This window comes from Pasteurella multocida, assembly GCF_900187275.1.
GTDB lineage: Bacteria > Pseudomonadota > Gammaproteobacteria > Enterobacterales > Pasteurellaceae > Pasteurella > Pasteurella multocida.
Map to the genome: position 1 here is coordinate 1903161 of NZ_LT906458.1, position 230686 is coordinate 2133846.

General features: G+C 41.6%; 216 protein-coding genes, 5 tRNA genes, 4 rRNA genes, 1 other RNA gene, 3 pseudogenes and 1 riboswitch (2 of these 230 only partly in view). Of the genes and pseudogenes, 126 read left to right on the forward strand and 103 right to left on the reverse strand.

The features are described from left to right. The 8 genes from rpoH to narQ form a co-directional block, all read right to left on the reverse strand. On the reverse strand, nt 1–300 hold the beginning of the coding sequence (rpoH, locus tag CKV69_RS08805; protein WP_005724428.1) for an RNA polymerase sigma factor RpoH. The gene continues 546 nt to the left of window position 1, outside the view; the window shows 300 of its 846 coding nt (coding positions 1–300); it begins with the start codon at nt 298–300; its stop codon lies beyond the left edge, outside the window. Nucleotides 301–530: 230 nt separating this feature from the next. Beyond that, nucleotides 531–1856, reverse strand: a complete 1326-nt coding sequence (locus tag CKV69_RS08810; protein ID WP_005718359.1) for an SLC13 family permease — start codon at nt 1854–1856, stop codon at nt 531–533. Between the two features lie 263 nt (nt 1857–2119). Beyond that, nucleotides 2120–3664 carry a phospholipase D family protein gene (locus CKV69_RS08815; protein ID WP_005724429.1) on the reverse strand — a complete coding sequence of 515 codons (1545 nt, stop codon included), beginning with the start codon at nt 3662–3664 and terminating at the stop codon, nt 2120–2122. A 189-nt stretch (nt 3665–3853) separates the two neighbouring features. Beyond that, complete coding sequence (gene tehA / locus CKV69_RS08820; RefSeq protein ID WP_015702592.1) at nt 3854–4813, reverse strand: dicarboxylate transporter/tellurite-resistance protein TehA; 960 nt, start codon at nt 4811–4813, stop codon at nt 3854–3856. Continuing rightward, nucleotides 4810–5121 (reverse strand): DUF2322 family protein, encoded by a 312-nt coding sequence (locus CKV69_RS08825; RefSeq protein ID WP_005718363.1) that lies wholly within the window; start codon nt 5119–5121, stop codon nt 4810–4812. The genes tehA and CKV69_RS08825 overlap by 4 nt, the downstream gene beginning before the upstream one ends. Nucleotides 5122–5133: 12 nt before the next feature. Continuing rightward, entirely contained in the window at nt 5134–6159 is a 1026-nt protein-coding gene (murB, locus tag CKV69_RS08830) for a UDP-N-acetylmuramate dehydrogenase (RefSeq protein ID WP_015702593.1), read from the reverse strand. 3 nt (nt 6160–6162) lie between these two features. Beyond that, nucleotides 6163–6786 carry a peptidase E gene (locus tag CKV69_RS08835; RefSeq protein WP_015702594.1) on the reverse strand — a complete coding sequence of 208 codons (624 nt, stop codon included), beginning with the start codon at nt 6784–6786 and terminating at the stop codon, nt 6163–6165. Continuing rightward, nucleotides 6783–8489 carry a nitrate/nitrite two-component system sensor histidine kinase NarQ gene (narQ, locus tag CKV69_RS08840; protein WP_038641802.1) on the reverse strand — a complete coding sequence of 569 codons (1707 nt, stop codon included), beginning with the start codon at nt 8487–8489 and terminating at the stop codon, nt 6783–6785. The genes CKV69_RS08835 and narQ overlap by 4 nt, the downstream gene beginning before the upstream one ends. A gap of 195 nt (nt 8490–8684) precedes the next feature. Between narQ and napF the strand changes: the two genes are divergently transcribed. The 8 genes from napF (at nt 8685) to dprA (ending at nt 16032) form a co-directional block, all read left to right on the forward strand. Further along, nucleotides 8685–9224, forward strand: a complete 540-nt coding sequence (gene napF / locus CKV69_RS08845) for a ferredoxin-type protein NapF (protein ID WP_005724435.1) — start codon at nt 8685–8687, stop codon at nt 9222–9224. Further along, the gene (locus CKV69_RS08850; protein ID WP_005718372.1) at nt 9225–9500 is read left to right on the forward strand and encodes a chaperone NapD; all 276 of its coding nucleotides are present in this window, start codon (nt 9225–9227) and stop codon (nt 9498–9500) included. Nucleotides 9501–9540: 40 nt separating this feature from the next. After that, nucleotides 9541–12027: a nitrate reductase catalytic subunit NapA gene (gene napA, locus CKV69_RS08855; protein ID WP_005724436.1), complete on the forward strand. Its 2487-nt coding sequence runs from the start codon at nt 9541–9543 to the stop codon at nt 12025–12027. Nucleotides 12028–12090: 63 nt separating this feature from the next. After that, nucleotides 12091–12843, forward strand: a complete 753-nt coding sequence (gene napG, locus CKV69_RS08860; protein ID WP_015702595.1) for a ferredoxin-type protein NapG — start codon at nt 12091–12093, stop codon at nt 12841–12843. Then, a complete protein-coding gene (napH, locus tag CKV69_RS08865; RefSeq protein ID WP_005757794.1) occupies nt 12843–13718 on the forward strand; it encodes a quinol dehydrogenase ferredoxin subunit NapH in 876 nt (291 codons plus the stop codon). The genes napG and napH overlap by 1 nt, the downstream gene beginning before the upstream one ends. A gap of 5 nt (nt 13719–13723) precedes the next feature. Beyond that, on the forward strand, nt 13724–14149 hold the full coding sequence (locus CKV69_RS08870; RefSeq protein ID WP_005718380.1) for a nitrate reductase cytochrome c-type subunit: 426 nt from the start codon (nt 13724–13726) through the stop codon (nt 14147–14149). A 15-nt stretch (nt 14150–14164) separates the two neighbouring features. Next, nucleotides 14165–14758, forward strand: a complete 594-nt coding sequence (locus CKV69_RS08875; protein WP_005718382.1) for a cytochrome c3 family protein — start codon at nt 14165–14167, stop codon at nt 14756–14758. 152 nt (nt 14759–14910) lie between these two features. Next, nucleotides 14911–16032, forward strand: a complete 1122-nt coding sequence (gene dprA / locus CKV69_RS08880; RefSeq protein WP_015702596.1) for a DNA-processing protein DprA — start codon at nt 14911–14913, stop codon at nt 16030–16032. 105 nt (nt 16033–16137) lie between these two features. Here dprA and lptD read toward each other — a convergent pair whose 3' ends face one another. Next, nucleotides 16138–18486: an LPS assembly protein LptD gene (gene lptD / locus CKV69_RS08885; RefSeq protein ID WP_016532717.1), complete on the reverse strand. Its 2349-nt coding sequence runs from the start codon at nt 18484–18486 to the stop codon at nt 16138–16140. Between the two features lie 63 nt (nt 18487–18549). Beyond that, entirely contained in the window at nt 18550–19101 is a 552-nt protein-coding gene (locus CKV69_RS08890; protein WP_015702598.1) for a DNA-3-methyladenine glycosylase I, read from the reverse strand. Nucleotides 19102–19258: 157 nt separating this feature from the next. Between CKV69_RS08890 and tal the strand changes: the two genes are divergently transcribed. Then, entirely contained in the window at nt 19259–20212 is a 954-nt protein-coding gene (gene tal, locus CKV69_RS08895) for a transaldolase (RefSeq protein ID WP_015702599.1), read from the forward strand. 86 nt (nt 20213–20298) lie between these two features. Here tal and CKV69_RS08900 read toward each other — a convergent pair whose 3' ends face one another. Genes CKV69_RS08900 through CKV69_RS08910 form a run of 3 tightly spaced genes read right to left on the reverse strand, consistent with a single transcriptional unit; the run spans nt 20299 to nt 22337 of the window. Further along, a complete protein-coding gene (locus CKV69_RS08900; protein ID WP_015702600.1) occupies nt 20299–21126 on the reverse strand; it encodes a PIN domain-containing protein in 828 nt (275 codons plus the stop codon). Nucleotides 21127–21146: 20 nt separating this feature from the next. Next, entirely contained in the window at nt 21147–21599 is a 453-nt protein-coding gene (locus CKV69_RS08905) for an NUDIX hydrolase (RefSeq protein WP_005718418.1), read from the reverse strand. Nucleotides 21600–21611: 12 nt separating this feature from the next. Beyond that, nucleotides 21612–22337 carry an rRNA large subunit pseudouridine synthase E gene (locus CKV69_RS08910; RefSeq protein ID WP_015702601.1) on the reverse strand — a complete coding sequence of 242 codons (726 nt, stop codon included), beginning with the start codon at nt 22335–22337 and terminating at the stop codon, nt 21612–21614. A gap of 188 nt (nt 22338–22525) precedes the next feature. Here CKV69_RS08910 and icd point away from each other — a divergent pair, with 188 nt between their 5' ends. The 10 genes from icd (at nt 22526) to nlpD (ending at nt 29995) form a co-directional block, all read left to right on the forward strand. Next, entirely contained in the window at nt 22526–23773 is a 1248-nt protein-coding gene (gene icd, locus CKV69_RS08915; RefSeq protein WP_015702602.1) for an NADP-dependent isocitrate dehydrogenase, read from the forward strand. Nucleotides 23774–23929: 156 nt separating this feature from the next. Continuing rightward, a complete protein-coding gene (ftsB, locus tag CKV69_RS08920) occupies nt 23930–24208 on the forward strand; it encodes a cell division protein FtsB (RefSeq protein ID WP_005718421.1) in 279 nt (92 codons plus the stop codon). Further along, nucleotides 24208–24924, forward strand: a complete 717-nt coding sequence (gene ispD, locus CKV69_RS08925; protein WP_005718423.1) for a 2-C-methyl-D-erythritol 4-phosphate cytidylyltransferase — start codon at nt 24208–24210, stop codon at nt 24922–24924. Before ftsB ends, ispD begins: the two co-directional genes overlap by 1 nt. A gap of 8 nt (nt 24925–24932) precedes the next feature. Next, nucleotides 24933–25409: a 2-C-methyl-D-erythritol 2,4-cyclodiphosphate synthase gene (ispF, locus tag CKV69_RS08930; RefSeq protein WP_015702603.1), complete on the forward strand. Its 477-nt coding sequence runs from the start codon at nt 24933–24935 to the stop codon at nt 25407–25409. Beyond that, nucleotides 25409–26416, forward strand: coding sequence for a tRNA pseudouridine(13) synthase TruD (gene truD, locus CKV69_RS08935; RefSeq protein WP_015702604.1), 1008 nt, complete (start codon nt 25409–25411; stop codon nt 26414–26416). Before ispF ends, truD begins: the two co-directional genes overlap by 1 nt. Before the next feature lie 29 nt (nt 26417–26445). Beyond that, the gene (locus CKV69_RS08940; RefSeq protein WP_015702605.1) at nt 26446–26964 is read left to right on the forward strand and encodes a tetratricopeptide repeat protein; all 519 of its coding nucleotides are present in this window, start codon (nt 26446–26448) and stop codon (nt 26962–26964) included. Between the two features lie 71 nt (nt 26965–27035). Then, a complete protein-coding gene (surE, locus tag CKV69_RS08945; protein WP_005724474.1) occupies nt 27036–27776 on the forward strand; it encodes a 5'/3'-nucleotidase SurE in 741 nt (246 codons plus the stop codon). 39 nt (nt 27777–27815) lie between these two features. Next, nucleotides 27816–28391, forward strand: a complete 576-nt coding sequence (locus CKV69_RS08950) for a YqaA family protein (protein ID WP_015702606.1) — start codon at nt 27816–27818, stop codon at nt 28389–28391. Between the two features lie 13 nt (nt 28392–28404). Next, nucleotides 28405–28566 carry a hypothetical protein gene (locus CKV69_RS10720; protein ID WP_005724476.1) on the forward strand — a complete coding sequence of 54 codons (162 nt, stop codon included), beginning with the start codon at nt 28405–28407 and terminating at the stop codon, nt 28564–28566. A gap of 37 nt (nt 28567–28603) precedes the next feature. Beyond that, on the forward strand, nt 28604–29995 hold the full coding sequence (nlpD, locus tag CKV69_RS08955) for a murein hydrolase activator NlpD (protein ID WP_015702607.1): 1392 nt from the start codon (nt 28604–28606) through the stop codon (nt 29993–29995). 66 nt (nt 29996–30061) lie between these two features. On the opposite strand, the gene dtd is transcribed toward nlpD, so the two are convergent. The 4 genes from dtd to CKV69_RS08975 form a co-directional block, all read right to left on the reverse strand. After that, complete coding sequence (gene dtd / locus CKV69_RS08960) at nt 30062–30496, reverse strand: D-aminoacyl-tRNA deacylase (RefSeq protein WP_005724478.1); 435 nt, start codon at nt 30494–30496, stop codon at nt 30062–30064. Then, complete coding sequence (locus CKV69_RS08965; RefSeq protein ID WP_015702608.1) at nt 30493–31443, reverse strand: virulence factor BrkB family protein; 951 nt, start codon at nt 31441–31443, stop codon at nt 30493–30495. Before CKV69_RS08965 ends, dtd begins: the two co-directional genes overlap by 4 nt. Then, a complete protein-coding gene (locus CKV69_RS08970; protein WP_005749697.1) occupies nt 31440–31913 on the reverse strand; it encodes a YchJ family protein in 474 nt (157 codons plus the stop codon). Before CKV69_RS08970 ends, CKV69_RS08965 begins: the two co-directional genes overlap by 4 nt. A 93-nt stretch (nt 31914–32006) precedes the next feature. After that, nucleotides 32007–32639: a LysE/ArgO family amino acid transporter gene (locus tag CKV69_RS08975; RefSeq protein ID WP_005724481.1), complete on the reverse strand. Its 633-nt coding sequence runs from the start codon at nt 32637–32639 to the stop codon at nt 32007–32009. Between the two features lie 103 nt (nt 32640–32742). Here CKV69_RS08975 and rpe point away from each other — a divergent pair, with 103 nt between their 5' ends. The 5 genes and pseudogenes from rpe (at nt 32743) to CKV69_RS09000 (ending at nt 38681) form a co-directional block, all read left to right on the forward strand. Then, complete coding sequence (gene rpe / locus CKV69_RS08980) at nt 32743–33414, forward strand: ribulose-phosphate 3-epimerase (RefSeq protein WP_005752161.1); 672 nt, start codon at nt 32743–32745, stop codon at nt 33412–33414. Nucleotides 33415–33442: 28 nt separating this feature from the next. Next, nucleotides 33443–34117 (forward strand): phosphoglycolate phosphatase, encoded by a 675-nt coding sequence (locus CKV69_RS08985; protein ID WP_005724482.1) that lies wholly within the window; start codon nt 33443–33445, stop codon nt 34115–34117. Between the two features lie 9 nt (nt 34118–34126). Further along, entirely contained in the window at nt 34127–35128 is a 1002-nt protein-coding gene (gene trpS / locus CKV69_RS08990) for a tryptophan--tRNA ligase (RefSeq protein WP_005718453.1), read from the forward strand. 158 nt (nt 35129–35286) lie between these two features. Continuing rightward, nucleotides 35287–37833, forward strand: a complete 2547-nt coding sequence (locus CKV69_RS08995) for a TonB-dependent receptor domain-containing protein (RefSeq protein ID WP_015702610.1) — start codon at nt 35287–35289, stop codon at nt 37831–37833. A gap of 212 nt (nt 37834–38045) precedes the next feature. Then, nucleotides 38046–38681 (forward strand): annotated as a pseudogene (locus CKV69_RS09000) (hypothetical protein). Between the two features lie 67 nt (nt 38682–38748). Here CKV69_RS09000 and ilvA read toward each other — a convergent pair. From ilvA to ilvG, 5 genes are all read right to left on the reverse strand, one after another. Next, nucleotides 38749–40290 carry a threonine ammonia-lyase, biosynthetic gene (gene ilvA, locus CKV69_RS09005; RefSeq protein WP_005718461.1) on the reverse strand — a complete coding sequence of 514 codons (1542 nt, stop codon included), beginning with the start codon at nt 40288–40290 and terminating at the stop codon, nt 38749–38751. Between the two features lie 109 nt (nt 40291–40399). Further along, nucleotides 40400–42235 (reverse strand): dihydroxy-acid dehydratase, encoded by a 1836-nt coding sequence (gene ilvD, locus CKV69_RS09010; protein ID WP_015702611.1) that lies wholly within the window; start codon nt 42233–42235, stop codon nt 40400–40402. Nucleotides 42236–42494: 259 nt separating this feature from the next. Continuing rightward, nucleotides 42495–43187, reverse strand: a complete 693-nt coding sequence (locus tag CKV69_RS09015; protein WP_005752168.1) for an aspartate/glutamate racemase family protein — start codon at nt 43185–43187, stop codon at nt 42495–42497. A gap of 18 nt (nt 43188–43205) precedes the next feature. Next, a complete protein-coding gene (gene ilvM, locus CKV69_RS09020) occupies nt 43206–43436 on the reverse strand; it encodes an acetolactate synthase 2 small subunit (RefSeq protein ID WP_005718478.1) in 231 nt (76 codons plus the stop codon). Between the two features lie 37 nt (nt 43437–43473). Then, nucleotides 43474–45123: an acetolactate synthase 2 catalytic subunit gene (gene ilvG, locus CKV69_RS09025; protein WP_015702612.1), complete on the reverse strand. Its 1650-nt coding sequence runs from the start codon at nt 45121–45123 to the stop codon at nt 43474–43476. A 359-nt stretch (nt 45124–45482) separates the two neighbouring features. Here ilvG and CKV69_RS09030 point away from each other — a divergent pair, with 359 nt between their 5' ends. Both CKV69_RS09030 and crcB read left to right on the forward strand, forming a co-directional pair. Then, nucleotides 45483–46301, forward strand: coding sequence for a Cof-type HAD-IIB family hydrolase (locus tag CKV69_RS09030; RefSeq protein WP_005755234.1), 819 nt, complete (start codon nt 45483–45485; stop codon nt 46299–46301). Between the two features lie 33 nt (nt 46302–46334). Further along, nucleotides 46335–46721 carry a fluoride efflux transporter CrcB gene (gene crcB / locus CKV69_RS09035; protein ID WP_005724493.1) on the forward strand — a complete coding sequence of 129 codons (387 nt, stop codon included), beginning with the start codon at nt 46335–46337 and terminating at the stop codon, nt 46719–46721. Here crcB and CKV69_RS09040 read toward each other — a convergent pair. From CKV69_RS09040 to tkt, 3 genes are all read right to left on the reverse strand, one after another. Then, entirely contained in the window at nt 46699–47652 is a 954-nt protein-coding gene (locus CKV69_RS09040; RefSeq protein WP_005718501.1) for an alpha/beta fold hydrolase, read from the reverse strand. The genes crcB and CKV69_RS09040 overlap by 23 nt on opposite strands. 141 nt (nt 47653–47793) lie before the next feature. Continuing rightward, nucleotides 47794–48903, reverse strand: coding sequence for an aspartate-semialdehyde dehydrogenase (gene asd / locus CKV69_RS09045; RefSeq protein WP_005752172.1), 1110 nt, complete (start codon nt 48901–48903; stop codon nt 47794–47796). A 331-nt stretch (nt 48904–49234) separates the two neighbouring features. Next, nucleotides 49235–51241, reverse strand: a complete 2007-nt coding sequence (gene tkt, locus CKV69_RS09050) for a transketolase (protein ID WP_016570008.1) — start codon at nt 51239–51241, stop codon at nt 49235–49237. Nucleotides 51242–51412: 171 nt separating this feature from the next. Here tkt and CKV69_RS09055 point away from each other — a divergent pair, with 171 nt between their 5' ends. After that, entirely contained in the window at nt 51413–52228 is an 816-nt protein-coding gene (locus CKV69_RS09055; RefSeq protein WP_015702614.1) for a pyridoxal phosphatase, read from the forward strand. A gap of 58 nt (nt 52229–52286) precedes the next feature. Here the strand turns inward: CKV69_RS09055 and araD are convergent, their stop codons facing one another. The 13 genes from araD to yiaK form a co-directional block, all read right to left on the reverse strand. Beyond that, nucleotides 52287–52982, reverse strand: coding sequence for an L-ribulose-5-phosphate 4-epimerase (gene araD, locus CKV69_RS09060; RefSeq protein ID WP_005723749.1), 696 nt, complete (start codon nt 52980–52982; stop codon nt 52287–52289). Beyond that, entirely contained in the window at nt 52976–53836 is an 861-nt protein-coding gene (locus CKV69_RS09065; protein WP_005723751.1) for an L-ribulose-5-phosphate 3-epimerase, read from the reverse strand. Before CKV69_RS09065 ends, araD begins: the two co-directional genes overlap by 7 nt. A 24-nt stretch (nt 53837–53860) precedes the next feature. Further along, nucleotides 53861–54505, reverse strand: a complete 645-nt coding sequence (locus CKV69_RS09070) for a 3-keto-L-gulonate-6-phosphate decarboxylase UlaD (RefSeq protein ID WP_015702615.1) — start codon at nt 54503–54505, stop codon at nt 53861–53863. Between the two features lie 18 nt (nt 54506–54523). Next, nucleotides 54524–55975 (reverse strand): FGGY-family carbohydrate kinase, encoded by a 1452-nt coding sequence (locus tag CKV69_RS09075; protein ID WP_015702616.1) that lies wholly within the window; start codon nt 55973–55975, stop codon nt 54524–54526. A 9-nt stretch (nt 55976–55984) separates the two neighbouring features. Next, entirely contained in the window at nt 55985–56872 is an 888-nt protein-coding gene (locus tag CKV69_RS09080) for an SMP-30/gluconolactonase/LRE family protein (RefSeq protein WP_016532781.1), read from the reverse strand. Nucleotides 56873–56934: 62 nt separating this feature from the next. Further along, nucleotides 56935–58044 carry an ABC transporter substrate-binding protein gene (locus CKV69_RS09085; protein ID WP_005754781.1) on the reverse strand — a complete coding sequence of 370 codons (1110 nt, stop codon included), beginning with the start codon at nt 58042–58044 and terminating at the stop codon, nt 56935–56937. Between the two features lie 39 nt (nt 58045–58083). After that, nucleotides 58084–59130 carry an ABC transporter permease gene (locus CKV69_RS09090; protein WP_005723759.1) on the reverse strand — a complete coding sequence of 349 codons (1047 nt, stop codon included), beginning with the start codon at nt 59128–59130 and terminating at the stop codon, nt 58084–58086. Nucleotides 59131–59173: 43 nt separating this feature from the next. Further along, nucleotides 59174–60691 (reverse strand): sugar ABC transporter ATP-binding protein, encoded by a 1518-nt coding sequence (locus CKV69_RS09095; protein WP_015702618.1) that lies wholly within the window; start codon nt 60689–60691, stop codon nt 59174–59176. Between the two features lie 77 nt (nt 60692–60768). After that, nucleotides 60769–61755, reverse strand: a complete 987-nt coding sequence (locus tag CKV69_RS09100) for a TRAP transporter substrate-binding protein (RefSeq protein WP_005717703.1) — start codon at nt 61753–61755, stop codon at nt 60769–60771. Between the two features lie 19 nt (nt 61756–61774). Then, nucleotides 61775–63055: a TRAP transporter large permease subunit gene (locus tag CKV69_RS09105; protein ID WP_005723763.1), complete on the reverse strand. Its 1281-nt coding sequence runs from the start codon at nt 63053–63055 to the stop codon at nt 61775–61777. Then, nucleotides 63052–63534, reverse strand: coding sequence for a TRAP transporter small permease (locus tag CKV69_RS09110; protein ID WP_005754782.1), 483 nt, complete (start codon nt 63532–63534; stop codon nt 63052–63054). Before CKV69_RS09110 ends, CKV69_RS09105 begins: the two co-directional genes overlap by 4 nt. Continuing rightward, entirely contained in the window at nt 63531–64007 is a 477-nt protein-coding gene (locus CKV69_RS09115) for a NanQ anomerase/TabA/YiaL family protein (protein ID WP_005757426.1), read from the reverse strand. Before CKV69_RS09115 ends, CKV69_RS09110 begins: the two co-directional genes overlap by 4 nt. 9 nt (nt 64008–64016) lie before the next feature. Next, the gene (gene yiaK / locus CKV69_RS09120) at nt 64017–65015 is read right to left on the reverse strand and encodes a 3-dehydro-L-gulonate 2-dehydrogenase (RefSeq protein ID WP_005717718.1); all 999 of its coding nucleotides are present in this window, start codon (nt 65013–65015) and stop codon (nt 64017–64019) included. 216 nt (nt 65016–65231) lie between these two features. On the opposite strand from yiaK, the pseudogene CKV69_RS09125 reads away from it, so the two are divergent. Continuing rightward, nucleotides 65232–66041: pseudogene (locus CKV69_RS09125) on the forward strand (IclR family transcriptional regulator). A 75-nt stretch (nt 66042–66116) separates the two neighbouring features. On the opposite strand, the gene CKV69_RS09130 reads toward CKV69_RS09125, so the two are convergent. The 10 genes from CKV69_RS09130 to CKV69_RS09175 form a co-directional block, all read right to left on the reverse strand. Then, nucleotides 66117–66695, reverse strand: a complete 579-nt coding sequence (locus CKV69_RS09130) for a TIGR00645 family protein (RefSeq protein WP_005717722.1) — start codon at nt 66693–66695, stop codon at nt 66117–66119. Between the two features lie 138 nt (nt 66696–66833). Beyond that, nucleotides 66834–68138, reverse strand: coding sequence for an MFS transporter (locus tag CKV69_RS09135; protein WP_005754787.1), 1305 nt, complete (start codon nt 68136–68138; stop codon nt 66834–66836). Then, the gene (thiE, locus tag CKV69_RS09140; RefSeq protein WP_015691009.1) at nt 68128–68793 is read right to left on the reverse strand and encodes a thiamine phosphate synthase; all 666 of its coding nucleotides are present in this window, start codon (nt 68791–68793) and stop codon (nt 68128–68130) included. The genes CKV69_RS09135 and thiE overlap by 11 nt, the downstream gene beginning before the upstream one ends. 9 nt (nt 68794–68802) lie before the next feature. Next, nucleotides 68803–69624 carry a bifunctional hydroxymethylpyrimidine kinase/phosphomethylpyrimidine kinase gene (gene thiD, locus CKV69_RS09145; RefSeq protein ID WP_015702620.1) on the reverse strand — a complete coding sequence of 274 codons (822 nt, stop codon included), beginning with the start codon at nt 69622–69624 and terminating at the stop codon, nt 68803–68805. Further along, nucleotides 69617–70420, reverse strand: coding sequence for a hydroxyethylthiazole kinase (gene thiM, locus CKV69_RS09150; protein ID WP_016504554.1), 804 nt, complete (start codon nt 70418–70420; stop codon nt 69617–69619). Before thiM ends, thiD begins: the two co-directional genes overlap by 8 nt. A gap of 486 nt (nt 70421–70906) precedes the next feature. Further along, nucleotides 70907–71854 carry an ABC transporter substrate-binding protein gene (locus CKV69_RS09155; RefSeq protein WP_005723783.1) on the reverse strand — a complete coding sequence of 316 codons (948 nt, stop codon included), beginning with the start codon at nt 71852–71854 and terminating at the stop codon, nt 70907–70909. Between the two features lie 22 nt (nt 71855–71876). Beyond that, nucleotides 71877–72530, reverse strand: a complete 654-nt coding sequence (tenA, locus tag CKV69_RS09160; protein WP_015702623.1) for a thiaminase II — start codon at nt 72528–72530, stop codon at nt 71877–71879. Nucleotides 72531–72602: 72 nt separating this feature from the next. Next, nucleotides 72603–73355 carry an ABC transporter permease gene (locus CKV69_RS09165; RefSeq protein ID WP_015702624.1) on the reverse strand — a complete coding sequence of 251 codons (753 nt, stop codon included), beginning with the start codon at nt 73353–73355 and terminating at the stop codon, nt 72603–72605. After that, nucleotides 73345–74073 carry an ABC transporter ATP-binding protein gene (locus tag CKV69_RS09170; protein WP_015702625.1) on the reverse strand — a complete coding sequence of 243 codons (729 nt, stop codon included), beginning with the start codon at nt 74071–74073 and terminating at the stop codon, nt 73345–73347. The genes CKV69_RS09165 and CKV69_RS09170 overlap by 11 nt, the downstream gene beginning before the upstream one ends. An 80-nt stretch (nt 74074–74153) precedes the next feature. Further along, nucleotides 74154–74257, reverse strand: a riboswitch (TPP riboswitch). A gap of 87 nt (nt 74258–74344) precedes the next feature. Further along, entirely contained in the window at nt 74345–75982 is a 1638-nt protein-coding gene (locus CKV69_RS09175) for a DNA recombination protein RmuC (RefSeq protein ID WP_005754796.1), read from the reverse strand. A gap of 105 nt (nt 75983–76087) precedes the next feature. Here CKV69_RS09175 and CKV69_RS09180 point away from each other — a divergent pair, with 105 nt between their 5' ends. The 4 genes from CKV69_RS09180 to aroE are packed head-to-tail and all read left to right on the forward strand — an operon-like array spanning nt 76088 to nt 78629. Continuing rightward, the gene (locus tag CKV69_RS09180; protein ID WP_005723788.1) at nt 76088–76690 is read left to right on the forward strand and encodes a Maf family protein; all 603 of its coding nucleotides are present in this window, start codon (nt 76088–76090) and stop codon (nt 76688–76690) included. Between the two features lie 17 nt (nt 76691–76707). Next, nucleotides 76708–77265 (forward strand): DNA topoisomerase family protein, encoded by a 558-nt coding sequence (locus tag CKV69_RS09185; protein ID WP_015691017.1) that lies wholly within the window; start codon nt 76708–76710, stop codon nt 77263–77265. Beyond that, nucleotides 77265–77816: an L-threonylcarbamoyladenylate synthase type 1 TsaC gene (gene tsaC, locus CKV69_RS09190; RefSeq protein WP_005723790.1), complete on the forward strand. Its 552-nt coding sequence runs from the start codon at nt 77265–77267 to the stop codon at nt 77814–77816. The genes CKV69_RS09185 and tsaC overlap by 1 nt, the downstream gene beginning before the upstream one ends. A 3-nt stretch (nt 77817–77819) precedes the next feature. Beyond that, on the forward strand, nt 77820–78629 hold the full coding sequence (gene aroE, locus CKV69_RS09195; RefSeq protein ID WP_015702627.1) for a shikimate dehydrogenase: 810 nt from the start codon (nt 77820–77822) through the stop codon (nt 78627–78629). 64 nt (nt 78630–78693) lie between these two features. On the opposite strand, the gene lsrK is transcribed toward aroE, so the two are convergent. Then, nucleotides 78694–80262, reverse strand: a complete 1569-nt coding sequence (gene lsrK / locus CKV69_RS09200; RefSeq protein WP_005754801.1) for an autoinducer-2 kinase — start codon at nt 80260–80262, stop codon at nt 78694–78696. A 46-nt stretch (nt 80263–80308) separates the two neighbouring features. Then, a complete protein-coding gene (gene lsrR / locus CKV69_RS09205; RefSeq protein ID WP_025248547.1) occupies nt 80309–81274 on the reverse strand; it encodes a transcriptional regulator LsrR in 966 nt (321 codons plus the stop codon). A 252-nt stretch (nt 81275–81526) separates the two neighbouring features. Here lsrR and lsrA point away from each other — a divergent pair, with 252 nt between their 5' ends. The 7 genes from lsrA (at nt 81527) to CKV69_RS09240 (ending at nt 88085) form a co-directional block, all read left to right on the forward strand. Continuing rightward, nucleotides 81527–83044: an autoinducer 2 ABC transporter ATP-binding protein LsrA gene (gene lsrA, locus CKV69_RS09210; protein WP_015702628.1), complete on the forward strand. Its 1518-nt coding sequence runs from the start codon at nt 81527–81529 to the stop codon at nt 83042–83044. A gap of 12 nt (nt 83045–83056) precedes the next feature. Beyond that, complete coding sequence (gene lsrC / locus CKV69_RS09215) at nt 83057–84049, forward strand: autoinducer 2 ABC transporter permease LsrC (protein ID WP_005754805.1); 993 nt, start codon at nt 83057–83059, stop codon at nt 84047–84049. Nucleotides 84050–84071: 22 nt separating this feature from the next. Continuing rightward, nucleotides 84072–85064 carry an autoinducer 2 ABC transporter permease LsrD gene (gene lsrD / locus CKV69_RS09220; protein ID WP_005751935.1) on the forward strand — a complete coding sequence of 331 codons (993 nt, stop codon included), beginning with the start codon at nt 84072–84074 and terminating at the stop codon, nt 85062–85064. A 29-nt stretch (nt 85065–85093) separates the two neighbouring features. Beyond that, complete coding sequence (gene lsrB / locus CKV69_RS09225) at nt 85094–86110, forward strand: autoinducer 2 ABC transporter substrate-binding protein LsrB (RefSeq protein WP_015702629.1); 1017 nt, start codon at nt 85094–85096, stop codon at nt 86108–86110. 14 nt (nt 86111–86124) lie between these two features. Then, the gene (gene lsrF, locus CKV69_RS09230; RefSeq protein WP_005723806.1) at nt 86125–86997 is read left to right on the forward strand and encodes a 3-hydroxy-5-phosphonooxypentane-2,4-dione thiolase; all 873 of its coding nucleotides are present in this window, start codon (nt 86125–86127) and stop codon (nt 86995–86997) included. Between the two features lie 91 nt (nt 86998–87088). Next, complete coding sequence (gene lsrG / locus CKV69_RS09235) at nt 87089–87403, forward strand: (4S)-4-hydroxy-5-phosphonooxypentane-2,3-dione isomerase (protein WP_005723808.1); 315 nt, start codon at nt 87089–87091, stop codon at nt 87401–87403. Then, entirely contained in the window at nt 87390–88085 is a 696-nt protein-coding gene (locus CKV69_RS09240; protein WP_016504310.1) for a beta/alpha barrel domain-containing protein, read from the forward strand. Before lsrG ends, CKV69_RS09240 begins: the two co-directional genes overlap by 14 nt. 48 nt (nt 88086–88133) lie before the next feature. Here CKV69_RS09240 and rarD read toward each other — a convergent pair whose 3' ends face one another. Further along, nucleotides 88134–89009, reverse strand: coding sequence for an EamA family transporter RarD (gene rarD / locus CKV69_RS09245; RefSeq protein ID WP_005723811.1), 876 nt, complete (start codon nt 89007–89009; stop codon nt 88134–88136). 146 nt (nt 89010–89155) lie between these two features. Here rarD and CKV69_RS09250 point away from each other — a divergent pair, with 146 nt between their 5' ends. Continuing rightward, complete coding sequence (locus tag CKV69_RS09250) at nt 89156–91492, forward strand: TonB-dependent receptor (RefSeq protein WP_038641807.1); 2337 nt, start codon at nt 89156–89158, stop codon at nt 91490–91492. Between the two features lie 59 nt (nt 91493–91551). On the opposite strand, the gene ilvY is transcribed toward CKV69_RS09250, so the two are convergent. Next, complete coding sequence (gene ilvY, locus CKV69_RS09255) at nt 91552–92433, reverse strand: HTH-type transcriptional activator IlvY (protein WP_015691020.1); 882 nt, start codon at nt 92431–92433, stop codon at nt 91552–91554. 252 nt (nt 92434–92685) lie between these two features. Here ilvY and ilvC point away from each other — a divergent pair, with 252 nt between their 5' ends. After that, a complete protein-coding gene (gene ilvC / locus CKV69_RS09260) occupies nt 92686–94161 on the forward strand; it encodes a ketol-acid reductoisomerase (RefSeq protein ID WP_015702633.1) in 1476 nt (491 codons plus the stop codon). 28 nt (nt 94162–94189) lie between these two features. Here ilvC and mazG read toward each other — a convergent pair whose 3' ends face one another. Continuing rightward, nucleotides 94190–94990, reverse strand: a complete 801-nt coding sequence (mazG, locus tag CKV69_RS09265; protein ID WP_015702634.1) for a nucleoside triphosphate pyrophosphohydrolase — start codon at nt 94988–94990, stop codon at nt 94190–94192. Nucleotides 94991–95175: 185 nt separating this feature from the next. Here mazG and uspA point away from each other — a divergent pair, with 185 nt between their 5' ends. From uspA to metJ, 5 genes are all read left to right on the forward strand, one after another. Further along, nucleotides 95176–95601, forward strand: a complete 426-nt coding sequence (gene uspA / locus CKV69_RS09270; RefSeq protein ID WP_005717764.1) for a universal stress protein UspA — start codon at nt 95176–95178, stop codon at nt 95599–95601. A 239-nt stretch (nt 95602–95840) separates the two neighbouring features. Continuing rightward, nucleotides 95841–98465, forward strand: a complete 2625-nt coding sequence (gene alaS / locus CKV69_RS09275) for an alanine--tRNA ligase (protein WP_025248550.1) — start codon at nt 95841–95843, stop codon at nt 98463–98465. A 133-nt stretch (nt 98466–98598) separates the two neighbouring features. Beyond that, nucleotides 98599–98787, forward strand: coding sequence for a carbon storage regulator CsrA (csrA, locus tag CKV69_RS09280; RefSeq protein ID WP_005717766.1), 189 nt, complete (start codon nt 98599–98601; stop codon nt 98785–98787). Nucleotides 98788–99062: 275 nt separating this feature from the next. Continuing rightward, nucleotides 99063–99950: a UTP--glucose-1-phosphate uridylyltransferase GalU gene (galU, locus tag CKV69_RS09285; protein ID WP_005723833.1), complete on the forward strand. Its 888-nt coding sequence runs from the start codon at nt 99063–99065 to the stop codon at nt 99948–99950. A 168-nt stretch (nt 99951–100118) separates the two neighbouring features. Continuing rightward, nucleotides 100119–100436, forward strand: coding sequence for a met regulon transcriptional regulator MetJ (gene metJ, locus CKV69_RS09290; protein WP_005723835.1), 318 nt, complete (start codon nt 100119–100121; stop codon nt 100434–100436). Nucleotides 100437–100511: 75 nt separating this feature from the next. On the opposite strand, the gene deoD is transcribed toward metJ, so the two are convergent. Both deoD and CKV69_RS09300 read right to left on the reverse strand, forming a co-directional pair. Then, nucleotides 100512–101228 (reverse strand): purine-nucleoside phosphorylase, encoded by a 717-nt coding sequence (gene deoD, locus CKV69_RS09295; protein ID WP_005751943.1) that lies wholly within the window; start codon nt 101226–101228, stop codon nt 100512–100514. Nucleotides 101229–101433: 205 nt separating this feature from the next. After that, nucleotides 101434–102696 (reverse strand): NupC/NupG family nucleoside CNT transporter, encoded by a 1263-nt coding sequence (locus CKV69_RS09300; protein ID WP_010907113.1) that lies wholly within the window; start codon nt 102694–102696, stop codon nt 101434–101436. Between the two features lie 233 nt (nt 102697–102929). On the opposite strand from CKV69_RS09300, the gene yczE reads away from it, so the two are divergent. Continuing rightward, on the forward strand, nt 102930–103598 hold the full coding sequence (yczE, locus tag CKV69_RS09305; protein ID WP_016532897.1) for a membrane protein YczE: 669 nt from the start codon (nt 102930–102932) through the stop codon (nt 103596–103598). Here the strand turns inward: yczE and CKV69_RS09310 are convergent. Further along, nucleotides 103542–104588: a glycosyltransferase family 9 protein gene (locus CKV69_RS09310; protein ID WP_015702637.1), complete on the reverse strand. Its 1047-nt coding sequence runs from the start codon at nt 104586–104588 to the stop codon at nt 103542–103544. The genes yczE and CKV69_RS09310 overlap by 57 nt on opposite strands. 254 nt (nt 104589–104842) lie before the next feature. Here CKV69_RS09310 and rpsP point away from each other — a divergent pair, with 254 nt between their 5' ends. The 6 genes from rpsP to CKV69_RS09340 all read left to right on the forward strand — a co-directional run bounded on the left by rpsP (nt 104843) and on the right by CKV69_RS09340 (nt 109799). After that, the gene (gene rpsP, locus CKV69_RS09315; RefSeq protein WP_005717779.1) at nt 104843–105091 is read left to right on the forward strand and encodes a 30S ribosomal protein S16; all 249 of its coding nucleotides are present in this window, start codon (nt 104843–104845) and stop codon (nt 105089–105091) included. Between the two features lie 47 nt (nt 105092–105138). After that, nucleotides 105139–105666 carry a ribosome maturation factor RimM gene (gene rimM, locus CKV69_RS09320; protein WP_015702638.1) on the forward strand — a complete coding sequence of 176 codons (528 nt, stop codon included), beginning with the start codon at nt 105139–105141 and terminating at the stop codon, nt 105664–105666. 53 nt (nt 105667–105719) lie between these two features. Next, the gene (gene trmD, locus CKV69_RS09325) at nt 105720–106457 is read left to right on the forward strand and encodes a tRNA (guanosine(37)-N1)-methyltransferase TrmD (protein ID WP_005717781.1); all 738 of its coding nucleotides are present in this window, start codon (nt 105720–105722) and stop codon (nt 106455–106457) included. Between the two features lie 36 nt (nt 106458–106493). After that, nucleotides 106494–106844, forward strand: coding sequence for a 50S ribosomal protein L19 (gene rplS, locus CKV69_RS09330; protein WP_005717782.1), 351 nt, complete (start codon nt 106494–106496; stop codon nt 106842–106844). Nucleotides 106845–107211: 367 nt separating this feature from the next. Further along, on the forward strand, nt 107212–108510 hold the full coding sequence (gene dcuC / locus CKV69_RS09335; protein ID WP_005723851.1) for a C4-dicarboxylate transporter DcuC: 1299 nt from the start codon (nt 107212–107214) through the stop codon (nt 108508–108510). Nucleotides 108511–108530: 20 nt separating this feature from the next. Next, nucleotides 108531–109799, forward strand: a complete 1269-nt coding sequence (locus CKV69_RS09340) for a M20 family metallo-hydrolase (RefSeq protein WP_005754824.1) — start codon at nt 108531–108533, stop codon at nt 109797–109799. A gap of 84 nt (nt 109800–109883) precedes the next feature. Here CKV69_RS09340 and CKV69_RS09345 read toward each other — a convergent pair whose 3' ends face one another. From CKV69_RS09345 to CKV69_RS09365, 5 genes are all read right to left on the reverse strand, one after another. After that, a complete protein-coding gene (locus CKV69_RS09345) occupies nt 109884–113630 on the reverse strand; it encodes an autotransporter subunit beta (RefSeq protein WP_015702640.1) in 3747 nt (1248 codons plus the stop codon). A gap of 252 nt (nt 113631–113882) precedes the next feature. Then, nucleotides 113883–115889 (reverse strand): TonB-dependent receptor plug domain-containing protein, encoded by a 2007-nt coding sequence (locus tag CKV69_RS09350; protein ID WP_015702641.1) that lies wholly within the window; start codon nt 115887–115889, stop codon nt 113883–113885. Between the two features lie 10 nt (nt 115890–115899). Then, nucleotides 115900–116376, reverse strand: a complete 477-nt coding sequence (locus CKV69_RS09355; protein WP_005719820.1) for a hypothetical protein — start codon at nt 116374–116376, stop codon at nt 115900–115902. Nucleotides 116377–116520: 144 nt separating this feature from the next. Next, the gene (locus CKV69_RS09360; RefSeq protein ID WP_015702643.1) at nt 116521–118365 is read right to left on the reverse strand and encodes an ABC transporter ATP-binding protein; all 1845 of its coding nucleotides are present in this window, start codon (nt 118363–118365) and stop codon (nt 116521–116523) included. 70 nt (nt 118366–118435) lie between these two features. Continuing rightward, nucleotides 118436–119479 carry a glycosyltransferase family 9 protein gene (locus CKV69_RS09365; RefSeq protein WP_025248551.1) on the reverse strand — a complete coding sequence of 348 codons (1044 nt, stop codon included), beginning with the start codon at nt 119477–119479 and terminating at the stop codon, nt 118436–118438. A gap of 91 nt (nt 119480–119570) precedes the next feature. Between CKV69_RS09365 and CKV69_RS09370 the strand changes: the two genes are divergently transcribed. Beyond that, nucleotides 119571–120293, forward strand: a complete 723-nt coding sequence (locus CKV69_RS09370; protein ID WP_005754830.1) for a 3-deoxy-D-manno-octulosonic acid kinase — start codon at nt 119571–119573, stop codon at nt 120291–120293. 37 nt (nt 120294–120330) lie between these two features. On the opposite strand, the gene coaD is transcribed toward CKV69_RS09370, so the two are convergent. Both coaD and waaA read right to left on the reverse strand, forming a co-directional pair. After that, the gene (coaD, locus tag CKV69_RS09375; protein WP_005723869.1) at nt 120331–120807 is read right to left on the reverse strand and encodes a pantetheine-phosphate adenylyltransferase; all 477 of its coding nucleotides are present in this window, start codon (nt 120805–120807) and stop codon (nt 120331–120333) included. Beyond that, entirely contained in the window at nt 120804–122087 is a 1284-nt protein-coding gene (gene waaA / locus CKV69_RS09380) for a lipid IV(A) 3-deoxy-D-manno-octulosonic acid transferase (RefSeq protein ID WP_015702645.1), read from the reverse strand. Before waaA ends, coaD begins: the two co-directional genes overlap by 4 nt. Before the next feature lie 82 nt (nt 122088–122169). Here waaA and CKV69_RS09385 point away from each other — a divergent pair, with 82 nt between their 5' ends. From CKV69_RS09385 to CKV69_RS09405, 5 genes are all read left to right on the forward strand, one after another. Continuing rightward, entirely contained in the window at nt 122170–122934 is a 765-nt protein-coding gene (locus CKV69_RS09385) for a glycosyltransferase family 2 protein (RefSeq protein WP_015702646.1), read from the forward strand. Nucleotides 122935–123092: 158 nt separating this feature from the next. Next, on the forward strand, nt 123093–124121 hold the full coding sequence (locus tag CKV69_RS09390; RefSeq protein ID WP_015702647.1) for an iron ABC transporter substrate-binding protein: 1029 nt from the start codon (nt 123093–123095) through the stop codon (nt 124119–124121). 6 nt (nt 124122–124127) lie between these two features. Further along, nucleotides 124128–125120 (forward strand): FecCD family ABC transporter permease, encoded by a 993-nt coding sequence (locus CKV69_RS09395; protein WP_005754836.1) that lies wholly within the window; start codon nt 124128–124130, stop codon nt 125118–125120. After that, entirely contained in the window at nt 125117–125872 is a 756-nt protein-coding gene (locus tag CKV69_RS09400) for an ABC transporter ATP-binding protein (RefSeq protein WP_015702648.1), read from the forward strand. The genes CKV69_RS09395 and CKV69_RS09400 overlap by 4 nt, the downstream gene beginning before the upstream one ends. Further along, nucleotides 125865–126677, forward strand: a complete 813-nt coding sequence (locus tag CKV69_RS09405; protein WP_015702649.1) for a class I SAM-dependent methyltransferase — start codon at nt 125865–125867, stop codon at nt 126675–126677. Before CKV69_RS09400 ends, CKV69_RS09405 begins: the two co-directional genes overlap by 8 nt. Nucleotides 126678–126745: 68 nt before the next feature. Here the strand turns inward: CKV69_RS09405 and tpiA are convergent, their stop codons facing one another. Continuing rightward, complete coding sequence (gene tpiA, locus CKV69_RS09410; protein ID WP_005717798.1) at nt 126746–127531, reverse strand: triose-phosphate isomerase; 786 nt, start codon at nt 127529–127531, stop codon at nt 126746–126748. A gap of 177 nt (nt 127532–127708) precedes the next feature. Here tpiA and CKV69_RS09415 point away from each other — a divergent pair, with 177 nt between their 5' ends. Beyond that, nucleotides 127709–128143 carry a hypothetical protein gene (locus tag CKV69_RS09415; RefSeq protein WP_016504381.1) on the forward strand — a complete coding sequence of 145 codons (435 nt, stop codon included), beginning with the start codon at nt 127709–127711 and terminating at the stop codon, nt 128141–128143. 129 nt (nt 128144–128272) lie between these two features. Here the strand turns inward: CKV69_RS09415 and yggU are convergent, their stop codons facing one another. The 5 genes from yggU to trmB all read right to left on the reverse strand — a co-directional run bounded on the left by yggU (nt 128273) and on the right by trmB (nt 131739). After that, complete coding sequence (yggU, locus tag CKV69_RS09420; protein WP_005717800.1) at nt 128273–128572, reverse strand: DUF167 family protein YggU; 300 nt, start codon at nt 128570–128572, stop codon at nt 128273–128275. Nucleotides 128573–128604: 32 nt separating this feature from the next. Next, entirely contained in the window at nt 128605–129171 is a 567-nt protein-coding gene (locus CKV69_RS09425; protein ID WP_005723893.1) for a YggT family protein, read from the reverse strand. A gap of 17 nt (nt 129172–129188) precedes the next feature. Continuing rightward, complete coding sequence (gene corA / locus CKV69_RS09430; RefSeq protein ID WP_005717802.1) at nt 129189–130139, reverse strand: magnesium/cobalt transporter CorA; 951 nt, start codon at nt 130137–130139, stop codon at nt 129189–129191. A 405-nt stretch (nt 130140–130544) separates the two neighbouring features. Then, nucleotides 130545–130889 carry a YggL family protein gene (locus CKV69_RS09435; protein WP_005717803.1) on the reverse strand — a complete coding sequence of 115 codons (345 nt, stop codon included), beginning with the start codon at nt 130887–130889 and terminating at the stop codon, nt 130545–130547. A gap of 82 nt (nt 130890–130971) precedes the next feature. After that, complete coding sequence (gene trmB, locus CKV69_RS09440; protein WP_005717804.1) at nt 130972–131739, reverse strand: tRNA (guanosine(46)-N7)-methyltransferase TrmB; 768 nt, start codon at nt 131737–131739, stop codon at nt 130972–130974. A gap of 123 nt (nt 131740–131862) precedes the next feature. Here trmB and CKV69_RS09445 point away from each other — a divergent pair, with 123 nt between their 5' ends. The 6 genes from CKV69_RS09445 (at nt 131863) to CKV69_RS09470 (ending at nt 135276) form a co-directional block, all read left to right on the forward strand. Beyond that, entirely contained in the window at nt 131863–132354 is a 492-nt protein-coding gene (locus tag CKV69_RS09445) for a cytochrome b (protein ID WP_005754843.1), read from the forward strand. 78 nt (nt 132355–132432) lie between these two features. Then, nucleotides 132433–133569 carry an A/G-specific adenine glycosylase gene (mutY, locus tag CKV69_RS09450; RefSeq protein ID WP_015702651.1) on the forward strand — a complete coding sequence of 379 codons (1137 nt, stop codon included), beginning with the start codon at nt 132433–132435 and terminating at the stop codon, nt 133567–133569. After that, a complete protein-coding gene (locus tag CKV69_RS09455; protein ID WP_005717807.1) occupies nt 133547–133819 on the forward strand; it encodes an oxidative damage protection protein in 273 nt (90 codons plus the stop codon). Before mutY ends, CKV69_RS09455 begins: the two co-directional genes overlap by 23 nt. 6 nt (nt 133820–133825) lie before the next feature. Further along, on the forward strand, nt 133826–134902 hold the full coding sequence (mltC, locus tag CKV69_RS09460; protein ID WP_005723912.1) for a membrane-bound lytic murein transglycosylase MltC: 1077 nt from the start codon (nt 133826–133828) through the stop codon (nt 134900–134902). A 218-nt stretch (nt 134903–135120) separates the two neighbouring features. Beyond that, a tRNA-Phe gene (locus CKV69_RS09465) sits at nt 135121–135196 on the forward strand. A gap of 4 nt (nt 135197–135200) precedes the next feature. After that, nucleotides 135201–135276 (forward strand) — tRNA-Asn (locus tag CKV69_RS09470). 190 nt (nt 135277–135466) lie between these two features. Here the strand turns inward: CKV69_RS09470 and CKV69_RS09475 are convergent. Continuing rightward, nucleotides 135467–136297, reverse strand: a complete 831-nt coding sequence (locus CKV69_RS09475) for a class I SAM-dependent methyltransferase (RefSeq protein ID WP_015702653.1) — start codon at nt 136295–136297, stop codon at nt 135467–135469. A gap of 162 nt (nt 136298–136459) precedes the next feature. Beyond that, the gene (locus CKV69_RS09480) at nt 136460–137053 is read right to left on the reverse strand and encodes a YajG family lipoprotein (RefSeq protein WP_005717810.1); all 594 of its coding nucleotides are present in this window, start codon (nt 137051–137053) and stop codon (nt 136460–136462) included. 136 nt (nt 137054–137189) lie between these two features. Between CKV69_RS09480 and CKV69_RS09485 the strand changes: the two genes are divergently transcribed. After that, nucleotides 137190–137501 carry a BolA family protein gene (locus tag CKV69_RS09485; RefSeq protein ID WP_015702654.1) on the forward strand — a complete coding sequence of 104 codons (312 nt, stop codon included), beginning with the start codon at nt 137190–137192 and terminating at the stop codon, nt 137499–137501. Nucleotides 137502–137570: 69 nt separating this feature from the next. Here CKV69_RS09485 and CKV69_RS09490 read toward each other — a convergent pair whose 3' ends face one another. Continuing rightward, nucleotides 137571–138512, reverse strand: a complete 942-nt coding sequence (locus tag CKV69_RS09490) for a sugar ABC transporter substrate-binding protein (protein ID WP_005723919.1) — start codon at nt 138510–138512, stop codon at nt 137571–137573. Between the two features lie 144 nt (nt 138513–138656). On the opposite strand from CKV69_RS09490, the gene CKV69_RS09495 reads away from it, so the two are divergent. From CKV69_RS09495 to CKV69_RS09550, 12 genes are all read left to right on the forward strand, one after another. Beyond that, nucleotides 138657–140153, forward strand: a complete 1497-nt coding sequence (locus CKV69_RS09495; RefSeq protein ID WP_016504255.1) for a sugar ABC transporter ATP-binding protein — start codon at nt 138657–138659, stop codon at nt 140151–140153. A gap of 7 nt (nt 140154–140160) precedes the next feature. Continuing rightward, entirely contained in the window at nt 140161–141189 is a 1029-nt protein-coding gene (locus CKV69_RS09500; protein WP_005723924.1) for an ABC transporter permease, read from the forward strand. Between the two features lie 545 nt (nt 141190–141734). Then, complete coding sequence (locus CKV69_RS09505; RefSeq protein ID WP_005751968.1) at nt 141735–143075, forward strand: Na(+)-translocating NADH-quinone reductase subunit A; 1341 nt, start codon at nt 141735–141737, stop codon at nt 143073–143075. Between the two features lie 2 nt (nt 143076–143077). Beyond that, nucleotides 143078–144310 carry an NADH:ubiquinone reductase (Na(+)-transporting) subunit B gene (locus CKV69_RS09510; RefSeq protein WP_005723927.1) on the forward strand — a complete coding sequence of 411 codons (1233 nt, stop codon included), beginning with the start codon at nt 143078–143080 and terminating at the stop codon, nt 144308–144310. Beyond that, a complete protein-coding gene (locus tag CKV69_RS09515; RefSeq protein ID WP_005723929.1) occupies nt 144303–145085 on the forward strand; it encodes a Na(+)-translocating NADH-quinone reductase subunit C in 783 nt (260 codons plus the stop codon). Before CKV69_RS09510 ends, CKV69_RS09515 begins: the two co-directional genes overlap by 8 nt. Then, entirely contained in the window at nt 145078–145704 is a 627-nt protein-coding gene (locus CKV69_RS09520) for an NADH:ubiquinone reductase (Na(+)-transporting) subunit D (protein ID WP_005717817.1), read from the forward strand. The genes CKV69_RS09515 and CKV69_RS09520 overlap by 8 nt, the downstream gene beginning before the upstream one ends. Nucleotides 145705–145707: 3 nt before the next feature. Next, a complete protein-coding gene (nqrE, locus tag CKV69_RS09525) occupies nt 145708–146304 on the forward strand; it encodes an NADH:ubiquinone reductase (Na(+)-transporting) subunit E (RefSeq protein ID WP_005717818.1) in 597 nt (198 codons plus the stop codon). Between the two features lie 15 nt (nt 146305–146319). Continuing rightward, nucleotides 146320–147543: an NADH:ubiquinone reductase (Na(+)-transporting) subunit F gene (nqrF, locus tag CKV69_RS09530; RefSeq protein ID WP_005717819.1), complete on the forward strand. Its 1224-nt coding sequence runs from the start codon at nt 146320–146322 to the stop codon at nt 147541–147543. Nucleotides 147544–147711: 168 nt separating this feature from the next. Further along, the gene (locus CKV69_RS09535; RefSeq protein ID WP_170349445.1) at nt 147712–148752 is read left to right on the forward strand and encodes an FAD:protein FMN transferase; all 1041 of its coding nucleotides are present in this window, start codon (nt 147712–147714) and stop codon (nt 148750–148752) included. Nucleotides 148753–148761: 9 nt separating this feature from the next. After that, a complete protein-coding gene (gene nqrM / locus CKV69_RS09540) occupies nt 148762–149016 on the forward strand; it encodes a (Na+)-NQR maturation NqrM (protein WP_005723934.1) in 255 nt (84 codons plus the stop codon). A 131-nt stretch (nt 149017–149147) separates the two neighbouring features. Continuing rightward, nucleotides 149148–150299 carry a tRNA 2-thiouridine(34) synthase MnmA gene (mnmA, locus tag CKV69_RS09545; protein ID WP_010907131.1) on the forward strand — a complete coding sequence of 384 codons (1152 nt, stop codon included), beginning with the start codon at nt 149148–149150 and terminating at the stop codon, nt 150297–150299. Between the two features lie 281 nt (nt 150300–150580). Further along, on the forward strand, nt 150581–151162 hold the full coding sequence (locus CKV69_RS09550) for a cation diffusion facilitator family transporter (RefSeq protein WP_025248554.1): 582 nt from the start codon (nt 150581–150583) through the stop codon (nt 151160–151162). A gap of 46 nt (nt 151163–151208) precedes the next feature. On the opposite strand, the gene uhpC is transcribed toward CKV69_RS09550, so the two are convergent. The 5 genes from uhpC to rfaD all read right to left on the reverse strand — a co-directional run bounded on the left by uhpC (nt 151209) and on the right by rfaD (nt 157339). After that, nucleotides 151209–152501: an MFS transporter gene (gene uhpC / locus CKV69_RS09555; RefSeq protein WP_014668569.1), complete on the reverse strand. Its 1293-nt coding sequence runs from the start codon at nt 152499–152501 to the stop codon at nt 151209–151211. Next, nucleotides 152501–154066, reverse strand: a complete 1566-nt coding sequence (gene uhpB, locus CKV69_RS09560; RefSeq protein WP_015702659.1) for a signal transduction histidine-protein kinase/phosphatase UhpB — start codon at nt 154064–154066, stop codon at nt 152501–152503. Before uhpB ends, uhpC begins: the two co-directional genes overlap by 1 nt. Beyond that, nucleotides 154029–154628, reverse strand: a complete 600-nt coding sequence (locus CKV69_RS09565) for a response regulator (protein WP_015702660.1) — start codon at nt 154626–154628, stop codon at nt 154029–154031. Before CKV69_RS09565 ends, uhpB begins: the two co-directional genes overlap by 38 nt. A gap of 70 nt (nt 154629–154698) precedes the next feature. Continuing rightward, nucleotides 154699–156078, reverse strand: coding sequence for a hexose-6-phosphate:phosphate antiporter (uhpT, locus tag CKV69_RS09570; RefSeq protein WP_005723944.1), 1380 nt, complete (start codon nt 156076–156078; stop codon nt 154699–154701). Nucleotides 156079–156406: 328 nt separating this feature from the next. Then, nucleotides 156407–157339 (reverse strand): ADP-glyceromanno-heptose 6-epimerase, encoded by a 933-nt coding sequence (gene rfaD / locus CKV69_RS09575; RefSeq protein WP_005723946.1) that lies wholly within the window; start codon nt 157337–157339, stop codon nt 156407–156409. A 439-nt stretch (nt 157340–157778) separates the two neighbouring features. On the opposite strand from rfaD, the gene deoC reads away from it, so the two are divergent. Continuing rightward, nucleotides 157779–158450, forward strand: a complete 672-nt coding sequence (gene deoC, locus CKV69_RS09580; protein WP_016570005.1) for a deoxyribose-phosphate aldolase — start codon at nt 157779–157781, stop codon at nt 158448–158450. An 18-nt stretch (nt 158451–158468) separates the two neighbouring features. Continuing rightward, nucleotides 158469–159221, forward strand: a complete 753-nt coding sequence (gene deoR, locus CKV69_RS09585; protein ID WP_016533031.1) for a DNA-binding transcriptional repressor DeoR — start codon at nt 158469–158471, stop codon at nt 159219–159221. Between the two features lie 38 nt (nt 159222–159259). Here the strand turns inward: deoR and fabR are convergent, their stop codons facing one another. Both fabR and oxyR read right to left on the reverse strand, forming a co-directional pair. Then, complete coding sequence (gene fabR, locus CKV69_RS09590) at nt 159260–159871, reverse strand: HTH-type transcriptional repressor FabR (protein WP_005717847.1); 612 nt, start codon at nt 159869–159871, stop codon at nt 159260–159262. Between the two features lie 24 nt (nt 159872–159895). Next, nucleotides 159896–160792: a DNA-binding transcriptional regulator OxyR gene (gene oxyR, locus CKV69_RS09595; RefSeq protein WP_016533030.1), complete on the reverse strand. Its 897-nt coding sequence runs from the start codon at nt 160790–160792 to the stop codon at nt 159896–159898. A gap of 136 nt (nt 160793–160928) precedes the next feature. On the opposite strand from oxyR, the gene CKV69_RS09600 reads away from it, so the two are divergent. Then, nucleotides 160929–161654 carry a glutathione peroxidase gene (locus CKV69_RS09600; RefSeq protein WP_005723952.1) on the forward strand — a complete coding sequence of 242 codons (726 nt, stop codon included), beginning with the start codon at nt 160929–160931 and terminating at the stop codon, nt 161652–161654. A gap of 56 nt (nt 161655–161710) precedes the next feature. Here CKV69_RS09600 and CKV69_RS09605 read toward each other — a convergent pair whose 3' ends face one another. After that, nucleotides 161711–161932, reverse strand: coding sequence for a SlyX family protein (locus CKV69_RS09605; RefSeq protein WP_005717852.1), 222 nt, complete (start codon nt 161930–161932; stop codon nt 161711–161713). A 91-nt stretch (nt 161933–162023) separates the two neighbouring features. On the opposite strand from CKV69_RS09605, the gene fkpA reads away from it, so the two are divergent. From fkpA to rplA, 13 genes are all read left to right on the forward strand, one after another. Beyond that, nucleotides 162024–162740: an FKBP-type peptidyl-prolyl cis-trans isomerase gene (fkpA, locus tag CKV69_RS09610; RefSeq protein ID WP_005717853.1), complete on the forward strand. Its 717-nt coding sequence runs from the start codon at nt 162024–162026 to the stop codon at nt 162738–162740. 73 nt (nt 162741–162813) lie between these two features. Beyond that, nucleotides 162814–163485 carry a helix-turn-helix transcriptional regulator gene (locus CKV69_RS09615; RefSeq protein WP_005723955.1) on the forward strand — a complete coding sequence of 224 codons (672 nt, stop codon included), beginning with the start codon at nt 162814–162816 and terminating at the stop codon, nt 163483–163485. Next, nucleotides 163485–163865: a sulfurtransferase complex subunit TusD gene (tusD, locus tag CKV69_RS09620; protein ID WP_005723957.1), complete on the forward strand. Its 381-nt coding sequence runs from the start codon at nt 163485–163487 to the stop codon at nt 163863–163865. The genes CKV69_RS09615 and tusD overlap by 1 nt, the downstream gene beginning before the upstream one ends. Continuing rightward, nucleotides 163865–164224, forward strand: coding sequence for a sulfurtransferase complex subunit TusC (tusC, locus tag CKV69_RS09625; protein WP_016533029.1), 360 nt, complete (start codon nt 163865–163867; stop codon nt 164222–164224). Before tusD ends, tusC begins: the two co-directional genes overlap by 1 nt. Nucleotides 164225–164233: 9 nt before the next feature. Then, nucleotides 164234–164521 (forward strand): DsrH/TusB family sulfur relay protein, encoded by a 288-nt coding sequence (locus CKV69_RS09630; RefSeq protein WP_010907137.1) that lies wholly within the window; start codon nt 164234–164236, stop codon nt 164519–164521. 209 nt (nt 164522–164730) lie between these two features. Next, nucleotides 164731–165105, forward strand: a complete 375-nt coding sequence (gene rpsL / locus CKV69_RS09635; RefSeq protein WP_005717858.1) for a 30S ribosomal protein S12 — start codon at nt 164731–164733, stop codon at nt 165103–165105. A gap of 136 nt (nt 165106–165241) precedes the next feature. Beyond that, nucleotides 165242–165712 (forward strand): 30S ribosomal protein S7, encoded by a 471-nt coding sequence (gene rpsG, locus CKV69_RS09640; protein WP_005717859.1) that lies wholly within the window; start codon nt 165242–165244, stop codon nt 165710–165712. Nucleotides 165713–165813: 101 nt separating this feature from the next. Further along, nucleotides 165814–167916 (forward strand): elongation factor G, encoded by a 2103-nt coding sequence (gene fusA, locus CKV69_RS09645; RefSeq protein WP_005717860.1) that lies wholly within the window; start codon nt 165814–165816, stop codon nt 167914–167916. 60 nt (nt 167917–167976) lie between these two features. Continuing rightward, nucleotides 167977–169161 (forward strand): elongation factor Tu, encoded by a 1185-nt coding sequence (tuf, locus tag CKV69_RS09650; RefSeq protein WP_005751979.1) that lies wholly within the window; start codon nt 167977–167979, stop codon nt 169159–169161. Nucleotides 169162–169419: 258 nt separating this feature from the next. Further along, the gene (gene secE, locus CKV69_RS09655; RefSeq protein ID WP_005718827.1) at nt 169420–169830 is read left to right on the forward strand and encodes a preprotein translocase subunit SecE; all 411 of its coding nucleotides are present in this window, start codon (nt 169420–169422) and stop codon (nt 169828–169830) included. A gap of 1 nt (nt 169831) precedes the next feature. Beyond that, nucleotides 169832–170383: a transcription termination/antitermination protein NusG gene (gene nusG / locus CKV69_RS09660; protein WP_005718825.1), complete on the forward strand. Its 552-nt coding sequence runs from the start codon at nt 169832–169834 to the stop codon at nt 170381–170383. 158 nt (nt 170384–170541) lie between these two features. Next, nucleotides 170542–170970, forward strand: a complete 429-nt coding sequence (gene rplK / locus CKV69_RS09665) for a 50S ribosomal protein L11 (RefSeq protein WP_005718823.1) — start codon at nt 170542–170544, stop codon at nt 170968–170970. A 4-nt stretch (nt 170971–170974) separates the two neighbouring features. Then, nucleotides 170975–171664, forward strand: a complete 690-nt coding sequence (gene rplA, locus CKV69_RS09670; RefSeq protein ID WP_005718821.1) for a 50S ribosomal protein L1 — start codon at nt 170975–170977, stop codon at nt 171662–171664. 66 nt (nt 171665–171730) lie between these two features. On the opposite strand, the gene CKV69_RS09675 is transcribed toward rplA, so the two are convergent. Then, a complete protein-coding gene (locus tag CKV69_RS09675) occupies nt 171731–172876 on the reverse strand; it encodes a glycerate kinase (protein ID WP_005724693.1) in 1146 nt (381 codons plus the stop codon). A gap of 12 nt (nt 172877–172888) precedes the next feature. Then, nucleotides 172889–174265 carry a GntP family permease gene (locus CKV69_RS09680; protein ID WP_005724691.1) on the reverse strand — a complete coding sequence of 459 codons (1377 nt, stop codon included), beginning with the start codon at nt 174263–174265 and terminating at the stop codon, nt 172889–172891. 551 nt (nt 174266–174816) lie between these two features. Between CKV69_RS09680 and rplJ the strand changes: the two genes are divergently transcribed. The 9 genes from rplJ (at nt 174817) to glmS (ending at nt 189416) form a co-directional block, all read left to right on the forward strand. Next, nucleotides 174817–175308: a 50S ribosomal protein L10 gene (gene rplJ, locus CKV69_RS09685; protein ID WP_005718814.1), complete on the forward strand. Its 492-nt coding sequence runs from the start codon at nt 174817–174819 to the stop codon at nt 175306–175308. 51 nt (nt 175309–175359) lie between these two features. Next, nucleotides 175360–175728 carry a 50S ribosomal protein L7/L12 gene (gene rplL / locus CKV69_RS09690; protein WP_005724690.1) on the forward strand — a complete coding sequence of 123 codons (369 nt, stop codon included), beginning with the start codon at nt 175360–175362 and terminating at the stop codon, nt 175726–175728. 274 nt (nt 175729–176002) lie between these two features. Further along, the gene (gene rpoB / locus CKV69_RS09695) at nt 176003–180031 is read left to right on the forward strand and encodes a DNA-directed RNA polymerase subunit beta (protein ID WP_038641811.1); all 4029 of its coding nucleotides are present in this window, start codon (nt 176003–176005) and stop codon (nt 180029–180031) included. 110 nt (nt 180032–180141) lie between these two features. Continuing rightward, complete coding sequence (rpoC, locus tag CKV69_RS09700) at nt 180142–184395, forward strand: DNA-directed RNA polymerase subunit beta' (protein WP_038641814.1); 4254 nt, start codon at nt 180142–180144, stop codon at nt 184393–184395. Between the two features lie 142 nt (nt 184396–184537). Beyond that, nucleotides 184538–185332 (forward strand): NAD(+) diphosphatase, encoded by a 795-nt coding sequence (nudC, locus tag CKV69_RS09705; protein ID WP_015702667.1) that lies wholly within the window; start codon nt 184538–184540, stop codon nt 185330–185332. Next, nucleotides 185329–186393, forward strand: coding sequence for a uroporphyrinogen decarboxylase (gene hemE, locus CKV69_RS09710; RefSeq protein ID WP_005736025.1), 1065 nt, complete (start codon nt 185329–185331; stop codon nt 186391–186393). The genes nudC and hemE overlap by 4 nt, the downstream gene beginning before the upstream one ends. 14 nt (nt 186394–186407) lie before the next feature. Beyond that, complete coding sequence (locus tag CKV69_RS09715; protein WP_005718796.1) at nt 186408–186998, forward strand: YjaG family protein; 591 nt, start codon at nt 186408–186410, stop codon at nt 186996–186998. Between the two features lie 151 nt (nt 186999–187149). Beyond that, nucleotides 187150–187422, forward strand: coding sequence for an HU family DNA-binding protein (locus CKV69_RS09720; RefSeq protein ID WP_005724684.1), 273 nt, complete (start codon nt 187150–187152; stop codon nt 187420–187422). Between the two features lie 161 nt (nt 187423–187583). Beyond that, a complete protein-coding gene (gene glmS / locus CKV69_RS09725; RefSeq protein WP_005718791.1) occupies nt 187584–189416 on the forward strand; it encodes a glutamine--fructose-6-phosphate transaminase (isomerizing) in 1833 nt (610 codons plus the stop codon). 132 nt (nt 189417–189548) lie between these two features. On the opposite strand, the gene CKV69_RS09730 is transcribed toward glmS, so the two are convergent. The 5 genes from CKV69_RS09730 to metN all read right to left on the reverse strand — a co-directional run bounded on the left by CKV69_RS09730 (nt 189549) and on the right by metN (nt 192739). Beyond that, the gene (locus CKV69_RS09730) at nt 189549–189668 is read right to left on the reverse strand and encodes a hypothetical protein (RefSeq protein WP_016532846.1); all 120 of its coding nucleotides are present in this window, start codon (nt 189666–189668) and stop codon (nt 189549–189551) included. A 6-nt stretch (nt 189669–189674) separates the two neighbouring features. Next, nucleotides 189675–189842, reverse strand: coding sequence for an alkaline phosphatase PhoX (locus CKV69_RS09735; RefSeq protein WP_005752243.1), 168 nt, complete (start codon nt 189840–189842; stop codon nt 189675–189677). A gap of 306 nt (nt 189843–190148) precedes the next feature. Further along, on the reverse strand, nt 190149–190979 hold the full coding sequence (locus CKV69_RS09740) for a MetQ/NlpA family lipoprotein (RefSeq protein ID WP_038641817.1): 831 nt from the start codon (nt 190977–190979) through the stop codon (nt 190149–190151). A 43-nt stretch (nt 190980–191022) separates the two neighbouring features. Further along, nucleotides 191023–191712, reverse strand: a complete 690-nt coding sequence (locus CKV69_RS09745; RefSeq protein WP_005718785.1) for a methionine ABC transporter permease — start codon at nt 191710–191712, stop codon at nt 191023–191025. Next, nucleotides 191705–192739, reverse strand: a complete 1035-nt coding sequence (gene metN / locus CKV69_RS09750; RefSeq protein WP_015702670.1) for a methionine ABC transporter ATP-binding protein MetN — start codon at nt 192737–192739, stop codon at nt 191705–191707. The genes CKV69_RS09745 and metN overlap by 8 nt, the downstream gene beginning before the upstream one ends. Before the next feature lie 192 nt (nt 192740–192931). On the opposite strand from metN, the gene gmhB reads away from it, so the two are divergent. From gmhB to CKV69_RS09790, 8 genes are all read left to right on the forward strand, one after another. Continuing rightward, complete coding sequence (gmhB, locus tag CKV69_RS09755; protein ID WP_005755313.1) at nt 192932–193486, forward strand: D-glycero-beta-D-manno-heptose 1,7-bisphosphate 7-phosphatase; 555 nt, start codon at nt 192932–192934, stop codon at nt 193484–193486. A 338-nt stretch (nt 193487–193824) separates the two neighbouring features. Next, nucleotides 193825–195366: ribosomal RNA gene (locus CKV69_RS09760) — 16S ribosomal RNA — on the forward strand. Nucleotides 195367–195459: 93 nt separating this feature from the next. Then, a tRNA-Glu gene (locus CKV69_RS09765) sits at nt 195460–195535 on the forward strand. 225 nt (nt 195536–195760) lie between these two features. Continuing rightward, a 23S ribosomal RNA gene (locus tag CKV69_RS09770) occupies nt 195761–198663 on the forward strand. 165 nt (nt 198664–198828) lie between these two features. Continuing rightward, nucleotides 198829–198944: ribosomal RNA gene (rrf, locus tag CKV69_RS09775) — 5S ribosomal RNA — on the forward strand. Nucleotides 198945–198996: 52 nt separating this feature from the next. Beyond that, nucleotides 198997–199112 (forward strand): 5S ribosomal RNA (gene rrf, locus CKV69_RS09780). Together the 16S, 23S and 5S rRNA genes with 3 tRNA genes alongside form the textbook arrangement of a ribosomal RNA operon. A 12-nt stretch (nt 199113–199124) precedes the next feature. Then, a tRNA-Asp gene (locus CKV69_RS09785) sits at nt 199125–199201 on the forward strand. 34 nt (nt 199202–199235) lie between these two features. After that, nucleotides 199236–199311 (forward strand) — tRNA-Trp (locus CKV69_RS09790). A gap of 267 nt (nt 199312–199578) precedes the next feature. On the opposite strand, the gene CKV69_RS09795 is transcribed toward CKV69_RS09790, so the two are convergent. The 4 genes from CKV69_RS09795 to CKV69_RS09810 are packed head-to-tail and all read right to left on the reverse strand — an operon-like array spanning nt 199579 to nt 203865. Beyond that, on the reverse strand, nt 199579–200748 hold the full coding sequence (locus tag CKV69_RS09795; RefSeq protein WP_015702671.1) for an FAD-dependent 2-octaprenylphenol hydroxylase: 1170 nt from the start codon (nt 200746–200748) through the stop codon (nt 199579–199581). A 2-nt stretch (nt 200749–200750) separates the two neighbouring features. Next, nucleotides 200751–201956 (reverse strand): 2-octaprenyl-6-methoxyphenyl hydroxylase, encoded by a 1206-nt coding sequence (ubiH, locus tag CKV69_RS09800; RefSeq protein ID WP_010907305.1) that lies wholly within the window; start codon nt 201954–201956, stop codon nt 200751–200753. A gap of 11 nt (nt 201957–201967) precedes the next feature. After that, nucleotides 201968–203293 (reverse strand): Xaa-Pro aminopeptidase, encoded by a 1326-nt coding sequence (gene pepP / locus CKV69_RS09805; protein ID WP_015702672.1) that lies wholly within the window; start codon nt 203291–203293, stop codon nt 201968–201970. A 23-nt stretch (nt 203294–203316) separates the two neighbouring features. Further along, nucleotides 203317–203865, reverse strand: coding sequence for a YecA/YgfB family protein (locus tag CKV69_RS09810; protein ID WP_005724622.1), 549 nt, complete (start codon nt 203863–203865; stop codon nt 203317–203319). Nucleotides 203866–204008: 143 nt separating this feature from the next. Here CKV69_RS09810 and CKV69_RS09815 point away from each other — a divergent pair, with 143 nt between their 5' ends. The 3 genes from CKV69_RS09815 (at nt 204009) to CKV69_RS09825 (ending at nt 205163) form a co-directional block, all read left to right on the forward strand. Beyond that, nucleotides 204009–204311, forward strand: coding sequence for a cell division protein ZapA (locus tag CKV69_RS09815; protein WP_005718731.1), 303 nt, complete (start codon nt 204009–204011; stop codon nt 204309–204311). An 80-nt stretch (nt 204312–204391) separates the two neighbouring features. Next, a non-coding RNA gene (gene ssrS, locus CKV69_RS09820) (6S RNA) lies at nt 204392–204573 on the forward strand. A 17-nt stretch (nt 204574–204590) separates the two neighbouring features. Continuing rightward, the gene (locus CKV69_RS09825; RefSeq protein WP_015702673.1) at nt 204591–205163 is read left to right on the forward strand and encodes a 5-formyltetrahydrofolate cyclo-ligase; all 573 of its coding nucleotides are present in this window, start codon (nt 204591–204593) and stop codon (nt 205161–205163) included. Nucleotides 205164–205223: 60 nt separating this feature from the next. Here CKV69_RS09825 and CKV69_RS09830 read toward each other — a convergent pair whose 3' ends face one another. Then, complete coding sequence (locus CKV69_RS09830) at nt 205224–206006, reverse strand: outer membrane protein assembly factor BamD (RefSeq protein ID WP_015702674.1); 783 nt, start codon at nt 206004–206006, stop codon at nt 205224–205226. Between the two features lie 105 nt (nt 206007–206111). Here CKV69_RS09830 and rluD point away from each other — a divergent pair, with 105 nt between their 5' ends. Continuing rightward, nucleotides 206112–207086, forward strand: coding sequence for a 23S rRNA pseudouridine(1911/1915/1917) synthase RluD (rluD, locus tag CKV69_RS09835; RefSeq protein WP_005752230.1), 975 nt, complete (start codon nt 206112–206114; stop codon nt 207084–207086). Nucleotides 207087–207097: 11 nt separating this feature from the next. Beyond that, nucleotides 207098–207832, forward strand: coding sequence for a peptidoglycan editing factor PgeF (gene pgeF / locus CKV69_RS09840; RefSeq protein ID WP_015702675.1), 735 nt, complete (start codon nt 207098–207100; stop codon nt 207830–207832). An 83-nt stretch (nt 207833–207915) separates the two neighbouring features. Here the strand turns inward: pgeF and CKV69_RS09845 are convergent, their stop codons facing one another. Next, nucleotides 207916–210474, reverse strand: a complete 2559-nt coding sequence (locus CKV69_RS09845; protein ID WP_025248555.1) for an autotransporter outer membrane beta-barrel domain-containing protein — start codon at nt 210472–210474, stop codon at nt 207916–207918. Between the two features lie 196 nt (nt 210475–210670). Between CKV69_RS09845 and ligA the strand changes: the two genes are divergently transcribed. Continuing rightward, a complete protein-coding gene (gene ligA / locus CKV69_RS09850; RefSeq protein ID WP_005752224.1) occupies nt 210671–212692 on the forward strand; it encodes an NAD-dependent DNA ligase LigA in 2022 nt (673 codons plus the stop codon). A 92-nt stretch (nt 212693–212784) separates the two neighbouring features. On the opposite strand, the gene nanA is transcribed toward ligA, so the two are convergent. The 6 genes and pseudogenes from nanA to CKV69_RS09880 form a co-directional block, all read right to left on the reverse strand. Continuing rightward, the gene (gene nanA, locus CKV69_RS09855; RefSeq protein ID WP_005718701.1) at nt 212785–213666 is read right to left on the reverse strand and encodes an N-acetylneuraminate lyase; all 882 of its coding nucleotides are present in this window, start codon (nt 213664–213666) and stop codon (nt 212785–212787) included. A gap of 20 nt (nt 213667–213686) precedes the next feature. Continuing rightward, nucleotides 213687–214553 (reverse strand): MurR/RpiR family transcriptional regulator, encoded by an 867-nt coding sequence (locus CKV69_RS09860; RefSeq protein WP_005718698.1) that lies wholly within the window; start codon nt 214551–214553, stop codon nt 213687–213689. Between the two features lie 26 nt (nt 214554–214579). Then, nucleotides 214580–215047 (reverse strand): N-acetylneuraminate anomerase, encoded by a 468-nt coding sequence (gene nanQ, locus CKV69_RS09865; RefSeq protein ID WP_005755298.1) that lies wholly within the window; start codon nt 215045–215047, stop codon nt 214580–214582. Between the two features lie 9 nt (nt 215048–215056). Beyond that, a complete protein-coding gene (locus CKV69_RS09870; protein WP_005752223.1) occupies nt 215057–215950 on the reverse strand; it encodes an N-acetylmannosamine kinase in 894 nt (297 codons plus the stop codon). Nucleotides 215951–215971: 21 nt separating this feature from the next. Continuing rightward, a complete protein-coding gene (locus CKV69_RS09875) occupies nt 215972–216658 on the reverse strand; it encodes an N-acetylmannosamine-6-phosphate 2-epimerase (protein WP_005724602.1) in 687 nt (228 codons plus the stop codon). 146 nt (nt 216659–216804) lie between these two features. Next, nucleotides 216805–217440 (reverse strand): annotated as a pseudogene (locus CKV69_RS09880) (SGNH/GDSL hydrolase family protein). Nucleotides 217441–217683: 243 nt separating this feature from the next. Between CKV69_RS09880 and CKV69_RS09885 the strand changes: the two are divergent. The 3 genes from CKV69_RS09885 to CKV69_RS09895 all read left to right on the forward strand — a co-directional run bounded on the left by CKV69_RS09885 (nt 217684) and on the right by CKV69_RS09895 (nt 221890). Next, nucleotides 217684–218667 (forward strand): sialic acid TRAP transporter substrate-binding protein SiaP, encoded by a 984-nt coding sequence (locus tag CKV69_RS09885; RefSeq protein ID WP_005724599.1) that lies wholly within the window; start codon nt 217684–217686, stop codon nt 218665–218667. Nucleotides 218668–218735: 68 nt separating this feature from the next. After that, the gene (locus CKV69_RS09890) at nt 218736–220619 is read left to right on the forward strand and encodes a TRAP transporter large permease (protein ID WP_015702678.1); all 1884 of its coding nucleotides are present in this window, start codon (nt 218736–218738) and stop codon (nt 220617–220619) included. 128 nt (nt 220620–220747) lie between these two features. Further along, on the forward strand, nt 220748–221890 hold the full coding sequence (locus tag CKV69_RS09895) for an N-acetylneuraminate epimerase (RefSeq protein WP_005724596.1): 1143 nt from the start codon (nt 220748–220750) through the stop codon (nt 221888–221890). Between the two features lie 91 nt (nt 221891–221981). On the opposite strand, the gene CKV69_RS09900 is transcribed toward CKV69_RS09895, so the two are convergent. From CKV69_RS09900 to clpB, 3 genes are all read right to left on the reverse strand, one after another. Next, on the reverse strand, nt 221982–222710 hold the full coding sequence (locus tag CKV69_RS09900; protein WP_005718684.1) for a cytochrome c biogenesis CcdA family protein: 729 nt from the start codon (nt 222708–222710) through the stop codon (nt 221982–221984). Between the two features lie 15 nt (nt 222711–222725). Then, the gene (locus tag CKV69_RS09905) at nt 222726–223100 is read right to left on the reverse strand and encodes a thioredoxin family protein (RefSeq protein WP_005718682.1); all 375 of its coding nucleotides are present in this window, start codon (nt 223098–223100) and stop codon (nt 222726–222728) included. Between the two features lie 156 nt (nt 223101–223256). Further along, nucleotides 223257–225824, reverse strand: a complete 2568-nt coding sequence (gene clpB / locus CKV69_RS09910) for an ATP-dependent chaperone ClpB (protein ID WP_015702679.1) — start codon at nt 225822–225824, stop codon at nt 223257–223259. A gap of 278 nt (nt 225825–226102) precedes the next feature. Here clpB and dapF point away from each other — a divergent pair, with 278 nt between their 5' ends. From dapF to CKV69_RS09935, 5 genes are all read left to right on the forward strand, one after another. Continuing rightward, entirely contained in the window at nt 226103–226927 is an 825-nt protein-coding gene (gene dapF, locus CKV69_RS09915) for a diaminopimelate epimerase (RefSeq protein WP_015702680.1), read from the forward strand. A gap of 527 nt (nt 226928–227454) precedes the next feature. Then, nucleotides 227455–228153 (forward strand): DUF484 family protein, encoded by a 699-nt coding sequence (locus CKV69_RS09920; protein WP_015691106.1) that lies wholly within the window; start codon nt 227455–227457, stop codon nt 228151–228153. A gap of 41 nt (nt 228154–228194) precedes the next feature. Further along, entirely contained in the window at nt 228195–229082 is an 888-nt protein-coding gene (gene xerC, locus CKV69_RS09925; RefSeq protein ID WP_038641820.1) for a tyrosine recombinase XerC, read from the forward strand. Nucleotides 229083–229091: 9 nt separating this feature from the next. After that, nucleotides 229092–229802, forward strand: a complete 711-nt coding sequence (locus CKV69_RS09930; protein ID WP_015702681.1) for an HAD-IA family hydrolase — start codon at nt 229092–229094, stop codon at nt 229800–229802. A gap of 22 nt (nt 229803–229824) precedes the next feature. Then, nucleotides 229825–230247, forward strand: a complete 423-nt coding sequence (locus CKV69_RS09935; RefSeq protein ID WP_015702682.1) for a nuclear transport factor 2 family protein — start codon at nt 229825–229827, stop codon at nt 230245–230247. A 21-nt stretch (nt 230248–230268) separates the two neighbouring features. On the opposite strand, the gene CKV69_RS09940 is transcribed toward CKV69_RS09935, so the two are convergent. Beyond that, a protein-coding gene (locus CKV69_RS09940) for a DMT family transporter (protein ID WP_015702683.1) crosses the window boundary here: on the reverse strand, nt 230269–230686 show its 3' end. Its footprint extends 488 nt past the window's final position; 418 of the gene's 906 nt are visible here — the last part of the coding sequence; its start codon lies beyond the right edge, outside the window; it ends in the stop codon at nt 230269–230271.

Genomic DNA, 230686 nt, shown 5'->3' on the forward strand with positions numbered 1-230686 from the left:
ACGTACCCCTACTTCTGGGTTAAAACGTTTCACCGCCTTCATTAAGCCAATATTACCTTCTTGGATCAAATCGGCTTGCGGAAGACCATAGCCTGAATAGCCACGTGCGACATGAATAACAAAGCGAAGATGAGAAAGGATCAGTTTTTTCGCTGCTTCCAAATCTTCTTGATAATACAAACGCTCCGCCAATTCCTTTTCTTCCTCAGCGGTAAGCATAGGATATTCATTTGCCGCACGAATATAAGCTTCGATACTGCCTTGTGGAACCAACATCATGGTTTGTGTGTCTTTGTTCATTGCTTTCCTTCTTAAAAAATGAAGATAACATCTCAAACTAGTTATAGCATAAAAATCCAACTGGCGCCAATGATTATGGTGCTTTCCTGTTGGCAGAACTTGGACTCGGTATTCTGGATAAAGTTCCATCTTGCTGCGAAAAAAGCATGTTAATGCTTTTGAATGAAAGGACTCACCGCACATTAACTTTTCTTGTGCGGTGAGTTTTAAGTGGATACCGTTAAATTTTGTTAGAGTAGAGGAGAAATGGCTAAAATCCACAACATACTGAGAATTGGACCTAGGAAACCAATAATCACCCCACCTAAACGGAACTCAGACTGTTTAATTAACCCCGTACTGAATGCAATCGCATTTGGTGGTGTTGATACTGGTAAGAATAACGCGCAGGATGCGCTTAATCCAATCACTAACGGTAAAATCATTGGGTGAATATCGTTACCTCCAACCATTGCCAGTAAAGAAACACCCATTGGGATCAAGATCGTTGTGGCAGCCGTGTTACTCATGAAGTTAGACAGAATCACTGTAATGAAACCAAATAGGCTGAGTAACATGATAAAACTCACCTGAATGTGACTAATTTGCTCGACAAAGTGTGCGGCAATACGCTGTTCTTCAATGGCTAAACCAAGTGCTAAACCTCCGGCAACGAGCATTAAGGTATCCCAAGGTAATTGGCGAATATCTTTTTCACTGAGCACACCAGTAATGGTTAATCCCACGATTGGAATACCAGAGGCCGCAGCCACAGGGATGCCAATCCATTTAGACATCAGCCAGCAGAAAAGTGTGACAGCTAAGATCACTAATACAATGATTTTATGTAAGAATTCGACACGGTTGGAGTGAATCGCAGGCGTTTCTTGTAAAAAACTAAAATCTAAACTTTCAGTCTTATTAATCTCATATTTTTTCACTAAAACACGCCAGAAAATGAACAATAGGATTAAAGCTAACGGGGTACCTACCATCATCCATTCTAAGAAGGAAATTGGGTGACCTAATTTCTCCAGTGCACCGACTGCAATCGCATTGGGTGCTGACCCAATAATTGTCCCCATACCACCGACAGAGGCGGCGGCTGGAATACCAAGGAGGAGTGCTTTGGAGAGGTTTGAACTTTCATTTAAACGAGTAAAGAGCGGACTGATCGTCGCGATCATCATGGCAGTCGTAGCGGTGTTACTCATCAACATGGACATGATAGCTGTAACTAACATCAATCCCCAAAGTACATACACTGGGTTGTTGCCAAATTTTGGTAAGACAGCTTTTAATAATAAAAGGTCGAGTTTGGTTTTTTTCATGGCTTCAGCGAGGAAAAATCCCCCTAAAAATAGCCAAATCACACTATCAGACCATGTTTGTAGGTACTGAATGGCATCATAAGCCTCACTTTTACCCATCACAAAAACTAAAAAGCCAACAATTAAGATACTGACAGAAAACGGTGGAATGGCTTCAGTGACCCATAAACTGATCGCAAAGAAAAGCAGGAAAAGTACATAGTTTTGCACTTTCGTAAAACTGGCATCCGAAAGTAAGATTGTCATCAGCAAAGCAAATAGGATAGAAACACAGAAAAACAGGAAACGCCTACTTTTTACCATTGTTATTATTTGTAAGTACTTCATAGTTGACCTCTTAAAATAGAATTAAAATCGATCTGATTGTAATCAAAAATAAAAACGTATTTTCTGATCTTGTTCAAAGAAAGTACGTATTTTAAACCAAAATTGGAGTATTTTTTCATCATTTTTTCCAAAAATGATGGTTATCTTTTTTGCCGATGTGATGTCCATTGGAAAAGATGAGGTTATAGCAAATGTTCAACAGGTAACCAAGATAAACACCACACACTAAAACGCTTAAACCAACTGGTGTGTGGCTCATTTTCATAGCGAATCCATTGCCCATTTTCTTGCGTTTCCCAATACAGTGCTTGCGCCTCATTTAACTTAACCGAAAAAGCATAATTTGCTTGATTTTGTTGCAGTCCATCACTGAGTAAGCGAGCCAATTCAGGGCTGTCAATGAGTAATCCCATTTCCGTATTCAACATGGCAGAGCGCGGATCCATATTAAAGGAACCAACAAATAAATAGCGATTATCGAGAGTAAATGTTTTGGCATGTAAACTGGCGCTACTGGCTCCTTTTAATAAATGCCCTGAGGATTCCATTTGAATGGTTGCATGAGGTTTCAGCTCATACAGTTGGATTTGCTTTTGTAACAATGTTTTGCGGTGTTTAGCATAGCCAGAATGCACAATGCTAACATCGGTTGCTTCCAGTGAATTGGTTAGAATAGAAACCTGTGTGCCAGTCTGGCTGATACGGCTTAAGAAATCCACACCAACATGGGTTGGTACAAAATAAGGCGACACAATGATTAAGTTGTTTTTCGCATTTAACATTGTGGGAGCAATATGTGCTAAGACACTGTCTTGAATCAATGATTTGCCTAGTGCCTTTTTAGGATCATCGCTGATTAATTCTGCCTCTGCCCATGTAAAAGCTAAGGTGCCTGCTTTTAAGCTTTTAGCAAAGGGCAGTTCAGTAAGTTGTTTTAAATAAGTTTGGGTTTCATCATCTAATGCAGGCAACGGATTAAAAGGCGTAATAGGATCGCGTATGATAATGCTTTCTAAAGGATAACTTGATGGGCTATTCCAATAGCGATCAAAATCAGTCTGAATGTGTGTAACGACGGCGCCGGTTGCGGCAACATCAAGATCAGCAAATAATACACCGTTACCCACATCAAAATATTCATCACCAATATTGCGCCCGCCAAGGATACTCATGACGCCATCTGCGGTGAAGGACTTATTGTGCATACGACGATTGAGTCTAAAAAAGTCGCTCAAAAAGCCTAACCAACGATATTGACGTTGCATAAAGGGATTGAATAAGCGGATTTGGATATTAGGGTGTGCATTGAGTGAAGCCAAGATCGTGTCCATGCCTTTGGTATTATTGTCGTCCAATAATAAACGGACTTTTACTCCACGGACTGCGGCTTTATATAGACTTTGTAAGAGTAAGTGACCAGACACATCGTTATGCCAAATATAATACTGTAAGTCGAGTGTATGTTCGGCATGTTCACTGAGCGCCAAGCGAGCGAGAAAGGCATCTTTCCCATCGCCTAAAGGATACAATCCCGTTAAGTTGGGATGTTGGGCAACTTGTGGCAAGATATGGCGTGCTAACAGCCCGTTGGGATTAAGGGGAGGGTGCGTACTGATTGGACGATCGGATGTGGGTAATCGTTGGTAACTTATTAGGGCAAGTATCACGAGGCTAAACAGAATCAGGGCGAGTAAAAGAAACAGTTTTTTGATAATCACGATCAGCATGTCAGTTACCTTTTGAGAGTGCGAGAGCAATGCTTACATGCGATTACTCCGCGCGGGTATGAATATCATTTCAAGCTTTTGCCATTGTAACTTGTCTGGTATGAATTGCATCTTTTTTGTGCAGGTGATTGTACAATGAGTGCAGAACAAAAAAGGCGTTTTCCTATTTTGTTGAAAACGCCTTGTGTATTATTTGATAAAAAATCGTCCTTTTAAGACCAAATAGCCCGTGTTCAACAACATCAGACCAATACTGAAATTCGCGAAAATAAACAGCGCTAAGCTTAACGTGGCTAACAAATTATCGGCAGTATTTTGATAAAAGAGTAATGCCACTTTTGCCATGGAGGCTAAACCAAAGGAGAATGCCCACATGGCAGGCGTAAAGCCGTTAACAAAAATCCAAGGCAGTAAGCGGATTAAAAATAGCAGCTGTAACACACCGTAACCTAGTAACATTAGCGCGAACAGGTCGAGTTTTCCCCCATTTAAAGTTAAATAGGCTGAACAACCTACAAACGCAGGGGCAAGTTGGATCCCTATCATGGGGCGCAACGGTTCGGGGACGGGCTGTAATGTACGTAAACGTTGTAATACTATCGGCTCTAATACTAGCCAAGAAAAAAAGCCGGCGCCTAAAAACACCATGCCTAATTCGCTGTAACCGAGCACGCCAAGTGCGGTGGCACTGACAAAATTGGTTGCAACTGTCGGGAGATAAATGGCAGGAAGTGTCATTTCTGCTTGATGAATGCCGCGCCACATCGCGGGAATATAGTAGGTAGCAAAGGCTAACTGTATCGTAATACCTAGGCTGATGAGTACAATCCCGAATAGCATGTTATAAGGAACAAGCCCAATACCGATTAAGATCGTTGTAATGGGAATGAGGCTGACAAAATTGCCTAACAGCGGATGTTGTAAATCGGCTTTCAATTGCTGATGTGATTTAAACCATTTGTAAGCGTAGGCACCAATAAACGCGAGCCAAATCATGGCAGAAACAGCGAAAAGGCTTTCGCTCACGAGGGTAGCGCCTTCACACAGAGGGGTGGCGTAACGCCAAGCGAGGCTTAATGCCGATAACCCAAGGATTATCCCAAAATAGTTTATCGGTAGTGGAAACGGTTTTGATTTTTGTTCTATCATTTTTGTGGCACTAATTGGTAATGCAGATCCTGCTCGATAATCTGGAAGAGTAAATCAATGTTTGGGTGTTTGCCGGGATGTTGTTTAGCATCTTCGCTATGCTCAGCAAATAATTGTATGCCTTGTTGCGCAGAGGTGCGGTCGAGTCTGCCGTGGAAGGCTTCGGCAAGTGCATTATAGACACGTAAAGAGCCTAATTTGCCCGCAATCGCAGGAATGTAATGGATTTGTGTTTCACCGTCCATGATAGCAAGCCCAACTAAGTCTTCAATTGGTGGCAAGGTATTTAATAGCGTATTGAAATTCATCTGATGGCTCCTTTAACAAATGGCTTGTTCACTATCCACTTCACCGTCTTCGTCAATAAAGCGAACTTCTGGTTGTAACCAGACAGCAAAGCGTTGAGCGACTTTTTGGCGAATGTGGTGTGCTAACTCTACCACGTCACTACTCGTTGCATCCTGTTGGTTGATCAGAACCAGCGCTTGTTGCTGGTGGACTGCAGCACCACCCAGTTGATACCCTTTCAAGCCACATTGATCAATGAGCCAACCTGCGGCTAATTTGACACGTCCGTCAGCTTGCGGAAAATGCGGTATGTCAGGATATTCTTGCTGTAAGTGATCAAAATCCACTTTACTAATGACTGGATTTTTGAAGAAACTACCGGCATTGCCGAATTCTGCTGGGTCAGGTAATTTACTACGTCGTATCGCACACACTTCGTCAAAAATTTGCTGGGCATTGACCGCACTTTTCTCCAAATTAGCCAGTGACCCATATTTTAAAACGGGTATCCAGTTTTTGCTGAGTTTCAAACCTACGGCAATGATTACATAGCCCGTGGCATAGGCGTGTTTAAAAATGCTGTCGCGATAACCAAATTGGCATTGTTCATTGCTAAGGCGAAAGATTTCATTCGTGTGTAAGTTGAGTACTTCCACATAGTCACACACATCTTTAAATTCCACACCATAAGCCCCGATGTTTTGGATTGGTGCTGAACCTGCACAACCCGGAATCAGTGCGAGATTTTCGAGCCCAAAGATGCCTTGCTGTATTGACCTCGCGACCAATTGATGCCAATTTTCTCCTCCATTGACATGTAAATAATGAAAATCAGCATCTTGTGTATGTTGAATGCCCATTAAGCGATTAAGCAAGACAACACCTTGAAAATCGCGTAAGAAAAGGACATTACTGCCTTGACCTAACAATAACACCGGTAGTTTATTGGTCTGACATGCAGCCCATTGTTGTTTCAGTTGCTCAATATCGGTAATTTCAATGATTTTCTGTGCTTGTACGGGCAGAGAAAAAGTATGAAAGGGTTGGAGATTTTGCATAGGTTATCCTTTATGGTTTCCTCTGATGATTTTTGTTTCGTTATTGACCAATATTGCTTGGTGATTGTCAATGGGTTGTAACGGCAATGTCGTAGAATAAGTGTCAATGATCTTTTGTGCCGCCTCGACAAAAGGAAAATTGGTATAGTGTGGTACAACGTAAAAATCGACTAAATTAAGTGCTGTAAAATCGCGTAACATCGGTGCTTGGTCTAGGCTATCCATGTATTTGACGTAGTCGATATTGGGCGCGGTAATCATGGCACCTGCGGATTCGCCGATATACATTTTGCCAGCTTGAATGTGTTGTTGAATGAGCTGTGCTGCCCCTGTGCGTGTTAATTCCTGCAGTAAAAAGAAGGTATTACCGCCACTGACATAGATCATCTCGTTTTTGGCTAATTTATCCGTGATTTCGGAAAGGCTTGCTGTCGAGAGATCAAGTTCATCAATGAACGCACCTTGTTGTAAGAAGGCATTTCTTGCATCATTAACATAAAACCTAACCTCTTCGACTTTGCTCGCTGTGGGAATAAACGTGATGCTTTTATTTTGGATATTACCCGCAAAATCAAGAAAGAGATCGAAGACATCAGCAAAAGAAGAGGCTAAAAATAATTTCTTCATGTCAGATTCCTATTTTGATGTAATGTCAGTTTGATTTCAGTTCCCCCAGACGGGCGGTTTGCAATGCGTAAATGTGCATTAAGTTGTGTAGCATGTTCGTGCATGATATTTAAACCATAATGCCCTTCTGGTTCTTCTAAACTGGGGATACCAATCCCATCGTCGCGCACAATAAACTCATATTCACCGTCTTCATTGATGTGAGCGATGACCTCGATCCTGTTGCCTTTTGAATGCTTAATCGCATTTAAGACCGATTCACGTACGATCTGTAAAATGTGGACTAATTGTTTTGCATTAAAACTTTGTGCGGGCAGTGAACATTGCACGCACATTTGAATGTCGGTTTGATTTCGTAAAGAGTCAACCACTTGCTCGAGTGCTAATTTCAAATTGGCTTCTTGTACGGTCAAACGGAAAGTGGCTAACAATTCGCGCAGTTGCACATAGCCATCACGCAAGGCTTGTTCAAAACTGGCAATAATATTGATGCTTTGTTGAGCCGCTTCTTCACTTTTTTGATTGATGTTATGTTTGAGCAACGTTAGCTGAATTTGCAAAAATGCTAACACTTGCGCTAAAGAATCGTGCAATTCCCGTGCAATGATGGCGCGTTCCTCCATTAACAGTAATTGTTGTTGTTGACGTTGAGTTTTATGGAAATACAGAGTACGGCTTAAAATCTGTGCAATATTGCGCATGGTCCGTGGGTCAGGACAGGGAAATCCAGCTTGCCAATACAGCACTGCCAGTTTTTCGTCTTCAATTTGTAATGTCACTTCTTGGCAATCTTGATTGGCTTGTTTTTGCCCAAAACGGATATTCCAGTGCTCAGCCCCTTCGACCACTAATGCCATATAACGTAGATGCTCGCTAATAAAGATATTTTTTAACACGTGCTGCAAGATGCTTTCATCCACATTCGTGGTAGTAAGCTGTTGCGAACTTTCATACAGCATAGTTAAAGAGCGGTTTGTTTGACGTAACTTTTGGGTTTTTTCATTCACGCTCTCTTCTAATGAGGAATACAGCTTTTCCAGTTCACTCGACATTTGGCTAAACGCCCGGGCTAAGTTACCCAATTCATCTTCTTTTTGTGTATCGACTTTGACATGGCTAAATTGGCGCATTTGCACTTGAATACTGGCTTGCGTGAGTTGTTTAAGGGGCATAACGACTTCTTTACGCGCATACCACACCACATAAGCCACCATCGCAATAATCGGCAGCATGGATAATGACATGATCAAGACCGCGATAATCCACTTCTTTTCCGCAAAGCGTTGTAGGGTAAAGACAAATTGATCGACTTGTGCCACATAATCTGCAATTTCGTTTTTATAGGCGTTGATTTCACGTTGTTTCGCATAGCGCTCCATGCGTTCCCAGCGCTTGATCAGCTGGTGGTAGGACTGTTTGACTTCGTCAGGAACAAACCATTGATCAATTTCCAGTAGGGCGGGGGAATGTAAGCTGATGCGATATTGGCGTAAACCGGTTTCGACCAGTTCGGGATGATGTTCCAGCTCATGTAATAAACGATAGCTTTGCATACGTAATGAACCGGACACGTTAATGGATTCGGCATCAGATTTATTGCTAGCCATGATCATCAAGCTGAGACTCGTAATGACGCCCGCAAAAATCATGATGATAAAGAGGTAATTTGCGATTTTAGTAGAAACAGAGTGCTTGATTTTCACGGCGTCCCTTTTCAGCTTGGAAATAACTTAGCTAGTGTAGCAAAAAAACCGCTATTTTTTTACTGATAAATAAAAATTGATCTAGCACAAGAAAAAGCGGATTTCCTGTTTAAATACTCAATTTGGGTAGTATGAATTTTGACCTCTCTCTCCATAATGGCAGATCTAAAGAAAGGCAAATTGAAGGAATCGCGCATGACTGTTGAAAACGTATCTCGTCGCCATTTTCTGCGCGGGCAGTTTTTAACTTCTTTACAGTCAGAAAAAGTCAAAATCCAAGGTTTTCAGGGGATTCGCCCTCCTTGGAGTGTTGATGAGCAGCGCTTTATCCAAGATTGTGATCGCTGTGGCGATTGTATTGCTGTCTGTGAAACACAAATTCTTATCAAAGGAGAAGGTGGTTTTCCAGAAGTGCAATTTCGTCATGGTGAATGCACCTTTTGCCATAAATGCGTGGATGTTTGTCAGCAACCGGTGTTTAGACCACTCAGTGAACTGGCTTGGACACATAAAGTTGCAATTAACAAGCAATGTTTAACATCAAAAGCCGTAGAGTGTCGAAGCTGTGAAGACAGTTGTGAAATGCGTGCGATTTATTTTAAACGCCAACTTGGCGGCATTTCACAACCCCTATTAGCGTTAGAAAACTGTAATGGCTGTGGCGCCTGTTTACGCAGTTGTCCGGTGTCAGCGATTACCTTGTCATTGGGACAACAACATCAAGTAGAAAAATAAATGACTGAACAAATCACAATGGAAAATGCGAAAAATTGGCATGTCTGTGGGCTTGTGATTCAAGGGAATCCCCAAAAATTAGAAGCAATTCAGACCGCACTTTTAGCAATACCGTATACGGAAATTCCTGCATTGGACGCGGAAACCGGTAAGCTTGTTGTGGTGATGCAATCGCACGATCAACATCTTTTACATCAACAAATGGAAGCGACACGCGATATTGACGGCGTCATTGACGTGTCCTTGGTTTACCATCAACAAGACGAAAACGAATAAAACATCACATAATTCAATATAGTGGGGGAACGCTATGAAGATGAATTTAAGTCGTCGTGACTTTATGAAAACCAATGCGGCGGTTGCAGCTGCGGCGGTTGCTGGCTTGGCTATTCCAGTTAAGAATGTGGAAGCGTCGCCAGATAAAATTATTAAATGGGATAAAGCGCCTTGCCGTTTCTGTGGTACGGGTTGTAGCGTGTTAGTGGGGACACAAAATGGACGCGTTGTTGCTTCGCAAGGAGATCCTGATGCGGATGTGAACCGTGGGTTGAACTGTATTAAAGGTTATTTCTTACCAAAAATCATGTACGGTAAAGACCGCTTAACTTCTCCGATGTTACGGATGACAAACGGTAAGTTTGATAAACACGGCGAATTTACTCCGGTGTCTTGGGATCAAGCCTTTACGATCATGGCAGAAAAATTCAAAAAAGCCTTGAAAGAAAAAGGACCAAATGGGGCAGGCATGTTCACTTCTGGACAATCTACCATTTTTGAAGGGATTGCCAAATCCAAATTGTTTAAAGCGGGACTCCGTTCAAATAATATTGACCCGAATGCACGCCATTGTATGGCATCAGCAGCGGTTGCCTTTATGCGTACTTTTGGTATGGATGAGCCAATGGGGTGTTATGATGACATCGAAAAGGCCGATGCATTTGTGTTGTGGGGATCAAATATGGCAGAAATGCACCCGATTTTGTGGTCGCGTATTTCGGATCGCCGTTTATCTCATCCAGATGTGAAAGTCGCTGTCTTATCTACTTTTGAGCACCGTTCTTTTGAATTAGCTGATTTGGGTGTCATTTTTACGCCACAATCTGATTTGGCGATCATGAACTACATTGCCAATTACCTGATTCAACATGATGCGATTGATCATGACTTTATTCAAAAACACACCAAATTCAAGCGTGGTGAAACAGATATCGGTTATGGCTTGCGTGAAACCCACGAATTAGAAAAAGCGGCGAAAAACGTGAAAACTGCGGGCAAAATGCACGACAGTGATTTCGAAGAATATAAAAAATTAGTCGCACCATACACCTTAGAAAAAGCCCATGAAATTTCAGGGGTACCGAAAGAACAACTTGAAGCACTGGCTAAGATGTATGCCGATCCAAAACTGAATATCGTGTCTTTCTGGACCATGGGTTTCAACCAACATACACGTGGTGTGTGGGCAAACCACTTAATCTATAACATTCATTTATTAACCGGCAAAATCTCTAAACCAGGGTGTGGACCGTTCTCGCTAACGGGTCAACCTTCTGCCTGCGGTACCGCGCGTGAGGTCGGCACCTTTGCACACCGTTTACCCGCAGATTTGGTAGTCACTAATCCTAAACACGTTGAAAAAGCCGAGAAACTGTGGAAGTTGCCAAAAGGCGTGATTCAAACTCAAGTAGGTTATCACGCGGTAGCACAAGACCGTGCGTTAAAAGATAAGAAAATGAATGTGTTATGGCAAATGTGTACCAATAACATGCAAGGCGGTCCAAACATCAACCAAGAGCGTTTCCCGGGTTGGCGTGACGAAGAAAACTTTGTGATTGTATCTGATCCTTATCCAACGGTTTCTGCTCTTGCTGCTGACTTAATTTTACCGACAGCGATGTGGGTAGAAAAAGAAGGAGCTTATGGTAACGCAGAGCGCCGTACGCAATTCTGGTATCAACAAGTCAAAGCACCGGGTGAGTCAAAATCGGACGTGTGGCAATTAGTGGAGTTTTCTAAATATTTCACTACCGATGAAATGTGGCCAGCGGAAGTACTTGCGGCGAACCCTGAATATAAAGGTAAAACCTTGTATGAAGTGTTATTCCGTAATGGTCAAGTGGATAAATTCCAAGTACCAACGGATAAACCAGGTTACATGAATGATGAAGCAGAACACTTTGGCTTCTATTTACAAAAAGGCTTGTTTGAAGAGTATGCCGTGTTTGGTCGCGGACATGGTCATGATTTAGCAGACTTTGAAACTTACCATAAAGCACGTGGCTTACGCTGGCCAGTGGTGGATGGCAAAGAAACCTTATGGCGTTATCGTGAAGGTTATGACCCTTACGTCAAAGAAGGCGAAGGGGTGGCGTTCTATGGCTATCCAGACAAAAAAGCAATTATTCTTGCCGTTCCTTATGAGCCACCAGCAGAAGCACCGAATGCGGAATATGACTTGTGGTTAACGACGGGGCGGGTCTTAGAACATTGGCATACGGGTACGATGACACGCCGTGTCCCAGAGCTCCATCGCTCCTTCCCAAATAACTTGGTTTGGATGCACCCATTAGATGCGAAAAAACGTGGTTTACGTCATGGCGATAAAGTGAAGATCAGCTCACGTCGTGGCGAAATGATTTCTCACTTAGATACCCGTGGACGTAATAAAGTCCCACAAGGCTTAGTTTACACCACTTTCTTTGATGCAGGTCAGTTAGCAAACTATCTCACTTTAGATGCGACAGACCCAATTTCAAAAGAAACGGACTTCAAAAAATGTGCGGTCAAAGTGGAAAAAGCGTAACACGTTAAATTTAATGAGGAACGACCGCACTTTGCTTTCAGTAAAGTGCGGTTGGAAAGTCGAATGAAAAAAACAGTTGTGAATCCTGAACGTCGTCGATTTTTTAAAGAGGCTACGCGCACTGCAGGCGGGTTGGCAGGGGTGACTTTGCTCCTTGGTTTGCAACAAAAGCAGAGTCTTGCGCGCGAAGGCGTGGCGTTACGCCCACCTTTTGCCCTTGAGAATGAGAAAGCGTTTTCTGCTGCGTGCATTCGTTGTGGTCAGTGTGTACAAGCCTGTCCACATGAGATGTTGCATCTTGCCTCACTGATTTCACCGATGGAAGCAGGTACACCGTATTTCATTGCGCGCGATAAGCCCTGTGAAATGTGTGTGGATATTCCTTGTGCAAAAGCCTGCCCAACCGGTGCATTGGATAATCAAGCAACAGAAATCGATGATGCGCGTATGGGGTTAGCTGTCCTGCTAGATCATGAAACTTGTCTGAACTGGCAAGGTTTACGCTGTGATGTGTGTTATCGCGTCTGTCCGCTGATTAATAAAGCGATTACGTTAGTGATGCATCGTAATGAGCGTACGGGTAAGCACGCCGTCTTTATCCCAACAGTGCATTCCGAAGCCTGTACAGGATGTGGCAAATGTGAAGAAGCTTGCGTTCTAGAAGAAGCGGCAATCAAAGTGTTACCGATGGCATTAGCGAAAGGCATGTTAGGTAAACATTACCGTTTAGGTTGGGAAGAGAAAGAAAAAGCCGGGCATTCCCTTGCGCCAGAAGGCATTATTTCTCTCCCGACTCGGTTACCGGAGAGCTTGTAATGGCAAATTCACCAAAATATGCGGGTAAAGAAGCACGAGAAAAGTTAGGCTGGTGGTACGCCAATCGCTTTTTGTTCTGGCGACGTTTAACCCAGCTGAGTATTCTTGCCATGTTTTTAAGCGGACCTTATTTTGGGGTGTGGATCTTGAAAGGCAATTACAGTAGTAGTCTTTTGCTTGATTTGATCCCGATGACTGATCCTTTGATTATGGCAGAAAGTCTCGCGACCGGTTTTATGCCTACCATGACCGCGTTGTTGGGTGCCCTGATTGTGGTGGTGCTTTATGCCATTTTAGGGAGTCGCGTTTTCTGTGCTTGGGTTTGTCCGTTAAACATCGTGACAGATGCGTCCGCTTGGCTCAGACGTAAATTAGAAATTCGTCAATCGGCAAAACTCCCACGAAGTTTACGCTATGCGATCTTAGTGATGATTTTGTTAGGCAGTGCGCTAAGCGGGTTATTACTTTGGGAATGGCTCAATCCGGTTGCAGCACTAGGTCGTGCGTTAATTTACGGTTTCGGTGCGACAGTTTGGCTTGTTCTTGCGGTGTTTTTATTTGATTTATTTATTGTCGAGCATGGTTGGTGTGGGCATTTATGCCCAATAGGTGCAGCCTATGGTGTGATTGGTGCGAAAGGACTTTTTCGTATCAAAGTTGAGCATCGCCAACAATGTGATAATTGCATGGATTGCTATAACGTCTGTCCAGAACCACAAGTGTTACGCGATCCATTACATGCAAAAAAGAGTGAAAGCCCACTTGTGCTTTCAAAAGATTGTATCAGCTGTGGACGTTGTATCGACGTTTGCCCTGAAAAAGTATTTATTTTTACAACACGATTTAATCATTCAGTTAATCATTCGGGGGAGTGATCAAAATGAAAAAAACAATGCTAATTTTGACCGCACTTTTTGCCTTCACGGTCAATGCCAATGAAGTCAAAGTGGGCAAAAGTTTACAAGATTCACCTGAAAATATCGCGCCAGCCTTCCACAATACACCAAAAGAAAGTGGCTTGGCGCCGTTAAACTATGTGAACCAACCACCGATGGTGCCACACGCGACGAAAAACTATCAGGTGACGAAAAATATCAACCAATGTTTAACTTGTCATAGCCCAGAAGCCTCACGTGTTACTGGTGCAACACGCATCAGTCCAACCCACTTTATGGATCGTGATGGTAACATTGTCGGAGGCACCTCACCTCGCCGTTACTTCTGTTTACAATGCCATGTCTCTCAATCTGATGTTGAGCCGATTATTCAAAATGAATTTAAACCGATGGCTGGTTTTGGTAAATAAGTTAAGGACGGAACTATGTTGAACTTAATTAAACGCTTTTGGAAATGGTTTCGCTCGCCCAGTCGTATTGCCGTTGGTACCTTGATTACCCTTGCTTTTATTGCAGGTATTGTCTCTTGGGTTGGGTTTAATTATGGCTTAGAGCAAACCAATACAGAGGAATTCTGTGTTAGTTGTCACAGTAATGATGTGTATCCAGAATATTTACATACGGCGCATTATTTAAATCGCAGTGGAGTAAAAGCCACTTGTCCTGATTGCCATGTACCGCACGAATTTATTCCAAAAATGATCCGTAAAGTCCAAGCCAGTCGAGAAGTGTATGCGCATCTTATGGGTTATACGGATACCATTGATAAATTTAACTCCCGTCGTTTGCATATGGCAGAACGTGAATGGGCACGATTAAAAGCCAATAACTCGCAGGAATGCCGTAACTGCCATAACTTTGAGAATATGGATTTTAGTCAGCAAAAAACGGTGGCGGAAAAAATGCATGCACTTGCTATAAAAGAAGAAAAAACCTGTATTGACTGTCACAAAGGGATTGCGCACCAATTACCGGATATGAGCGGTGTTGAGTCGGGTTTTAGTACGGAACAAAAATAACACTTTTCTTGTTCTCCCACAGGAAATCTGCATCGTATTCAGGTGCAGATTTTTTTATTTTTACGATCATCCTCACAACCTTTTCGCTGATAAATAGGATACAACGCTAGCTACACGCTATCTTGCTGCTTTTTGTGTTGTTGTGAGGGATTATGTCATCTTATCTGCCTCTTTTATTACGTTTGTTACAAATTCCGCGTTTGGGTTCGCTGGCGATCCAGCGTTTATTGGAGCACATCAGTCCAGCGGAATTAATGGAATATGATACAAAAGCCTTTCAACAGATAGGCTGGACGGCACAGCAGATTCAGCGTTGGTTTACGCCTGAGAACCGTTATATTGATCCCGCGTTAGCCTGGGTAAACGAACAACAACATATTGTGGATTGGTTTGATCCTCATTATCCTCCCTTGTTAAAGCAAACAGAAGAGGCACCACTTGTCTTGTTTGTGAAAGGGGAAGTGGCTACGCTATCTGCACAGCAAGTGGCGATCGTGGGCAGTCGTCATTGTTCACGTTATGGGGAATACTGGGCAAATTATTTCGCCACTCAACTGGCTTATGCCGATATTGTGGTGACCAGTGGTTTAGCGTTAGGTATTGATGGTTTCTCACATCAAGCGGTAGTGGATATCCACGGGAAGACGATTGCAGTATTAGGCAGTGGTTTAGAGGTCATTTATCCGAAAAAACACCGAGGTTTAGCCGAAAAAATTATTGAACATCAAGGTGCGTTAGTGTCTGAATTTTTACCTTTCCAACCCCCTGTGGCAGAAAATTTTCCACGTCGTAATCGCATTATTAGTGGTTTATCTTTGGGGACATTAGTCATTGAAGCCTCAGAAAACAGTGGTTCTTTAATTACTGCCCGCTATGCTTTAGAGCAAAATCGAGATGTTTTTGCGTTACCGGGGCAGATTCAGCATGGATTTAGCCAAGGTTGTCATAAACTGATTAAACAGGGGGCAATATTAGTCGAAAGTATTCAGGATATTTTAGAACATCTCTCGCCTTATTCGCATTGTGCCATGCCAGCGTTGCCTCGTACGGAGAACGCCTTTTCTCAACAAGTAACAGACACATCAACCATCAATACTGCGCGGATAACGCCAGAACATCCGGAATTATATGCCAAAATTGGCTATATGCCCGTCAGTATTGATGTATTAGCCCAACAAGTCAATCTACCTATTGATACCTTATTAGTACAGCTTTTAACCTTGGAATTGCAAGACTTGATTGTTGCTGAAAATGGATTATATCAGCGCAAATAACGGAAAGAGTAACCACAAATGAGAAAGGACTGTGTTGAAACGGCTATCAACATCAGTCCTTGCAGTATATTATCTCATATGACACGAGACGGCAGTTTCATGAGATTAATAGAGACTAAACGCTTGTAAATACGGTAGTTTGCCTCGTTGTAGCATTTTCTCAATATTGCCTTTGTGATCATCACGACCTAAGCCTCGTAGCTCAATATTGATACCAATACTTTTGTCATAAAAAATTTGATTCGCCGTTTGGTTTTCTTTGCTGGTCACACTACGTCGGGCACCAACATTAATCGCCCAACAGCAAGTGCTGTATTCTAGTCCCAAATATTGCTCAACAGGCTTTCTCAACGCAAGATCTTGATAATGACGTGCTACCACCGCCCATTGATCCGTGAGTGCCCATGCCACAGTTAGACCAAGCTGTTTTATGTCTTGTCCGTAGCGGTTCGCCGCTGAGGTGAGGTTTTGGTCAATATATTGTTGACTTGCATAACGGTAACTTAATTGAATAATATTATTTCCCGTCGGGTTATATTCTAGAGTAAAGTTGCCCAATGAGGATTTATTTAGGCGTGTATCATATTGATAGCTGCCTTGCCAACGCCATTGATCATTGATTTTCCAGTTGGAGGCAAGTGACCAAGAGGAGGAGCGCCCATAGGTGCTGTTTTCTTTACTGTTATCAATGCGCGAGTCTTGCAAATAGTAAATTTGCCCCGCAGAGAAATTAAAGCGTTCATTGCCTTTTTTATCATAAATACGCGTGGTACCACCTACCGTGAATTGATTGGCAGAGGCGATGCGGTCTAATCCACTGTAACGACGATCACGGAATAAGCCGAAATAGTCTTGCTGTAAGAGAGAAGAGTCATAACCAAAACCTAAGTAGGCATTATTTAATTTTGAACCAATATTGCTTTGGTCTTTGTAAGGGCGATATAAATATTGCACATGAGGTTCTAAAGTTTGTGTGTAACCTTCAATAAACGTTTGCTGGCTAGCCAAAACTGTTTGTAAGTCCACTTTGACTTGTGGCAAGACACGATTGATTTTTCGTTCTACTTGTTCTGCTTCCGCCGCACGCCCTTGCGTTTGTTGGTAGTGGGTTGCATAGAGTTTCGTTTCAATGTTTAAACTACCATAACGATTCGATAGCGGTAAATTGATGCTCGGTTCAGCATGAAAACGCCATGCTTTTGGCATTAATGGACTTTTATTATCAAAGTGAACTGCTTGTGAAAAGAGTTTGAAATTCAAAGGGCTATCGAACAGGGCATTTTGGTAATAGTTGAAATCGACTTGCGGCAGAGCGCGATATGGACCAATATCCACTTCGTTGAAAATTTGGAATTGTTTAGCCGAAATCGCAATATTGTAATGCGGTTGGTAATAGGCAACACGGAATTTTTGATCCGCATAGCCGTCTGTGCTTGAGCCATAAGCTGAATCAAAGTCTGAAAAATAACGTTGATCGCTAACACGGGTATAATCCAAATTTAAACGCCAATTTTGTAAGAAACTGGAATGATGTGTCCAATAAAATAAGTGGCGAGAACGATCGCGATTGCGGTAATCGGTTAGTCGATCTTGCTTTAAATATTCGCCTGCAATTTTTCCTTCCCCGATTGGGCTTAAATAGCGGAATTCACCATTAAGTTGCCAACCACGTTTTGACATATATTTTGGGGTCATGGTGGCATCAAGGTTTGGTGCAATATTCCAATAAAACGGTTGCTCATAGAAATAACCGTCACGATTTGATGTCCCAAAATTTGGTAATAATAAACCTGAACGACGGCGATCCCCAATCGGTAGCTGTAAATAAGGGGTGTAAAAAATCGGTACACCATGCACTTTAAAACGTGCATGCCACATTTCCGCGTATTCTTCTTGAATATGTTGTCGCATTTCTTTCGCTTCAATTGACCATGCATTATCTTGTGGTAAGCAAGATGTAAACACTGCATTTGTCATGAGACGATAATCTTCGCGTAGCGCAATGGATTCTGCTTTGCCTCGTCCTTGACGATCGACTAGTTGGTAATCTGCGTTTTTGATATCAGTGTTTTTCGTATTGAGCTGCACTTGCGCTTCTTCACCTTTTAGCTGGATTTGGTGATCTTGATACTCAAATCCTCCGCGGACATGCGCTAAACGCTGTAGTCCATTGGGCTGTTTTTGTTGACTGATGTCTGCACGTTGGGCACGGAGTTGGCGGTTACCTTGTTGAATTTCTACATTGCCTTCATAGCTGGCACTAACAGATTGGTTTAATCTTGCCTGATCAGCTTCGATGTAAACAGGCAAGTCATTTGGATTACCCGTGACCAATTCGCCCGTAAAATGTGGGACACCAGCTAAACATTGTGATTTCAAGTCAGCTAAACTGGATACACTATAAAGGGTACTCAAGATAGCGATAGAAAGGCGTGTGTAAGAATTCTTTTTCATCGGATAAACCATACATAATCAAAAATTAGCCTGATTATACTGGAAAATCAGGGGAAAGGCATATTATTTACAGCAACAATCATTCAGGTGATCATTGACCAATCCCATCGACTGCATAAAGGCATAACAAGTGGTTTCTCCAACAAAAACAAAGCCCCGTTTTTTCAACGCGTTAGACATAGCAATGGAAGTTGGTGTTTTCGTGGGGACGCTTGCTAAGTTAGGGACGTCATTGAACTGGGGTTGGTGATTGACAAACGACCAAATAAAATTGCTAAAATTCTCACCGCACTTTTGCATGGCTAAATACGCTTTGGCGTTAGTAATAATCGCTTCAAGTTTTTTGCGATGACGAATGAGTCCTTGATCCTGCATTAACTTATCCACATCAAGTGCGGTCATCTTCGCGATTTTTTCTGGGTTAAATTGATGAAAAGCGCGGCGGTAATTCTCACGTTTTTTTAAGACCGTCAGCCAAGATAAGCCAGCTTGCTGCCCTTCTAGGCAAATTTTTTCAAATAATTTGAGACTATCATATTCTGGTTTGCCCCATTCGTGATCGTGATAATCACGATAAATTGTGCTATTACCTACCCAACTGCAACGTGTTTTCATGTATTTCTCCTTTGTCAGTACGCTCTCTTTTTTCTGTCTTTTCAAGCAAGCGTTTGCTTAGCAACAGTGCAAGAAAAGATCATTCCATTTTCCTTTTGATATGCTATTGTATATAAGTTCACAACGAAGACATTGTAATTCAAAATAGAGGGAAATTATGACAACACAACTTGATTCTCTACGTAATATGACGGTGGTGGTTGCTGATACTGGTGACATTGAAGCTATCAAAAAATACCAACCTGAAGATGCAACAACGAACCCATCTTTAATTCTCAGCGCGTCTGCCTTGCCACAATATGCCTCATTAATTGATGAAGCCATTGCTTATGCCAAATCAAAAAGCAACTGTTCAAAACAACAATTAATTGATGCAGAAGATAAATTAGCCGTTAACATCGGCTTGGAAATCTTGAAAATTGTGCCGGGACGCATTTCAACAGAAGTGGATGCTCGTCTTTCTTATGATACACAAGCAACAATCGAAAAAGCGAAAAAATTAATCGCACTTTATAACGGAGCTGGTATCTCAAACGATCGTATCTTGATCAAAATTGCTTCAACTTGGCAAGGGATTCGTGCGGCAGAAGAATTAGAAAAACAAGGTATTAACTGTAACTTAACCCTTTTATTCTCTGAAGCGCAAGCGCGTGCTTGTGCGGAAGCCGGGGTTTACTTAATTTCGCCATTCGTGGGTCGAATTCTTGACTGGTACAAAGCCAACAGCGATAAAAAAGACTATGCGCCGGCAGAAGATCCGGGTGTGATTTCCGTGACTAAAATCTATAACTATTACAAACAACACGGCTATAATACGATCGTCATGGGCGCAAGTTTCCGTAATGTCGGTGAAATTACCGAATTAGCCGGCTGTGACCGCTTAACCATTGCGCCAGCCTTGTTAAAAGAATTACAAGAAAACAGTGCACCACTTGCGCGTAAATTAAGCTACACGGGCGAGGTGAAAGCGAAACCTCAACCATTAACTGAAGCGGAGTTCTATTGGGCGCATAATAGTGATGCAATGGCAGTTGAAAAACTGGCTGACGGTATCCGTAAATTTGCGGCCGACCAAGAAAAATTAGAAGCGATGTTATTAACAAAATTCTAATTTTGTGCTGAAAAGAGAAAAAGTGCGGTCAATTTTGACCGCATTTTTTATTGCCAAGTTGGTTCAAGTTTTCTTATATTATTTTATTATTTATATTGAACTTTTTCTGCTTGAGTATTAAGAATGATATTATTGGCTATTAATAAATCAATAATCTTATCTACCTCATTCATTTTTTTTAAATTCAGTTTAGATGCAATATCATTCTTTAAGCTACTTAATTTTGTTGGTCTTTTATTCTTCTGTTTTTTTAGTAAATAAGAAAGATAAATATCAAATAGGGACTCAACTTTAGTATAAATAATGGTGTTGTTATTGATTTGAATAAATGTTTCTTCTTTGAGTTTTGCTATCACCTTATCGATTATTACAGACGACAAGTCAGGGTCTTGATGTTTTAAGTCAGTTTGTGAACGGATATGGTTAGATAATGTCTCTAACTTACTCGGTAAGTTTTTAGTTGAGATATTTTTCAATACTTTTTTATATAATTTAGCATACTTCTCCGCATTCTGTTGAAGTGCTATTTCTTTTTCCTCTTTTACGGATTCAGGTTGTTTATCTGCTGTACTTTTATCAAGAGTCAATAATTGACAATTTCTTGCATTTTTCTGATTTTGGATATAGTCACAAATTCCTTGATAACCTTTATCTTTAGAAATCACATCAAAGTGAATGTTCTTATCAACTTCTTGATCAAACTTTCCTAAAAAATAAGCAAGATGAAAATCAAGATTATTCTTTGCTACATCTTTAATAGTGATTAAATGAATAACAATTTGATCATTAAATTTTTCAGATAGTGTAATAGATTGTTGCTGTGCGCCTAGGAATAAATATATTTTTTCGTACTTATTTAAATTGATATTATCTAACGAATGGATATTTTCATAATCAATAAACGCATATTTCATTTAAGATCATCCTTGAGTGATTAAAAAGCCTTCAACAATTGTACAGAAATAAACTCGCCTTTTAAATAATCTTTCACGGATTCAATTACTAACGGACTACGCTCACATTGCCCCGCTTGTTGAATGTAGTCATAAAATTCCTCTAAGCTCAGCCATAAACCACGAGTGATGTCAGGATCTTGGGGCTGAATCGGGAGCCAATCATCCAGTTCGACGGCAAAGGTAAAACGAAGAAAATCAGTTTTACTACGAGGGGCGTGCCATTGATAGATTTTAATCAAACTTTGCATATCCGCGTGGATACCCGTTTCTTCAAAGAGCTCACGTTTTGCCCCTTCAAGCAAGCTCTCATCTGCTTCTAAATGTCCGGCGGGCTGATTTAAGGTCAGTTTGCCGTGTTCCAGTTCTTCTACAAATAAAAATTTGCCTTTGCAATGCACCACACAGGCAAGGGTGACGTTGGGTTTATGCATAGCCTGTCCTTATTATTTTTTTAACTTTAATTGTTGATAAAGTGCGGTCAATTCTACTTCAGAAAGTTGGCGATATTGCCCTTGTTCAAGATTGGCTAAATTAAACAATGCCATTTGATAACGAATTAAACGCAAAGTAGGAAAGCCAATATGTGCCGTCATGCGGCGCACTTGGCGGTTACGCCCTTCATGTATTTTAATTTCCAACCAACTGGTCGGAATCTGCTTGCGTTCACGGATCGGTGGATTGCGTTGCCACAACCAGTTTGGCTCAGGCACTAAGCGCACTTTGGCGGGTAATGTTTTACCATCGTTTAAGACCACGCCTTGACGCAGTTGTGCTAAATCCGTTTCTTGCGGAATGCCTTCCACTTGGGCGAAATAGGTTTTTTCTGTGTTGAATTTGGGTTCTGCCAAACGATGTTGGATTTCGCCGTTATTGGTCAGTAACACTAAACCTTCACTATCGCGATCTAAACGCCCAGCGGGATAGACATGGGGAATCGGGATAAACGCTTTTAAGGTGGCACGTCCTTCCTCATCGCTAAATTGTGTCAATACATCATAAGGCTTGTTAAACAAAATGACTTGGGTTTCGGCAAAATTCACCGTTTTTTTCTGACGAAAGGATAAAGGACGCTTTTTCGGTTTAATTTCTGCTGCTTTTCTTTTATTCACGGATCGTAGTGGCGAAGGACGTGGTTTCGTTTTTTGGTTAAATTTGGTGTTTGGTTTCATATGTTAAAGGTGGTCAGTTGAAAATGGGATCTAGATCGAAAAATAAAGAAATTTTTTAACAAAAATTTAATAAATGCTTGCGAACTTGCGCCAGTTCCAATAGTTTTGTAAGGATAATCTCATGTCATCACGTAGATTACTGTCGAACAACTATCCTACCACAGGCAAGAAAATAAGGAAGAAATGATATGCAATCAAAAGTCGTTATCCCACAAGGTGAAAAAATTCAACTGGATGCCAAAGGAGCATTAATGGTACCTGATAATCCGATTATCCCCTTTATTGAAGGCGATGGTATTGGTGTGGACGTTACGCCCGCGATGCGTACGGTCATTGATGCGGCGGTGGAAAAAGCCTATGGCGGCAAACGTAAAATTTCGTGGATGGAAATCTATGCCGGTGGTAAAGCAAATGAGGTCTATGGCGAAAATACTTGGTTACCCGATGAAACCATGACATTTATCCGTGATTATCATGTGGCGATTAAGGGACCGTTAATGACGCCAGTCGGTGGTGGCATTCGTTCCTTGAATGTGGCGATGCGTCAAGGCTTAGATTTATATAATTGCTTACGTCCAATTCGTTATTATGACGGTACCCCAAGTCCTGTTAAACACCCTGAATTAGTGGACATGGTGATTTTCCGTGAAAACTCCGAAGATATTTATGCGGGTGTAGAATGGGTGGCAGGATCTGCCGAAGCGAATAAAGTGATTGCGTTTTTACAACAAGAAATGGGGGTGAAAAAAATCCGTTTTACTGAAGATTGTGGCATTGGTATCAAACCAGTTTCTAAACAAGGTACCCAACGTTTAGTACGTGCAGCACTACAATATGTGATTGATAATGATCGCAAATCGCTTACTCTAGTGCACAAAGGGAACATCATGAAATTTACCGAAGGCGCATTCAAAGAGTGGGGTTATCAAGTGGCGCAAGAGTTTGGTGCCGAATTGCTAGATGGTGGTCCATGGATGACATTAAAAAATCCAAAAACAGGCAGAGAAATCATCATTAAAGACAGCATTGCCGATGCGTTTTTACAAGAAATTCTGCTTCACCCAACGGAGTACGATGTGATTGCGACTTTAAACCTAAACGGGGATTACATTTCTGACGCGTTAGCCGCGCAGGTGGGGGGTATCGGGATTTCACCGGGGGCGAATATTGGTGCAGAAGCTGCGATTTTTGAAGCCACCCACGGTACCGCACCAAAAATTGCAGGACAAGATAAAGGTAATCCGGGTTCTTTGATTTTGAGTGGTGAAATGATGTTACGTCACTTAGGTTGGTTGGAAGCGGCGGATTTAGTGGTCAAAGCAGTATCGAAAACCATTGCTGATAAAACCGTTACCTTTGATTTTGCTGAAATGTTAGAAGGTGCCACATTACGTTCTACTTCGGAATTTGCTCAAGATATTGTAGCGAATATGTAAGTCTTACGTTGATAAAATCTCCCCATGATTCTGCGGAATGATGGGGTTTTCTTTTCTTTACGGGGGAAAAATTTACCTTAATTTGCCTGATAAGTGCGGTATTTTTTCTGATTTCACGGTAAACTAAAGACTTTATGATTAACGGGCAGAACTACGATGCGTTTATTTATTTTTTTATTAGTCGCTGTGTTATTGCTATTCCAATATGATTTTTGGTTTGGCAAGAATGGCTATTTGGATTACAAACGAACCGCACAGCAAATTGCTCAACATAAACAAGAAAACGAAAAACTGTCACAACGTAATCAAGTGGTGGCAGCAGAAATTAAAGATTTAAAACAAGGGGTAGAAGCTATCGAAGAACGTGCCAGATTCCAGCATGATATGGTGAAACCCGATGAAATTTTTTATCACATTGTCAAAGAGCAGAAATAATGACAACGCCGATTGCTAAATCTACACGTCGTATTGTTGCTGTTGTGCCTGCGGCGGGCATAGGTAGCCGCATGCAAATGGATAAACCGAAGCAGTATCTGCACATTCATGGCAAAACGATCTTAGAACATACTTTATCTGTGCTGTTAGGTTATCCATTAATTGAAAAAATTATTTTAGCGGTGGCAGCAAACGATCCCTATATTTCCACTTGCCCTTTATTAACACACCCGAAAATTCAGCTGGTCGAAGGGGGCAGCAGTCGTGCTGACTCGGTGCTCAATGGGCTTAACGCGGTCAAAAGTGCGGTACAAAATAGCGAAGATTTTTGGGTGATGGTGCATGATGCGGCACGCCCTTGTTTAACACATCAAGATTTAGATAAATTGGTGCAAGTGGAAGATCAAAACGGGGCGATTCTGGCTATTCCAGCCACTGATACCATTAAACGTGCTTTACACAATCAGCAAATTCATTATACCGAAGATCGCTCGCAACTTTGGCTAGCGCAGACGCCACAATTTTTTCCCATAGCAACCTTAGCACAAGCCTTAGAACAGGCATTGGCGCAAGGTTTACAGGTGACGGATGAAGCATCTGCCATGGAATTTGCTGGATTTCGACCGCACTTAGTGGCAGGGCGAAGCGATAATATTAAAGTGACCCGTCCAGAAGATTTCGCGTTAGCAGAATTTTATTTAAGCAGAACAAAATAGGAAAAAAGATGATACGAATTGGTCATGGTTTTGATGTACACGCCTTTGGTGGCGAAGGTCCAATCATTATTGGTGGCGTGGCAATTCCTTATGAAAAAGGGTTACTTGCTCATTCTGATGGTGATGTGGCATTACATGCTTTAACCGATGCGCTACTTGGTGCGGTCGCATTAGGTGATATTGGCAAACTGTTCCCTGATACTGACATGCAATACAAAGGTGCAGATAGCCGTGGGTTATTGCGCGAAGCCTATGCACAAGTGCAAGCGAAGGGCTATCAAGTGGGCAATGTCGATGTTACTATCATTGCACAAGCCCCGAAAATGCGTCCGCATATTGATGCGATGCGAGCGGCAATTGCCGAAGATTTAGCCTGTGATATTGAACAAGTGAACGTGAAAGCGACCACCAGTGAACGTTTAGGCTTTACTGGACGCGGTGAAGGCATTGCCTGTGAAGCTGTGGCGTTAGTGGTGAAAAGTTAATGGAACTGGCTTATTTACATACTCGTCCAGAGCAATACGCACGTTTGAAAGCCGAATGTGCGGATTTTATTGTCAAAGAAAACCTCGGTTATGAAATGTCTGGCGACGGGGAATTTGTGGCGGTAAAAGTACGCAAAACGGATTGCAACACGCTGTTTGTCGGTGAAAAACTCGCCCAATTCGTCGGTATTTCTGAACGTAATATGGGTTATGCGGGCTTAAAAGATCGTAAAGCCGTGACAGAGCAATGGTTCTGCTTACACATGCCGGGGCAACCCACACCTGATTTCCGCTCATTCCAGTTAGAGGGGGTCGATATCCTCGAAGTGACGCGCCATAATCGCAAAATCCGTACGGGGAGTCTTGAGGGGAATCATTTTGAGATTTTGCTACGTGGTGCAAAAGAGACCGATGAACTCAACATGCGTTTAAACAATATTAAACAATGTGGTTTTCCAAACTATTTTACCGAGCAGCGTTTTGGGCGCGATGGGCATAACCTGACGCAAGCCTTACGTTGGGCACAAGGTGAAATTAACGTCAAAGATCGCAAAAAACGCAGTTTTTATCTTTCCGCTGCACGCAGTGAAGTCTTCAATCTTGTCGTATCAGAACGTATTGCATTACAGCTTGCGCAACAAGTATTACGTGGCGATATGTTACAACTACAAGGCTCACACAGTTGGTTTCAAGCCGACGAAAAAGAAGATCTGAATGCCTTACAAGCCCGTTTAGAACAACAAGATATTTTACTCACGGCACTGCTAATTGGTGAGCAAAATCCTCCTGCCACTGACATCGAAAATCAATTGGTTGAACAACATCAAGCCTTGTTAACCCTGATGGCGAAAGAACGTATGAAAGCAGCTCGTCGCCCAATGTTAATGCAAGCGCAAGCGTTGCAATGGGCATTTGTTACAGAAGGACTCAAACTTGCCTTCTACTTACCCGCGGGCAGTTATGCCACTGCCTTGGTGAGAGAAGTGGTGAATGTGCAAGAAGATTAATTTCAACCCAACATTTAAAAGGAATGGCTATGCAAAGATGGATCAAAACACTGCTCAGTATTATGTTGCTTGTGAGTACAATGAATGTCTTCGCTCAACGAGAAGAAGACCCGGTTTTTGAACAAGGTGTTGAAGCCTATAAACGCGGTGATCATGCTACTGCGTTTAAACTTTGGTTATCACGAGCCGAGCAAGGGGAGATGACCGCTCAATTTAATGTAGGGAGAATGTACGACGAGGGTGACGGTGTTGAACAAGACAAGCAACAAGCTTTGAAATGGTATCAAAAGTCTGCCGAGCAAAATCACCCCGATGCACAGTATCATTTAGGGCTGATGTACAGTGAAGGCGACGGCATTGCACAAGACTTTAAACAAGCCTACAAATGGTATAGTCAATCTGCCGTACAGGGCGATGCGCGTGCGCTCTATAATTTAGGTACACTCTATGCGAATGGCGAAGGAGTCGAACGCAATTGGGACAGAGCGAAAATGTATTTTAAACAAGCTTGCAAAGCGGGTTTGCCAGAAGGGTGTGATTGGGAATAAAACATTTCTAAAAAGCACCGCACTTTAAACAAACGCATCCAAAGCATATAACAAAGAATAAGGACAACACCATGAAAATTCTTCTCAGCAACGACGATGGGATTCACGCTGAAGGCATTCAAATACTGGCTCGTGAGTTACGTAAATTTGCTGATGTCACACTTGTCGCCCCTGACCGTAATCGCAGTGCAGCGTCCAGTTCTTTAACATTAGTTGAACCATTACGTCCCTTACGCTTGCCGAATGGGGATTATTGCCTCAATGGCACCCCCGCCGATTGCGTCTATCTAGCATTAAATGGGTTTTTATCTGGACAAGTGGATTTGGTAGTGTCGGGGATCAATGCGGGCGTGAATTTGGGGGATGATGTGATTTATTCAGGCACCGTCGCTGCGGCATTAGAAGGGCGTTATTTAGGGTTGCCTGCAATTGCGGTTTCCCTTGATGGACGTCAACATTATGAGAGCGCGGCGCGTGTGGTTTGTGAGTTAATTCCTCGATTGCATGGACAAATTTTACAACGGCGTGAAATTCTCAATATTAATGTCCCAGATATTCCTTATGAAGAGATTAAAGGAGTGAAAGTGTGCCATTTAGGTTATCGTGCAGCTGCCGCAGAGGTGGTGAAGCAACAAGATCCACGAGGTGAGGCAATTTATTGGGTTGGACCGGCGGGCTTAGCGGAAAATGAACAAGAAGGTACAGACTTTCATGCAGTGAAAAATGGCTATGTCGCGATTACGCCAATTCAAGCAGATATGACCGCCTATCATTCATTGCAATCTTTACAAGATTGGTTAGAAAGTGAATAATAATCCGTTTTTTATTCTTTATGATGAGGAAGGTGCGCGTTGAAAATTTTTGGTGCGATGTATGATAAAACGATGGCTTGGTCAAAGCATCGTTATGCCACATTTTTTTTAGCGTTGACGAGTTTTATTGAGGCGATTTTTTTCCCGATTCCGCCGGATGTGATGTTGATTCCCATGTCAATGTCTCAACCACAACGTGCCTTGAAACTGGCGTTTTATACGGCAGTTGCTTCTGTATTAGGTGGTGTGATTGGTTATGGTTTAGGCTATTATGCTGTTGATTTTGTGCAATATTATGTCCAGCAATTTGGTTACCAACAACATTGGGAAACTGCGATTTCATGGTTTGAGAAATGGGGTATCTTAGTGGTTTTTGTGGCAGGTTTTTCGCCGATTCCTTATAAGGTTTTCACCATTTGTGCAGGCGTGATGCAAATGCTGTTTCTCCCATTTGTGCTGACGGCATTTATTTCGCGTGCAGCACGTTTTATTTTGGTAGCAAAACTTGCTGCATGGGGTGGCGAAAAATTTGCGGATAAGTTGCGCCGTTCTATTGAATTGATTGGTTGGTCTGTCGTGCTGATTGCCGTTATCGCGTATTTAATTTTAAGATAAGGTAAAGTAAAAAATGAATAAATTACTTTTCTTGTTGTCTATGCTTTTAGTGTTAAGTGCTTGTACAACAAACATTCAAGATGAAAATGCATTAAGCCCGGGGATCATGGAGGCCGTGGCTGGCACTGGAGCTGTTGAGGGTGGCAGTTGGTTACCTGAAATAATAAAACATTAATTTAAGTATTCAGAGATAAGAAAGAGGAAACTAGCAAATGAAAAAGTCGTTTTTACTGTTGCCAATCAGTGTTGCCGTATTGGCTGCCTGTAGTTCAAATACGCCTGCGCCGGTAGAGAGTGCAGATGGCAGTTTATCGCCGGGGATGATGCAACCCGTTGATGCATCAAGTGGTGGCACATGGGAGCCACAAATTCAACAACAAAATACCATGCCAGCGGGAATGGATCAGTCCGTCTATTCTCCTTCTACCTCGCAACCAAGTTTGCCAGTAAGCCATCAACCAACACCGCCGACATCATCTTCTTTCGATATTCCGCGTAAACCGGTCACCGGCGAACCAGATTACAGCAAAATTGCCAGAGGCTCTTATCAAGGTGAAAGCTATATGGTGCGTAAGGGCGACAGTATGTATTTGATTTCTTACATTTCCGGTTTAAGTATCAAAGAGATCGCTGCGTTAAATAATCTATCAGAGCCTTATACTTTAGCGACAGGACAAGTGTTAAAACTGTCGAATAAAGTGTCAACAACCTCTACCATGTCACCTTCAACCGCGGTAGGAGAGGTAGGTACAAATGTAAAGCCGACAACACAACATTTTGAGATCCCGCGTAATCCAGCGGATAACCGCCCGGATTATAGCAAGATCGATAAAGGTTTTTATAAAGGGGAAACTTATACGGTGCGTAAAGGCGATACAATGTACCTCATCGCCTATATTTCAGGCTTAGATGTCAAAGAATTGGCATCATTAAACAATATGTCTGAACCTTATCGTCTAAGTGTTGGGCAAACCTTACGTGTGTCGAATGGACGTGTGGCAAGCACCTCTTCACAACCTGTGACGGTACCCGTTTCACAACCGAAGAGCAATGAAGTAACCTATACCCCGGGTCCACATGGTACACAATACGGTTCGGATGGTACTATCATTGGACCAATTAAATCAGGTGTCAGTTCCGCCCCTGTTCCAGTCCAACCTGAACCAGTGGTTAAGCCTGTTGAAAGCACGTCTGTACCTGTGCCAAGCACGAGCAGTAAACACATGGTTTCGAATGTAACTTGGCAATGGCCAACCAAAGGCAATATTGTACAAGGCTTTTCAACCGCAGACGGTGGCAATAAAGGGATTGATATTGCTGGTTCACGTGGTCAAGCGGTGAATGCTGCCGCCGCAGGCAGAGTGGTTTATGCGGGTAATGCATTACGTGGTTATGGCAATTTAATTATCATTAAACACAATGATGACTATTTAAGTGCCTATGCTCACAATGAAAGTATTTTAGTTAAAGATCAGCAAGAAGTTCGTGCGGGTCAACAGATTGCCAAAATGGGTAGCTCTGGTACCAATAGTGTCAAACTTCACTTTGAAATTCGCTATAAAGGCAAATCAGTTGATCCAACCCGTTATTTGCCAAAACGTTAATTCTCTGACGTTTTGACGTCACAATAGTGAAGAACTGCATCGGATATCCGATGCAGTTTTTTTTATTTATATTTCTAACCAGAACGTGACAGGACCATCATTGGTTAGGCTGACTTGCATATCTGCGGCAAATTGCCCACTGAAAGTTGGAATTTTTTCACCGCACTTTTTGACCACATAGTCGTATAATGCTTCTGCCATATCAGGGCTTGCGCCACGCGAAAAACTTGGACGCAACCCTTTTTGTGTATCAGCTGCTAGGGTAAATTGTGAAACGACTAATACTTGTCCCTTGACTTGTTGCACATTTAAATTCATTTTGCCTTCTGCATCGCTAAACACACGATAATTCAGCACTTTCTCAATCAAGCGATCTGCTTTGACGTGGTCATCGTCTTTTTGCACACCCAGTAGCACCAATAAGCCATGCCCAATTTCGCCTACTGTTTGCTTATCCACGTCCACTTTCGCTTGGCTGACACGTTGAATTAATGCAATCATCCTTGTTTCTCCAATCGTTGTTTTTGCTGAGTTATTTCTGTTTTGAGTGTTTGTTCTGTTTTTTCCATTTTTTGTTGTAACGCGGGATCGTGTGTATCTGCTGCGACAAGCTCTTCAACACGGATTTTACCTTGCGTACATAAGGTGTAATCGGCAAGCACAGATGCTAATTGTGCACCAATTAAAATGACGACCCAGCTTAATTGAATCCACAATAGCATGATGGGTAAGGTTGCCATTGCACCATAAATCAGTTGATAGGACGGGAAGGTGGTGACATACCAAAGGAAAGCTTGTTTCCCTAATGTGAAGAATACGGCTGCGACGAGTGCGCCGATGGCAGAGTGCATAATTTTGACTTTTTTATTCGGGACGACCGTGTAAATCAAGGTGAAAATTAACCAAGTTAAAAAGAACGGCACAAAACTCAATATTTTTAAACCGAATGGCAAGGAAATATTTTCATTCAACATAGCAGCAATGTAAGAACTTACACCGATACTTGCCCCAATTAATAATGGACCTAAAGTCAAAATGAGCCAATAAATAGCAAATGAAAAAACGAGGGGGCGAATAGTCGTATCATGCCAAATCGAATTGAGCGTACGATCAATGGAGTTAATCAGCATTAATGCCACCACGACCAAACTGATCACACCAACTGCGCTCATTTGTTTAGAGTTACTCACGAACTCATCAATATATTGTCCGACCATATCACTGGCTTGTGGTGCAAAGTTATTGAAAATAAAACCTTTTAATTCATCAGTAACTTCATTAAAAACCGGAAAGGCGGAGAAGACTGAAAAGACGACCATGACTAACGGAACCAAGGCGAGCATAGTGCTGTAAGTTAAGTAGCCAGCTGCTTGGCTTAATTTGTTTTGTTGAAAACGAAGCCAAAATAATCTTAAAAAAAGTCCAGCGTTTTTTAAAACGTTGTTCACAGTAAACCTCCACAACAATGTTTAAATTTTTTATTTGAGCCACACAGGCAAGGTTGTTTCATATTCGGTAATGTCACCGTGGGATCGACAAAATACCAACGTTGTGCAATGTTCACAAATAAAGAGATTTCATGATGCACTTGTGTTTGATTTTGTTGAGCAAAGAAAGCCTTAAATTCGACTTGGCTATGTGTTTTAGACAGGGAGACATGTTGTAAAATGTCGAGTCCAACCCAAGTTGTCTTGTCCGCCCAGTCTTGTAATGCGGCGACGGGCAACAATGCTTGTTGGTTTGGCACAGTAGTTTGCACAATGTAATCAATATTTTTCAAGGCATACGCGGCATAACGGGAACGCATCAATAACATCGCATTAGCAGGAAATTGTTGCTGTTGATGATATGGCTGACAACAGGCTTGATAGGGTTGTCCCGATTGACAGGGACAAAGTGCGGTTAATTTTTCAGTCATTTTTACAGAGTCATCGTTATTTCAAGCTAAACTTATTACCAAGCGCTTTTTATTTGAATAATGTTTTATTCAATCAGTTGAAGCGTTTTATCTTTACACTGTGGGGAATAAAGTGATGCCATAATGTATCAAGCTAATTGCGATTGCCCACATAATTACCCCAATCACCAAATCCAAAATTCGCCATGTTACTGGTCGTTGGAAAAATCGGCTTAATAAGCGTGCGCCATAGCCCAAGCTAAAAAACCAAAGAGCCGATACTAACAAGGCACCAACCAGAAAAAACAGCTTCTCGTCAAAAGCAAGTGTGCCGGCAATACCACCAATAATGACCACAGTATCTAAATAGACATGTGGATTTAAGAGTGTAATCAGTAGGGTAGCAATGATCGCATGCAAGGTGGTTTGTGGTTGTTTATCCGCTTTTGCTAATTGTAATGACGCGTTGCCTCGATAAGCAGATAAAAAGGCTTTTAAACCATAAATCAATAAAAAACCACCTCCGACAAAGGCTAAGGCGACAGTTGCCATAGTGCTTTGGCTGATTAGGGAACCTAATCCCAATACCCCTAAGGAAATTAATACAATATCGCAGAAAAAACAGGTTAAAATCACAGCCAGAATATTCTGTTTAAGTAATCCCTGTTTTAATACAAAGGCATTTTGCGCCCCAATGGCGATAATCAACCCCGCCGTCACAAAAAAGCCTTGTAAAAGGTGTTCCATAAAGAATTTCCTTAATAATTCAAACATAAAGTAGTACACTAAACGCAATATTTTCTCTTTGCAAGTGTTTAATTTAACAACTTGTTTACCAGTGAGGTCAATGATGAAACCCTATTTAATTGCCCCTTCAATCTTATCTGCGGATTTAGCCCGCTTAGGCGAAGATGTTGAGCAAGTATTAACGTGCGGTGCAGATGTGATTCACTTTGATGTAATGGATAATCATTATGTGCCCAATTTAACCTTTGGTCCTGCCATTTGTCAGGCATTACGTCATTATGGTATTACAGCACCGATTGATGTGCATTTAATGGTCAAGCCAGTGGATCGTCTTATTCCTGATTTTGCGAAAGCCGGTGCCAACTACATTACTTTTCATCCTGAAGCCACGGAGCATATTGATCGTTCTTTACAACTGATTCGGGATTGTGGTTGTAAATCAGGTTTAGTCTTCAATCCAGCCACGCCATTAAGCTATTTAGATTATGTAATGGATAAAGTGGATGTCATTTTACTTATGTCAGTCAATCCGGGTTTTGGCGGACAATCTTTTATTCCTAGCACCTTAGATAAATTACGCGAAGCTCGTCAGCGTATTGACGAAAGTGGTTTTGACATTCGTTTAGAAGTGGACGGTGGCGTAAAAGTTAGCAATATTGCGGATATCGCAAGAGCGGGTGCGGATATGTTTGTGGCGGGATCGGCAATTTTTGATCAGCCAGATTACCAAAAAGTGATCGATGAAATGCGTCAACAATTGGCGACAGTAGAATAACTAACTTAATAGAAAGTGCGGTATAAAAATGACACAGTTTAAACTCATTGGTTTTGATCTCGATGGCACCTTAGTCAACAGCTTGCCTGACTTGGCGCTATCGGTAAATTCTGCTTTTGCGGAGTTTGATTTACCCCAAGCACCAGAAGACTTGGTGCTGACTTGGATTGGTAACGGTGCGGATATTTTAATTGCGCGTGCTCTGGCATGGGCGAAGGCTCAAACGGGGAAAACCCTGAATGATGAACAAATTAAAGCGCTTAAGCGACGTTTTGGGTTTTATTATGGTGAAAACCTGTGCAACTTGAGTGTACTGTATCCAAATGTTAAATCCACTTTAGAAACGTTGAAACAAAAAGGCTATCTTTTAGCAGTGGTGACGAATAAGCCAACCAAACATGTGCAACCGGTTTTGCAAGCCTTTGGTATTGATCACTTATTCAGCGAACTTTTAGGTGGACAATCTCTGCCCGCGATTAAACCTCACCCCGCACCGCTGTATTATTTATGTGGTAAATTTGGTTTATACCCAAAACAGGTGCTCTTTGTGGGGGATTCCAAAAATGATATTTTAGCCGCACATACTGCGGGTTGTGCTGTGGTTGGCTTAACCTACGGCTATAACTACAATATTCCCATAGCAGAATCCAAACCAGATTGGGTGTTTGATGATTTTGCACAGATTTTGACGATTTTAGAATAAGGAACAACGATGAGTAAACCTGTTGTATTAAGTGGCGTACAGCCTTCTGGCGAACTGACGATTGGCAATTATCTTGGCGCATTACGCCAATGGGTCAAGATGCAAGATGATTATGAATGCTTATTTTGTATTGTTGATTTACACGCTATTACTGTCCGTCAAGATCCTGAAAGCTTACGCAAAGCCACCCTTGATGTGTTAGCGTTATATTTAGCCTGTGGCATTGATCCGGAAAAAAGCACTATTTTTATCCAATCCCATGTGCCAGAACATACACAACTGGCTTGGGTGCTTAACTGTTACACCTATTTTGGTGAAATGGGGCGCATGACCCAATTTAAAGATAAATCGGCGCGCCATGCGGAAAATATCAACGTCGGCTTATTTACTTACCCCGTGTTGATGGCGGCAGATATTTTGTTATATCAAGCTAACCAAGTGCCTGTAGGGGAAGACCAAAAACAACATTTGGAAATTACTCGTGATATCGCTAATCGTTTTAACGCACTATATGGCGATTTATTTGCGGTACCAGAACCCTTTATTCCTAAAGCAGGCGCGCGCGTGATGTCATTGCTTGAGCCTGAAAAGAAAATGTCGAAATCAGATGAAAACCGCAATAACGTGATCGGCTTATTGGAAGATCCGAAAGCTGTCGCGAAGAAAATCAAACGTGCGGTAACTGACTCTGATGAGCCTCCAGTAGTCCGTTATGATGTGCAAAACAAAGCAGGCGTATCGAACTTGTTAGATATTCTTTCTGGTGTCACTGGTAAATCTATCGCGGAATTAGAAGCGGAGTTTGAAGGCAAAATGTATGGGCATTTAAAAGGGACTGTGGCGGATGAAGTCTCCGCGATGCTCACCACCTTACAAGAACGTTTCCACCACTTCCGCAACAACGAAGCACTCCTTAACGACATTGCTCGTGAAGGTGCACAAAAAGCACGTGAACGTGCCAAAGCCACCTTAGATGCTGTTTACCAAGCTGTGGGTTTTGTGTCTTTGTAATCAATGAGCTAATTTTTATCTAAACCGCACATCATGTGCGGTTTTTTTATAAATAAATTGAATGTTATTTATTTACCTCTTGCATTTCTCTTCAGATATGGTTAGATCGTTAATGATTTTCATTATCATTTAATAAAATGTAATTTCATGGAGAACTTATGCAAAAACAGCAACCTTATCCCATTCACCTTGGGATTTTTTTGATGTTGGGTTTACCAACATGGGCGTTCAGTCAAGCTAATTTAGAGAAATCAACAATCAATAAATTGGAAACGATTTTGGTCAATGAGAGTGAAGAGAAAAATAAATTCGATGAGAATTTGATCAAAACTTATCTGTCTTCGGGTTCTTATTCTTATTTATCGCAATCGGATATCAGTACGTTCAGAGGTAGCTCGGTAGGGGATTTCCTCTCTGGTGTGCCAGGAGTTATTGTGGGAAATAAGCGTAATAGCGGCGCTTTATCTGTTAATATTCGAGGAATTGCGAATGAAAATCGTGTGCCTGTTTGGATAGATAAAGGTCTACAATCGGTACCCTCCTACCAAGGTTATGCAGGTTCTTCAACTCGAACCTATTTAGATCCCGATTTGATCAGCCAAGTCGAGATTGAAAAAGGTCCCTCTTTGCAAATGGACGCAACAGGCGCGACGGGAGGGGTAGTGAGAGTAGAGACTTTACGTTGGCAAGATATTATTCCTCAAGGGAAAAATTGGGGCGTGCGTTTGAAACTAGGGACGATGACTAACACCGTATCACCTCCCCCTTATTATACAAGAGGAGGATATCAAACTAAGTATATTAGTAAATGTCTTTCTAATCATACCGGCTTATGTCAAACACAAACATATGCACCAAATGCACGTTATTCTTCTCATGGTTTTGATTTGAATGCATACAATTATAGCCTGGCTTTTGCTAATAAATGGCAAAATGCTGATCTTGTACTTGCGTATGCAAAACGTAAACAGGGCAACTATTTTGTTGGGCGTCATGGACAAACCCCAGTGATTGAATCCATTGAATTTGAGGAAGATTCAGTAGAAGTCAAAGAGCCTCGCGTTCATGAAGATGTTGAGATTGGTTCATTAACATTTAAAGAAAATCGCAGCACCTTATACCGACCGGGTGAAGAAGCCCTGAATACCTCACAAGATAATACCTCTTATCTCGCTAAAATAAATGTCTACAATGATGTTCATCGTTTAGGGTTAGCGTATCGCCATTATCATAGCCGTTTTGGTGAGATTATGAGCTCAATTTTGAATTTCAGAGCGTATGGCGCATTGCAAGGTGAAGGGACAGAAGTCAAAGTCGATAGCTATCATGCAAATTATAGCTATAACCCAACGACACCTTATGTGAATTTGAGTGTTAATGCATATTTTACTGACAGTGATTCGTCTAATTTTACCCCATTTATTGAAGAATATGGTTACTCTTTATCCAGTCGTCATGCCCATTTTCTGGTTTCTAAGCAGAAAGGGTTAAGTATTGAAAATACTAGCATTTTCCAGCTTAACGACAAACCGTTTACTTTAAAATATGGTCTTGCGCATAGTTATGAACGGATTTATCAACCACGTAATGCTCAAGCACGTGTGAGAGCTAAAGGGTATCCAGAAGATGCGATTGGTCCACTTTATATTCGAGATGGTAAACGTAAAGAATGGAGCGCTTTTGTTGCTGCGAACTATCCAATCACTTCGTGGTTAAAAGCCGACATCGGGCTACGTTATCTTCAATCTACTATTTATGATTATATTGTGAGAACGGAAAGAGTGAATATTGGAGGGGCACTTGTGCCTAATCCAAATGGATCCGGTAATATTTGGGTGGAAAAATATAAAGATGTTGTGCATAAACAGGCGCCAGTGAAAAATAAAGGCATGTCGCCAATTGTGATGTTCACATTTGAACCTATTAACGGAGTACAAATTTATACGAAATATGCAGAAGCATTGCGTTCGCCAAGTTTATTCCAAGCAACTAAAGGCTGGTCCATGAGTGCGACGGCAGATAATCTAGAACAATTGAGACCTGAACGAGCCAAAAATTGGGAGGCGGGTATTAACTTGTTTTATGAAAATCTAGGTGGTAAGGACAATATTCTTGGTTTTAAATTGGCGTATTTTAATAATAGGATAAAAGATTATTTGACGCGGAGTTATTCGCCTAAAGATAAGGTGACGCAGACAATTAATATACAAAGTGCACAATTTAAAGGGATTGAGTTATCAGCGTATTATGATATGGGGAAATTTTACGCAAAATTAGCTGGTACATATTACACAAAAACGAAATTTTGTTTAACAGCAGAACAAGCAGGCAAAGGAGAGCAATGTAATTCAGGTTATGTATATCGTAGTAATTTAAATAATGCCGTTCCTCCGCGTTTAAATTTACATGCGACTTTAGGAACCCGTTTGTTTGAACAAAAACTCGATATTGGTGCGCGCTATAGTTACTACAGTAAGCGATTAGTACCAGTGCTTTCTGCAGAACGTTTTGTTAACACATCAAGTATTGAGTGGGCGCCTTATTCCTTAGTAGATTTATATGCCAATTACAATGTGTCTAATAACCTAAAACTTACGATGACCATGGATAATGTGTTTAATCGCTATTATTTAGATATCAATAATATGGGATTAAATACCGCACCGGGTAGAACATTGCATTTAGGATTAGAATATCGGTTTTAGTTCATAAGTCATTCACACACATCACCGCACTTTACTTTGATAAGGTGCGGTGATTTTTTTCTTTCTTTTGAAATGTCGGCTATTATTAGGCATGTTTGAATTAATTAAAAAATTTATTGTCAAACACACGGCATGAGCACCAAATTACACAATGTATAATGCGTTTTGGGCTATGTTATCTCTTTATAGTTTTAGGTTAAAAGGAAAGTGCGGTGAAATTTTTAAGTGTTTTATTATGTTCTGTGTTGTGTTATTTGCCCACGGCTTGGGCGAATGTGGATTTGAATATTAAATACAGTTCAAACTATTTAATGCCAGCTTATGTGCATTTTAAAGCAGACGGTGCGCAATATGCCGTGGATGCGAAGATTAATGTGCCTTTGTATAATATTCAATTTTTATCTACCGGCACGCAAGATGCTAAGCAATTTAATATGGTGGACTATCAAGATATACGGAATGGCAAGCCTTATGCCACATCAAAAATTCAAGCCGATAGCATTGAATATGGCAAAGTCAAAAATGGTTTAACGAAAAAAGCATTGGCATTGCCGACCTTTGATTTGTTTACTATGGCATTTTAATTAAGTTATTACGATAAATTACCGATCAATTTTCAAATCACCAATGGTAAAAAGCTTTATCCCATGCATAATGTGTTTGTGAAGAAAAGCGAAGCAAAAGTGAAAGTGGATAAGCAAGAAGCCGTACAGATTACTTATCAATTTAAAACCGGTGATAAAGATATCGTGGTCAAAAAATTGGCGGGTGAACAATTTCCGCGTTTTATTTCCTATAATCGCGATGGGGATAACTACGAATTAGAGTTTAGTGGGTTTGTGAAATAACACATGTAACAAAGGTTGCAAAGAGTATTAAAAAGTGCGGTCAAAATAACCGCACTTTTTTCTTGGGTTACACTAAGAAATAACGATAGGCAGGGCTTTCTGTGACATCTTGATAGACATAACCCAGTTTTTCCAAATGCTGATTAAAGGCATCGAGATCTTCATCATTTAATTGGAAGCCGGCAAGCACGTTACCATAGTCTGCCCCGTGCGCACGATAATGGAACACGGAAATATTCCAATGTGTTTGCCCCAAAGTTTCGAGAAATTTTAATAAGGCGCCTTTTTGTTCTGGGAATTCAAAACTGTATAAACGCTCTTTTAAGGGACTGTTTGAACGTCCGCCAATCATATAGCGTACATGCGTTTTGGCGATATCATCATTAGACAAATCAATTAAATCATAACCATTTTGTTGTAGTTGATTGATGATCGTTTGTTTTTCTTCTTGCCCTGTAATGCGTACCCCCACGAAAATACAAGCTTGTTTGTCGTCGGCATAACGGTATTTAAATTCAGTAACAGGGACATGACCCAAAATATGGCAGAATTTTAAGAAACTCCCTGGTTGTTCAGGAATGGTCACGGCTAAAAGGGCTTCGTGCTGTTCACCAATTTCACAACGCTCTGACACATAACGTAAGGTATGGAAATTTAAATTGGCACCAGATAATACATTCACCAAGGTTTCACCTTGAATATTGTGCTCTTTCACGTATTTTTTTAAACCAGCAAGCGATAATGCCCCCGACGGTTCAGCAATGGCGCGCACATTCTCAAAAATATCTTTGACCGCAGCGCAGATTTCATCACCATCTACTAACACTACATCATCAATATATTGCTGACAAACGCGGAAAGTCTCATCGCCAATACGTTTCACTGCGACCCCGTCAGCAAATAAGCCAACGCGATCTAAATCAATGGGCTTACCTGCTTTGAGAGCACGATACAAGCACGCGGAATCTTTCGACTCAACCCCAATTACTTTGATTTCGGGCATTAATTGTTTAATTAATACAGCAATGCCTGCGGCTAAGCCACCACCACCAACAGGGACAAAAATGCGGTCGATTTGGCTGTTTTGTTGTAACAATTCCATGGCAATCGAGCCTTGCCCTGCAATCACCGCGGGGTGATCAAAAGGCGGAATGAATGTCATATTTTTGCTTTCCGCCAATTCAATCGCTTTGGCTTTGGCTTCATCGAAATTGGCGCCATGTAATAGCACTTCACCACCAAATCCACGCACGGCATCGACTTTGATACTTGGGGTGTTTTGTGGCATCACGATTAAGGCACGCAAGCCAAGATGTTTGGCAGACAGCGCCACGCCTTGTGCATGGTTTCCCGCTGAGGCGGCAATCACGCCCGAGGCTTTTTGTTCGGCACTTAAGCCAGCAATCATGGCATACGCACCACGCAGTTTGAAACTGTGTACGGGTTGGCGATCTTCACGTTTGATAAACACTTTATTACCTAAACGTTCAGACAGTTTTGCCATGTCTTGAAGCGGAGTTACTTGCGCCACGTCATAGACTTTAGAACTCAACACGGCTTTGAGGTATTCTGCACCTGTTGGGTGAGCTGAATGGAGGTTATTGACCATAGAGGTTGTCCGTTATTTTTTTAAATTTTCTTGTTTCAGCAAGAAAAACATCGTAATCAATTTATCAATGAGAAAACGGTGGGCAAGCTTACCCACCCGACTTAAAGATTTAAATTTTGGTTTTATCTCTCACTGCGCCTTTATCTGCCGAGGTCGCAAAATGACCATATACTTTCAATGCAAAGGACACTTCACGTTGGCGGTTTACAGGTTGCCAACCCAGTTTGTCTTGTTCTGCTCGGCGCTGAGCGAGTTCTTCTTCCGTGACACATAATTGAATGGATCGATTTGGAATATCAATTTCAATCTTATCACCGTCTTTTACTAAGCCAATTAATCCACCCGCAGCGGCTTCTGGTGAGCAATGCCCAATAGATAACCCCGATGTCCCGCCGGAGAAACGTCCGTCTGTTAATAAGGCACAGGCTTTACCTAAGCCCATGGATTTTAAATAACTGGTGGGATACAGCATTTCTTGCATACCCGGTCCGCCTTTTGGTCCTTCGTAGCGAATCACCACTACATGCCCCGCTTGGACCTTTCCTCCTAAAATACCGGCTACGGCATCTTCTTGGCTTTCAAACACAATGGCATCGCCAGTGAATTTTAAAATACTGTCATCTACTCCAGCGGTTTTCACAATACAACCGTCCATCGCTAAGTTGCCTGATAACATGGCAAGCCCGCCATCTTGGCTATAGGCAAATGTTTTACTACGAATACAGCCATTTTCACGATCATCATCCACCGTATCCCAACGGCAATCTTGTGAAAAAGCTTCGGTCGTACGAATCCCCGCAGGGCCTGCACGGAAGAATTTGTGTATGGCTTCGTCTTTAGTGAGCACAATGTCATATTTGGCAATTTGCTCAGCGAGACTCATGCCTAGTACTGTGCGAGTATCGTTATGTAATAAATTGGCACGATCTAATTCCCCTAAAATCGCCATAATACCTCCCGCACGGTGTACATCTTCCATGTGGTATTTTTGCGTATTAGGTGCCACTTTACTTAAACAAGGCACTTGACGTGATAGGCGATCAATATCAGCCATGGTGAAATCCACTTCCGCTTCTTGTGCCGCGGCTAATAAATGCAAAACGGTATTGGTTGACCCGCCCATGGCAATATCTAAGCTCATGGCATTTTCAAAGGCCTTTTTGTTGGCGATAGAACGAGGTAAGACGCTGTCATCTTCTTGTTCATAATAACGTTTGCACAATTCGACCACTTGTTTACCCGCATCAAGGAACAGTTGTTTACGATCTGCGTGGGTTGCAAGGCAGGATCCGTTGCCCGGCAGACTTAAGCCAAGGGCTTCCGTTAAGCAGTTCATTGAATTTGCGGTAAACATACCCGAGCAAGAGCCACAGGTTGGACAAGCAGAGCGTTCGATCTGGGCACTGTCTTCGTCTGATACATTTGGGTTGGCACCTTGGATCATGGCATCTACTAAATCCAGTTTGATGATTTTATCAGACAGTTTCGTTTTGCCTGCTTCCATCGGTCCGCCCGAGACAAACACACAAGGAATATTCAAGCGTAACGCCGCCATGAGCATCCCCGGGGTGATTTTGTCGCAGTTAGAAATACACACCATGGCATCGGCACAGTGTGCGTTGACCATATATTCCACACTATCGGCAATTAAATCACGACTTGGTAAAGAATAGAGCATCCCACCATGCCCCATGGCAATCCCATCATCCACCGCAATGGTATTAAACTCTTTCGCCACACCACCGGCTTTTTCAATTTCACGGGCGACAAGTTGTCCCATGTCTTTTAAATGCACATGACCGGGCACAAATTGCGTAAAGGAGTTGACGACGGCAATAATCGGTTTACCAAAGTCGTTTTCTTTCATTCCCGTGGCACGCCACAAGGCACGGGCACCCGCCATATTACGACCCTGTGTACTGGTCGCTGAACGTAATTTAGGCATAATCTCTCCAAGTACAGTAAGTAGGTATGATGGCTCATCTTTTTGTAACAATGAGCCAATTTGTCTGTTGTATGTTAATGGTTATCTTTAAGCGTTTTTATGCGCTTAATGACCTCAAATAAAGGGCTAAAATCGTTAAATCCTAAAAGGCACGAACAAAATCAATATTCCACCAATATTGACTAAGTATTAATAGAAAATGTGTATCACTTTCTCTATAGGCGCAACGATGTGTCCTCTTTGCTCGGTTGATCAGAAATTATTCCGTCAGAATAAATTCAGCTGCAGCCTGTGCATGTAATGTTGTTGTATCGAAAAATGGCAGTGTTGCGTCTTGTTGATTAATCAATAAGCCAATTTCGGTACAACCTAAAATCACACCTTGGGCACCTTGTTTGGCTAAGTCATTAATGACATCAAGATAAAATTGTTTCGATTCAGGTTTGATTTGTCCGACACAAAGTTCTGTAAAAATAATACGATGAATTTCTTGTTGCTGTTTCTGGTTTGGCACAAGAGGCGTAATACCATGATGCAGTAAAAGATCACGATAGAACGGATCTTGCATTGTAAATTGCGTGCCTAATAACGCGACTTGCGTCAAATTTTTTATTTTAATGGCTTTTGCTGTGGCATCAATAATATGGAGAAAAGGCACATCAATTACGTCAATAATTTGTGGTGCAACTTTGTGCATAGTATTGGTGGCTAATAAAATCCCTTCGGCACCTATTTGCGTCAATTTTTTTGCCGCAGTGGCTAGTATTTCCCCCGCCTTATGCCATTCACCTTGTTTCTGTAAACATACAATTTGTTCAAATTCCACATTAACCATCACTAATGGTGCGCTGTGATTTCCACTTTTGGCTTGGTTAATTAACTGGTTGATTAAGCGGTAATAAGTCACTGTGCTTTCAGGCGACATACCGCCGATAATACCGAGAGTTTTCATGCTCGTCCTCTTATATTTTTATGCACGTACTTGATGAATAGCTAACACATCGTACACTTTACTTAATTGATTCGTCAGTAAAGCGAAAGCGCGGTCACTTTTCACGGTAAAATCAATGTTGGCTTGTTCGCCTTGTGCGGTCATATTCATCGCGACGACATAAAAACCACGATGACGAATCACACGTAAAATACGTTCTAGGGTTTCAGGACGTTGATTAACGTCGAGGGTGAATTGATAGGTTTGCATAATCTTTCCTTAAAATTTCGTCAAAACAGACCGCACTTTACATTTGTTCAACCATATCAAGGTTGCAGGCATTCGGTGGTACCAATGGCCAAACGTTTTCATTACTTGAAATACACACATGTAAGAAATAGGCTTCTTTGCTCGCTAATAAACGATCGAGTGCACCTTCCACTTCTTCTCCTTTGGTGATGCGTTCGCCTTGAATACCGAATGCAGCGGCAAGCATCACGAAATCGGGATTGTCATCTAAAATCGTATTACTAAATCTGGCGTTGAAGAACAGCTCTTGCCACTGACGAACCATGCCTAAACGTTGATTGTCTAACAACACAATTTTCACCGGTGTTTTTCCGCGTTTGAAGGTGCCTAATTCTTGAATGTTCATCATGATAGAGCCATCGCCAGAAATTAAGATCACCTCATCGTCAGGACGGGCTTTTTTCGCGCCAATTGCTGCTGGCAAACCAAAGCCCATGGTGCCGTAACCGGCTGAGGTAATGTAGTTTTCAGGAGCATAATGTTGCATATGCTGGGCTGACCACATTTGATGCTGTCCAACATCAGTAGTAATCACCGCACTTTGTGGTTTCTTCTTTGATAATGAATTCAGCAACCATAACGGATTAATAAAGGTATCCCCTTGGTTTGTCGAGTAACAAAAATCGTGTGTTTGCTTGAGTTGTTTGATATGTGCTTGCCACTCAGCAATGTTCAACGGGACGCTTAGGGCATTGAAAGCCTGAACAATATCCCCACACAATGCCACATCTGGACGACGTAATTTCCCGATTTCAGCCATATCAATATCAGCATGGATCACTTTGGCATGGGGGGCAAACGTATCCAGCTTACCTGTTACACGATCATCAAAGCGTGCACCAAATGCCAATAATAAATCACATTCTTGCACCGCATAGTTTGCGGCTTTGGTGCCGTGCATACCAATCATGCCCATATAATAAGGATTATCCGGGTGAACTGAACCTAAACCTTTTAGGGTGGACACACTTGGCATTTGCGTTACTGCAAGAAACTCACGCAACGCTGGTACGGCTTGCGCCATACCTACACCGCCCCCGACATACAGCACGGGGCGTTTTGCTTGTTTGAGTAATGCAAGTGTATCTGTTAAATGCGCTTGTGAAAGTGCGGTGGGTTTTGCCACAGAATAGGTGAACGGCGTGACATCGGTTGGGGCAATTTGGATATCTTTTGGAATATCGATCAAAACTGGACCCGGACGCCCACTGGCAGCAATTTCAAAGGCTTTAGCAATCACGTCTGGCAATTCTTCGATGCTTTGCACTAAAAAGCTGTGTTTGGTACAAGCAAGAGATAAACCGAGCACATCTGCTTCTTGGAACGCATCTGTACCGATCAAGGGAGAAGCCACTTGCCCAGTGATCGCAACAACCGGAATCGAATCCATTAAGGCATCCCCTAAGCCGGTGATCAAGTTTGCTGCACCCGGACCAGAAGTGGCAATACACACGCCAACTTTGCCACTTGAACGCGCATAGCCAATGGCTGCCATCGCTGCACCTTGCTCATTACGACACAATAAATGTTCTATGCCCGCATCATACAGCGCATCATAAACTGGCATAATCGCCCCACCGGGATAGCCAAAAACGGTGGTTACGCCATGTGTTTTCAAACTCTCGGTTACTAATCTTGCCCCATTCATCTTTATCACCCTTGCATAATTGGTAAGTAAAAAAAACCCTCATCTGCTATCAGACGAGGGTTAAATTTGATCTTCTTTGTTTATTGACAGTCAAACATTAACGCGCTCGCCCCGCAGTGATAATAATCACCACGAGGTTAATAATAATGCTAAGTACAGGGCGTAATGCCATAACGTCAATTCCAAATCGTTGAGTATGTTGTTGTGTGTTTTATATTCATATCATATTTTTTTTTCAGCGCAAACTTTTTTTTTACAAAATGTTAAAAAATATGAAAACGTTTTCGTTATGTGTTTTTCCAGAATGCCAACTCAGGTTATGGTATGATAGGCAAAACAGTTAGACAGTAGGATGGTATATGTCATTTTTTCCTTTCCGTGCCATTGTTTCCGATTTAGATGGCACCTTATTAAATGCTCACCATATGATCGGTGACTTTACGATTCAAACATTACAACAGCTTGCTGCCAAAGGGATCGATATTATGTTGGCAACGGGGCGTAACCACACGGATTTGTTACCAATTTTAAAAAAAGTGAATATTGAAAAGGCGGTGATGATTACGTCCAATGGCGCAAGAGCACAGGATTTACAAGGCAATTTGTTAGTGCGTGATTATTTACCTGAACAAATTGCTTTTGACATTATGAATTTGGATTTTGATCGCCAACGTGTGTGTGTCAGTGCGTATCAAGGGGATGACTGGTTTATTAATATTGATGTGCCACAACTGCGTAAATATCATCAAGATTCAGGCTTTATGTATGAGGTGGTGGATTTTGCACAGCACCATGGTCGTGAAACAGAGAAAGTCTTTTTTATCGGACGTGAACCGCAAGATCTTATCGGCTTAGAGCAACACTTACAAGCTAACTATGCGGATACCACCAGTATTACTTATTCCACGCCGGTGTGTTTAGAAATAATGAATAAAAATGTCTCAAAAGCGAGTGCACTTGAAAAAGTGTTAGCCGATCGGGATTATGACTTACAACATTGCTTGGCTTTTGGTGATGGGATGAACGATGTGCAAATGCTCAGTCGCGTTGGTAAAGGTTGTGTAATGGGCAATGCCGATCCTCGATTAAAAGAGGCGTGCCCACATCTCGAAGTAATTGGTATGAATGCACAAGAATCAGTAGCAAATTATATTCGTACTATATTTGATATTGAATGAGTACCCCTTTGCCACATAGCTGGGAGTCGAAGTGTGATAAGTGTCGGACAACAAATCATATTCATTAGCAGCGGTGCTGCACTGGGCGCGTTGTCACGTTGGGGATTGGGGTTATTACTGAATCCGCTTTTTAGCGCATTTTCATTAGGTACACTGGTAGCAAATTATCTTGGTTGTTTGATTATTGGTGTATTTTTAGCGTTTTTTTGGCAATATCCACAATGTTCTGCTGAATGGCGTTTATTTTTTGTGACAGGCTTTTTAGGGAGTTTGACTACGTTTTCCACCTTTTCCGCTGAAGTGATTGAAAACCTGATACAACAGAAATGGCTCGCAGGTCTTATGCTTGCTTCAGGTCACCTATTAGGTTGTCTGTTGTTTACTGCCTTAGGCGTGTTTATTTGGCGCTATTGGCAGTAAAAAATTGGCTAATTTTCTTGAGTGCCTCGGAGCGGATAAGATCACGCTCAAATAAAATTTCGTGTTTACTTTGCGCAATTTGTGTTAACTCTCCTCGTGGTAAAAGTGCGGTGAGTTTGCGCAGATTTTTATTTTCCACAATCTTTTCTTTCTCCGATTGTAGAATCAGCACAGGAATCTCAATACGCGGCAAAATAGTCGGTAATTTTTTAATGGCACTAAAACATAAATGCACCCAACGGAAGGTCGGTCCCCCTAAATGAATATGCGGATACCGACGATTAATTCGATTCATCCAGCGCATACGAGTTCGACAACAACTTAAATCATTATTATCCAAATCCGCCGGTTGATAACGTCCTTTGCCAAACACATAGCGTGAACCCTGACCTAATAACATCATTAGATTAATAATGAGCTCATCTCGGAAAGAATGTTTGAGAGGAATGCCATAAAATGGCGCAGAAAAGACCGCACTTTTCACCTGATGATCGTAATTGGCAAGGTAATAAGTACTAATCAATGCACCTAAGGAATGGGCGAGAATATGTTGATTTTCATAAGGATAAAGTGCGCTGATTTTCGCTAATAAAATTGCCATATCGTCCGCATAAAAACGAAACTCATCAATATAACCTTTCTCATGATCTGGCAATAAACGCTGTGAATAGCCTTGCCCACGATGATCAAATACCAAAACGTCGTAGCCTTGTTGATAGAAATCATAAGCCAGTTCAGTCCATTTCAATAAGTTTTCTGCACGTCCATTGACTAAAATCACCAAATTACGCTGTACGGGATTGTCTTGTACAAAATGCCGATAGGTAATACGTACCCCTTTTTTCCCTTGTACGTCTTGCAACGGAAATTGTGCTGCAAAAGGATGTAATTCAGCCAAGGCAAAGTGAGTAAAATGGGGTTCACGGATCATAGCACTTACCAATTATTGAGAGTGGAGAGAGCATTATTCTAGCATAAAATCGGTTTACCGACTATGTGCCAGGCAGTTAGGATGAGGCGTAGAAAGGAAAAAAGCAGGCGTGTTGCCTGCTCTTTATGATAGGAAAGGGGATTACGCCACAAGTTGTTTTAAAATACGGCGAAGTGGCTCAGCGGCACCCCAGAGTAATTGGTCGCCCACTGTGAACGCGGCTAAATATTCCGGTCCCATTTTGAGTTTACGTAAACGACCAACGGGCACAGATAAAGTCCCTGTCACTTTGGTTGGCGTCAGTTCACGTAAGGTCACGTCTTTTTCATTTGGGATCACTTTCACCCATTCATTGTGACTTGCAAGAATTTGTTCAATTTCTTCAAGTGGTAAATCTTTTTTCATTTTGATGGTGAAAGCTTGGCTGTGGCAACGCAATGCACCGATACGCACACATAAACCATCAACAGGAATTGGACTGTCGTCTAAGCCAAGAATTTTATTGGTTTCCGCATAGCCTTTCCATTCTTCTTTGGTTTGACCATCTTCCCAGAGTTTATCAATCCACGGAATTAAGCTCCCTGCCAGTGGTGCACCAAAGTTTTCAATCGGTAAATCACCGCGCATTTTTGCTGTTACTTTACGTTCAATGTCTAAAATGGAGGAGGCTGGATTATCTAAATCCACTTTCACGCTGTCTTCAAGTTGACCCATTTGTACCAATAATTCGCGCATGTTTTTCGCACCCGCACCACTTGCTGCTTGGTATGTTGCTACAGACACCCATTCTACTAAATCACGTTCAAATAAACCGCCTAACGCCATTAACATTAAACTCACAGTACAGTTACCGCCAACGTAGGTTTTAATGCCATTTTTTAAGCCTTCGCTGATGACATTTTGGTTCACTGGATCAAGCACGATAATCGCGTCTTTTTCCATGCGTAATGCGGACGCGGCATCAATCCAATATCCCTTCCAACCTGCTGCACGTAATTTCGGATACACCTCGTTGGTATAATCACCACCTTGACAGGTCACGATAATGTCTAATTTTTGTAATTCAGCGATATCAAAAGCATCTTTCAGCTCACCCGCTTGCTTGCCACCAAATACGGGGGCGTTTTGACCCGCTTGTGATGTGGTAAAAAACACAGGATTGATATTGGCAAAGTCATTTTCTTCTTGCATACGATCCATCAAGACGGACCCCACCATCCCACGCCAACCGATAAAACCAACGTTTTGCATAAAATTTTCCTTATCTAAAAATATGAATGATATTGTGTTTGAATAAAGCTAATTAATTACAAGATCGTTTCAATAAATGCAAGCCTTTTTATCTATAAAATAATCAAAGTTAATGATTTTTTGCTTTTTGTAAATAGCGCATTGATTTTTTTGAAGGATATTTAGTAAAAGTCGGGTAAACATCGTATTGCATACAATCAATGGATTTTTTGGGATGTTTTGTTTCTGCACCTGTCAGGGATGAGCGCTATCTTTAGTTGGATACACATATAAAAAATCTGCACATTAAACTATGTTAATGTGCAGATTGTGTGTTGAGCTAAAAGACAGATTAGAGAATTTCTTTGGCTTTCGCGACCACGTTTTCAACGGTGAAACCAAAGAGTTTGAACAATTGGTCAGCTGGTGCGGATTCACCAAAACTGTTCATCCCCACAACACGTCCCTCAAAGCCCACATATTTGTACCAGAAGTCCGCAATACCCGCTTCAATCGCAACACGTTTTGTTATGTGGCTTGGTAACACGCTTTCACGGTAAGCCGCATCTTGTTTATCAAACACATTGGTGCTCGGCATAGAGACAACACGCACTTTTACCCCTTCTGCATCTAAAACATCCGCTGCTTTCATCGCCAATTCCACCTCAGAACCGGTCGCAATCAAGATTAAATCTGGGCAAGTTTGGTTTTCACAGCAGTGACGTAATACATAACCACCACGTGCCACATTGGCTAACTGCTCAGCAGTGCGGTCCATTTGCGCAAGATTTTGACGAGTAAAAATTAACGCACTAGGTCCCTCTTTACGTTCCACCGCCGCTTTCCACGCCACCGCCGATTCCACTTGGTCACATGGACGCCATGTTTCCAAATTTGGAATTAAACGTAAAGCAGACGTTTGTTCAACCGGTTGGTGAGTTGGACCGTCTTCACCAAGCCCAATAGAGTCGTGGGTGTAAACAAATAATGAACGTTGTTTCATTAATGCCGCCATACGCACCGCATTGTGTGCATATTCCATAAACATCAAGAAAGTGGCACCATAAGGAATGAAACCACCATGTAACGCAATACCATTCATAATCGCCGACATACCAAACTCACGCACACCGTAGTTGATGTAGTTACCATCGGCATTTTCTACTGCACGGATTGGTTTGGAACCTGACCAGAGGGTTAAGTTTGAGCTGGCTAAATCCGCTGACCCACCTAAAAACTCCGGTAATAATTTAGCATAGGCTTCAATTGCATTTTGTGACGCTTTACGGCTGGCAATGCTCGCCGGATTCGCTTGTAAATGTTCAATAAAGGCTTGTGATTCTGCCGCCCAGTTTGCCGGTAGCTCCGCATTCACACGACGGGTAAATTCCGCCGCTAATTCTGGGTAAGCTTTGGCATAAGCTGCCAATTTTTCTTCCCACGCTTTTTCAGCAACTTGACCTTTTTCTTTCGCATCCCACTGTGCATAAATCTCCGCAGGAATTTCAAACGGGGCATGCTCCCATTTTAAGAATTCACGTGCTGCCGCAATTTCATCATCACCTAATGGAGCACCATGACAATCGTGTGAGTTGGCTTTATTCGGTGAACCATAACCGATAATGGTTTTACAAATAATGAGCGTTGGTTTGGTTGTCTCCGCTTGGGCTTGTTTCACCGCCTCAAGAATTTGTTCTGGATTATGACCATCTACCGCAGGAATCACATGCCAACCATAGGCCTCAAACCGTTTTTGCGTATCATCAGTGAACCAACCGTCCACATGACCATCAATTGAGATATTGTTGTCGTCATAGAAGGCAATTAGTTTACCTAACCCTAGAGTACCCGCTAAAGAACAAGCTTCATGAGAAATCCCTTCCATTAAACAACCATCGCCTAAGAACACATAGGTGTGGTGGTCAACAATTTCATGACCTGGACGGTTAAATTGATGGGCAAGGGTTTTCTCCGCAATCGCAAAACCCACTGCGTTCGTAATCCCTTGACCTAATGGTCCTGTTGTGGTTTCAACACCCGGCGCATAACCATATTCTGGGTGTCCCGGTGTTTTGGAATGTAATTGACGGAATTGTTTTAAATCTTCAATAGAAAGGTCATAACCACTTAAATGTAATAAACTGTAAATCAGCATTGAACCATGACCATTGGATAAAATGAAACGGTCGCGATCGGCCCAGTGTGGATTGCTTGGGTTATGTTTTAAAAAGTCACGCCATAAGACTTCTGCAATATCTGCCATCCCCATCGGTGCACCTGGATGCCCTGATTTTGCTTTTTGCACTGCATCCATACTTAAAAAACGAATGGCATTTGCCAGTTCTCTACGTGTTGCCATAGTGATTACTCCTAAGTAATTAAGACTCAAATTTGAGCAGTATTTTACGCTATTTTACTGCTAAAGGATAATGAATTTCTTGCTTGTCTATGAGGCTTGAAGATTCATTTTCTTTTTTTATTAAACACTCTATACTGTATTAAGTAACTTATATTCAATACAGGAAAAAAGATGAAATATCAAGTCATTGCATTTGATCTTGATGGCACCTTATTAAATCGCCAAGGTCAAATTCTTCCCACCAGTAAAAAAATCATTCAGCATTGTCTGGATAAAGGGCTCAAGGTCATGCTCGTGACCGGACGACACCACACTGCAGCATACCCTTATTATCATGAACTGAATTTAACCACGCCGATGATTTGTTGTAATGGGACTTATGTTTATCAACCACAAACCGATCAAGTACTCAGTGCAAACCCGCTTTCTTTATCGCAAGCGAAAACAGTAGTGCAACTGGCTGAAAAGTATGGGCTTCATTTACTCGTGTATTCGCGTGATGCCATGAACTACGCTGTATTAAATGAGCACATGAGAAAATTTTCTCAATGGGTCCAACATTGTCCTCCTCACGTACGCCCGCATTTATGTCAGGTTTCAGATTTTCACGCGTTGCTGGATGATAAGGAAACTATCTGGAAATTCGTGATCAGTCATCCTGAACGTGACACAATGCTCAAGGCTGTCCAAGCACTTTCACCAACGGAGTTTAGTTGCGAATGGTCTTGGGTTGATCGTGTTGATATCGCCAATGCAGGTAACACGAAAGGCGCAAGACTTTTAGAATTACTGAACTCCTGGCACATTGCACCTCAACATGTGATTGCGTTTGGGGATAATCATAACGATATCTCTATGTTAAGTGCAGTGGGGCTCGGTGTCGCAATGGGCAATGCTGAAAACGAGGTTAAACAACAGGCGGATTTGATCACGTTGAGCAATGATGAAGACGGAATCGCGTCTGTCCTTGCTACCGTTCTCGACTAATCACCTTTTAAGGATAAAGAGCTAAAGTACCTCCTTTAGCTCTTTTGCTTAGCGCGTTTTATTGCCCGTAATACGCGTTTTTCCCATGTTTACGTAAGTAGTGTTTATCTAGCAATTCTTGCTGCATCGACGCTAAATTTGGACGCAGTTGACGACTAAATAAATTCATATAGCCAATCTCTTCCAGAACCACTGCATTATGTACGGCATTATCAGGATCGGTACCCCAAGCAAAAGGACCATGAGAGTGCACTAATACTGCTGGTACATCTTTCGGATCGATTCCTCTCACACGGAATGTTTCCACAATCACTTTGCCGGTTTCAAGCTCATATTCGCCTTGAATTTCGGCAGGGGTCATTTTACGTGTACAAGGAATTGAACCATAGAAATAATCAGCATGAGTCGTCCCCGCCGCAATCAAATCTTCACCGGCTTGCGCCCAAATCGTAGCGTGGCGTGAGTGAGTATGAACAATCCCGCCTAAGCTTGGAAATTGACGATAAAGTTCTAAATGGGTCGCGGTATCTGAGGAAGGTTTTTTGTTGCCTTCCACCACTTGCCCTGTAAAGAGGTCAACTACTACCATATCCTCCACTGTCATGGTGTCATACTCTACGCCGGAGGGCTTAATCACAACTAAATTTTTTTCTCTGTCGATGCCACTCACGTTACCCCAAGTAAATGTCACTAACTTGTATTTGGGTAATGCCAAATTGGCTTCAAACACTTTTTGTTTCAATTCTTCTAACATTGGAAACCACCTTCTTTCATTTTTTGTTCGATCCAACGACGTGCGTTGATAATTTCAGCAATGGGTTCTTCCGCTTTTTCCGTCCACATTTCAATTAAAAAAGCACCACGGTAATTTAACGCGGCTAGTGTTTTAAAACATTGCGCAAAATCAACACAGCCTTCACCAAATGGCACATCACGGAATTGCCCTTGACAGGTTTCTGTTACTTTATAGGTGTCTTTTAAATGGATCGCCGAAATTTTGTCGATACCTAATTTCAGTTCTTCTGCAACATTATCATTCCACGCCGACAGATTGCCTAAATCAGGGTAAACGGTAAACCACGGGGAGCGAATTAACTCATCCCATTTTTTCCAACGGCTAATCGAACTCATGAATTTTGTGTCCATAATTTCGACCGCAAGGGTGACTTGATTGCTAGCGGCAAGTGCTACCGCCCATTCCATCCCTTGTTGAAAACGAGCAATCGTTCCTTCATCTTGTTCTTCATAGTACACATCGTAACCTGCGATTTGAATAGTACGAATACCTAAATCAACAGCAAGTTGGATGGCTTTTTCCATCACTTCATAAGCTTTTTGGCGCGTGGTTTCATCTCGGCTACCAAATGGGAAGCGACGATGAGCCGATAAGCACATGGAAGGAATCGTGATGCCTGTTGAAATAATGGCTTTTGCTAATTTAATGCGCTCTTTTTTTGTCCAATCTAAGCGTGCAAGTCGTTCATCAGTTTCATCAATGGAAATTTCAACAAAGTCAAAGCCACAGGCTTTGGCAATGGAGAGACGATCTTGCCAGCTTATATTTTTAGGGAGGGCTTTTTCATAAATCCCTATTTTATGTTTTCTCACTATTTGCTCCGTATTTCTGTATTATCACCAATATTTATTAATTTCTGACCGCACTTTTTCTGCAGTTAATTTGCCCGCTTCACCCGTAAAGGCTCTGCCAGCAATGAAGGCTTTAGCATTGATTTCTTTAAATAAATGAATATCTTCAGGGATAATGCCGCCTGTAATAGAAAGCGCCAGACCGATATCGGACAGTTTTTTCATCGTGTTCAGATCGTCTTCGCTCCAACCTTTGCCTGCTGCTTCCGCATCGCGTGAACGATGATAAATGGCTTGTGTGATGCCTAAATCCACCCACGCTTTTGCATCGTCAAATGTCCAGTTACCATAGATTTCAATTTGAATCTCTTTGTTGTAACTATCCGCAATTTTTTTACAGCTCGCAATAGTGGCAATGTGAGCCGCGGCAGAAACGGTGAGCCAGTCTGTTCCTGCCTTGAATGCCATTTCCGCTAAAATTGCTCCTGCATCAGTGGTTTTCATATCACAGACTAAAATGTGATCTGGGTGCAAGGCGCGCAATGTACGGACTGCGCGCATTCCTTCTGCAAAGGCAAGAATGGTGCCGACTTCAATAATATCGACAGAATCAGCCGCATTTTTTGCGGTGACAACCGCGCTTTCTAAATCAAGCGAATCTAGTGCAAGTTGAATAAGTGGTTTTGCCATATTGTTCCTCATTATCAATTAAAGCATTGCTTTTAAGGCAGTAGTAAGTTGTTGATAGCGTTGATATTTAGCTTGGTAAGCTGCAAAATAAGCCGGATTCGGTTCCACATGCAGCATAGATTGTGCTTGAAAGACATCTGCTGATTCATTTGCCCCTTGCATTGCCATTAATGCCGCCCCTAAGCAGCCGGTTTCTTCGATTTGTGGAATTTCTAATCGCATTCCTGTGAAATCAGCCAACATTTGTAACCAAATAGGGGATTGGGTTGGTCCGCCTGTGACACGCAACAGGTTTGCTTGTGGGAAGCGTTTTCGCATGCGCTCTAAATGATGCATTAAACTGAACAGGACCCCTTCGTAAATGGCTTGGAGTAGATGTGCTTGGGTATGGTGAGCTTGCATACCATAGAAACAAGCTTGCATACCTAGTCCTGCATTGGAACCGTATAAGAATGGCACAAATAAGACAGAGCTTGAGGCAGGTTCGAGGGATGCAACATGCTGATTAATGTGTGCATAATCCAAATGCCACTGTTTGACGAACCATTCTAAATTTCCTGCGGAAGTCGGGCTGGCTTCATGGACAATGAATTTGCCAGCTTCCGCATAACATCCATAAACAAAAGGCAGTGTTTGTTGCTGATCGATATGTTGAGTCACCCCACTCACCACCGACCAAGTGCCCAATACAGCATTCAGTTTGGTTTCATCATCCAGACCGGCACAAAGTGCGGTTGATACCACATCAAAAAGACCACCGACGACAGCGGTTCCTACAGCCAATCCGGTGAGTTCAGCTGCTTTGGGCGTGACATATCCCGCAATTTGGTTAGCCGCGATAACCGGTGGGAGCTTCGCAATAATGCCTTCTAACCCGAGCAGCTCGGCAAGTTTGGGATCGTATTGACCGCTATGAATATTGTAGAGATTTGATTCAGATATATTGGTTTCTTCACAGTGTAGCTCACCAGTTAAACAAAAACGCAAGTAATCATGTGACATCAGAATTGAACCAATTCGTTGATAACGCTCCGGCTCATGTTCTTTTAACCAACGTAATATAGAAACAGGATGACCTGTCCAGAGCGTTTGTCGTGTATGTGGATATAATTGCTCAGGGATCCCTTGTTCTTGCCATTGTTTGACAAGCGTTAACGCACGCTGATCGGAAGATAAAATTCCTCGACCAAGCGGTTTATTTTCTTGATCTAATAGGAAAGCCCCTTTGCCCTGTGCAGAGATTCCTATCCCTTTAATATGTTGAGGGGAAACTTGGCTACGCTCAATCGTTTGACGAATGACACGAGCAAAAATTTGCCATAACTCATCCATATCACGTTCAGCATAGCCCGCTTGTTCACTGATGACTTGCACATTTTCACGGACACAACTAAACATTTTTCCCGTTTTATCAAAGAGTGCTGCTTTGATAAACGTCCCCCCACAGTCTATGCCTAAGTAATAATTCACAGTCCATCCTTAATAACAAGTTAACCGATAAAGACTATTTGTCGCTGTAATGAATAAGGTTTTTTGGTCGGCACCAAATGTACAATTTGAGGTGGTTTTATCTAGGAGGACACGTCCTAAAAGGGTGCCATCCATTAATAAAATGACCAATCCCGTTTCACAGCTACAATAAATCACATTCTGTTGATCAATACAAAAACCATCGGGAATCCCCGGTGAGATTTCTGCAATGATGCGTCTATTTTCAAGTTGTTTACCCACCACATCAAACGCAACAAGATGGTGTAAACCTGATTTTTCAAACTCGACGGCAGACATGTCTGCGACAATCAATTGCGATTCATCGGCAGAAAAGGCCAAACCATTTGGGCGCATAACATGAAAGCTTGCCACATGTAGCGCTGTTGTGGCTGGGTCATAGCAATAAACATAACAACCGATGATTTCACTGGCGGCTTTTTTCCCTTCCGCATCACTTAAAATACCATAGGGGGGATCGGTAAACCAGATTGTACCATCGGATTTCACCACCACGTCATTCGGTGAATTAAGTTGCTTTTGCTCGAGTTTATCGACCAGTAACCGACGATGACCTTGTTTATCTGTCAAGCTAATGCCACGCATTTCATGTTCACAAGTAATTAGGTTGCCCATCGCATCGACGGTATTCCCGTTCGCAAAATAGGAGGGAGAACGAAAAATTTGTGTTCCCTCGTTTGCTGTCCAGCGGTACATCGTATTGCCTTTGACATCACTAAAAATCACCGCATTTTCTTCCGCTAACCAGACCGGTCCTTCAGCCCAAATAGCCTGATCAAACAGTTCTTCAATGTGTAAATTTGAGCCAACGAAGTCGTAGAAACGTGGATCATAAATTTCAATTTTTGCGGGTAACATAAGCTCTCCTTATGAGGAAAGTGCGGTCGTTTTTTACAAATTTTCACGACCGCCATGACGAATTACTTCACATCCCAAATGCGTTTATAAGCATCTTTATAACCATTTTGTGGGTCGTAAAGATTTTTCTCACCACCGTCAAATGCCACGTTGTCTTTAATGACGAGGTGGGCTGGGGTGATATAACCAGACGGTTTCTCTTTGGCAAAGGCGCGATTTAGCTCATCGACAAGCTGCCAGCCATGTAAATTTAACGGTTCTGGTACGGTTGCAAATTGATGATTGTTGGTACGAATACGTTGGTAAGCGGTCACCGAACCGTCGCCAGCCGAAATGTTATAAGGCATCTCGCCTTTATTAGCAGAACGTAATGATGGCGCCATGAAATCAAAATAGAGGTCGTTGATCGCTAAGGTGTATTGCAGATCATCGCCATATTTTTGCAATAAGCTAAAGGTCAAGCTCGGCATACGGCTTGAGGTGTCTGCCAATGGTGTATCAATAAATTCCAATACTTTACATTCTTTGCATTGCTCAATGACGTCTTTCATCACATTTGCTTTGCGTAACGCGATTTCATATAACGAGTCGGTCAGAATAACCACTTTGGCTTTCCCATCTGAATTTGCGACCGCAAGTTGTGCAGAGAGTTTAGCAATCTGGTCGGAGTCTGATGTCACATTGTAGAAAATATTATATTTATCAATTGGACCTGGTTCTGGTGTCGCATGCCAAGCAACAAGAGTAATTCCATTTTTATTGGCTTTGCCTAAAGGAATTTTTGCCACATTAGGGTTCCAACCGCCAATCACAATCGCATCAGGTTTACGTGCGATCGCTTGGTTTAAGGCAGAAAGTTGGTTGTTCACAGAACCCGCCCCATCAAGCACATCAAATTTCCAACCCGCGACCGCAGTGGCTTCTTTCATGCCATCAATCACGCCAAGTACACCGCCATTTTTCATGTCGGAAGCAACAAAAATCACATTTTTACTTGGTTGTAATTTAGGTCCAGTGGTAGGTCCGTCCCAGACCGTTTGTTGTGCCGTTGCGGCAGCGACATGTTGTTTGGCTTCTGCCACAAAAGGATCGTTAGCGAGCGCTTGCGTCGCAAAAGAGAGTGTGACTAACGCGGCGAGTGCGCTTAAACCACGATGAAATTGCTGTTTCATAAAGTTCTCCTCAGTATTAGATGAGTATCAACAACAAAGTTATTTTGTTGCTCTTTTGTGTACTGCTTTTTGATTTAATAAACGTTTGCGCTGTGCATAGCCGGCAATCGTAATGGACAGTAAAAGTGTTGCGCCATTGAACAATGGTTCCACCCAGAATGCCCCACCAAATTGTTGGATACCGGAGATACCAATCGCAAGGATAGCAATCCCTACCACGGTTCCCCATACGTTGATCCGCCCTGGTTTTATGGTAGTACTCCCTAAAAATGCGCCAACAAGTGCAGGCAATAAATAGTCCATTCCTACGCTCGCTTGTCCAACACCTTGTTGCGCGGCAATTAACACGCCAGTAAAGCCAGTGATTAAACTGGAGACAATGAAAGGGACAATGGTGTATTTTTTTATGGAGATGCCATTGAGATGGGCAGCGGTAGGATTGCCTCCCACTGCATACATACAGCGCCCTGTTGGAGTATGTTCTGTCACTAGCCACATCACAATCGCAATAATGAGGACATAAAAGGCGGAAATTGGAATGCCAAAGATTTCAGTACTGTTAATAGCAATGAAACCATCAGGTAAGTCACCGACAATTTGGCGTCCACCAGAATGCCATAAAGCAATCGCATAAAGGACTGTGCCTGAACCTAAGGTTGCCACGAAACTATCAATATCCGCCAGCGCGACCAGAATACCATTAAGGAGTCCGTAAATGGCGGCGACAATTAATACGGTTACGGTAGCCATTTGCCAAGAGAAACCAAATTGGACTTGTAATGTAATGGCGAGAATATGCCACAGGACAATACCGAAACCGACGTTTAAATCGATTTTGCCCACAATCATTGTGGTGGTGGCAGCGAGTGCAAGTAAGGCAATTTTGGATTTACTTTCTAAAATGGCATTTAACGTTAGCATCGACGCAAAGGAGTCGGTGGTTAACGAGAAAATGATAACAAGCAAAAAGCACAACCATAATAATCCATATCTGGTGAGCATTTGGGAAAACCAAGCGGCAAATCCATCACGCGCAATAGAGACGGGATGCTCTAGTGCAGTTGATTTGATATTTGTTTGAGCCATAGTGCGCTCCTATTGAGTGTAAGTGCGGTCTAAAATGCAAAAATTAATTAATGCTCGACTTGGAATCTGAAGCGAGTGCCAGTAAGTTGGCGAACGTGACTTGTTCATTGAACAATTCACCTGCGATCTCACCACGGTTAAAGACGAGAGCTCGATTACATAAATGGGCAATTTCTTCGAAGTCATTTGAAATCACAATAATGGCTATCCCTTTTTTCAACGCCTGATTTAAGAGATCATAAATTTCTGCCCTTGCGCCGACATCTACCCCAGCGGTGGGATCTTCTAAAATCAGCACGGGCGTATTAAGGTGCATCCAACGGGCAAGCACGATCTTTTGTTGGTTTCCACCGGATAGCGCACTGACGTCGATAAATAAATTTTTGGGACGAATATCGAATAATTGGAATTTGTACCAACTTTCAGCCCATTCTTGTTTCCGCGCATAATTTTTCAGTGGTGAATGACCACTTAGGACAGGATTAATAAATAAATTCTCAGATGTTGTCATGGACATAACGAGACTTTCTTTTACCCTATCACCAGCAACCAAAGCGATGCCTTTTTGAATAGCTTCTTTTGGCGATGTGGCATGATAGTCTTGGTTATTGAAAAGGATATTACCACTTTCTAATTCACGCATACCAAAGAGAAGGCGCCCAATTTCTTCTTGACCTGCGCCACGTAACCCTGCGAGCGCGATCATTTCACCTTCATGTAACCTGAAGGAAACAGGACCGGTATCGCCGACAACAATATGATTTAATTGCAATACTTCAGGTGTATTGTGTGGCAATGGTTCTCTTTGTTTTCCGCGCGTTTCTTCACCCACAATCGCTTTCACTAATGCTTTGACGTCATAATGCTGTGTTTCACCTTGTGCGACAGGATAACCATCTCGCATGACTAATATACGATCAGAGATAGTAATGACTTCATCGAGACGGTGAGTGACATAAATCATCCCTACCCCCTGCGAGCGTAGGCGATTTAACACGACAAACAAGTGTTCCACATCGCTAGCAGGTAACGAAGCTGTGGGTTCATCTAAGACTAAAATTTCTGCATTGATAGCGATCGCGCGGGCAATTGCCAGTAAGGCTTTTTCTGTTCGGCTCAGATCAAAGACGCGTGTTTCAGCGGACAATTGAATACCGACAAAGTCTAATGCCTCTTGTGCTTGTTGATTGATTTTTTTCCAATCAATTAATCCAAAACGACGAGGAAATCCCATAACAAATGCCATGTTTTCTGCAATTGTCATCCATTCAATCAAGCCTAAATCCTGATGGATAAACGCAATGGGCTGTTTATTGGTATGTGAGAGCGATTGGGCAGACTGGATTTTTTGTCCATGAAAAGTAATGTCGCCTTCATCTCGGGGATAGATGCCCGCCAGAATCTTAATGAGTGTGGATTTTCCCGCACCATTTTCACCAAGTAAAGCCACGATTTCACCCCGATGAATATCAAGGCTCACCTGATTTACTGCTGTATGGCTACCGAATCGTTTGACGATGTTCTGTAGGCTAAGAATTGGAGATTGTTCAGTTATCACCATGTTTCCTCCTGAGGTATGAGGAAGGAGCAAAAGTGCGGTCGATCCGCATGAAATATTAAATCGACCGCGAATTTCGCTTATTTAGCAAGCGCATCAATTTGTTTGACGAGGTCATCACCATTTTTCTCAATGAAAGCTTTACGTACTTCACTTTCGATCGCTGCTTTGAATGGTTTGGTATCAACCGTTTCAATCACTTGGATGCCTGCTTTTTGCATTTTTTCAATAATGCCTTTTTCATTATCCAAATTGAGTTTTCGTTGATAGGCGCCGGCTTCTTTCGCGGCTTCAAGAATAGCGCTTTGTAGTGCTGGTGACAACCCATCAAATTTGGCTTTATTCATCACCACGATAAGTGGGGTATATCCATGATTGGTTAAGCTTAAGTGTTTTTGTACTTCATACAATTTAGCAGACCAAACAATACCGACAGGGTGTTCTTGAGCATCAACAGCACGTGTTTCTAACGCAGTATAAAGCTCTGAAAGCGGCATTGGCACAGGGTTTGCCCCTAAGATAGAGAACGCTTGAATATACATTGGGTTTTGATTAGTACGTACTTTCAATCCTTTAATGTCATCTGGCGTTTTCACGGGATGTTTTGAGTTAGTAAATGAACGGAAACCCACTTCCCAGAAGGCTAACCCTTTTAAGCCTTGTGCTTCTAATTCTTTTAATAAGCCTTGTCCAATTTCGCCGTCTAACACGGCATAAGCATGCTCACGATTTTGGAAAATAAACGGAATATCAATCACATTTAATTTAGGCACTAAACCTGAAAAGTTTGGTGAACCTGACATTTCTAAATCAATTGTGCCACCGCGTACCGCACTGATCATGGTTTGTGCATTGCCTAACGTGCTGTCAGGGAAAAGACTGAGTTTAATTTCGCCTTTGGTTTTTTCTTTGAGAAGCTCATTGAATTTCTTTGCAGCTTCATGTTGCGTATCACTACGCGGTGCCTCGTAACCAAAGCGTAATGTGGTTGCGGCATTTGCTGACGCGGTGAATACTGCCATACCGGCCACTAAAGCTGCGAGCATTTTAAGATTGAAGCGTTTCATAATATTCTCCTGTTAAAGTTTAAGGTTGTAGCCAGCTAAGTGGCGTTAAAATCAATGATGGGAAGAAAATGAATGAAAACAGCAAAATAATCATCATAAATAAATACGGGAGTATGCCTTTAGCCGCTTGATCAAAAGGTAACTTCGATACACCGGTGATGACATTTAATACATTACCGACAGGTGGTGTAATAAGCCCAATTGACGTATTCAGAATAAAGAGCACACCAAAATAAACAGGGTCGATGCCGGCTTCTTCGACTAATGGCATCAACACAGGTGTCAAAATCAATACGGTAGGTGTTAAATCCATCACCATGCCGATGACGAAGACAGAGATCATAATCACGATTAATAATAGGGTTGGCGTGTCAATTAATGGTTCAAGTAATTCCGTCATCATTTGCGGTAATTCCGCAATAGTGATGAGCCAACCTGTGACCTGCGCAGCCGCAACTAAGAACATGACCACGGCAGTGGTTTTCCCAGCGGCGAGAATGACCCGATATAATTGTCTGAATTTCAACTCTTTATAGATAAATAAGGACACGACCAGCGCATAAAATGCAGCGACAGCCCCTGCTTCCGTCGGCGTGAAAATCCCGGAGCGGAATCCGCCAATGATAATGACGGGTAGTAACAACGCCCAAATACTATTTTTAAAGGAAATACACAGTTCTTCTTTTGTGGCTTTTGAAAAGGTCATCAGATTTAAGCGTTTCGCTTGCCACCACCAAAGCGCCCCTAAACAAATCCCCATGAGAATGCCCGGTGCGATACCTGCTAAGAATAACTTGGTAATAGACACACCGCTGGCAACACCGAAAATAATAAACGGAATCGAAGGCGGAATGATCGGGGCGATGATGCCCGCTGTCCCAATTAATCCTGCGGAGCGATCAAGCGGATATCCCGTGGTTTTCATCATTGGCAATAACATCGCGGCTACTGCGGCGGTGTCTGCGACGGCGGAACCAGATAAACTTGCCATGATCATTGCCGCAAGGATGGCAACAAAGCCTAAGCCACCCCGTTTGTGTCCGACCAATTTCATTGGCAGATCGATGATCCGTTTTGATAAGCCCCCTTCATTCATAATTTCACCAGCTAAAATGAAAAAAGGAATCGCCATTAACGAGAAACTGTCTGCACCACTGACGAGCTGTTGAGCAAGAATTTGCGCATCAAATAAATCTAAATGTAACATTAATGCGACACCGCACAATAACAGGGCAAACGCAACGGGAATACCTAATAAAATAGCACCTAATAAGACGGAAAGGAAAATAACGACGGTCATTGTTGTTCTCCTTTAATCAATCTATTGGCATTGGAAAAAAGTCGGATGACAAGTAGTAGTGCAATAGCACAGCCTGCAATGAAACTGGCTAAATAGGTGATGCCCATTGGTATCCCTGAGATAGGCGCCATATTATTGAGATTTAATTGGAACTGGACCCAACTACCTTGAATGAGCAGATAGCAACAAAATAACATGAGACTATCTGTGACTAAATGTAGTATTTTTTGTTTAGCCAAAGATAGACGAGAAGTGAAGATCGTGACATTAACATGACGATTTTCATTAAACGCCAAAATAGCGCCAAGAAAAGCTAGCCAGACAAATAAATAACGGGACACTTCTTCGGTAATGTTAATACTGCTATTGAAGCCATAGCGCAACACAACATTGAGAAAGACAAGGCAAGACATGGTGGCTAAAATAACGACCACTAGGCTTTCTAAGAGTTTGGTGACGTATATACTGAGTGATTTCATGGTGACACCTCTAATTCACTGACCGCAATTTTCACCACAACTTTACGGATCGACGTGGAATGACCATCAATGCAAGCCGGGCGGTGTACATCACTTGGAAAAAAGATAGCAAAATGACCGGGACGCATAATGAGCTGTACTTCATTTTCGACATTCTGATAAAACAGGATATCTCGCGTTGCATCATACGGCTTTGCAATGTCGTTGTTGCCTAAATCAATGGCGACGCCAATACGTTCGAAACCAGAATGCAAATATTGCACATCAATATAATGGCGATGGACTTCGGGATAAAGCATCGACGGTTCTTGGGTTTCTAAATCTAAAACTTGGGCATAGATACGATCACCGCGTATAGGATAACGTCCCGCCGCTAACTGGTTAAAGTCAGTGTTTGACAAATAATCTAAAGCAATATTGATTGCTTCAGGATACTGCTTTTTGTCAACCTGAGAGAGATGACCAAAAAACATATTCTTTCCTTATAACGATTTAATTTTTTCCCATACCGTTTCATCAACAGGGATACCATTGGCTTTGTTTTCAGCCCGAATCGCTGTGAATTCATGACCTGGTAAGCGAATAGCCACATCGGGATCGGCGCGTTCAGCGGTTCTGACGTAATCCATAATTTTGTTTAGTTTTTCGTCTTTGGTGTTACCGTCAATGAGGCGATCAACTTCAATCGCAATAAAGATTTGTGAGACACAGTATTCATCGTCTTTTTCTTCGGTCACTTCCGCAACAGACAAGCCATTAGAAAGTAAAGTCGCGATCATATCGAGTACAATGGATAATCCGGAGCCTTTCCAGAAGCCCATTGGAAGTAAACGACGATTTTTCTCGACGGTGCCCGGATCACGCGTTAAGTTCCCTTCATCATCAAAACCGGCATCAACAAAGGTTTGGCGACCTGCTAAACGGTGTACTTCTAACATGCCATAGGAATACATAGAGCAAGACATATCGACCATTGTAATCGGGGTTGTCGGCACCGCAATAATCAAGGGGTTTGTTCCAATACGGCATTCTTTTGCGCCCCAAGGTGGCATAACTGCGATGGAGTTTGTCCAACAGATGCCGATATAGCCTTTTTCGGCGGCTTGCCAGCCGTATCCACCACCACGCATCCAATGGTTAGCGTTTTTCAGTGCGACCACACCGATACCAAATTGGTCCGCAATTTCCATAGCACGATCCATCATTTTCTTGGCCGTCAAGTTACCAATTGCTTGATGCGCATCCCATTGTTCAATTGCGCCTAAAGACAGCACTTTCGTTGGTTCTGCATCGGGTACAATATCGCCTTTTTCAAGTTGAGAAATAAAACGTGGAAAGCGGTTTACACCATGTGAATACACACCAGACTCCGTGGTATCAGCAAACATAGTTGCACATTCTTCCGCAATGTCTTCACGGACATTTCGAGCGAGTAATACGCGTTTAAATTCTTGTTTAAGGGCTTCGTAACTGACTTTCATATTATCCTCACAATTCAGTGTTTTATTTCACATATTGAAACGACGTTTTAAAAAATTATAATCGGATTTATGCGGGTTAGCAAATTAAAAAGCAGAATAAAAAATACGATAAATCAATGAGATAGGAATTTTTAGCGCATTTTGTGATCAAGATCCCATTTTTATTTCTCCGATATCTATTTAGAATAGCGAAAGATAGAATCGATTAATTTTTGGATGGATGTGATGAAAGAAGAGGATAAAACGAAGAAAGCAGGCAGTAATCAAAGTCTGATTAGGGGCTTACTCCTGATAGATATTTTGAGTAATTTTCCGAACGGTTGCCCACTCGCAAAATTATCAGAATTATCAAATTTGAATAAAAGTACCACACATCGTATGTTGCAAACGTTACAGTCTTGTGGCTATGTAAAACCTGCAAATACGCTAGGGGCTTATCGCTTAACGACAAAATGTTTAACTCTCGGGCAAAAAACGCTGAGTTCATTAAATATTTTGAATCTTACCGCACCTTATTTGGAGCAGTTGAATTTAGAAACAGGGGAAACCGTTAATTTATCGACCCGTGATCATCACCATGCGGTCATGATTTATAAGTTAGAACCGACCACAGGTATGTTACGTACACGTGCCTATATTGGGCAGCGTTTAGAACTCTATTGTTCTGCCATGGGCAAAATTTTTATGGCGTATGAAAAAGGGCATGCGCTAGATGATTAATGGGAAAAGAATCAAGCGACGATTCAGCAACTGACCGTGAATACGATTGTGACACAAGAAGCAATGGCATTGGAACTGGCGAAAATTCGCGAATTAGGTTACGCCATGGATAATGAAGAAAATGAAAGAGGTGTCACTTGCTTAGCATGCCCTGTGTTTGACATTCATGGCAATGTCACCTATTCGGTTTCTATTTCCTTATCTACCGCACGTTTGAAACAAATTGGTCAAGACACGTTGTTGCGCCATTTAAAACAAACGACTCAAGCAATTTCACAAGAATTGGGTGCGGTTATGCCGAGTTAATCGCATAAAAGTAAAAAAACCTGTCAACACTGTGTATTGACAGGTTTTTGCTTTTTAGTCAGGTAGTGTAATGCCTTAATGTCCTTTATGGCTTGTGCTATACAAAATTTTATCGGTATATGCCATGGCAACCGCAGAAACCAAGAAACCGAGGTGCAGGAATAATTGCCACATCATGGTTTTTTCGTCCATATTGGCGGCATTGACGAAAGTTTGGAGTAAATGGATTGACGAAATACTAATAATCGACATCGACAGTTTCACTTTGAGGACTGAGGCATTTACATGACTAAGCCATTCTGGTTCATCAGGGTGATCTTTGGTACGTAACTTGGAAACGAAAATTTCATAGCCCCCGACGATCACCATCACTAGCAAGTTAGCAATCATCACTACATCGATTAAGTTCAGTACGGCTAACATGATCATATTCGCGTCCATACTTTGTAAATTAGTCATTAATTCCCATAAAGATTTCATGAATTTATAGGCATAAAGACCTTGTACGACAATTAATCCTAAATAAATAGGTAATTGTAACCAACGACTGGCAAAGATAATTTGGCTGATGACATTTGGCGCGGCTTGGCGTTGGCGTGACTTATGGCGTTTTTGTTTTGTATTGTGTTGTGAAGGTTGAATAGGTTGTTCCATATTTATTTATCGTTTTTCAGCTAAATCAAAAGAAGTGTGCAAAGTACCTGTTTTTTAGCCAAAGTTCAACGAATTTTTGTGTTAGCCACAAAATGAAATGTGATTCACCTTGAGGCAGGTAAATCACATTTAGGGTGATCAGTGGTGGCTGAGAGAAAGATGTTTCGTTTCTTTGATTTGCATAACTGCAAAGAAAGAGATTAGGGCATTGAGCGCTAAATAAATGCCCACACCAATCAAACCAACGTGCGCATTGATTTTCATTGCCACCATGGTCGCGACACTAGCGCCTAAAATGCCCGCGAGGTTATAGGCTAATGAGGCACCAGAGTAACGCACTTCCGTCGGAAACAGTTCGGGGAGTAATACGGCCATTGGACCAAAAGACATCCCCATAATGATAAAACCAACAGCTAAGAACATGAAAACGCTTGTTGCGCTTCCTTCGCTTAAAAAGAGGGGTAATGCCAGTCCAAAAAGGCAGGTGGCGAAACTGACCCACAGCATTAAGCGCCGGCGTCCGATTTTATCCGCATAAATGCCCGAGAAAACAATAGAAATGGCAAAGATCACCGAAGTAATTAATAAAAAAGCGGTGAAGGTTTTTGCTGGTAAACCTAATCCCATTGGATGCCCGGCGGGTGATAATGTGGTTGGGCTTTTGGCATAAATTTGGGCAAAGGCAGCTAAGATATAAAACAGCACATAGCCTGCAGTTGCTAAAAATACTCCACTTAGGAAAGGTTTAAGATGTTGGCGAAACACCACACGAACCGGAAATGCATGCGTTTTGCCTTCTTTTTCGACTTGAAAAAATACCGCACTTTCGTGAATTTTCGCGCGCACATACCAACCAATCGCAATTAATACCGCAGACGCAATAAAAGGTATTCGCCACGCCCATTCCACCAATGCCGCTTGTCCAAACAGTTGCCCAACCAGATAAAACGCAGCGTTGGCAAGTAATAAGCCAATCGGCGCACCGAGCTGTGGAAAAATACCATATCGTGCACGTTTTTCGGCGGGGGCATTCTCAATTGCCACTAAGGCCGCACCGCCCCATTCTCCTCCCAATCCAATACCTTGCCCAATTCGGCAAAGGCAAAGTAACACCGTCGCCCAAATTCCAATGCTTTGATATGTCGGCAGTAAGCCAATTGCTACTGTCGAAACGCCCATTAAGACCAGTGAGGCAATCAAGGTTTTTTTACGTCCAATTTTATCGCCAAAATGCCCAAATAATAAGGCGCCAATCGGGCGGGCAAAGAACGCCAATGCCAAGGTCGAAAGTGCCGCTAACTGATTGGAAACAGGATCATCGCCGTGGAAAAATTGTTGGTTAAACACCAAGACTGCTGCCATGGCATAAATGTAATTATCAAAATACTCAATGGCGGTTCCAACCATTGTGGCAAGGGCTACATTACGTGGATTATTGCGCATTACCCAGTAACTCCTTTACAGTTTTAGCAATATCGGCGGATTGTGTGATCGCGGAAATCACCGCTACGCCATTCGCGCCACGTTGGCGTAATTCCTCGGCAGTTTGTGCTGTCACACCGCCAATCGCCACGATTGGTTTGTCAATGCCGTGTGCCCGAATAGTTGACACAAAATCCACACCGACCACCGGTTTAGGATCTTCTTTTGATTGTGTGGGAAAAATAGGACCTGTACCAAAGTAATCAATCAACGGATTGGCTTGTGCTGCGATGCCTTGCTCAAGGGTATTGACGGAGGTGCCAATAAAACAATGACTATGGCAAAGTGCGGCAACATCCGCCACCGCCATATCCGTCTGCCCCACATGAATTCCATCTGCGCCAATGTCAATGGCTAATTGCACATCATCATTGACCACAAATGGCACCTGATATTGACGGCAGAGGTCGCGACATTGAATGGCTAATGCTTTGATTTTGTCGGGGTCTTGTAGGGCTTTTTTGCCTTTCTCACGGAATTGATAGCAAGTAATGCCACTTTGCAGCGCTTGTTGTAAAATGTTGAGTAAATTTTGGGCAGGATCACCGTCAAGATGTAAACAATCTTGTGTACCAGCGATGAAATATAAGCGCATAAAGGCGTGGACTGGTTTCATCTTTTCTCCTTAACGGCTTTTTTGATTACATTCAGCATAAGCCCAATGGTTTGTCGGTCCATGACCATGACCGATATTGAGCGGATGACTAATCGCAGCGGTTATAAAGGCTTTCGCGGTTTTTACTGCATCCACCACTTGTGCTCCTTTGGCTAATTCCGCGGCAATACAGGCTGAGAAGGTACAACCTGTCCCGTGAGTATGGCGCGTGTTAAAGCGCGGACTGTCGAAATGCAAGATTTCTGTTGGGGTTAACAACCAATCACGACAGACATCACTTTGTGAGTTTTCACTATGTCCCCCCTTGATCACCGCATGGCGTACACCCATTGCGCGTAATTTTTCTGCTGCTTCACAGGCGGTGTTATCATCGACAATGTTGATGCCTGTGAGTGCTTCTGCTTCGGGTAAATTGGGTGTGATAACTTCAGCTTTTGGCACCAATAAGGTGCGCAATGCCTCTACAGCATCAGGTTCTAACAAGGCAGCACCGCCTTTGGCGTACATGACGGGATCCAATACCATTCTGCCAAAATCATATTTTTTGAGTGCGTGAGCGATACATTCGATAATCGCTGTATTGCCTAACATGCCGATTTTGAATGCATTCACTTGGTAATCGTCTGCAATGGCTTTTAATTGCCCTTCAATAATATTCAATGGCACCGGATGAATATCATATACACCAAGACTATTTTGCACGGGAATGGCAGTAATGGTGGTCATGCCAAAAACACGTTGCATCTGGAAAGTTTTTAAATCCGCTTGGAAACCTGCGCCACCACAATTATCTGAGCCAGCGATGGTTAAGGCGATAGGAATGTTACTCATAAGAAATCCTTGCATATTGATTGATTGTTTCAAGTGAAAGGTGGGCAAGTTGATCCAGCAAGCCCACATAAAATTGTCCATGTTGTGTTGTTTTTAATCCTTGCGCAGCAAGTTCACCAGCAATGGCATAGGCAGTGCAAGCTTCTAACATGGCATCAAAATACTGTTCAGGTTTCGCTACCGCTAAAAAGGCACCACACACCGCACTTAATAAGCAACCTGACGCGGTGATTTTTGGAAATAAGGGCGTACCATTATGGATTTGCGCATGGTGTTCGCCATCACTAAGATAATCAGTCGCGCCGCTTATCATGGCAATGCATTGGTATGTTTTTGCCACGATATGCGCAATCTGTGCTAAATCGGCTTCGCCCGATCCCGCGTCCACTCCTTTCGCTTGCCAATTCACCTCTGCGATTGTCGCTAGCTCACCAGCATTACCACGAATGGCAGCAAATTTGACTTCTTTTAGTAGCCTTGCCACCGTTTGTTTGCGGAAGGTGATTGCGCCAACACCAACCGGATCAAGCACCACGGGAATACCTACTTCATTGGCTGTTTTACCCGCTAAGACCATGGCATCGACTTCTTTGCCCATTAAGGTACCAATGTTGATCACTAGCGCTTGGCTAAGACGAGGTACTTCGTGCATTTCTTCCATTGCCGCAGACATCAGCGGTGAGGCACCAATCGCTAACAGTCCGTTAGCGGAAAAATTCGCCGCTACCACGTTAGTGATATTGTGGATAAGGGGATTTTGGGATCGGATTTGTTGTAAGTATGTTGTGTTTAGCATGTTGTTTGTTACTTTTGGGTTAGGTTTTTGTATTATTTATCGGCTTTCGCCCGATGGGCGACCTTCTTTCTTTTGTTTGCCGAAAAGAAAGAAGGCAAAGAAAAAGGCACCCCCGATTAAGTTGCTGGACCTCATTTCACCCTCATTTTATTCATAGAATGTGAGCAGACTACGTACTACTACATTGGTGTCACTTTCCTAACAATCATGTTACCGTATGGGCAACGTACAGGTAGAAAGTGTCTTGTTACGTGTTTAATCAGAAACTTTCCAAAAATGCACCGCACTTTCGATTATCTTTGGGTGAACCACTTCCCCGTGTAAGTTGCCCGAAGGGAAAAGACATTTTTAAGAAAATAACGTTGCGCAACGAAGTGAAGACAACTTATTTTCTGTTAAAAAAATGGCTTTGACATGAGGACCAACAACTTAGTCGGGTCGCCTTTCTTTGCTTACTTTCTTTGGCGAAGCAAAGAAAGTAAGAAATCATTTAATCTCTACCGCATAATCGGATAATGGTTTCACCACTTTCGTCAACCCGTTCGCTTTCAGGAATTCTGCCATGCGCTCATAGCGGTGGCTATCTAACGCTCTTGGACGTAAAGCTAAACGGGGTAAAGTATCTGTCCACGCAAGACGGTTGAGATCATTGTTTAATTCTTTTTCCTTGTAAGCCACAAATGCCTCCCACGCGGCTTGCGGGTGATTTAAGGTATAGATGGTGGCTTGCTCAAGTGCGGTTAAAAATTTGCTGATTTTCTCTGTCGGCATTGTATTTTTATTCGCAACCAAAATGAGCTCATCGTACACTGGGACGCCATGTTCTTCCGGATAGAACGCCCGTCCCGGTTGTTTTTCTAATTTCATTTGGTTTAATTCAAAGTTACGGAAACCGCCGATTACAGCATCCACTTGACCACTTATTAATGACGGTGAAAGTGACCAGTTAACGTTGACCATTTCGATATCTTTATCCGTTAAGTTTGCCGAACCTAACATCGCTTTTAATAAGGAATCTTCGAAACCACTGACGGAATAACCAATTTTTTTGCCTTTTAAATCGGCAAGGCTTTTAATTGCACTTTTTTCTAACACAATTAAGCTGTTAAGCGGCGTTGCCACTAAGGTGCCAACACGGGTGAGTGGTAAATCTTCTGCCACTTGAATTTGTAACTGGGGTTGATAATCCACCGCTAAATCCGCTTTTCCTGCAGCCACTAATTTAGGTGGTAGAGAGGGATCAGCAGGCTCTACAATTTCAACGTCTAACCCCTGTTGAGCAAAATAGCCTTTTTGTTGTGCTACGATAATTGCTGCATGGTCAGGGTTGACGAACCAATCAAGTAATAAGGTGAGTTTTTCTTTGGCGGATACCGACAGGCTTACTCCCATGGCAAATGCGACAGTAAGGGTTTTTTTCACGAGTTTTTGCATTTTTTGTCTCCTTTTTTATTTTTTAACTTAAATCCAATCCCATTTGCCAAAACGCTGATTCCATGCGTGTGGCGGTATTAAAAATCTGTTGTAATTTAGCAAGCTGTGCTTCAGAGCGATCCGCACAAAGTGCATCTAAGGTAGCGATTGCGTTTTGTGCTGCATTTTGGAATTCTTCGCCAGAATAGGTATCAATCCATGCTTGGTAAGGGTTGTTTGCTGGGCTTTTGCCACTTTCTACAATATGCTTTGCAATCACGGCATAACCAATCGCACAAGGGGCTAGCGCGGTATAAAGTTCAGCTAAACCGCCCGTCATACCCGCATCTAAGACATAACGGGTGTAAGCCACACAAGCGGCAGATTCTTCCGTGCGAAATAAGGTGTTTTCATCAATACCCCAGCTTTCACAGTATTGAATGTGTAGCTGAATTTCATGTAACAGAGCACTAATGGCATCTTGTGCGGCTTTCATTTGTGCAAAGTTGTCTGCTTTGTAAATCCCTAAGGACAAAGCACGGTTATATTGAAATAAAAATAAATAATCTTGTTTTAAATAGTGCTGAAAACACGCTTTCGGCAAGGTACCATCGGCTAACTGTTGCACAAAAGGGTGGTGGATATAATCCAGCCAATAGCGCCCTGAATTGTTGATAAGTTGTTGTGTTGTGGACATGGTTTTTCCTTTTCTTGCTAAAACGTTTTTCAAATTGACCGCACTTTATCTGGCATCGCCATGATCTGTGTTTTATTTAATGTATTGCACCCAAGGTAGCCACTTCCTGAGGAAATAATCCACGCTGAAATACAAGACGAGGCTGATGACCATCAAAATTAATAAGGCAGAGAACATTAAATCCACCTGCATTCTGGCGTTAGCGTGTAACATTAAATACCCTAATCCTTGTGAAGACCCCACCCATTCGCCGACAATCGCGCCAATCGGTGCCACAGAAACGGCAATACGTAAGCCAGAAGCAAAGGAAGGTAGCGCGGCGGGAAGGCGCACTTTAAATAACATTGCGCTTGCTGAAACCTGCATGGTTTTTGCCAATTCCAACCATTGCATCGAGGTGTTACGTAAGCCGTCGTAACAGGCAGCTGTCACGGGGAAATAAATGATCAAAATCGTCATCACAATTTTAGAGGCTAACCCATAGCCAAACCAAAGCACCAGCAAAGGCGCAATGGCGAACACTGGAATGGCTTGGGAAATGACTAACAGGGGTAATAATAATTTAGATAAATAATCAGATGCGCTGAGTAACAGTGCGGAGATAAGCCCCAAAGACAAGCCAAGGAATAAGCCTAAACCAATTTCAAGTAAGGTAATTTGGCTGTGTTGCCACAATAAATCATAGCGATTGTGTAATTGCGCAAGCACATCATTCGGTGGTGGCAACATGTAGCGTGGAATGTCGAAAAAAAACACCGCACTTTGCCATAGCGCTAACAACATCAAGCTTAATAGCACAACATGGATAAGCGGCTTAATTTTCATGTTGCCCCTCAATCAGTTGTGCTAATAATTGTTCTTGTAATAGCCAAAGATCCTGTTGACCAAGTTGTCTTGGCGGCGCACTGCTAAGTTCGATAGGCTCAGACAAGCGAGCTGGTTGGTTTTTTAGTACATAAATCGTGTCGCTTAAACGGATCGCTTCTTGCGGATCATGGGTAATCAGCAACACCGTTTTATGCTTGAGTAGATCACAAGCCAGATCTTGTAATTGAATACGGGTGACGGCGTCCAATGCCGAAAAAGGTTCATCCATTAAAATGGTATTGGCGTCTTGCATTAACGTGCGCGCTAAGGCGACACGTTGACGCTGACCGCCAGAAAGCTGATAGCAAGATTTATGCCAGTGATTTGCCATTTTGACTGCGGTGAGCAGGGCTTTGGCTTTTTCCTCACTTTGTTTATTCTTTTTTCCTTGTAAGTGTAAATGCAATTGCACATTGTCAAGCACGGATAACCAAGGATAAAGCGCATCTTGTTGCGCCATATAGCTAATCTGTTGTGTGGGTGACAGTACAATTTCACCTTCCGTTATAGCGTGATTTTCTAATCCAGCAATGGCACGGACTAAAGTGGATTTTCCGATGCCTGATGCGCCTAATAGGGTAGTCCATTTCCCTTTAGGTAACACGAAATTAAAACCAGCAAAGAGAGGTTGCTGATTATAGCTTAGGCGTAAATCACGGATCTCAACGGCAGACATGGGCAGAAACCAAGAGGTTAGCGCTTAGCGTTGAAAAAATGAAATGAGATCGGAATGAAGAATGAAAAAATATGATCGGATTATTGGCATAATTAGTTTCCTACGTCAGTGTTAGCTGTATCAGGTTCACGGGTATCATCTCAGCTTTGTACAATTTGGTTACAAAGCACCCCGACTAAAGTGAAATAAGACTACCTTTTTTCGTCAAAAAGAGAAGAATTTTGTTAAAAAATTGTGATCTTTGTCACGGAATTAATCCTATGTTGCTTGTTTATTGTGCTGTGTTGTCTTTCTGTGGTTGTGCCTCTGGGGTATCGGCTTTAATCACGTCTAAACGTTCTGATTCTACGGCATGGTGTAGCAGTTCGACATTGGGCATGGTTTTGTTGGCTTTAGCAGAAAGATCTTTAAAACGTTCGACTTTACCGACCAGACCTTGCTGCCCAACCAATGCTGTCACGGTGCTGTTGTAATGGCTACTCGCAGAGGACAGGGTGTTGCCCAGTTTGCCTAAGCGTTCAGCAATGACACAGATTTGGTTGTAAATATCACCCGCCCGCGCGCTGATCTCTTTCGCTTCGGCATTGCCTCGCTCAATTCGCCACAAGTTTGCCACGGTGCGTAAAATTGGCATAAGGGTCGTGTGGGATACTAAAATGACGTTTTTCTCATAACCGTAATTAAACAACGTTGGATCCATTTTCATGGCTTCAATGTAGGCAGGTTCGACGGCAATAAACATCAGTACAAAATTCGGGCTACGCATGCCAATTAAATTGCTGTAATCCTTGCGTGAAAGGTCATCAATATGGTTCTTGATCGCTTTAATATGTTCTCGCAATTTATTTTGGCGTTTGAGATCATCTTCTGCATTGACCGCACTTTCATAAGCAACAAGCGACATTTTGCTATCGATGATTAAATGTTTGTTATCAGGTAAATTCAGCACAAAATCGGGGTAATTGTGTTTCCCCTCGCCGTCTTTGAAATGCGCTTGAGCGCTGTAATGTTCTCCTTCTAACAAGCCCGCTAATTGCAAGGCACGTTCCAGTTGTACCTCGCCCCAGTTGCCTAAGGTTTTCTTTTCACCTTTTAAGGCAGAGGTGAGGTTATCTGCTTGTTGCGACATATTTAAGCCGATTTCTAACACTTTTTTGATTTCTGCCTCTAAGCCGGCATTGCCTTTCACCGATTCAGAATGGATTTCATTGACCCGTTTTTGGAACCCTTCGATTTGTTCACGGAACGGTTTAAGCAAGCTATCTAGCGCAGTTTGATTGCTTTGGCTAAAGCTACGGCTTTTTTCGTCTAAAATGCGGTTAGCGAGGTTTTGAAATTCAGTGCTCAGTTGTTGCTTACTTTGTTCGATATGTTGTTGTTGCTCAGCAAAGTGTTTTTCTTTTTCGCTTAAGGTAGTTTTGAGTTCCGTCAATTCTTGCGAAAGTGCGGTCAATTTTGCCACTAATTCCTGATTTTCTTGTTCTTTACGGGTGAAATTGGCTTGGCTATGTTCAAGTTGTTTTGCCAAACTTTCCGCTTGAGCAGAGGCAATCCCAAAGCGTTCTTTGAGTGCGGTGATTTTTTCCGCAATGTCATTATGGCGAGCTTGTTCCTCATCTAACTCTTTTTGCAAATAGGCTAATTTGTCATCACGCTCAATCAAACGCACTTGTAAACCTTCTGCGGTGGTTTGATATTTCACCACATGTTGTTCCAATTGATTTTTGGCTTGTTGAACCGCCTCAAATTTGCTTAATAATTGATTAAAATCCTCAATGGTTTTATTGAGATCCTGTTGTAGCTCTTGGCTATCACGTTGACGACGCGCGCTGATAAAAAATAGCACCACGCAACTGATGATAAGGACAGCGATAATGAGCAAATATTGTGTGGTAGTGAGTTCAGACATGCGATTGACCATTTTTGAAGAAAGTTAATTAGCGTTTAAAGTATAAAGGAATCTGGTGGATTTATCCTAACAGGTTATAATCTTTTTTATTTAGTCGGTGATCTTATGACAGATTTTCAATTTTATCTTGCCTCTAACAGCCCACGCCGAGCGCAAATTTTACAACAGTTAGGTTTTCGCTTTGCTTTGTGTTGTTGCGAGATTGATGAAACCCCGTTGCCTGATGAAAAAGGTGCTGATTATGTATTGCGTATGGCAATCGAAAAAAACAACGCCGCACGCCAACAGTGGCAACAGGCAAAATTTTCGCAAAATAGACCGCACTTGCCTTTCCTTTCCGCCGACACATCGGTGATTTTAGGGGATAAAATTTTAGGTAAACCTAAAAATGAAGCTGACGCGAGAGCGATGTTGCGAGCCTTATCGGCGAGAACACATCAAGTGATCACAGCAGTATGTGTGGCAGATGAAAACCGAATGCAAACGGTGATACAAACGAGCCACGTGCGTTTTAAAGTGCTGACGGAAAAGGAAATTCAAGGCTACATAGCCACTGGTGAGCCGATGGATAAAGCTGGTGCCTATGGTATTCAACAACTTGGTGGCGTTTTTGTTGAACACATTGAGGGCAGTTTTAGCGGGGTGATGGGGTTGCCGGTGTGTGAAACGGTGGCATTGTTGAAAGCCTTTGGGGTAGAATTGTTTTAATTTCATTGAGGAACACCATGAGCGAACGCCTTTTTCAACACAAAAAACAACAAGAACATTGCCCTCGTTGCGATGCTGTATTACAGCTGAAGCAAGGAAAAAAAGGGTTGTTTTTGGGCTGTTCGGCGTATCCAGCATGTGATTATATTAAGCCACTTTCATTTCAATCAGAAAGTAAAATCATTAAAGTCTTAGAGGAAACCTGTCCTGAATGCCGACATCCTTTGGTATTGAAACAAGGGCATTTTGGCATGTTTATTGGTTGTAGCCACTATCCAGAATGCCATTTTGTGGTGCATGACGAACCCGAGGAACAAGCAGAAGAAACGATCCCTTGTCCCGATTGCCAACAAGGCGGATTGGTGGCTCGTCGTGGTCGTCAGGGCAAAGTCTTTTATGGCTGTGATCGCTTTCCTCATTGCAAATTTACCTTAGCGGCTAAGCCCTATTTGGTCGCCTGTCCAGCGTGTGGGAGTTCAGTTTGTACCTTGAAAAAAGAAACGGACACTCAGCGCACTTTTCAATGTGCGAACAAACGTTGTCGCCATATTTTTAACTCGGAAATCACATCTTAATGAACATTCAACAAATCGTCGAACAACTTAAACAAAATGAAGTCGTCGCCTATCCGACCGAAGCGGTCTTTGGTTTAGGTTGTAATCCCAATAGCGAAAGTGCGGTGCAAAAATTATTGGTGTTGAAACAACGCCCCGTCGAAAAAGGGCTGATTTTAGTCGCGCCTTGTTTGGACTATTTCTTGCCCTTTATAGACACCACAGCATTTAGCCAAGCCGATTGGGATCGTTTACAGGCTAAATATGATCGCCCTACGACGTGGGTTGTGCCAGCGAAAACGACGACGCCCAAATTTTTAACAGGACAGTTTGACAGCATTGCGGTGCGTTTATGTGATCATCCGGCTGTGAAACAGCTGTGCGAACAAGCCGGTTTTGCGTTGACTTCAACCAGTGCCAATTTGACGACTTTGCCACCTTGTCGTACGGCAGAAGAAGTCAAAACACAATTCGGGGCGGATTTTCCGGTATTGGATTTGCCTGTGGGAGAAGCAACCAATCCTTCTGAAATTCGTGATCTTTTTACTCATCAACTGTTTAGACAAGGTTAAACCATGGATAAATACGCGGTATGGGGCAATCCAATCGCCCAAAGTAAATCACCACAAATTCATCAAATCTTTGCCAATCAAACTCAGCAACAGATGGAATATGTGGCAATGTTAGGTGATGAACAAGATTTTGAACAGCAATTACGCGTTTTCTTTGAAAAAGGCGCCAAAGGTTGCAACATTACCGCGCCGTTTAAAGAACGGGCGTTTCAGTTAGCGGATCTTCACAGCGAGCGTTGTTTGACGGCGGAAGCCTGTAATACCTTGAAAAAATTAGACGACGGGCGTCTCTATGCCGATAACACCGATGGAGCAGGTTTAGTCAGTGATTTACAACGTTTAGGCTGGCTTAAGCCAGAACAGACCATTTTGATTTTGGGCGCAGGTGGCGCGACAAAAGGTGTGTTGTTACCGTTATTACAAGCCAAGCAACATATTGTGCTGGCTAACCGTACCTTAAGTAAGGCAGAGGATTTGGCACAAAAATTTGCGCAATATGGGCAAATCCAAGCGGTTGAGCTGGATAATATCCCCGTGCAATCCTTCGATTTAATCATCAACGCCACCTCATCAGGCTTGCACGGGCAAACGGTACAGATGAACCCTGAAATTTTGCAAAACGCTACCGCACTTTACGATATGCAATATGCTAAACAAGCCGATACGCCGTTTGTGGCGTTATGCAAACAATTAGGCAAGCAAAACGTCAGCGATGGCTTTGGTATGTTGGTGGCACAAGCCGCTCACGCTTTTCATTTATGGCGAGGGGTGATGCCAGAATTTGAGGCGTTGCTAGAACAAGAGGGGCTTTAAAAAAACTGCAAAAAAACACCGCACTTTTATACAAAGGCGGTGGTTTTTTGTTGCCAAGCGGGGATTAGAGACCCGGCGCTTTCCACAGCGAAGTGGTTAATCCGCTATCAACCAGCTGTAACTGTTTGGCATAGACATCAGCCCATTTTGCTTTATGTTTCTGATAAAGTTGATAATTCTCTGGATTCGGTTGGTGTTGACGTTCAAATTTGACTAATTTCTTGCCTGCTTCACTGAGTGACGGGTAGAGTCCGACCCCGACACCTGCAGCAATCGCACAGCCCAGTGCGGTGGCTTCTTTGACCACCGGGATATTTACTACTAAGCCGGTCACATCGGCGAGAATTTGGCTCCAAAGTTTGCCTTTTGATCCACCGCCAGCGAAGACGATGGAAGTGAGGTTGACCCCCGAGAATTTTTCTACTTGATCTAAGTTGTAAGAAGACACTATGGCGGCATTTTCTTCTAACGCACGGAATAAGACCGGTTTATTACATTTTTCTGGATCAATGGAGAGATTCACAAAAGACGGTGCCGCGTGATACCAAGATTTAAAGTGCATGGCATCGGAGAAAATCGGAATGACATCATTTGCGCCGACAGGCACACGTTCTGCCATTTGTTCTAATAAAGTATAGGTATCAATGCCTAAGCGTTCCGCTAGGATTTTCTCTTCTTGGCAAAACGCATCTCTAAACCAACGCATCGTTAAACCAGTAAAGAAACTAATGGATTCTGCTTGTACTAAAGGTGCAACAACATGGGGGTTAATCCGGACATTCATCTCAGGATCCGTGACGGGTTCAGGTAAATTGACAACTTGTTGCCAGAATGTTCCACCAATGACCGCCGCTTGAGATGGCTCTGTAATGCCTAATCCAATACAGCCTAATTGCACATCACCGCCACCTACTACGACAGGGGTGCCAGCATGTAAACCGGTTTGTTGGGCGACAAGCGTGCTGACGTTGCCGAGGATCTCACCGGTCTCTTTTACTGGAGTTAAAATATCGCTATTGAGCCCTGCCATAGCCAGTAGTTCAGGTGCCCATTGTCGTGTTTTGAGATTGAGTATGCCGGTGGTGCCTGCATTGGACGGTTCTACGGCAAGTTCACCACTTAGCATAAAGCCAAGCCAGTCACTGATCATGGTCATGGCTTTCGTTTGTTGATAAATATCAGGACGATGGTGGGCGAGCCACAATAAACGAGGAACCGCACTCAGGGCAAGGGTTTGCCCTGAAATGGCATACAATTTTTCTTCAAAGCGGTGATCACAGCGTGCTTTTAATTCATTGACTTCTTCTGTGGCGCGGGCATCCACATTACCACAAGCCCAAATCGGTTGTTTATTTTCATCATATAACACAATGCCTTCACGCATGGAACAGGTTGAGATGGCGGCAATCTGTTGTGCTGGAATCTGGGATTTTTGGAGTGCTTGTTGGATGCAGTCACAAGCAAGTTGCCAGTTCGTGTTGAGATCAAATTCCATTGATCCAGGAATATTGGGATCAGCGAGGTGCGTCCATTCCCGTTGGGCAGCGACAATTTGATTCCCGTCTAAGTCAAAAATGACCGCACGTACACTCCCGGTCCCAGCATCAAGTGCCATAAGATATTGATTGCTCATTGATTTCTCCTTTCGCTGTAAGGAAGTAAAAGGAGCTCTTATCGCATCACACTAAGGCGGCTAACATCATTCGAGCTGTTTTTTCTTCCGTTACTAATGAATTAATATGTTGTCCATATAAGGCACTTAGGATGGCTTCGACTTTGTCTTCACCACCCGCAATGCCAATCACATTTGGGATTTTTTTCAAATTATCGAGCGTGACGCTAATCAGTTCTTCGTGTAAGGGCATATCCGGCTGGAGCTGTCCGTCTTTTTGCATAAAGTAGCCGAGAATATCACCTACCGCACCTTGTTCACGTATTAAACGTTGTTTTTCTTCGGTAATGTAACCAGTGCGCAGCAATGTGGCTTGCCCTTTCTGGCGCGTGGCGCCGATGCCAACAATGGCAGCATCGGCATGACAGGCCGCAAGCATAATATCTCTAACACAGGCTTCTCGTTTAAAGAGCTTTGCTGCTTCAATCGAAGACGCGCGTAAAGGTGCGGGAATAATACTGACGGAACAAGAGCCATCCAACTGACCTATCCCTTTCATATAAGGTCCCACCCCACCAGATAACGTAATCAACTTCAGATGATTGTGTGTAATAAACTCATTACTGTGCTTAATCGTTTGCATAATGGTTTCACCAAAACCAATCGCTAAGCGCTGATTGGGCTTTAGCATCGACATCAGCATTTGTGATGCCCCAATCCCTAAACGTTCATTGATTTCGTTTTTTTCTAACGCCGGCAAAATACGTATGTGTTTTAACTGAAAATGTTCTTTCAGTGCTTCTTCTAATTCAAGGCAACCGGTAAAACGTGAGTTAATCTGGACTTTAATAATGCCTTGTTGTCGTCCTTTTTCTAATAAACGTGATACTTTTAAACGAGGTAAACCCAATTTATCACCAATTTCCCCTTGTGTGAGATTATCGTGGTAATAGAACCACGCAATTCGTGCAAGTAGCTCTTCTTCACTCATCGTTTGGCTAGCATCAAGGGTTTCAAATTTATTGTCTATCATAGTTATATTCTCAATGGCTTAATGCATTATTCATTTGTTTAATTTTATTATCAACTGTTCATTTTACTTTTTTATTTAATTGTGAGGAAGATCACTTTTTCATAATAAATAAGCAATTTTGCGCTATTTTATCACAACTTTTGATCTGTTTTTGTGATCTTGATCGCGGAAATATTGCTATTTAGTGATTAAGATAATTAACAAATGATAAATTAAAAAATCATTTGTTCAATTTGTAGGGAAGAGAACATTATGCAATCCGACAATTTAGAAACGAAATGCTTATTAGATGCGCGTCATATCAGCAAGTCTTTTTCCGGTGTAGAAGTATTAAAAGCCATTGATTTTTCATTGTATGCCGGTGAAGTGCATGCCTTATTAGGTGGAAATGGGGCAGGTAAGTCCACCTTAATGAAAATAATTGCTGGGATTCAGCCGCCAGATAGTGGCGAATTGCTCATTAAAGGCAAACGACAGGCAGGGCTTTCACCAAATAAAGCACATCAACTCGGTATTTATTTAGTACCACAAGAACCTTTATTGTTTCCAAATTTAAGCGTGAAAGAGAATATTTTATTTGGGCTAGCGAACACGGCGGAAAATGAGAAAAAACTGACCGCACTTTTATCTGAATTGAACTCACATTTGAAATTAGATATGCAAGCCGGTTTGCTTGAAGTGGCGGATCAGCAAATTGTGGAAATCATGCGTGGTTTAATGCGTAATGCCGAGATTTTGATTTTGGATGAGCCTACGGCGTCGTTGACACCGGCTGAAACAAATAACTTCTTTCGCAAAATTAACTCATTACTCAATAAAGGTGTGGGGATTGTGTTTATTTCGCATAAATTACCCGAAGTTTGGCAAATTTCACATCGTATTAGTGTGATGCGAGATGGTTATATTGCCTTAGCTGGAAAAACAGATGAACTCAATAGTGATGAGGTTATCAGTGCGATTACGCCGAAAGCCAAATCGACTCGCTTAACGGAAGCACAGAAACTGTGGTTAGAGCTACCGGGGCATCATCGGGTTAAATCAACAGATCAACCCATTCTTCGTGTTGAGAACCTGACAGGCGAAGGGTTTAAGCATGTTTCCTTTTCAATTTATCCCGGTGAAATTTTAGGGTTAGCAGGTGTCGTGGGAGCGGGACGTACCGAGCTGGCTGAAACCCTGTATGGTTTGCGCCAAAAAAAATCGGGTGAAATTGTTTTCAACCAGCAAGAGATTAGTCAAATGAGCATCAAGCAGCGATTGGAGGAAGGGATTGTCTATTTACCAGAAGACAGACAAGCATCTGGTCTTTATTTAGATGCGCCACTGACCTGGAATGCTTGTGCTTTAACCTATAACAACATGGGATTGTGGATTAATACGGCACGAGAAAGCGCCATTTTAGAACGTTACCATCGTGCTATCGGAATTAAGTTTAGCGATGAACAACAAGCGGCGAGAACGTTATCGGGTGGAAATCAACAAAAAGTGTTAATTGCTAAGTGCTTAGAGGCCGATCCGGCTTTATTGATTGTCGATGAACCAACACGTGGTGTAGATGTAGGGGCACGTGCCGATATTTATCAATTAATTCAAAGTGTGGCGAAGCAAAATGTGGCGGTGCTTTTTATTTCTTCAGATCTAGAGGAAATTGAAAAAATGTCTGATCGCGTGCTAGTGATGCATGATGGGCAGCTTAGTGAATCGCTAGTGGGATCGGCGATCAATACAGCGAATATTATGAATATGGCATTTGGCGCGACAAAGGCATAAGGGGCATAAGGTATGTGGAAATTTATACAAGATAACCGTGAATTAACCATTGTCTTTGCGATCGGATTGCTGTTTACCTTACTCAGTCTTGGAGGCAGCGGCTTTCATTTACAAACGTTGGCAATGATTTTTAACTCGGCACAAATTGTGATTTTGCTGGCGATTGGTGCCACGTTTGTCATTTTGACGCGCAATATTGATGTGTCGGTGGGTTCAACGATGGGCTTATGTGCCGTCATTGCCGGTAGTTTACTTAATGCCGGATTTGGTGCGAGCGCTTTTGTGATTACTCTATGTTGTGGGCTGTTGGCTGGTTTATTTAATGGCATTTTAGTCACACTACTACGTATCCCTGCCATTGTGGCGACCTTAGGAACACTTGGATTGTATAAAGGTATTATGTTGCTAATTACAGGTGGTAAATGGATTGAGGGCTTACCACAGGATTTAAAAACCTTGTCTGCGCCAGCATTTTTGCACATTTCGCCGATCGGTTGGCTACTTTTAGGCTTGATTGGCTTAACGTATTTCTTTTTAACCAAAATGAAAGCAGGGCGTGATTTTTATGCCGTAGGTGACAATTTGCAGGGCGCATTACAATTAGGTGTGCGTGTGAATCAGGTACGAATTGCCGCCTTTGCCATTAACGGTACGATGGCGGCATTAGCCGGTATTGTGTTTGCCTCACAAATCGGCTTTGTGCCTAACTCAACGGGGAATGGATTAGAAATGAAAGCGATTGCTGCTTGTGTGTTAGGTGGGATTAGCTTACTTGGTGGGGCGGGGAACATTATTGGTGCTGTTTTAGGTGCCTATTTCCTGATCCAAATTGACTCTATTTTGGTGTTGTTAAAAGTGCCTGCTTATTGGAATAACTTTGTAGCAGGTTTAGTGCTCTTAGCGGTCTTGGTGTTTGACGGACGTATTCGCGTGATGATTAACAATAATATTAAACTTCAGCGTTATGCCCGTTTCTTAAAAGACGATCAAGATGCGGTGAAATAAGGGGAAGCAAAGGATGTTTAACATGAAAAAATACAGTTGGGAAATCGCCCTATTTTGCTTAGTGATTATTGAAATTTTAGGCTTTGGTATGTTTAATCCGCGCATGTTGGATCTCAATGTGCTGCTCTATAGTACCAGTGATTTTATTTATATCGGTATGCTTGCTTTACCGCTGACCATGATTATTGTGTCAGGGGGGATGGATATTTCGTTTGGTTCAACAGTCGGGTTATGTGCGATCTTTTTGGGGGTATTATTTAAATCGGATGTCCCGCTCAGCTTGGCGATTCCATTAACTTTCTTAGTAGGTATTTTATGTGGGGTGGTGAATGCAAGTCTGATTCTTTATACCAAAGTTAACCCGTTAGTGATTACATTAGGAACCATGTATTTATTTGGGGGCGGGGCATTATTATTGTCTGGTTTTGCAGGTGCCACTGGTTATGAAGGCATCGGAGGTTTTCCTGAAAGCTTATTAGAATTTGCCAACCAAACCCTATTTGGTATTCCGACCCCGATTATTTACTTTTTATTGATGACGCTGGTCTTTTGGTTATTGATGCATAAAACCACTATTGGACGCAGTATTTTCTTAATTGGGCAGAGTGAACGGACTTCACGTTATAGTGCCGTGCCGATCACAGGTACATTGTATATTATTTATTCAGCGATCGGTGTCGTGGCAGCGTTTGTGGGGATTTTGTTAGTGTCCTATTTTGGCTCTGCGCGTTCTGATCTTGGCAGTTCTCTCTTAATGCCCGTCTTGACGGCGGTTGTACTGGGCGGCGCGAATATTTATGGTGGATCAGGTTCTATCATTGGCACAGCAATTGCCGCACTTCTGATTGGGTATTTGCAACAAGGACTACAAATGGTCGGTGTTTCAAATGAAATATCCAGTGCATTATCAGGTGCGTTACTCATTATTGTTTTAATCGGAAAATCTATTAGTTTGCACTACGGTGCCATTGTGCAATGGATTCATCGAAAAACGAAAAGCGAGTCAACTCATTAATGTTTCTATCCGAAGAAGGAGAATTAACTATGAAAAATCAATTAAAAGCTACCGCACTTGCCATTGCTGTTGGATTATCTGCTTTAGGGACAGCGCAAGCCGCCGATCGTATTGCCTTTATTCCAAAGCTCGTCGGGGTAGGATTTTTTACCAGTGGTGGACAAGGTGCAACAGAAATGGGCAAAACATTAGGGGTAGATGTGACTTACGATGGTCCAACAGAACCGAGTGTGTCTAACCAAGTACAATTAATCAATAACTTTGTGAACCAAGGTTATAACGCTATTGTTGTTTCTGCGGTATCACCAGATGGGTTGTGTTCTACCTTACAACGTGCGATGAAACGTGGTGTGAAAGTATTAACTTGGGACTCCGATACGAAACCTGAATGTCGTAGTCACTATATTAACCAAGGTACACCAGAACAGTTAGGTTCTATGTTAGTTGACATGGCATCAAGTCAAATGAGCAAACCAAAAGCCAAAGTTGCCTTCTTCTATTCTAGCCCAACAGTAACTGACCAAAACCAATGGGTAAAAGAAGCGAAAGCGAAGATCGCTAAAGATCATCCAGAATGGGAAATCGTGACGACCCAATTTGGTTATAACGATGCGATTAAATCCTTACAAACAGCAGAAGGTATTTTAAAAGCCTATCCAGATTTAGATGCGATTATCGCGCCAGACGCCAATGCATTGCCAGCCGCCGCGCAAGCAGCGGAAAATTTGAAAGTGAACAATGTAGTTATCGTAGGCTTTAGTACACCAAATGTGATGCGCCCATATGTGAAACGTGGCACCGTGAAACAATTCGGTTTATGGGATGTGGTCCAACAAGGCAAAATTTCCATTGCAGTGGCGAATGAGTTATTAAAAGGTAAGGCATTGAATGTCGGTGATAAAGTGGATGTACAAGGTATTGGTACGGTCGAAGTGTCACCAAATAAAGTACAAGGTTATGAATATGAGGCGAAAGGTAATGGCATTATCTTATTACCAGAGCGCGTCGTGTTTACGAAAGAAAATATCGATAATTACAATTTCTAGTTGAGGAGAAGTCAATGGCAGATTTAGATGATATTAAAGACGGTAAAGATTTTGGATTAGATCGCCCGCAACAACATAAGGCGTTTTATTTGAAGGGATCGGGCGCACTGGATTGGGGCATGCAATCACGTTTAGCCGATATCTTTAATCCGAAGACCGGTAAAACTATCATGTTGGCATTTGATCATGGTTATTTCCAAGGTCCGACGACCGGATTAGAGCGTATTGATTTACATATTGCACCGCTGTTTGAGTACACCGATGTGTTAATGTGTACACGTGGTATTTTACGTAGTGTTGTGCCACCAGAAACCCGTAAACCAGTTGTGTTAAGAGCCTCTGGTGCAAACTCGATCTTGACAGAGTTATCGAATGAAGCGGTCGCTGTTTCCGTTGAAGATGCATTACGTCTGAATGTGTCAGCAATGGCGGCACAGGTGTATATTGGTTCTGAGCACGAGCATCAATCCATTAAAAACATTATTCAATTAGTGGATCAAGGTACGCGTTATGGTATGCCAACCATGGCAGTAACAGGCGTGGGTAAAGATATGGCGCGTGATCAACGTTATTTCTCATTGGCGACGCGAATTGCTGCCGAAATGGGGGCACATATCATTAAAACCTATTATGTGGATAAAGGTTTTGAGCGTATTACAGCGGGTTGCCCAGTGCCAATTGTGATTGCGGGTGGTAAAAAACTACCAGAACGCGAGGCACTTGAAATGTGTTATCAAGCCATTGATCAGGGCGCATTAGGTGTGGATATGGGACGTAATATTTTCCAATCTGAAGCACCGATTGCGATGTTGAAAGCGGTTCATGCTGTGGTACATGGCGGTGAAACAGCAGAAAAAGCTTATCAACTTTACCTTGATGAAAAATAACGCGTGAATAAGCCTATCAAAGAGCGGTTGAAATTCGGTGAAAACCAACCGCTCTTTTCATGATGTTTTTCTTTATGTTAGGGAGTCGACTATGTTTGCAATGTTAGTGGAAATCAATATTAAAGAAGGTAAAGAACAAGAATTCCTAGAGGTTTTTGCACGCAACCATATTGGTACAAGACAAGAACCGGGTAACTTGCGTTTTGATGTATTACGCGATCCTGAAATCAAAACACGTTTTTATGCTTATGAAGTGTACGTCAATGAACAAGCCTTAGAGGCGCATCGTCAAACGGCACATTACCATCGTTGTGTCGCAGAATTAGAACCTTTGATGACGGGGGCGAGAAGTAAAAAACTGTTTGATTGGGTCATGCCTGAGAACTTAACGAATGAATGTGGATAAAAAACAGCTAATTCAACAATTAAAAACACAACCGATAAGCGTGGGCATTTTGGCTTCTGATTGGTTGAAATTCGCCGATACACTCACGACCTTATCGCGACATCATTTGCGTTTGTTGCACTTTGATATTGGAGATGGGCAATTTTCGCCTTTCTTTACTGTAGGTGCGCTTGCGGTGAAACAATTCCCGTCCCCTTGGCTTAAAGATGTACATTTAATGGTAAACGATCCTTTTCATGTAGCTAAAGCCTGTGCTGATGCGGGGGCGGATATCATTACATTGCAAGTGGAACAGACAGACTGTCTGGCTGAAACGATAGGTTATCTACGGGAACATTATCCCAATTTACTTATCGGACTGACACTTTGTCCTGATACAGAGATTGATTTGTTAACCCCTTATTTAGCGCAAATCGATTTAATTCAGATTCTGACCCTTGATCCGAGAACGGGTGTAAAAGCGGAAACAGATGCCGTCATTAAACGTATTACGCGAATAAGTAATGTGTTAGGGGAGCATCGCGATCAAAAATTGATTTCTGTTGATGGCTCAATGAATTTAGCACTGGCAAGCCAATTATTTCCTTTGGGGATTGATTGGGTCGTCTCGGGTAGTGCGTTGTTTAGCCAAGAAGATGTAGATGCCACGTTATCGGAATGGAAGACCCATCTCTGTCGCTAATCAGTGTTTTGCGTATTTTTCTGCACCTAGTTTTAGGTGCAGATCATGTTATTTATAACGCCGCTTTAATCTCACCAAGCCTTCACTCATAAATAAAAGCATCGAGATCATTAAGCAAATAAAGAGGGGAATGGTTTCGCTGTCAAGTTGTTCGCCAATCAGAAAAGACACAAACAACATCATAATCGGCTCGGCATAGCCGAGTAAGCCGAGGACATTGATCGGTAATAGGCTACTTGCCACGATATAGGTATTCAACGCTACGCCACTAATTAAGCCTAATAACACCAATAACAGCAAAATATTTTCATTGGCTTGTTGTACCGCCTGAAGATCCACTTGCCATGCGAAGTAAATACATACTGGCAATAATAATGACATTTCCAAACAAAAGCCGGCTAAATCGTTAATTTTCAATATTTTTCTTGTAGCGAAATAAGTGCTGTAACCGAAGCTCACTAACAGCGCTTCCCAAGAAAGTCCCCCTTTTAGCAGAATATTAGAAAAGACGCCAATGGCAGCGATGACTACGGCAAGAAATTTCACTCTAGAAATGTGTTCTTTAAAGACCAGACGCCCGACAAGTACCATCGTTAAAGGGAGTAACAAATAACCAAACGACACGCTTAATGCACTGCCATTATTCGGCGCCCATAAAAATAGCCAAATTTGAATGCCCATCATGGCAGAGTTAAACAAGAAACCGAAGATCAATAAGGGTTGTTGTTTAATGCGCACAAAATATTGACCCACAGCCTGCTTTTGTTTGAAGAGAAAGACGGCTGCAATAACAAAAGGTAGCGTAAAAATAATCCTAAAACCGAAGATATCTTCCCCACCAAGTGGCTGTAAAAGGGTTGAGAAATAATAAAGATAACCAAACAGCACTGAGGCTGATAATGAAAGCAAGATGCCTTTTATCATTTTATTTCTCCAATAATATCGCAATGTTGTTAGATGAATGTCAAAGCCTATCTTATTTTTAAAAGAAATTCATTATTTCTTTGTTCTTATGTCGTTTTTTGAGATAGAATCTTTTTTTTTATTGAAAAATAAGTAAGGTGGTAATGATGTTATGTAAGCCTAACCATTTGGGTTTATTGTTGTTAATTTCAGAAGTTGTATTCGCAGACACACAATTAGATGAAATTCATGTTGTAGAATCGGTTGTTAATGGTAAAGCAAGTTTAACGGCATTAGCTTCTCAAGTGCGCATTTCTAAGGAGAAATTAGATAATGTTAAATCTGGAACGCTCGGAGAAATATTAACTAACGTTTCTGGTGTGCAAAATAATTATTTTGGTCCGAATGCTGGGCGTCCAATGATTCGTGGACTATCTGGTCAACGTGTCCAAATTATGCAAAATGATATGCCAATCCATGATATGGCCGCTGTTTCGAGTAATCTTGCCATATCAGCTAATCTGGCTTCAGTAAAAGAAATTCAAATTATCAAAAGTGGTGTTGCTTCTGTATTGTATGGAGGGAAAAGTCTTGGTGGGGCAGTAAATTTGACTGATGATGCGATCCCTCAACACATAGCAGAAAAAGCATTTCGTGGCGAAGTTGAATGGCGAGCGGGATTGAATGCCCCCAATACTTACCAAGTTCAATTACAAGGTAACAACCAAGTAAATTTTGCTTGGTATCTTGATGCTTCTTTAAGTGAGATTTCTTCTCGTAAGATTCCAGGACGTAGCAAAGACGGGATTTGTTATGACTATGAATATTTGAAAACCAATACAAAACTGCGTAGTCAATGTCAGGTAAATATTGAGAAACTCTCTTCAATTAATCCGAAATATTTTAAATATATCAGTCAGTTCTATTTAGATCATTATAAAAATCCTGACTACGGCTTATCTGAAGGGGATCAATATACCAATATGTCAGCGGGAGGTAAAAATCCACTGAACCCAGAATATGTAGAGGGGAGTCCTTATTATGCAGAAAAATTTGGTCCTCTTGAAGAATATGTATCTTATCCAAATGGTCGTATTCCAAACGCGCATTCAAGCACAAAACAACTGACTGTTGGAGCTAGCTATCTTCATGATAAAGGCTATATTGGGGCATCTTTTTCTCATTTTAATACTCGTTATGGTGTGCCGGGATTTTCCTATTTGGCTAGTCGAGCTGCATCACAACGTAAAAGTTATTTACCCGTTTCTGTGACGAATGAAACCAATAGATTGAATTTGAAAAGTCAATTAAATACATTATTTACGCCTATTTCAAAAGTTGAAATTCAATTAGGTTTCCAAAAAAGTCGGGATAAAGAATGGCTAGGATCACATTTATCTAGTGCATTTCATACATACAATGACTATTATCGCTCCTCTTTTGAGCATCAACCACTGTTTAATCATCACGTATTAGGAACCATTGGTGTTGAATGGAATAGACAGAAAATATTTTCAAGTGGTAAAGATAGTTATTTACCAAATGTTAATATGGATACGAAATCGCTGTTTATTCTTGAGAAAATAGATGTCTCTCCTTTTGTTGTTGAATTCGGTCAACGTTGGGATAAAGTGAAATATGTCGTAGATACGACCAATCATATTTCTTCTCGTGGTCAAGGTGGTGCTTATTCAAAGAATAGAACTTTCTTTGTGCAAAATACACATTTAGGTCTTTTATTTCAACCCGTCGATACATGGTATTTGAAACTACAGCGTAGCTGGCAAGAACGGGCACCCGAAGTTAATGAATTATATGCAGATAATAATCATTATGCTTTACTCATTGAAGAAAATGGTGATGGTCGCCTTAAAAAAGAGCAGAGTGATAATTGGGAACTCTCCACAGGTGTTAACCTTGAGCAGTTTAATGCTGAATTAACGTGGTTCCAACGTAATTTTGATAATTTTCATTATTTAGGCTATACCGGGATTTCGCGCACCGGTTTGGCAGTGAAAGAATGGCGTCAAGCTCCTTTGCGAATGAATGGTGTAGAGTTAGATTTAACTTATCAACATCAAACTCCCCATTTTGGTGATTTGACATGGCATCTTTTTGCTGATTATGTTCATCACAAATTGACATTAGCGCCAGATCATATTGATGCGAAAAGAATTGGTTATTTACCACATCTTCCAACGTCTAGGATTGGGGGAGATTTGACAGTACAGTGGCAACGTTGGAGAGGATTTACTTCTGTGACACATTACGTTAAGCAAAAACGAGTGACCAAAGAAGTCGATGATGAATTACCAGCAAAAAAATTTACGTTAGTGGATTTAGGTTTATCTTATGTTTATCCGCTTACTCGAGCAACATTAGAGATATCTTTGAATATCCAAAATCTCACGAATAGGGAAGCAAGATTGAATAACTCACCTTTACGTTTCCTTGCGCCTTTACCTGGTAGAAATGCACGTTTAGGTGTGAAATTGATGTTCTAAGTGAGGTTATCTTGTACAGTAAAGGTGGTCGCATTCTGTTGACCACCTTTTTTAATTAATCATTGGAGTATTTGCCAAAATGCACGCACTAATGGTTGCGTTAAGCTTTTTTTCTGCACACAAATTCCGAGAGCAAAGGGCGTGATTGGGGTTTTGAGATGCAAAATAGAAACTTGGCTATTCATCGGGCTGTTTTTAATGACGACATCGGGTAGCATCGCGACCCCACAACCGAGTGCGACCATTGGCATGATCGCTTCATGTCCAGCGACTGTGGCATAGATTTTAGGGTGTTTGATTTTTTGTTGTTTAAACCATTGGTCAATGCGTTGGCGCGCAGGTCCTTCTACCGGCAAAATAAAGGGGATTTGTTGCCAATTGATTGGGGTTTGTTGCAATAATTGTGTAGCAGAACAGGCAATACGTGGTGCAATTAGAGACAGGCTGATATCGTCAATGTAGTGAAATGCAATGTGGTTGGGTAAATTTTTGGGTTGCCCTGCTAGTGCAAGATCCACTTGTTGTGTTTCTACCAGTTGTAAGGCAAGCGAAGGGTCACCTGTGGTGAGCTGGATTTCTACTTTCGGATAACGTGTACGAAAACGTTCCAAAATCGCTGGTAAGTGGCTATAAGCAGCGGTGACCGAGCAAAATAATTTTAATTCCCCGTTGAGTTCTTGCTGAGCACTATCACGCAGTTGCTGTTTGATCTGTTGCCATTGCATCCAGCTTTGTTGTGCAAAAGGTAGCAATTTTTCACCTGCATCGGTTAATTCAACTTGGCGATTGTTACGCAAAAACAGTATTTGTCCTACGTCTTGTTCCATACGCTGAATTTGGCGTGAGAGAGTAGAGGGCGACATGTGATTTTGTGCCGCCGTTTTGGCGAAGTTTTTCGTTTCACATAAGTGGAGAAAGAGTTTGAGATCAGTGAAGTTCAAAATGGGATTTCCTATTTGGGTGGTGGGCACATTCAGCTTTGCGTTTTGCTCAATAAAAAGTGCGGTCGATTTTTCAAAAATTTGTAGCGCTTTATGACAATATCCAAAATATATATTGCATTTATTGCAACATAAAATTTCAATAATATCAATTTACGCAATGATAAAAATCGTTATAATCAGAACAAAGTACAAATAATGTGCAAACACAATCTCATATGAATACACAACATCAATGTTAAGGACACAAGCATGGCTAACTATTTCAATACATTAAATTTACGCCAACAATTAGATCAATTAGGGCGTTGTCGCTTTATGGATCGCAATGAATTTGCGAATGAAGCAGATTACTTAAAAGGCAAAAAAATTGTCATCGTCGGTTGCGGGGCACAAGGCTTGAATCAGGGTTTGAACATGCGTGATTCGGGGCTAGATATTAGCTATGCCTTACGTGCAGAAGCCATTGCAGAAAAACGCGCGTCTTTCCAACGTGCGACGGAAAATGGCTTTAAAGTGGGGACGTATGATGAATTAATTCCAAGTGCAGATTTAGTGGTGAATTTAACCCCTGACAAACAGCACTCGAAAGTGGTGGCTGATGTCATGCCGTTAATGAAACAAGGTGCCGCACTCGGTTATTCACATGGTTTAAATATCGTGGAAGTAGGTGAACAAATCCGTAAAGATATTACAGTGGTGATGGTGGCACCAAAATGTCCGGGCACGGAAGTACGTGAAGAATATAAACGTGGCTTTGGTGTACCGACCTTGATCGCGGTGCATCCAGAAAATGATCCAAATGGTGATGGTTTAGAAATTGCTAAAGCCTGGGCGGCTGCAACGGGTGGTCATCGTGCGGGCGTGCTTGAGTCATCTTTTGTTGCAGAAGTGAAATCGGATTTAATGGGTGAACAGACTATTCTGTGTGGTATGTTACAAGCGGGTTCTATCGTTTGTTATGACAAGCTTGTGGCGGACGGCAAAGATCCTGCGTATGCCGGTAAATTAATCCAGTACGGTTGGGAAACCATTACTGAAGCGCTGAAACAAGGTGGGATTACGTTGATGATGGATCGTTTATCCAATTCTGCGAAGTTACGTGCTTTCGAACTTTCAGAGCAAATCAAAGCGAAATTAACGTTCTTATTTGAAAAACACATGGACGATATTATCAGTGGCGAATTTTCTGCCACGATGATGGCGGATTGGGCAAACGGTGATGCAAATCTTTTAAAATGGCGTGAAGAAACCGGCAAAACGGCATTTGAAAATGCACCAAAATATGAAGGTAAAATCAGCGAGCAAGAGTATTTTGATCACGGTGTATTGATGGTGGCAATGGTGAAAGCGGGCGTAGAGTTAGCCTTTGATACCATGGTCGCGAGCGGGATTTATGAAGAGTCAGCCTATTATGAGTCATTGCATGAATTACCACTAATCGCTAATACGATTGCGCGTAAGCGTTTATATGAAATGAACGTGGTCATTTCGGATACGGCAGAATATGGTAACTACTTATTTGCTAATGTGGCGACGCCAATTTTGGCAAAAGAGATTGTGCCGACCTTACAAAAAGGGGATTTAGGTGAGCCTACGCCTACGGTTGAGATTGATAATATTACGCTACGTGATGTGAATGACGCGATTCGCAATCATCCAATTGAATTGATCGGGCAAGAATTACGTGGTTATATGACAGATATGAAACGTATTTCCTCTCATTAAGCGAAAAAATAGTCTAAAAATAAGGTGCTTAGAGCACCTTATTTTTTTCTTCTCGTTTGACTTCATCCCATAATAAGTCCATTTCCATTAACGAACTTTTTTCAAGGGTTTTATGATGAGCTTTGAGTTTGTTTTCAACGGCGCGGAAGCGTTGCTCAAATTTATGGTTAGCTTTACGTAAACTTTCTTCTGGTTGGCAGTTTAAATGGCGACACAGATTGACCACCGCAAACAATAAATCACCTACTTCTTCTTCAATTTTGGCTTGTTGTTTGTCAGCTTTTGCCATTTCTTGTTGAACTTCTGTTAATTCTTCTTTGATTTTGTCAATAACTTGCTGGCTATCATCCCAGTCGAACCCGACTTTAGCACAGCGTTTTTGTAGTTTTTCCGCGCGCATCAGGGCAGGGAAAGCATGTGGTACATTATCTAAAATAGAATGTTGCTCTTTTTCTTTATGTTCTTGTGCTTTGATGGCGTTCCAGTTTTGTAACGCTTCTTGTTCGTTATTTGCGATCTTCTCACCAAAAACATGAGGGTGTCGACGGATAATCTTTTCAGCAACAGTCGCGACGACATCGTTAAAGGTGAAATGTTGATCTTCGGTTGCTAATTGGCTGAAGAAAATAACTTGTAATAACAGATCACCCAATTCTTCTTTCAGATCGTGCATATTTTGTTGTTGGATGGCTTCAATCACTTCATAGGTTTCTTCCGTTAGACAGGGAATCATGCTGTGATACGTTTGTTTAAGATCCCATGGGCATCCTCCATTTGGATTGCGTAACTGGGCGATGAGATGAATAAAATCGTCGATTGAATAAGCCATGTTGATGATTCCTACAGAAAAAATAATGAGGTTTATCATAGCATAATTTTCTTTTGCACTATGGAAATGTGTTTGTGTATTGAAAAGTTTTTTAAAACGTGATCTAAGGCATATTTTTTTTTATGGAGTGGTGCTATGATAAATCGAAAGTGTTATCAACCCCCTGATCGGATAAGGAGTTTATTATGTATAAACACGTATTAGTAGCGGTAGATCTTTCTGATGAAAGCCAATTTTTGTTGGAAAAAGCAGCTGGCGTAGCGAGACGGAATGAAGCGAAGTTGTCAATTATTCACGTTGATGTAAACTTCTCTGATCTTTATACAGGGTTAATTGATGTGAATATGGCGTCAATGCAAGATCGTATTTCCACAGAAACACAACAATCTTTGGTGCAATTAGCCGAAAATTCAAGCTATCCAGTGGCAGAAAAATTAAGTGGTAGTGGTGATTTAGGTCAAGTATTAGCCGATGCAATCGAAAAATACGATGTTGATTTGCTTGTGACTGGTCATCATCAAGACTTTTGGAGTAAACTAATGTCATCGACTCGTCAAGTGATGAATAACATTGCCGTTGATATGTTAGTCGTGCCATTGCGTGATGAATAAGCGTCGTCCTTTTATTGATAGTTAAACTTTTGTAAAAGGTTTGTAAAGCTTGAACCGCACTTTGATTATCCCATTGAAGTGCGGTTGGTTTTTTTGTAGGCTTTAGGTGAGAGGCGCGAAAATCTTCACAGTGAATCGAAAAAGCTTTTTTATAAATATCAAAAATATGCAAGAATAAGTAGACTAACTTTTAATCGTATTATGAGTGACCAAAAAATAGGAAAGCAAGGCTTATATAAATGAAAACAACAGCAGAAATTAGACAATCTTTTCTTGATTTTTTCCATACTAAAGGGCACCAAATTGTCGCAAGTAGTGCTTTAGTACCTGAGAATGACCCAACTTTATTATTTACCAATGCAGGGATGAACCAATTTAAAGACGTTTTTTTAGGTATGGATAAACGTCCCTATTCCCGAGCAACGACGGCACAGCGCTGTGTTCGTGCTGGGGGAAAACATAATGACTTAGAAAATGTCGGCTATACCGCGCGTCACCATACTTTTTTTGAAATGTTAGGTAATTTCAGTTTTGGCGATTATTTCAAAAAAGATGCCATCCACTTTGGTTGGGAGTATTTAACGTCACCAAGATGGTTAGGATTACCGGCAGAAAAATTGTGGGTCACTGTGTATGAAACCGATGATGAAGCCTATGATATTTGGAACAAAGAAGTTGGTGTACCAGCAGAGCGTATTATCCGTATTGGCGATAATAAAGGCGCACCTTACGCATCTGATAATTTTTGGGCGATGGGTGATACAGGACCTTGTGGTCCTTGTACTGAAATTTTCTATGATCATGGTGAGCATATTTGGGGTGGACCGCCGGGATCACCTGAAGAAGATGGCGATCGCTATATCGAGATCTGGAATATTGTTTTCATGCAATTTAATCGTCACGCAGATGGAACAATGGAGCCATTACCAAAACCGTCAGTTGATACGGGTATGGGGCTGGAGCGTATCAGCGCGGTACTACAGCATGTTAATTCCAACTATGAAATCGATATTTTCCAAAAATTAATTGCGAAAGTCGCGGAATTAACCGGTGAGAAAGATCTCAGCAATAAATCTTTGCGTGTGATTGCGGATCATATTCGTTCATGTGCTTATTTAATTGCAGATGGTGTGATTCCGTCTAATGAAGGGCGTGGTTATGTCTTACGTCGCATCATCCGTCGCGCAGTACGTCATGGTAACTTATTAGGTGCAAAAGAAGCCTTTTTCTATAAGTTAGTGCCAACCCTTATTGACGTTATGGCGGAAGCCGGCATCGGCGTAAAAGAAAAGCAAGCGACCGTTGAAAAATTGTTACGTTTAGAAGAAGAACAATTCGCGCGAACCTTGGAGCGAGGGTTAGCCCTATTAGATGAGGCATTAGCCAACGTGAAAAACGGCGAATTGTCAGGCGAAGTGGCGTTTAAACTTTATGATACTTATGGTTTCCCATTGGATTTGACGGCAGATGTTTGCCGCGAACGCAATATTACGATCGATGAAGTAGGTTTTGATCGTGAAATGGAAGCACAACGTTTACGTGCTCAGTCAGCGAGCCAATTCGGCATGGATTACAATAATGTAATTCGTGTTGAAGGTTGCACGACTTTCGAGGGCTATACGGCATCAGAATCACTTGCAAAAGTGACCGCACTTTTTGCCGATGGTAAACCAGTTGAACGCATTGAAGCTGGTCAAAGTGCGGTGGTGATTTTAGAAAATACACCATTTTATGCAGAGTCAGGCGGTCAAATCGGTGACAGTGGGTATTTAAATGGGCAAGGTTTCTCATTTGAGGTTAAAGACACACAAAAATATGGTCAAGTGTTTGGGCATATTGGTGAGTTGGTGAGTGGCAGTTTAACTGTGGGGAAATCCGTTAATGCAGTAGTGGATGTAAAACGTCATCATAATACCTCATTGAACCATTCAGCAACGCACTTATTACATGCGGCACTCCGTCAAGTGCTAGGCGAGCATGTAGTGCAGAAAGGGTCTTTGGTGTCAGACGTGGCATTACGTTTTGACTTTGCTCACCATGAAGCGATTACGAAGGCACAATTAGTTGAAATTGAATGCCTTGTTAATCAACAAATTCGCGCTAACCATCTTATCCAGACTGAGTTAATGGAATTAGAGGCAGCGAAAGCCAAAGGTGCAATGGCATTATTTGGCGAAAAATATGCGGATCAAGTTCGTGTGCTGACGATGGGCGATTTCTCTATTGAGTTGTGTGGGGGAATTCATGCGAAGCGTACCGGTGATATTGGTTTGTGCAAAATTATAACGGAAACGGCGATTGCTGCTGGTATCCGTCGTATTGAAGCCATTACCGGTGAAAATGCGATGTCTTGGTTGCATCAACAACAAGCGCTTTTAGCGCAAAGTGCCGATTTATTGAAATCTGATGTGAATTCAATTGTCGAAAAAATCCAACAGCTACAAGATAAAGCGAAAAAAGCCGAGAAAGAATTGCAAGTCTTAAAGGAAAAAAGCGCGATGCAAGCGGGTTCCGATTTGGCGAGAAGTGCGGTGAAAATCAATGATGTTTCTGTCATTGTGCAAAAACTTGATGGCGTTGATACAAAATCATTACGTGTTGTTGTAGATGATTTAAAAAATCAGCTGAGTTCTGCGGTTATTGTATTTGCCTCTGTTGTAGAGGAAAAAGTCAATTTAATTGTGGGTGTAACAAGTGATTTAACGAGCAAAGTGAAAGCGGGTGAGTTAGTCAATCTGTTAGCACAACAAGTTGGTGGTAAAGGTGGTGGCCGTCCAGACATGGCAATGGCTGGCGGTACACAAATTGAGAATGTTGATCATGCCTTATCTTTTGCCACAACGTGGTTAAAAGAAAACCTGTAATATCACATATTCATGGCGTCACGCGATTGTCTGGAGTGCAATAGCGTGGAGTGAATAGTTTCAAATTTGAGATAGGGATGTTGTAGGGGAATAGGGACGTTCTGCATAAACGATAAAAAGGTGAGGAGTTCATATGCTAATCTTAACCCGTAAAGTTGGCGAAAGCTTACTCATCGGTGATGATATTTCTATCACGATTCTAAATATACGTGGAAATCAGGTAAAAATTGGAATCAAAGCCCCTAAAGACGTTTCTGTACATAGAGAGGAAATTTATCAACGTATTAAACAAGCATTAGAAGCACCTCATGTGGGTGAGTGAGTGTTTCGTTAATATGTTAGAGATGATTCGTTGTTATTCGTATTTAGGTGAGCCGTTAGCGGAAAGTAATACCCTATAGGTATTCGATTATTGGCAAGAGCTATTGACAATAATTAAATAGCCCATTTTGGATTACCGTTTAAACTGATTATTCTATGTTGTTGTTCTATGTGAATTGATATAATTCAAAACCGATGAAAGACAGAGTAGTCTTGAGTGCATTTTTCTAATGAATAGAAAATGTATTTGTTGGCTAGACTAAAGAAGGAAAAAAAATGAAAGCAATTATCCCCGTCGCAGGTTTAGGGACACGAATGTTACCCGCGACAAAGGCGATTCCTAAAGAAATGTTAACGCTGGTAGATAAGCCGTTAATTCAATATGTTGTGAATGAATGCGTGGCTGCTGGTATGAAGGAAATTGTCTTGGTGACACATTCTTCAAAAAATGCCATTGAAAACCATTTTGATACCTCATTTGAATTGGAGACAATGCTAGAAAAACGTGTTAAACGTCAACTTTTAGATGAGGTTCGCTCGATTTGTCCAAAAAATGTGACAATTATGCATGTCCGTCAAGGTAATGCGAAAGGCTTAGGACATGCCGTTTTATGTGGCAGACCATTAGTTGGAAATGAGCCATTTGCTGTGATTCTACCGGATGTACTATTGGCTGATTTTTCAGCGGATCAAAAACGTGAGAATCTGGCTGCAATGGTCAAACGTTTTGAGGAAACACAAACGAGCCAGATTATGGTTGCGCCTGTTGCTGAAAAAGAGGTCAGTAGCTACGGTATCGTAGATTGTGGCGGAGCTGATTTAAAAGGTGGCGAAAGTACAAAAATTCATAGCATTGTTGAGAAACCGAGTTTAGACAAAGCCCCTTCTAATTTAGCGGTGGTTGGACGTTACGTTTTCTCAGCGGCAATTTGGGACTTGTTGGAAAAAACTCCGATTGGTGTCGGCGATGAAATTCAATTAACCGATGCGATTGATATGTTGATTGAAAAAGAAGTCGTTGAAGCGTTCCATATGACAGGAAAATCCTTCGATTGTGGTGATAAAATTGGTTATATGCAAGCGTTTGTGGAGTATGGATTGCAGCATGATAAATTAGGTCAGCAATTCAAAGCGTATTTGCAACAGCTCGTCAAAAGTTTTTAATTCCTCTGTTTATTTGAAAGGGCATCACTGTGGTGATGCCTTTTCTTTTCCCTGTTTATAAAAATTGTGACGGATATCTAGCAATCTTAACGTCTAGATTGTCATTGCGCTTATTTTTCATTAAAATGCCCCATAATTATTATGTCTATTTATTAACAGGATAAAAAAATGGCAAATTGGGACGGTAAATATATTAGCCCTTACGCAGAGCATGGCAAGAAGAGTGAGCAAGTCAAAAAAATTACAGTATCGATTCCGATTAAAGTATTGGAAATTTTAACCAATGAACGGACACGCAGACAAATTCGTAATTTACGTCATGCAACGAACAGTGAATTGCTCTGTGAAGCCTTTTTGCATGCCTTTACCGGTCAACCGTTGCCAACGGATGAAGACTTATTGAAAGAGCGCCATGACGAAATTCCTGAGCAAGCAAAGCAAGTGATGCGCGAATTGGGTATCGATCCAGAAAAATGGGAATACTAATTTAAAGAATTGAAAAAGTGCGGTGAGAATAACGAAAATTCTGACCGCACTTTCTTATGTGTCTAATAGGTAGAATTACGCGTTATCGCCAATTAGAACGGATTCTAATGCGATTTCAATCATATCATTAAATGTTAATTGACGTTCTTCTGGTGTTGTTTGTTCGTGTGTACGAATGTGATCAGACACAGTACAGATTGTTAAGGCTTTGGCACCAAATTCTGCGGCCACACCATAAATTCCCGCAGCTTCCATTTCAACACCTAAGATGCCGTATTTTTCCATTACATCAAACATTTCCACATCTGGTGTATAGAATAAGTCTGCAGAGAATAAGTTACCAACATGGACATTTAAGCCTTTTGCTTTTGCCGCTTGCACTGCCGCCATTGTCATGTCAAAGTCCGCGATCGCAGCAAAGTCATGGTTTTTAAAACGGATACGGTTGACTTTGGAATCGGTACAGGCACCAAATCCAATCACCACATCACGTAATTTGACATCCATACGGACAGCACCGCAAGAACCAACACGGATAATTTTCTTCACGCCGTATTCCGTAATCAATTCTTTTGTGTAAATCGAACAAGATGGGATCCCCATACCATGTCCCATAACAGAAATTTTGCGGCCTTTATAGGTTCCCGTGAACCCAAGCATATTACGGACATTCGTGATTTCTTTCACATCTTGTAAGAAGGTTTCTGCGATGTATTTGGCACGTAATGGGTCACCCGGCATTAAAACAACATCGGCAAATGCACCGGCAGGTGCGTTAATATGTGGAGTCATAGTGAATTCCTCTTTGTTAATAGTGAAGGGAAATGATGATACAAGACATTATACCTTATATCTGAAATTTATCTGTTGTGTTTCACTTTTGTTCTTAAAATGATGAAGTGAAACGCAAACGTTTACTTGTGCCCTAGACGACAACACCACGAACAAGTCGTGGTGTTGAGCAAACGTAGTTAAAGACATGATGCTGTACGCTTCATTATAACGCGACACCACCTAAACCAATAAATAAGCCGGCAATAGTCGCACTCATTAAGTTAGATAATGAACCCGCGATAACGGCTTTGATACCTAAGCGAGCGATATCACCACGACGATTTGGTGCCATTCCACCTAAACCACCGATAAGAATTGCAATCGAGCTGAAGTTAGCAAAACCACAGAGTGCGAAAGTAATAATCGCTTTGGTTTTTTCACTTAATACAGCAGGGGCTTCACCACCTAAATAGGCTGCAAAATCTAAATAAGCCACAAATTCGTTAATCGCTAATTTTGTACCGATCATTCGTCCAGCGATTTCGGCTTCTGACCATTCCACTCCCACTAACCAAGCAAGCGGTTTGAAGATCCAACCTAACAGCATACCGAGCGTTAATTCAGGCATATTAAATAGCCCACCAATACCGCCTAAGATACCGTTTAATAATGCGATTAAGCCTACGAACGCGACTAACATCGCACCGACGTTTAAGGCTAATTGCATACCAGATAGAGCACCACCAGCAGCTGCATCAAGAATGTTAGCCGGTTTCTCCGCATCCACTTGTTCTAAATTATCACTGAATTTTTCTGTTTGTGGGTAAAGAATTTTAGCGAAGAGTAAACCCGCAGGCGCTGCCATGAAAGATGCCGCGATTAAATAAGGAAGTGGTACACCTAATCCCGCATATGCTGCCATGACAGAACCAGCAATTGACGCTAACCCACCACACATGATGGCGAAAAGCTCAGATTCGGTCATTTTGCTAATATAAGGTTTGACGATTAAAGGCGCTTCAGTTTGACCTACAAAAATGTTAGCCGCAGCAGACATAGACTCTGCTTTTGAAGTACCTAATAATTTTTGTAAGCCACCACCGATAATTTTAATGATCCACTGCATTACACCGATGTAATAAAGTAATGAAATTAAGGCAGAGAAGAAAACGATAGTCGGTAAAACACGCACTGCGAAGACGAAACCGCCACCGCCAAAGACTTCAAACATTTTATCGCTGACTAGACCACCGAATAAGAAGCTGATACCTTCGTTACCATAGTTAATGATTTTTTGAATACCACCCGCTAACCAATCAAGTGCATCGCGTCCTGCGGGTACATAGAGAATTAATGCTCCAATACCAATTTGAATTGCCAGTGCACCTAATACTGTGCGGAAGTTAATGGCTTTGCGATTGTTGGATAATAAGAAAGCAATCCCTAACAATACAACAATACCAAGAATACTGATTAATGTACCCATAATTGTAAAGTCCTTTACTAAGTTAGAATGAAATGATAGTTGTTGATTCTACTGTGTTTTAGACGAAAAATCTTGTTTTATTGGAGCATAAATAAGCAAATTGTATTAAATTTTAGCTAAAATGTGATATGGCTCTCAATTTGGATGAAAATAGCCCATTGCCCGATATTGTTGGGGTAAACGTATTTTTTTATTATGATAGGCAATGTTATACACGGAATTGTTTTCTTTTTATGCAAAAAAAATTTAATGTCTTACCTCAAACTGCGTGGAGTGCGTCTTCCTTATGGGCAGTAGAAATGAAACCATTGGGGGTGCTTTTTATTTCACTGGCGACGCTTGGACTGGGTGAAGGGCTGATTTTATTGTCTGATTTAGGATCGGCACCTTGGACGGTGCTTTCGCAAGGTGTTGCTATTCAAGGCGATTTTAGTGTCGGTTGGGCATCTTTCCTTATCAGTTGTGTGGTGATGCTATTTTGGTTTCCATTGAGATTGCGCGTAGGGTTAGGCACCGTATTAAATATTCTGGTGATTGCCCTCTTTTTAGGCTTAAGCGTAGAATTTATGTCCAAACCGACCGCACTTTTGAGTCGCTATTTTTATTTGACTGTAGGCATTTTATTATTTGGTATTGGCTCGGCGTTTTATTTGACCTGTCATCAAGGTGCAGGACCAAGAGATGGATTAATGGTGGGATTATGCCAACGTTTCCGGCTGAAAGTTGGCATGGTCCGCACGACAATGGAGGTTAGTGTTTGCGTATTGGGGTTTCTATTAGGAGGCAAACTGGGAATTGGTACCGTACTGTTTGCTGTGTCAATTGGTTGGGTCGTGCAAGCCACATTACTGTGCTTGTTCAAGCTTCCACATTGTCTTCACAAAGGGAATCGCTTGTGTTAATACCTGATCAATATCAATGAGACTCAGATCCATTTGTTTTTCTCTATCCTGTGTTTGTGGGGAAAAAGCGAGATGTTTAGTGGGATCATTAATTGGTTGCCAACGTAAAGGAGTCGCAGAACGACGACTCGGATAAAATCCAATGGTTGGAATATTCAGCGCCGCACTTAAATGTAATGGTCCTGTGGAACCAGCAATAAACAGATCGGCGCAAGCTAACGAGTGAGCAAAATCTACTAGTCCCGCATTTTTATCATACACTACCACATTGTTATGATTGACGCATGAGGCGAGTTCATGCGCTTTTTCACTTTCATTAGGGCCTGCTGTCAGTACGATTTGGCAATCAAATTGACTTAATAAACCCAAAATGAGTTGTGCATATTGATCTAACGATAAATTCGTCGCTGAACCGCCTGATCCACTATGAACAAAAATCCATTTTTTTTCTAACGCTAGACCAAGCGTTTGACTGAGCATTTCGCGTTGATGTTGTACGGCATTTTGCTCAAAGGTTAAATACGGCGGTGTTGGTTCCACGATTGGGCAGTGCGTTTTTTGTAAAAATGCACGAGCAAGATCCAAATTATATTCGAATTCAGGTTTTAACGATTTTGAACGGCGCTGCGTGACGCGATGATTGTATAAAAATTGAATTAATTTGGTGGCTGGCGCTAAACGGAAAGGAATCCCTGCTTTCCAGACTAACAACGCATTGTATTTATCTGAAAAAAAGTTAATCGATGCATCAAATTTCGCAGCTTTAATGGCTTGTAAGGTTTTCAGTTGGTCGGCTTTATCTGCCTTCTTACCCGCATCAATAATCACGTCATCTAAATAAGGACACAGACGAGCAAGGTCTGCGGTATAGTTCGGTACAAGTGCGGTCAGTTTTAAGCTAGGATTCGATTGCTTAAGCATCGCAAATGCCGGCCAAGCTAACATAAAATCGCCGAGTTTATCGTTGCGCACGACTAACAATTTTTGCATTTTTTATTCTCAATTAAAGGGAACATGTTTCAGTATTCTACTCTTTTTCTGCACAAAATTTAATTGTAAATGTTACCTTTGTCAGTTGATGGTTCTTTGAGAGAAAACCTCTTATTTCTTGCTTTTTTCTTAAAAAAGAGTATGATCCACAGGCTTTTTGTCTATATATACAGAGAAAAAAGTAAGTTTAACTCTCAAGATTTCTTCGATAATTGAGGGTTTTCTTTTTGTAATCAAACGTTTAGAGGAAGGTTATGGTAACCATTCGTTTATCTCGTGGCGGAGCTAAAAAACGCCCATTCTATCAAATCGTTGTCGCAGATAGCCGTTCACCACGTGACGGTCGCTTTATTGAGCGCGTAGGCTTTTTCAACCCATTAGCAACAGGCAATGCTGAGCGTTTACGTTTAGACTTAGACCGTGTTAATGCTTGGGTAGAGAAAGGTGCATCTTTATCAGATCGCGTTTCAGCTTTAGTTAAAGAAGCGCAAAAAGCAGCGTAATTTCCGCTAATTTTATTAGCAGTAGTAAAACGAGATAGGTGGTAAATATGGAACAGCAAAGAATTGAAGTAGTTGGCAAATTAGGCTCAACTTATGGCATTCGCGGTTGGTTACGTATTTATTCATCGACAGAATATGCTGAAAGCATTTTTGATTACCAACCTTGGTTTTTAAAAATTAAAGGGCAATGGCAGCCTACAGAGTTAGAGAGTTGGCGTTACCACAATAACGATTTAATCGTTAAATTGAAACATGTGGACGACCGAGAAGCCGCACAAACCTTAGCGAATATTGAAATTGGCGTTGATTTGGCGGTTTTCCCTGAGCTAGAAGAAGGGGATTATTACTGGCATGATTTAATCGGCTGTAATGTGGTTAACCTTGAAAACTATGCGATGGGCACAGTGACCGAAATGATGGAAACAGGATCTAACGATGTATTGGTTGTGCGTGCAAAAAGCAAAGATGCTTTTGGAAAACAAGAGCGGTTAATTCCGTTTTTGTATGAACAAGTAGTTAAAAGAGTAGATCTCAACACGAAGACAATTGTCGTGGATTGGGACGCTGGTTTCTAACCTCAGGTATGCCGTTTAGCTTTGGCAGTAGCATTTTGATATAAGGGTCACTTATGTTAGTTGGGATTATTAGTTTGTTCCCCGAAATGTTCAAAGCCATTACGGAATTTGGGGTCACAGGTAGAGCTGTCAAACAGAATCTCTTACAGGTGCGTTGTTGGAATCCCCGTGATTTTACGCACGATAAGCATAAAACAGTGGATGATCGCCCTTATGGCGGTGGTCCAGGTATGCTGATGATGGTGCAGCCTTTACGGGATGCGATTCAAGCAGCAAAAGCTGAAGTAGGAGAGGGGGCGAAAGTGATTTACCTTTCGCCACAAGGACGAAAACTCGATCAAGCAGGCGTAAAAGAACTCGCACAGCATCAGAAATTGATTTTACTGTGTGGACGTTACGAAGGCATTGACGAGCGATTGATCGAAACAGAAGTGGATGAAGAATGGTCAGTCGGTGATTATGTACTGACTGGCGGTGAATTGCCGGCTATGACATTAATTGATGCAGTAGCACGATTTATCCCAGGTGTGCTTGGTAAACAAGCCTCAGCCGATGAAGATTCGTTTGCTGAAGGCTTGCTTGATTGTCCACATTATACGCGTCCTGAAGTGTTAGATGGTTTAGCTGTACCACCTGTGCTGATGTCTGGTAATCATGAAGAAATTCGTAAATGGCGATTGAGACAATCGCTTGAGCGTACATGGTTAAGACGCCCTGAGCTATTAGAAAGCCTAGCTCTGACTGACGAACAACGTAAACTGTTGAAGCAAATTAAAGCAGAACACAGTTAATATCAGTTCAATCTAGGATTAGAAAGGTTAATTATTATGAGTAACATCATTAAACAACTTGAACAAGAACAGTTAAAACAAAACTTACCGAGCTTCCGCCCTGGTGACACGTTAGAAGTGAAAGTATGGGTAGTAGAAGGGAGCAAACGTCGTCTGCAAGCATTCGAAGGCGTGGTTATTGCAATTCGTAACCGTGGCTTGCACTCTGCCTTTACATTACGTAAAGTGTCTAACGGTGTCGGTGTTGAGCGTGTTTTCCAAACACATTCACCAATCGTTGATAGCATCACAGTGAAACGTAAAGGTGCGGTACGTCAAGCGAAACTTTACTACTTACGTGAGCGTTCAGGTAAATCTGCTCGTATCAAAGAGCGTTTGGGCGATTAATTCCCAAAAGAAAGGCTTGGTTATCCAAGCCTTTTTTCTTACTTACACATAAAAGTGCGGTTTATTTTTATAAAATTTTATTATCCAGCGGTATCGCCTTAATGTTTTGTTATGGGCTGTTGTGATCAGTACTAAACCTTGCTTAGCTCCCTCATTCTACGCTCTTTGCGTTCACTTTCCTTTGCTTAAGATTCTTTTCTCATTTTATTTCGTGATCCCTATCAATAAAATATGATTTTTAAATTCCTAAATTAAGCTGAACCACGCATACTGAGTGCAAGATTTTTTTGATAGTAAAGTGTCAAGATTATTAAAAAATATCTTGTTTTGGTCAGTAGTTAACATTTAAGACATTGAGGAGCTGATTATGGTGGCATTGAAAGCAATTATTGCGCTTACTGGCATTATTGTTGCTGTCTATTTATTAATAAAGAAATATGAAACACGCACAGTATTAATTGGTGTAGGGTTGTTCATGGCGATTGCAACACTTAACCCAATGGGGGCACTCGATGCATTTGCGAAAAGCATGACATCGGCAGGGCTAATTATGGCAATTTGTTCGAGTATGGGCTTTGCTTATGTGATGAAATATACGCAATGCGATACGCATTTAGTCCATTTATTAACAAAACCATTAAGTGGCTTGAAGTTTTTCTTAATTCCTATCGCCACAATCATTACCTTCTTTATTAACATTGCGATTCCTTCTGCAGCAGGTTGTGCGGCAGCCGTGGGGGCGACGCTCATTCCAGTATTAAAAAGTTCCGGTGTTCGTCCAGCAACAGCTGGGGCAGCAATTCTTGCGGGAACGTTTGGATCGATGATGAGTCCGGGATCGTCGCATTCAGCCATGTTAAGTGAAATGTCAGGTTTAACGGTGACACAAGTTAACTTATCTCATGCGCCTTATACGATGATTGCAGGGGCGATCGGGGCCGTGATGTTAACGATTTTAGCGATTGTGTTTAAAGATTATGGGGAAGAACACCGTCAAGCGTATTTGCTTGAAAATAAAGAGAGTGAGCAAAATGCAGAAAATATGAAAGTGAATATTTTTTATGCATTAGCACCATTAGTACCTTTAGTGATTTTAGTTATTGGTGGAACATCTTTACAAAAAATGCCGGGTTTAGAATGGACGAAGATGGGTGTACCACAAGCGATGTTAATTGGTTCATTATATGCTGTTGTGATGACACGCATTTCACCGGTCAAAATTACAAATGAGTTCTTTAATGGAATGGGTAATTCTTATGCGAATGTGTTAGGTATCATCATTGCGGCAAGCGTCTTTGTTGCGGGTTTAAAATCAACAGGAGCCATTGATAGCGCGATTGAATTCCTGAAACATTCAAATGAATTTGTGCGTTGGGGAGCAACCATAGGACCATTCTTAATGGGCATTGTGACCGGATCGGGAGATGCTGCCGCGATTGCGTTCAATACCGCGGTGACGCCTCATGCAGTCGAATTAGGTTATACCCATGTTAATTTAGGTATGGCTGCCGCGATTGCGGGGGCAATTGGACGTACAGCCTCTCCAATTGCTGGCGTGACAATTGTCTGTGCAGGTTTAGCGATGGTTAGTCCGGTTGAAATGGTCAAACGCACTGCACCAGGCATGATTCTCGCGATCTTATTTTTAGCATTGTTTATGTTGTAATCATAAAGAGGAGCGATTCAATGAGTATAACACTTGAACAACTCATCCAATGGCGTCGTGAATTTCACCGTTTTCCAGAGATTGGTTGGTCTGAGTTTTGGACGACGAGTCGTATTGCAGATTATCTTGAGGAAATGGGATTTGACATTTTATTGGGTGATAAAATTATCAATCCTGAATTTGTACGTGGTCGCCAGCAAGCGGTTGTCGAAGCAGGGTTAGCCAAAGCAATAGCGTATGGCGCAAAAGCAAAATGGCTTGACCAAATGAAGGGTTATACGGGGTGTGTAGCAGTATTAGATACAGGCAAACCGGGTAAAACAGTCGCATTACGTTTTGATATTGACTGTGTTAATGTTAGCGAAACCACCCATCCTGAACATATACCAAATCAATATGGTTTTGCTTCGTTGAATGATGGTTTTATGCATGCTTGTGGACATGATGCTCATATTACCATTGGATTAGGTACGGCTAAATGGTTAGCCGAAAACAAAGATAAACTGCGTGGTAAAATTAAAATTGTTTTTCAGCCTGCTGAAGAAGGGGTACGGGGGGCTGCCGCGATTGCAGCGAGTGGCATCATTGATGATGCGGATTATTTCGCTAGTTCACATATTAGTTTCTGTGCGGATACGGGGACAGTCATCTCAAATCCTAGAAATTTCTTATCGACGACTAAAATTGACATTCGTTATCAAGGTAAGCCGGCACATGCTGGCGCTGCGCCACATTTAGGTCATAATGCGTTACTTGCTGCGGCACACACAGTCACTCAGCTTCATGGTATTGCACGCCATGGTGAAGGGATGACACGGATTAATGTGGGCGTGCTCAATGCGGGTGAAGGACGCAACGTTATCCCAGCAACCGCACAACTTCAATTAGAAGTGCGAGGCGAAAATAAAGCCATTAATGAATATATGGTGGCGCAAGTCATGCAAATGGCGAAGGGGATCGCGATCGGCTTTGATGTTAGCTATGAAACGGAAATCATGGGAGAAGCCGTCGATATGGTGAATGATGAAGAGCTTATTCAACTTGTCGAGAATATTGCATTACAGCAAGCGGATATTAAACAAGTTAATGCAGATTATGCCTTTAATGCGAGTGAAGATGCGACGATTTTAGGACGTCGTGTACAAGAGCAAGGAGGTAAAGCCATTTATTTTATCCTTGGTGCAGATCGTACTGCTGGACATCATCAAGCTGAGTTTGATTTTGATGAAACACAGTTATTAACTGGTGTGAATATCTACACGGCATTGCTTCAACATTTACTGGCTTAATATTGACCGGGCGTATTATCCGTTTTAATGCTTGGTATGTATAAAAAAATAGCTGTGTTTCACACAGCTATTTTTGTGTTTATTTTAGAATGTGACATTGAACCCAACACTACCACCCCAGTATGCATTTCCTGATAATCCACGACCTACATAAGGTGTGAGATCAATACTGCTTTTGGCGCTAATGTTATAACGTAGTGTACTGCTAATATCCCCACGTAACCATTTAAAATCGCCTTGCATTTTCACATCACCAATGCCATCAGCTTTAGCCTGATAGTGTGGATTTTTTAATGAAAGCGCATATTCAATTTCGGCTTTAGGCTCCCAAAAGAGTTGGTTTGTTAACGGAATCGACGTTGTTATACCCAACATGGCAGCTGTATGGCGGAATTTAAGTGGTGCATAAGAAACTGGAAAAGTCACGCTTTCTTCTTGATAGCCATGTTGTTTTACTTCCGTATATTTTAACCCTGTGTATAAACCGGCATGACCACCACTCAAAATATGTGCATTGGCACCGGCGAGTAATGCGACAGATTGGCTAGAAACGTTTGTTTTACCCTTCGCTTGTTCTGTGCCCTCAATTGCCTGACGCTCAATCTCAACCTGATAACGATTCACTGCACCTGTCGCACGGAGATACCAATGTCCATTTTCTACTGCTTGTTTCCATTGTGCATATAAACCAATCCCTAAATTATCACTTGTCCGTTTGTAACCATTGACTTGTTTACTATATGGAGTATGGAAAAGTGCGGTACCAAGTGCAAAATTTTCATTCATGACATAACCAATATTGAGCTGAGTGAGCAAGCTACGATCTTGTTTCTCTGCATCGACAGTAGCTTTAGTACGTACAAAAATGCGTCCAGCCTGACCTGTTGCGTACAATTTACTTGGCTGAGTTTGACGATTGAGATGACTTGGTAAAGTGCTTTTCGCTTCAACGAAAGTATTTCTGAAATCAATACGACTGTAATCGGCTAAGGCATAAGCATTGGAATCTATTGCATCAAAGCCAGAAAAACTCTCAGTTAATGAACTGAGTAGTCGGTTTTGGCTAGAAATCGTTGCCAATGCACGAGTACCTAACCGTCCCATTGTCTCTCTGGTGTCTTGAATTGACACTGGATCGCTCACTTTAGGGATAGCCTGTGTATAATCAAGTTTCCACACGGTTGCTTTTTGAATTGGACGATTAAAATCATCCGTTAAGTCTGTTTCTGACACCCCAACAGCAATTGTTCCATCATGATTGAGTCCGTAAATTGCCCCTTCACCGATGCCTTCCGTTTTTAAGGTGCTGAGTACAACAGGTTTTTGGGTACTGTCATACCATATCACTGGGCGACTAACACAATTATCATCTGGTCGATCTGTGGTTGCACAACCTTGATCAATGGCTGCGGTACCCCCAATAATATTGCCTTGTGCATTCAAGGCATAAGCAAAACTCGAACCCGCATCATGTTGATCGGACGTATAGTTGGTTAAGGATTTTAAATAGGTATGATGCCAGTTTTCGCTTCGTCCTTTGTTTTGCCCATTATTTTTCCATAAGACAGCTTGGTTTTGTTTCACATTCGGACTGACTTGTGTATAACCTATCGCCACTGAGCCATCTGCGTTCAATGCATGTACAGCACCATTAAAGTTGTGTTTCGTGTCCACATTTAAACGCGTGACTTTCCAGTCCTCAGAACCATCATCTGTCCAAATCGCAGGGCGTTGATTTTTAATAGACTGTCTTTCTAAGCGTTTTCCAATAAAATCGGCACTGCCTGCAATCACTTGACCGTCATGACTAATGGTTCGGGCATCAGCGGATGGTGTATAGTAAGTGCTATTGCTAAAAGGTGTTTCTAAGCGAATCGGTTTACTACCTTCCTGCCATTGTGTTCCCTCTCGTTTCCATAATACGGCTTGTTTCGCTCGTGGATCAAAAGTGTAATCGATTGGCGCGATACTTTGTCCTACGGCAAAGGCACCATCGGCACTTAGTGCACTGACTTTACCTGACACCTGTGTGGGATTATCAATCAGATTATTCACCGCACCCATCCCATTTAGCCCAAGTGTATCGAGGCGAGTTGGATGGTCGTGACCGTTTTGCCAAATTGCAGGGTACTTAGAAATCACTTTTCGGTTGTCTGCTTTGCGGAAGTAATGACTACGCGCTTCGCCACCATAAGTGAGCCCATCATGGCTGATCGCCCACACAGCAGCATGGTTTGTGTTGCCTTCAAAATTGCGTAACGCAATAGTTTGCCCCTCTTTCCAAATGGTTGCCGCACCGCCGCGTTCTGTACGGCTTTCACCTATTCCGCCGATGACGCGTCCATCACCAGAAATTGTCATCGCAAAAGAATAGCCCAGGACGGTTGAGGTCGGGGTTTCTACTGAACTGACCGTATAAGTAATAGGTGCTTGCTCAGGTGTTGATGGTAACGTATTCAGCTTTGGTGTATCTGGTTGCGTCGGCTTAGGTGATGTCGGCGCTTCAGGGAGCGGTGTTTTGGGATAAGTAATTTTCCATACCACGGCTTTTTGTGTTCTGGCATAGCCATCTGTCAAATCAGTATCAGCGACACCGACTGCAATGGTACCATCATCATTGAGAGCATAGACCGCACCATTGCCCGAACCATCCGCTTTTAAGGTATTTAATTCTAGCGGTTTGCTAGTAGTGTTATACCATACAACAGGACGTGCGATGCAGTTATCATCTGGTTTTTCAGTTGTGGCACAATCTTGTTCAGTGGTGGCAATTCCCCCGACAATAGAACCATCTTTATTTAAACTATAAGCAAAACTGGAACCAGCATCATGTTCTTCCGCACGATGATGTGTGAGGGATTTTAAATAAGTAAAAGTCCAGTTTTCACTGACGGATTTATCTTGTCCGTTATTTTTCCATACGACCGCTTGATTACGTTTTACATCTGTTGTGGTTTGCGTATAACCTGCCACGGTGATGCCATCCGCGCTAATGGCATGTGCCATGCCGTTAAAATTATCATGCTCTTCAACAGGTAAACGAGTGACTTTCCAATCGCTTAAATTTTCACTTGTCCAAATAGTAGGGCGTTGATCTTTACTAAATGACGTATTTTTATTGACCGCTTTAATCCAATCTGCGCTACCGGCAATGACATTTCCAGCATGACTAATGGCATTGGCATTCGCACTTGGGGCGTAATAATCACTTTTTTCATAAGGAGTAGGCAATATTTCTGGTTTCGTACCTGTTATCCAACCGTTTTCTCCACGTTTCCAAAGTACCGCCAATGTTGTGCTACTTTCATTGTAGCTGTCTTTTTCTGGAATACTCTGTCCTATCGCAATCGATCCATTTGCACTGAGCGCATTGACTTTGCCTGATACGGTTGTATTGTCACCTGCTCGATTGCCAATGGTACCGAGCCCCCCTTGTCTTATTGTCGCTAGACGAATTGGTTTGTCATTGTCGGCTAACCAAATAGCCGGAAATCTTGCTTTGAAATCCCTTGTTGTAAAACCTGCTTTTCCTCGATAGCTATACAGTGCTTCACCGGCATAAGTTGAACCATCGTGGCTAACTGCCCAAATGGCCGCATTATTTGCTTTATAGGATGTTGGATGTACCTTTGTTTCGTCGTAGTAGGCTCTCCCAAAATTCATGAATTCTTTTATCGTTCCATTTTGCCAAATGACGGCAGCACCTGCGCGCTCATGGCTACCTTCGCCAATCCCGCCGATCACGTTACCGTCACCAGAAATGGCACGTGCGCTAGAGAAGTAAAAGTTTTTAGCTGAGTTTATGTCATTTGTTAGTAATGTCGGTGTCATTGATTCAGCGTGAGTTGTGAAAGGCAGAAAAAACGTTGAAATGAAGAGGGAAAGGTAAGTTCGTTGATATTGTCTGTTGTTCATAGCTCACTCCAATTAATAATAGGATTGATATATAAAATTATATATAGCGATCCTATTTCTTGTGCTATGAATGTCAAGATGAGTGTTATGGATTTGTTAAATAGATCACAAAATAACCAAAAAATTGTGATAAAGTAGCCAACAAAGTGGCTACTTTTCTATAACAAGTTAGAACATATATTTGACATTAGCAAAGTACACTCGACCTTCTTCTGGCATACCATAAGTGTAGTAATAGTTTTTATCAAAAATATTATTGATTCCTGCATCAATGACAAAGTTGGATGTAGCTTGATAAGTCAATTTAGTATTGGTTACTCCAAATCCAGCCACTTTGGTTGTATTCGCTTTGATTTGTCTATTAGGGATACGGTCAAGACTATAACGTCCAGTTTCAGCTTCTTGACTGACATAAAGTGAAAGGTTTGGTAAGACTTTCCAATCGGCATATACAAAGACTTTATGTCTTGGGATATGGTGAATAATCATCTCTTTATGCGTACGGTTTTTCGCCCGTAAATACGTATAGTTTGCCCCTAAAGTCAGGTTATCCGTGACAAAAGCTGTGGCAGCCAACTCAATCCCTTTGCGAATTTCTTTACCATAATTCTGATTTTGTTTTAAATTATCTGGATGATTAGGAATAACTACTTCTTCAATCGCATCATGAACATCGCTATAGAACAATGCGCCTTCTAAACGTAACCAGTCATTGAAAGTACGTAAATAACTTACTTCATAGTGATAGGCTGTTTCAGGTCCAAGGAATGGATTAGGTTCTACACTACCAAATCGACGAGAATAGCGTTCTTTCATTGTGGGTAGGTGTGTCTTTTTCGCAAAGCTGGCAGCAAATTCATCATTTTTATCAAAGCGATGGCTTAATTTGATTTGATAATTCAGTGCGTGTTGATTGCCCAGTTTGAATGGATTAATTGATTTTGGGGCATTTTTGCCTTTTGATTTTACATCAAACTTCTCAGCACGATTGGCTTTACGATAATCATAGCTGATCCCTGATATCAATTGCGTATTGCTTGCTAATTGATAGGTATGTTCTAGTCCAATACTGTAAGTTTGATCTTTATTTTTTGTCACCGGATCATTGTTGTCATGTTCTCGGTGTATATCTGCTTTATAGTTTAGTGCCAATTTTAAGGTGTGTTGTGTGGTTAAGTCCGCGCCCAATTCAATACCTGCGCCATAGGAATAATCGCGGTAGTAGCTAGTATCAGCAGTAGTAAAAGTCGCATCTTTAAACATGTCTAAGTCATTTTTGAAAGTATCATAGAATACTTTGCTATTGATATAGGCATTATGTGGGGCAAATTGAGTATGTGATAAGAAATAGAGGCTGTCTTTATCCCATGCATTCCAACGCCAAAAACGCCCTGCACTTTGGTGTTCGCCAGCATAGAAGGGCTGTTCTTTTTTTGCTTTTTGTGTGCTTAGCACGAAGGCATATTCATCGGTATTATTTGGCGTATAAGCCAGTTTTAAACTTAATTTTTTATCACGATGCACCGATTGCTCAGCTCGTCCACCGTCTTCCAAGCTTTTACCTTGCTGTTTATAGTGATGAGAAAGTTGTAACCCTTGTCGCTCAACAAAGCTGCCGTTGATCTGAGCATAAAATTGTTCTTGCTTGCTACCTAGGCTGAAATAAGTTTGGTTGGTACTTGTTTTGGCATCGCGTCCTTTTTGAAAGCCATAACCAAGTGTACCTTCTAGTGGTTTAGTTGGTTTACGACTGATTAAATTAATTGCCCCGCCCATCGTATTTGGACCATATAGCACGGCGCTTGCGCCTTTAGAAATATCAATACGTGAGAGATCAAAAGTGCTGAAACGACCTAAGTCCATATTGCCATCATAAGGCACATATACAGGGATACCATCAATGTATATAGGGACACGACGAGCATCAAAGCCTCGTACATTAATGTTTTGCTCACTGCGTGCGCCAATACGTTCAAAACTTACTCCTGGTGTTATTTTGGCGACTTTAGCAACATTCGTAATATTGTTTTTCTCGAGCGCTTGGTATTCAAGGCGTGTCGTGGTGAGATCGCTACTGTTATCCGCAATGACTTCAATTTGTCCAAGTTGAAAGATATGTGCATAACTTGATGCGCAAACGAGCGTAATTACACTATAAAGAAAAGTTTTTTGCATAAGAGATCCTTTAAGAGTTAGGGGAAAATTTAAGCCGCATTGCAATATCAATACACAAAAAGATTTTTTCATCATTGTTATGGCAAGCTTGGCGTAAGGTTTGGCGAGTGCTGAGCACCTGAATTCGCACTTGACGTAATTCGTCCAAAAAGTGCGGTTCAGATAATTGAAATTCTTCGATGAGTTGTTGCACAGTCAGGTTTTCAAACGTTTGAATTAAGCGCTCTAAAGTACAATAACTGGGGTATTTGCTGTGATAAAGCCAATCAAAAAATTGAGTATGGATTTTCTTTAATTTACTACGTCGATGAATAAGATGCAGCACAATACTGCAAATGAAAAGAAGGGCAAAAATCAGGTGAGTAGAAAGTGCAACAGGGAAGTTGATCCCAAAATAGAGAAAAAGCCCTGACAAGATTATGGCAGAAACGCTGATTAACATCAGCATAGTCAAACTAAATTTATAAATAACACTGAATTTTTGCATAATTTGAGTGAGTAAAGTGAATAAATTTAGCGCAGATTATAGAGTATCATTATATAAAAATAAATATAACGATAGGGATTTTTAAAGTGCGGTCAACATCGCTAAAATATTTACCGCACTTTTGAACTGAAGAAAAGAAACGTTTTAGTGATCTGTATCTGTCAAAAAACCACCGCTTTGATGGGTCCACAGTTTGGCATATAAACCATTTTGGGCAAGCAATTCATGGTGTGTCCCTTGTTCGACAATTTGCCCTTTATCTAATACTACTAAGCGATCCATGGCAGCAATTGTTGATAAGCGATGAGCAATGGCAATGACGGTTTTATTTTCCATCATTTTATCGAGACTTTCTTGAATGGCGGCTTCGACTTCAGAATCGAGAGCGCTGGTGGCTTCATCAAGTAATAAAATCGGGGCGTCTTTTAACATCACGCGGGCGATCGCAATGCGTTGGCGTTGTCCACCTGAAAGTTTGACTCCTCGTTCACCCACATGGGCATCATAGCCCGTACGACCTTTGGCATCACTAAGTTGCGGAATAAAATCCGCTGCTTCAGCACGTTGTGCTGCACAGTACATTTCTTCTTCCGTCGCATGAGGGCGACCATAAACAATGTTCTCTCGCACGGAGCGATGTAGGAGTGAGGTATCTTGAGTGACTAAGCCGATTTGACTACGTAAACTTTCTTGCGAGACATCACATACATTTTGTCCATCAATAGTAATTGTCCCTTGTTGTGCTTCATAAAAACGCAGTAATAAATTGACAATAGTCGATTTTCCCGCGCCGGAACGCCCAATGAGTCCGACTTTTTCACCCGGTTTAATGGTTAAATTAAAGTCTGTGAGCAACGGTTTATCAGGCGAATAGGCAAAATGTACGTTGTGAAAGCGAATTTCTCCTTGCTGAATTTGAATGGGTTTCGCGTCTTGTTTATCCACGATCGTATGGGGTTTGCTGAGGGTTTGCATACCGTCATTGACCGTACCGATATTTTCAAATAAACGTGCAGACTCCCACATAATCCAATGGGATAGACCATTGACGCGTAACGCCATGGCTACAGCCGTGGCTATCGCACCGACGCCAATACTTCCTTGTTGCCAGAGAAAAATGCCTAATATTGCGGTCCCCAATGTCAAGGCGATATTGGCAGCGTAGGTCAGAATATCTAAACCTGTGCCTAAACGCATTTGTGCGTGTACGGTAAGCATAAATTCTTCCATTGAACGTTTCGCATACGCAGCTTCTCGTGTGCCATGAGAGAAAAGTTTTACTGTCGTAATGTTTGCGTAGGCATCCGTGATACGTCCAGTCATCAGGGAACGTGCATCAGCTTGGCGCTCTGCGGTTTTTGCCAGTTTCGGGATAAGAATACGTAAAATCGTGCCGAAAGTGATTAACCAAAGTACAAAGGGTAACAGTAACCAGCCGTCTAGGCTGGCTAACACCACACCAGAGGTAATAAAATACACCGACACATACACCACCATATCCGCTAATGTGAGTACCGTATCACGTACCGCCAGTGCCGTTTGCATCACTTTAGCAGACACTCTGCCAGCAAATTCGTCTTGATAGAACGATAAACTTTGACCGAGCATCAAGCGATGGAAATTCCAACGTAAGCGCATTGGAAAGACCCCTTGCAGGGTTTGTAAGCGGACTGCGGAGGCGATGAATGCCCATACAATACTAAACAGCAGCAAGCCTGCCATCGCCAATAGTAATGGTCCTTTTTCTTGCCACAGTGTGAGCGGGGTATATTCGGTTAACCAGTCAACCAGAATACCCATAAAACGAAAGAGTACCCCTTCCACAATGCCGATACCAATCGTGAGGAACGCTAATAAAAAGATCCAACCGCGCATGCCCTCCAAATTTGCCCAAATAAAGCGGATCAGCGTTTTGGGTGCCGTTTTGGGGGCCTCAGGTGGATAAGGATTCACCCGATTTTCAAACCATGTAAAAATCTTATCTAACATAAGCATTCCTTTATAACATTGCGAGGTTCATCATTGAACGTCATAAAATTTATAAAAAACAGGCCGCACTTTAAAACAGATTGAGTGCTTTCATTTGGGCAACAACGTCCGCAACCTCAATTTCTGCCATCAGATTTTTCCCTTTTAACTTAGTTGCCCAAGGTAATTGATTAGACGGCTTACCGAACTCTTTTTGTACATTTTGTTCATAGACCGACACGACGTTGGCTAGATTGTTGTAAGGACCTGTACGCAAGGGATTGTGATACGCATATAAACCAATGACATCGGTACCTTGCGTGGTGGCGAGATGTGCAGGTCCCGAGTCGGGGGAAAGCACGACATCGACCATACCGATCAATGCAGTAAGTTGTTTGAGGTTAGTTTTGCCAGATAAATCAGTAGGTGTAAACTTACATTGGGCGAGGATTTTTTGTACCATTTCTTTTTCACGTTTTGCTGGTGAAGCACAAAAAATAACATGAATGTTGTGTTGATGTGCGATATTGGCAATGTCGGCATAACGTTCAACCAACCAATCTTTTTCAGTTTTACTGGAACAAGGTGAAATCAATAAATTTTTTCGTGTTTTATCCACATATTGGGCGACAGCATTGCGGTCTGCATCGCTAATAGCAAGTTGCCATTGTGGTGCAGTGATAGGAACGCCGAGATAGGCTACAAATGCCATAAAACCATCAAGCACATGCGGACTTTGTGGCTCGTGAATTTTCCGATTGGTAAACAACCCTTGTCCTTCTCTTGCTCGTTTTTTGCCAAAACCCACTTTATAAGTGGCATTGATCCCGAGTGAAATCATGGAAGCGCGTAAGGCCGTTTGCATATTTAATAACGCATCAAAATGACGTGATTTTAATTGTTTCCACAGGGCAAAGATGCCTTTCCAGCCAGTTTTTTTATCGTAACTGATTAATTCAATATCAGGAATACCAGCCAGTAACTGCGCCTCTGTTTTGCCGACGATCCACGTGATTTTTGTATCTGGCCAATGGCGTTGAATTTGTTGTACCGCAGCCAATGCGTGACAAACATCACCAATAGCCGATAAACGTAAAATACAAAGTGAGTGGGGGGGCGTGCTAAACAGCGGTATCATTATCTCGTCCAATAAATCTTGTGTGAATTTTAACTATTTTAAAGTAGAATGTGACCATTCGCTATCTCTGATTTCATCTAATAAAAATATGCTTGAATTTAAACACAAAAATACGTTTTTCTTGTTTAACTTTAAACAACCTAAAGCACAGCAGGCGTGCTTTTTTCGATCTTCATTTTGGAAAAAACAAGCGCGTATTCTTGGTTCCGCACAGGGACGAGGCGTAACGTGGTTTTTACAAACAAAAGATTTGTTTGGTGTCAACGCAGCATTAAAACATTATTACCGTGGTGGGTTATGGGGCAAAATTAATCGAGATTATTATCGTTTCTCAACCTTATCTAATGCGCGTAGTTTTGCGGAGTTTTCGTTGTTAAAACAACTTCATGAAGCAGGGCTCGCTGTTCCAAAGCCCCTTGGCGCTTGTGTGGAAAAAGTCGCATTTGGTTTTTATCGTGCTGATTTGTTAACAGAAAAAATTGAGCATGCACAAGATCTCACTGTCTATTTACAACAAGATAAGCTGACGGAACAAGATTGGCACAAAGTCGGACAACTCATTCATCAATTACACAGTTTGCAAGTGTGCCATACCGACTTAAATGCGCACAATATTTTGGTACAACAACGAGACGATGGGCGTAAATTCTGGTTAATTGATTTTGATAAATGTGCACATCAGCTTGGTGAACGTTGGAAAAGTGAAAATTTAAACAGATTACACCGCTCTTTTATGAAAGAAGTGACGCGGATGAAAATTCAATTCAGTGAACAAGACTGGCAAGCTTTGTTAGCGGGATATCAAGCATAAGGGGAAAACATATTTCCCCTTTTTTCATCGTAGTGAACTATTTTTTTAAGTTTTGTAAGGCGTGAAAAACGACTTCGGGCACGAGTTGACTTACATCGCCATGATGTAAATGGATTTCACGAATCATGGTAGAGGACACATATGACCAACGTTCAGAAGGTGGGAAAAATAAACTTTCTACTCCATTGGTTAATAAGCGATTTAAGTGGGCAAGCTGTAATTCATAGTCAAAATCGCTGGCACTACGCACACCACGAATAATCGCTGTGATATTTCGTTCCTTGACCACATCCGCCAGTAAATCTAAAAAACCGACTACAGTCACATTCGGTAAGTGAGCGACGGCTTGCTTGACGAGTTCCACACGTGTTGCTAAATCAAACAAAGGCTTTTTATTCGGATTGGACGCCACGGCGACTAACACATTGGGAAATAAACGTGCGGTACGTTGAATAATATCCAGATGTCCATTCGTAATGGGATCAAAGGTGCCAGGGTAAATAACCGTAATCATACTGTTTTACTTAAATAAGGATCTAATAAATCTAACAAACGTTGTAAGGCGCCACGATTTTCAATCAGGACTTCATAACCCGCATTGCCATAACGCTTACGTAATTCTTGTGAATCTAGAAATTTTTCGACTGCATTGGTCAGGGCTTTGGTGTTTTCATTCACTTCTAATACGCCTTGTACTTGCAACAGTTTTGTAAACACTTCAGGGAAGTTAAAGGTGTATTTACCACTGATGACAGGTAATTTAAAGGCAAGTGGTTCGAGTGGATTATGTCCCCCATGCTTAACCAAACTGCCTCCCACAAAAGCAATATCGGCAAGCCCATACATCAACATCAGCTCACCCATGGTATCACCAAGTACAACTTGAGTTGAGCTATCGGGCGTAACATGATCGCTACGACGAACGTAAGTCAATTTATGTTTTTTAATTAATTCCGCCACCATATTAAAGCGTTCTGGATGACGAGGGACAAGAATTAACAATAGATTTGGGTATTTATGTAGTAAGAGACGATGAGTTTCTAAGATAAGATCTTCTTCTCCCTCATGTGTACTTGCCGCGATCCACACCGGGCGTTGGTCAACCCAAGCCTGTTTGAGTGACGCAACTTGTTGCATCAGCGCATCGTTGAGTACTAAATCATATTTGATGTTGCCGGTTAATTTTAAACGTTGCGCATCATAACCGAGCGATAAATAACGTTGAGCACTGACGTTATCTTGTGATGCAATTAGACTGATGTGATCAAAAATGTGATGTAGTGCGCCTTTGAACCAGTGATAACGCTGTGTTGAACGTGCGGATAAACGCGCATTAGCAATAATAAACGGAATGGCTTGTTTTTTGAGTTGCACAATTAAATTCGGCCAAATTTCAGTTTCAATCACAATACAGACTTTCGGTTGCACAAAGGCAATAAAACGGTTAACGGCATCCGGTAAATCGTAAGGTAAGTAAAAGTGAGTAACACTGTCGCCAAAGGCGGCCTTTACTCGATCAGAGCCGGTGGGTGTCACCGTGGTGACTGTCAGGGGTAACGTCGGATAAAGGGCTTGCAGACGCTTAATCAGTGGCGTTGCTGCAATAACCTCGCCCACAGAAGCCGCATGGATGACAACACCATTTGCTTTTGGTGGTACTGCACCACAATAAAAGCCATAACGTTCATTAAGGCGTTTACGGTAATTTGGGGCTTTTAAGCTACGTCCTAGCATAAATAAGACAACCAAAGGTTGAATCAAATACATTAAGACGGTATAGACGAAACGTAACATAGCATAAATATTCGGTTATGTTAAAATGACAGACATTGCCCTTAGTATAAACTGTTGCACTCAAGACATAAAGGATTAAAGTATGCCAACACTTAGCGTTGCGATGATTGTTAAAAATGAAGCCGAGCATTTAGCACAATGTTTAGATACAGTGAAAGATTGGGTGGATGACATTGTGATTTTAGATTCGGGGAGTACGGACAACACAAAAGAAATTGCGTTAAGTTATGGTGCAAAGTTCTATGCGCATTGTGAGTGGCCTGGTTTTGGTCGCCAACGTCAAATCGCGCAACAATATGTGACCACTGATTACGTCTTATGGCTAGATGCGGATGAACGTGTTACGCCAGAATTGCGTGAGTCTATTCAACGCGCGGTCGCAAAAAATGAAAAAAATGTGGTGTATAAAATTTCACGTTTAAGTGAAGTATTTGGACGCAAAATTCGCCACTCTAACTGGTATCCCGATTTTGTTTTACGCTTATATCCAACCGCATTGACACAATATAATGATGAACCGGTGCATGAAAAAGTCATGTTGCCGAGCCATGCAAAAGTGGAAAAATTAGCAGGGGATTTAGAGCATTATACTTATAAAGATATGCATCATTATTTAGTGAAATCTGCTGGTTATGCGAAGGCGTGGGCGGAAAAACGCGAAAAAGCCGGTAAAAAAGGGAGTCTGTTTTCCGCATTTACCCATGCGATTGGCTGTTTTGCCAAAATGTATATTTTCAATGCGGGTTTCCTTGACGGTAAACAAGGCTTACTCCTTGCCATCCTCTCCGCCCATTCGACTTTTGTCAAATATGCAGACTTATGGATTAGAACACAAACGAAAAAGTAATTTAAATTCAGAGAGCAGCACAAGGATTTTCCTTGTGCTTTTTTATGCGACATTTCTCACAAAAAACACTTTTAATTCCTTGGTTTGACGTGAAGTTATTTATTTCTTTCGATGTAAATAATAGTATATAGCGAAATCTTAACCAGAAAGGAGTGGCTATGTTAACGAAATTTATTAAAAAATCGACCGCACTTTTAGTGCTTTCTTTATTTGCGGGTGTCGTCAGTGCACAAAGTGAATTCTCATTAGTGGCAGGGAAATATGGTGAGGTGGAAGGGCAAAAGGTCCAAAAAGTGTTAAGTGCAGGCAAAGTGGCAGATGTGTTGTTGATTGCATTAGCGCCTGAAAAACTATTAGGTGTATCAAGTGAATTACCGAAGAAAGGGATGCCTTATTTTTCTGAGCAAGTCCAAAAATTCGAGGTGACAGGGCGCTTGGCAGGACGAGGTTCTACCGCACCATTGGAAAAACTGGTGGCGTTGAAACCGGATATTATTGTAGATGTTGGTAGTGTGAGTAAAAGTTATCTGGCGACAGCGGAACGGGTTAATCAACAAACCCAACTGCCTTTTGTGTTAGTGGATGGTAAATTCCCACAAACTGCGCAGCAAATTCGTGAAGTGGCGAAATTAATTGGTAGTGAGGAAAAAGGTGAAAAACTCGCTACTTATGCGGAGAAAGTGCTCGCCCTGACTGAAAATAGTGTACGCAATGAGAAACAGCCGGTTACTGTTTACTTTGCTCGTGGCGCGGATGGGTTAGAAACCGGTTTAGCTGGGTCTATCCACGGTGAAGTATTAGATTGGGTGGGGATGAAAAATGTTGCTGATGTGGCAGGTGAGAAGAAAATTGCACGTGTGTCGATGGAGCAACTTTTACAGTGGCAACCTAATGTGATTTTGACACACGATAAAAATTTCTATGAGTTATTGAAAACCGCAGATGTGTGGCAGCAATTAAGTGCGGTCAAAAATAAGCAATTTTATTTAGTGCCGGCAGAACCGTTCGGCTGGTTAGATCAGCCACCAAGTGTGAATCGTTTATTAGGTGCGGTATGGTTAGCTCATCATTTTGCCGCCGAGAAGGTGGATGCGAAACAGTATGCGATGTTAATTAATGACTACTTTGCGTTGTTCTATGGTCATCAATTAGATCAAAAAGCACAGGCAAAGTTTGGCATTAAATAATTCGTTATGAATGTAACCGCTCGTTTATGGCTACCACCGATATTATTAGTGTTGGTCGCCATATCAGCTTGTTTGATTGGGCAATATCACATCGCCTTGCAAGATGTTTGGCAGGCGGTATTGCATATTGCGGCGGATAATCCTCGTACTGATGCCGAAACGGTCTTATGGAATATTCGTTTACCGCGTATTTTTACCGCCATTATTGTCGGTGCGGCGTTATCTGTTGCCGGGGCAACTTACCAAGGGATGTTTAAAAATCCCTTGGTCTCCCCAGATATTTTAGGCGTGACAGCAGGCGCAGGACTGGGGGCGGTTACGGCGATTTATTTTGGCGGTTCGTTATTCACGATTCAAGTCGTTGCATTTTTAGGCGGATTACTAGCAGTATTTTTAGTCTATTTAATCTCACGTACGGCACCTCATCACTCACCGACCTTAGCCTTAGTGTTAGCAGGCATTGCGATTGCATCGTTATTAAGTGCGGGCATCTCGTTATTAAAAATCTTATCGGATCCTTATAGTCAATTAACCACGATCACTTTTTGGTTAATGGGCGGATTAAATATGGCAACCTTAAATGATCTTGCTTTAGTTGCCCCTTTAATTTGTGCTAGTTTGATTCCTTTAATTTTATTACGTTGGCGGATGAATTTACTCAGTTTAGATGACGAGGAAGCTGAAACATTGGGTATTAATACGAAACGTACACGGCTTATTTTTATCTTATCCGCAACACTCATGACTTCAGCTGCGGTGTCTATTACAGGGATTATTGGTTGGGTTGGCTTGATCATTCCGCATATTGCGCGTTTATGGATTGGTGCGGATTTCCGGCGTTTATTGCCAACGAGTTTATTTATCGGTGCCACTTTTTTGCTACTCACTGATACCATTGCCCGTTCAATTTTCTCCATAGAAGTCCCTTTAGGCATTATTACCTCTCTGGTCGGTGCGCCGTTCTTTTTGAGTTTACTCATTCAAGGAGGGAAGCGATGAGTTTGGTCACTTTGAAGCATGTGAGTATAGGCTATAAAAAACAGGTGTTAGCTTCGGATCTTAATTTACAGCTTGAGCCGAATCAGGTGGTCTGTTTACTTGGGGCGAACGGCTGTGGCAAAACCACGTTACTCAAAACGTTGTTAGGTCTATTGCCTACGCTTGCTGGAGAAATATTGTTACAAAACCGACCGCACTTTACCTGGACACAAAAAGAATTGGCACAATTTATTGGTTATGTGCCACAAGTACATCATTTGTTCCATTTTACCGTACAAGAAGTGGTGCTGATGGGCAGGACTGCCCAACTTGCTTGGTACAGTTCTCCTAAACAAAAGGATATTGCGATTGCAGAGCAGTGTCTCTCGACGTTGGGCATCGCCCATTTGAGTCAGCGTTTTTACCATGAAATTAGTGGTGGGGAGCGTCAATTAGTATTGATTGCTCGTGCTTTAGCACAACAGCCTGCTTTTTTGATTATGGATGAACCAACGTCTAATCTGGATTTTGGTAATCAAATTCGCGTATTAGAAAAAATTACACAGCTAAAACAAACAGGATTGTCAATTTTAATGACTACACATCAACCCGAGCACAGCTTTCATGTCGCTGATCGGACTATCTTGTTCCATCAAGGTCGTATTATTGCAAACGGTACACCAAAACAAACCCTGACTACACAAAATTTAGCCAAGATTTATCAATTAGACGAAGACGTATTACGCAAAAATTTAAGGATATCTTATGAATAAGCAACAAACTTTACGCGATGTGGATTTTGCCGAACTCTACCGCAATCATTATCAGATGGCATCAAGAGAACCCAAAACTGCCCAAGATTGGGATCGTAAAGCGGAAAAAATGCAACATTCAGCGTTTGATTTGAATAATCATTATGTGCAGGCATTTGTTAGTCGGATGGATCTGAACAACGTAGAAAGCTTACTGGATGTAGGTTGTGGTGGTGGCGCAATTTGTCTTGCGATTGCACCGCAGGTTAAGCAAGTATATGGTTTAGATTACAGCGAAGGGATGTTATCCGTGTTACAACAACGTGCGACCAAATTAGGTTTTGAGCACGTTCAAGCCATCCAAAAATCGTGGGATGACAGCTGGGAAGAGGTTCCTGTATGCGACATTTGCGTGTCTTCTCGTTCTTCTATGGTGGCGGATTTAGATGATGCAATTGATAAGCTCAATGCCAAAGCTAAGAAAGCAGTGTATATGACCATGATTGTAGAGAAAGATTTTATTGCACGCGACATTCTACAGTATATTGGTCGAGATTCTGTGGGGTTCCCTAATTATATGTACGCACTCAATTTACTACATCAAAAAGGCTACCACGCCAGTGTCGATTTTATTACTTCAAGTTGTGGTTTAGTCGAACCGGAGAAAATGACGGAAGAAAGTTTTATTCAATCGGTTCAGTGGTCAATTGGTCAGTTAACGGAGCAAGAAATACAAAAACTGAAAGCCTACTACGCGACACACCCCAACCTTACTTCAGCGCGTGGTGAGTTCAAAACATGGGCATTCGTGAGTTGGAAAAAATAGTCTAAGCTACCGCACTTGAAACATAAAAAAAGCAGATCATTGATCTGCTTTTTACATTGACGAATCAATTAGTTTTTTGCTTTTGCTGCGGCTTTGACGATCACGGCAAAGGCAGGGGCTTTTAATGAGGCACCACCAACTAATGCACCGTCGATATCGGGTTGAGTAAATAATTCAGCCGCATTCGCATCATTAACTGAACCACCGTATTGGATAATCACTTGTTCTGCCACCGCGTTGTCTTTTTTCGCGATATGACCGCGGATAAAGGCATGAACTGCTTGTGCTTGAGCAGGGGTTGCTGATTTACCGGTACCGATTGCCCAAATTGGCTCATAAGCGATAACGGCACCATTAAAGGCTTCAGCGCCTAATGTATTTAATACGGCATCAATTTGGCGTGCGCATACTTCTTCTGTTTTGCCCGCTTCATTTTCGGCTTCACTTTCACCGATACACAATACCGGCACTAAGCCTGCTTGTTTTAATGCTGCGAATTTTTTCGCGATGAATTCATCGCTTTCTTTATGATAAGTACGACGCTCAGAGTGACCGATAATGATATATTTTGCACCAAAATCTTTCAGCATTTCTGTTGAAATATCGCCAGTAAAGGCGCCTTGTACATTCACATCGACGTTTTGTGCACCAAGGGCAATGGCTTTTCCGCCACAACTACAACTGCATTTTAAGGCAGCTTCTGCTTCTGCTAAATACATCACCGGTGGGGCAATTGCCACATCGCAGCCTTCAACACCCGCTAATTCTGTTTTTAAGTCTTCGATTAATGCTTTGGTGAATGCTTTGCTACCGTTTAATTTCCAGTTACCCATAACTAAAGGACGACGAGCCATAATTTTCTCCGTATTAAAGTAATAAAAAATAACCGCATTACTATAGCAAATTTTTTCCTCCATTCTGTTGATTTTAGGCAAATTTAAAAAAATTTTTTGTGAAAAGGTGATTATTTTGTTTTAAAAAGCTACAATCCACTGTATGGATTAGACAAAAAATGCACGCTTGTGATGAAAATGAAAATATTTAAAGCTGAACAATGGAATTTAGAGAGTCTTTTACCGCTCTTTGAGCAATATCGTCTTTCGCATGGCATGTCGGAAAATCCTGACCGCACTTTGGCTTTTTTGACGAATCGTATTCGTTTTAGTGAAAGTATTTTTTTTATTGCTGTCGATGACACACACCAAGCGTTAGGTTTTATTCAGCTTTATCCACGTCTTTCCTCTTTGCAATTACAACGTTATTGGCAACTGACTGATATTTTTGTGCAAGCCTGTCCTTATAAAACTGAGATCTATGCTGCGTTAATCGCAAAAGCAAAAGAATTTGTGCGTTATACGCAATCGACGCGTTTAGTGATAGAACAAGCTCCACAGCAACAGGCAATGCTTGAAGCAGAGGGGTTTAAAATGAATACAAAGAAAAGTATTTTTGAGTTGAGTTTATAAGCCTGTTTTTAACAGGAGAAAATATGCAACAGCATGTTAATCAGCGTTGACGCTCAATTTCAGTACGTTTTACATGGTTACAAGCCTATTACAGTGTCGCTCTACTAGAGATCGGATTTCTAAACAGAATCACTTCAATAAGGCATTCACTTCGGCAGGGATCACTTTCGGATTAGGAATCAGAATCTGTTTATGTCTATTTAGCTCACCTTTTTCCAAGACAATGCTACTTTTCGGCACTTTAAAGGTTTTGCTTAAAAATTTGAGTAAGTGGGCGTTAGCTTGTCCATCAATCGGCGGGGCGGTGATGGTGATTTTGAGTTCATTGTCGTGTAAACCGACGATCTGATCTTTACTGGCTTTCGGTTGCAGAAAAATCCGCAACCGTAAGTGTTCTTCTTGTTTTTCTACTGCGGGTAGCTGTGTCACAACGCAAATTTCCTAACAATCGACCGCACTTTCTAGTAACTGGCTAATGCCCAGTACACATCGAAGAGATCGCCTAATAAACTATTTAATAGGAAAAGAATAACGGCTAATACCATTGGGGAAAAATCAATCATACCGGTATTCGGCAGAATACGTTGAATCGGGCGAAGGAGTGGTTCACTGAGTTGAGCTAAGATGAATTGGAGTGGGGTGGCACCACGGTTAAACCAACTCATCACTGCACCAATTAATAAAACGTAAAAAATCGCTTTTCCAACGGTACGGACTAAAGTGAGCATACCGATAATGGCGTAGTCTAGGATATCCGCATTGCCGATGAATAAGTTACCTACCACATGTGCAAGTGGGAATTTTAGACTAAAGAGTAAAAAAGCCAGTAGTAACGCAGCGAGGTTGATATTTTTCACAGTTGGAATAAACGTCGTTAATGGATTTAATACCGGTTGGGTGATTTTAACCAAGCTTTGTGAAATTGGATTGTAAAAATCCACGCGACTGAATTGGAACCACGCGCGTAATACTAAAATCAGACCATAAAGATCAATAATGATAAAAACGAGTAATTGTAATGTATTCATATTAACGTCCTGTAGATTTATAACCAGCCTTTGCGTTTGAAATACCAATAAGGTGCAAATGCCGCCAGTGCCATTAAGCCTAACGCCATAGGATAACCAAATTTAAAGCCTAATTCTGGCATAATATCAAAGTTCATACCATAGTTAGAGGCAACCAGTGTTGGCGGGAGGAAAATCACCGACACAACCGAGAAGATCTTGATAATACGGTTTTGTTCGATACTGATGAAACCCATTGCCGCTTGCATCAAAAAGTTGACACGTTGGAACAGTGACTCGTTGTGAGGTTGGAGAGATTCAATATCGCGTAAGATTTCACGCGCTTGTTCTAACTGGTTTGCTGGTAAGCGTGTTTTACGCACTAAGAAACTTAACGCACGTTGCGTATCCATTAAGCATAAACGTACTTTGGAACTGGTGTCTTCTTGTTCCGTTAAGGTGGAGAGTGCTTGGTCAAAGGCTTCCCCTTGTGTGCCATCTAAAATGACACGACTTAATTTTTCTAAATCTGAGTACACGGTTTCAATCACGTCGGCTAATTGCTCGATTTTGGTTTCAAATAAATCAAGTAAAACTTCATAAGCGTTACACTCAATCAAGCGTTGACTACGTGAGCGCATACGATATAAACGGAAAGCAGGTAATTCACGATCACGGAGTGTGAAAAGACGACCGTCACGCACAGTAAATGCCACGCTGGCTAAGTCGGCATAATCTTCTTCGTCTTCGCAATAAAAGAAAGAGTGAAGGTGTAAACCATCTTCATCTTCGAAGAAACGTGCCGATGCCTCGATATCTTCTAATTCAAGGAACGTAGCAAGGCTCTGACCTAAGCCTTCTTGTAAAATTTCGCGTTCTTCACTACTTGGTTCGATGAGATCGAGCCAAATGGCGGAATTTAATTCTGCATTGGTATTTTCATCAATGCGGACAAGGCGTGCATCTTCGAGAGCGAAAGCATTAATCATTTTGTCATACTCCTTAATTGGATTATGAACAACGCTATGAACAAAAGCGATCAAACGAAATCTTGTTAAAAAGAATTCAACGATAAAAGTGCGGTTAAATTTTCATTCGTTTGACTAGTGGTGATTGATATTTCAATAACCGAAAAAAGATGCCGAATAAAGCAGTGGAAGAAAAGATCTCTCAGCGAACCCTCGCCGATGTTAAGGAAATGGCGAAAGTTACAGTAAAAACTCAATTCGGTATCGACTGTGACTGTCCAAAGTGTGTGTCCTCATATTACTAAATCGGGGCGAATGTTACGCTTGAAAACTGGCTTCGTCAAGGTTTTATGCGCACTAATGTGGAATTCTTATGCATGGCAAAATGAAAAAGGCGAACTAAACTGTTCGCCTCGCATAAAAGGATTATGCATCTTTTGCTGGATATTCCCACCAGATATCAAATAATGGGCTGATTTCGATTTGTTGTAAGCCGTTTTGCTCTAACCATTCTTTGACTAAGGTGCGATGGCTTTCATCACATTTGCCTAGGGCTTCTAAGCAGACTAAACCTTCCCAATGTAAGTAACCACTGCCTTCATAAGCAAGACCGTTTGGCTGGATTACCTCACAAATAAAGCGATCAACCACTTCATCAACTTTCTCGATGGCCGTACCTTCTGCAAATTGCCAATTCACTAAGAAACCTAGTTCTTGGAATTCAGCAAGGTGCATTTTTTTACGTTGTCTTCTGTTACGTTTAATCGCCATGTTCGATTCTCCTCTCTGTTGGCTGATAAAATTTGTTTTACATTATGCCAGACTTTTGTTCAAAAAGTGCGGGCTTGTTTTTTTATTTTTTGATGTAGTAGAGATCCCACACGCCATGTCCTAAACGATGTCCACGTTGCTCAAATTTAGTTAATGGACGGAAATCCGGGCGTGGAATGTAATCATGGGTCGCTGATGTATTTTGTAAACCTTCGGCTTGTTGCAACACGGCTAACATATGCTCTGCATAGTTTTCCCAGTCGGTGGCCATGTGAATAAAACCACCTGTTGTCAACTTTTGTGTAATGGTATTCACAAATTGCGGTTGGACGATGCGGCGTTTGTGGTGCTTTGCTTTATGCCATGGATCCGGGAAGAATAATTGCAAACCACCTAAGCTGTGGTCCGCAATGCAATCACGTAAAATTTCGGTGGCATCATGGCAAATGATACGTAAATTTTTTACCCCTTTTTCCACCGCATAGGCGATACAAGCCCCGACACCAGGCGTGTGAACTTCGATCCCTAAATAATTGCGCTCAGGGTTTTGCAGTGCCATGTCAACTAAAGAGTGTCCCATACCAAAGCCAATTTCGAGTACCACAGGATTATTGTTTCCATAAATAGCAGGAAAATCAAAGGGCTGGTTTTGATGTTCTAAACCGTAGAATCCCCAATGTTGATTCATGGCATTTTTTTGAAATTCACTCAAACGCCCCGTACGTAATACGAAACTGCGAACTTTGCGTTTATAGCGCCCCTCTGCGGTAAATTCGGCAACTTCCACAGTTTTACGTTTTTGATCAGCAAAGGTTGGTAAATTCTCTGATTCTTGATTATTAAATGACATATTTTTGTTTATAATGAGGCTAATTTGCCGCGAATTATACGGTTTTTGTTGGAAAACACCAAGCTTGTCGAGCAGGCTTGTGTATTTATTGACATTTTATACTTGGTTGGAAAGGAATGTGATATGTCTCAAAAATACCCGAAGCCAATGATTATCCTTCATTGGCTCACATTATTGTTAGTGTTAATAGCTTATTTTACAGGGGATTATCCGCCTGCGGATGGCTTGATGGGGGAGATACATGTAGCAAGTGGTCTAAGTCTTGCCATGTTGTTGCTGTTACGTGTGGGGTTACGTTGGCATTATCGCAATCAATTGCCTGCACATAAGCTAACGCGTTGGCAACATATTGCCGCACATTCTGTGCAAATGTTGCTTTATTTATGTCTGTTGCTGACGCCTATTGCTGGGTATTTTACATTGACTGCTGATGCGGATGACTTTATGTTATTTGGGATGAACTTGCCTTATTTTAGTCTTGAAATTTCTTTAGGTAAGGCACATGTGATTTTGGCGAATAGCTTTATTGCGTTGTCAGGCGTGCATGCCTTAGCAGCACTATTTCATCATGTTGTCTTAAAAGATAATGTGTTAAAGAGTATGTCGCCACATTAACCTGTGCGAGAGAATTTTCAAAGTGCGGTCGGTTTTTTTCAATGCTTTGATCGTACCTGTTTTCGGATTTTTTTATTGATGATACTTGCTCAATCTTCTCCTCATGCCCCTTTTGCTCATGCCGTGTTAACTTGGTATGACAAATTTGGGCGTAAACATTTGCCTTGGCAACAGAATAAAACGTTATACGGGGTTTGGTTGTCCGAAGTGATGTTACAACAAACTCAAGTGGCGACGGTGATTCCTTACTTTCAACGGTTTGTCGACAAATTTCCTAATATCTGTGCCTTGGCGAATGCACCATTAGATGAAGTGTTACATTTATGGACGGGGCTAGGTTACTATGCTCGTGCACGAAATTTACATAAAGCGGCACAAACCATTCGTGATCAATATGCGGGTAAGTTTCCGACCGATTTTGAACAGGTGTGGGCGCTGACGGGCGTGGGGAAAAGCACTGCCGGTGCTGTGCTTTCTTCTTGTTTAGACGCACCTTACCCGATTCTAGATGGTAATGTGAAACGCGTGCTTTCTCGTTATTTTGCGGTGTCTGGTTGGGCGGGCGAGAAAAAAGTCGAAGAACAGTTATGGCAATATAGTGCACAGGTTACGCCGACTGAACAGGTCGCCAATTTTAATCAGGCAATGATGGATCTCGGGGCAATGGTATGCACTCGAACAAAGCCTAAATGTGATCTCTGTCCTTTACGTCATCATTGCCAAGCATATTTACAACAAAACTGGCAGGCTTATCCGGGCAAAAAACCAAAAAAAGTCCTGCCAGAAAGAGAAAGTTATTTTTTGATTCTAAATGCCTATGGCAAAGTTGCGTTGGAGCAACGTGAAAATAACGGGCTTTGGGGCGGGCTCTATTGTTTTCCTCAGTTTGAAAGTAAAGCAGCGCTGTTGGCATTTTTAGCGGCACAAGGGATTGGTTATTATCAAGAATGGACCGCATTTCGTCATACGTTTAGTCATTTCCATTTAGATATTTACCCTATTTATGTTGAGTTGCAACGGTCGCAACTCGATCAAAATCGCACCGATTGGAAAAAAGTCTCAGAAAAGACCGAACAGAGTGAATCAACTGTATTCAGTGCGGTCAAATATTGGTATGATCCACAAAATCCAGAACAAATTGGACTGGCAACACCAGTAAAGAATTTATTAACACAATTTATAAGGAATTATTATGGCGAGAACCGTATTCTGTGAATACCTTAAACAAGAATCTGAAGGCTTGGACTTTCAGCTGTATCCAGGCGAGTTGGGTAAGCGTATTTTTGACTCAATCAGCAAACAAGCATGGAGTGAATGGATGAAAAAACAAACTATGCTGGTGAATGAGAAGAAGTTAAACATGATGAATGCGGATCATAGACAACTACTTGAGCAAGAAATGGTTAATTTCTTGTTTGAAGGTAAAGATGTTCACATTGAAGGTTATGTTCCCCCAACGGAATAAATGAAGATGAAGAAGTACATAATTTACGCATTAATCCCTTTTTTATTTGCTTGTGGTGGGACGAAAACACACCGCAGTTCGCAATTTGATGAAGCATTCGCCAAAGATACTCGTGGATTAGATATTTTAACAGGGCAGTTTTCGCATAATATCGATCGTATTTGGGGGGTGAATGAATTACTCGTTGCGAGCCGTAAAGACTATGTAAAATATACCGATCGTTTCTATACGCGTAGCCATGTCAGTTTTGATGAAGGGTTGATTACGGTTGAAACACAAAGCGATTTACGTCACTTACAAAATGCGATTGTGCATATTTTATTAATGGGGTCTGATGCAAATGGTATCGATCTGTTTGCTTCGGGTGATGTGCCGATTAGCTCGCGTCCTTTTTTAGTGGGGCAAGTGATCGATCATTTAGGGGGATCTATTACTAACACCACAACAGCAGGTAACTTTGCGAATTATTTATTACAGAATAAATTGCAAACGCGTCGTTTAAGTAATGGACATACTGTACAGTATGTGGTGATCCCGATGATTGCCAACCACGTTGCTGTGCGTGCACAAAAATATTTACCGTTGGTGCGTAAAATGGCACGTCGTTACAATATGGATGAAAGTTTGATTTTAGGCATCATGCAAACAGAATCCAGTTTTAACCCTTACGCGATTAGTTATGCTAATGCGATTGGTTTAATGCAAGTTGTGCCAACAACCGCTGGACGTGATATTTTCAAAATGAAAGGAAAAGGGGGACAGCCGTCCAAATCCTATTTATTTGATCCTGAAAAGAATATCGATGCGGGGACCTCGTACTTATGGCTATTACAAAATAAATATTTAGACGGGATTACTAATCCAACCTCTAAACGTTTTGCCATGATTTCTGCTTACAATAGTGGTGCAGGCGCGGTTTTACGTGTTTTTGACCAAGATCGTGATGCGGCGATTGCGAAGATCAATAGCCTTTATCCTGAACAGGTTTATCGGATTTTGACGACTCAACATCCATCTGCGCAAGCAAGAAATTACTTACTTAAAGTGGATCAAGCACAGAAAAGTTATCGCGTAAGACGATAATTAATAAGTAAGGTGAAAAAATGCTCGCTTTATTCCAAAGAATAGCGAGCATTTTGTTATTTATTTTTAATGAAAAAACATAAAAAATGTATGAAATTGTGTTATTTCTATGCTTTTCGTTTGTTAAATATCCAACTGAATAAAAAAAATGAGTTTTTTTGAATTTAGGTGTTGACTTAACCCAGAAAAAAACGTTTAATACGCACCACTGATGAGTTGCCTCGATAGCTCAGTCGGTAGAGCAGGGGATTGAAAATCCCCGTGTCGGTGGTTCGATTCCGCCTCGAGGCACCACGATTCCTCCTTAGTTCAGTCGGTAGAACGGCGGACTGTTAATCCGTATGTCGCTGGTTCAAGTCCAGCAGGAGGAGCCAAATTCTTAAAACCCGCTAATTTATTAGCGGGTTTTTTCATTCCTGCATTTAACCTATTTCGTTGTTGATTTTCCGCGATATTGCCATGTTGTTACCAAAAAACGTTGTTGCTTTTGGTGGAGAGAATGTATGCTCGGTTTCGCTTTTGCTAGATTGGTTATTCAGGAGTAGAGCAAGTTCTTTTTGCTTGTTAAGTAACAAAGCTTATTGTGACGACACGCGGGTCTAAATTGTGTTTTCCCCAGCGAGTAGCGTAAAGTAATCTTGTCCAGCAAGGATAGCGATCCCGACAGACATCGCTTATGTAATGGACTGAGCGTAATCTAATTGCCGCATGCCATGTTTCAAGCTCTTTGATCTCTTGTATCGTCCATGAAAATTCAGGGCGTTCTTGACTGTCTATTTTTTTGAGTGCATCGTGGTATTTACTACGACCGACTGCCATTGGGGGCACAATATCGAAAATCATTGTGCTGTTAGGTAAGTTTTCAGCCACCGAGGCAATAAACTGTTTGACTTGTTCTTTAGGAAAAAACATCAATACGCCTTCAAGAATTAATAAAACGGGTTTGTTATGTTGACTAACCGTTTTCATCCAATCTGTATTGAAAAGTGAGTCAGCCAAATAATGATTACTCGTTTCTGGTAAAAGTTGGCGACGTATATTGATGACTTCAGGTAAGTCTAAATCATACCACGCACTGACTTGTGGTTTGCCTAAGCGTTCAAAGCGTGCATCTAAGCCTGCACCAAGCTGCACAACAACCGCGTCTTGGTGCTGTGAAAGAAATTTTAAGCTTTCTTGATCAAATAATTTTGCGCGTCCACAACATCCTACTTGTGATAAATGAGCAGATTCAAACTTTTGAAAGTCATAGTCAATCTGTTTTTTCATTCTTACTGCTTCGCGATCTTTCAGTAATGGATTGGCTTTATCATATTCAACTGCTTTTGCCCAAAGAGTGATTAATAAAGTAGAAGAAAGCGCAGATATCTTATTGGGTGAAATTTTGTCAGACATAACACCTCCTATTTAATGATAATAATTCTCAAATAATCAAGATATCATAGAAAAAGGTGAAATCGTATTCAATACTTTTATTGAAGGAGTAAAAAGACTCAGAATGAAAAATCGATTCTCGCAACCAGGACCAGAATCGATTTTAGGGAGGAAATAGTGAATTTATGGGGTTGCTAAGGTCGTAATCGCATTCGCCACTTCACGATCCTGATAAATTGATCGCACGACTTCATTAAAGGTTTCGCCTAACACACGCTGAATTTCTGGGTTTTTCGCGGAAAATGCACCGGAATAAGTGCGACTGGCATTAATATTTTTACTAAAATGTCCTTTTGCACTTTGAGCATGTACAGTCACTTGTACTTTACTATCTAAGTTATAGCGTAAATTTCCTTGCTCTACATTGGCGTAAAATTGATTCACGTCCACGGTGACAGACACATTAGCATTTTGTGCATGACCAATACGGAATCCTTTACTGATTAAATCCTGTTGTTGGACTTGTTGAAATAACTCACTGACACTCGGCATGGCAGACAGTTTAACTAATCGACCGTCAGCCACATAACTCGATACCTCACTTTGTGGACGGCTATCGCGTACAGTGACAAACACGACCGCACTTTGATTGACTGCCATCGACGCAACCGGTGCGGGTGGGGTGAAGGTTAAAGTAGAAGGCTGTGTTTGGCAACCTGCGAATAACAGACTTCCTGCGAGAATCGTAAGAAGAGAAAGAGTGTGGTGTCGTTTCATAATGTCCTCATAAAATAAACGGTAGCTGCCCTTTGGGGACAGCAAAGGAGAAAAGTGGATAGATATTATTCTTGCAAAGTTAATGAGGAATGTATAGCCTTTATACCCTAAATTTATTGAAATGGTGAGGAACAAGATGTCAAAACAACAAGAATTGATTACACGCTTAACGGAAGCATTTGAGCCACATTTTTTGGTCGTAGAAAATGAAAGCCACATGCATAGTTCAGGACGCGGCGCAAATTCTCATTTTAAGATTGTGTTAGTCAGTGAACATTTCGATGGGTTAAGCAAAGTTGCTCGCCACCGTCAACTTTATCAATTTTTGGCAGATGACTTAGCACAAGGTATCCATGCTTTAGCATTACATCTTTATACCAAAGAGGAATGGAACCACCGAGAAGAAAGCATGCCGAAATCGACGAATTGTGTCGGGATTGGACACTAATTTCAAGCAATCAAAAACCGCACTTTCAGTATAGATGAAAAGTGCGGTGTTTTTGGTAGAACAAGTTATTTAATATTCTTGTGCTTTCTGTTTATCAACGACTACCGGATCAACGTAATAAAAATCAGGCAGTTCCTGTTTGTTTAATTTTTTCAAAATACTTTCGATAGCCACGGCAACTTGTTTTTTCGGGAGCTGGTCGATGGTATTTTGCATTTTACCTTTTTTCACGTATTCAATCGCAAGGGGAATACCGTCGTAACCTGAAACAAGGACTTTTCCTGCTAATCCGGCATTTTCAATCGCGGTGACTGCACCCAGTGCCATATTATCGTTCGCCGCAAAAATCCCTTTGATATTCGGATGTGCGGTTAAAATATTGGTTGTGACATTAAGTGCTTGTTCTGTTTCCCAGTTTGCAGACTGAGAAGCGACAACTTTGATATTTGGTGATTCAGAAAATGCTTTGAGCGCACCTGCTTTACGTTGTTCGCCATTATCCACACCAGGAATCCCTTCTAAAATAGCAACATCCCCCATTTCGTTTAAGGCTTGTGCTAGATTTTTAGCCGCCAAATAACCACCATGGAAGTTATCGACACCAACGTAATTAAATTTTAACCCAGCTTTCTTCGTTGCTTTTTCATCTAAACGAACATCGAGATCGATAATCGGAATCCCGGCTTTTTCAGCTTTTTGAAATGCCGGAATAAAGGCGATAGAATCATTTGGGGTAACAATGATGCCATCCACTTTTTTGGCAATCATGTTTTCGACTAGACCCACAAGCTGTTCTGTTGAATCTTCCTTTTCTGCAACTTGTACAATTAAATCAATATTTACCTCTTTTGCTTTTTCTTCCGCTCCTTGTCGCATTGTAATGAAATATTCATTACTTAATGTTTTCATGAGTAAGGCAATTTGAGGTTTTTCTGCAGCTAGCGTAGTACCGGATAGGGCGATGAGTAAGGCGCTTGCCGTGATCGTTTTCTTCAAAAATGTTGACATCATCATCTCTCTCCTCTCAGCGTTAAATAAGGAAACTTTAGTATAGACAGATTAAAATGATCAAACTGTGATGTCATTCACATTTTTTAGACAGGGTTTAAATTATGCTATGGGTGGGAATACCTGTAAAGAATGTGGATTGACGTTATGACGCAGAGAGATTGTATTTTAAAGTTAAAAAATATCGGCAAAAGCTTTTTTGATGTACTGGTATTGAAAAACGTGGATCTTGATATTTATGCGGGTGAGGTTCACTGTTTAGTGGGTGAAAATGGCGCAGGAAAATCTACATTATGTAAAATAATTGCAGGTATTTATCCATTTGAGCAGGGTGAAATGTTTTATGAAGGAAAGTCTTATTTTCCTAAAACAGTGAAAGAAGCGCAGTCTTTAGGCATCGGATTTATTCATCAAGAATTGATGTTAGTGCCGCAGTTATCCGTCTTGGAAAACATTTTTCTAGGGAATGAAAAAACGGTATTTTGTGGAAAAATGGATTGGCAAACGATGCGTCATAAAACGCAGCAAATCATTAGTGAATTGGAGTTAGACATTGATCCTGATGCGAAAGTAGCGGATCTCTCCATCGCACAGCAACAAATGGTTGAGATTGCAAAAGCCGTATTTAGTGAATATAAAGTGATTATTTTTGATGAGCCAACCTCTTCAATTTCGCGTAAAAATACACAAACCCTGTTTAAAATTATTCATCAATTAAAAGAAAAAAATGTTGCAATGATTTATATCTCTCACCGTCTAGATGAATTTCAATACATTGCGGATCAAGTGACGGTTTTAAGAGATGGGATTCGAACCGGTACCATGGCATATCGCGACACTTCTCCTGATGAAATCGTCAAATTAATGGTAGGGCGGGAAATTAATTTTGCTGAATATCATCGTCATTATTTACCAACACGAGAAGTTTTGCGCGTCGAGAGTTTAACGAATAAACATATTAAAAGCAGTTCTTTTTCTTTATATGAAGGTGAAATACTTGGTTTTGCGGGATTAGTGGGCGCTGGACGTACAGAGTTATTACGAGCTATTTTTGGTGCAGATGAGGCTAGCGGAGCGATTTATCTCAATGCGCAACGGGTGGAAATTCGTTCGCCAGAAGATGCTGTGAAACAGAAAATAGGTTTTATTACCGAAGACCGGAAGCAACAAGGCTTAATTTTAGGACTCAGTATTCGAGAAAATATTACGTTACCGATTTTAAAGCGCTTTTGGAATGGCTTATTTTTAAATAAAAAGCAAGAGCGCTTAGTGGCAGAAGAAAATCGGCAAAAACTCCGGATTGTTTCACATAGCCAAGACCAAATCAGCCAAACCCTTTCAGGAGGCAATCAACAAAAAGTGATTATTGCTCGTTGGCTCGAAAGTGGTGTTAACATTCTGTTTTTTGATGAGCCAACACGGGGTATCGACGTGGGGGCGAAATCCGAAATTTATGATCTTATGCGACAGTTTACCGATAACGGTGGGGCGATTGTAATGGTTTCTTCGGATCTGCCTGAACTGATTACGATGTCAGATCGTGTTATCGTGATGCGACAAGGTGAGATTGTGCGCGAAGTAAAAGATAAAGCAGAAATGACAGAAGAGAATTTAATGCGTTTAATGATTGGTGTAGATGAATAGGTATTGTATGACAAATTTAAGAAAAATTTTCTCAAAATTAGGCATCGGTATCATTTTACTGTTAATGATTATTGGTATGTCGTTAAGTTCCGATGTGTTTTTGTCCACGAATAATATTATCAATATCTTATTACAGGTTTCGATTATTTGTGTCATTTCTGTTGGTATGACGTATGTCATTTTAACCGGTGGCATTGATCTGTCAGTTGGCTCTATTGTCGCACTCAGTGCCGTTTGTTTAGGGGTTTTTACACATTGGGGAATGGATTGGTTAGGTGAAAATCCTTCAAGCTTTTCTGTCTTAATGATGGTCATTAGCGCGATTATCGCAACAATTTTTGTTGGTATCCTTTGTGGTTATGTTAATGGATTAGTGATTGTGTATGGTAAAGTGACGCCTTTTATCACAACATTGGGCATGATGGGTATTGCGAGAGGACTTGCGTTAACCATATCAGATGGCAAAACTATCTATAATTTTCCAGATACATTGCGTTTTTTAGGAAATGGGCGTATTGCACTGACGGAAACATTTGCGCTCCCGGTACCCGTTATTATTGCGTTACTTGTCGTGTTAGTGAGTTTTTACGTGCTAACACAAACGATGTTTGGTCGACAGATTTATGCGTTAGGCGGAAACCGTGAAGCAGTTCGATTGTCCGGTATTAATATTGAGAAACTTGAAATTAAAGCTTATGTGATTAATGGCGCATTAGCGGCAATTGGTGCCATCATTTTAGTTGGACGTTTAAATGCGGCACAGCCTATCGCTGGAAACGGTTATGAATTAGATGCTATCGCTGCAACCGTGATAGGCGGGACAAGTTTGATGGGCGGCGTGGGATCTGTGGTCAGTACTTCTATTGGGGCGCTTATTATGGGGGTGTTACAAAATGGGCTGACGTTATTGAACGTCACCTCGTATTTGCAACGCTTGATTATTGGTTTAGTGATTATTTTAGCGGTATTTTTAGATCAATTACGTCGTGGCGAAGTATCAACACGCCGTTTGAAACGGTTATTTTTTAGAGAATAATGTTTTGTTCAGCAAAGACAAATTTGTCAGCCTAGCTAATGATATGTCAGTGAGCTAGGCTTTTTTATTTTGCCAAATTTTACTTTTCATCGGTAACGAAAGCGTGCGTATTCCATGAAAAATGTGTGTTGAGATAACAAAATGTATCTGAACGCTTCTTTTTTCTTATCTAACCCTTTATAAGTAAATTACTTGTACTCATTAAGAGTAAAACTTGACCTTCTTCAAAAAAAAAGATTTTTTTTACTAAAAATTCAGAAAAATAGGGTGCGAAAGTGGCACCAAGGTTATTATTTAGTTAAAATAAGGCGTTTTATTTTATCAAAATTTTAACGTTTGTATTTTGAACAATTTTCTTTGGCTAAACCGTTCAAAATAGGGACGACAAACAGAATTTGAGTTTTAATTTATGTGAAATGAGGTGAGTGATTGTAGTTGCTTTGAAAGCGTTTGCATGATCTTGCTGAAATCATTACTCAAGACGAGGTTATAGTGCTAGTCACTGTAACTATATTTTTAATCTGACTAAAAGTAGTGCAAACAATATGATTACGATTAAAAAAGGCTTGAATCTTCCTATTTCGGGAAGCCCAGAGCAGGTAATCCGTGATGGCAATGCTATCACTGAAGTTGCTTTGCTTGGTGAAGAGTATGTGGGAATGCGCCCTTCAATGAAGGTGCGTGAAGGTGATGTTGTGAAAAAAGGCCAAGTGCTTTTTGAAGATAAAAAGAACCCTGGTGTGGTTTTCACAGCCCCTGCAAGTGGTACTGTAACTGCGATTCATCGTGGTGCTAAGCGAGTTTTACAATCTGTAGTAATTAAAATTGAAGGTAATGAACAAATTACTTTTGAAAAATATACAACAGAACAATTAAACCAACTTACTTCAGAGCAAGTTCGTCAAAATTTACAAACTTCTGGATTATGGACCGCACTTCGTACGCGTCCGTTCAGTAAAGTGCCTGCCGTCGATGCCACACCCGTATCGATTTTCGTGAATGCGATGGATACCAATCCATTATGTGCCGATCCACAAGTGATCGTGCAACAATCTGCGCAAGCTTTTGAAGCGGGTCTGACTGTATTAAGTCGTTTACATGAGGGGAAAGTGTACCTGTGTAAAGCGGCGAATGCGAGCATTCCAAGCCCAAGCATTGCCAATCTTGACGTGAAAGAATTTGCGGGTCCACATCCAGCTGGGTTAAGTGGTACGCATATTCACTTTATTGATCCTGTGAGTGCAACCAAATTTGTTTGGTATATCAATTACCAAGATGTGATAGCAGTGGGTAAATTATTTACCACAGGTGAATTAGATGTTTCACGCGTAGTGTCCTTAGCTGGTCCACAAGTGAAAAATCCAAGATTAGTACGTACCGTATTAGGTGCAAACCTTTCCCAATTAACAGCGAATGAAGTGAAAGACGGTGAAAATCGCGTGATTTCAGGTTCAGTATTAAGTGGTGCAAAAGCTGCAGGTCCTGTTGATTATTTAGGTCGTTACGCATTGCAAGTTTCGGTACTTGAAGAAGGTCGTGAGAAAGAATTTTTAGGTTGGATCATGCCGGGTGCGAATAAATACTCACTTTCACGCACGGTGTTAGGGCATTTCTCTAAAAAATTATTTAATTTTACCACCGCACTTAATGGCGGTGAGCGTGCGATGGTACCTATCGGTGCTTATGAGCGTGTGATGCCATTGGATATTATTCCAACATTATTACTGCGTGATTTGGCAGCAGGCGATACCGATTCTGCACAGGCGTTAGGGTGTTTAGAGCTAGATGAAGAAGATTTAGCCCTTTGTACCTTTGTTTGCCCTGGTAAAAATGAATATGGTCCGCTCTTACGTCAAGCCTTAGATAAGATCGAGAAGGAAGGTTAAAAATGGGTTTAAAACATTTTATTGAAAAAATTGAACCTGCGTTTTTACCGGGTGGTAAATATGAGAAATGGTATGCATTATTTGAAGCAACCGCCACCTTCTTATATACCCCAGGTACAGTCACGCACAAAGCTTCTCACGTACGTGATGCGTTAGACTCGAAACGCATGATGGTGTTAGTGTGGTTATCTTTATTCCCTGCGATGTTCTACGGTATGTATAACGTGGGTGCGCAAGCGATTTTGGCGACAGACGCGTTAGGCACTCTGCAACAAGCCATTTCAGGTCATTGGCAATATGCGTTAAGTCATGCGTTAGGTGCAGATTTGACCCTGTCAGCGGGTTGGGCAAGTAAGATGTTGTTAGGGGCAACTTACTTCTTACCGATTTACTTGACTATTTTCTTAGTGGGTGGTTTCTGGGAAGTGCTTTTTGCGATGGTACGCAAGCATGAGATTAACGAAGGTTTCTTTGTGACCTCTATCCTGTTAGCACTTATCGTTCCACCAACTTTGCCATTATGGCAAGCTGCGTTAGCAACGACATTTGGTGTGGTTGTGGCAAAAGAAATTTTTGGTGGTGTCGGTAAAAACTTCATGAACCCCGCATTAGCTGCGCGTGCCTTTTTATTCTTTGCTTATCCAGCACAAATTTCAGGTGATACGGTATGGGTTGCCGCAGATGGTTTTTCTGGCGCAACCGCGCTTTCACAATGGGCTGTGGGTGGTGAAGCTGGCTTGAAACATGTGGTAACAGGTCAACCAATCACCTGGATGGATGCCTTCATTGGTAACATTCCGGGATCTATCGGTGAAGTATCGACTCTAGCATTGATTATTGGTGCGGCGATTATTGTGTTTGCACGTATTGCCTCTTGGCGCATCATTGCGGGTGTGATGATCGGCATGATTGCCACTTCTGCCTTATTTAATCTTATTGGTTCAAGCACAAATCCATTATTTGCAATGCCTTGGTATTGGCACTTTGTGTTAGGTGGTTTCGCATTAGGGATGTTCTTTATGGCAACAGACCCCGTTTCTGCGGCATTCACCAACAAAGGAAAATGGTGGTACGGTATCTTAATTGGTGCGATGGCGGTATTAATCCGTGTGGTTAACCCAGCGTATCCAGAAGGTATGATGCTGGCTATTTTATTTGCTAACTTGTTTGCGCCAGTATTCGATTATTTAGTGGTCCAAGCAAATATCAAACGTCGGAGAGCTCGCAATGTTTAAGAATAAAGATAGCGTTGGCGGAACACTTCTCGTCATTATCCTTTTAAGCTTAGCTTGTTCTATTATTGTGGCAGGTTCAGCCGTCTTGCTGAAACCAACACAAATCGAACAAAAAGAACTGGATAAGCAGAAAAATATTTTAAGTGTTGCCGGTTTATTACAGCCAACAACCAAAAATAGCGAAATCAAAACGATTTATGCAAACAATATTGAAGCCCGTTTAGTGGATTTAAACACGGGGGATTTTGCTCCTGCACAACCGGGTTTTGATGCAGCAAAAGCAGTGAAAAATCCAGCAGAAAGTACCGCACTTTCCGCAGAAGATGATGTGGCGGGTATCCGTGTACGTGCTAACTTCGCGGAAGTGTATCTGGTCAAAAATGATGCGGGTCAAGTGACACAAGTGGTTTTACCGTTCTACGGTAAAGGCTTATGGTCAATGATGTATGGCTTTATGTCCGTTCAGCCAGATGGCAACACAGTTAATGGCATCACTTACTATGATCAAGGTGAAACACCAGGATTGGGTGGTGAAATCGAAAACCCGAAATGGCAAGCACAGTTCCCAGGTAAAAAACTATACACCGCAGATAACCAAGTCGGTTTATATGTGGGTAAAGGTGCCTCAGCAAATGCTGAACATGGGATTGATGCAATTTCAGGGTCAACATTAACCAGTAATGGTGTCAACAATTCATTTAAATTCTGGTTAGGTCAAAAAGGTTTTGGTCCTTTCTTAGCAAAACTGAAAGCAGGAGTGTTGAACAATGGCTGATACTAAAAAGTTAAAAGGCTTGTTGCTATCGCCAGTGATGGACAACAACCCGATTGCGTTACAAATTTTAGGGATTTGTTCTGCGTTAGCGGTAACAACTAAATTAGAAACGGCAATTGTAATGACGTTTGCGGTAATTTTCGTTACGGCATTCTCAAACTTATTTATTTCTTTGATCCGTAACTATATTCCAAACAGTGTACGTATTATCGTGCAAATGGCGATTATCGCCTCGTTGGTTATCTTAGTTGACCAAATCTTACGTGCTTATGCCTATGGTTTATCAAAACAACTTTCGGTTTTCGTGGGCTTGATTATTACTAACTGTATCGTTATGGGACGAGCAGAAGCCTTTGCGATGAAATCACAACCACTAGAAAGTTTCGTTGATGGGATTGGTAACGGCTTAGGTTATGGCGCAATTTTAGTGTCAGTTGCCTTTATCCGTGAATTAATTGGTTCAGGCAAATTATTTGGTATGACGGTATTCCAAACTATCCAAGATGGTGGTTGGTATCAAACCAATGGTTTATTCCTACTTGCACCAAGTGCGTTCTTTATTATTGGTTTTATTATTTGGGGTATTCGTACCTTAAAACCAAATCAGGTGGAGAAGTAGTTTATGGAACATTATATTAGCCTTTTCGTTAAATCCGTTTTTATCGAAAACATGGCACTTTCTTTCTTCTTAGGGATGTGTACTTTCCTTGCTGTATCGAAAAAAGTGTCTACTGCATTTGGTTTGGGGATTGCGGTTATCGTTGTATTAGGTATTGCGGTACCTGTAAACCAATTAGTGTATAGCTTTATCTTAAAAGACAGTGCATTAGTTCAAGGTATTGATCTCAGTTTCTTAAACTTCATTACCTTTATCGGTGTGATTGCCGCATTAGTTCAAATTCTTGAGATGGTATTGGATAAGTATTTCCCTGCACTTTATAACGCGTTGGGGATCTTCTTACCATTAATTACCGTAAACTGTGCGATTTTTGGTGGGGTATCCTTCATGGTTCAACGTGATTATACCTTTGTTGAATCCGTTGTATACGGTATTGGCGCAGGGACGGGTTGGATGTTAGCCATTGTTGCGCTTGCAGGCATCACGGAAAAAATGAAATATGCTGATGTACCAGCAGGGTTACGTGGTTTAGGCATTACCTTTATCACTGTAGGTCTGATGGCACTTGGTTTTATGTCATTTTCAGGTATTCAGTTGTAAGAAAGGGGATACAGAATGGAAATTACTCTTGGTATTGCAATGTTCACCGTTATCGTTTTGGCTTTAGCAGTCATTATCTTGTTTGCTAAATCAAAATTGGTTAATTCGGGTGACATTACAATTGAAATTAATGACGATCCAAGCAAAGCAATTCATTTGCCTGCGGGGGGCAAATTATTAGGTGCGCTGGCGAGTCAAGGCATCTTCGTTTCTTCCGCTTGTGGCGGTGGTGGTTCTTGTGGGCAATGTATCGTTAAAGTCACCGAAGGGGGTGGCGATATTCTACCGACTGAACTTTCACACATTTCAAAACGTGAAGCAAAAGAAGGTTATCGCCTTTCTTGCCAAGTGAATGTGAAAAACAGCATGAAGGTCGAATTGCCAGAAGAAGTCTTTGGGGTGAAAAAATGGGAATGTACCGTTATTTCTAATGATAACAAAGCGACTTTCATCAAAGAACTGAAATTAGCGATTCCTGAAGGGGAAGAAGTACCATTCCGTGCAGGTGGCTATATTCAGATTGAAGCAGAACCGCACACTGTCGCTTATAAAGACTTTGATATCCCAGAAGAATATCATGAAGATTGGGATAAATATAACTTATGGCGTTATGTGTCTAAAGTGGATGAGCATATTATTCGTGCATACTCCATGGCTTCTTATCCGGAAGAAAAAGGCATCATCATGTTGAACGTGCGTATTGCAACGCCACCACCAAATAACCCAGACGCGCCTCCTGGTCAAATGTCCTCGTACATTTGGTCACTCAAAGCAGGTGATAAAGTGACTATTTCTGGTCCATTCGGTGAATTCTTTGCGAAAGAAACCGATGCCGAGATGGTGTTCGTCGGCGGTGGTGCGGGTATGGCGCCAATGCGTTCACACATTTTTGACCAATTAAAACGTTTGAAATCTAAACGTAAAATGTCATTCTGGTATGGTGCACGTTCTAAACGCGAAATGTTCTATGTGGAAGATTTTGACACCTTACAAGCCGAAAATGATAACTTCGTATGGCATGTGGCACTTTCTGATCCACAACCGGGTGATAATTGGGACGGCTACACTGGCTTTATTCATAATGTGCTTTATGAAAACTATCTGAAAGATCATGAAGCGCCAGAGGATTGTGAATACTATATGTGTGGACCGCCAATCATGAATGCTTCCGTGATTAAGATGTTAAAAGATCTTGGTGTGGAAGATGAAAACATCTTATTAGATGACTTTGGTGGTTAAGCCAGCTTGCTCTTAGCATGATTAAAGTGCGGTCGGATTTTACGAATTTTGTAAAGGTTGACCGCACTTCCATTTCAGAAAATTTGAAAATTTGGTTTTTATATTGCAATCCATATTGGAAAATCCAAACTTGCAAACTTTTTAAAATAGAAAGGATTTACAGTGAAAATAAAACACATTCTTAGTAGTATCATCATTGGCTTTTGTTCACTATGTTTATTGGCTTGTCATAAATCCCCTGAAGTTGTGACGATCACGGGTAAGACCATGGGGACAACGTATAGTGTGAAATACATTGATGATGGTCAGATTAAGATTAAACCGATTGAGATGCACGGGCAAATTGAAGAGATTTTGAAAGAAGTGAACAATAAAATGTCCACTTACATTTCCACATCTGAATTGAGTCAATTTAATCAAAATACACAAATTGATACACCCGTTGAAATTTCGGCTGATTTAGCCTTTGTCTTAAAAGAAGCGATTCGTTTACATGGCGTCACAGAAGGAGCATTGGATGTGACTGTGGGACCAATTGTGAATTTATGGGGGTTTGGACCTGAAAAGCGTCAACCGAATGAAACCTTAGAAGAACAAGTGGAAAAACGTCGCGCTTGGGTCGGGATTGAAAAAATGAAATTAACCGAACAAGGCGATAAGTTTTATCTCGCTAAGACAGTTCCCCAGTTATATATTGACCTTTCTTCGATTGCCAAAGGGTTTGGTGTCGATAAAGTGGCTGCACATTTAGCTACAAAAGGCATTGCTAATTATTTGGTGGAAATTGGTGGTGAGATTAACGCGAAAGGAAAAAATATTGAAGGCAAAGATTGGCAAATCGCGATTGAAAAGCCGAATTTTGATGGGAGCCGCGCGGTATCACAAATTATTGGGCTGAAAGATTTTTCTATGGCAACATCGGGTAATTATCGTAACTATTTTGAAGAAAATGGTCGCCGTTTCTCTCATGAAATCGATCCTAAAACCGGTTACCCGATTGAACACCGATTGGCTTCAATCACTGTGTTAGCGGATTCCACTATGACCGCAGATGGATTATCGACAGGTCTTTATGTGCTCGGAGAAGAGAAAGCCTTAGAAGTCGCGGAAAAATATAATTTATTGGTGTATCTCATTAGCAAAACCGAAAAAGGGTTTGAGGCAAAAATGTCCTCTGCATTTGAGAAATTATTAAATGAACAACATTAGGATAAATCCATGCAACTTTTTTTAATCACGTTTGGTATCTTTTTATTGATTATTGCAGGAATGGCGATTGGTTATATTATTCAGCGTAAAACGATAGCTGGGAGCTGTGGTGGCATTTCAGCATTAGGCTTGAAAAAAGTCTGTGACTGTGAAGAGCCTTGCGATAATCTCAAAGCAAAATTAGAGGCGGGCGATGAAGAAGCCCAGCAAGAATACAACGCCAAATTTGCTAAAAATGAACCGCACTTTTATGAAGTGAAGTAATCCATGTGAGTAGCAACATCGGGTGAAAGGTTCAATGAAACTTGGGGCTTTGTATCGGTAGCATAAGATACAAAGCCCTTACCTCATCTTTTGTGGCGTGATCACGACACTAATCTAAATATGAAAGTAATATGAAATCAAAAACTTATGAAACGCATTTCCCGCCATTAAGTGCAGAGCAATTGGCGGAAAATCGCAAGAAAAAAGTCATCTGTGGCATGTCTGGCGGGGTGGATTCGTCTGTTTCTGCGTTTATTTTGCAACAACAAGGCTATCAAGTAGAAGGCTTGTTTATGAAGAACTGGGAAGAAGATGACGACACTGATTATTGTACGGCGGCAGCCGATCTTGCCGATGCACAAGCGGTGTGCGATAAACTGGGCATCAAGTTACATAAAATTAATTTTGCCGCAGAATATTGGGATAATGTCTTTGAGCATTTTTTACAAGAATACAAAGCCGGACGTACGCCAAATCCTGATATTTTGTGCAACAAAGAAATTAAATTCAAAGCGTTTCTAGACTATGCCGCGGAAGATTTAGGGGCCGATTATATTGCAACGGGGCATTATGTGCGTCGTGGTGAGAAAGACGGGCAATGCCAGCTTTTACGTGGTTTAGATAATAATAAAGACCAAAGTTATTTTTTATATACCTTGAGCAAAGATCAGGTGGCACAGAGCTTATTCCCTGTCGGCGAAATTGAAAAGCCGATTGTACGTGCTATTGCGGAAGATTTAGGTCTAGCCACCGCGAAGAAAAAAGATTCCACAGGGATTTGTTTCATTGGTGAACGCAAATTCAAAGATTTTTTAGCTCGTTATTTACCTGCTCAGCCGGGTGAGATTAGAACGGTTGAGGGAAAAGTGGTGGGACGCCATGATGGCTTGATGTACCACACGTTAGGTCAACGTAAAGGGCTTGGCATTGGTGGAGTGAAAGGCATGGGCGAAGATCCGTTCTATGTAGTAGAAAAAGATTTGGTGAATAATGTGTTAGTCGTGGCACAAGGGCATGATAATTCTGCTTTATTGTCTTCAGGCTTAATCGCCAGCCAATTACATTGGGTAGATCGTCAACCGATTCGCCAGCCAGTCCGTTGCACGGTCAAAACCCGTTATCGTCAAGAGGATATTCCCTGCGAGATTCAACCGATTAACGATGAAACTATTCGGGTGGTGTTTGATGAACCACAAATTGCTGTGACGCCGGGACAATCTGCGGTTTTCTATCAAGGTGAGATCTGTCTTGGTGGTGGGGTTATTGAAACCCAAATCAAATAGGCGGAAAGGTTTTAGAATGTGCGGTTAACGTCTTTAAGATTTTAACCGCTTTTTTTATGTGATTTGTTTTATGCTAGAGGAAAGATGAGAAGATGATCTTTCCTTTCGCTGTGCTTTCTCGCGACAGACTGCTATGATAAATTGGATTGTCCCTGTTTTGAGCAGATGTATTGTTAAATATCATGACATGACGTCTATTATGTCTCGGTTAGCGAGGTAAATTGACTTGTCTTTTACCCTTCAATGGCATCACGCCTTATCCTTGATGAAAAGGAAACACTATGGCACATCAACATCCGCATACAAGCAATCGTAGCGTATTAGCAATCAGTTTTGCGCTTGTTAGTGTATTTATGCTAGTGGAGTTTTTAAGTGGCTATTATTTTAAAAGCTTAGCACTCATTACAGACGCCGGGCATATGGCAAATGACAGTTTCGCCTTATTGGTTGCGTTGATTGCGCTTTATTTAAGTCCAAAGAATCAACGTCGTGTTGCTGTGTTGAATGGGTTTTCGTTGATCGTCGTTGCGCTATTTATTATTTGGGAGGCAATTGAACGTTGGCAATCGCCGCAAATGATTCAATCGCTGCCAATGCTCGTTGTGGCCATATTAGGACTATGTGTAAACACCTTAGTGGCATGGTTACTGCTGAAAGGTGATTTGCATAATTTAAATCTTCGCGCAGCATATTTGCATGTATTGGCGGATTTACTTGGCTCAATTGTGGCGATTGTCGCGGCATTAAGTATTTTCTTTTGGGGCTGGATATGGGTTGATACTGTAGCCAGTTTGATCCTGAGTTTATTTATTTTGAAAAGTGGTTATGCCGTGACAAAAGAGGCGATTTTGAATTTGGAATAATAAAACAGGGCTCAACATCATACACTTTTTAAGCGCACATTTTCATTCAACAAGACGATTGATTTGGCTGTACTTTTAAAAAAGGCAGTAGCAGTAACGCAATAGCAAATGCACAGCAAGAAATTACGACAAAAAAACCGGTCCAATGAAACGTTTGTGTGATGAGTGCCAGTGGGTAGCCAGCGAGGGCTGCCCCCAGATAAGCAAACAAGCCAACAAAACCCGTGGCGGTGCCTGCGGTTTTCTTGTGGGCACATTCCGCAGCAGCCATGCCGATTAACATTTGCGGACCAAACACAAAAAAGCCGACACAGAAAAATAAGCCAGATTGTAATAGCATGTTTTCTTTTGGCATCAGCCAAAGCGCGGTAATCGAAAAGAAAATGCCAATGGCAAACACCAATGCCATAGGTCCTCGATTGCTAGAAAACAGTTTATCTGATCCCCAACCGGCGACTAGTGATCCCACAAAACCACCGATTTCAAATAAAGAGAGTGCGCTGTTCGCACTGACTAAGTCATAGTGATAACGTTCACTTAGATAGAGATTACCCCAGTCATTAATGGCGGTCCGCACGAGATAGACCAATGCATAGCTCATTGCGAGTAGCCAAAGATATTTATTGTAGAACACATAATCACGCAAGATTTGTCGCCATGGTAAATCTTGTCCTTCCTTTTCTTGTGCTAATTCCAAAGGATCATGACGCCATTGTCCAATACTAGGCAACCCCATTGCATCTGGTGTGCTAGGTAAACGCCACAGTAAAAATACACTGATGAGTATGACGATTATGCCTGCTACAATAAAGCCGTGTCGCCAGCTGTAATGTAAAGTGAGATAGCCAACAATTAGCGGAATTAAGGCGCCTCCCACATTGTGCGCAGTATTCCAAATAGACCACCATAAACCTCGCTCGCTACGGGAATACCACGTAGTGAGATATTTAGAACACGCAGGCCAGCCCCACCCCTGAAACCACGCATTGATGACCCATAGGCAAGTGAACAGAAACACGGAACTGGATAAACCGAATAAAATATTCGTGATCCCTGTCATCATCAAGCCGATAGCCATAATGTAACGGGGGTTGGCTTGATCAGAAAAAAGTCCAGAGAAAAATTTGGATAAACCATAGGTGAGATAAAACAAAGTTGCCATGAGTCCAATGGCATTTTTATCCATAGCCAAATCGCTGATTAAGGCGGGCATGGCATAATTCAAGCTTTTACGGCTGAGGTAAAAACCGGCATAGCCTACGTACATGGCAATCATTAAGTGAATGCGCCAGTAGCGATAAGTGCGGTCAATTTGCGAAAAGTTTTGTATTGGCATCATTAAAATCGAGGGAGAGTGATCACAAGGGAAGTGCCTTGTGTCAAAGGTTGAATTGAAGAGGAACGCATGTTCGCCGTGCTTGAGGAGAGCTGAAATTCGCCACCGAGTAAGGCAACCCGTTCTTGCATACCACGTAGCCCTAATCCTGTCACTGGCTGATGAATATCAAAGCCTTTGCCATTATCTTGAATCGATAAGATGACCTGCTGGTCAATGTGGATCGCGATGTGAATTTGACTGGCTTGTGCATGCTTGATGATGTTGTTTAAGGCTTCTTGGTAGAGGCGGTAAAGGGTGATTTCTAAGCGCGGATCGAGGTGCAATTGTTGAGGATTATGCCAGTCAAACTGACAGTGTATGTGCTGTTGCGTTAAACCTAATTCGTCTAATACATTTTGGAGGACTTGTGGTAATGGTAAGTCATCTAATACGCGAGGACGTAAGCGGTTTAATAGTCCTTTGACCGTATCGTAAATATTGAGTGATAAGTGTTCGATCATATTGGCATTGTTCTGTTCTTGCGGGTGTGGATTGAGCCGTTTCAGAATACTGGCTTGGGTGCGAATAGCGGTAATGTTTTGCCCGATTTGATCGTGTAATTCACGGGCAATTTCTTGGCGAATGCTTTCTTCACTGCTGATCAATTGCTGTGTTAAAGCGCGGTTACGCATGAGCTCCATGCCTAAATGCTGATTGAGTTCGCGTTGATGTTGAATAGCGAGTCCTAGAAAAATTCCTGTTATGGTTTGTGCACACAGAGATAGGAGTAAATCAGACAGATCTAAATGGGAGAAGTGCTGTGTGGAAGCAATTAATGCCACACTATTGATTAGTGAGCCGAGTAAGGCGCCCTGCCAGCCATAATAATAGGCTAATAAAATAATCGGAATCGCTAAAAAGAACAGGCTAAAGCGGTTAAACTCATCGGGCAGATAGGTTTGGATCAGAATGTTTAAGATTAATAACAGTGTATAAACCACAATGTGTTTGCTGCGCAGGGCGATCGGGTGATGAATAAAGCTGGCAGTAAGTGGAATCCACTGGCGTGCAAATAAGAAATCTTGTAATAAATAACACATCGGCAACAACAATAACGCACCAGTAAAACTGACTAGCATCGTGTAAGCAAAAGGGGCATCCAAACAAACAAGCACCAATCCATTGAGCACGCTGATACTCAATGCCAGTATGCCTTGTAGGCGTAATTTGGAGCGTTGTTTGCCTTGATAATAGGATTGGCTAAATAACACGATGGGAAAACTGACCGCACTTAATAAGAGTAAGGGCAAGTAAGCTGCGCTGTGTTCTGCCCAAGAAACCAACAGGAGCACGCTGATTTCGGCCAACAGTGGAGCCAACCACAATGTGGGGCGAAGATGCAGACAAAGTCCAAGCCGCAATGCAAAAGGCAAAAAGAGAAAGGCTAAGCGCGAGTCATGTAACAAATAATCTGCCACGCCCCATAAGCAGAAATAGGAACAGGTGAGCAGAAACCAACTGTAAATGAAGGTGAACAACTTGTTCAAGTTAATATGTTTTATGAAAGAAATTCGTGAGTTCCACATTATTTTTTAGGTTGAGCTTACTCATGGCATTAGCACGATGCACGTGCACTGTTTTAAAGCTTACATTCAGCTGTTGAGCAATCTCTTTTGCATCTAAGCCGGTTGTTAATAATTCACATACTTCCATTTCTCTTCGTGTGAGCTGTTGGGTATAAGAGGCGGTAGGATTAAGCAGTTTTGAAGTCAGTTCAGGCATTAAGTAAAGCCCACCGGCAAATACGGCATGTACGGCTTGAATCAGTTCATCAGGGTGGCAACGTTTACTTAAATAGCCTTTGGCACCCAATTCCAAGGCTTTACGTACCATGATATCGGAATCGTTCACGCTGAGCATAATACAGTGGATACCCGAGGGAATGTCTTTGAGCAATGCTAAGCCGGTTTCATCAGGCATTGAAATGTCAATAATACACACATCAGGACGCACACTGGGCAGATGTTGGCGTGCTTCTTTAGCAGAACTAAATTCACCGACAACGTGAAGATCATTTTCTAACGCAAGCAATTGAGCAAAGCCTGAGCGGACAATGATATGATCATCAATCAACGCTACTTTAATCATCTTTATTATCCTCAAAAATGAAAAAGTGCGGTCAATTTAACCGCACTTTTGTGTCATGTTATTTACCTGTTTATCTGGCTTGAGCCTTTATTTTACGGATTTTCTTCTCTTCTGCAATGGCAACAAAGGCAAGTAATACCATGCAAACGATTGCAGAGATATTGAGTGCGGCAAAAGTGCCTGCCCAACCCGTTAAACCAAAGATTGGTGTACCGTCTGCAATCATGCCTAAGCCTAATTTAGCGAAGCTATCACCGATAAGGTAAGCAAAAGTGCCTTTTACACCATCTGCCACACTAATGGCTTTTTTCGGTACAAAGCCCACAGCTGCCACCCCAATTAATAATTGTGGACCAAACACCAAGAAACCTAATACAAACAAGGCACATAAATACATGACTTCGTTAGTAGCGAATTGATAAAATTCTAAAGTAAAGACAATCAGAATTAACGCCACACAAGCGGTTAAGCCACGGCGACCATTGGCTAAATCGGATAAATAGCCCCATAAGAATGTACCAACTAATGCCCCTACTTCAAATAAGGCAAAACCTGAAATCGCAGCGTCTTTAGAAAAGCCTAATTCTTGGTAAGCATAAACCGGTGACCATTGGTCGATCCCAATCCGCACGATATACAGGAAAATATTGGCAAAACATAACAGCCAAATCACCTTATTTTTCAAAATATACTGTACGAAAGTTTGCCATTTGGTTAATTGATTTTGTTCAGTCGCTAAATCTTCTTCACTTAATGGCTCACCAAATAATTCTTCTGCTTTTCCTAAACCATAAGCTTCTGGTGAATCACTACCATAACGCAAGCCCCAGAAACCAATAATTAAGGCAATGATTGACGGGAACACGAACATCCCGATCACATGCCCATTAAAGAACACATTGGCGCCGAATAAGGCAACAGCCGCCGCGGCAGCCCCACCCACATTGTGAGATAAATTCCAAAAACCTAAATAGGTGCCGCGTTTATTACGTGGAGTCCATTTAGTGATAGTGGAGTAGCTTGAAGGACCACCTGTACTTTGGAAAAAACCGCTTAACGCATAAAAGGCGATCATTAAGAATAAACTGACACTGCCACCACCCATACTGGCACTAAAACCGAGCATACAAATGGCAGATAAAATCAGCATAAACGGTACGAATTGTTTCGTGTTTTTGCCATCCGCATAATAAGAGACTAACGTTTTGCCGACACCGTAAGTAATGGAAAAGCCTAAGCCAATCATACCGAGCTGGGTTTTGCTTAATCCATAGGTTTCGATTAAATCATTTTGTGCGATGTTGAAATTTTTGCGAATTAAATACATCGCCATATAACCGATGAATACCACCAAATAAGATTGCATAAAGGGTTTAAACCACAGTTTACGACGTTCTTCCACTGGCAGTTCCAGTGTCGGTTTTCTAACTTCTTGTAAAAAGCTAAGCATGTTTTACCTCATTAAATAAAAAAATATTGTTGTCACTATAAGAAAATCACGTTCTGCTGGCGTGAGAAGATGCTTTAATTGATCTAGGAATAATCCTTAGTTTTTGCGAAAGTAAGGTTTTTTTGTGAGATAGATCACAAAAGTGCCGTGCTAGGAAAGCCGATTTTCAGTTGGCACTTGGTTATGTGAGCAATGGGTTATGGTGTTTGGTGAGGAAATAGTATGAGTCGAGTTGGCATACTCGAAGTGCGGTTGCTGTTTTATACGTTTAGTTAGGCAAAAAAATAGCGCCCAACGTTGGACGCTATGTGATGAAGCCGCTTATTTATTATTTACGGTTTAACCATGCCATATATTCTGCTACACCCTGTGCGACCGTTTTAAACGGTTTGTCATAGCCAGTGGCGCGTAATTTATCTAAATTGGCTTGTGTGTATTCTTGGTAACGGCTTTTTAAATGTTCTGGGAATGGAATGATTTCAATATCTGCTTCCGTTTTACCATGGAACTTCACGACGGCTTTTGCTACTTCAAGGAAAGATTCCGCATTTCCTGTTCCTAAGTTATAGATGCCAGAAATGTTGTTTTGCCAACACCAAATATTCACAGCAGCCACATCGCCCACATACACAAAGTCACGGCGGAAATGTTCACTGCCTGCAAATAATTTTGGTTTTTCCCCTTTTAAGATTTGGTTATTTAAGTGGAATGCCACGCTTGCCATCGCGCCTTTGTGATTCTCACGTGGACCGTACACGTTGAAATAACGGAAGCCACAAACAGGTGAGTTAGCTTCTGGTAAAATGGCACGTACATATTGATCAAATAAGAATTTGGAATAGCCGTAAACATTTAATGGTGCTTCAAATTCGCGTTCTTCACGGAATTCAGTTTTATCACCATAAGTTGCTGCAGATGAAGCATAAAAGAACGGAATTTCACGATCTAAACAATAATGCAATAACTCTTTGGAATATTCATAGTTATTGTGCATGATGTACTTGCCGTCCCATTCGGTAGTAGCAGAACAGGCGCCTTCGTGGAAAATGACTTCAATATCCCCTAAATCATCACCAGCGATGATCGAGGCAATAAAATCTTCTTTGTCACAATAATCTGCAATATCCAAATCCACTAAATTAGCGAACTTTGTACCATCTTTTAAATTATCTACCACTAAAATATCCGTACGCCCTAATTCGTTTAAGGCTTTTACAATGTTACTTCCAATAAAGCCAGCACCGCCAGTTACGATAATCATAAAGCTTGTCCTCTGTTGGTTAATATTACGCGTATTGTAATGGATTTTCAGTGGGTTGTGTTTAAGTATTTTCTCTTTAGCTGGAAAATTCTCCAGGAGACGTTTGATGCAATTATTGATGAAATATTTTGATTGTAAACCTTTCATTTACATTGTGAAGAAAAACAAGGGGTTGTATCGAGGCGTGAGTCTTTGTTTTAACCAAAGCAAAGAAGAATTACTAATTTGAGTAGCCGGAAGATTTTAACTTAATTTGTAACAGCATAGGGTCGGCGGATATCTAGGAAAATGGAGTTTTTTTGTCATTTCATTAAATTATTGTTATTTTTATCACAAAAAATTATTTTTTTGTTAACTTTGTCACATTTTATGTATTATTTTCGTGTATAATATGAGCATATCGTTCAGCTATAGTTAAATTGTCAATGAGGAAAGAAGTATGGATGCAAAGCAAATTGCACAGTTTATCGATCATACTGCGTTAACCGCGGAGAAAACGGAACAAGATATTATTCAATTATGTGATGAAGCCATTACGCATCAGTTTTGGTCAGTTTGTATTAATTCTGCCTACATTCCGTTAGCCAAACAAAAATTAGCTGGGACGCCAGTCAAAATCTGTACTGTAGTGGGTTTTCCATTGGGGGCAAATCTAAGCACGGTTAAGGCCTTTGAAACGACAGAAGCGATCAAAGCCGGGGCAGATGAAATTGATATGGTGATTAATGTCGGTTGGATTAAATCAAATAAATGGGATGCAGTAGAAAAAGATATTGCGACCGTGTTAGCTGCTTGTGCAGGAAAACCATTAAAAGTTATTTTAGAAACGTGCTTATTAAGTAAAGACGAAATTGTAAAAGCATGTGAAATTTGTAAAGCGCTCAATGTGGCGTTTGTCAAAACATCAACTGGTTTCAATCGTGGTGGGGCAACAAAGGAAGATGTTGCTTTGATGAAACGAACCGTAGGCGATATTGGAGTCAAAGCGTCTGGCGGCGTGCGTGATACGGAGACCGCAATCGCGATGATTAATGCGGGGGCTAGCCGTATCGGTGCAAGTGCAGGGATTGCGATTATCCATGGTTTACAGGACGTAAGCAGTACCTATTAATAAATCACTGAGCTTGCTATGGAAAAAATGACGTCTCGCATTCAGAAATTGGAGTTTCTACTTAAGCAAATGGACAAAATTCATCTGCGAGATGCGGCAGAAATGTTGAATGTGTCTGAAATGACGATTCGACGGGATCTGGTTTCCTGTGCAAGCTCAGTGATTTTATTAGGTGGGTATATCGTTAAAGATCCAAAAATTCATGCGCAGAAAGGTTATCGGATCTTTGAACAACAAGAAAAAAACACCGCGGAGAAAATGTATTTAGGAAAGCTCGCTGCTTCTCTGATTGAAGATGGCGATGTTGTTTTTTTTGATTGTGGCTCAACAGTGCCTTTTATCGCGACACAAATTAATGATGACATCAAATTTACCGCACTGTGTTGCTCAATTAATGCATTTTTAGCCTTACAGGAAAAACCCAATTGTGATTTGATTCTATGTGGGGGACGGTATTCTCGACATAATGCGTTTTTAAATCGTATTCAGCGTCATAGTGAATTGGATATGATTTGTACCAATAAAGCCTTCATTTCTGCGGCAGGTGTGTCTATCCAACAAGGCGTGACATGTTTTAATTTTGATGAAGCGAAAGCAAAACAGCGTGTTATGGAGAAAACACAACAAGCCTTTTTAGTGGTGGACCATTCTAAATTTAATCGAGTTGAGCAGGCATATATTGCGGATCTTTCTGCTTTTGATACTGTGATTTGTGATAAACCCGCACCAACGGCATTCATCGACAAACTGCCGACGTTAATTTTCAAGTAATCAAGTAGCCCTTCATGTCTTTTATCGTGCTCTAACAGCTAATAGCTCTCTTTGTGATGTGTATATTCTGCCCCTTTAGCTAACATACGCAATTGTAAAATGACTCTTTGTTTGAGCTGTTCTCGCTCTGTTTTTTCCATGTCTAAAGCATTGGCGCCAGCAGTAAACACAATGGTGACCATGCCTTCCGCTTGTACTTGTGCCACATATTGTGAGTGGCTATTACGTTGTGCGATATATTCGCTTAGTTCGTCAACAAAGTGTTTTATTTCGCGTGCTGTGGCCGTGCGAAATGCTTGTGAAGTACCTGAACTTTCACGGAGTAAAAGACGGAACATGTTGGGATTATTGGCGATAAATTCAAAAAAAGTTTCGACGGAAATGGCTATCACACTTCCGCCTTTTTCTAAGCGTTTCCGAGCTTGACGCATTAACTGACGTAATACTAAACCCGCCTCATCAACCATGGTTAAACCAAGCTCGTCCATATCTCTAAAATGGCGATAAAAAGAGGTGGCTGCGATACCCGCTTCGCGCGCCACTTCACGCAAACTTAAATTGGAAAAACTTTTATCCGCGGTCAGCTGATTAAAAGCGGCATCAATTAATGCACGACGGGTTTTTTCTTTTTGTAATGCTCTCACACCCATATTGATATTTTCCTGACTTCAGAATTAGTCCAATACGTCTTGTACTGAATGACTAATGGTCTGTGCAATTTTCTCGTAGCGATTTCGTAACGGAGAACCCGGGCGATAAACTAATGTGATTGCACGAGAAGGGGCGGGTGAATGACAAGGAATATATTTGACCCCTGTACGATTTCCTTCATTGATCACTGCGAGTTTAGGCATCAGTGTGATGCCGGTATTCGAAGCAACCATGTTGCGCAACGTTTCTAAACTAGTGGCTTGGAAATGCGCATTTTCTTTTGCTCCTGCACTGAAGCAGTAACCAATCGTTTGATCGCGCAAGCAGTGCCCGTCATCAAGCATTAACATTTCACAGCCATTTAATCTATTCATTGCAATAGTACTCTCATTCGCCCAAGGGTGATTTTCACTGACAGCTAATAGCATAGCTTCATGAAAGATGGGAACCTCGATAAAAGCTTCTGTTTCGCGTACAGAGGCGACGATGGCACAATCTAAGTGACCAGTTTCTAATTGTTCTAATAATTGATTAGTTTGCGCTTCATATAAGAAAAGTTCTAAATCAGGAAAGGTTTCTTTGAGTACCGGCATGATATAAGGAAGTAGGTAAGGTCCCACTGTGGGAATGACGCCAATATGTATAGGACCCGTCATATCTTTACCTTGGTTACTTGCCATTTCTTTAAGTAATTTGACTTCTTTTAAGACATTTTTTGCTTGATCGACAAGGAGTAAGCCTGATTGAGTGAATAACACTTTGCGGCTAGTGCGTTCTAATAAAATAATCCCTAATTCATCTTCTAATTTGCGAATTTGACCACTTAATGTGGGTTGGCTGACATGACATGCATCGGCGGCACGGCGAAAATGTTTGTGCTCCGCAAGCGCCACGAGATATTCTAAGTCGCGGATATTCATTTTGACCTCGTTATTGATAGAAACAATTAAAATTTTTAAATCAATTGCTTAGAACTATATCATAAATTTGACTAGAATTCATATAAGGAGTAAGATAGATTTTATTGTTTATTAATTAGTCTAAAGGAGATTTTTTATGACATTAATGGAAGGAAAAAAAGTACCTCAAGTGACATTTCATACTCGTCAAGGCGATCAATGGGTAGATGTAACCAGTGCGGAATTATTTGATAATAAAACTGTTGTACTTTTCTCATTACCGGGAGCATTTACACCCACTTGTTCTTCCACTCATTTGCCTCGCTATAATGAATTAGCTTGTGAATTTAAAGCATTAGGAGTAGACAGTATCATTTGTATGTCAGTGAATGATACGTTCGTTATGAATGCGTGGAAAGCGGATCAGGAATGTGAAAATGTGATTGTCATTCCGGATGGTAATGGTGAATTTACCGAAGGCATGGGGATGCTCGTCGGTAAGGAAGATTTAGGCTTTGGTAAACGCTCTTGGCGTTATTCGATGTTAGTGCGCAATGGTATTGTGGAGAAAATGTTTGTTGAGCCACAAGAACCCGGTGATCCATTTAAAGTCTCTGATGCAGACACGATGATTAAATATCTTAAACCAGAATGGCAAGCTAAGCCTTCTGTTTCAGTGATCACTAAACCTGGTTGCCCATATTGTGCCAAAGCAAAAGCGTTGTTAAAAGCGAAAGACTATACCTTTGAAGAAATTGTGTTAGGACGTGATGCCAGTACGATTTCTGTTCGTGCGATTACAGGGAAAACAAGCGTACCTCAAGTCTTTATCGGTGGAAAATACATCGGTGGTAGTGAAGAGTTAGAAAAGTATTTTGCTTAAGCTTAAATCAACAGAACAAGTGCGGTAAACTTGACCGCACTTTTTTCTTGTGTGACTCAATAATGTGGTGGTGGAGTTTCTTCGGCTTGGCTCGCAATGTTGGAAGGTTGCATATCTTTGAATTTATTGACTAAATAACGCAATTGTACATGGATTTTGTCTATGGCAAATTGTTGTTCAACAATCACTTGGTTTAACTCATCTAAGAGTTTTTCTTGAAAAGTAGTTTTCATTTCTAACTCAGCAATTCGCTGTTCGAGGGTTTCTTTATTTTGCATCATTTAACTCCAAAAAAATAAATGTTGTGAAATTATTCATTCCGTTTTAACCTATCATAATTCATTTTTTCATTATAAAGGATTCAATCTTATGTTTAAAATTCAAAAGCTTTCTCTTATTACCCTTGTGGTGAGTGCGGTTATTTCTGGCAATGCGTTAGCGAATACGGATGCTAAATTTAACGATGAAGCATCTTACGCAGTAGGGGTGTTATTAGGATCAAATGTTAAACAAATTGTAGAATCGCAAAAGGGCATAATTGAATACGACAATACGCGTTTATTGGCAGGGGTGCAAGATGTATTAAATGGTAAGGTAGATCTTGATTCAAATGAACAAATTGCACAAACATTACAACGCGTACAAGAGAAAATGCAACAAGCGCAAGCTCAGTTACTCGCCGATATTGCAAAACAAGCAAAACAAGATGGCGACCAATATCGCCAAGCATTTGAGAAAAAAGCAGGGGCAAAGAAAACCCAATCTGGTCTGTTATATCGCATTGAACAAGCAGGGACAGGAAATACGATTAAGCCAACTGACACTGTTACTGTTAATTATACCGGCAAACTCCCTAATGGCGAGGTATTTGACAGTTCGCGTGGTAAACCGGTGTCCTTTAAATTGAACCAAGTGGTACCGGGTTGGACAGAAGGTTTACAACTTGTTAAAAAAGGTGGAAAAATCGAACTCGTTCTTCCACCAGAATTGGCGTATGGGGAGCAAGGGGCTGGACAGATTCCACCAAATGCGACTTTACACTTTGATGTTGAAGTCATCGATGTGAAAGCGGATACACAAAAATAATGAAAAAACGACCGCACTTTGTCAGTAATCATCAAGTGCGGTCATGTCTTTGTAAATAAATGAGAGTAAGGCAATGTTAACGGATAAACAACCTTTTACAGAGGAAGACAAAACGATTTTACACTCTTATCGAGCGGTAGTAGATGGTGTCAGCGCGTTAATTGGACGTCATTGTGAAATTGTATTGCACTCTTTAGAAGATTTAGAACATTCAACTATCTGTATTGCAAATGGGCATAATACCAATCGGCAAATTGGCTCTCCGCTAACGGATCTTGCACTGAAATCTTTACATAATATGCAAACGGATAGCGTGTCAAAACCTTATTTTACACGTGCCAAAAATCAGGGATTAATGAAATCGGTCACGATTGCTATCCGCAATAAGCGTCAACGTATTATTGGTCTATTATGTATTAATATCAATTTGGATGTCCCTGTCTCTGAATTTATGCAAGCCTTTATGCCAACACAGGCAGAAGCGGAAGCATCTAGTGTCAATTTTGCGAGTTCTGTTGAAGAGTTAGTTGCACAAACTGTTGAGAAAACGATTGAAGAAGTCACAGCGGATCGTTTAGTGGCAAACAATAATAAAAATCGTCAAATTGTCATCTCATTATATGAGAAGGGAATTTTTGATATTAAAGATGCGATCAATTTGGTGGCGGAACGGTTAGATATTTCGCGTCATACGGTGTATTTATACATTCGTCAGTTAAAACAAGATTCGGATGAAGCAAAATAATGCGTTATGTGCTGTGTGTAAAACAACCTGCTTATGGTAAGCAAGGTGGATTTTTAGCCTATCAATTGGCGAAAGCCCTGTTGGAAAAGGGACATCAAATTACGCAGGTGTTTTTTTTCCAAGAAGGGGTCACGCATGGCAATGCGTTCCTTTATCCCGCGAGTGATGAATTTAATTTACAACACGCTTGGCAACGTTTAGCACAAGATTATCACGTGCCTCTCCATTTGTGTGTAGCAGCAGCACAGCGTCGCGGTGTCGTCGAACCGTTGACCTCCTCGACAACGCAACAAAATAATCTGGCTTCTTGTTTCGTGTTAGCCGGATTAGGTGAATTTATGAAAGCCAGTCTAGAAGCGGACAGGGTGGTGTGTTTGTGATGAAATTGGCATTTGTTTTTCGTTCAACGCCCTTTGGTCGCGCCAGTACGCGCGAAGGTCTTGATGCTTTATTGGCAGCAACAGCTTTTTGTGATGAACAAGATATTGCGGTCTTTTTTCTTGATGATGGGGTTTTTTCCCTATTAAATCATCAGGATCCTGCACAAATTTTACAAAAAGATGTGGTCAATATGTTCAAATTACTGGATTTATATGATATCGAGCAACGTTATATTTGCTTGGAATCACTTGCGACAGCAAAAATGACAGCATCTGACTGTATTATTACTTGTGAAAAAATGGCGCGTGGGGCTTTGCTTACGTTATTAGGTAAAGCAGAACGCGTGCTCACGTTTTAGGAAAGTTTCATGTTATATACTTTTGCCGAAGCATCTTATCCTGAAGGCGTGTTGCTCACTTATCTCCAGCAAACGACTTCGCAAGATGCCATCGTGTTATGGCAAGATGGCGTTTATCTCTGTGTCAAATACCCTGAGGTTTTTTCGTCACTCAACACGTCTTGTTATGCGTTAGATATTGATGTGGGCGCACGAAATCTTTATCAGTTCGTCTCTTCGATAGAGAACGTCAAGACGATTTCTTTAACGGAATTAGTTGAATTGACGGAACAGTACTTTCCTCAACTTGCACTGTAAATTTAAGGCAGATGGGTTTGCCTATAATTCGATAGTGTATTGTGTGCATTTTGCACAGCTTACCCCAATCACTGTGCTGAAATTAGATTTGTCTAATTCTTGACATTATTTGAATGACTTCATTATAATAGCACGTCTATTTCTGTGTGAAATAGAATACGTATAAAAACATTCTTTTATGAATAATTGTTAAAACTGGAGCTTTTTTAATGGCAACTATCAACCAGCTAGTACGCAAACCGCGTGTGAAAAAGGTTGTAAAAAGTAACGTTCCTGCATTAGAGGCTTGCCCGCAGAAACGTGGTGTGTGCACCCGTGTATACACAACTACACCTAAAAAACCGAACTCAGCATTACGTAAAGTATGCCGTATTCGCTTAACTAACGGTTACGAAGTAACTTCTTATATCGGCGGTGAAGGTCACAACCTTCAAGAGCACAGTGTTGTGCTTATCCGTGGCGGTCGTGTTAAAGACTTACCAGGTGTGCGTTATCACACTGTACGCGGTGCATTAGACTGCGCTGGCGTTAAAGATCGTAAACAAGGTCGTTCTAAATACGGCGTTAAGCGTCCTAAATCTTAATGGTTCTCCGTTGAGTAAGGCCAAACGTCTAAATTAGTAAAACTATTTAAACCATAAACTCCAGTCAAAAGGCGATATTTATCGCAAAATGTAGAGTTTTGGGAAATCCTGAAGATTAATTACGGAGAAATTCGCAATGCCACGTCGTCGTAGTATTGAACCACGCAAGATTCTTCCAGATCCAAAATTCGGATCAGAATTACTTGCTAAATTTATTAATGTTTTAATGGTAGATGGTAAAAAATCTATCGCAGAAAAAATCGTTTATAGTGCATTAGACACATTAGCACAACGTACAGGTAAAGAAGCGTTAGAAGCTTTTGAAGCTGCGCTTGATAATGTTCGTCCTACCGTTGAGGTAAAATCTCGCCGTGTGGGTGGTTCTACTTATCAAGTACCTGTAGAAGTTCGTCCAGTACGTCGTAATGCATTAGGTATGCGTTGGATTGTTGACGCAGCACGTAAACGTGGTGATAAGTCAATGGCTTTACGTTTAGCTAACGAATTATCTGATGCATCAGAAAATAAAGGTGCAGCAGTGAAAAAACGTGAAGACGTTCACCGTATGGCTGAAGCTAACAAAGCGTTTGCACATTACCGTTGGTAATTTTTTAGCAACTACGTTTTCAGGCTTCATCTCATTTAATTATGTGGTGAAGCCTTATACATATTTAAAATTTCATATTTAATTCCAGCAAGGAAATAATAATGGCACGTACAACCCCTATTGAAAGATACCGTAACATTGGTATCAGTGCTCACATTGACGCAGGTAAAACAACTACTTCCGAGCGTATCCTATTCTATACAGGTGTGAGTCACAAACTTGGTGAGGTGCACGATGGTGCAGCTACTATGGACTGGATGGAGCAAGAACAAGAGCGTGGTATCACAATCACCTCTGCGGCAACAACCGCATTCTGGTCTGGTATGTCTAAACAATATCCACAACACCGTATCAACGTGATTGATACTCCGGGACACGTTGACTTCACGATCGAAGTTGAACGTTCAATGCGTGTACTTGACGGTGCGGTGATGGTTTACTGTGCGGTGGGTGGTGTTCAACCACAATCAGAAACCGTATGGCGCCAAGCAAACAAATACCAAGTTCCTCGTGTTGCTTTCGTAAACAAAATGGACCGTACTGGTGCTAACTTCTTACGTGTAGTTGAACAAATTAAAACTCGCTTAGGGGGTAACTCTGTTCCTTTACAATTACCAATCGGTTCAGAAGATAATTTCAAAGGTGTTGTTGACCTTGTTAAAATGAAAGCGATTAACTGGAACGAAGCTGACCAAGGTATGACATTTACCTATGAAGAGATCCCAGCTGATATGGTTGATGCTTGTGAAGAATGGCGTCAAAATTTAGTTGAGTCAGCTGCAGAAGCGTCAGAAGAGTTAATGGAAAAATACCTTGGCGGTGAAGAATTAACAGAAGAAGAAATTAAAGCAGGTTTACGTCAACGCGTATTAGCCGGTGAAATTATTCCTGTATGCTGTGGTTCTGCCTTCAAAAATAAAGGTGTTCAAGCTATGCTTGATGCGGTAATCGACTATTTACCAGCACCAACAGATATCCCAGCGATCAAAGGGATTAATCCAGATGAAACAGAAGGTGAGCGTCATGCAAGTGATGATGAACCTTTCTCTGCACTTGCGTTTAAAATCGCAACTGACCCATTCGTAGGTAACTTAACGTTCTTCCGTGTTTATTCTGGTGTAATTAATTCAGGTGATACTGTATTAAACTCTGTAAAAGATAAACGTGAGCGTTTTGGTCGTATCGTACAGATGCACGCAAACAAACGTGAAGAAATCAAAGAAGTGCGTGCAGGCGATATCGCAGCCGCAATTGGTTTGAAAGATGTGGGTACTGGTGATACATTATGTGCACAAGATGCGCCAATTATTCTTGAGCGCATGGAATTCCCAGAGCCAGTAATTTCTGTTGCTGTTGAGCCAAAAACGAAAGCAGACCAAGAAAAAATGGGTCTTGCATTAGGTCGCTTAGCACAAGAAGACCCTTCATTCCGTGTTCATACTGATGAAGAGTCGGGTGAAACTATTATCTCTGGTATGGGTGAGTTACACTTAGATATTATCGTTGACCGTATGCGTCGTGAATTCAAAGTTGAAGCGAACATTGGTAAACCACAAGTATCTTACCGTGAAACTATCCGTACTCGCGTTAATGATGTTGAAGGTAAACACGCAAAACAATCTGGTGGTCGCGGTCAATATGGTCACGTTGTTATCGACTTATATCCGTTAGATCCAGAAGGTCCGGGTTATGAATTCGTGAACGAAATCAAAGGTGGTGTGATCCCTGGTGAATACATCCCTGCAGTAGATAAAGGTGTTCAAGAACAACTTAAATCGGGTCCATTAGCGGGTTATCCAGTAGTGGATTTAGGTGTTCGTTTACACTTCGGTTCATACCATGATGTTGACTCATCTGAGCTTGCGTTTAAATTAGCTGCATCTTTAGCCTTTAAAGCTGCATTTAATAAAGCAAACCCAGTGCTTCTTGAGCCAATCATGAAAGTAGAAGTTGAAACGCCACCGGACTACGTTGGTGATGTAATTGGTGACTTAAGCCGTCGTCGTGCGATGGTTAACGGTCAAGAAGCAAATGAATTTGTTGTGAAGATCAATGCAGAAGTACCACTTTCAGAGATGTTTGGTTATGCAACTGACCTTCGTTCACAAACTCAAGGTCGTGCTTCATACTCAATGGAACCATTGAAATATGCAGAAGCGCCGAAAAACGTTGCTGATGCAATCATTGAAGCTCGCAAAAAATAATTTTGTTTAACAAAACCACAAGCTGTAATAGCTTGTGGTCTCTACTGAGGAAACTTAATCGTGTCTAAAGAAAAATTTGAACGTACAAAACCGCACGTAAACGTGGGTACAATCGGCCACGTTGACCATGGTAAAACAACTTTAACCGCAGCAATCACAACCGTATTAGCAAAACACTACGGTGGTGCAGCTCGTGCATTCGACCAAATCGATAACGCGCCAGAAGAAAAAGCGCGTGGTATCACCATCAACACATCACACGTTGAATACGATACACCAACTCGTCACTACGCACACGTTGACTGTCCAGGACACGCGGACTATGTGAAAAACATGATTACCGGTGCAGCTCAAATGGACGGTGCTATCTTAGTTGTTGCGGCAACTGACGGTCCTATGCCACAAACACGTGAGCACATCCTTTTAGGTCGCCAAGTAGGTGTTCCTTACATCATCGTATTCTTAAACAAATGCGACATGGTGGATGATGAAGAATTATTAGAATTAGTTGAAATGGAAGTGCGTGAACTTCTTTCTCAATATGATTTCCCAGGTGATGATACACCAATCGTACGTGGTTCAGCGTTACAAGCGTTAAACGGCGTTGCTGAGTGGGAAGAGAAAATTCTTGAGTTAGCCAACCACTTAGATACTTACATCCCAGAGCCACAACGTGCAATCGACCAACCGTTCCTTCTTCCGATTGAAGACGTGTTCTCAATTTCTGGTCGTGGTACAGTAGTAACAGGTCGTGTTGAGCGTGGTATCATCCGTACAGGTGAAGAGGTTGAAATTGTTGGTATTAAAGCGACAACGAAGACCACAGTAACAGGTGTTGAGATGTTCCGTAAATTATTAGACGAAGGTCGTGCGGGTGAGAACGTTGGTGCTTTATTACGTGGTACTAAGCGTGAAGAAATCGAACGTGGTCAAGTGTTAGCGAAACCGGGTTCAATTACGCCACACACTGATTTTGAATCAGAAGTTTACGTGTTATCAAAAGAAGAAGGTGGTCGTCATACACCATTCTTCAAAGGTTACCGTCCACAGTTCTACTTCCGTACAACGGACGTAACAGGTACAATCGAATTACCGGAAGGTGTTGAGATGGTGATGCCTGGTGATAACATCAAGATGACTGTAAGTTTGATTCACCCAATCGCGATGGACCAAGGTTTACGCTTTGCGATTCGTGAAGGTGGTCGTACAGTAGGTGCGGGTGTTGTAGCGAAAATTATCAAATAATTTGGCTTAACATGCTAAAGAAGGCGTATCGAAAGATACGCCTTTTGTGTTTTTATGAGATTTGAAATGAGCATCAAATGGATCTCAACACGATTTAACTGAGAGTATGCCTTTGTTCTTTGCTAGCAAAATTGAGCAGGAATGCCAATGAAAAATTTAGGCTTCTGCTGTAATTTTAATATGCATTTTTTAAATAAAGTGCTACAATCACGCGTTCAGAAACGAATCCCCTATTTAAGTTAAGTAATGGATTAAATTATGGCGTTAGAAATTGAGAAAAAGAAAAATGCGCATGAAGTCGAGAACCAAAAGTCAAAAGGCTTGAATCGCTTTTTATGGTTGCTCGTTATTGTTGTTATTGCAACTGCAGCATTAGGTAATATTTATTTTGTAGAACAATTTTCTACTCCGATTCGTGTGGTTGGAGTCGTGGTTTTATTGTTGATTGCGTTAGGTCTTGCTGCATTAACAAACCAAGGTGTGAAAGCACGTCATTTCTTTAGTGAATCAAGAATTGAATTAAGAAAAATTGTCTGGCCAACGCGTCCAGAAGCGATGCAAACGACATTAATTGTGGCAGGTGTAACGATTGTTGTGTCTTTAATCCTGTGGGGATTAGATTCAGTGATTGTTGCGTTAATTACTTTCTTAACAGATTTGAGGTTCTAAGATGACAGAAACAACAACCAAAAAACGTTGGTATGTGTTACAGGCTTTTTCTGGTTTTGAAGGTCGTGTTGCAACAACATTGCGTGAATATATTAAGTTACACCAAATGGAAGATCAATTTGGTGAAGTGCTTGTGCCGACAGAAGAAGTCGTAGAAAACGTAGCCGGAAAAAGACGTAAAAGTGAGCGCAAATTTTTTCCAGGTTATGTATTAGTGCAAATGGAAATGAATGACGAAACTTGGCATTTAGTACGCAGTGTACCACGTGTTATGGGTTTTATTGGTGGTACAGCAGATAAACCAGCGCCAATTTCACAGCGTGAAGCGGATCGTATTTTAAATCGTTTACAAGAAAGTTCAGAAAAACCTCGCCACAGAAAAGAATTCCAGCCTGGTGAAGAAGTTCGTGTCACTGAAGGACCATTCGCTGACTTTAATGGTACAGTGGAAGAAGTGGATTATGAAAAAGGTCGCTTAAAAGTGTCTGTTTCTATCTTTGGTCGTGCAACACCTGTTGAACTTGAATTCAGCCAAGTTGAGAAAACAAATTAATTTTTAACCGCACTTAGCTATTCTACTTAATAGATAAGTGCGGTGAGCTTTTGAGTAATTTTTACTTGAAGTTTGGGTTGTGTTTAATTACAATACAGCCTTTTCGTAAACAGGGGAGCTAGCAATAGCGCTATTACCCATTCTAGAGGAAGCTAAAAATGGCAAAAAAAGTACAAGCCTATGTTAAGTTGCAAGTTGCAGCTGGTATGGCTAACCCTTCACCACCAGTTGGTCCTGCGTTAGGTCAACAAGGTGTGAACATCATGGAATTCTGTAAAGCATTCAACGCTCGTACTGAGAGTTTAGAAAAAGGTTTACCAATTCCAGTTGTTATTACTGTGTATGCAGACCGTTCATTCACGTTCATTACGAAAACACCACCAGCAGCAGTATTATTGAAAAAAGCTGCAGGTATCAAGTCTGGTTCAGGTAAACCAAACAAAGATAAAGTGGGTAAAGTAACATTAGAACAAGTTCGTCAAATCGCTGAAACCAAAGCAGCAGATATGACAGGTTCTTCTATCGAAACGAAAATGAAATCAATCGCTGGTACAGCTCGCTCAATGGGCTTAGTGGTGGAGGAATAATACGATGGCTAAATTGACTAAAAAAATGAAATCAATCAAGGCGGCAGTCGACTCTACAAAAGCCTATGAAATCAATGAAGCAATCGCAGTATTAAAACAATTTGCGACAGCTAAATTTGTTGAAAGCGTGGATGTTGCAGTGAACTTAGGTATCGATCCGCGTAAATCTGACCAAAACGTACGTGGTGCAACTGTATTACCACACGGTACAGGTCGTTCTGTACGTGTTGCTGTGTTCACTCAAGGTGCAAACGCAGAAGCAGCTAAAGAAGCGGGTGCGGATTTAGTCGGTATGGAAGATTTAGCTGAATTAGTGAAAAAAGGTGAAATGAACTTCGATGTTGTTATCGCTTCTCCAGATGCGATGCGTGTTGTAGGTCAATTAGGTCAAATTTTAGGTCCACGTGGTTTAATGCCAAACCCTAAAGTAGGTACTGTTACACCAAACGTTGCTGATGCAGTGAAAAATGCGAAATCTGGTCAGGTTCGTTACCGCAATGATAAAAACGGTATCATCCACACCACAATCGGTAAAGTTAACTTTAGCGAAGAACAATTAAAAGAAAACTTACAAGCCTTATTAGCGGCATTAGCGAAAGCGAAACCAACAACGTCTAAAGGTGTATTCATCAAGAAAGTAAGTCTTTCTACAACAATGGGTGCGGGTGTAGCGATTGATCAAGCTTCACTATAATTCATTGCTTTAAAAAAGAAAAAGTGCAATGTTTTCATTGCACTTTTTTTATATCTGTTTTCTAGGTTAATCTGGTATATGTTTAGCAAGCAAATAGAAGCGAGCAATATTCTGTGCCGCAGAAATTAAATTTTCTCGACCGCACTTTAAGGTCGCTTCCAAACTCTCTACCTGACGTATAATCGGGAAAACGGCATCAATGCCTGCTTGATAAACCACTTCATAATCCTCTTTTAGACTCCCCACAATAGCAAGCACGGGTTTCTGAAACTGTTTGGCAGTTTTTGCCACACCACTTGGGGTTTTCCCTTGTGCTGTTTGACTATCCATTCTCCCTTCTCCTGTGATCACTAAGTCTGCATTGGCAACAAGGGTATCGAGTTTGACAGCCTTGATAACAATCTCGACACCAGCTTTTAGAGAAACATTAGGTAACAATAATAAGCCACCTCCCATTCCCCCGGCTGCGCCGGCACCAGCATGATCACGAATATTGCGTTGATATTGTTGCTCTACCACATGTGAGAAGTGAAGTAATGCATTATCTAATTTCTCAACCATTTCTACGCTTGCTCCTTTTTGTGGACCAAAGATGGCAGAAGCCCCTCGAGGTCCACACAACGGATTATTGACATCACACGCCACTTCTAATTCTACAGAAGATAAACGGGGATCTAATTGAGATAAATCGACATGCATAATATCTTGCAACTGTTCACCGCCAAACCCAATTGGTTGCTGATGTTGATCGAGAAATAATGCGCCAAGTGCTTGTAACATGCCCACACCTGCATCATTAGTGGCACTACCACCAATGCCCAGTATGATTTTTTTTACCCCCAAATCCAACGCGGCTTTTATCAATTGTCCCGTCCCAAAGCTAGTGGTTTTTAGCGGATTACGCTGTTCGACAGGCACTAAATGCAAGCCCGATGCTGCCGCCATTTCGATAATGGCGGTCTGTTTGTCTCCAGATAATCCAAAAAATGCTTGGATTGGATTTCCTAAGGGGGCAATGACCTCTGTATTAATGATCTCACCTTGTGTGGCATCCACCAAAGATTGTACCGTGCCTTCTCCGCCATCTGCCATTGGAACAAGCACATATTCCGCGTGAGGTAATATCTTTTGAAAGCCTATTTTAATGGCTTGCGCGACTTCAAGCGCCGTAAGACTTTCTTTAAAAGAATCTGGTGCAATCACAATTCGCATAATCTTATCCTTTTACAATAAAATAAGTGAAAGTAGATATACGGTGATAATCCCAACGATCCCCATAATCAGTGTTAAAGCAGTTTGTGTACGGTAACCTTGTTGTGGGGTCATTTTGGTAAAATTCGTAACCACCCAATAATAGCTGTCGTTAGCATGAGAAACACACATTGCCCCTGCAGCGATCGCCATCACGGTTAAGGCGGCGGCAATTTCAGAAGTTAAGCCTAAGGCGCTCATTAAAGAATCTTGCGCACTAAACATGCCCATAATTGAAGCCGTGGTGATAATGGCGACAGTTGAGCTACCTTGTGCAGTTTTTAAAATGGCTGAAATTAAGAATGGAAAGAAAATGCCTGCGGTACTAATGATGTGTGCATTTTGCTTAATGTATTCGACAAAACCTGCTTGCGTGATGACTTTACCCAATACACCACCAGCCGCAGTAATAAAGAGAATCGGACCAACGATTTTTAAGGTATCATTTGTAAGCTGATCAAAGCCACTGATTTTCTCTGTTTTGATTAACAATACCACAGCACAAATCACACCAAGGGCGAGAGCAATGATTGGGTGACCTAAAAATTGCAATAGAATGCCAACATTGCCTTCTAGCCCGAGAATCTTACTGATAGAACCTAAAGCCATGAGCAAAATTGGTACACAAATTGGGGCAAGGCTTAAGCGACCGCTCGGCAAGGTGCCGTATTGTTTTAATAATGCTTCATAACTTTTCTCAATGACAGTATCACTGTCCTCTTCATTCAAGGTCATATTACGGCTTACCCATTTAGCGAACAGGTAGCTGGCAAACAGAACAGGAATGGATACCACTACGCCCATGCCGATAACTAATAATAAGTTATGGCTTAATCCGACAGCACCCGCGGCTGCAATAGGACCGGGTGTCGGTGGAATAAAGACATGGGAAGCATAAAGACCTGCACTAAGCGCCACTGCCATACTAACAGGATTCGCGGAAATTTTTTTACGTAATGCTTCTCTGATAGGATTTAATACCACAAAGCCACTATCGCAAAAAACGGGGATACCCACAACCCAACCCATAATTAACATGGCCAGTTCAGGTCTTTTATGCCCAACATATTTGACGACCATATCGGCTAATTTTAACGCTGCACCGGTTTTTTCGAGCACCATACCAATAATGGCACCGAAAATAATCACAATCCCAATACTTTTGAAAGTGCCACTAAACCCATCACCAATCATGGCGGGGATTTTAGCTAATGGAATACCTGCAATAAAGGCGAGAGCAAGAGAAATGGACATCAAAGCGAGAAAAGGGTGAACTTTGACTTTTGCAATCAGCCAAATCATGACAATAATTGCAATGACAAAAACACAGATTAATGCAATACCACTCATAGTAACCTCCTAATGTTGTAGAAGAACAAAGCGGATTGATTCTTGATGAGTGACTTCTTTTAGGAGCCCATCAACACAAGAATATTCGTCCGAGGGTTTATGAAAGAAGGCGCATTCTTGAAAACAAACATGTCATTCAAGCTATCTCTTATATATCATATTTATCTTGTTAGGTAAGTAAATATTTCACTAAAAACAATGTTGTTTTGTGTCGGTTGCTTTTATGCGAAGAAAAGGAAAGGTCATGACAGATTATTTATATAAATCACTTTACAAGAAAGGGGATTTCTATTACAATTCCGCTCCTGAATTTTGTCATTTTTAGGTGATGAAATTGTTGATGGTGCTTGACCACATTCAAGCCCCGTCCGAGACCGTAGGTGAAATGATGGATATCATCTCTTAATTTGGCCTACGTAGATGGTGAACAGACAGAATTTTCTGCTTCTGGACACCTTAGCCTCACAAAATAGTCGTACCAAAGTGCGGTCATTTTTTGAGATTTTTTGTAAATTCCGCTTAGGCGGAGTGTATTCAGGAGCTAAAAGCCAATGGCATTAAATCTTCAAGACAAACAAGCAATTGTTGCTGAAGTAAACGAAGCAGCCAAAGGTGCCCTATCAGCTGTGATCGCGGATTCACGCGGTGTAACAGTAGATAAAATGACTGAATTACGTAAAGTAGCTCGTGAAAACGGTGTTTCAATGCGTGTTGTACGTAATACATTATTACGTCGTGCGGTTGAAGGTACTGAATTTGAGTGCTTAAAAGATACGTTTGTAGGTCCAACACTTATCGCATTCTCGACTGAACACCCTGGTGCAGCAGCCCGTTTGTTCAAAGACTTTGCTAAAGCAAACGATAAGTTTGAAATTAAAGGTGCAGCCTTTGAAGGTAAGATTCAAGATGTTGAATTCTTAGCAACATTACCAACTTACGACGAAGCAATTGCACGTTTAATGGGCACAATGAAAGAAGCTGCGGCAGGCAAACTTGTTCGCACTCTTGCGGCATTACGCGACAAATTACAAGAAGCAGCTTAATCCAGCGGTTTCTTAACTCGTTTAACTTTTTTACTTTAGGAATTGATTGTTATGTCATTAACTAACGAACAAATCATTGAAGCGATCGCTTCTAAATCTGTCACTGAAATCGTAGAATTAATCGCTGCGATGGAAGAAAAATTTGGTGTTTCTGCAGCGGCAGCAGCAGTAGCAGTAGCAGCGGGTCCAGCTGAAGCAGCTGAAGAGAAAACTGAATTTGACGTAGTACTTGCAGGCGCAGGTGCGAACAAAGTTGCAGTAATCAAAGCGGTACGTGGTGCAACTGGTTTAGGCTTAAAAGAAGCGAAAGACTTAGTTGAATCTGCTCCAGCAGTATTGAAAGAAGGTATCTCTAAAGCTGAAGCTGAAGCACTTAAGAAAGAATTAGAAGAAGCTGGTGCACAAGTCGAAGTTAAATAATTTTGACTGACTTGTAAGCCCTTCTAAGGCTCGATGGCTGGTGGTTTTTCCATCAGCCATTTTGTGCTATCAAAACAGAACAAATTTTTCCGTTTAATTTTTCTGTTTTTCTTCTCAAATTAATTATGTTCACCTAATTTGGGAATACCGCTCATCAGAAGTAAGGTTCAGAGTGCGGCATCTGGAAACGGTATCTTTACACGCATACATAATGCTATTTCAAGAACATCAGCATTGTGTATTTGGTTCACTGAAACACAAGCAGAGGAACCCTATGGTTTACTCCTACACAGAGAAAAAACGTATTCGTAAAGACTTCGGCAAACGTCCGCAAGTTTTAAATGTACTTTATTTATTAACTATCCAACTCGATTCTTTCGATAAATTCATTCAAAGAGATCCTGAAGGTCAGCAAGGTTTAGAAGCAGCATTCCGCTCCGTATTCCCGATTGTCAGCAATAACGGCAACACAGAATTACAATATGTAAGCTATCAATTGGGTGAGCCTGTATTTGACGTCAGAGAATGTCAAATCCGTGGTACCACTTATGCTGCGCCATTACGTGTGAAATTACGCTTAGTCAGCTATGACAAAGATGCTGCACCGGGCACAATCAAAGATATTAAAGAACAAGAAGTTTATATGGGTGAAATCCCATTAATGACCGATAACGGTACCTTTGTGATTAATGGTACAGAGCGTGTTATCGTGTCGCAATTACACCGTAGCCCAGGTGTCTTCTTTGATTCTGACAAAGGTAAAACACATTCTTCAGGTAAAGTCTTATATAACGCAAGAATTATTCCTTACCGTGGTTCATGGTTAGACTTTGAATTCGATCCAAAAGATAACTTATATGCACGTATCGACCGTCGTCGTAAATTACCGGCAACCATCATTTTACGTGCGTTAAATTACACCACCGAACAAATTTTAGATATTTTCTTCGATAAAGTGGTTTTTGAAATCAGCAATAACAAATTGTTGATGACATTAGTACCAGAAAGACTCCGTGGTGAAACCGCAACTTTCGATATTGAAGCAAACGGCAAAGTGTATGTTGAACGTGGTCGTCGTATTACCGCGCGCCATATCCGTGCTTTAGAAAAAGATCAAATCACCCAAGTTGAAGTCCCAACAGAATATATTGTGGGCAAAGTGGCAGCAAAAGACTATGTGGATTTAGAGTCTGGTGAAATTGTTTGTCCTGCGAATATGGAAATCTCATTAGAGATGTTAGCCAAACTTGCGCAAGCGGGTTACAAAACCATCGAAACGCTGTTCACTAACGATTTAGATTACGGTCCTTACATTTCGGAAACCTTACGCGTTGATCCATCAAACGATCGTTTAAGTGCGTTAGTGGAAATTTACCGTATGATGCGTCCAGGTGAGCCTCCAACAAAAGAAGCGGCAGAAGGCTTATTTGATAACTTATTCTTCTCATCAGACCGCTATGATTTATCTGCGGTAGGTCGTATGAAGTTCAACCGCTCTTTAGGCATTGATGAAGAGACAGGTAGCGGCATTTTAAGCAACGATGACATCATTGGTGTGATGAAAAAACTGATCGAGATCCGTAACGGTCGTGGTGAAGTCGATGATATCGACCACTTAGGTAACCGTCGTATTCGTTCAGTGGGTGAAATGGCAGAAAACCAATTCCGTATCGGTTTAGTGCGTGTAGAAAGAGCGGTGAAAGAGCGCTTATCTTTAGGTGATTTAGATGCAGTGACACCACAAGATTTAATCAACGCAAAACCAATTTCTGCGGCAGTGAAAGAATTCTTTGGTTCTTCACAACTTTCCCAGTTCATGGATCAAAACAACCCGTTATCAGAAGTAACGCACAAACGTCGTATTTCTGCATTAGGTCCGGGTGGTTTAACACGTGAACGTGCAGGCTTTGAAGTGCGAGATGTTCACGCTACCCACTATGGTCGTGTCTGTCCAATTGAAACGCCTGAAGGTCCAAACATCGGTTTGATCAACTCATTGTCTGTTTATGCGCGTACCAACGACTACGGTTTCTTAGAAACCCCATACCGTAAAGTCGTGAACGGTCAAGTGACGGAAGAGATTGAGTATTTATCGGCAATTGAAGAAGGTAAATATGTTATCGCTCAGGCGAACTCGAATCTTGACGAAGAATTACGCTTTACCGATGCGTTTGTTACCTGTCGTGGTGAACACGGTGAGTCTGGTTTATATCGTCCAGATGAAATTCACTATATGGACGTTTCTACACAACAAGTAGTATCTGTGGCGGCAGCGTTAATTCCGTTCCTTGAGCACGACGACGCGAACCGTGCGTTAATGGGTGCAAACATGCAACGTCAAGCGGTACCAACATTACGTGCAGATAAACCATTAGTCGGTACTGGTATTGAGAAAGCCGTAGCAGTTGACTCTGGTGTAACGGTAATCGCAAAACGTGGTGGTATGGTGCAATACGTTGATGCGTCCCGTATCGTAGTGAAAGTGAACGAAGATGAAACCATCCCAGGTGAAGCGGGTATTGATATTTATAACTTAGTGAAATACACCCGTTCAAACCAAAATACCTGTATCAACCAAATTCCTTGCGTGTCTTTAGGTGAGCCTATCGGCCGTGGTGAAGTATTAGCTGATGGTCCTTCAACAGACTTAGGTGAATTAGCGCTTGGTCAAAACATGCGCGTAGCATTCATGCCTTGGAATGGTTATAACTTTGAAGACTCGATGTTAGTGTCTGAACGTGTAGTACAAGAAGATCGTTTCACGACTATTCACATTCAAGAACTTTCTTGTGTCGCACGTGATACCAAATTAGGTTCAGAAGAAATCACTGCGGATATTCCAAACGTCGGTGAAGCCGCATTAAGCAAACTGGATGAGTCCGGTATCGTTTACATCGGTGCGGAAGTAAAAGGTGGTGATATTCTTGTGGGTAAAGTAACACCAAAAGGTGAAACCCAATTAACCCCAGAAGAAAAATTATTACGCGCAATCTTCGGTGAAAAAGCCTCTGATGTGAAAGATTCTTCATTACGTGTGCCAAACAGTGTTTCTGGTACGGTTATCGACGTGCAAGTCTTTACCCGTGATGGTGTAGAAAAAGACAAACGTGCGCTTGAAATTGAAGAAATGCAATTAAAACAAGCGAAAAAAGACCTTGTGGAAGAATTAGAAATCCTTGAGGCAGGCTTGTTTACGCGTGTTCGTAGCCTTCTGATTGCAGGTGGTTTCGACGCGAAAAACTTAGATAAATTAGACCGCACTAAATGGTTAGAGCAATCATTAAGCGATGAAGCGCAACAAAACCAATTAGAGCAACTTGCTGAACAATACGAAGAATTACGTAAAGAATTTGAACGTAAGTTGGAAGTACAACGTGGCAAGATCATCCAAGGTGATGATTTAGCACCGGGCGTATTGAAAGTGGTGAAAGTGTATCTTGCGGTGAAACGTCAGATCCAACCAGGTGATAAAATGGCGGGTCGCCACGGTAACAAAGGGGTTATCTCAAAAATCAACCCGGTGGAAGACATGCCATACGATGAAAACGGTCAACCAGTGGATATCGTGTTGAACCCGCTAGGTGTTCCATCACGTATGAACATTGGTCAGATCTTAGAAACACACTTAGGTTTAGCCGCGAAAGGGATTGGTGACAAGATCAATGCGATGATCAAACAACAACAAGACGTGGCGAAATTGCGTGAATACATGCAAAAAGCCTACGACTTGGGTCACGGTTCACAAAAAGTGGATTTAAGCACTTTCTCTGATGAAGAAGTGATGCGTTTAGCACAAAACTTACGTAAAGGTTTACCGCTTGCCACCCCAGTATTTGACGGTGCGCACGAAAGCGAAATCAAAGGCTTATTAGAATTAGGTGGCTTGCCAACGTCTGGTCAAATTACTTTATTCGACGGCCGTACTGGTGAGAAGTTTGAGCGTCCAGTTACCGTAGGTTACATGTATATGCTCAAATTGAACCACTTAGTTGACGATAAAATGCATGCGCGTTCAACCGGTTCTTACAGCTTGGTAACACAACAACCATTGGGTGGTAAAGCCCAATTCGGTGGTCAGCGTTTCGGTGAGATGGAGGTGTGGGCACTTGAAGCATACGGTGCAGCTTATACTTTACAAGAAATGTTGACGGTGAAATCTGATGACGTGAAAGGTCGTACGAAGATGTATAAAAATATCGTCGGTGGCACACATCAAATGGATCCAGGCACACCAGAATCTTTCAACGTCATCATGAAAGAAATTCGCTCGCTTGGTATCAATATTGATTTAGATGAAGATTAATCTGACATCATAACCAAGCTTGGTGTAAAGCAATGTACGCGCAAGTGCGGTAAAAATTTTTAAAATTTCAGCCGCACTTGAATAAGTTTAACTCCGACAGGAGCAAATCTGTGAAAGACTTAGTTAAGTTTTTAAAAGCACAATCAAAAACAAGTGAAGATTTTGATGTGATCAAAATTGGTTTAGCCTCACCGGACATGATCCGTTCTTGGTCATTTGGTGAAGTTAAAAAACCTGAAACCATTAACTACCGCACCTTTAAACCAGAGCGTGACGGTCTTTTCTGTGCACGTATTTTCGGACCAGTAAAAGATTACGAATGTTTATGTGGTAAATACAAACGCTTAAAACACCGTGGTGTGATCTGTGAAAAATGTGGTGTGGAAGTCACTCAAACCAAAGTACGTCGTGAGCGTATGGGTCACATTGAACTTGCCTCACCCGTGGCGCACATTTGGTTCTTAAAATCACTGCCGTCCCGTATCAGTTTATTACTTGATATGCCATTACGTGATATCGAACGCGTTTTATACTTCGAATCTTATATTGTGATCGAGCCGGGAATGACGGATCTCGATAAAGGTCAGTTATTAACCGAAGAACAATATATCGATGCGGAAGATCGTTGGGGTGATGAATTTGACGCGAAAATGGGGGCGGAAGCTATCCAAGCCTTATTGCGCGATATGGATTTACCGCAAGAATGTGAAAACTTACGTGAAGAATTACAAGAAACGAACTCAGAAACCAAACGTAAGAAAATCACTAAACGTTTAAAACTGTTAGAAGCCTTTATTCAATCTGGTAACAAGCCTGAATGGATGGTAATGACCGTATTACCGGTATTACCACCAGATTTACGTCCGTTAGTACCACTTGATGGCGGTCGTTTTGCGACCTCAGATTTGAACGATCTATATCGTCGTGTGATTAACCGTAACAACCGTTTAAAACGTCTTTTAGACTTAATCGCACCAGATATCATCGTGCGTAACGAAAAACGTATGTTACAAGAATCAGTAGATGCGTTATTAGATAACGGTCGTCGTGGTCGTGCTATTACTGGCTCTAACCGTCGTCCATTAAAATCACTTGCGGATATGATCAAAGGTAAACAAGGTCGTTTCCGTCAAAACCTATTAGGTAAACGTGTTGACTATTCAGGTCGTTCGGTAATCACCGTAGGTCCATACCTACACCTACACCAATGTGGTTTACCGAAAAAAATGGCATTGGAATTATTCCGTCCGTTTATCTATGCAAAATTAGAAAGCCGTGGCTTCGCTTCAACTATTAAAGCCGCGAAGAAAATGGTTGAGCGTGAAGATGCGATCGTATGGGATATCTTAGCGGACGTAATTCGTGAGCACCCAATTTTATTAAACCGTGCGCCAACGTTGCACCGTTTGGGTATCCAAGCCTTTGAACCTTTATTGATCGAAGGTAAAGCGATCCAGTTACACCCACTTGTTTGTGCGGCGTTCAACGCGGACTTCGACGGTGACCAAATGGCGGTTCATGTGCCATTGACATTAGAAGCACAGTTAGAAGCACGTGCATTAATGATGTCAACCAACAACATTTTATCACCTGCAAACGGTGAGCCGATTATCGTTCCTTCACAAGACGTGGTATTAGGTCTTTACTATATGACCCGTGATAAAGTGAACGGTAAAGGTGAAGGCATGTTGTTACAAGACCCACGTGAAGCGGAAAAAGCGTATCGTACCGGTCAAGTCGAATTACATTCTCGTGTCAAAGTGCGTATCACAGAATACGTGAAAAATGCGGTAGGCGAGTTTGAGCCACAAACTAACTTAGTGGATACGACCATTGGTCGTGCGATTCTTTGGATGATCGCACCAAAAGGGATGCCATTTAGCTTATTTAACCAAACCTTAGGTAAAAAGGCGATTTCTAAGTTAATCAACGAGAGCTATCGTCGCTTAGGGATGAAACCAAGCGTCTTGTTTGCGGACCAAATCATGTACACTGGTTTTGCGTATGCGGCACGTTCTGGTTCTTCTGTAGGTATCGATGACATGGTCATTCCTGCCAAGAAATACGAAATTATTTCTGCAGCAGAAGACGAAGTAGCGGAAATCCAAGAGCAGTTCCAATCAGGTTTAGTGACAGCGGGCGAACGTTATAACAAAGTGATCGATATTTGGGCGGCAGCAAACGAACGTGTTGCGAAAGCCATGATGGAAAACCTATCGACTGAAGAAGTGATCAACCGTGAAGGTCAACCAGAGAAACAAGCCTCTTTCAACAGTATCTTTATGATGGCGGACTCGGGTGCGCGTGGTTCTGCAGCACAGATTCGTCAGTTAGCGGGTATGCGTGGTTTGATGGCGCGTCCAGATGGTTCGATCATTGAAACCCCAATTACCGCAAACTTCCGTGAAGGTCTAAACGTATTACAGTACTTTATTTCAACCCACGGTGCGCGTAAAGGTCTTGCGGATACGGCATTAAAAACAGCGAACTCCGGTTACTTAACCCGTCGTTTAGTGGACGTGGCACAAGATTTAGTGATCATCGAAGATGACTGTGGTACACACGAAGGTATCGTGATGACCCCATTAATCGAAGGTGGTGACGTGAAAGAAGCACTACGTGATCGTGTATTAGGTCGTGTGGTGGCAGAAGACGTGTTGAAACCAGGCACAGAAGAAGTGTTGATTGCACGCAATACCTTATTAGATGAGAAATTGTGTGATGTGATCGACAGTAATTCTGTGGATAGCATCAAAGTGCGTTCCGTTGTAACCTGTAACACAGACTTCGGTGTGTGTGCTAAATGTTATGGACGTGATCTTGCACGTGGTCACTTAATCAACCAAGGTGAAGCCGTGGGTGTTATTGCGGCACAATCTATCGGTGAACCGGGTACACAGTTAACGATGCGTACCTTCCATATCGGTGGTGCGGCATCTGCAGCAGCGAAAGAATCCAGTATCCAAGTGAAAAACACGGGTACCTTACGTTTAGCCAACGTGAAATTTGTCACCAATAACGAAGGTAAGTTAGTGTTAACATCACGTAACACCGAATTAACCATTATTGATGCCTTTGGTCGTACAAAAGAGCACTATAAAGTGCCTTACGGTGCGATTTTAAGCAAAGGTGATGGGCAAGAGGTGACAGCCGGTGAAACCGTAGCAAACTGGGATCCACATACTATGCCAGTAGTGTCTGAGGTAAGTGGTTTTGTGAAATTCATTGACCTTATTGACGGTTTAACCGTGACACGTCAAACCGATGAGTTGACTGGTTTATCTTCCATCGTGGTACAAGATGTGGGTGAACGTGCGACAGCAGGTAAAGACTTACGTCCAGCTATCAAATTAGTGGATGCGAAAGGTAATGATATCTTAATTCCAGGGACAGACGTGGTAGCACAGTACTTCTTACCAGGTAAAGCGATCGTGACCTTAGACGACAATGCGGAAGTCCATATCGGTGAACCATTAGCACGTATTCCACAAGAATCGGTAGGAACGAAAGATATTACCGGTGGTCTTCCACGCGTGGCAGACTTATTTGAAGCACGTAAACCGAAAGAGCCAGCCATCTTGGCGGAAATTTCAGGTATCGTGTCCTTCGGTAAAGAAACCAAAGGTAAACGTCGCTTATTGATCACCCCGGCTGAAGGTGAAACTTACGAAGAAATGATTCCAAAATGGCGTCAGCTCAACGTATTTGAAGGCGAAATGGTGGAACGTGGTGACTTGATCTCAGATGGTGCAGAAACCCCACATGATATCTTACGCTTACGTGGCGTTCACGCAGTCACAGAATATATCGTTAACGAAGTACAAGAAGTTTACCGCTTACAAGGGGTAAAAATTAACGATAAACACATCGAAGTGATCGTTCGCCAAATGTTACGTAAAGGCATTGTCACGAAAGCTTATGACTCTGAATTCTTAGAGGGTGAGCAAGTTGAAGTGGCACGCGTGAAAATTGTGAACCGTAAGCGTGAAGCTGAAGGTAAACCGTTAGTGGAATTTGAACGTGAATTGCTTGGTATTACTAAAGCGTCTCTTGCAACTGAGTCATTTATCTCAGCAGCGTCGTTCCAAGAAACCACACGTGTGTTAACGGAAGCCGCAGTGGCAGGTAAACGTGATGAATTACGTGGCTTGAAAGAGAACGTAATTGTGGGGCGTTTAATCCCAGCGGGTACCGGTTTTGCTTACCACCAAAATCGTCAGAAGAAAGTGGTGATGAGTGATGAAATGCCAGTGAAATTATCTGCTGCAGATGAAGAAGAAATCGCAGCAGAATTTACGGTGACTGCAGAAGACGCCACAGCAAGTTTAGCAGAAATGTTAAATATGGCTGATGATGCAGAATAAGCCTGATTAAGCAAAAAGCCCGAGCCTTAGGTTCGGGTTTTTTATTCGCTAAATTGCAAAATTCCCTTTATAATGACCGCACTTTATTCCATTCCAAACAGCAAAAAGTGCGGTCATTTTTTGCTATATTTTGTGAGCCTATATGAATGCGATTCAACCTGATGATGCCGGTTATTGGTTATTAACCCAAGATTCAGCCTTATATTTGATTAATGGGGAGCTACCTCAAGGTAAGGCAATTGATTTTCAGTTACAAGGCTATAATGGGATGATAATTGGTGAGCTCAATGGGCGGCCTTTATGGTTGGTGGAGGAGATAGCGGACGATCAGCGAACCTATTTCTCTTTACGTAGCTTATTAGCGTTGCCAGAAGCGCATTTTAATCTGCTTAACCGTGGTGTTGAGCTAAACCATTTCTTTAAAACTCATCGTTTTTGTGGCAAATGTGGACATCCTACTGACCTTGTGCAGCAGGAATGGGCGATTCAATGTCAGAATCCATCTTGTTCACACCGCACTTACCCTGTGATTTGTCCTTGTATTATTGTCGCGGTACGCCGTGGTGCACAAATTCTATTGGCTAACCACCAACGTCATAAGGGCGGCATTTACACGACTTTAGCGGGATTTGTTGAAGTAGGTGAAACCTTTGAACAGGCGGTACATCGAGAAGTGTTGGAAGAAACAGGCATTCAGATTCAGAATTTACGTTATTTCGGGAGCCAACCTTGGGCTTTTCCTAATTCTGCTATGATTGGCTTTTTAGCCGATTATGCAGGAGGAGAGATTTGTGTACAAGAAATGGAAATTCATGATGCGCAATGGTTTGATTATAATGCGCCCCTCCCAGAGTTACCACCGAAAGGCACTATCGCGTTAAAATTAATTGAGCATACATTGCAACTGTGTGCTGAGGAAGAAAGGAAAGCAACATGACTGCATTAAAAAATGATCGCTATTTAAAAGCATTATTACGTGAGCCTGTCGATATGACACCGGTTTGGATGATGCGTCAAGCGGGACGCTATTTACCAGAATACCGTGCGACGAGAGCCGTCGCGGGGGACTTCATGTCTTTATGTCGCAATGCAGAGCTAGCTTGTGAGGTCACGTTACAACCTCTACGTCGTTACCCGTTGGATGCCGCCATTTTATTTTCTGATATTTTAACTATCCCAGATGCCATGGGGTTAGGCTTAAGTTTTGGGGTGGGCGAAGGACCGAAATTTGCGCATCCAATTGAAACGCAACGTGCAGTGCAAAATTTACCCATTCCCGATCCTGAAGGTGAATTACAATATGTGATGAATGCAGTACGCACCATTCGCCGTGAATTAAAAGGGGAAGTGCCGTTGATTGGTTTCTCAGGTAGCCCTTGGACATTAGCAACCTATATGGTAGAAGGTGGCAGCAGTAAAGCCTTCACTAAAATAAAAAAAATGCTGTATGCCGATCCCCAATTATTGCATCAATTATTAGATAAACTGGCAGATGCTGTCATACTCTATTTGAATGCACAAATTAAAGCCGGCGCACAGTCAGTGATGATCTTCGATACATGGGGTGGTGTGTTAGGGCATCGTGAGTATTTAGATTTTTCATTGCACTATATGCACAAAATTGTCGCAGGATTAATACGAGAAAATGAAGGACGTAAAGTGCCGGTAACCTTGTTTACGAAAGGTGGTGGCATGTGGTTAGAAGCCATGGCAGAAACTGGTTGCGATGCGTTGGGCGTTGATTGGACGGTTAATTTGGCACAAGCCAAAGCCAGAGTCGGACATAAAGTGGCGTTACAAGGCAATATGGATCCATCGGTACTATATGCCTCACCTGCTCGTATTGAACAAGAAGTGCGGTCCATTTTGGCGGATTTTGGTGAGGGATCTGGTCATGTGTTCAATCTTGGTCATGGTATTCATCAAGATGTGCCAGAACAAAGCCCAGCGGTGTTTGTTAACGCGATTCATCAATTTTCTCAACCCTATCATAAATAATACGCAGGAGAATTATGCGAAACCCTATTCATAAACGCTTAGAAAATCTTGAAACGTGGCAACATATCACTTTTATGGCGTGCCTTTGTGAACGTATGTTACCGAACTTTCAATTATTCTGTCAGGTCGTTGAGCAAGAGGAAAACGGCAAACTATATCAGAATATTTTGAACTTGGTTTGGGAACATTTGACGGTGAAAGGCGCCAAAATCAATTTTGAGAACCAGTTAGAAAAATTAGAAAATATTATTCCAGATTTAAATGAACACCAATTTTATGGTGCACTTCCAGCTGCAGATGCCTGTGAAGCCCTTTCTGAGCTTTTGCATACACTGATTGCGGGTTCCAGTTTAGAACAAGCCATAAAAATAAGCCAATTATCATTACAAACTGTGGCGACTTTTTTAGAACAGCAAGCTGAACAAGCATTATCTGAAAAAGCCTTAAAAGAAAGTGAGGAAATTCAGCAAGAATTGGACCTCCAGTGGCTTATTTACCGCACTTTGAACGCGTGTGAGAAGCGTGATATTGCGCTGATTTTAGACTTAAAAAATGAACTGCGCAGCACGGGAATCTCTAATATCGGTATAGAAACTGAGCAATAATGTGATGTTTATAACAAAATTTGAAAATCTTGCTTTGTTTTATGGCGAACTTAGATTAAGCTTGGCATTGCTGTGTCTACAGTAATCATTTTATCGGAAACACATCATGTCTTTCCTCACGATTTAAATAAAAAGTAGAAGGTATTTATTTATGAACAAAACGGATTTAATTGATGCGATTGCAAGTGCGGCTGAGTTAAACAAGAAGCAAGCAAAAGCAGCATTAGAAGCAACTCTAGAAGCGATTTCTGGTAGTTTAAAAGCGGGTGAACCAGTGCAATTAATCGGCTTTGGTACATTCAAAGTAAATTCACGCAAAGCGCGTACAGGGCGTAACCCACAAACAGGTGCAGAAATCAAAATTGCTGCTTCTAAAGTGCCTGCTTTCGTTGCTGGTAAAGCCTTAAAAGACGCTGTTAAATAATTAAGTCATACTTTTTCATATGTACACAAACACTCCAAATGAATCAGTTTTCTGTATTTAATATTTGCATAAACTGACCTGCTAACTATAATGAGCCTCATGTTTTAATTTTCTTTAGCGTAAACTTAACACATTAAACTTTTTATAAAAAGGAGAATACTATGTGTGGTATTGTTGGTGCAATTGCACAACGTGATGTAGCAGAAATTTTAGTGAATGGTTTACATCGTTTGGAGTATCGGGGCTATGATTCAGCAGGGATAGCCATTGTCGATCAAGAGAAACGATTGCAACGTGTTCGCTGTTTAGGAAAAGTACAGGTATTAGCTGAAGCCGTTGCGGCTGAAAAAATAACAGGGGGCACAGGGATCGCTCATACCCGCTGGGCAACACATGGTGCGCCTTCTGAAGATAATGCACACCCTCATGTATCAGGTCAGTTTGCGGTAGTGCACAATGGAATTATTGAAAACTATGAACAATTACGCATTGATTTACAACAGAAGGGTTATCAATTTCTCTCTCAGACCGATACTGAAGTGATTGCCCATTTAGTGCATTGGGTAATGCGTAACGAAACTTCGTTGTTACGAGCTGTGCAGCAGGTCGTAAAACAGCTAAAAGGGGCTTATGGGATGGTTGTGATGGACTGTGAACAACCAAATCATCTTGTTGCAGCTCGCTCAGGTAGCCCATTAGTGATTGGTTTAGGGATAGGGGAAAATTTCCTAGCCTCAGATCAACTTGCTTTGTTAAATGTGACACGTCGTTTTATTTTTTTAGAAGAAGGGGATGTAGCAGAAATTACTCGACGCACCGTCGATATTTACGATGTGAATGGACATCCCGTTCAACGTGACAGCCAAGACTCTCATCTTACACACGATGCAACGGAAAAAGGCACATTTCGTCACTTCATGCAAAAAGAGATTTTTGAACAACCTCGTGCTATCTTAAATACCCTTGAGGGCAGATTGCATCAGCATAATGTCTTGGTGGACAGCATCGGTAATGGCGCAGAACGATTATTAGAGCAGGTTGAACATATTCAGATTGTGGCTTGTGGCACCTCTTACAATGCAGGTATGGTAGCGCGTTATTGGTTTGAACATTTAGCAGGAATAAGCTGTGATGTGGAAATTGCTTCAGAGTTTCGTTATCGCAAATTTGTGACGCGCCCTAAGAGTTTATTGATTACCCTTTCCCAATCAGGTGAAACTGCTGATACGTTAGCCGCATTACGTTTAGCTAAAGAAAAAGGTTATATGGGTGCGATGACGATTTGTAATGTAGCGGGCTCTTCACTGGTACGAGAATCAGATCTTGCCTTTATGACTCGCGCGGGAGTAGAAATTGGCGTGGCATCAACAAAGGCTTTTACCACACAATTGGCAACCTTACTGATGCTAGTGATTGCCATTGGTAAAGTCACAGGGAACATTTCTCTGTCGCAGGAAGAAGAACTGGTTAAGGCCCTGCAATCTTTACCTGCTGAGATAGAGAAAGCATTAGCATTTAATCAACAAATTGAAAGTCTCGCGCAAGATTTTGCGGATAAACACCATGCCTTGTTTTTAGGACGAGGAGAGTATTATCCGATTGCGATGGAAGGCGCGTTAAAGTTAAAAGAAATCTCTTATATTCATGCGGAAGCCTATGCCGCGGGTGAGCTAAAACATGGTCCACTTGCGTTAATTGATGCGGATATGCCGGTGATTGTGGTCGCACCAACTAATGATCTTTTAGAAAAAGTAAAATCCAATATTGAAGAGGTGCGTTCTCGTGGCGGACAGCTTTACGTATTTGCTGATAAAGAAGCCGGCTTTACTGAAACGGAAGGAATGAAAATTATGACGATGCCAAAAGTCAATGAAGTGATTGCCCCGATTTTTTATACCATTCCTATGCAATTGTTGGCTTATCACGTTGCCTTAATTAAGGGAACCGACGTGGATCAACCGAGAAACCTTGCAAAAGCCGTTACTGTAGAATAATTGCGGTGTGGGGAATAGCATAAATGTCAAAGGCAGAGAATACGACTTCTCTGCCTTTTATCTCTCAACCTTACGGTGAGTTATAAAATTTTTCTCAGAATCAACCGCACTTTTACGGTCCCTATCTTTCCCTTATGAACTAATAACCCCACCGTCTTCTTTTTGAATCACCACGGTAGCAGAACGTGGACGTGTTTTTCCTTGTCTATCTGGCCAAGTTGAGATCGCGGTCACTTGGTCAGGTTCAGTCACCCGCTATCAGGCATCACCAGGATGCTGGATATTAATAAACATGGTTTTATTATCCGGTGTAAAGGCAATACCAGTGACTTCACTACCATTGGGTGCCGTTAAGAAACGTTTGAATTCGCCTTGTTCAGGGATAACAGCAATCCATGTTATGTTGGGCGATTCATTTTGTCCCACTTAATTTGAGTATGCTTCGCCTAGAAAGATGAGCTTTATCACATCTGACATAATACGGGTATCAGAAGAGTTCATCATAATATGTTCTTGTACTGAGTTAGTTATAATATGCGCCTGTTGCGAAAGTAAGGGGGGAAAGTTTATATAGAAGGGCTGTCTATAAAGAGATGTTAACAGTGTAATGAAAATTTAAAGGATGAATTGAAAAGAAAGATTAAACGCTATGTCATAGAAGGCGAAAAAAGAATAAAAAAATCCCCAGTCAAGTTGACCGGGGAGTACTGAAATGTAAGTAATAGTTGCGTCTTACCAACCTTTAACCACACCACCTTGGAAGTGTTTAAGTGCTTCTTGATACACTTCTTCGGTTTGGAATGCTTTCACAAAATCTTTGATCGCTTCATTGTCTTTATTATCTTCACGGCTCACCACTAAGTTAACATAAGGTGAATCTTTATCTTCGACAAAGATACCATCTTTTTCAGCGGTTAAACCTTGTTGTACAGCATAGTTATTGTTGATGATCGCGAAATCGACATCATCTAACATACGTGGAAGTAGTGAACCTTCAACTTCTTTGATTTGGAGATTTTTTGGATTCTCAATCACATCAATTGAGGTTGAGAATAAGTTACTTGGATCTTTTAACTTAATTAAGCCTTGTTTTTCTAAAAGTAATAATGCACGACCTAAGTTACTTGGATTGTTTGGTACCGCAACAGTTGCCCCATCTTGTAACTCAGAGACATTTTTGATTTTTTTAGAATACGCTGTAATTGGGAAAACGAATGTATTGCCTACGATCGCCAATTTATAACCACGTTGCTCAACTTCTTTGTCCATGTAAGGTTTGTGTTGGAAGGCATTAGCATCTAAATCGCCCTTCGTTAATGCATCATTTGGTTGAGTGTATTCCGTAAACTCAACTAATTTCACATCAATATTATATTTTTCCTTCGCAATTTTGGCAGCAACTTCTGTCACTTGCGCTTCAGCACTTGTCATCACTCCAACAGTTAATTTACGCGCAGCAGGTTCTTGTGGTGCAGCAGCGGCTGCCGGTTTATCATCTTTACAACCTGCTAGTGCGACAGCAGAAACCAGTGTTGCTAGACCAAAAAGTTTTGTTAATTTCATAGAAAATCCTCTAAAAAATGATGTTGTGTAAATTATATTTCAATTAACGGTGATCAAAACGTTCTGCTAAGTGGTCGCCCAACTTTTGGCTTAACATAACGATCAGGACGATAATGATGGTTGCGATCCATTTTACATAGATCATATTGCGGTGTTCACCATAAGTAATGGCTAAATTACCTAAGCCACCACCGCCGACAGCACCCGCCATCGCAGAGTAACCAATTAAAGCGACTAAGGTAAGCGTAATGCCATTAATTAAAATTGGGATCGATTCTGGTAAATAGTATTTGGTGACAATTTGCCAGTTTGTCGCTCCCATGGATTTTGCGGCTTCTGTTAAGCCACTTGGAATTTCCAATAATGCATTTGCAGTTAAACGTGCGAAAAAGGGAATGGCAGACACACTTAATGGCACGATAGCCGCTGTTGTCCCTAATGTTGTTCCAACCACCAAACGAGTAAAAGGAAGTAAAATAATCAGTAAAATAATAAAAGGTACTGAACGACCAATATTGATGATTACATTTAATACTTGATTGGCACGACGATTTTCTAAAATTTCACCTTTACCTGTTAGAAAAGCTAATAAACCAATGGGTAACCCAATCACGATAGCAAATAAGGTGGCAATAAACCCCATGTAAAGTGTTTCAAGAGTCGAAAGACCAACGAGCTCCCAAATTCTTGGTGTCATTTCTTGGGTGAAATCTGCCCATAATTGATCAAACATAGCCTAATACCTCAACTTTTACATTATGTTCCATTAAATAGGTTTTTGTTCTGGTAATCGCTTCGTCATCACCTTCCATTTCAGCAATCACAAAACCAAATTTAACACCGCCTGCATAGTCGATTTGCGAAGTTAAAATACTCAGATCGACCCCAAACATTTTAGATGCTTGCGATAATACAGGGGCATCGACAGTGCGACCAGTAAATTCAAATTTTACAATTGGCCAAGATGTCGCATTTCTTGGTGTTTCGGTTAATTTTTCCATATATTCTTCTGGCAGGCTAATATGGAATGTGGAACGGATAAACTCTTTTGCCAGTTGAGTTTGAGGATTCGAGAATATCTCACTCACCGAACCTTGCTCGATCAAACGTCCTTTGTCGATAACAGCCACATGATCACAAATACGTTTTACGACTTCCATTTCATGGGTGATCAAAAGAATCGTGATCCCTAATGTGCGGTTAATTTCTTTCAATAATGTCAAAATAGACTGCGTTGTTGCAGGATCTAAAGCACTGGTGGCTTCATCACATAATAAAACCTTTGGCTCACTTGCCAGTGCACGAGCAATAGCGACTCGCTGTTTTTGTCCACCTGATAAATTTGAGGGATAGACATCTTTTTTGTCAGTTAAACCCACTAATGCAAGTAATTCATTCACTTTTTGATGAATTTTCTCTTTTGGTGTATTTTCCAACTCCAATGGCAACGCGATATTGCCAAATACTGTGCGTGATGTTAATAAATTAAAGTGTTGGAAAATCATGCCAATATGGCGACGCTCGTGCACTAAATCCGCATTTTTTAACTGTGTTAAATCTTTACCATCAACAATGACAGCACCAGAAGAAGGGGTCTCAAGTAAGTTGACACAACGAATTAAAGTACTTTTCCCTGCGCCAGATGCACCAATCACACCGCAGATTTGCCCCTTAGGTACATGCAGTGAAACATTATCAAGTGCGGTCAATTTTTTACCTGACACATCAAACATTTTACTAATCTTTTCTAGCTTAATCATATAAGCCCTTTGTTTATCATTTTTTGTTACATTGGCTGTGTATTTTAGACGTCTAGATTTCCGTGTCAATATGTAATTTTAATATTTTTAGTACAATTTGTTATGAGATAGAAATAATCGCGACTTTATTTGCGAAGTGAGTCAAGAAAAGGGATAATTTAAAGCACATTTAAATAAAAGGAAGGCTCTCATATGAAAAAAGCAATTTTTTTAGATCGAGATGGCACATTAAATATTGATCATGGCTATGTTCATGAAATTGATCAGTTTCAATTTATTGACGGTAGCATTGAAGCGTTACAACAACTGAAAGCGATGGGCTATTTATTGGTACTTGTAACAAATCAGTCAGGTATTGCGCGTGGATATTTTAGCGAAGATCAATTTTTACAGCTGACAGAATGGATGGATTGGTCGCTGGCAGATCGAGGCGTTGATCTTGATGGCATTTATTATTGTCCACATCATATAGACGGAAAAGGAGAGTATCGTCAAGTTTGTGATTGTCGTAAACCAAAAGCGGGTATGCTATTACAAGCGATCAAAGAACTTAAGATTGATCCTAGTGCTTCTTTTATGGTGGGTGACAAAGTTGAGGATGTGTTAGCAGGAAAAGCAGCAAATATCAAAAATACTGTTTTAGTGAAAACAGGAAAACCGATTACAGCAGAAGGTGTAAAACAAGCAGATTATTTGTTAGCGTCCATTGCGGATCTACCAAAACTGATAAAAGGATTAAAAAGTTAACAAAAATCTAACAAGATTTACACATTAAGTTTAAAAAATAATCTTTTAATAAAAAATTTAATTTTTTTTGTAAAAAGGGGTTGCAAAGGGTTTTAAAATGCCTATAATACGCCCCACACAACGACGCGACGTTGTACGAGATAGTAGATACACCTCGCGTCGTTGTTTTTTGTTCTTTAACAATCTAACAGACAATCTGTGTGGGCACTTGTTGATTGATTTCATTTAAAAAAATTTTAAAATTGAAGTCTTAATAGGTGCTTAATACTGAAAATTCATGATACTTTTGAAGTAAATGTAAACTTTTAGCTAAGCAGTTTATTGAGCGATTGAACTTTGAATTGAAGAGTTTGATCATGGCTCAGATTGAACGCTGGCGGCAGGCTTAACACATGCAAGTCGAACGGTAGCAGGAAGAAAGCTTGCTTTCTTTGCTGACGAGTGGCGGACGGGTGAGTAATGCTTGGGAATCTGGCTTATGGAGGGGGATAACTGTGGGAAACTGCAGCTAATACCGCGTATTCTCTGAGGAGGAAAGGGTGGGACCTTAGGGCCACCTGCCATAAGATGAGCCCAAGTGGGATTAGGTAGTTGGTGGGGTAAAGGCCTACCAAGCCTGCGATCTCTAGCTGGTCTGAGAGGATGACCAGCCACACTGGAACTGAGACACGGTCCAGACTCCTACGGGAGGCAGCAGTGGGGAATATTGCGCAATGGGGGGAACCCTGACGCAGCCATGCCGCGTGAATGAAGAAGGCCTTCGGGTTGTAAAGTTCTTTCGGTAATGAGGAAGGGATGTTATTAAATAGATAGCATCATTGACGTTAATTACAGAAGAAGCACCGGCTAACTCCGTGCCAGCAGCCGCGGTAATACGGAGGGTGCGAGCGTTAATCGGAATAACTGGGCGTAAAGGGCACGCAGGCGGACTTTTAAGTGAGATGTGAAATCCCCGAGCTTAACTTGGGAACTGCATTTCAGACTGGGAGTCTAGAGTACTTTAGGGAGGGGTAGAATTCCACGTGTAGCGGTGAAATGCGTAGAGATGTGGAGGAATACCGAAGGCGAAGGCAGCCCCTTGGGAATGTACTGACGCTCATGTGCGAAAGCGTGGGGAGCAAACAGGATTAGATACCCTGGTAGTCCACGCTGTAAACGCTGTCGATTTGGGGATTGGGCTATATGCTTGGTGCCCGAAGCTAACGTGATAAATCGACCGCCTGGGGAGTACGGCCGCAAGGTTAAAACTCAAATGAATTGACGGGGGCCCGCACAAGCGGTGGAGCATGTGGTTTAATTCGATGCAACGCGAAGAACCTTACCTACTCTTGACATCCTAAGAAGAGCTCAGAGATGAGCTTGTGCCTTCGGGAACTTAGAGACAGGTGCTGCATGGCTGTCGTCAGCTCGTGTTGTGAAATGTTGGGTTAAGTCCCGCAACGAGCGCAACCCTTATCCTTTGTTGCCAGCGATTCGGTCGGGAACTCAAAGGAGACTGCCAGTGACAAACTGGAGGAAGGTGGGGATGACGTCAAGTCATCATGGCCCTTACGAGTAGGGCTACACACGTGCTACAATGGTGCATACAGAGGGCAGCGAGAGTGCGAGCTTGAGCGAATCTCAGAAAGTGCATCTAAGTCCGGATTGGAGTCTGCAACTCGACTCCATGAAGTCGGAATCGCTAGTAATCGCAAATCAGAATGTTGCGGTGAATACGTTCCCGGGCCTTGTACACACCGCCCGTCACACCATGGGAGTGGGTTGTACCAGAAGTAGATAGCTTAACCTTCGGGGGGGCGTTTACCACGGTATGATTCATGACTGGGGTGAAGTCGTAACAAGGTAACCGTAGGGGAACCTGCGGTTGGATCACCTCCTTACCTAAAATGGAACGACTGCAAGTGTTCACACAGATTGTTTAGTAGATTGTATGAATGAAATATATGGCAAAGTGGAGAGCATCTTTACATGTTGTCCCCATCGTCTAGAGGCCTAGGACATCGCCCTTTCACGGCGGTAACCGGGGTTCGAATCCCCGTGGGGACGCCATTTAAAGATGACTTTTGTTGTCTTTACTGTTCTTTAAAAAATTGGAAACAAGCTGAAAAACTGAAGAGATTTTCGAAAGAAAGTCTGAGTAGAAAAATCTTGCATGAAAAAAGGCATGCAAGTGTTTAGCGTTTAAACACAACATCAAGGTGATGAAACTTGATTAATGCATTAGCAAAGGTTAATGGATTAATTGAGATTAAGTAAGAATACTTGAGGTTGTATGGTTAAGTGACTAAGCGTACAGGGCGGATGCCTTGGCAATCAGAGGCGATGAAGGACGTGCTAATCTGCGAAAAGCTTGGATGAGTCGATAAGAGGCGTTTAATCCAAGATATCCGAATGGGGAAACCCAGTAGATGAAGAATCTACTATCAATAAATGAATACATAGTTTATTGAGGCGAACCGGGAGAACTGAAACATCTAAGTACCCCGAGGAAAAGAAATCAACCGAGATTCTGTGAGTAGCGGCGAGCGAAAGCGGAAGAGCCAGTAAGTTTTAGCTAGCATATTAGAGGAATTGGCTGGGAAGCCAAATCAAAGAGGGTGATAATCCCGTACTCGAAAGTATGTTAGTGGAACTAAGCTTACGATAAGTAAGGCGGGACACGAGAAATCCTGTTTGAAGATGGGGGGACCATCCTCCAAGGCTAAATACTCCTGATTGACCGATAGTGAACCAGTACTGTGAAGGAAAGGCGAAAAGAACCCCGGTGAGGGGAGTGAAATAGAACCTGAAACCCTGTACGTACAAGCAGTAGGAGCGAGGGCAACCTTGTGACTGCGTACCTTTTGTATAATGGGTCAGCGACTTATATTTTGTAGCGAGGTTAACTGAATAAGGGAGCCGAAGGGAAACCGAGTCTTAACTGGGCGTTGAGTTGCAAGGTATAGACCCGAAACCCGGTGATCTAGCCATGGGCAGGTTGAAGGTTGGGTAACACTAACTGGAGGACCGAACCGACTAATGTTGAAAAATTAGCGGATGACTTGTGGCTGGGGGTGAAAGGCCAATCAAACCGGGAGATAGCTGGTTCTCCCCGAAATCTATTTAGGTAGAGCCTTGAGCGGACACCTTCGGGGGTAGAGCACTGTTTCGGCTAGGGGTCCATCCCGGATTACCAACCCGATGCAAACTGCGAATACCGAAGAGTGATACTCAGGAGACACACGGCGGGTGCTAACGTTCGTCGTGGAGAGGGAAACAACCCAGACCGCCAGCTAAGGTCCCGAAGTCTATATTAAGTGGGAAACGAAGTGGGAAGGCTTAGACAGCTAGGATGTTGGCTTAGAAGCAGCCATCATTTAAAGAAAGCGTAATAGCTCACTAGTCGAGTCGGCCTGCGCGGAAGATGTAACGGGGCTCAAATATAGCACCGAAGCTGCGGCATCAGAATTTATTCTGTTGGGTAGGGGAGCGTTGTGTAAGCGGATGAAGGTGGCTCGAGAGGGTTGCTGGACGTATCACAAGTGCGAATGCTGACATAAGTAACGATAAAACGAGTGAAAAACTCGTTCGCCGGAAGACCAAGGGTTCCTGTCCAACGTTAATCGGGGCAGGGTGAGTCGGCCCCTAAGGCGAGGCTGAAAAGCGTAGTCGATGGGAAACGGGTTAATATTCCCGTACTTGGTAAAGCTGCGATGTGGGGACGGAGAAGGTTAGGTAAGCGGACTGTTGGATATGTTCGTTTAAGCAGGTAGTTGGAAAGGGTAGGCAAATCCGCTCTTTCATACAACAACGAGACGTGATGACGAGGCTCTACGGAGCTGAAGTTACCGATACCCAGCTTCCAGGAAAAGCCACTAAGCGAAAGGCTTTACTAAACCGTACTGAAAACCGACACAGGTGGTCAGGTAGAGAATACTCAGGCGCTTGAGAGAACTCGGGTGAAGGAACTAGGCAAAATAGCACCGTAACTTCGGGAGAAGGTGCGCTTACAGTAATTGTAGTCCCTCGCGGATGAAGGTGAAGTAAGTCGAAGATACCAGCTGGCTGCAACTGTTTATTAAAAACACAGCACTCTGCAAACACGAAAGTGGACGTATAGGGTGTGATGCCTGCCCGGTGCTGGAAGGTTAATTGATGGTGTTATCGAAAGAGAAGCTCCTGATCGAAGCCCCAGTAAACGGCGGCCGTAACTATAACGGTCCTAAGGTAGCGAAATTCCTTGTCGGGTAAGTTCCGACCTGCACGAATGGCATAATGATGGCCAGGCTGTCTCCACCCGAGACTCAGTGAAATTGAAATCGCCGTGAAGATGCGGTGTACCCGCGGCTAGACGGAAAGACCCCGTGAACCTTTACTATAGCTTGACACTGAACATTGAATTTTGATGTGTAGGATAGGTGGGAGCCTTTGAAGCAGTGACGCCAGTCATTGTGGAGGCGACCTTGAAATACCACCCTTTAACGTTTGATGTTCTAACGAAGTGCCTGAAACGGGTACTCGGACAGTGTCTGGTGGGTAGTTTGACTGGGGCGGTCTCCTCCCAAAGCGTAACGGAGGAGCACGAAGGTTTGCTAATGACGGTCGGACATCGTCAGGTTAGTGCAATGGTATAAGCAAGCTTAACTGCGAGACAGACAAGTCGAGCAGGTGCGAAAGCAGGTCATAGTGATCCGGTGGTTCTGAATGGAAGGGCCATCGCTCAACGGATAAAAGGTACTCCGGGGATAACAGGCTGATACCGCCCAAGAGTTCATATCGACGGCGGTGTTTGGCACCTCGATGTCGGCTCATCACATCCTGGGGCTGAAGTAGGTCCCAAGGGTATGGCTGTTCGCCATTTAAAGTGGTACGCGAGCTGGGTTTAGAACGTCGTGAGACAGTTCGGTCCCTATCTGCCGTGGGCGTTGGATGATTGATTGGGGCTGCTCCTAGTACGAGAGGACCGGAGTGGACGCATCACTGGTGTTCCAGTTGTCTCGCCAGAGGCATTGCTGGGTAGCTAAATGCGGAAGAGATAAGTGCTGAAAGCATCTAAGCACGAAACTTGCCAAGAGATGAGTCATCCCTGACTTTAAGTCAGTAAGGGTTGTTGTAGACTACGACGTAGATAGGTTGGGTGTGTAAGTGTAGTGATACATTGAGCTAACCAATACTAATTGCCCGAGAGGCTTAACCATACAACGCTCAAGTGTTTTTGGGTGTTGAGTGAGACGTTAGACGAAAAGACGAAGAAGAGAAAATTACTTTAGACAGCTTGTTTTTGATTAAAGTGCGAGAGTGAAGAAAGCACAGAAGGAAGAACAGAAGAATAGAGAAGACAAGAGAAGACATCAACCGAATATCTTGGCGGCGATAGTGCAGTGGACCCACCTAACTCCATGCCGAACTTAGAAGTGAAACGCTGTAACGCCGATGGTAGTGTGGGGCTTCCCCATGTGAGAGTAGGATACCGCCAGGTCATTATTTGATTAATTCATTTAATGATAAGTGAATTAATCAAATAAAAATTTTTTGGTAGCCATAGTGCAGCAGACCCACCTGAACCCATGCCGAACTCAGAAGTGAAATGTTGTAACGCCGATGGTAGTGTGGGGTTTCCCCATGTGAGAGTAGGTCACTACCAAATATCAAATTTCGCGGAGCGGTAGTTCAGCTGGTTAGAATACCTGCCTGTCACGCAGGGGGTCGCGGGTTCGAGTCCCGTCCGTTCCGCCACTTATTTAAGCGAATTAGGTTTCGCTTTCTTTCTAGGGGCGTAGTTCAATTGGTAGAGCACCGGTCTCCAAAACCGGGTGTTGGGAGTTCGAGCCTCTCCGCCCCTGCCATTATTATGTAGATAAAGTCGTAAGTAAATCATTAACTTACGGCTTTTTTGTTTTCTAAAAATCGTCTCAATATTATCATTTTCACAACTTATATTTCGTGTGTATAAGATAGTATGACGAAAATTTGACTTAATCCGAGTGTTCTAGTACGGTCTCTTTTATAGAAATGTTGTTAGGTAGTATCTGATCAGCATGCTAGGATAAATGAGAAGGGATAAAAAAGCGTGGTTCGATAAATATCAAACCACGCTTTTTTTATATGTGTCATTATAATCCTAAGGCTTGTTTCATTAATTCTGTTTTGACAAGGCTAAATTTATCAGTTGCACTCAATCCAATGCCCCTGATCATTTTCTTGATTGGATGATCTCCATGGAAAAGATCTTTTAAGCCTTGCATGACAAGTAACATTTTCATGGCCTCTTTCTTCCGTTTACGTTCATAGTGGCGTAAATAACGATATTGTCCAATATCCACATCTGCTTTTATATTTTCTTCTATTGTCCGCGCCAATTCGATAACATCTTGTAAGCCTAAATTGACCCCTAAACCTGCTAGAGGATGAATAGTGTGTGCTGCATCACCTACGAGCGCAATTCTATTTTGAGCAAAATCACGGGCATAACGTGCTGTTAACTTAATCGCTTGTCTTTCCCCTTGAACTTGACATAATCCCAGATGCATATCGAAGGCGACAGATAATGCGCGATTAAATTCTTCTTCATCACATTGTGCAAGGTGCTCTGCTTGTTCTCCAGGTTGTGACCAAACTATCGAACAAAGGTGTTGTTGATGTAAGGGTAAGAAGGCAAGGATACTGTCTTTTGAGAAGATCTGGCGTGCGCAATGTTGGTGCGGTTCTGTGGTTGCCACATTACAAACTAATGCATGATGTCCATAATCTCTAAAAACAAGTGGAATGTTCGCTTGTTTGCGTACCCAAGAGTTTGCACCATCGGCAGCCACTAATAATTTGGCGGCGATCATTTGACCATCATTGAGTGAGATCATAGCGTGGCTTTCGGTTAAGCCTAATGTTTGTGGAAGTGCGGTGAGTATTTCGATATTTTTTTGTTGATTCACTTTTTGCCATAATGTTTGCTGAATTACGTGGTTTTCAACAATATGCCCTAAGTGAGAAATGCCTAATCCTGCGGTCGTAAAATGAATATGAGCAAAGCTATCTTTTTCCCATACGTGCATGGCATTGTATTCCGTTGCTCGTATGTGGGTGATGTCTTGCCAGACACCGAGTTGAGTCAGTAAATGCTGGCTCGCCAGGTTTAACGCACTCACGCGATGAGTAACTGTTTCTAGTGAGGTTGTTGGCGGAAATGCCTCAATCAGCGCAATGTGTAGTGGTGCGTTAGCGAGGCGAGCAGCGAGAGCGAGCCCAACCATGCCACCACCGACAATAACCAGATCAAATGTTTTCATGTTTAAGTCCACCCTAATGCCAGTTTGGCAAAATGTTGTCGCAATAAGGTTGATTGCGACAGTGTCATTAAGCCAAGTGTTCGTCCAAATTGTAATGGTAATAAATGATTTGCAAAGATAGAAAGTAAATCATCAGTTAAGCGTAGCGTTTGCTGTTGATCTGACTGACGTTGTTTTTCATATGCTTGTAAATGTGCGTAAGTACCGATATCTTTTTGTTGTAGATAATGTGTGGCGACCACATCGGCGAGGGTCATCACATCGCGAATGCCTAAATTGAAACCTTGCCCCGCAATCGGATGCAGAGTTTGGGCGGCATTGCCAATTAAAGCAATGCGCGGCTGGATATGTTGTTCGGCTTGATATAGATTCAATGGATAAGTAAAACGTTGTCCACATTGTAGCAGTTTACCTAGACGCCAGCCGAAACGATCTTGTAAGGCAGATAAAAACGCCTGATCATTGAGTGTCATTAATTGTTGAGCATCTTTAACGCACCAAACTAATGACATCAGATTGTCTTGCATTGGCAATAAAGCAAGCGGTCCTTCATCGGTAAAACGCTCAAAAGCGCGATACTGATGATCTTGTTGTACCAAGATATTGGTGATGATCGCTGTTTGGCGATATTCGCGTACGACTTTCTGTGCGATATTAGCGGCTTTGGCGACCAAGGATTGTGTACCATCTGCGCCAACTAAAAGTTGACCACGTAAAGTGCGGTGATTTTTCAGCTTGATTTCGACATGCGCGTCATTTCGTGTGATGTTTTCAATTTCAATCGGTGCAAGGTAGTCAATATGCGTGTATTCTTGAATGGCATTGAGGAGTATTTGCCCTGCTTGGGTTAATTCAATGACTGCACCTAATTGGGGCAAATTAAACTCTTGTGCCCTGAATTCCAGCAAACCACTATGCCCTTTGTCAGACACGTGGATCTTATGAATGGGGGTGCTGACGGGCTGCAAACGTGACCAAAGATGCGGTGACTGAAGTAATTGGATTTGCGCAAAACGCTGGCAACTACCGTCAGATAAAGCAATACAACGCGCATCAAAGCCACTTTGTTGGTGATGATGAGTTACTTGCTTTTCAAGGACAGCAATTCTCATTTTCCCCGCTGTTTTGCTACTGAGTGCAAGGGCCAGCGTTGTTCCGGTCATCGCCCCACCTACAATAATCACATCGTAGTTTGCTGCTTCAAGCATAAAATGATCCTTTATTTGCCCGCCATTAATTTTTCAATCTCATCGATTTCTTTTGGTACAGCACTAGTGAGATTTTTATTACCGTATTCGGTGATTAGTAGGTTATCTTCAATTCTGACACCAATTCCTTTGTATTGCTCAGGGACATCTGCTTGTTCTGAAATATAAAGCCCCGGTTCAACTGTCAATACCATACCGACTTCAAGTGGACGGTCACGTACTTTACTATTGCGGTTATTATTCTGCTGATCTTTGCTATAGCTACCAACATCATGGACATCAAGCCCTAGCCAGTGACCTAGCCCATGCATATAAAATTGGCGATAGGTTTCATTTTGGATCAGGGTTTCTACATCACCTTGTAAAATACCTAATTTCACTAAGCCTTCCACTTTGATCCGAACGACTTCATCGTTAGCTTGTTGGATAGAATTGCCTGGTACTAATAATTCAATCGCCCGTTTTTGTGCTTTTAACACGATGTCATAAATTTCTCGTTGTGCTTGACTAAATTTTCCATTCACAGGGAAAGTCCGTGTAATATCGCCTGCATACATCGCAAACTCACAACCCGCATCAATCAGCACTAAATCACCATCTTTTAGTGGCATATCATTTTCAGTGTAATGCAGAATACAGGCATTTTCACCACCGGCAACAATCGCATTATAAGATGGAAAACGCGCACCAAAACGGTTAAATTCATGCAATAACTCCCCTTCAATTTCATATTCAAGGCGATTTGGACGTGTTTTTTGCATAGCTCGAATGTGGGCCAAGGCACTGATTTGTCCGGCTTGTTGCATAAGGGCGATTTCGTTGTCAGATTTGAATAAGCGCATTTCATCTAACATGCCTTTCCAACAAAGGGTTGTTTCTAAATTGATATCATTTTCAACTAATAATGCATCGCCCCAAGGGTGAAGTGCGTTAACATGATAAAGTGCAGTACTTTTTGCTAAAATTTTAGGCAATTCGGTATGAAAATCTTCAATTGAGAAGGCACGATCTAATTGCAGCTTTTGGGGAGCATTGGCTACACCTAAACGGCGACCATCCCAAGTTTCACGTAAGGGATCGGAAGGACGAACAAAAATAATGCTTTCGGTTGTTTGTCCATGTTTAGCCAGAATCAAGACGGAATTGGGTTCATTAAACCCAGTTAAATACCAAAAATAGCTGTCTTGACGGAAAGGATAAGTACAGTCGTTGCTACGGCGTTTTTCAATTTCAGAGAAAACGATAAGTACAGCATCCTCTTGCATTTGTTGAAAGACACGATGGCGGCGTTCAGCAAATTCTTCTTGAGGCATCGCAGCCATATAAGCTAAATCCATTTTATTCTCCTTTATCATCTCACTTAATGTAATACGGGTTTTTGTTCAGGGAGTTGGGGTTGAAAATGTGTGAATAACAAACAAGCTAGAGTACGGACATATTCAATGATTTCTTCTAATGCTTCGCTGAGTTCTTCTTTATCGTCACTTTCGTCGTAACCGAGTTGACAGATATCGTGTAAGTCATCAATAGCTTCACCAATATCACCTTTCTCTTTATCTAATTTCGGTTGGGCGAGCCCCAAACCAAGTAAGAAATGGTTTGTCCATTCGGATAATGCATCGGCACGCGTAAAGACGTCATCTTCATTTTCAGGTAACCATAATTCAAAGTCAAACCCATCAATATCGGCTAATTTCTTGCTGATGCGTTGCTGTATTTGAGTGACTTCTTGCAACAGTGCGGTGGGATAAGCGTGATTTTCATTCGTAAATTGGAAAAGCAGGGGTTGCCAACTTTGATCGTGGATGCCCCCGCAGATTAGACCTGTGAGAAAACCATGTAATTCTGCGGCAGATAAAGCAATACCGGCAGTTTTTAATTGTTGAGAAAAGTCGGAATACGACGACATACTTGTATCCTTAGGTTATGCTGTAATAAATTCTGTTCAGTTTACCACTCTACGACTAGGCAACCAATAATTAGACGGATTTTTTTAGCTATGGCATAATGTCGCCATCCTAAATCCTGATAATTACGCTGAATGGAGGCGAGATGTCGTCTAAAAGTATTGAGTTACCTGTATTAGGGCAGGTTTTACGTTTAAATTGTCCAGAAGAGCAGCATGAAGCATTAAAACAAGCAGCAAGAGAGCTTGATTTACGCGTCAGTGAAATGAAAGAACGCACAGGGATTTTACAGTTAGAACGCGTGTTGTCGATTGTTGCGTTAAATTTAAGCTATGAATTATTACAAGCACAGCAAAAGACTACCTCAATTGAGGCGTTATTACAGCACCGCATTCAACAACTTGATCATTCTCTTGAAAGCATTTTAACCCAAAAAGTGAACAATTAATTTGCGATTAGGGTGACGGAAGGTGAGATGTGTGAATTATCGCTAGTCAATCACCTTAAATTAAGCTAGTATTAAGTAAAGATTACCTGAGGTGTTTGCCAGTGGGTTATGTCCCTGAGCCGATACTTTTATTTTATGAATCGGTTTCTAATTGTTGGTGTGCATGCTTAGCTTGACTAAGAAGCCTAAAAATAGTTATAACTGATTCCCTTGAACCGTTGGGTTCAAGGACTGAGACTTGCAGCGGCATCTCGGGTTCTTCCCTTACAACCAATATCCATGAATACCGATTCTCTGCTTCGCCAAAAAATTCGAAATGACATTCGAAAACGTCGTCAAAAACTCACCGCACTTGAGCAACAACAAGCCGAACAGTCTATTACACAACAAGCATTGCAGTTGATTGCACAGAAAAAAGCAAACACAGTAGCGCTTTATTTATCTTTCGATGGAGAAGTATCTACTCAGCAGCTCATTACGTGTTTATGGCAGCAAGGCATACAAGTTGCTGTACCTGTTTTGCATCCTTTTTGTCCGGGGCATTTGTTGTTTTTATGCTATCATCCAGAATCGGTTCTGTATAAGAATTCATTTGGTATTTTAGAACCTCAACTCAATGTTCAAGACGTTGTGCCAATAAGCGCGCTAGAGATAATTTTTACGCCTCTTGTTGCTTTCGATAAACAAGGGAATCGTCTTGGAATGGGCGGGGGATTTTATGATCGCACGTTACAAGGTTGGCAGGAAAAATCTTTTATCCCTGTAGGACTTGCACATGCCTGTCAATTTGTTGACCATTTACCTAGCCAAGCTTGGGATATGCCACTTGCACAGATTTTGATTGCAGAATAAATGACATAAAAAAATAGGACAAAGTGTAACACTCGTCCTATTTTTTAAATCATAAGTGGTTTATTGTTTTAATAAGCCTTCAGGCTCCGCTGGTTTTTCGATTTCAGCAAAGGTTCTGTCTTTATTGGCTTCGATAATCGCGGCAGTTTTGGCAGCCAGATCGTTTAAATTCATTTTTTCGTAAGCCTCTTGCATCAACGGTAAAGCTTCATAAGTTGCTTGTGTATCTGGATATTGTTGTAGCATGCCTACAACACGATTTGCCACAGCAACATGTGCATCACGTTTCGCATAGAATTTGGCAATCGCTAATTCATGACGAGCAAGGCTGGCTTTAATATACGCCATGCGAGCAAGCGCGTCTTGTGCATAAGGGCTGTTTGGGAAATTTTGCACTAGGGTCTGGAAGTTCGCGAATGCGGCTTTGATTGAGCTACTTTCACGTGTAGCGCGATCGATTCTAAATAAATCTTGAATATAGTTATCACCTAATGCTGCATTCGTTAAGCCTGCCATATAAAGGACATAATCTAAATTTCGGCTTGTCGGATATTGTTGGAAAAAACGATCAGCTAAGACTAAAGTTTGTGTATAATCTTGCGTTTTATAATTTGCATAAATCAAATTTAATAGTGTTTGTTCACTATAACTACTACCAGGGAAACGGCTACGGACAGCATCCAAATAACGGATTGCTTGTGAATAATCTCCGTTTTGTAAATGCGTTTGACCAACATTATAAAGCTCTTGTTCTGGACGCTGTTCAACATCTTTAGAGCCGGAACACGCAGTGATAGCAAATGCGGTTAAAGCAATAAACGTGAACGATTTTAATTTACGCATTAGATAATCCTTATTTTTACGAGCAATGATAAATGAGTTACAATGACTCATTATTGTATATAACATTATTAAATAAGCAAACCTCATTCATGGATTTTTTTATTTATGGCACAAATCACCCTTTCAGCTGAAATTCAGCTATCTCAACTGGGACAACGGTTAGACCAAGCTTTAGCTGAATTGTTCCCAGATTATTCTCGTTCTCGCTTAAAAACGTGGATTGAACAGGATTTAGTTCACGTCAATGGCGACGTTGTGAACGTACCGCGTGCCAAGGTTTATGGAGGCGAGCAAATTGAAATTGTGGTGGAGATTGAAGATGACACCCGTTTTGAGCCTGAGAATTTACCGCTAAATATTGTGTACGAAGATGACGATATCTTAGTGATTAATAAACCTAAGGATTTCGTTGTGCATCCCGGTGCGGGTAATGCCTCTGGGACCGTATTAAATGCTTTACTTTATCATTATCCTGCTATTGCAGAAGTACCTCGTGCGGGCATCGTACACCGTTTAGATAAAGATACAACGGGATTAATGGTGATTGCGAAAACCATTCCTGCACAAACAAAATTAGTACGAGATTTACAAAAGCGTAAAATTACCCGCGAATATGAAGCCATTGCTTGTGGCATCATGACGAAAGGCGGTATGGTGGATCAGCCGATGGCACGTCATCCGACGAAACGTACGCATATGGCAGTACACCCTATGGGGAAACCGGCGGTGACCCATTATCGCATTATGGAGCGCTTTCGCAACTATACCCGTTTGCGTTTACGTCTTGAAACCGGGCGAACCCACCAAATTCGTGTGCATATGGCACATATTGCCCATCCTTTATTAGGTGATCAAACCTATGGTGGACGTCCACGACCGCCGAAAAATGCCAGTGAAGAATTGATGCAAACTTTGCGTGATTTTAAACGTCAAGCATTGCACGCGATTATGCTTCGTTTAGAACACCCCATTACAGGTGAGCTGATGGAATGGCATGCGCCTTTGCCAACAGATTTCGTGGAATTAGTCGAAGCATTAAAAGCGGATTATCAATTACATCAAGACGATTTAGATTATTAATAGGTGATCGAATGGATGTACTCAAACCCAATTGGCATGCGCCAACGCATGTTCGTGCGTTTAGTACTTTAACGCAAGGTGGATATAGCTCGCCACCTTATGCTAGTTTGAATTTAGGTGATCATGTAGGCGATGATCCAAAAACAGTGGAACGTAACCGCACTTTATTGGTCGATACGTTAAAATTACCCCAATTCCCACGTTTTTTAAACCAGATACACAGCACACATGTACTGACTCTACCTACAACAGCGCATAATTTCGAAGCAGATGCCGTGTATAGCAACCAAGCAAATCAAGTCTGTTTAGTTATGACAGCTGACTGTTTACCAGTGTTGTTGACAAATACAGCGGGAAATGAGGTTGCAGCGGCACATGCAGGCTGGCGAGGGCTGTGTCATGGGATTTTAGAGCGAACGGTGGAGAAATTTAATACGCCTGCCGAGCAACTTATTGCTTGGTTGGGACCGGCGATTAGTCAGCCTCATTTTCAAGTGGGCAAAGAAGTACGGGAACAATTTATACAGCAAGATCCTGATGCTGAGTGCGCTTTTTTACCAGATCCTGATGTTAAAGAAAGATATTTAGCAGATTTATATTTATTAGCTACACAACGCCTCAATAGACTAGGCATTAGCCAAGTCAGCGGTGGTGACTATTGTACATTCGCACAGAAAGAGAAATTTTTTTCATATCGACGAGAGCAACGAACTGGTCGTATGGCAAGTTTAATTTGGTTTGAATAACAAGCATTACCTCAATAAGCGTGTGCGGTGAAAAATCCCGTTTTTTTCACCGCACTTTTTATTTCAATAGCCCGATTATTTCGTTAAAACAGAATATTGAAACCAACATTAAGCTGATTATCTTTAAATTGTTGTTTTCCTCTTTGGTGTGTGGTGTCTAGCCAAAAGCGCAGATGACGACCAAATTGAGACGCGATACCCGCCTTATACTCAAATAGCTGTTTTGCTCCTTCAATATGGTTTACTACGTCATTGATGGTGATGCCGTAGTCTTTTGCGTGATGTAGCCAATTCACCTCAAAGTAAGGTTTTAAATTCCATTGCGTGTTTAAGAAATGGCTATCTAAACTGAATCTGACACCAAGACGTGTTTGTGTATTTTGCTGTCCTATATAATGAATCAACGTCTGTTGTGGATCTCTATGCTGTTTGCTATTTAGCTTTTGCCAAATAAATTGTGCTTGAGGCTGAATATTGAAGCTATGTTTCAGATCTGCTACGGTATATTGAACGAGTGGCAAGTGATAGCCTAGCTCAAGTGAGGCACTCAGTCCCTGTGTACGATAATTATCGCTAGACGAGGCTGGATTGATCACTTGATTTTTGAACCATTGATATTGTAGCCAACTGTCAATGTATAAGCCGGTGTCATCATTTGGGTTTTGATACCAAGTACCATAAACACCAAGTGCATAACCTTGTACTTTGCCGCGTGAAGTCCCGACACGAGATGAGCGTGTTTTACTGCTTTGTTTGGCGTAGCCGAACATCACACCGGCATGATAATGTGCTTGATTAATAACAGTTTTGCCTAATTGCGTGACATAACGTTGGGCTTTTGTTGTGTTTTGGTTATCACGTATTCGATTATGATTTGTTCCTTCAACAGCACGTATCCAAAATGTTTTGTCGGCAGATTGATTTAAAAAATGATGACGAGATAAACGGTCTTCAAGACGTAGTTGAAAAAGCTGGTGGGCAGCATAGAGGTTATTAGCATAGCTTGCCATTTCTGCGCGATAGCTTGGTGTCCCTCCAATGTAGCTAGTCAAATACCAATTATCTTGGTTGGTTTCATGTCGTTTCTCAAGATGATACACAAACGCACCTTTTGACAGATAATTATCAATGACAAACGCATTGTCTGTGGAGGTGTTTGTTTCAATAATTTTGACACCGTTGACTGCGTTTTCTGCATCGCTGCCAATATGGTGAATCGCGACGCGTGTTTTCCCTGTTGCATTGCCTCGAATGAATAAAGTGTCGGTTGGATTTGTCGTACCATTAAAATCCGCAGATAAATGGAGTGTACCGTTATGTCCTTGGTAATCCTCATTGATAGTCACATTTTTAAACACTGGTGTCGGTTCATGATGTGCGAATGTAAACTTACCCTGATGGGTGAATTTACCGTTTAATTCATAATCACTGGCAAACATCAATTCACTTTTTTCACCTAATATGATATTTGCAGCCGTTAAGCTACCTTGTTTCAAGACGAGTTGCCCTGATTCGGCATACATTGTTTCTTTAAAAATAAAAGGATCGGATAATGTCCATTTTTCGCCACGCATCGTAAGGGTATGAAAATTCTGGAATTTATTTTTACCGTACAATAATCCCTGTTCTTCCCCTGTTTCTGTCAAAATTAATTGATTGTTTTTACCGTTAGCACTCGTAGCCACGAACCCGTCAATTTCTGACCCGGTTTTGAGAATCAGTTCTACTTTTTCACTGCCCGTTAACCCAATAGCACGGCTTTGTTTGGTTAGGTCGTTCTGGCTAAAACTGATCTTGCCTGCATTGATGAGAGAAACAGATTCTCCGCCCAATGATACGACGGTTTTAGTGGGATCACTGCTTTCGAGGTTACCACTATTCATGAAGTCTATCTTGTTCGCATTTTGGATAAAAACAGCACTGTGACCAAGCGATTTGATATTGCCACGATTTTGTAAATCAGCATGAGTCGTGTATCTAATTGCGACGGAAGGGATAACTTTACTTTTAGAAAGAATAGTGCCTTCATTATTGATTTTGGTTAATTTTCCATTGTCTAACCAAATACTCGGTCCGCCATTCGCTAAGAGTTGTGCCTCTTTACCGAGATTATGTACTTCGTAAACTACTTCTGTTGGCGTTTTTAAAGTACTTTCAGCAAGTGTGCCTGCTCGTTTAAAATAACGAGAGCATATCGCACACTCATTGCCACCTAAGCCATCTGTTCGAATTTCGCCATAATTTGTAACATGCAATTTCTCAGTAATATTGCCCCATTGTGCATCAATTGCACTGGTGGCACCAGCAGGGGCTGAGCTAATCAGTTTGCCATGGTTAATAATTTCCGCACTGCGCGCATTATTTCTTTCAGGCGCATTGACTTTATAATCTCCATTCTCTAAATGTAGATGATTTGTCAGACGGTATCTTTTATTATCTTCTAAAACGGCTAGGTGGTGGGAATAAGATCGGGTTTTATCGCCATCTATAGTAATGATATGTGTGTCAGTTGCTGTGTCTATTTCTTCTGTAACTGTACATCCCTCACCACAAGATGTTGTATTAACGGATGACCAAACATTTGACGATAAACAAAGGGAGGTGAGAATTAGTGGTAAAGAAGACTTTTTTAGATGAGTCATGTTAAACGTCCTGTATTAACGTAATTTTGTTTTTTGTTATGTATGAATTTTATACAAAATAGATTTTTAGTTCAATAATTGAGCTAAAATTACATAAAAATAATAGGTGTTAAATTTCTTTAATCAATAGGCTCAAAGTATTGTAAAATTACGCGTCGAATCTGCAAAAGTGCGGTGATTTTTATCAGGATTTTATATGACAGACAGTATTAAATTAGAAATAGAACAATTACGCCAAACGCTACGTTATCATGAATATCAATATCATGTCTTAGATAATCCACAAATTCCTGATGCGGAATACGATCGTTTATTTCATCGTTTAAAAACGCTGGAACAACAATATCCACAATGGTTTAGCTCGGACTCTCCTACACAACGAGTGGGCGCGAAACCCCTTTCTGCGTTTGCGCAAGTGCAACATGAAATGCCTATGCTGTCCTTGGATAATGCATTTTCAGATGAAGAGTTGCATGCTTTTGTCAAACGTATTCAAGACCGTCTGGTTTTTTCCCCTAAATTACTTGAATTTTGTTGCGAACCGAAATTAGATGGGTTGGCGGTCAGTATTTTGTATGTAGATGGAAAATTGACACAAGCAGCGACCCGTGGTGATGGGAGTACAGGAGAAGACATTACGTTAAATATTCGCACAGTACGTAATATCCCTTTGCAATTGTTAATGGAAAATCCACCGACGCGTTTGGAAGTACGTGGAGAAGTCTTTATGTCGCAAGCGGGCTTTGAGGCATTAAATGAAAAAGCGTTAGCCAGAGGGGAGAAGACCTTTGCCAATCCACGTAATGCGGCAGCGGGATCATTGCGTCAGTTAGATCCGCGAATTACTAGCCAACGTCCGTTGCTATTAAACGCGTATAGCATTGGTGTCGCAGAGGGGATTGATTTACCTGATACCCATTTTGAACGCTTACAATGGTTAAAATCCATTGGTATTCCGGTGAATAATGAGATTCAGTTATGTGAAGGGACGGAAAATGTGCTCAATTTCTACCGCGCGATTATGCAAAAACGGAGCACTTTGGGCTATGACATTGATGGGACAGTGATTAAAGTCAACGATATTGCTTTACAAGAGGAATTAGGTTTTATTTCGAAAGCGCCTCGTTGGGCAATTGCCTATAAATTCCCCGCACAAGAAGAATTGACAGTATTAAATGCGGTAGAGTTTCAAGTAGGGAGAACCGGTGCAATTACACCAGTCGCGAAGTTACAACCTGTGTTTGTCGCAGGCGTGACGGTCAGTAATGCGACACTGCATAATGGCGATGAAATTGCACGTTTGGATGTGGCAATTGGTGATACGGTGATTATTCGCCGCGCGGGAGATGTGATTCCACAAATTATTGGTGTGTTACATGAAAAACGCCCAGCCAATGCAGAGAAGATCGTTTTTCCGACAGAATGTCCAGTTTGCGGTTCGGTGATTGTACGTATTGAAGGTGAGGCCGTTGCCCGTTGTACGGGCGGTTTATTCTGTGCGGCACAACGTAAAGAAGCATTGAAACATTTCGTCTCACGTAAAGCCATGGATATTGATGGTGTTGGGGCAAAACTTATTGAACAGTTGGTGGACAGAGAACAAATTCATACCCCAGCGGATTTATTTAAATTGGATCTCAACACGTTGGCTCGTTTAGAGCGTATGGGGCTTAAATCTGCGCAAAATGCCCTCGACAGTTTACAGAAAGCGAAAAAAACGACTTTAGCGCGTTTTATTTTTGCGCTAGGTATTCGGGAAGTGGGCGAGGCCACCGCACTCAACTTAGCCAATCATTTTAAGACTTTAGAGGCATTAAAAGAAGCGACGCTGGAGCAACTACAAGAAGTACAAGATGTGGGCGAAGTGGTCGCTAATCGGATTTTTGTGTTCTGGCGTGAACCGCATAATGTGGCAGTAGTCGATGATCTGATTGCGCAGGGCATCCATTGGGAAACCGTAGAAGTCAAAGATGTTGGAGATAACCCATTTAAAGAGAAAACAGTGGTGTTAACTGGCACCTTAACGCAAATGGGGCGGACTGAAGCGAAAGCCTTACTCCAGCAGTTAGGAGCAAAAGTCAGTGGCAGTGTTTCTGCCAAAACGGATCTGGTGGTGGCAGGTGACAGCGCAGGTTCAAAACTGACAAAAGCCAATGAGCTTGGCGTCAAAGTGATTGATGAAAACACCTTCTTGGCGTGGAGCAAACCGTACTTGTAAGATGAAATAAAACCGTTTAGCGTTAACTAAACGGTTTTTTCTCTTTTTTGACCGCACTTGACACATCAAAGTGCGGTTGCTTTTTTCCAAAATTAAGAAAGGTATTTGGCTTTTAATTCTTTCGCAAATGCGACTTTCTCTGGACTTAATTCTTTTGTCATTGGCTCACGGCAGTAACCTGCTTCGACACCATCGAGTTTCAATAACTCTTTAATAGTTAAGTATAAACCGTTTGCTAAGATGCCTTCGATTAAGTCATTTGTCACATGTTGAATTTCAAGGGCTTCTTTTAATTTGCCTGCTTGTGTTAATTCAAAGATTTGACGAGCGCGCACACCATTGACGTTGAAGGTACTACCAATTGCACCATCTACACCCAATGAGGCGGCAGGTAACATCATTTCATCGAAGCCAGCCCAGATTAAGTGATTTGGATAGGCTTTTTTCAAGCGCTCTAATAAGTAGAAATCACCCGCGGTAAATTTCACCCCTAAAACTTTTGGATTTTTGTAAAGTTCACCAAATTGTTCGACACCGATGTTTACGCCAGTTAAGAATGGGATAGAGTAAACAATCATGTAGTTGCCAGTGGCTTCGATGATGCTATCGTAATAGTGTTTAATTTCTGGGAAACTAAATTTGTAATAGAATGGCGTTACCGCAGATAAGCTGTCATAACCGAGTTCAGTGGCATATTTACCTAGCTCAATCGCTTCTTGTAAGTTCACACTTCCCACTTGGGCAATGAGGGCGATCTCATCTTTCGCTTCATCTTTAGCAATACGGAAGATTTCTTTTTTCTCTTCAGTGGAAAGCATGAAGTTTTCGCCTGTACTGCCGCCAACGTAAAGACCATCCACTTTCATCTTGTCGATGTTATAGCGAACAATTTGACGTAAGCCTTTTTCATTGATTGAACCATCAGCGTTGAAAGAAACTAACAATGCACTGAAGATACCTTTTAAGTTTTTCATTGGATACTCCTATAGATGTGTTATTTAACACGTTGTTCGAGAATGACGTTAACGGTTTTTTGCTTCGTTTTAGTGGCTGTATCTTCCGTCGCTTGTACGATTAAGGTGTAGATCAAATCTAAAACGAAAAGCTGAGCAATTTTTGTTCCCATTGAATCACCTTGTAGTTGCCCTTGGCGATTACCATTAATCAGGACATAATCCGCAGCGTGCGTAATGGGTGAACGCAAATTATGCGTAATCGCGATAGTGGTTGCGCTATTCTTTTTCGCGATGTTTAGTGCTTGAATGACTTCTTTCGAATAACCAGAATGACTAATACCGACTACAACATCACCTTCTTGCATGAGTGCAGCTTGCATATACATAAAGTGGTTATTTGAGGTGGAATCCACTTGTAAACCGATGCGCATGAATTTATTTTTTGCATCTTCTGCGGTTATTCCAGATGAGCCTACGCCGAAGAGAAAAATACGTTTGGCTTTCATCATGGTATTCACCACTTTTTCTAACTCATTAAAATCGAGTAAGTTAATGGTTTCAGCAATGACATTCGTCACTGCACCCTGTAATTTCGCCGCGATATTTTTAGGATCATCAGAAGGTGAAATGTCCGTATCAAGTAAAGAATGATATTGCTTTTCTCTTGTGGCTAATTCAATAGCAAGTTCTAATTTAAAGTCAGTGAAGCCTCTAAAGCCTAATGTACGACAGAAACGAATGAAAGTGGCTTCGCCCACATCAAGATGTTTAGCAATATCAGACAGTGAAGACTGACTTAATAAATCAGGTGAGGCGAGAATTGTCGCTGCAATTCTTTTTTCTGTTTTGGTTAAACTATCATGTAGTGCACCAATCGTGTCTAAAATTTTTCCACTAATTAACATAGAGGCTCCTTACAATGTGGGGTGAATCACAGCAATTCAACCGGCACTTTTACGACAAGTTTTTTCAAACTTACCACTTGGTTATCCACATTACAGCCAGGTTTATGTGGTTCATAAGGCAAGAACACCACAAACATTTTCGGTTTTAATGTGAGTGTACTTTTATACTCGATTTCTGGGGTCAGTTGATAATCGTCTTTTTCATCGTATTCGGTATAGTTGGCTAATGTAGGATAAGCGACACTATATTCGATATTTTCCTGTCCTGAGATCAACACTTGTACATCAATATATTGACGATGTAACTCAGCTTGTTTACTTTCTGCCGCCGCGGTATCAAATGCCATGACATTCATATAAATTTGCTCAGTAATGTCATGACGCCCAGTTTCTAAAGCAGCTAAATCTAAGGTATTTAAATAGTCACATACCTCAGCAATAACAGGAGGTAAGCCTAATTTGAAATCGTTTCTTGTTAAGTCCCCAATAAACATATGATTCTCCTATTTCAAATGAACGCCTTGTTTTAGGCAATCGGCTACCCACCAAGCGGCACCCAGTAGCCCAGCATCTTGTCCGTGACGTGCTTGTTCAACGGTACAATGATAGAAATGTGGCATCGTGTTGAGGTACTGTTTGACTAAGGGGAGGTAACCTTCCGCTAAACCAACACTACCACCAACTACCACTTTTTGTACATCTAAACCAATCACTAAATCTGCAATCAGGTTGGCTATCGCGCTAGCTGAACGCTGGATAAGTGCGGTCGCTTTTTCATCATTTTTTCTAAATAACTCGAAAGCTTGTTTTGGTGTGCAAGGTGGATTCCATTGGCTAGAAACGGCTTCAATTGCGCGTCCAGCCGCGACGGCTTCAACACAACCTACACGCCCACAACCACAAACCGGACCATTTGGGTCTGCTAATGTATGTCCGATATGCCCGGCAACGCCGTTAGGTTCTGTCAATAAGCGGCGTTCTAAAATAATGCCACCGCCCACCCCAGTGGATACGGTGATAAAAACAAAATTTTGTACCGCATTTTTATCTTCGTCTTTATATTCCGCACACGCGGCAGCTTGCACATCATTTAGTAAGCCAATCGGTTTGTCCGTATGGCGCGCAATGCTTTCTTTTAAGGGAAATTCCGCCAAACCACCTAAATTTTTTGGATTTAAGGCGGTTAACACACCATGATTAATGATGCCGGTTGAAGCCACTGCAACGTAATCGAATTGTCCGGCATACAAAGCAAGAATGTTGGCCAGTGTGTCATGCATCGCATTGGCAGCATCAGCTTGTGGCGTTGCAATCTGTTGGCGTTGTTCTATTTTGCCGTCTGTTACAATAGCCGAGGCAATTTTTGTTCCACCAATATCTAATGCTAAACAGCGCATAGGCTCTCCTTCTGTGATGACTTATTTTGCCGATTTGACGGCATCGGCAAACCAGCTTACGATATGTTCGAGGCGAGTCAGCGCAGATCCTACGGTGACAGAGTAAGCACCAATCTCAATTGCGGTTTTCGCCAATTCTGGGGTGTTATAGCGCCCTTCTGCCATCACTCGGCAGCCAGCAGCATTCAAATCTTTGACTAACTGATAATCCGGTTCAGCTGGAATTTCACCGCCAGTATAACCAGACATGGTGCTACCAATAATTTCTACCCCTAAGTTGTGGCAATACATCCCTTCTTCAAAATTAGAACAATCCGCCATGGCTAAACAACCTAATTCTTTGATTCGTTTAATAATGGCTTCACGTGTAGTTGGACGGACGCGATCGGTACCATCAAAAGCAATAATATCGGCGCCTGCTGCGGCTAACTCTTCAATGTCTTGTAAAAATGGGCTAATACGAACGGGACTGTCAGGTAAATCGCGTTTAACGATACCAATAATCGGTACATTGACGACGTTACGCGTGGCTTTTAAATTTTCGATCCCTTCAATACGTAACCCGGCAGCACCACCGATAACGGATGCTTGCGCCATGGCGGCAACAATTTCTGGCGAGTCCATTGGCCCATTATCTACGGGCTGGCAAGATGCGATTAAGCCATATTTAATTTGTTCTAAAACTTGCGGATGTGATAGTTTTGACATATTAACTCCAGTCTAAATTTATCAAAAGAAGATTGACTCCAATTTGCATAGGTTAATCTTAGAATTAAAAAATAACAACCAAAATAATAAAAATTTGAGATCTTTGTCGCATATTTATTCATAGGGAATAGACAGCTTAATTTTAGTTATGATTTGTCAATCCTTGCTATTTTTTGTGTTTGCTGGTTTGCGATACACTGTTCTAATATTGCTTTGAGCACTTGATAACCTTGCTCATTAAAATGTAATCCGTCGGTACAAAGGCGTAAATCCAGTTCACCGTTAGAATCACAAAAGTATTTTTGTGTTTCAACGTAAGTCACGTCTGACGGACAATGTTGTTTTAAATAGGTATTGAGCCTGTGAATTTGTGCGTTAGTGACCGTATTAATCTGATTGACCGGTGTGGCTTCTAATAAAAAGTAGTGGGACGTAGGAGAAATGGTGTGTAGGTGAGTCAGAATGTCATTTAACTATCGCATGACTTGCGCCGGTGAATACGTTTCTTCCTTACAAATATCATTGACGCCTAAAAAAAGAAAAACAGATTGTCCAAGTTGTTGAATCCGTTTAGGTTTAACGATAACATCCAAATATTGTCGCGTACTGACGCCAGAAAGTCCTAAATTGGCGACGGTTTGTCCCGCTAATTGAGGTGTGCCTGCTACCTGTTCGTCCCACATGTCAAAAAGTGAATGACCAATTAAGCTGATATTGGCAGGTTTGGAAAATTCCGCCATTTTGCTCTGATAGCGTTGATAAATATCCTGATCACTTAGCATGTGTGGACCTCTATTTTGAAATAAAACGCTAAGTATTATATAAAACCTGATATGCCGGTAAACAGTAAACTTATCTTCCGTAGGGGTAAATATTCAATTTTGTGACGAACCTATCATTTATGAAATAAAACTTCATTTTCTATATAAAAAATAGTTTTTTCACTTTAGAATGCCAAACGTGTGAAATTTATTTCATCATCATTTTAACGTAATCCCAACGTAACCAATAGAGGAGAACTCATAATGAAATTTAAAAAACTACTACTTGCATCTTTATGTTTAGGTGTTTCAGCTTCTGTATTTGCAGCAGATTACGATCTTAAATTCGGTATGGTTGCGGGTCCAAGCTCAAACGAATATAAAGCAGTAGAATTCTTTGCGAAAGAAGTGAAAGAAAAATCCAATGGCAAAATTGATGTGGCTATTTTCCCTAGCTCACAGTTAGGTGATGACCGTGTGATGATTAAACAATTAAAAGACGGTGCATTAGACTTTACGTTAGGTGAATCAGCACGTTTCCAAATTTACTTCCCAGAAGCAGAAGTATTTGCGTTGCCTTATATGATTCCTAATTTTGAAACCTCTAAAAAAGCGTTGCTCGACACAAAATTTGGTCAAGGTTTATTGAAAAAAATTGATAAAGAGTTAAACGTACAAGTGTTATCTGTGGCGTATAACGGTACACGTCAAACAACTTCTAACCGTGCAATCAACAGCATTGAAGACATGAAAGGGTTAAAATTACGTGTACCTAACGCGGCAACCAACCTTGCTTATGCAAAATACGTGGGTGCAGCGCCAACACCAATGGCATTCTCTGAAGTTTACCTTGCGCTTCAAACAAACTCTGTGGATGGTCAAGAAAACCCATTACCGACAATCCAAGCACAAAAATTCTATGAAGTACAAAAATACTTAGCGTTAACTAACCACATCTTAAATGACCAACTTTACTTAATCAGTAACGATACGTTGGCAGATTTACCAGAAGATTTACAAAAAGTGGTTAAAGATGCAGCAGCGAAAGCCGCTGAATATCACACTAAACTCTTCGTTGACGGTGAGAACAGCTTAGTTGAATTCTTCAAAAGTCAAGGTGTGACAGTCACACAACCAGACTTAAAACCATTTAAAGCAGCACTTACACCATACTATGATGAATATCTCAAGAAAAATGGTGAAGTCGGTAAAATGGCGATTGAAGAAATTTCTAATCTCGCTAAATAAATATAGTAACCTTATCCCTGCGCCTTAAGGGATAAGGTTCCTTTTTATTGGGTTGTCTTGAGGTATCTATGAAAATAATAAATAAATTAGAAGAGTGGATTGGCGGTGTGCTATTCATTGGAATTTTCTTAATTCTGTTAGCACAAATCATTGCTCGTCAAGTGTTTCAGTCACCGTTTATTTGGAGTGAAGAACTCGCAAGATTGCTATTTATCTATGTCGGGCTACTTGGTATCAGCATGGGTATCCGTAGTCAGCAGCATGTTTATATTGATTTTTTAACTAACTTTATGCCCGAGAAAGTGAGAAAGGTGACAAACTCCTTTGTTCAAGTTCTCATCTTTATTTCCATCATTATTTTCATTCATTTAGGCTTTAAAGTTTGGATCGACTCCAGTTTTAAAATGGAAGCGTTAACTGCTTTCGCTTCAGATTTAATTGGGCGCGAGACGATTGTGCCTGAAAAATGGATGTATGCGGCATTGCCTTTTATTTCTTGTTTAATGTTATTCCGCTTTTTCCAAGCGCAAGTTGAAAATTATAGAAATAAGTTAAGTTATATTCCTGTCACGGCATTTGTGATTGGTGCGGTCATTATTTTTGCGATTTTATTGATTGAGCCAGATTGGTATAAAGTCCTCCGTATTTCAAATTATGTGAAATTTGGTGGTGATGCAGTGTATATCACATTAGTGATTTGGCTTGTCATTATGTTTGTGGGAACCCCGGTAGGTTGGTCATTATTTATTGCGACGTTGCTTTATTTTGCGATGACGCGTTGGAATATTGTTAACTCGGCATCAACCAAGCTCACCGACAGTTTAAATAGTTTCCCATTATTGAGTGTGCCGTTCTTTATTTTAACCGGTATTTTAATGAATACGGGCGGAATTACAGAACGTATTTTTGATTTCGCACGTGCCTTGCTCGGTCATTACCGTGGTGGTATGGGACACGTGAATATCGGGGCAAGTTTAATTTTCTCAGGTATGTCTGGTTCTGCACTTGCCGATGCAGGTGGTTTAGGCCAGTTAGAAATTAAAGCCATGCGTGATGCTGGGTATGACGATGACATCTGTGGTGGGATTACCGCTGCTTCTTGTATTATCGGTCCATTAGTTCCACCAAGTATTGCGATGATTATCTATGGGGTTATTTCTAACCAATCTATTGCAAAATTATTTATTGCGGGTTTTATTCCTGGTGTGCTCGTAACCATTGCGTTAATGATCATGAACTATTATGTGGCGAAAAAACGTGGTTATCCAAGAACACCTAAAGCGACCCTTGAACAACGTTGTCAGGCATTTAAAAAGGCCATTTGGGCAGTGTTAACCCCAATTTTGATTATCGGTGGTATTTTCTCTGGTCTCTTTACACCAACGGAAGCCGCGGTGATTGCAGCCTTCTATTCCATTATTATCGGGATGTTTGTTTACCGAGAGTTGAATTTACAAATGTTGTTCAAAAGCTGTATTGAAGCAATGGCGATTACAGGGGTAACAGCATTAATGGTGATGACGGTCACTTTCTTTGGTGACATGATTGCACGTGAGCAAGTGGCTATGAAAATTGCAGAAGTCTTTGTTGCAGTAGCCGATTCACCAACGATGGTGTTAGTCATGATCAACTTATTGCTCTTGTTCCTTGGTATGTTTATTGATGCTTTAGCATTGCAATTCTTGGTGTTACCAATGTTAATTCCAATTGCGGTTCACTTTGGCATTGACTTAATTTTCTTTGGTGTCATGACCACATTAAATATGATGATTGGTATTTTGACTCCACCAATGGGAATGGCATTATTTGTTGTGGCACGTGTTGGTAATATGCCAGTGAGTACAGTCGCAAAAGGGGTTTTACCTTTCTTAGTACCAATTTTTGTGACACTGGTGTTGATTACAATTTTCCCACAAATTATCACCTTTATACCAAATCTTCTGATGCCATAATGGCGTGAAGAAATGGCATTCAAAGCCAATCGGACTCGGTTGGCTTTAATTTAAAAAACTTGCCATTCAGAATTATGCTATCTGAATCGGTATTCATTCTTACTAACCTAATTAATTGAGGTAATAAAATGAAATTTACAAAAACAGCGTTATTTACGGTATTAGCAGCAACGGCATTTGCCGCACAAGCAGGTCAGTATCCAGATTTACCAGAAGGCATTAAAGCCGGTGCAGGTGCATTAATTGGTGATACCGTTTATGTGGGGTTAGGTGGTACTGGCACAACAAAATTCTATTCATTAAATTTGAAAGATCCAAAAGAGTGGAAAGAAATTGCAGAATTCCCTGGTGGTAAACGTAATCAGCCTGTTGCTGCGGGTGTGAATGGTAAGCTTTATGTGTTTGGTGGTTTCCAAGATACAGATGTCGCGAAAAATCAAATTATCAATGATGCTTATGAGTATAATCCGGCAGATAATACGTGGACAAAATTAAGCACACGTTCTCCTCGTTCAACATCTGTGGGAGCGAGTGTTGCAGCAGATGGCGGTAAAATTTACTTCGTAGGTGGGGTAAACCACGAAATTTGGAATGGTTTATTCCAAGATGTTAAAGCTGCAGGTGGTGATAAAGAGAAAGAAAAAGCGATCTTTGACCCGTATTTCAATTTACGCGCACAAGATTTCTTCTTCTCACCAGAAATCATCAGTTATGAGCCAGCTAACAATGTATGGCGTAACGAAGGCTACTTCCCATATTCGGGTCGTGCAGGCGCTGCGGTTGCGATTAAAGATGGTAAATTATTAGTCGTGAATGGTGAAGTGAAAGCAGGTTTACGCTCGCCAGGTACTGCGTTAGGTACGATTGGTAAAGATGGCGTTACTTGGAAAAAACTCGGTGATTTACCAGCACCAACAGGCTATGACAAACAAGATGGTATTGCAGGCGGTATGGGTGGTTATACCAATGGTCATTATATCGTGACAGGTGGTGCGAACTTCCCTGGTGCATTAGCAAACTATGAAAAAGGGATTATGGATGCGCACCGTACAGGTGGCTTGAAGAAAACCTATCATAAAGCAGTTTATGCGTTGGATGGCAAAACCGGTAACTGGAAAATTGTGGGTGAATTACCAGCAACAATTGGTTATGGTTTAGCGGTTTCTTATAATAATAAAGTATTGTTAATTGGCGGTGAAACTGATGGTGGTAAGCCATTAAGCGCTGTACAAACAATGAGTTATGATGGTAAGAAATTAACAGTAGAATAATCGTTTTATTCGTGATTTAAGGGCTGTATAAACAGCCCTTTTTTCGTTGCGTTAATCATAATGTGAAAAAACGTACCGCACTTTTTAAGAGTTAAAAGCGGGTTGTTAAGTTAGTTAGCCATTCTGGACTTAATTCAACGAGCCAGATTTCAATTTGTTTATCAAAGCCTGTTAAGACCAGTAAGCCTACCACTAACAAACTCCACCCCATCACAATACGTCCTTTTTGTCCCGCATTAGCGAGGCTTTCACGTTTTTCACGGAAAAATTGGCGAGAGAGTAATCCAATCGCAATTAATGGAATCACCGCGCCTAAGCTGAAGATCACCATCACAATTGCTACACTGGCAAGGGCTTCTCCTTGGCTAGCAAGCGCTATTGCGGCACCTAACGTCGGACCAATACAAGGCGCCCAAACAATACCTAGCAATAAACCAACAAAAAATTGTCCTGTCGCGGACTCTGGGTTAAAGCCACTTAACCAAGCTTCCCCTTTTCCAGTGAGCAGTGATGTGTAGCGACTCAACAAGGCTTGTAAGCGTGAGCTGAGTAGCCAGAAGGCGACTAACAGCATCAAGATCGCCGCGCCATAACGTAAATATTCGCTATTGAGACCTAATGCTAAACCGATAGACGCAATGACCGTACCAACTAGGGTAAAAGAAATTGCCATACCAAAGGCTAGGGTAAATAAGCCGACTTTCCGTTTTGCCATGGCGGAAGAGGCGACAATTGGCAGAATAGGTAAAACACATGGGGAAAGAGTAGTAAGCAATCCTGCCAGTAAACTTAAGCCTAAAACGGTGACACTGATATCCATATTATGTCAGTTTCCTTATGGGAGGGTGATAAAACGACGCAAACCGTCTTCGCTTGTTTCAGCAATACTGCGGCGTACTTCTTTGCCTTGGTTAAACAGAATTAAGGTACTTTGACGAGTGACATTGAAATGTTTTAAGGCATCTTTATGTTCGTCATAATCCACTTTAAAGACAGTGTAATCTTTAAATTGTGCCTCTTTTAACATTGGCTCAAGTACGTTGACTTGACGTTTGCAAGTTGGACACCAATTGGCATAAACATCGACTAAAACCGGTTTATCGCTTTGTAAGGCTACATCAAATGCTGCTTGTTCAAATGGTTTGAAATCCACCGCAAAAGCTTGAACGGACAGTAAGCAAGTAGCAACGAAGGTCAAAAGTTTTTTCATAAAGTTCTCCTAAAGTAAATTAAACATAAATGGTAGTGATATGGTGATTTAGACGAAAGAAGAGAGAAATCCTTACAGAAACTTTGTAAAAGATGACCGCACTTGATAAAAAAAGCCCAACGCATCAGCATTGGGCTTGAGAGATGAAACACAGATTTACTGATTGGCAATCACTTTTCCGTCAACATAGTCAATGGTGACTAATTGATTCGGTAATAATTTGCCTGACAGAATTTGTTGTGCCAACGGGTTCTCAATTTCTTGTTGAATTGCACGTTTTAACGGACGTGCGCCATACACCGGATCGTAACCTACTTCGCCAATAAAGTCTAAGCAAGCATCGGTGAAGTGTAATTGATAACCATGGCTTTCCATACGTTTGATTAAGCGAGCAAGTTGGATTGTCGCAATCTCACGAATGTTTTCTTTACCTAATGGGTGGAAGACGACGGTTTCATCAATACGGTTGATAAATTCTGGGCGGAAATGTTGTCCCACCACAGACATCACTAACTCTTTCATACTTGAGTAATCCAATGTACTGTTTTCTTGGATCAAGTGTGAGCCTAAGTTAGATGTCATGATTACCACAGTATTGCGGAAATCCACGGTGCGCCCTTGTCCATCGGTTAAGCGTCCATCATCTAACACTTGTAATAAAATATTAAACACATCATGGTGTGCTTTTTCCACTTCATCAAGCAAGATCACGGAATAAGGGCGACGACGAACGGCTTCGGTTAAATAGCCGCCTTCTTCGTAACCCACATAACCTGGAGGGGCGCCCACTAAGCGTGAAACACTGTGTTTTTCCATAAATTCTGACATATCAATACGCACCATCGCGTTTTCGTCATCAAACAGGAAATTGGCAAGGGTTTTACAAAGTTCTGTTTTCCCGACCCCGGTTGGACCTAAGAACAAGAACGATCCAATTGGACGATTTGGATCGGATAACCCGGCACGGCTACGGCGAATTGCATTCGATACTGCTTCAATGGCTTCATGTTGACCAATCACTCGTTTGTGCAATTCTTCTTCCATACGTAAGAGTTTTTCTTTTTCCCCTTCCATCATCTTCGCCACAGGAATACCAGTTGCGCGCGAAAGCACTTCGGCAATTTCCTCGTCGGTCACACGATAGCGCAGTAAAGTCATTTCTTTGCCTTCAGCGGATTCTGCTTGCGCCAATTGTTTTTCTAGCGCGGGGATCACTCCGTATTGTAATTCCGACATTTTTGCGAAGTCACTGGCACGGCGAGCTTGTTCCATTTGTGTTTTGGCACTGTCTAGCTCCGCTTTAATATGCTGTGTGCCTGAAAGGGCGGCTTTTTCAGCTTTCCAAACATCTTCTAATTCCGCATATTCACGTTCTTTTTCACCTAATTCTTTTTCAAGCATCGCTAAACGTTTACGACTCGCATCATCATCTTCTTTTTGTAGCGCTTGTTGCTCTAATTTTAATTGAATAATACGGCGCTCTAAACGATCTAACGGCTGAGGTTTAGAGTCAATTTCCATACGAATGCTCGATGCTGCTTCATCAATTAAATCAATCGCTTTATCAGGTAGCTGACGATCAGATACATAACGATGAGAAAGGGTCGCTGCCGCCACGATCGCAGGGTCAGTAATTTGAACATGGTGGTGGATTTCGTAACGTTCTTTTAACCCACGTAAGATCGCAATGGTATCTTCCACCGTTGGCTCACCAACAAACACTTTTTGGAAACGACGCTCAAGGGCGGCATCTTTCTCTATGTATTGACGATATTCATCTAGTGTCGTCGCCCCCACGCAGTGTAATTCCCCACGGGCTAAGCTTGGTTTGAGCAAGTTACCGGCATCCATCGCGCCATCGGTTTTCCCTGCTCCCACCATGGTGTGAATTTCATCAATAAAGAGAATCACGCGTCCTTCTTCTTTTGACAGTTCATTTAACACCGCTTTTAAACGTTCTTCAAATTCACCACGGTATTTTGCACCAGCAATCAATGCCCCCATATCTAAAGACAGAACGCGCTTATTTTTCAAGCCTTCGGGTACTTCACCATTGACAATGCGTTGCGCCAGCCCTTCGACAATCGCAGTTTTCCCCACGCCCGGTTCACCGATTAACACTGGGTTGTTTTTAGTACGGCGTTGTAATACTTGAATGGCACGACGAATTTCTTCATCACGCCCAATCACGGGGTCAAGTTTGCCGCTTTCTGCACGCGCCGTTAAATCAATCGTATATTTTTCTAACGCTTGGCGACTTTCTTCCGCATTTGGATCATTCACATTTTGTCCGCCACGGACTTTCTCTATTGCCTGTTGTAAATTTTCTTTTTTCACACCGCACTTTTTCAACACATCACCAAGTGTTTTGTCTTCTAACGCTGCCAGTAAAAACAATTCAGAGGAAATAAATTTATCTTGGCGTTGCTGTGCTAACTTGTCGCACAAGTTTAATAGATTCACTAAACTCCGTGAAACTTGTACATCACCACCGCTGCCTGACACTTGTGGTAATTTACTAAGCTCGGCATTTAATTCATTACGCAAGAGCGGTAAGTTTGCCCCACTTGCCGTTAAAATTGGCGCAGTGGAACCACCTTGTTGATTTAACAAAGCGGTGAGTAAATGGATGGGTTCAATAAATTGGTTATCTTTGCCAATGGCTAAAGATTGCGCCTCTTGCAGCGCTTGTTGAAATTTTGTCGTAAATTTTTCGATATTCATATTTGCTCTCCTGTAAAAATTAAATCGGGTTAGGGAATGTTCAAATATCCCTTCGATTTACAAGGAATAAATAAGCCCCTTTTTACCATTTTCAAGAGTCTTTAAGCGATATATTTAATTCAAACCTATTAAATGTCATATTTTCAATAGGTTACAGCAAAGAAAGAGCGGTCATTTTTTATGAGTTTTTGTGAGAGTCATCACGCTGTAATGATTTACTGATTTTTCTTGCCTGTTATAATGCCAGTCATTCAGCGTTTCAATTAAAGGACAGGAAAATGCAATTTTCCAAAATGCACGGCTTAGGTAATGATTTTGTAGTAGTGGATGCCATTACACAAAACCTCTATTTTTCTCCAGAAACCATTAAGCATTTGGCAGACCGCCATCGTGGTATTGGTTTTGACCAAATGTTGATCGTTGAACCACCATATGATCCTGATCTCGATTTTCATTATCGCATTTTTAATGCAGATGGCAGTGAAGTGTCGCAATGCGGTAATGGTGCTCGTTGTTTTGCCCGTTTTGTGACGTTGAAAGGGTTGACCGATAAAAAAGACATTGCGGTCAGTACGCAAACAGGCAAAATGATTTTATCAATTAAAGATGACGGCATGATCCGCATTAATATGGGAGAGCCGATTTGGGAACCTGCGAAAATCCCCTTTACTGCCAATAAATTTGAAAAAAACTATATCTTACGTACCTCTATTCAGACGGTGTTATGTGGTGCCGTGTCGATGGGCAATCCCCATTGTGTAGTGCAAGTGGACGATATTCAAACTGCCAATGTTGAGCAATTAGGACCTTTATTGGAAAACCACGAACGTTTTCCAGAGCGCGTAAACGCTGGTTTTATGCAAGTGATTCATCGAGGACATATTAAATTACGTGTGTACGAGCGAGGCGCTGGTGAAACCCAAGCTTGCGGTAGTGGCGCCTGTGCTGCGGTGGCAGTGGGTGTGATGCAAGGATTATTGGACAGTAAAGTGCAAGTGGATCTTCCTGGTGGGAGCTTGATTATTGAGTGGGAAGGCGTAGGTAAACCATTATTTATGACAGGTGATGCGACACACGTGTATGATGGAGTGATTCGGTTATAGGTTGTTGTGACTTTTCTTTGTTTCGCCAAAGAAAAGTAACCAAAAGCCACCTACTTTCTTTTGCTTGTACAAAAGAAAGTAGGCAAAGAAAATACACCCCGACTAAGCAACTTTTCCTCATTTCGTGCTTATTTTTTCACGAAAAGTTAGCAGACTACGCACTGCGTGCTTCGCTGGCGTAACTTTTCTAAAAATAAGTCCTCCATTCGGGTTGCTTACACGGGGCGATGGTTTGAGCATTATTCTCGCTGTCATAGCAATGATTTTTGTTTAGTCATAGTGACTTTTTTCCGTGAATGTTGCCCGAAGGGAAAAGAAAACTTTAGCCAAGTTACGCTAGCGAAGCACGCAGTGCGTAGTCTGCTAACTTGGCGTTAAAAAATTTTACTTTACCAGAGGAAAGCGCAACACTGGCGGGTCGCTTTTCTTTTGGTTTTCTGTGGCGAAGCAAAGAAAAGTGACAGAGAAGAGTAGATCGCTCATCGGAGCGAAAGCACGATTAATTCCTAACGAAAAAATAACATACTATGCAAAAACAATCCCTCACCCCAACTGACATCATCGACTACCTGACACAACACAAGGATTTTTTCCTTCATCACCCAGAAATACTGGATGAGCTTAATCTCCATCACACACAGAACAATACCCTGTCTTTAGTGGAAATGCAGCTTGACCGTCAGCGTCATCGTATTCAAGAGTTAGAAGCGGAGCTGGAGAAATTCACGCAACTTGCTATTCAACATAGTGATATTTTTCTGGGGTTATTGCCGTTACAACAACAGCTTTCTCAAGCACATAATCTCACAGAAGGGATTCAGAAACTTGATCAGTGGGTGAAAAAATTCGAATTGCAACAAGCCAAAATCCTCTTATTTACTGATGCGTGGCAGAAAGGTGAAAGTTTAACGGATGAAGTGTGGCTTGATCGTAAAGCGTTTGAGATAGTACGCTTAGAGCGTTTTGGTTTACGCCGTTTTTATTTGGGGCAAATGACACATAAAGAAAAAACCATGCTATTTTTACCGGAAGAATTTCCGATTGGTTCGGTCGCCTGTTGTTTGTTAGGTGGAAAAACCTCGCAAAAACCGACCGCACTTTTGTTATTTTCTGCCAGAGATGAGCGTCATTTTCATAATGGGCAAGATACTGAATTTTTGAAACATTTAGTGGATATTGTCACCTTACATTTGGGACGATGGGTGGACAGTTTTAAAAAAGCCTGAGTTGGCTTGTGTTAAAAATAAGTGGGATAACGGGGAGTGGAATGCAAGAACAGTTAGACAAATATTGGAATTATCTGCGCATTGAAAGACAAGTAAGCCCGCATACGTTGACGAATTACCAGCGTCAGCTTTATCGCATTGTGGACATTCTGGCGGAAAATGGGATCACAAGCTGGCAAGCCGTAACCCCCAGTGTTGTACGTTTTATTTTGGCGCAAAGTAATAAAGATGGTTTAAAAGAACGCAGTTTAGCATTACGTTTGTCGGTATTACGCCGTTTTTTTACCTATTTAGTCCAACAACAAGATATTAACGTCAATCCCGCTACTGGCGTGTCTGCCCCAAAACAAAATCGACACTTACCGAAGAATATTGACGCTGAACAAGTACAGCAATTACTGAACAACGATAGCAAGGAACCAATTGATATTCGGGATCGAGCGATTTTAGAGTTGTTATACAGTTCCGGTCTACGTTTATCCGAATTACAAAGTTTGAATTTAAACAGCATTAATACTCGAGTACGAGAAGTGCGGGTGATGGGTAAAGGTAATAAAGAACGTATTGTGCCTTTCGGGCGTTATGCCTCTCATGTAATTCAACAGTGGTTGAAAGTGCGTATCTTGTTTAACCCAAAAGATGAAGCGCTGTTTGTCAGCCAATTAGGCAATCGCCTTACTCACAGAGCTATTCAACAACGGCTCGAAGTTTGGGGAATTAAACAAGGACTAAGCAGTCATTTAAATCCACATAAACTGCGTCATTCCTTTGCCACACATATGCTCGAGGCGAGCTCTGATTTACGCGCGGTACAAGAATTATTAGGTCACAGTAATTTATCCACTACTCAAATTTATACCCATTTAAATTTTCAACATCTTGCGGAGGTGTATGATTCAGCACATCCGCGTGCGAAACGCAAAAAATAGGAAAATTGTATGAAATTCTACCGCACTTTACGTCCTTTTAAGTTAATCAGCTTTGATTTGGATGATACGCTGTATGATAACAGTGACGTGATTCGCCTCGCGGAAGAAAATTTTATTGAAAAAGTTAAACTTGAAAGTCAACTGGATATCTCACCGGAAGAATGGCGAGCGTGGAAGCAACGTATCGAACAGCAGCATCCTATGTTGTGTGAAGATGTGGTTGCTTGGCGTATTGAAACCTTGCACCAACTCTTAGCAAATTACCAGAAAAGTGCGGCAGAGATTGAGCGAGTTTGTCAACACGCTATGGCGTTATTTGTGGAATGGCGTCATAAAATTGATGTGCCGGCGCAAAGCCAACACGTGTTGAATTTACTAAAACAAAAATATCCACTGGTGGCAATTACTAACGGTAATGTCGAGCCACAACGTATTGGTTTATCGCAATTTGATCTCGTACTACGGGGCGGTGAACAGGGCAGAGCGAAACCCCATCAAGATTTATTCCATCAAACCGCACAACACTTTGCTGTTCAGCCGCACGAGATTTTACATGTCGGTGATAATTTAATGACAGACGTACAAGGCGCGATTCAGGCTGATTGTCAGGCGGTTTGGATTAATCTTTCAGGCAAAGTGCTACGGGATTTCCCAGAAGCAAGATTAATGCCAACCTTAGAAATTACCGAGTTGAAACAGTTGTTAATGTTGATGGCGTAAACATCGTAGTGAGGGAGGAAATATGCAACAACAACGAGAAGCCACGATAGCCTTATGGTTTGAGATGTGGCTGCAACAACAAGATTTAGGTATTGATCGGATCTTTACGGAAAATGTGATTTATATTGAAAGCTGGGGACCGAAATATACTGATCGCGCAACGCTCAAGCATTGGTTTAGCGAGTGGAACCAGCGTGGTAAAGTACAGGTTTGGGCAATCAAGCAGTATTTTCATAAAGGCAATCAAACGATTGTAGAGTGGACCTTCCATGATCAAATGCAAGATGGCAGGAAAGAGGCATTTGATGGTATGTCGCTAATTAAATGGTCTGGGCACAATCAAATTTGCTATTTACAAGAATTTGGTTGTCATCGTGAACATTATAATCCTTATGAACAGGGCGACATTCCCCAATTTCGAGAAGACAAAAAGCACTGGTTTTAACGATTAAGTAGAAATGCTTCTCTAAGACGAGCACGATTTTCGGTTACAAAGTAATAGCCCAGCAATGATTAAACCCGCACTGATCATGTGGTAGAACGCAAGAGTTTCATTTAACACTAATACCCCTAATAACGCTGCGAATAACGGTGTGGCATTTGTAAAGGCAGCGCCTTTATCCGCACCCACTAGCGAAATCCCATAGTTCCAAAAGCCATAAGATAGGATCGATGGACCGATGATTAAATAAGTAATAATGCTATATTGTGTTGGTGTTAACGTAGAGAAAAATGCAGGTGGCAATTGTTGATATTGCCAAATGAAGAGCGGGGTAAAAAGTAACATTGCCATACAAACTAACGTAGTTAACAGCACCGTATTGGGTAAGTGTGCTGGTTTAAGACGAATCAGACAACAATAAATAGACCAACTCAGTGCAGAG

What these genes read in the sequence shown, in the direction of transcription:
- lsrD (WP_005751935.1), top strand. Translation starts at nt 84,072, where the DNA reads ATGAAAAAATACAGTTGGGAAATCGCCCTATTTTGCTTAGTGATTATT.
- tusC (WP_016533029.1), top strand. Translation starts at nt 163,865, where the DNA reads ATGAAATTGGCATTTGTTTTTCGTTCAACGCCCTTTGGTCGCGCCAGT.
- lsrK (WP_005754801.1), bottom strand. Translation starts at nt 80,262, where the DNA reads ATGAGCAATCAATATCTTATGGCACTTGATGCTGGGACCGGGAGTGTA.
- CKV69_RS09815 (WP_005718731.1), top strand. Translation starts at nt 204,009, where the DNA reads ATGTCGTCTAAAAGTATTGAGTTACCTGTATTAGGGCAGGTTTTACGT.
- uhpB (WP_015702659.1), bottom strand. Translation starts at nt 154,066, where the DNA reads ATGTGGAACTCACGAATTTCTTTCATAAAACATATTAACTTGAACAAG.
- CKV69_RS09480 (WP_005717810.1), bottom strand. Translation starts at nt 137,053, where the DNA reads ATGAAACGACACCACACTCTTTCTCTTCTTACGATTCTCGCAGGAAGT.
- truD (WP_015702604.1), top strand. Translation starts at nt 25,409, where the DNA reads ATGGAACTGGCTTATTTACATACTCGTCCAGAGCAATACGCACGTTTG.
- CKV69_RS09355 (WP_005719820.1), bottom strand. Translation starts at nt 116,376, where the DNA reads ATGCAAAAATTCAGTGTTATTTATAAATTTAGTTTGACTATGCTGATG.
- CKV69_RS09895 (WP_005724596.1), top strand. Translation starts at nt 220,748, where the DNA reads ATGAAATTTACAAAAACAGCGTTATTTACGGTATTAGCAGCAACGGCA.
- CKV69_RS09920 (WP_015691106.1), top strand. Translation starts at nt 227,455, where the DNA reads ATGCAAAAACAATCCCTCACCCCAACTGACATCATCGACTACCTGACA.
- CKV69_RS09600 (WP_005723952.1), top strand. Translation starts at nt 160,929, where the DNA reads ATGACATTAATGGAAGGAAAAAAAGTACCTCAAGTGACATTTCATACT.
- trmB (WP_005717804.1), bottom strand. Translation starts at nt 131,739, where the DNA reads ATGTCATTTAATAATCAAGAATCAGAGAATTTACCAACCTTTGCTGAT.
- CKV69_RS09085 (WP_005754781.1), bottom strand. Translation starts at nt 58,044, where the DNA reads ATGAAACAGCAATTTCATCGTGGTTTAAGCGCACTCGCCGCGTTAGTC.
- dapF (WP_015702680.1), top strand. Translation starts at nt 226,103, where the DNA reads ATGCAATTTTCCAAAATGCACGGCTTAGGTAATGATTTTGTAGTAGTG.
- coaD (WP_005723869.1), bottom strand. Translation starts at nt 120,807, where the DNA reads ATGATTACGGTTATTTACCCTGGCACCTTTGATCCCATTACGAATGGA.
- CKV69_RS09395 (WP_005754836.1), top strand. Translation starts at nt 124,128, where the DNA reads ATGAATGTAACCGCTCGTTTATGGCTACCACCGATATTATTAGTGTTG.
- icd (WP_015702602.1), top strand. Translation starts at nt 22,526, where the DNA reads ATGCAATCAAAAGTCGTTATCCCACAAGGTGAAAAAATTCAACTGGAT.
- glmS (WP_005718791.1), top strand. Translation starts at nt 187,584, where the DNA reads ATGTGTGGTATTGTTGGTGCAATTGCACAACGTGATGTAGCAGAAATT.
- trmD (WP_005717781.1), top strand. Translation starts at nt 105,720, where the DNA reads ATGTTAGTTGGGATTATTAGTTTGTTCCCCGAAATGTTCAAAGCCATT.
- rpe (WP_005752161.1), top strand. Translation starts at nt 32,743, where the DNA reads ATGAAACCCTATTTAATTGCCCCTTCAATCTTATCTGCGGATTTAGCC.
- asd (WP_005752172.1), bottom strand. Translation starts at nt 48,903, where the DNA reads ATGCAAAACGTTGGTTTTATCGGTTGGCGTGGGATGGTGGGGTCCGTC.
- rpsL (WP_005717858.1), top strand. Translation starts at nt 164,731, where the DNA reads ATGGCAACTATCAACCAGCTAGTACGCAAACCGCGTGTGAAAAAGGTT.
- CKV69_RS09885 (WP_005724599.1), top strand. Translation starts at nt 217,684, where the DNA reads ATGAAATTTAAAAAACTACTACTTGCATCTTTATGTTTAGGTGTTTCA.
- thiE (WP_015691009.1), bottom strand. Translation starts at nt 68,793, where the DNA reads ATGAAACCAGTCCACGCCTTTATGCGCTTATATTTCATCGCTGGTACA.
- CKV69_RS09310 (WP_015702637.1), bottom strand. Translation starts at nt 104,588, where the DNA reads ATGCAAAAATTGTTAGTCGTGCGCAACGATAAACTCGGCGATTTTATG.
- rimM (WP_015702638.1), top strand. Translation starts at nt 105,139, where the DNA reads ATGGAACAGCAAAGAATTGAAGTAGTTGGCAAATTAGGCTCAACTTAT.
- CKV69_RS09415 (WP_016504381.1), top strand. Translation starts at nt 127,709, where the DNA reads ATGAAAATATTTAAAGCTGAACAATGGAATTTAGAGAGTCTTTTACCG.
- CKV69_RS09180 (WP_005723788.1), top strand. Translation starts at nt 76,088, where the DNA reads ATGACAGATTTTCAATTTTATCTTGCCTCTAACAGCCCACGCCGAGCG.
- CKV69_RS09015 (WP_005752168.1), bottom strand. Translation starts at nt 43,187, where the DNA reads ATGAAAACTCTCGGTATTATCGGCGGTATGTCGCCTGAAAGCACAGTG.
- CKV69_RS09510 (WP_005723927.1), top strand. Translation starts at nt 143,078, where the DNA reads ATGGGTTTAAAACATTTTATTGAAAAAATTGAACCTGCGTTTTTACCG.
- CKV69_RS09250 (WP_038641807.1), top strand. Translation starts at nt 89,156, where the DNA reads ATGTTATGTAAGCCTAACCATTTGGGTTTATTGTTGTTAATTTCAGAA.
- rfaD (WP_005723946.1), bottom strand. Translation starts at nt 157,339, where the DNA reads ATGATTATCGTAACTGGCGGTGCTGGCTTTATTGGAAGTAACATTGTA.
- rluD (WP_005752230.1), top strand. Translation starts at nt 206,112, where the DNA reads ATGGCACAAATCACCCTTTCAGCTGAAATTCAGCTATCTCAACTGGGA.
- rplJ (WP_005718814.1), top strand. Translation starts at nt 174,817, where the DNA reads ATGGCATTAAATCTTCAAGACAAACAAGCAATTGTTGCTGAAGTAAAC.
- CKV69_RS08810 (WP_005718359.1), bottom strand. Translation starts at nt 1,856, where the DNA reads ATGACAATCTTACTTTCGGATGCCAGTTTTACGAAAGTGCAAAACTAT.
- yczE (WP_016532897.1), top strand. Translation starts at nt 102,930, where the DNA reads ATGCAAAAAAAATTTAATGTCTTACCTCAAACTGCGTGGAGTGCGTCT.
- pgeF (WP_015702675.1), top strand. Translation starts at nt 207,098, where the DNA reads ATGGATGTACTCAAACCCAATTGGCATGCGCCAACGCATGTTCGTGCG.
- CKV69_RS09720 (WP_005724684.1), top strand. Translation starts at nt 187,150, where the DNA reads ATGAACAAAACGGATTTAATTGATGCGATTGCAAGTGCGGCTGAGTTA.
- lptD (WP_016532717.1), bottom strand. Translation starts at nt 18,486, where the DNA reads ATGAAAAAGAATTCTTACACACGCCTTTCTATCGCTATCTTGAGTACC.
- CKV69_RS09675 (WP_005724693.1), bottom strand. Translation starts at nt 172,876, where the DNA reads ATGCGAATTGTGATTGCACCAGATTCTTTTAAAGAAAGTCTTACGGCG.
- uspA (WP_005717764.1), top strand. Translation starts at nt 95,176, where the DNA reads ATGTATAAACACGTATTAGTAGCGGTAGATCTTTCTGATGAAAGCCAA.
- CKV69_RS09155 (WP_005723783.1), bottom strand. Translation starts at nt 71,854, where the DNA reads ATGCAAAAACTCGTGAAAAAAACCCTTACTGTCGCATTTGCCATGGGA.
- CKV69_RS08995 (WP_015702610.1), top strand. Translation starts at nt 35,287, where the DNA reads ATGCAAAAACAGCAACCTTATCCCATTCACCTTGGGATTTTTTTGATG.
- tkt (WP_016570008.1), bottom strand. Translation starts at nt 51,241, where the DNA reads ATGGCAACACGTAGAGAACTGGCAAATGCCATTCGTTTTTTAAGTATG.
- oxyR (WP_016533030.1), bottom strand. Translation starts at nt 160,792, where the DNA reads ATGAATATCCGCGACTTAGAATATCTCGTGGCGCTTGCGGAGCACAAA.
- CKV69_RS09095 (WP_015702618.1), bottom strand. Translation starts at nt 60,691, where the DNA reads ATGGTGATAACTGAACAATCTCCAATTCTTAGCCTACAGAACATCGTC.
- CKV69_RS09630 (WP_010907137.1), top strand. Translation starts at nt 164,234, where the DNA reads ATGTTATATACTTTTGCCGAAGCATCTTATCCTGAAGGCGTGTTGCTC.
- tsaC (WP_005723790.1), top strand. Translation starts at nt 77,265, where the DNA reads ATGAACATTCAACAAATCGTCGAACAACTTAAACAAAATGAAGTCGTC.
- ispD (WP_005718423.1), top strand. Translation starts at nt 24,208, where the DNA reads ATGACAACGCCGATTGCTAAATCTACACGTCGTATTGTTGCTGTTGTG.
- CKV69_RS09905 (WP_005718682.1), bottom strand. Translation starts at nt 223,100, where the DNA reads ATGAAAAAACTTTTGACCTTCGTTGCTACTTGCTTACTGTCCGTTCAA.
- CKV69_RS08900 (WP_015702600.1), bottom strand. Translation starts at nt 21,126, where the DNA reads ATGAAATATGCGTTTATTGATTATGAAAATATCCATTCGTTAGATAAT.
- CKV69_RS09745 (WP_005718785.1), bottom strand. Translation starts at nt 191,712, where the DNA reads ATGTTTGATCAATTATGGGCAGATTTCACCCAAGAAATGACACCAAGA.
- ilvM (WP_005718478.1), bottom strand. Translation starts at nt 43,436, where the DNA reads ATGCAAACCTATCAATTCACCCTCGACGTTAATCAACGTCCTGAAACC.
- nanQ (WP_005755298.1), bottom strand. Translation starts at nt 215,047, where the DNA reads ATGTTTATTGGGGACTTAACAAGAAACGATTTCAAATTAGGCTTACCT.
- mazG (WP_015702634.1), bottom strand. Translation starts at nt 94,990, where the DNA reads ATGGCTTATTCAATCGACGATTTTATTCATCTCATCGCCCAGTTACGC.
- CKV69_RS08940 (WP_015702605.1), top strand. Translation starts at nt 26,446, where the DNA reads ATGCAAAGATGGATCAAAACACTGCTCAGTATTATGTTGCTTGTGAGT.
- napA (WP_005724436.1), top strand. Translation starts at nt 9,541, where the DNA reads ATGAATTTAAGTCGTCGTGACTTTATGAAAACCAATGCGGCGGTTGCA.
- fabR (WP_005717847.1), bottom strand. Translation starts at nt 159,871, where the DNA reads ATGGGTGTGAGAGCATTACAAAAAGAAAAAACCCGTCGTGCATTAATT.
- metJ (WP_005723835.1), top strand. Translation starts at nt 100,119, where the DNA reads ATGGCAAATTGGGACGGTAAATATATTAGCCCTTACGCAGAGCATGGC.
- CKV69_RS09810 (WP_005724622.1), bottom strand. Translation starts at nt 203,865, where the DNA reads ATGTCGTCGTATTCCGACTTTTCTCAACAATTAAAAACTGCCGGTATT.
- rplA (WP_005718821.1), top strand. Translation starts at nt 170,975, where the DNA reads ATGGCTAAATTGACTAAAAAAATGAAATCAATCAAGGCGGCAGTCGAC.
- thiM (WP_016504554.1), bottom strand. Translation starts at nt 70,420, where the DNA reads ATGCTAAACACAACATACTTACAACAAATCCGATCCCAAAATCCCCTT.
- deoC (WP_016570005.1), top strand. Translation starts at nt 157,779, where the DNA reads ATGGATGCAAAGCAAATTGCACAGTTTATCGATCATACTGCGTTAACC.
- yiaK (WP_005717718.1), bottom strand. Translation starts at nt 65,015, where the DNA reads ATGAAAGTCAGTTACGAAGCCCTTAAACAAGAATTTAAACGCGTATTA.
- CKV69_RS09130 (WP_005717722.1), bottom strand. Translation starts at nt 66,695, where the DNA reads ATGGAACAACCTATTCAACCTTCACAACACAATACAAAACAAAAACGC.
- CKV69_RS09400 (WP_015702648.1), top strand. Translation starts at nt 125,117, where the DNA reads ATGAGTTTGGTCACTTTGAAGCATGTGAGTATAGGCTATAAAAAACAG.
- CKV69_RS09080 (WP_016532781.1), bottom strand. Translation starts at nt 56,872, where the DNA reads ATGTTACCCGCAAAAATTGAAATTTATGATCCACGTTTCTACGACTTC.
- CKV69_RS09425 (WP_005723893.1), bottom strand. Translation starts at nt 129,171, where the DNA reads ATGAATACATTACAATTACTCGTTTTTATCATTATTGATCTTTATGGT.
- uhpT (WP_005723944.1), bottom strand. Translation starts at nt 156,078, where the DNA reads ATGCTTAGCTTTTTACAAGAAGTTAGAAAACCGACACTGGAACTGCCA.
- CKV69_RS09240 (WP_016504310.1), top strand. Translation starts at nt 87,390, where the DNA reads ATGAATGTGGATAAAAAACAGCTAATTCAACAATTAAAAACACAACCG.
- secE (WP_005718827.1), top strand. Translation starts at nt 169,420, where the DNA reads ATGGCGTTAGAAATTGAGAAAAAGAAAAATGCGCATGAAGTCGAGAAC.
- lsrA (WP_015702628.1), top strand. Translation starts at nt 81,527, where the DNA reads ATGCAATCCGACAATTTAGAAACGAAATGCTTATTAGATGCGCGTCAT.
- rplK (WP_005718823.1), top strand. Translation starts at nt 170,542, where the DNA reads ATGGCAAAAAAAGTACAAGCCTATGTTAAGTTGCAAGTTGCAGCTGGT.
- CKV69_RS08850 (WP_005718372.1), top strand. Translation starts at nt 9,225, where the DNA reads ATGACTGAACAAATCACAATGGAAAATGCGAAAAATTGGCATGTCTGT.
- CKV69_RS09360 (WP_015702643.1), bottom strand. Translation starts at nt 118,365, where the DNA reads ATGTTAGATAAGATTTTTACATGGTTTGAAAATCGGGTGAATCCTTAT.
- nqrE (WP_005717818.1), top strand. Translation starts at nt 145,708, where the DNA reads ATGGAACATTATATTAGCCTTTTCGTTAAATCCGTTTTTATCGAAAAC.
- CKV69_RS09520 (WP_005717817.1), top strand. Translation starts at nt 145,078, where the DNA reads ATGGCTGATACTAAAAAGTTAAAAGGCTTGTTGCTATCGCCAGTGATG.
- galU (WP_005723833.1), top strand. Translation starts at nt 99,063, where the DNA reads ATGAAAGCAATTATCCCCGTCGCAGGTTTAGGGACACGAATGTTACCC.
- ilvC (WP_015702633.1), top strand. Translation starts at nt 92,686, where the DNA reads ATGGCTAACTATTTCAATACATTAAATTTACGCCAACAATTAGATCAA.
- fusA (WP_005717860.1), top strand. Translation starts at nt 165,814, where the DNA reads ATGGCACGTACAACCCCTATTGAAAGATACCGTAACATTGGTATCAGT.
- CKV69_RS09370 (WP_005754830.1), top strand. Translation starts at nt 119,571, where the DNA reads ATGCTTGAATTTAAACACAAAAATACGTTTTTCTTGTTTAACTTTAAA.
- CKV69_RS09435 (WP_005717803.1), bottom strand. Translation starts at nt 130,889, where the DNA reads ATGGCGATTAAACGTAACAGAAGACAACGTAAAAAAATGCACCTTGCT.
- nanA (WP_005718701.1), bottom strand. Translation starts at nt 213,666, where the DNA reads ATGAAAAACTTAAAAGGTATCTTCAGTGCATTGTTAGTTTCTTTCAAC.
- CKV69_RS09445 (WP_005754843.1), top strand. Translation starts at nt 131,863, where the DNA reads ATGTCTCAAAAATACCCGAAGCCAATGATTATCCTTCATTGGCTCACA.
- napH (WP_005757794.1), top strand. Translation starts at nt 12,843, where the DNA reads ATGGCAAATTCACCAAAATATGCGGGTAAAGAAGCACGAGAAAAGTTA.
- mnmA (WP_010907131.1), top strand. Translation starts at nt 149,148, where the DNA reads ATGAAATCAAAAACTTATGAAACGCATTTCCCGCCATTAAGTGCAGAG.
- CKV69_RS09055 (WP_015702614.1), top strand. Translation starts at nt 51,413, where the DNA reads ATGAAATATCAAGTCATTGCATTTGATCTTGATGGCACCTTATTAAAT.
- CKV69_RS09860 (WP_005718698.1), bottom strand. Translation starts at nt 214,553, where the DNA reads ATGTTAATTAGTGGAAAAATTTTAGACACGATTGGTGCACTACATGAT.
- CKV69_RS09170 (WP_015702625.1), bottom strand. Translation starts at nt 74,073, where the DNA reads ATGTCTGCCGTTGAGATCCGTGATTTACGCCTAAGCTATAATCAGCAA.
- ilvG (WP_015702612.1), bottom strand. Translation starts at nt 45,123, where the DNA reads ATGAATGGGGCAAGATTAGTAACCGAGAGTTTGAAAACACATGGCGTA.
- rarD (WP_005723811.1), bottom strand. Translation starts at nt 89,009, where the DNA reads ATGATAAAAGGCATCTTGCTTTCATTATCAGCCTCAGTGCTGTTTGGT.
- rplS (WP_005717782.1), top strand. Translation starts at nt 106,494, where the DNA reads ATGAGTAACATCATTAAACAACTTGAACAAGAACAGTTAAAACAAAAC.
- CKV69_RS08825 (WP_005718363.1), bottom strand. Translation starts at nt 5,121, where the DNA reads ATGAATTTCAATACGCTATTAAATACCTTGCCACCAATTGAAGACTTA.
- rplL (WP_005724690.1), top strand. Translation starts at nt 175,360, where the DNA reads ATGTCATTAACTAACGAACAAATCATTGAAGCGATCGCTTCTAAATCT.
- trpS (WP_005718453.1), top strand. Translation starts at nt 34,127, where the DNA reads ATGAGTAAACCTGTTGTATTAAGTGGCGTACAGCCTTCTGGCGAACTG.
- CKV69_RS08975 (WP_005724481.1), bottom strand. Translation starts at nt 32,639, where the DNA reads ATGGAACACCTTTTACAAGGCTTTTTTGTGACGGCGGGGTTGATTATC.
- CKV69_RS09500 (WP_005723924.1), top strand. Translation starts at nt 140,161, where the DNA reads ATGACAAATTTAAGAAAAATTTTCTCAAAATTAGGCATCGGTATCATT.
- CKV69_RS09495 (WP_016504255.1), top strand. Translation starts at nt 138,657, where the DNA reads ATGACGCAGAGAGATTGTATTTTAAAGTTAAAAAATATCGGCAAAAGC.
- CKV69_RS08970 (WP_005749697.1), bottom strand. Translation starts at nt 31,913, where the DNA reads ATGACTGAAAAATTAACCGCACTTTGTCCCTGTCAATCGGGACAACCC.
- alaS (WP_025248550.1), top strand. Translation starts at nt 95,841, where the DNA reads ATGAAAACAACAGCAGAAATTAGACAATCTTTTCTTGATTTTTTCCAT.
- CKV69_RS09795 (WP_015702671.1), bottom strand. Translation starts at nt 200,748, where the DNA reads ATGAAAACATTTGATCTGGTTATTGTCGGTGGTGGCATGGTTGGGCTC.
- murB (WP_015702593.1), bottom strand. Translation starts at nt 6,159, where the DNA reads ATGCAAAATCTCCAACCCTTTCATACTTTTTCTCTGCCCGTACAAGCA.
- CKV69_RS09110 (WP_005754782.1), bottom strand. Translation starts at nt 63,534, where the DNA reads ATGAAATCACTCAGTATATACGTCACCAAACTCTTAGAAAGCCTAGTG.
- lsrR (WP_025248547.1), bottom strand. Translation starts at nt 81,274, where the DNA reads ATGATAGACAATAAATTTGAAACCCTTGATGCTAGCCAAACGATGAGT.
- CKV69_RS09680 (WP_005724691.1), bottom strand. Translation starts at nt 174,265, where the DNA reads ATGAGTGGTATTGCATTAATCTGTGTTTTTGTCATTGCAATTATTGTC.
- corA (WP_005717802.1), bottom strand. Translation starts at nt 130,139, where the DNA reads ATGATTAATGCTTTCGCTCTCGAAGATGCACGCCTTGTCCGCATTGAT.
- CKV69_RS09870 (WP_005752223.1), bottom strand. Translation starts at nt 215,950, where the DNA reads ATGCGCTGTTTAGCATTAGATATTGGTGGAACAAAAATTGCCTCGGCT.
- ispF (WP_015702603.1), top strand. Translation starts at nt 24,933, where the DNA reads ATGATACGAATTGGTCATGGTTTTGATGTACACGCCTTTGGTGGCGAA.
- csrA (WP_005717766.1), top strand. Translation starts at nt 98,599, where the DNA reads ATGCTAATCTTAACCCGTAAAGTTGGCGAAAGCTTACTCATCGGTGAT.
- CKV69_RS09890 (WP_015702678.1), top strand. Translation starts at nt 218,736, where the DNA reads ATGAAAATAATAAATAAATTAGAAGAGTGGATTGGCGGTGTGCTATTC.
- CKV69_RS09515 (WP_005723929.1), top strand. Translation starts at nt 144,303, where the DNA reads ATGTTTAAGAATAAAGATAGCGTTGGCGGAACACTTCTCGTCATTATC.
- rpsG (WP_005717859.1), top strand. Translation starts at nt 165,242, where the DNA reads ATGCCACGTCGTCGTAGTATTGAACCACGCAAGATTCTTCCAGATCCA.
- tenA (WP_015702623.1), bottom strand. Translation starts at nt 72,530, where the DNA reads ATGTCCACAACACAACAACTTATCAACAATTCAGGGCGCTATTGGCTG.
- CKV69_RS09900 (WP_005718684.1), bottom strand. Translation starts at nt 222,710, where the DNA reads ATGGATATCAGTGTCACCGTTTTAGGCTTAAGTTTACTGGCAGGATTG.
- CKV69_RS09070 (WP_015702615.1), bottom strand. Translation starts at nt 54,505, where the DNA reads ATGGCAAAACCACTTATTCAACTTGCACTAGATTCGCTTGATTTAGAA.
- CKV69_RS09615 (WP_005723955.1), top strand. Translation starts at nt 162,814, where the DNA reads ATGTTAACGGATAAACAACCTTTTACAGAGGAAGACAAAACGATTTTA.
- ftsB (WP_005718421.1), top strand. Translation starts at nt 23,930, where the DNA reads ATGCGTTTATTTATTTTTTTATTAGTCGCTGTGTTATTGCTATTCCAA.
- CKV69_RS09485 (WP_015702654.1), top strand. Translation starts at nt 137,190, where the DNA reads ATGTCAAAACAACAAGAATTGATTACACGCTTAACGGAAGCATTTGAG.
- CKV69_RS09475 (WP_015702653.1), bottom strand. Translation starts at nt 136,297, where the DNA reads ATGTCTGACAAAATTTCACCCAATAAGATATCTGCGCTTTCTTCTACT.
- CKV69_RS09825 (WP_015702673.1), top strand. Translation starts at nt 204,591, where the DNA reads ATGAATACCGATTCTCTGCTTCGCCAAAAAATTCGAAATGACATTCGA.
- ubiH (WP_010907305.1), bottom strand. Translation starts at nt 201,956, where the DNA reads ATGCTTGAAGCAGCAAACTACGATGTGATTATTGTAGGTGGGGCGATG.
- CKV69_RS08815 (WP_005724429.1), bottom strand. Translation starts at nt 3,664, where the DNA reads ATGCTGATCGTGATTATCAAAAAACTGTTTCTTTTACTCGCCCTGATT.
- CKV69_RS09490 (WP_005723919.1), bottom strand. Translation starts at nt 138,512, where the DNA reads ATGATGTCAACATTTTTGAAGAAAACGATCACGGCAAGCGCCTTACTC.
- CKV69_RS09185 (WP_015691017.1), top strand. Translation starts at nt 76,708, where the DNA reads ATGAGCGAACGCCTTTTTCAACACAAAAAACAACAAGAACATTGCCCT.
- tusD (WP_005723957.1), top strand. Translation starts at nt 163,485, where the DNA reads ATGCGTTATGTGCTGTGTGTAAAACAACCTGCTTATGGTAAGCAAGGT.
- fkpA (WP_005717853.1), top strand. Translation starts at nt 162,024, where the DNA reads ATGTTTAAAATTCAAAAGCTTTCTCTTATTACCCTTGTGGTGAGTGCG.
- CKV69_RS09830 (WP_015702674.1), bottom strand. Translation starts at nt 206,006, where the DNA reads ATGCGTAAATTAAAATCGTTCACGTTTATTGCTTTAACCGCATTTGCT.
- ilvA (WP_005718461.1), bottom strand. Translation starts at nt 40,290, where the DNA reads ATGGTCAATAACCTCCATTCAGCTCACCCAACAGGTGCAGAATACCTC.
- CKV69_RS09030 (WP_005755234.1), top strand. Translation starts at nt 45,483, where the DNA reads ATGTCATTTTTTCCTTTCCGTGCCATTGTTTCCGATTTAGATGGCACC.
- tal (WP_015702599.1), top strand. Translation starts at nt 19,259, where the DNA reads ATGACAACACAACTTGATTCTCTACGTAATATGACGGTGGTGGTTGCT.
- lsrG (WP_005723808.1), top strand. Translation starts at nt 87,089, where the DNA reads ATGTTTGCAATGTTAGTGGAAATCAATATTAAAGAAGGTAAAGAACAA.
- deoD (WP_005751943.1), bottom strand. Translation starts at nt 101,228, where the DNA reads ATGACTCCACATATTAACGCACCTGCCGGTGCATTTGCCGATGTTGTT.
- CKV69_RS09300 (WP_010907113.1), bottom strand. Translation starts at nt 102,696, where the DNA reads ATGGGTACATTAATCAGTATTCTTGGTATTGTTGTATTGTTAGGGATT.
- CKV69_RS09175 (WP_005754796.1), bottom strand. Translation starts at nt 75,982, where the DNA reads ATGTCTGAACTCACTACCACACAATATTTGCTCATTATCGCTGTCCTT.
- CKV69_RS08870 (WP_005718380.1), top strand. Translation starts at nt 13,724, where the DNA reads ATGAAAAAAACAATGCTAATTTTGACCGCACTTTTTGCCTTCACGGTC.
- rpoB (WP_038641811.1), top strand. Translation starts at nt 176,003, where the DNA reads ATGGTTTACTCCTACACAGAGAAAAAACGTATTCGTAAAGACTTCGGC.
- CKV69_RS09350 (WP_015702641.1), bottom strand. Translation starts at nt 115,889, where the DNA reads ATGCAAAAAACTTTTCTTTATAGTGTAATTACGCTCGTTTGCGCATCA.
- pepP (WP_015702672.1), bottom strand. Translation starts at nt 203,293, where the DNA reads ATGGATTTAGCTTATATGGCTGCGATGCCTCAAGAAGAATTTGCTGAA.
- CKV69_RS09565 (WP_015702660.1), bottom strand. Translation starts at nt 154,628, where the DNA reads ATGATTAAAGTAGCGTTGATTGATGATCATATCATTGTCCGCTCAGGC.
- nqrF (WP_005717819.1), top strand. Translation starts at nt 146,320, where the DNA reads ATGGAAATTACTCTTGGTATTGCAATGTTCACCGTTATCGTTTTGGCT.
- nudC (WP_015702667.1), top strand. Translation starts at nt 184,538, where the DNA reads ATGAATGCGATTCAACCTGATGATGCCGGTTATTGGTTATTAACCCAA.
- nqrM (WP_005723934.1), top strand. Translation starts at nt 148,762, where the DNA reads ATGCAACTTTTTTTAATCACGTTTGGTATCTTTTTATTGATTATTGCA.
- gmhB (WP_005755313.1), top strand. Translation starts at nt 192,932, where the DNA reads ATGAAAAAAGCAATTTTTTTAGATCGAGATGGCACATTAAATATTGAT.
- uhpC (WP_014668569.1), bottom strand. Translation starts at nt 152,501, where the DNA reads ATGATGCCAATACAAAACTTTTCGCAAATTGACCGCACTTATCGCTAC.
- mutY (WP_015702651.1), top strand. Translation starts at nt 132,433, where the DNA reads ATGATACTTGCTCAATCTTCTCCTCATGCCCCTTTTGCTCATGCCGTG.
- CKV69_RS09135 (WP_005754787.1), bottom strand. Translation starts at nt 68,138, where the DNA reads ATGCGCAATAATCCACGTAATGTAGCCCTTGCCACAATGGTTGGAACC.
- ilvD (WP_015702611.1), bottom strand. Translation starts at nt 42,235, where the DNA reads ATGCCTAAATTACGTTCAGCGACCAGTACACAGGGTCGTAATATGGCG.
- CKV69_RS09340 (WP_005754824.1), top strand. Translation starts at nt 108,531, where the DNA reads ATGAGTATAACACTTGAACAACTCATCCAATGGCGTCGTGAATTTCAC.
- rpsP (WP_005717779.1), top strand. Translation starts at nt 104,843, where the DNA reads ATGGTAACCATTCGTTTATCTCGTGGCGGAGCTAAAAAACGCCCATTC.
- CKV69_RS09845 (WP_025248555.1), bottom strand. Translation starts at nt 210,474, where the DNA reads ATGACTCATCTAAAAAAGTCTTCTTTACCACTAATTCTCACCTCCCTT.
- ligA (WP_005752224.1), top strand. Translation starts at nt 210,671, where the DNA reads ATGACAGACAGTATTAAATTAGAAATAGAACAATTACGCCAAACGCTA.
- surE (WP_005724474.1), top strand. Translation starts at nt 27,036, where the DNA reads ATGAAAATTCTTCTCAGCAACGACGATGGGATTCACGCTGAAGGCATT.
- clpB (WP_015702679.1), bottom strand. Translation starts at nt 225,824, where the DNA reads ATGAATATCGAAAAATTTACGACAAAATTTCAACAAGCGCTGCAAGAG.
- napG (WP_015702595.1), top strand. Translation starts at nt 12,091, where the DNA reads ATGAAAAAAACAGTTGTGAATCCTGAACGTCGTCGATTTTTTAAAGAG.
- CKV69_RS09165 (WP_015702624.1), bottom strand. Translation starts at nt 73,355, where the DNA reads ATGAAAATTAAGCCGCTTATCCATGTTGTGCTATTAAGCTTGATGTTG.
- lsrC (WP_005754805.1), top strand. Translation starts at nt 83,057, where the DNA reads ATGTGGAAATTTATACAAGATAACCGTGAATTAACCATTGTCTTTGCG.
- CKV69_RS10720 (WP_005724476.1), top strand. Translation starts at nt 28,405, where the DNA reads ATGAATAAATTACTTTTCTTGTTGTCTATGCTTTTAGTGTTAAGTGCT.
- CKV69_RS09605 (WP_005717852.1), bottom strand. Translation starts at nt 161,932, where the DNA reads ATGCAAAATAAAGAAACCCTCGAACAGCGAATTGCTGAGTTAGAAATG.
- CKV69_RS08905 (WP_005718418.1), bottom strand. Translation starts at nt 21,599, where the DNA reads ATGCATAAACCCAACGTCACCCTTGCCTGTGTGGTGCATTGCAAAGGC.
- CKV69_RS09385 (WP_015702646.1), top strand. Translation starts at nt 122,170, where the DNA reads ATGCCAACACTTAGCGTTGCGATGATTGTTAAAAATGAAGCCGAGCAT.
- tehA (WP_015702592.1), bottom strand. Translation starts at nt 4,813, where the DNA reads ATGATAGAACAAAAATCAAAACCGTTTCCACTACCGATAAACTATTTT.
- CKV69_RS08890 (WP_015702598.1), bottom strand. Translation starts at nt 19,101, where the DNA reads ATGAAAACACGTTGCAGTTGGGTAGGTAATAGCACAATTTATCGTGAT.
- CKV69_RS08835 (WP_015702594.1), bottom strand. Translation starts at nt 6,786, where the DNA reads ATGAAGAAATTATTTTTAGCCTCTTCTTTTGCTGATGTCTTCGATCTC.
- CKV69_RS09390 (WP_015702647.1), top strand. Translation starts at nt 123,093, where the DNA reads ATGTTAACGAAATTTATTAAAAAATCGACCGCACTTTTAGTGCTTTCT.
- CKV69_RS09505 (WP_005751968.1), top strand. Translation starts at nt 141,735, where the DNA reads ATGATTACGATTAAAAAAGGCTTGAATCTTCCTATTTCGGGAAGCCCA.
- thiD (WP_015702620.1), bottom strand. Translation starts at nt 69,624, where the DNA reads ATGAGTAACATTCCTATCGCCTTAACCATCGCTGGCTCAGATAATTGT.
- CKV69_RS09455 (WP_005717807.1), top strand. Translation starts at nt 133,547, where the DNA reads ATGGCGAGAACCGTATTCTGTGAATACCTTAAACAAGAATCTGAAGGC.
- hemE (WP_005736025.1), top strand. Translation starts at nt 185,329, where the DNA reads ATGACTGCATTAAAAAATGATCGCTATTTAAAAGCATTATTACGTGAG.
- aroE (WP_015702627.1), top strand. Translation starts at nt 77,820, where the DNA reads ATGGATAAATACGCGGTATGGGGCAATCCAATCGCCCAAAGTAAATCA.
- mltC (WP_005723912.1), top strand. Translation starts at nt 133,826, where the DNA reads ATGAAGAAGTACATAATTTACGCATTAATCCCTTTTTTATTTGCTTGT.
- CKV69_RS09090 (WP_005723759.1), bottom strand. Translation starts at nt 59,130, where the DNA reads ATGGCTCAAACAAATATCAAATCAACTGCACTAGAGCATCCCGTCTCT.
- lsrF (WP_005723806.1), top strand. Translation starts at nt 86,125, where the DNA reads ATGGCAGATTTAGATGATATTAAAGACGGTAAAGATTTTGGATTAGAT.
- xerC (WP_038641820.1), top strand. Translation starts at nt 228,195, where the DNA reads ATGCAAGAACAGTTAGACAAATATTGGAATTATCTGCGCATTGAAAGA.
- CKV69_RS09930 (WP_015702681.1), top strand. Translation starts at nt 229,092, where the DNA reads ATGAAATTCTACCGCACTTTACGTCCTTTTAAGTTAATCAGCTTTGAT.
- CKV69_RS09345 (WP_015702640.1), bottom strand. Translation starts at nt 113,630, where the DNA reads ATGACACCGACATTACTAACAAATGACATAAACTCAGCTAAAAACTTT.
- CKV69_RS08910 (WP_015702601.1), bottom strand. Translation starts at nt 22,337, where the DNA reads ATGAAACCAAACACCAAATTTAACCAAAAAACGAAACCACGTCCTTCG.
- tpiA (WP_005717798.1), bottom strand. Translation starts at nt 127,531, where the DNA reads ATGGCTCGTCGTCCTTTAGTTATGGGTAACTGGAAATTAAACGGTAGC.
- metN (WP_015702670.1), bottom strand. Translation starts at nt 192,739, where the DNA reads ATGATTAAGCTAGAAAAGATTAGTAAAATGTTTGATGTGTCAGGTAAA.
- CKV69_RS09550 (WP_025248554.1), top strand. Translation starts at nt 150,581, where the DNA reads ATGGCACATCAACATCCGCATACAAGCAATCGTAGCGTATTAGCAATC.
- CKV69_RS09040 (WP_005718501.1), bottom strand. Translation starts at nt 47,652, where the DNA reads ATGATCCGTGAACCCCATTTTACTCACTTTGCCTTGGCTGAATTACAT.
- CKV69_RS09115 (WP_005757426.1), bottom strand. Translation starts at nt 64,007, where the DNA reads ATGTTTTTTGGTCATCTCTCTCAGGTTGACAAAAAGCAGTATCCTGAA.
- araD (WP_005723749.1), bottom strand. Translation starts at nt 52,982, where the DNA reads ATGTTAGAAGAATTGAAACAAAAAGTGTTTGAAGCCAATTTGGCATTA.
- CKV69_RS09405 (WP_015702649.1), top strand. Translation starts at nt 125,865, where the DNA reads ATGAATAAGCAACAAACTTTACGCGATGTGGATTTTGCCGAACTCTAC.
- dtd (WP_005724478.1), bottom strand. Translation starts at nt 30,496, where the DNA reads ATGATTGCATTAATTCAACGTGTCAGCCAAGCGAAAGTGGACGTGGAT.
- lsrB (WP_015702629.1), top strand. Translation starts at nt 85,094, where the DNA reads ATGAAAAATCAATTAAAAGCTACCGCACTTGCCATTGCTGTTGGATTA.
- deoR (WP_016533031.1), top strand. Translation starts at nt 158,469, where the DNA reads ATGGAAAAAATGACGTCTCGCATTCAGAAATTGGAGTTTCTACTTAAG.
- waaA (WP_015702645.1), bottom strand. Translation starts at nt 122,087, where the DNA reads ATGTTACGTTTCGTCTATACCGTCTTAATGTATTTGATTCAACCTTTG.
- CKV69_RS09875 (WP_005724602.1), bottom strand. Translation starts at nt 216,658, where the DNA reads ATGTCAAAACTATCACATCCGCAAGTTTTAGAACAAATTAAATATGGC.
- CKV69_RS09935 (WP_015702682.1), top strand. Translation starts at nt 229,825, where the DNA reads ATGCAACAACAACGAGAAGCCACGATAGCCTTATGGTTTGAGATGTGG.
- nlpD (WP_015702607.1), top strand. Translation starts at nt 28,604, where the DNA reads ATGAAAAAGTCGTTTTTACTGTTGCCAATCAGTGTTGCCGTATTGGCT.
- CKV69_RS08875 (WP_005718382.1), top strand. Translation starts at nt 14,165, where the DNA reads ATGTTGAACTTAATTAAACGCTTTTGGAAATGGTTTCGCTCGCCCAGT.
- CKV69_RS09100 (WP_005717703.1), bottom strand. Translation starts at nt 61,755, where the DNA reads ATGAAACGCTTCAATCTTAAAATGCTCGCAGCTTTAGTGGCCGGTATG.
- napF (WP_005724435.1), top strand. Translation starts at nt 8,685, where the DNA reads ATGACTGTTGAAAACGTATCTCGTCGCCATTTTCTGCGCGGGCAGTTT.
- dcuC (WP_005723851.1), top strand. Translation starts at nt 107,212, where the DNA reads ATGGTGGCATTGAAAGCAATTATTGCGCTTACTGGCATTATTGTTGCT.
- dprA (WP_015702596.1), top strand. Translation starts at nt 14,911, where the DNA reads ATGTCATCTTATCTGCCTCTTTTATTACGTTTGTTACAAATTCCGCGT.
- CKV69_RS09105 (WP_005723763.1), bottom strand. Translation starts at nt 63,055, where the DNA reads ATGACCGTCGTTATTTTCCTTTCCGTCTTATTAGGTGCTATTTTATTA.
- nusG (WP_005718825.1), top strand. Translation starts at nt 169,832, where the DNA reads ATGACAGAAACAACAACCAAAAAACGTTGGTATGTGTTACAGGCTTTT.
- CKV69_RS08985 (WP_005724482.1), top strand. Translation starts at nt 33,443, where the DNA reads ATGACACAGTTTAAACTCATTGGTTTTGATCTCGATGGCACCTTAGTC.
- CKV69_RS09740 (WP_038641817.1), bottom strand. Translation starts at nt 190,979, where the DNA reads ATGAAATTAACAAAACTTTTTGGTCTAGCAACACTGGTTTCTGCTGTC.
- CKV69_RS09715 (WP_005718796.1), top strand. Translation starts at nt 186,408, where the DNA reads ATGCGAAACCCTATTCATAAACGCTTAGAAAATCTTGAAACGTGGCAA.